The 228,065-nt window shown below is 63.1% G+C and carries 211 protein-coding genes, 3 tRNA genes and 2 pseudogenes (2 of these 216 only partly in view); 110 read left to right on the top strand and 106 right to left on the bottom strand.

What is annotated here, in order from left to right; all coding sequences use genetic code 11:
• The 3 genes from V1286_RS02745 to V1286_RS02735 all read left to right on the top strand — a co-directional run.
• Nucleotides 1-335: the 3' portion of a L,D-transpeptidase gene (locus V1286_RS02745; RefSeq protein WP_334477418.1), read on the top strand. Its footprint begins 262 nt before the window's first position; the window shows 335 of its 597 coding nt (coding positions 263-597); its start codon lies off the left edge, out of view; it ends in the stop codon at nt 333-335.
• Nucleotides 336-422: 87 nt separating this feature from the next.
• Nucleotides 423-1,232 carry a DUF2927 domain-containing protein gene (locus V1286_RS02740; protein ID WP_334477416.1) on the top strand — a complete coding sequence of 270 codons (810 nt, stop codon included), beginning with the start codon at nt 423-425 and terminating at the stop codon, nt 1,230-1,232.
• Nucleotides 1,233-1,621: 389 nt separating this feature from the next.
• Nucleotides 1,622-2,620 (top strand): LysR family transcriptional regulator, encoded by a 999-nt coding sequence (locus tag V1286_RS02735; RefSeq protein ID WP_334477415.1) that lies wholly within the window; start codon nt 1,622-1,624, stop codon nt 2,618-2,620.
• 11 nt (nt 2,621-2,631) lie between these two features.
• On the opposite strand, the gene V1286_RS02730 is transcribed toward V1286_RS02735, so the two are convergent.
• The 3 genes from V1286_RS02730 to V1286_RS02720 form a co-directional block, all read right to left on the bottom strand.
• A complete protein-coding gene (locus tag V1286_RS02730; protein ID WP_334477413.1) occupies nt 2,632-3,759 on the bottom strand; it encodes a M48 family metallopeptidase in 1,128 nt (375 codons plus the stop codon).
• 18 nt (nt 3,760-3,777) lie between these two features.
• Nucleotides 3,778-4,935 carry a DUF898 family protein gene (locus tag V1286_RS02725; protein ID WP_334477412.1) on the bottom strand — a complete coding sequence of 386 codons (1,158 nt, stop codon included), beginning with the start codon at nt 4,933-4,935 and terminating at the stop codon, nt 3,778-3,780.
• A gap of 146 nt (nt 4,936-5,081) precedes the next feature.
• Nucleotides 5,082-6,254 carry an isovaleryl-CoA dehydrogenase gene (locus V1286_RS02720; protein ID WP_334477411.1) on the bottom strand — a complete coding sequence of 391 codons (1,173 nt, stop codon included), beginning with the start codon at nt 6,252-6,254 and terminating at the stop codon, nt 5,082-5,084.
• A 211-nt stretch (nt 6,255-6,465) separates the two neighbouring features.
• On the opposite strand from V1286_RS02720, the gene V1286_RS02715 reads away from it, so the two are divergent.
• The 6 genes from V1286_RS02715 (at nt 6,466) to V1286_RS02690 (ending at nt 13,313) form a co-directional block, all read left to right on the top strand.
• The gene (locus V1286_RS02715) at nt 6,466-7,737 is read left to right on the top strand and encodes a cytochrome P450 (protein WP_334477409.1); all 1,272 of its coding nucleotides are present in this window, start codon (nt 6,466-6,468) and stop codon (nt 7,735-7,737) included.
• Between the two features lie 39 nt (nt 7,738-7,776).
• The gene (locus tag V1286_RS02710) at nt 7,777-9,051 is read left to right on the top strand and encodes a cytochrome P450 (protein WP_334477407.1); all 1,275 of its coding nucleotides are present in this window, start codon (nt 7,777-7,779) and stop codon (nt 9,049-9,051) included.
• Nucleotides 9,048-9,491 (top strand): PaaI family thioesterase, encoded by a 444-nt coding sequence (locus V1286_RS02705; protein WP_334477406.1) that lies wholly within the window; start codon nt 9,048-9,050, stop codon nt 9,489-9,491. Before V1286_RS02710 ends, V1286_RS02705 begins: the two co-directional genes overlap by 4 nt.
• Nucleotides 9,492-9,715: 224 nt before the next feature.
• Nucleotides 9,716-10,915 carry an adenylate/guanylate cyclase domain-containing protein gene (locus V1286_RS02700; protein WP_334477404.1) on the top strand — a complete coding sequence of 400 codons (1,200 nt, stop codon included), beginning with the start codon at nt 9,716-9,718 and terminating at the stop codon, nt 10,913-10,915.
• 215 nt (nt 10,916-11,130) lie between these two features.
• Nucleotides 11,131-11,676, top strand: a complete 546-nt coding sequence (gene msrA / locus V1286_RS02695) for a peptide-methionine (S)-S-oxide reductase MsrA (protein ID WP_334477403.1) — start codon at nt 11,131-11,133, stop codon at nt 11,674-11,676.
• Nucleotides 11,673-13,313 carry an acetolactate synthase large subunit gene (locus V1286_RS02690; RefSeq protein WP_334477402.1) on the top strand — a complete coding sequence of 547 codons (1,641 nt, stop codon included), beginning with the start codon at nt 11,673-11,675 and terminating at the stop codon, nt 13,311-13,313. Before msrA ends, V1286_RS02690 begins: the two co-directional genes overlap by 4 nt.
• 416 nt (nt 13,314-13,729) lie before the next feature.
• Here the strand turns inward: V1286_RS02690 and V1286_RS02685 are convergent, their stop codons facing one another.
• A complete protein-coding gene (locus tag V1286_RS02685) occupies nt 13,730-14,653 on the bottom strand; it encodes a LysR family transcriptional regulator (protein ID WP_334477401.1) in 924 nt (307 codons plus the stop codon).
• Between the two features lie 127 nt (nt 14,654-14,780).
• Here V1286_RS02685 and V1286_RS02680 point away from each other — a divergent pair, with 127 nt between their 5' ends.
• From V1286_RS02680 to mdlC, 4 genes are all read left to right on the top strand, one after another.
• Nucleotides 14,781-15,947, top strand: coding sequence for an acyl-CoA dehydrogenase family protein (locus tag V1286_RS02680; protein WP_334477400.1), 1,167 nt, complete (start codon nt 14,781-14,783; stop codon nt 15,945-15,947).
• 10 nt (nt 15,948-15,957) lie between these two features.
• Nucleotides 15,958-17,088, top strand: a complete 1,131-nt coding sequence (locus V1286_RS02675) for a CaiB/BaiF CoA transferase family protein (RefSeq protein WP_334477398.1) — start codon at nt 15,958-15,960, stop codon at nt 17,086-17,088.
• Entirely contained in the window at nt 17,085-17,939 is an 855-nt protein-coding gene (locus V1286_RS02670; RefSeq protein ID WP_334477396.1) for an HTD2 family dehydratase, read from the top strand. The genes V1286_RS02675 and V1286_RS02670 overlap by 4 nt, the downstream gene beginning before the upstream one ends.
• Nucleotides 17,940-18,059: 120 nt before the next feature.
• The gene (mdlC, locus tag V1286_RS02665; protein ID WP_334477394.1) at nt 18,060-19,682 is read left to right on the top strand and encodes a benzoylformate decarboxylase; all 1,623 of its coding nucleotides are present in this window, start codon (nt 18,060-18,062) and stop codon (nt 19,680-19,682) included.
• A 128-nt stretch (nt 19,683-19,810) separates the two neighbouring features.
• Here the strand turns inward: mdlC and V1286_RS02660 are convergent, their stop codons facing one another.
• On the bottom strand, nt 19,811-20,431 hold the full coding sequence (locus V1286_RS02660) for a hypothetical protein (RefSeq protein ID WP_334477392.1): 621 nt from the start codon (nt 20,429-20,431) through the stop codon (nt 19,811-19,813).
• 120 nt (nt 20,432-20,551) lie between these two features.
• On the opposite strand from V1286_RS02660, the gene V1286_RS02655 reads away from it, so the two are divergent.
• Nucleotides 20,552-21,013: a hypothetical protein gene (locus V1286_RS02655; RefSeq protein WP_334477391.1), complete on the top strand. Its 462-nt coding sequence runs from the start codon at nt 20,552-20,554 to the stop codon at nt 21,011-21,013.
• Nucleotides 21,014-21,178: 165 nt separating this feature from the next.
• On the opposite strand, the gene V1286_RS02650 is transcribed toward V1286_RS02655, so the two are convergent.
• Together V1286_RS02650 and trhA are read right to left on the bottom strand one after the other, a co-directional pair.
• Nucleotides 21,179-21,973, bottom strand: coding sequence for an SDR family oxidoreductase (locus V1286_RS02650; protein WP_334477390.1), 795 nt, complete (start codon nt 21,971-21,973; stop codon nt 21,179-21,181).
• Nucleotides 21,974-22,000: 27 nt separating this feature from the next.
• Nucleotides 22,001-22,699, bottom strand: a complete 699-nt coding sequence (trhA, locus tag V1286_RS02645; RefSeq protein ID WP_334477388.1) for a PAQR family membrane homeostasis protein TrhA — start codon at nt 22,697-22,699, stop codon at nt 22,001-22,003.
• A 272-nt stretch (nt 22,700-22,971) separates the two neighbouring features.
• On the opposite strand from trhA, the gene V1286_RS02640 reads away from it, so the two are divergent.
• Nucleotides 22,972-24,435, top strand: a complete 1,464-nt coding sequence (locus tag V1286_RS02640) for a YcjX family GTP-binding protein (protein WP_334477387.1) — start codon at nt 22,972-22,974, stop codon at nt 24,433-24,435.
• Complete coding sequence (locus V1286_RS02635; RefSeq protein WP_334477386.1) at nt 24,432-25,463, top strand: YcjF family protein; 1,032 nt, start codon at nt 24,432-24,434, stop codon at nt 25,461-25,463. Before V1286_RS02640 ends, V1286_RS02635 begins: the two co-directional genes overlap by 4 nt.
• Nucleotides 25,464-25,611: 148 nt before the next feature.
• On the opposite strand, the gene V1286_RS02630 is transcribed toward V1286_RS02635, so the two are convergent.
• Together V1286_RS02630 and V1286_RS02625 are read right to left on the bottom strand one after the other, a co-directional pair.
• Complete coding sequence (locus V1286_RS02630) at nt 25,612-26,382, bottom strand: hypothetical protein (protein ID WP_334477384.1); 771 nt, start codon at nt 26,380-26,382, stop codon at nt 25,612-25,614.
• 8 nt (nt 26,383-26,390) lie between these two features.
• Complete coding sequence (locus V1286_RS02625; protein ID WP_334477382.1) at nt 26,391-27,092, bottom strand: MipA/OmpV family protein; 702 nt, start codon at nt 27,090-27,092, stop codon at nt 26,391-26,393.
• A gap of 538 nt (nt 27,093-27,630) precedes the next feature.
• Between V1286_RS02625 and V1286_RS02620 the strand changes: the two genes are divergently transcribed.
• Both V1286_RS02620 and V1286_RS02615 read left to right on the top strand, forming a co-directional pair.
• Entirely contained in the window at nt 27,631-28,311 is a 681-nt protein-coding gene (locus tag V1286_RS02620; RefSeq protein WP_334477381.1) for a response regulator transcription factor, read from the top strand.
• A complete protein-coding gene (locus V1286_RS02615; RefSeq protein ID WP_334477380.1) occupies nt 28,308-29,651 on the top strand; it encodes a sensor histidine kinase in 1,344 nt (447 codons plus the stop codon). The genes V1286_RS02620 and V1286_RS02615 overlap by 4 nt, the downstream gene beginning before the upstream one ends.
• 417 nt (nt 29,652-30,068) lie before the next feature.
• On the opposite strand, the gene V1286_RS02610 is transcribed toward V1286_RS02615, so the two are convergent.
• Nucleotides 30,069-30,668 carry a LabA-like NYN domain-containing protein gene (locus V1286_RS02610; RefSeq protein ID WP_334477379.1) on the bottom strand — a complete coding sequence of 200 codons (600 nt, stop codon included), beginning with the start codon at nt 30,666-30,668 and terminating at the stop codon, nt 30,069-30,071.
• Nucleotides 30,669-30,813: 145 nt separating this feature from the next.
• On the opposite strand from V1286_RS02610, the gene V1286_RS02605 reads away from it, so the two are divergent.
• Nucleotides 30,814-31,134 carry a hypothetical protein gene (locus V1286_RS02605; protein ID WP_334477378.1) on the top strand — a complete coding sequence of 107 codons (321 nt, stop codon included), beginning with the start codon at nt 30,814-30,816 and terminating at the stop codon, nt 31,132-31,134.
• Between the two features lie 550 nt (nt 31,135-31,684).
• Here V1286_RS02605 and V1286_RS02600 read toward each other — a convergent pair.
• Nucleotides 31,685-33,184: a glycosyltransferase family 39 protein gene (locus tag V1286_RS02600; protein WP_334489509.1), complete on the bottom strand. Its 1,500-nt coding sequence runs from the start codon at nt 33,182-33,184 to the stop codon at nt 31,685-31,687.
• A 260-nt stretch (nt 33,185-33,444) separates the two neighbouring features.
• Between V1286_RS02600 and V1286_RS02595 the strand changes: the two are divergent.
• The 3 genes and pseudogenes from V1286_RS02595 to V1286_RS02585 all read left to right on the top strand — a co-directional run bounded on the left by V1286_RS02595 (nt 33,445) and on the right by V1286_RS02585 (nt 36,180).
• A pseudogene (locus V1286_RS02595) lies at nt 33,445-35,179 on the top strand (adenylate/guanylate cyclase domain-containing protein).
• A gap of 199 nt (nt 35,180-35,378) precedes the next feature.
• Nucleotides 35,379-35,618: a hypothetical protein gene (locus V1286_RS02590; protein ID WP_334477377.1), complete on the top strand. Its 240-nt coding sequence runs from the start codon at nt 35,379-35,381 to the stop codon at nt 35,616-35,618.
• A gap of 361 nt (nt 35,619-35,979) precedes the next feature.
• Nucleotides 35,980-36,180, top strand: coding sequence for a cold-shock protein (locus tag V1286_RS02585; RefSeq protein ID WP_028351035.1), 201 nt, complete (start codon nt 35,980-35,982; stop codon nt 36,178-36,180).
• A 145-nt stretch (nt 36,181-36,325) separates the two neighbouring features.
• Here the strand turns inward: V1286_RS02585 and V1286_RS02580 are convergent, their stop codons facing one another.
• On the bottom strand, nt 36,326-36,985 hold the full coding sequence (locus V1286_RS02580; RefSeq protein ID WP_417021094.1) for a hypothetical protein: 660 nt from the start codon (nt 36,983-36,985) through the stop codon (nt 36,326-36,328).
• Between the two features lie 255 nt (nt 36,986-37,240).
• On the opposite strand from V1286_RS02580, the gene putA reads away from it, so the two are divergent.
• On the top strand, nt 37,241-40,246 hold the full coding sequence (putA, locus tag V1286_RS02575) for a bifunctional proline dehydrogenase/L-glutamate gamma-semialdehyde dehydrogenase PutA (RefSeq protein WP_334489505.1): 3,006 nt from the start codon (nt 37,241-37,243) through the stop codon (nt 40,244-40,246).
• A 96-nt stretch (nt 40,247-40,342) separates the two neighbouring features.
• The gene (locus V1286_RS02570; protein WP_334477376.1) at nt 40,343-41,548 is read left to right on the top strand and encodes a CaiB/BaiF CoA transferase family protein; all 1,206 of its coding nucleotides are present in this window, start codon (nt 40,343-40,345) and stop codon (nt 41,546-41,548) included.
• Between the two features lie 55 nt (nt 41,549-41,603).
• Here the strand turns inward: V1286_RS02570 and V1286_RS02565 are convergent, their stop codons facing one another.
• Complete coding sequence (locus V1286_RS02565) at nt 41,604-42,200, bottom strand: TetR/AcrR family transcriptional regulator (RefSeq protein WP_334477375.1); 597 nt, start codon at nt 42,198-42,200, stop codon at nt 41,604-41,606.
• A 107-nt stretch (nt 42,201-42,307) separates the two neighbouring features.
• Here V1286_RS02565 and V1286_RS02560 point away from each other — a divergent pair, with 107 nt between their 5' ends.
• Nucleotides 42,308-42,955, top strand: a complete 648-nt coding sequence (locus tag V1286_RS02560; protein WP_334477374.1) for a glutathione S-transferase family protein — start codon at nt 42,308-42,310, stop codon at nt 42,953-42,955.
• A 12-nt stretch (nt 42,956-42,967) separates the two neighbouring features.
• On the opposite strand, the gene V1286_RS02555 is transcribed toward V1286_RS02560, so the two are convergent.
• Both V1286_RS02555 and V1286_RS02550 read right to left on the bottom strand, forming a co-directional pair.
• On the bottom strand, nt 42,968-44,482 hold the full coding sequence (locus V1286_RS02555) for a hypothetical protein (RefSeq protein WP_334477373.1): 1,515 nt from the start codon (nt 44,480-44,482) through the stop codon (nt 42,968-42,970).
• Nucleotides 44,483-44,572: 90 nt separating this feature from the next.
• A complete protein-coding gene (locus V1286_RS02550; RefSeq protein ID WP_334477372.1) occupies nt 44,573-45,592 on the bottom strand; it encodes a hypothetical protein in 1,020 nt (339 codons plus the stop codon).
• A gap of 238 nt (nt 45,593-45,830) precedes the next feature.
• On the opposite strand from V1286_RS02550, the gene V1286_RS02545 reads away from it, so the two are divergent.
• The 3 genes from V1286_RS02545 (at nt 45,831) to V1286_RS02535 (ending at nt 47,868) form a co-directional block, all read left to right on the top strand.
• Nucleotides 45,831-46,205 (top strand): Crp/Fnr family transcriptional regulator, encoded by a 375-nt coding sequence (locus tag V1286_RS02545; RefSeq protein ID WP_108520471.1) that lies wholly within the window; start codon nt 45,831-45,833, stop codon nt 46,203-46,205.
• The gene (locus V1286_RS02540; RefSeq protein WP_108520469.1) at nt 46,202-47,014 is read left to right on the top strand and encodes an MBL fold metallo-hydrolase; all 813 of its coding nucleotides are present in this window, start codon (nt 46,202-46,204) and stop codon (nt 47,012-47,014) included. The genes V1286_RS02545 and V1286_RS02540 overlap by 4 nt, the downstream gene beginning before the upstream one ends.
• 239 nt (nt 47,015-47,253) lie before the next feature.
• On the top strand, nt 47,254-47,868 hold the full coding sequence (locus V1286_RS02535; protein WP_334477369.1) for a glutathione S-transferase family protein: 615 nt from the start codon (nt 47,254-47,256) through the stop codon (nt 47,866-47,868).
• 246 nt (nt 47,869-48,114) lie between these two features.
• Here the strand turns inward: V1286_RS02535 and V1286_RS02530 are convergent, their stop codons facing one another.
• The 3 genes from V1286_RS02530 to V1286_RS02520 are packed head-to-tail and all read right to left on the bottom strand — an operon-like array spanning nt 48,115 to nt 50,135.
• Entirely contained in the window at nt 48,115-48,612 is a 498-nt protein-coding gene (locus tag V1286_RS02530; RefSeq protein ID WP_334477367.1) for a TPM domain-containing protein, read from the bottom strand.
• Nucleotides 48,613-48,614: 2 nt separating this feature from the next.
• A complete protein-coding gene (locus V1286_RS02525) occupies nt 48,615-49,505 on the bottom strand; it encodes a TPM domain-containing protein (RefSeq protein ID WP_334477366.1) in 891 nt (296 codons plus the stop codon).
• 21 nt (nt 49,506-49,526) lie between these two features.
• Nucleotides 49,527-50,135 (bottom strand): LemA family protein, encoded by a 609-nt coding sequence (locus V1286_RS02520; RefSeq protein ID WP_334477365.1) that lies wholly within the window; start codon nt 50,133-50,135, stop codon nt 49,527-49,529.
• 161 nt (nt 50,136-50,296) lie between these two features.
• Here V1286_RS02520 and V1286_RS02515 point away from each other — a divergent pair, with 161 nt between their 5' ends.
• From V1286_RS02515 to V1286_RS02505, 3 genes are read left to right on the top strand one after another with little or no spacing between them, the layout of a single operon-like run.
• Nucleotides 50,297-51,145, top strand: a complete 849-nt coding sequence (locus tag V1286_RS02515; protein WP_334477364.1) for an enoyl-CoA hydratase — start codon at nt 50,297-50,299, stop codon at nt 51,143-51,145.
• A 19-nt stretch (nt 51,146-51,164) separates the two neighbouring features.
• On the top strand, nt 51,165-52,313 hold the full coding sequence (locus V1286_RS02510; RefSeq protein WP_334477363.1) for an acyl-CoA dehydrogenase family protein: 1,149 nt from the start codon (nt 51,165-51,167) through the stop codon (nt 52,311-52,313).
• Between the two features lie 12 nt (nt 52,314-52,325).
• The gene (locus V1286_RS02505; protein ID WP_334477362.1) at nt 52,326-53,522 is read left to right on the top strand and encodes an acyl-CoA dehydrogenase family protein; all 1,197 of its coding nucleotides are present in this window, start codon (nt 52,326-52,328) and stop codon (nt 53,520-53,522) included.
• Nucleotides 53,523-53,728: 206 nt separating this feature from the next.
• Here V1286_RS02505 and V1286_RS02500 read toward each other — a convergent pair whose 3' ends face one another.
• Both V1286_RS02500 and V1286_RS02495 read right to left on the bottom strand, forming a co-directional pair.
• Nucleotides 53,729-56,050, bottom strand: coding sequence for a xanthine dehydrogenase family protein molybdopterin-binding subunit (locus V1286_RS02500; protein ID WP_334477361.1), 2,322 nt, complete (start codon nt 56,048-56,050; stop codon nt 53,729-53,731).
• 151 nt (nt 56,051-56,201) lie between these two features.
• Nucleotides 56,202-57,305, bottom strand: a complete 1,104-nt coding sequence (locus V1286_RS02495) for a S1C family serine protease (protein WP_334477359.1) — start codon at nt 57,303-57,305, stop codon at nt 56,202-56,204.
• 321 nt (nt 57,306-57,626) lie between these two features.
• Between V1286_RS02495 and ftsH the strand changes: the two genes are divergently transcribed.
• Nucleotides 57,627-59,468 carry an ATP-dependent zinc metalloprotease FtsH gene (gene ftsH / locus V1286_RS02490; protein ID WP_334477357.1) on the top strand — a complete coding sequence of 614 codons (1,842 nt, stop codon included), beginning with the start codon at nt 57,627-57,629 and terminating at the stop codon, nt 59,466-59,468.
• Between the two features lie 2 nt (nt 59,469-59,470).
• Here ftsH and V1286_RS02485 read toward each other — a convergent pair whose 3' ends face one another.
• Entirely contained in the window at nt 59,471-60,346 is an 876-nt protein-coding gene (locus tag V1286_RS02485; RefSeq protein WP_334477356.1) for a dihydrodipicolinate synthase family protein, read from the bottom strand.
• Between the two features lie 114 nt (nt 60,347-60,460).
• Entirely contained in the window at nt 60,461-63,118 is a 2,658-nt protein-coding gene (locus V1286_RS02480) for a M1 family metallopeptidase (protein ID WP_334477355.1), read from the bottom strand.
• A 388-nt stretch (nt 63,119-63,506) separates the two neighbouring features.
• On the opposite strand from V1286_RS02480, the gene V1286_RS02475 reads away from it, so the two are divergent.
• Complete coding sequence (locus V1286_RS02475) at nt 63,507-65,066, top strand: peroxidase family protein (RefSeq protein ID WP_334477353.1); 1,560 nt, start codon at nt 63,507-63,509, stop codon at nt 65,064-65,066.
• A gap of 42 nt (nt 65,067-65,108) precedes the next feature.
• The gene (locus V1286_RS02470) at nt 65,109-65,522 is read left to right on the top strand and encodes a hypothetical protein (protein ID WP_334477352.1); all 414 of its coding nucleotides are present in this window, start codon (nt 65,109-65,111) and stop codon (nt 65,520-65,522) included.
• Between the two features lie 18 nt (nt 65,523-65,540).
• Here the strand turns inward: V1286_RS02470 and V1286_RS02465 are convergent, their stop codons facing one another.
• Nucleotides 65,541-67,649: a BTAD domain-containing putative transcriptional regulator gene (locus tag V1286_RS02465; protein ID WP_334477350.1), complete on the bottom strand. Its 2,109-nt coding sequence runs from the start codon at nt 67,647-67,649 to the stop codon at nt 65,541-65,543.
• 39 nt (nt 67,650-67,688) lie between these two features.
• Entirely contained in the window at nt 67,689-69,047 is a 1,359-nt protein-coding gene (locus V1286_RS02460; protein ID WP_334477348.1) for a YcaO-like family protein, read from the bottom strand.
• A gap of 68 nt (nt 69,048-69,115) precedes the next feature.
• Here V1286_RS02460 and V1286_RS02455 point away from each other — a divergent pair, with 68 nt between their 5' ends.
• Entirely contained in the window at nt 69,116-69,670 is a 555-nt protein-coding gene (locus V1286_RS02455; RefSeq protein WP_145963705.1) for a hypothetical protein, read from the top strand.
• A gap of 58 nt (nt 69,671-69,728) precedes the next feature.
• On the opposite strand, the gene V1286_RS02450 is transcribed toward V1286_RS02455, so the two are convergent.
• The 5 genes and pseudogenes from V1286_RS02450 to V1286_RS02430 all read right to left on the bottom strand — a co-directional run bounded on the left by V1286_RS02450 (nt 69,729) and on the right by V1286_RS02430 (nt 73,581).
• A complete protein-coding gene (locus V1286_RS02450) occupies nt 69,729-70,178 on the bottom strand; it encodes a helix-turn-helix domain-containing protein (protein WP_334477345.1) in 450 nt (149 codons plus the stop codon).
• A 58-nt stretch (nt 70,179-70,236) separates the two neighbouring features.
• Entirely contained in the window at nt 70,237-70,563 is a 327-nt protein-coding gene (locus V1286_RS02445) for a hypothetical protein (protein WP_108520433.1), read from the bottom strand.
• A gap of 272 nt (nt 70,564-70,835) precedes the next feature.
• A pseudogene (pgm, locus tag V1286_RS02440) lies at nt 70,836-72,477 on the bottom strand (phosphoglucomutase (alpha-D-glucose-1,6-bisphosphate-dependent)).
• Nucleotides 72,478-72,578: 101 nt separating this feature from the next.
• Nucleotides 72,579-72,833 carry a DUF3551 domain-containing protein gene (locus V1286_RS02435; RefSeq protein ID WP_334477342.1) on the bottom strand — a complete coding sequence of 85 codons (255 nt, stop codon included), beginning with the start codon at nt 72,831-72,833 and terminating at the stop codon, nt 72,579-72,581.
• Nucleotides 72,834-73,065: 232 nt separating this feature from the next.
• Nucleotides 73,066-73,581, bottom strand: a complete 516-nt coding sequence (locus V1286_RS02430) for an acyl-CoA thioesterase (protein WP_334477340.1) — start codon at nt 73,579-73,581, stop codon at nt 73,066-73,068.
• A 340-nt stretch (nt 73,582-73,921) separates the two neighbouring features.
• Here V1286_RS02430 and V1286_RS02425 point away from each other — a divergent pair, with 340 nt between their 5' ends.
• Nucleotides 73,922-74,440, top strand: coding sequence for a MarR family winged helix-turn-helix transcriptional regulator (locus V1286_RS02425; protein ID WP_334477338.1), 519 nt, complete (start codon nt 73,922-73,924; stop codon nt 74,438-74,440).
• Nucleotides 74,441-74,457: 17 nt separating this feature from the next.
• Here the strand turns inward: V1286_RS02425 and V1286_RS02420 are convergent, their stop codons facing one another.
• Nucleotides 74,458-76,101 (bottom strand): ATP-dependent acyl-CoA ligase, encoded by a 1,644-nt coding sequence (locus V1286_RS02420; protein WP_334477336.1) that lies wholly within the window; start codon nt 76,099-76,101, stop codon nt 74,458-74,460.
• A 173-nt stretch (nt 76,102-76,274) separates the two neighbouring features.
• Between V1286_RS02420 and V1286_RS02415 the strand changes: the two genes are divergently transcribed.
• A complete protein-coding gene (locus V1286_RS02415; RefSeq protein WP_334477334.1) occupies nt 76,275-77,894 on the top strand; it encodes an AMP-binding protein in 1,620 nt (539 codons plus the stop codon).
• An 18-nt stretch (nt 77,895-77,912) separates the two neighbouring features.
• On the opposite strand, the gene V1286_RS02410 is transcribed toward V1286_RS02415, so the two are convergent.
• The 7 genes from V1286_RS02410 to V1286_RS02380 form a co-directional block, all read right to left on the bottom strand.
• Entirely contained in the window at nt 77,913-79,070 is a 1,158-nt protein-coding gene (locus V1286_RS02410; RefSeq protein WP_334477332.1) for an ABC transporter substrate-binding protein, read from the bottom strand.
• 27 nt (nt 79,071-79,097) lie between these two features.
• Nucleotides 79,098-79,883: a cyclase family protein gene (locus tag V1286_RS02405; RefSeq protein ID WP_334477330.1), complete on the bottom strand. Its 786-nt coding sequence runs from the start codon at nt 79,881-79,883 to the stop codon at nt 79,098-79,100.
• A gap of 29 nt (nt 79,884-79,912) precedes the next feature.
• Nucleotides 79,913-81,154 (bottom strand): SDR family NAD(P)-dependent oxidoreductase, encoded by a 1,242-nt coding sequence (locus V1286_RS02400; protein WP_334477329.1) that lies wholly within the window; start codon nt 81,152-81,154, stop codon nt 79,913-79,915.
• A complete protein-coding gene (locus tag V1286_RS02395; RefSeq protein WP_334477328.1) occupies nt 81,151-82,329 on the bottom strand; it encodes a thiolase family protein in 1,179 nt (392 codons plus the stop codon). Before V1286_RS02395 ends, V1286_RS02400 begins: the two co-directional genes overlap by 4 nt.
• A gap of 26 nt (nt 82,330-82,355) precedes the next feature.
• The gene (locus V1286_RS02390; protein WP_334477327.1) at nt 82,356-82,784 is read right to left on the bottom strand and encodes an organic hydroperoxide resistance protein; all 429 of its coding nucleotides are present in this window, start codon (nt 82,782-82,784) and stop codon (nt 82,356-82,358) included.
• A gap of 9 nt (nt 82,785-82,793) precedes the next feature.
• Complete coding sequence (locus tag V1286_RS02385; protein WP_334477325.1) at nt 82,794-83,594, bottom strand: aspartate/glutamate racemase family protein; 801 nt, start codon at nt 83,592-83,594, stop codon at nt 82,794-82,796.
• A 505-nt stretch (nt 83,595-84,099) separates the two neighbouring features.
• Entirely contained in the window at nt 84,100-84,939 is an 840-nt protein-coding gene (locus V1286_RS02380; RefSeq protein WP_334477323.1) for an alpha/beta fold hydrolase, read from the bottom strand.
• A 140-nt stretch (nt 84,940-85,079) separates the two neighbouring features.
• Here V1286_RS02380 and V1286_RS02375 point away from each other — a divergent pair, with 140 nt between their 5' ends.
• Genes V1286_RS02375 through V1286_RS02360 form a run of 4 tightly spaced genes read left to right on the top strand, consistent with a single transcriptional unit; the run spans nt 85,080 to nt 89,787 of the window.
• The gene (locus tag V1286_RS02375; protein ID WP_334489501.1) at nt 85,080-86,228 is read left to right on the top strand and encodes an ABC transporter substrate-binding protein; all 1,149 of its coding nucleotides are present in this window, start codon (nt 85,080-85,082) and stop codon (nt 86,226-86,228) included.
• Between the two features lie 39 nt (nt 86,229-86,267).
• A complete protein-coding gene (locus V1286_RS02370) occupies nt 86,268-87,311 on the top strand; it encodes a branched-chain amino acid ABC transporter permease (RefSeq protein ID WP_334477321.1) in 1,044 nt (347 codons plus the stop codon).
• Nucleotides 87,308-89,077, top strand: a complete 1,770-nt coding sequence (locus V1286_RS02365) for a branched-chain amino acid ABC transporter ATP-binding protein/permease (protein ID WP_334477320.1) — start codon at nt 87,308-87,310, stop codon at nt 89,075-89,077. Before V1286_RS02370 ends, V1286_RS02365 begins: the two co-directional genes overlap by 4 nt.
• Nucleotides 89,074-89,787, top strand: a complete 714-nt coding sequence (locus V1286_RS02360; RefSeq protein ID WP_334477319.1) for an ABC transporter ATP-binding protein — start codon at nt 89,074-89,076, stop codon at nt 89,785-89,787. Before V1286_RS02365 ends, V1286_RS02360 begins: the two co-directional genes overlap by 4 nt.
• A gap of 94 nt (nt 89,788-89,881) precedes the next feature.
• Here the strand turns inward: V1286_RS02360 and V1286_RS02355 are convergent, their stop codons facing one another.
• From V1286_RS02355 to V1286_RS02325, 7 genes are all read right to left on the bottom strand, one after another.
• Complete coding sequence (locus V1286_RS02355) at nt 89,882-90,859, bottom strand: 3-hydroxybutyryl-CoA dehydrogenase (protein ID WP_334477318.1); 978 nt, start codon at nt 90,857-90,859, stop codon at nt 89,882-89,884.
• Nucleotides 90,856-91,947 (bottom strand): NAD/NADP-dependent octopine/nopaline dehydrogenase family protein, encoded by a 1,092-nt coding sequence (locus tag V1286_RS02350; protein ID WP_334477317.1) that lies wholly within the window; start codon nt 91,945-91,947, stop codon nt 90,856-90,858. Before V1286_RS02350 ends, V1286_RS02355 begins: the two co-directional genes overlap by 4 nt.
• A gap of 23 nt (nt 91,948-91,970) precedes the next feature.
• Nucleotides 91,971-92,618, bottom strand: coding sequence for a flavin reductase family protein (locus V1286_RS02345; RefSeq protein WP_334477316.1), 648 nt, complete (start codon nt 92,616-92,618; stop codon nt 91,971-91,973).
• 9 nt (nt 92,619-92,627) lie between these two features.
• Nucleotides 92,628-93,539, bottom strand: coding sequence for a fumarylacetoacetate hydrolase family protein (locus tag V1286_RS02340; RefSeq protein WP_334477315.1), 912 nt, complete (start codon nt 93,537-93,539; stop codon nt 92,628-92,630).
• Between the two features lie 113 nt (nt 93,540-93,652).
• The gene (locus tag V1286_RS02335) at nt 93,653-94,780 is read right to left on the bottom strand and encodes a cupin domain-containing protein (protein ID WP_334477314.1); all 1,128 of its coding nucleotides are present in this window, start codon (nt 94,778-94,780) and stop codon (nt 93,653-93,655) included.
• 40 nt (nt 94,781-94,820) lie between these two features.
• Nucleotides 94,821-95,225 carry a RidA family protein gene (locus V1286_RS02330; RefSeq protein WP_334477312.1) on the bottom strand — a complete coding sequence of 135 codons (405 nt, stop codon included), beginning with the start codon at nt 95,223-95,225 and terminating at the stop codon, nt 94,821-94,823.
• A 40-nt stretch (nt 95,226-95,265) separates the two neighbouring features.
• Nucleotides 95,266-96,438: an acyl-CoA dehydrogenase family protein gene (locus V1286_RS02325; RefSeq protein ID WP_334477311.1), complete on the bottom strand. Its 1,173-nt coding sequence runs from the start codon at nt 96,436-96,438 to the stop codon at nt 95,266-95,268.
• A gap of 278 nt (nt 96,439-96,716) precedes the next feature.
• On the opposite strand from V1286_RS02325, the gene V1286_RS02320 reads away from it, so the two are divergent.
• Genes V1286_RS02320 through V1286_RS02290 form a run of 7 tightly spaced genes read left to right on the top strand, consistent with a single transcriptional unit; the run spans nt 96,717 to nt 104,514 of the window.
• The gene (locus tag V1286_RS02320) at nt 96,717-98,879 is read left to right on the top strand and encodes an indolepyruvate ferredoxin oxidoreductase subunit alpha (protein ID WP_334477310.1); all 2,163 of its coding nucleotides are present in this window, start codon (nt 96,717-96,719) and stop codon (nt 98,877-98,879) included.
• Nucleotides 98,876-100,420, top strand: a complete 1,545-nt coding sequence (locus V1286_RS02315; protein WP_334477308.1) for an indolepyruvate oxidoreductase subunit beta family protein — start codon at nt 98,876-98,878, stop codon at nt 100,418-100,420. The genes V1286_RS02320 and V1286_RS02315 overlap by 4 nt, the downstream gene beginning before the upstream one ends.
• A 2-nt stretch (nt 100,421-100,422) precedes the next feature.
• Nucleotides 100,423-101,388 (top strand): PDR/VanB family oxidoreductase, encoded by a 966-nt coding sequence (locus tag V1286_RS02310; RefSeq protein WP_334477307.1) that lies wholly within the window; start codon nt 100,423-100,425, stop codon nt 101,386-101,388.
• A gap of 11 nt (nt 101,389-101,399) precedes the next feature.
• A complete protein-coding gene (locus V1286_RS02305; protein ID WP_334477306.1) occupies nt 101,400-102,713 on the top strand; it encodes an aromatic ring-hydroxylating dioxygenase subunit alpha in 1,314 nt (437 codons plus the stop codon).
• A gap of 1 nt (nt 102,714) precedes the next feature.
• Nucleotides 102,715-103,227, top strand: coding sequence for an aromatic-ring-hydroxylating dioxygenase subunit beta (locus V1286_RS02300; RefSeq protein ID WP_334477305.1), 513 nt, complete (start codon nt 102,715-102,717; stop codon nt 103,225-103,227).
• Nucleotides 103,228-103,239: 12 nt separating this feature from the next.
• Complete coding sequence (locus V1286_RS02295) at nt 103,240-103,968, top strand: SDR family NAD(P)-dependent oxidoreductase (protein ID WP_417021093.1); 729 nt, start codon at nt 103,240-103,242, stop codon at nt 103,966-103,968.
• A gap of 18 nt (nt 103,969-103,986) precedes the next feature.
• On the top strand, nt 103,987-104,514 hold the full coding sequence (locus tag V1286_RS02290; RefSeq protein ID WP_334477303.1) for a MarR family winged helix-turn-helix transcriptional regulator: 528 nt from the start codon (nt 103,987-103,989) through the stop codon (nt 104,512-104,514).
• Between the two features lies 1 nt (nt 104,515).
• Here the strand turns inward: V1286_RS02290 and V1286_RS02285 are convergent, their stop codons facing one another.
• Complete coding sequence (locus V1286_RS02285) at nt 104,516-105,346, bottom strand: dienelactone hydrolase family protein (RefSeq protein WP_334477302.1); 831 nt, start codon at nt 105,344-105,346, stop codon at nt 104,516-104,518.
• A 163-nt stretch (nt 105,347-105,509) separates the two neighbouring features.
• Here V1286_RS02285 and V1286_RS02280 point away from each other — a divergent pair, with 163 nt between their 5' ends.
• Nucleotides 105,510-106,439 carry a GlxA family transcriptional regulator gene (locus V1286_RS02280; protein ID WP_334477301.1) on the top strand — a complete coding sequence of 310 codons (930 nt, stop codon included), beginning with the start codon at nt 105,510-105,512 and terminating at the stop codon, nt 106,437-106,439.
• A 26-nt stretch (nt 106,440-106,465) separates the two neighbouring features.
• Here V1286_RS02280 and V1286_RS02275 read toward each other — a convergent pair whose 3' ends face one another.
• From V1286_RS02275 to V1286_RS02245, 7 genes are read right to left on the bottom strand one after another with little or no spacing between them, the layout of a single operon-like run.
• Complete coding sequence (locus V1286_RS02275; RefSeq protein ID WP_334477300.1) at nt 106,466-107,884, bottom strand: aldehyde dehydrogenase family protein; 1,419 nt, start codon at nt 107,882-107,884, stop codon at nt 106,466-106,468.
• 49 nt (nt 107,885-107,933) lie between these two features.
• Nucleotides 107,934-108,695 carry an SDR family NAD(P)-dependent oxidoreductase gene (locus V1286_RS02270; protein WP_334477298.1) on the bottom strand — a complete coding sequence of 254 codons (762 nt, stop codon included), beginning with the start codon at nt 108,693-108,695 and terminating at the stop codon, nt 107,934-107,936.
• Between the two features lie 11 nt (nt 108,696-108,706).
• Nucleotides 108,707-109,675: a Bug family tripartite tricarboxylate transporter substrate binding protein gene (locus V1286_RS02265; protein WP_334477297.1), complete on the bottom strand. Its 969-nt coding sequence runs from the start codon at nt 109,673-109,675 to the stop codon at nt 108,707-108,709.
• 42 nt (nt 109,676-109,717) lie between these two features.
• Nucleotides 109,718-110,797, bottom strand: a complete 1,080-nt coding sequence (locus V1286_RS02260) for an alpha/beta hydrolase (protein WP_334477296.1) — start codon at nt 110,795-110,797, stop codon at nt 109,718-109,720.
• A 58-nt stretch (nt 110,798-110,855) separates the two neighbouring features.
• On the bottom strand, nt 110,856-111,827 hold the full coding sequence (locus tag V1286_RS02255) for a DUF6282 family protein (protein WP_334477295.1): 972 nt from the start codon (nt 111,825-111,827) through the stop codon (nt 110,856-110,858).
• A gap of 28 nt (nt 111,828-111,855) precedes the next feature.
• Entirely contained in the window at nt 111,856-112,788 is a 933-nt protein-coding gene (locus V1286_RS02250) for a cupin domain-containing protein (RefSeq protein WP_334477294.1), read from the bottom strand.
• Nucleotides 112,772-113,590 (bottom strand): HpcH/HpaI aldolase family protein, encoded by an 819-nt coding sequence (locus V1286_RS02245; RefSeq protein WP_334477293.1) that lies wholly within the window; start codon nt 113,588-113,590, stop codon nt 112,772-112,774. Before V1286_RS02245 ends, V1286_RS02250 begins: the two co-directional genes overlap by 17 nt.
• A 137-nt stretch (nt 113,591-113,727) precedes the next feature.
• On the opposite strand from V1286_RS02245, the gene V1286_RS02240 reads away from it, so the two are divergent.
• The 4 genes from V1286_RS02240 (at nt 113,728) to V1286_RS02225 (ending at nt 117,571) form a co-directional block, all read left to right on the top strand.
• Nucleotides 113,728-114,507 carry a DNA-binding transcriptional regulator gene (locus V1286_RS02240; protein WP_334477292.1) on the top strand — a complete coding sequence of 260 codons (780 nt, stop codon included), beginning with the start codon at nt 113,728-113,730 and terminating at the stop codon, nt 114,505-114,507.
• Nucleotides 114,508-114,712: 205 nt separating this feature from the next.
• Entirely contained in the window at nt 114,713-115,258 is a 546-nt protein-coding gene (locus V1286_RS02235; RefSeq protein ID WP_108520340.1) for a TRAP transporter small permease, read from the top strand.
• 1 nt (nt 115,259) lies between these two features.
• Complete coding sequence (locus V1286_RS02230; RefSeq protein WP_334477291.1) at nt 115,260-116,567, top strand: TRAP transporter large permease; 1,308 nt, start codon at nt 115,260-115,262, stop codon at nt 116,565-116,567.
• Nucleotides 116,568-116,608: 41 nt separating this feature from the next.
• Entirely contained in the window at nt 116,609-117,571 is a 963-nt protein-coding gene (locus V1286_RS02225) for a TRAP transporter substrate-binding protein (protein ID WP_334489499.1), read from the top strand.
• A gap of 54 nt (nt 117,572-117,625) precedes the next feature.
• Here the strand turns inward: V1286_RS02225 and V1286_RS02220 are convergent, their stop codons facing one another.
• Both V1286_RS02220 and V1286_RS02215 read right to left on the bottom strand, forming a co-directional pair.
• On the bottom strand, nt 117,626-118,570 hold the full coding sequence (locus V1286_RS02220; protein WP_334477290.1) for a CobW family GTP-binding protein: 945 nt from the start codon (nt 118,568-118,570) through the stop codon (nt 117,626-117,628).
• A 2-nt stretch (nt 118,571-118,572) separates the two neighbouring features.
• Nucleotides 118,573-120,063, bottom strand: coding sequence for an amidohydrolase family protein (locus tag V1286_RS02215; RefSeq protein WP_334477289.1), 1,491 nt, complete (start codon nt 120,061-120,063; stop codon nt 118,573-118,575).
• 802 nt (nt 120,064-120,865) lie between these two features.
• Here V1286_RS02215 and V1286_RS02210 point away from each other — a divergent pair.
• The 3 genes from V1286_RS02210 (at nt 120,866) to V1286_RS02200 (ending at nt 122,997) form a co-directional block, all read left to right on the top strand.
• On the top strand, nt 120,866-121,774 hold the full coding sequence (locus V1286_RS02210) for a PaaI family thioesterase (protein ID WP_334477287.1): 909 nt from the start codon (nt 120,866-120,868) through the stop codon (nt 121,772-121,774).
• Between the two features lie 297 nt (nt 121,775-122,071).
• Complete coding sequence (locus tag V1286_RS02205; protein WP_334477286.1) at nt 122,072-122,722, top strand: hypothetical protein; 651 nt, start codon at nt 122,072-122,074, stop codon at nt 122,720-122,722.
• A 38-nt stretch (nt 122,723-122,760) separates the two neighbouring features.
• Nucleotides 122,761-122,997: an HGGxSTG domain-containing protein gene (locus V1286_RS02200; RefSeq protein ID WP_334489498.1), complete on the top strand. Its 237-nt coding sequence runs from the start codon at nt 122,761-122,763 to the stop codon at nt 122,995-122,997.
• Between the two features lie 26 nt (nt 122,998-123,023).
• Here the strand turns inward: V1286_RS02200 and V1286_RS02195 are convergent, their stop codons facing one another.
• Nucleotides 123,024-123,407, bottom strand: coding sequence for an addiction module antidote protein (locus V1286_RS02195; protein ID WP_334477285.1), 384 nt, complete (start codon nt 123,405-123,407; stop codon nt 123,024-123,026).
• Nucleotides 123,404-123,709, bottom strand: coding sequence for a type II toxin-antitoxin system RelE/ParE family toxin (locus V1286_RS02190; RefSeq protein ID WP_334477284.1), 306 nt, complete (start codon nt 123,707-123,709; stop codon nt 123,404-123,406). Before V1286_RS02190 ends, V1286_RS02195 begins: the two co-directional genes overlap by 4 nt.
• A gap of 208 nt (nt 123,710-123,917) precedes the next feature.
• Here V1286_RS02190 and V1286_RS02185 point away from each other — a divergent pair, with 208 nt between their 5' ends.
• From V1286_RS02185 to V1286_RS02160, 6 genes are all read left to right on the top strand, one after another.
• Nucleotides 123,918-125,096, top strand: a complete 1,179-nt coding sequence (locus V1286_RS02185) for a hypothetical protein (RefSeq protein ID WP_334477283.1) — start codon at nt 123,918-123,920, stop codon at nt 125,094-125,096.
• A gap of 415 nt (nt 125,097-125,511) precedes the next feature.
• The gene (locus tag V1286_RS02180; RefSeq protein ID WP_334415932.1) at nt 125,512-126,024 is read left to right on the top strand and encodes a DUF488 domain-containing protein; all 513 of its coding nucleotides are present in this window, start codon (nt 125,512-125,514) and stop codon (nt 126,022-126,024) included.
• Nucleotides 126,025-126,037: 13 nt separating this feature from the next.
• Nucleotides 126,038-126,769 carry a hypothetical protein gene (locus V1286_RS02175; RefSeq protein WP_334477282.1) on the top strand — a complete coding sequence of 244 codons (732 nt, stop codon included), beginning with the start codon at nt 126,038-126,040 and terminating at the stop codon, nt 126,767-126,769.
• Nucleotides 126,770-126,788: 19 nt separating this feature from the next.
• Nucleotides 126,789-127,373: a hypothetical protein gene (locus V1286_RS02170; RefSeq protein WP_334477280.1), complete on the top strand. Its 585-nt coding sequence runs from the start codon at nt 126,789-126,791 to the stop codon at nt 127,371-127,373.
• Between the two features lie 200 nt (nt 127,374-127,573).
• Nucleotides 127,574-128,275 (top strand): hypothetical protein, encoded by a 702-nt coding sequence (locus V1286_RS02165; protein WP_334477279.1) that lies wholly within the window; start codon nt 127,574-127,576, stop codon nt 128,273-128,275.
• A gap of 95 nt (nt 128,276-128,370) precedes the next feature.
• Complete coding sequence (locus V1286_RS02160; RefSeq protein WP_334477278.1) at nt 128,371-128,970, top strand: Abi-alpha family protein; 600 nt, start codon at nt 128,371-128,373, stop codon at nt 128,968-128,970.
• Between the two features lie 97 nt (nt 128,971-129,067).
• On the opposite strand, the gene V1286_RS02155 is transcribed toward V1286_RS02160, so the two are convergent.
• Nucleotides 129,068-129,142 (bottom strand) — tRNA-Glu (locus V1286_RS02155).
• A 133-nt stretch (nt 129,143-129,275) separates the two neighbouring features.
• A complete protein-coding gene (locus V1286_RS02150; RefSeq protein ID WP_334477277.1) occupies nt 129,276-129,614 on the bottom strand; it encodes a hypothetical protein in 339 nt (112 codons plus the stop codon).
• Here V1286_RS02150 and V1286_RS02145 point away from each other — a divergent pair.
• Both V1286_RS02145 and rpoH read left to right on the top strand, forming a co-directional pair.
• A complete protein-coding gene (locus tag V1286_RS02145) occupies nt 129,613-130,641 on the top strand; it encodes an RluA family pseudouridine synthase (RefSeq protein ID WP_334477276.1) in 1,029 nt (342 codons plus the stop codon). The genes V1286_RS02150 and V1286_RS02145 overlap by 2 nt on opposite strands.
• A 215-nt stretch (nt 130,642-130,856) precedes the next feature.
• Nucleotides 130,857-131,756, top strand: a complete 900-nt coding sequence (rpoH, locus tag V1286_RS02140) for an RNA polymerase sigma factor RpoH (RefSeq protein WP_334477275.1) — start codon at nt 130,857-130,859, stop codon at nt 131,754-131,756.
• A gap of 250 nt (nt 131,757-132,006) precedes the next feature.
• Here rpoH and V1286_RS02135 read toward each other — a convergent pair whose 3' ends face one another.
• From V1286_RS02135 to V1286_RS02120, 4 genes are all read right to left on the bottom strand, one after another.
• Nucleotides 132,007-132,630 (bottom strand): peptidoglycan recognition protein family protein, encoded by a 624-nt coding sequence (locus tag V1286_RS02135; protein ID WP_334477274.1) that lies wholly within the window; start codon nt 132,628-132,630, stop codon nt 132,007-132,009.
• A gap of 35 nt (nt 132,631-132,665) precedes the next feature.
• Nucleotides 132,666-133,895: a GGDEF domain-containing protein gene (locus tag V1286_RS02130; protein WP_334477273.1), complete on the bottom strand. Its 1,230-nt coding sequence runs from the start codon at nt 133,893-133,895 to the stop codon at nt 132,666-132,668.
• 647 nt (nt 133,896-134,542) lie between these two features.
• On the bottom strand, nt 134,543-135,160 hold the full coding sequence (locus V1286_RS02125) for a LysE family translocator (protein WP_334477271.1): 618 nt from the start codon (nt 135,158-135,160) through the stop codon (nt 134,543-134,545).
• A gap of 58 nt (nt 135,161-135,218) precedes the next feature.
• The gene (locus V1286_RS02120) at nt 135,219-135,632 is read right to left on the bottom strand and encodes a response regulator (RefSeq protein WP_334477269.1); all 414 of its coding nucleotides are present in this window, start codon (nt 135,630-135,632) and stop codon (nt 135,219-135,221) included.
• A 167-nt stretch (nt 135,633-135,799) separates the two neighbouring features.
• Between V1286_RS02120 and V1286_RS02115 the strand changes: the two genes are divergently transcribed.
• Entirely contained in the window at nt 135,800-136,642 is an 843-nt protein-coding gene (locus V1286_RS02115; RefSeq protein WP_334477267.1) for an SDR family NAD(P)-dependent oxidoreductase, read from the top strand.
• Between the two features lie 128 nt (nt 136,643-136,770).
• On the opposite strand, the gene V1286_RS02110 is transcribed toward V1286_RS02115, so the two are convergent.
• The 4 genes from V1286_RS02110 to V1286_RS02095 form a co-directional block, all read right to left on the bottom strand.
• Nucleotides 136,771-137,577, bottom strand: coding sequence for a lytic murein transglycosylase (locus V1286_RS02110; RefSeq protein WP_334477266.1), 807 nt, complete (start codon nt 137,575-137,577; stop codon nt 136,771-136,773).
• A 212-nt stretch (nt 137,578-137,789) separates the two neighbouring features.
• A complete protein-coding gene (locus V1286_RS02105) occupies nt 137,790-138,587 on the bottom strand; it encodes a lytic murein transglycosylase (protein WP_334477265.1) in 798 nt (265 codons plus the stop codon).
• Nucleotides 138,588-138,681: 94 nt separating this feature from the next.
• Nucleotides 138,682-138,837 carry a hypothetical protein gene (locus tag V1286_RS02100; RefSeq protein ID WP_334477263.1) on the bottom strand — a complete coding sequence of 52 codons (156 nt, stop codon included), beginning with the start codon at nt 138,835-138,837 and terminating at the stop codon, nt 138,682-138,684.
• Between the two features lie 22 nt (nt 138,838-138,859).
• A complete protein-coding gene (locus V1286_RS02095) occupies nt 138,860-139,375 on the bottom strand; it encodes a dienelactone hydrolase family protein (RefSeq protein WP_334477261.1) in 516 nt (171 codons plus the stop codon).
• A 716-nt stretch (nt 139,376-140,091) separates the two neighbouring features.
• Between V1286_RS02095 and V1286_RS02090 the strand changes: the two genes are divergently transcribed.
• Entirely contained in the window at nt 140,092-141,498 is a 1,407-nt protein-coding gene (locus V1286_RS02090; RefSeq protein WP_334477259.1) for a glycosyl hydrolase family 79 N-terminal domain-containing protein, read from the top strand.
• Here the strand turns inward: V1286_RS02090 and V1286_RS02085 are convergent.
• Entirely contained in the window at nt 141,461-142,429 is a 969-nt protein-coding gene (locus tag V1286_RS02085) for a DUF817 domain-containing protein (protein WP_334477257.1), read from the bottom strand. The genes V1286_RS02090 and V1286_RS02085 overlap by 38 nt on opposite strands.
• 132 nt (nt 142,430-142,561) lie before the next feature.
• On the opposite strand from V1286_RS02085, the gene V1286_RS02080 reads away from it, so the two are divergent.
• Nucleotides 142,562-142,798 carry a hypothetical protein gene (locus tag V1286_RS02080; RefSeq protein ID WP_057849867.1) on the top strand — a complete coding sequence of 79 codons (237 nt, stop codon included), beginning with the start codon at nt 142,562-142,564 and terminating at the stop codon, nt 142,796-142,798.
• Nucleotides 142,799-142,978: 180 nt separating this feature from the next.
• On the opposite strand, the gene rpoD is transcribed toward V1286_RS02080, so the two are convergent.
• Entirely contained in the window at nt 142,979-145,087 is a 2,109-nt protein-coding gene (gene rpoD / locus V1286_RS02075; RefSeq protein ID WP_334477256.1) for an RNA polymerase sigma factor RpoD, read from the bottom strand.
• Nucleotides 145,088-145,480: 393 nt separating this feature from the next.
• Nucleotides 145,481-147,490 carry a DNA primase gene (dnaG, locus tag V1286_RS02070; protein ID WP_334477255.1) on the bottom strand — a complete coding sequence of 670 codons (2,010 nt, stop codon included), beginning with the start codon at nt 147,488-147,490 and terminating at the stop codon, nt 145,481-145,483.
• Nucleotides 147,491-147,732: 242 nt separating this feature from the next.
• Between dnaG and V1286_RS02065 the strand changes: the two genes are divergently transcribed.
• Nucleotides 147,733-148,299, top strand: a complete 567-nt coding sequence (locus V1286_RS02065) for a chlorite dismutase family protein (protein ID WP_334489496.1) — start codon at nt 147,733-147,735, stop codon at nt 148,297-148,299.
• A 59-nt stretch (nt 148,300-148,358) separates the two neighbouring features.
• On the opposite strand, the gene V1286_RS02060 is transcribed toward V1286_RS02065, so the two are convergent.
• The 3 genes from V1286_RS02060 to V1286_RS02050 form a co-directional block, all read right to left on the bottom strand.
• Nucleotides 148,359-148,757 (bottom strand): gamma-glutamylcyclotransferase family protein, encoded by a 399-nt coding sequence (locus tag V1286_RS02060; protein WP_334477254.1) that lies wholly within the window; start codon nt 148,755-148,757, stop codon nt 148,359-148,361.
• Between the two features lie 165 nt (nt 148,758-148,922).
• Nucleotides 148,923-149,735, bottom strand: a complete 813-nt coding sequence (locus V1286_RS02055) for a transglutaminase-like domain-containing protein (protein ID WP_334477253.1) — start codon at nt 149,733-149,735, stop codon at nt 148,923-148,925.
• A gap of 2 nt (nt 149,736-149,737) precedes the next feature.
• Entirely contained in the window at nt 149,738-150,649 is a 912-nt protein-coding gene (locus V1286_RS02050; protein ID WP_334489494.1) for a transglutaminase family protein, read from the bottom strand.
• A 153-nt stretch (nt 150,650-150,802) separates the two neighbouring features.
• On the opposite strand from V1286_RS02050, the gene V1286_RS02045 reads away from it, so the two are divergent.
• Entirely contained in the window at nt 150,803-151,552 is a 750-nt protein-coding gene (locus V1286_RS02045) for an N-formylglutamate amidohydrolase (RefSeq protein ID WP_417021092.1), read from the top strand.
• Here the strand turns inward: V1286_RS02045 and V1286_RS02040 are convergent.
• From V1286_RS02040 to V1286_RS02025, 4 genes are all read right to left on the bottom strand, one after another.
• On the bottom strand, nt 151,549-152,526 hold the full coding sequence (locus tag V1286_RS02040) for a DUF3592 domain-containing protein (RefSeq protein ID WP_334477251.1): 978 nt from the start codon (nt 152,524-152,526) through the stop codon (nt 151,549-151,551). The two genes, V1286_RS02045 and V1286_RS02040, sit on opposite strands and share 4 nt — an antisense overlap.
• Nucleotides 152,527-152,594: 68 nt before the next feature.
• Complete coding sequence (locus V1286_RS02035) at nt 152,595-153,212, bottom strand: LysE family translocator (protein WP_108522592.1); 618 nt, start codon at nt 153,210-153,212, stop codon at nt 152,595-152,597.
• A 245-nt stretch (nt 153,213-153,457) separates the two neighbouring features.
• Nucleotides 153,458-154,030 carry a hypothetical protein gene (locus V1286_RS02030; protein ID WP_334477248.1) on the bottom strand — a complete coding sequence of 191 codons (573 nt, stop codon included), beginning with the start codon at nt 154,028-154,030 and terminating at the stop codon, nt 153,458-153,460.
• A gap of 9 nt (nt 154,031-154,039) precedes the next feature.
• Entirely contained in the window at nt 154,040-155,485 is a 1,446-nt protein-coding gene (locus V1286_RS02025; protein ID WP_334477247.1) for an LVIVD repeat-containing protein, read from the bottom strand.
• 119 nt (nt 155,486-155,604) lie between these two features.
• Here V1286_RS02025 and V1286_RS02020 point away from each other — a divergent pair, with 119 nt between their 5' ends.
• Genes V1286_RS02020 through V1286_RS02010 form a run of 3 tightly spaced genes read left to right on the top strand, consistent with a single transcriptional unit; the run spans nt 155,605 to nt 156,924 of the window.
• Nucleotides 155,605-155,919 carry an ArsR/SmtB family transcription factor gene (locus tag V1286_RS02020; RefSeq protein ID WP_108522591.1) on the top strand — a complete coding sequence of 105 codons (315 nt, stop codon included), beginning with the start codon at nt 155,605-155,607 and terminating at the stop codon, nt 155,917-155,919.
• Nucleotides 155,912-156,385: an SRPBCC family protein gene (locus tag V1286_RS02015; RefSeq protein WP_334477245.1), complete on the top strand. Its 474-nt coding sequence runs from the start codon at nt 155,912-155,914 to the stop codon at nt 156,383-156,385. The genes V1286_RS02020 and V1286_RS02015 overlap by 8 nt, the downstream gene beginning before the upstream one ends.
• Before the next feature lie 26 nt (nt 156,386-156,411).
• A complete protein-coding gene (locus tag V1286_RS02010; RefSeq protein ID WP_334489492.1) occupies nt 156,412-156,924 on the top strand; it encodes an SRPBCC family protein in 513 nt (170 codons plus the stop codon).
• A gap of 410 nt (nt 156,925-157,334) precedes the next feature.
• Here V1286_RS02010 and V1286_RS02005 read toward each other — a convergent pair whose 3' ends face one another.
• Nucleotides 157,335-158,945, bottom strand: a complete 1,611-nt coding sequence (locus V1286_RS02005; RefSeq protein WP_334477244.1) for an acyl-CoA synthetase — start codon at nt 158,943-158,945, stop codon at nt 157,335-157,337.
• 140 nt (nt 158,946-159,085) lie between these two features.
• Nucleotides 159,086-160,624 (bottom strand): FAD-dependent oxidoreductase, encoded by a 1,539-nt coding sequence (locus V1286_RS02000; protein WP_334477242.1) that lies wholly within the window; start codon nt 160,622-160,624, stop codon nt 159,086-159,088.
• A 289-nt stretch (nt 160,625-160,913) separates the two neighbouring features.
• Between V1286_RS02000 and V1286_RS01995 the strand changes: the two genes are divergently transcribed.
• Nucleotides 160,914-161,651 carry a protein-L-isoaspartate(D-aspartate) O-methyltransferase gene (locus V1286_RS01995; RefSeq protein ID WP_334477241.1) on the top strand — a complete coding sequence of 246 codons (738 nt, stop codon included), beginning with the start codon at nt 160,914-160,916 and terminating at the stop codon, nt 161,649-161,651.
• 98 nt (nt 161,652-161,749) lie between these two features.
• On the top strand, nt 161,750-162,061 hold the full coding sequence (locus tag V1286_RS01990; RefSeq protein WP_334477240.1) for a hypothetical protein: 312 nt from the start codon (nt 161,750-161,752) through the stop codon (nt 162,059-162,061).
• Nucleotides 162,062-162,240: 179 nt separating this feature from the next.
• Here the strand turns inward: V1286_RS01990 and V1286_RS01985 are convergent, their stop codons facing one another.
• Nucleotides 162,241-162,696, bottom strand: coding sequence for a GatB/YqeY domain-containing protein (locus V1286_RS01985; protein WP_108522585.1), 456 nt, complete (start codon nt 162,694-162,696; stop codon nt 162,241-162,243).
• Nucleotides 162,697-162,997: 301 nt separating this feature from the next.
• On the opposite strand from V1286_RS01985, the gene carA reads away from it, so the two are divergent.
• The 6 genes from carA (at nt 162,998) to V1286_RS01955 (ending at nt 170,330) form a co-directional block, all read left to right on the top strand.
• Complete coding sequence (carA, locus tag V1286_RS01980; protein ID WP_334477237.1) at nt 162,998-164,188, top strand: glutamine-hydrolyzing carbamoyl-phosphate synthase small subunit; 1,191 nt, start codon at nt 162,998-163,000, stop codon at nt 164,186-164,188.
• 195 nt (nt 164,189-164,383) lie between these two features.
• Nucleotides 164,384-164,884 carry a PaaI family thioesterase gene (locus tag V1286_RS01975; protein ID WP_334477235.1) on the top strand — a complete coding sequence of 167 codons (501 nt, stop codon included), beginning with the start codon at nt 164,384-164,386 and terminating at the stop codon, nt 164,882-164,884.
• Between the two features lie 164 nt (nt 164,885-165,048).
• Nucleotides 165,049-165,564, top strand: a complete 516-nt coding sequence (locus V1286_RS01970; protein ID WP_334477234.1) for a cupin domain-containing protein — start codon at nt 165,049-165,051, stop codon at nt 165,562-165,564.
• 346 nt (nt 165,565-165,910) lie between these two features.
• Nucleotides 165,911-167,374, top strand: coding sequence for a DUF1254 domain-containing protein (locus V1286_RS01965; RefSeq protein ID WP_334477232.1), 1,464 nt, complete (start codon nt 165,911-165,913; stop codon nt 167,372-167,374).
• Between the two features lie 89 nt (nt 167,375-167,463).
• Nucleotides 167,464-168,906 (top strand): DUF1254 domain-containing protein, encoded by a 1,443-nt coding sequence (locus V1286_RS01960; RefSeq protein WP_334477231.1) that lies wholly within the window; start codon nt 167,464-167,466, stop codon nt 168,904-168,906.
• Nucleotides 168,907-169,628: 722 nt separating this feature from the next.
• Nucleotides 169,629-170,330 (top strand): Crp/Fnr family transcriptional regulator, encoded by a 702-nt coding sequence (locus tag V1286_RS01955; RefSeq protein ID WP_334477230.1) that lies wholly within the window; start codon nt 169,629-169,631, stop codon nt 170,328-170,330.
• A 13-nt stretch (nt 170,331-170,343) separates the two neighbouring features.
• Here the strand turns inward: V1286_RS01955 and V1286_RS01950 are convergent, their stop codons facing one another.
• On the bottom strand, nt 170,344-170,601 hold the full coding sequence (locus V1286_RS01950) for a hypothetical protein (protein ID WP_334477229.1): 258 nt from the start codon (nt 170,599-170,601) through the stop codon (nt 170,344-170,346).
• Between the two features lie 273 nt (nt 170,602-170,874).
• Nucleotides 170,875-171,408, bottom strand: coding sequence for a Dps family protein (locus V1286_RS01945; protein WP_334477228.1), 534 nt, complete (start codon nt 171,406-171,408; stop codon nt 170,875-170,877).
• 123 nt (nt 171,409-171,531) lie between these two features.
• On the opposite strand from V1286_RS01945, the gene V1286_RS01940 reads away from it, so the two are divergent.
• From V1286_RS01940 to V1286_RS01920, 5 genes are all read left to right on the top strand, one after another.
• A complete protein-coding gene (locus V1286_RS01940; RefSeq protein WP_334477227.1) occupies nt 171,532-172,236 on the top strand; it encodes a class I SAM-dependent methyltransferase in 705 nt (234 codons plus the stop codon).
• 82 nt (nt 172,237-172,318) lie between these two features.
• Nucleotides 172,319-172,394: transfer RNA gene (locus V1286_RS01935), tRNA-OTHER, on the top strand.
• Between the two features lie 287 nt (nt 172,395-172,681).
• On the top strand, nt 172,682-176,146 hold the full coding sequence (gene carB / locus V1286_RS01930) for a carbamoyl-phosphate synthase large subunit (RefSeq protein WP_334477226.1): 3,465 nt from the start codon (nt 172,682-172,684) through the stop codon (nt 176,144-176,146).
• Nucleotides 176,147-176,365: 219 nt separating this feature from the next.
• Entirely contained in the window at nt 176,366-176,839 is a 474-nt protein-coding gene (greA, locus tag V1286_RS01925; RefSeq protein ID WP_212419807.1) for a transcription elongation factor GreA, read from the top strand.
• A gap of 374 nt (nt 176,840-177,213) precedes the next feature.
• Nucleotides 177,214-177,624: a DoxX family protein gene (locus V1286_RS01920; RefSeq protein ID WP_334477224.1), complete on the top strand. Its 411-nt coding sequence runs from the start codon at nt 177,214-177,216 to the stop codon at nt 177,622-177,624.
• 102 nt (nt 177,625-177,726) lie between these two features.
• Here the strand turns inward: V1286_RS01920 and V1286_RS01915 are convergent, their stop codons facing one another.
• A complete protein-coding gene (locus tag V1286_RS01915; protein ID WP_334477223.1) occupies nt 177,727-178,206 on the bottom strand; it encodes an Lrp/AsnC family transcriptional regulator in 480 nt (159 codons plus the stop codon).
• Nucleotides 178,207-178,484: 278 nt separating this feature from the next.
• Here V1286_RS01915 and trxB point away from each other — a divergent pair, with 278 nt between their 5' ends.
• From trxB to dapA, 3 genes are all read left to right on the top strand, one after another.
• Nucleotides 178,485-179,450 (top strand): thioredoxin-disulfide reductase, encoded by a 966-nt coding sequence (gene trxB / locus V1286_RS01910; protein WP_334477222.1) that lies wholly within the window; start codon nt 178,485-178,487, stop codon nt 179,448-179,450.
• A 2-nt stretch (nt 179,451-179,452) separates the two neighbouring features.
• The gene (locus V1286_RS01905) at nt 179,453-180,376 is read left to right on the top strand and encodes a LysR family transcriptional regulator (protein WP_190242137.1); all 924 of its coding nucleotides are present in this window, start codon (nt 179,453-179,455) and stop codon (nt 180,374-180,376) included.
• 672 nt (nt 180,377-181,048) lie between these two features.
• On the top strand, nt 181,049-181,978 hold the full coding sequence (dapA, locus tag V1286_RS01900; protein WP_334477221.1) for a 4-hydroxy-tetrahydrodipicolinate synthase: 930 nt from the start codon (nt 181,049-181,051) through the stop codon (nt 181,976-181,978).
• Nucleotides 181,979-182,041: 63 nt separating this feature from the next.
• Here the strand turns inward: dapA and V1286_RS01895 are convergent, their stop codons facing one another.
• Nucleotides 182,042-182,182, bottom strand: a complete 141-nt coding sequence (locus V1286_RS01895) for a hypothetical protein (protein WP_334477220.1) — start codon at nt 182,180-182,182, stop codon at nt 182,042-182,044.
• A 233-nt stretch (nt 182,183-182,415) separates the two neighbouring features.
• Here V1286_RS01895 and V1286_RS01890 point away from each other — a divergent pair, with 233 nt between their 5' ends.
• On the top strand, nt 182,416-182,553 hold the full coding sequence (locus tag V1286_RS01890) for a hypothetical protein (RefSeq protein ID WP_190242140.1): 138 nt from the start codon (nt 182,416-182,418) through the stop codon (nt 182,551-182,553).
• Nucleotides 182,554-182,733: 180 nt separating this feature from the next.
• Here V1286_RS01890 and V1286_RS01885 read toward each other — a convergent pair whose 3' ends face one another.
• The 3 genes from V1286_RS01885 to V1286_RS01875 form a co-directional block, all read right to left on the bottom strand.
• Complete coding sequence (locus tag V1286_RS01885) at nt 182,734-183,414, bottom strand: ParA family protein (protein ID WP_108522570.1); 681 nt, start codon at nt 183,412-183,414, stop codon at nt 182,734-182,736.
• Nucleotides 183,415-183,605: 191 nt separating this feature from the next.
• Nucleotides 183,606-183,935 (bottom strand): hypothetical protein, encoded by a 330-nt coding sequence (locus V1286_RS01880; RefSeq protein ID WP_334477219.1) that lies wholly within the window; start codon nt 183,933-183,935, stop codon nt 183,606-183,608.
• Nucleotides 183,936-184,034: 99 nt separating this feature from the next.
• Nucleotides 184,035-184,361, bottom strand: a complete 327-nt coding sequence (locus V1286_RS01875; protein ID WP_334477218.1) for a hypothetical protein — start codon at nt 184,359-184,361, stop codon at nt 184,035-184,037.
• Between the two features lie 362 nt (nt 184,362-184,723).
• Here V1286_RS01875 and V1286_RS01870 point away from each other — a divergent pair, with 362 nt between their 5' ends.
• The gene (locus tag V1286_RS01870; protein WP_334477217.1) at nt 184,724-185,326 is read left to right on the top strand and encodes a hypothetical protein; all 603 of its coding nucleotides are present in this window, start codon (nt 184,724-184,726) and stop codon (nt 185,324-185,326) included.
• Nucleotides 185,327-185,376: 50 nt separating this feature from the next.
• Here V1286_RS01870 and V1286_RS01865 read toward each other — a convergent pair.
• From V1286_RS01865 to V1286_RS01855, 3 genes are all read right to left on the bottom strand, one after another.
• Nucleotides 185,377-185,453: transfer RNA gene (locus V1286_RS01865), tRNA-His, on the bottom strand.
• A gap of 246 nt (nt 185,454-185,699) precedes the next feature.
• Complete coding sequence (locus V1286_RS01860) at nt 185,700-186,134, bottom strand: phasin (protein ID WP_108522595.1); 435 nt, start codon at nt 186,132-186,134, stop codon at nt 185,700-185,702.
• A gap of 251 nt (nt 186,135-186,385) precedes the next feature.
• Nucleotides 186,386-186,769, bottom strand: coding sequence for a phasin family protein (locus tag V1286_RS01855; RefSeq protein WP_334477215.1), 384 nt, complete (start codon nt 186,767-186,769; stop codon nt 186,386-186,388).
• Nucleotides 186,770-187,059: 290 nt separating this feature from the next.
• Here V1286_RS01855 and V1286_RS01850 point away from each other — a divergent pair, with 290 nt between their 5' ends.
• Entirely contained in the window at nt 187,060-190,197 is a 3,138-nt protein-coding gene (locus V1286_RS01850) for a PAS domain-containing protein (protein WP_334477213.1), read from the top strand.
• 35 nt (nt 190,198-190,232) lie between these two features.
• Here V1286_RS01850 and V1286_RS01845 read toward each other — a convergent pair whose 3' ends face one another.
• Nucleotides 190,233-190,952, bottom strand: a complete 720-nt coding sequence (locus tag V1286_RS01845) for a glutathione S-transferase family protein (RefSeq protein ID WP_334477211.1) — start codon at nt 190,950-190,952, stop codon at nt 190,233-190,235.
• Nucleotides 190,953-191,110: 158 nt separating this feature from the next.
• Here V1286_RS01845 and V1286_RS01840 point away from each other — a divergent pair, with 158 nt between their 5' ends.
• From V1286_RS01840 to V1286_RS01825, 4 genes are all read left to right on the top strand, one after another.
• Nucleotides 191,111-192,079: a Bug family tripartite tricarboxylate transporter substrate binding protein gene (locus V1286_RS01840; protein ID WP_334477210.1), complete on the top strand. Its 969-nt coding sequence runs from the start codon at nt 191,111-191,113 to the stop codon at nt 192,077-192,079.
• Nucleotides 192,076-192,561, top strand: coding sequence for a tripartite tricarboxylate transporter TctB family protein (locus V1286_RS01835; RefSeq protein ID WP_334477209.1), 486 nt, complete (start codon nt 192,076-192,078; stop codon nt 192,559-192,561). Before V1286_RS01840 ends, V1286_RS01835 begins: the two co-directional genes overlap by 4 nt.
• Complete coding sequence (locus V1286_RS01830; protein WP_334477208.1) at nt 192,561-194,060, top strand: tripartite tricarboxylate transporter permease; 1,500 nt, start codon at nt 192,561-192,563, stop codon at nt 194,058-194,060. The genes V1286_RS01835 and V1286_RS01830 overlap by 1 nt, the downstream gene beginning before the upstream one ends.
• A 764-nt stretch (nt 194,061-194,824) precedes the next feature.
• The gene (locus V1286_RS01825; RefSeq protein ID WP_334477206.1) at nt 194,825-195,652 is read left to right on the top strand and encodes a metallophosphoesterase family protein; all 828 of its coding nucleotides are present in this window, start codon (nt 194,825-194,827) and stop codon (nt 195,650-195,652) included.
• Here the strand turns inward: V1286_RS01825 and V1286_RS01820 are convergent.
• Together V1286_RS01820 and V1286_RS01815 are read right to left on the bottom strand one after the other, a co-directional pair.
• The gene (locus V1286_RS01820; protein ID WP_334477204.1) at nt 195,591-196,076 is read right to left on the bottom strand and encodes a Crp/Fnr family transcriptional regulator; all 486 of its coding nucleotides are present in this window, start codon (nt 196,074-196,076) and stop codon (nt 195,591-195,593) included. The genes V1286_RS01825 and V1286_RS01820 overlap by 62 nt on opposite strands.
• Nucleotides 196,077-196,188: 112 nt before the next feature.
• Entirely contained in the window at nt 196,189-196,989 is an 801-nt protein-coding gene (locus V1286_RS01815; RefSeq protein ID WP_334477203.1) for an alpha/beta fold hydrolase, read from the bottom strand.
• Nucleotides 196,990-197,206: 217 nt separating this feature from the next.
• Here V1286_RS01815 and V1286_RS01810 point away from each other — a divergent pair, with 217 nt between their 5' ends.
• From V1286_RS01810 to V1286_RS01800, 3 genes are all read left to right on the top strand, one after another.
• Entirely contained in the window at nt 197,207-197,857 is a 651-nt protein-coding gene (locus V1286_RS01810; protein ID WP_334477201.1) for a GntR family transcriptional regulator, read from the top strand.
• A complete protein-coding gene (locus V1286_RS01805; protein ID WP_334477199.1) occupies nt 197,854-199,383 on the top strand; it encodes an aldehyde dehydrogenase in 1,530 nt (509 codons plus the stop codon). The genes V1286_RS01810 and V1286_RS01805 overlap by 4 nt, the downstream gene beginning before the upstream one ends.
• 72 nt (nt 199,384-199,455) lie before the next feature.
• Nucleotides 199,456-200,844, top strand: a complete 1,389-nt coding sequence (locus tag V1286_RS01800; protein WP_334477198.1) for an MFS transporter — start codon at nt 199,456-199,458, stop codon at nt 200,842-200,844.
• A gap of 281 nt (nt 200,845-201,125) precedes the next feature.
• On the opposite strand, the gene V1286_RS01795 is transcribed toward V1286_RS01800, so the two are convergent.
• Complete coding sequence (locus V1286_RS01795) at nt 201,126-201,443, bottom strand: ArsR/SmtB family transcription factor (protein ID WP_247783388.1); 318 nt, start codon at nt 201,441-201,443, stop codon at nt 201,126-201,128.
• 74 nt (nt 201,444-201,517) lie between these two features.
• Here V1286_RS01795 and V1286_RS01790 point away from each other — a divergent pair, with 74 nt between their 5' ends.
• The 3 genes from V1286_RS01790 to V1286_RS01780 all read left to right on the top strand — a co-directional run bounded on the left by V1286_RS01790 (nt 201,518) and on the right by V1286_RS01780 (nt 205,430).
• Complete coding sequence (locus V1286_RS01790; protein WP_334477196.1) at nt 201,518-202,474, top strand: threonine/serine dehydratase; 957 nt, start codon at nt 201,518-201,520, stop codon at nt 202,472-202,474.
• 180 nt (nt 202,475-202,654) lie between these two features.
• Nucleotides 202,655-203,680 carry a Fe(3+) ABC transporter substrate-binding protein gene (locus tag V1286_RS01785; RefSeq protein WP_334477195.1) on the top strand — a complete coding sequence of 342 codons (1,026 nt, stop codon included), beginning with the start codon at nt 202,655-202,657 and terminating at the stop codon, nt 203,678-203,680.
• A 103-nt stretch (nt 203,681-203,783) separates the two neighbouring features.
• Entirely contained in the window at nt 203,784-205,430 is a 1,647-nt protein-coding gene (locus tag V1286_RS01780; RefSeq protein ID WP_334477193.1) for an ABC transporter permease, read from the top strand.
• A 103-nt stretch (nt 205,431-205,533) separates the two neighbouring features.
• Here V1286_RS01780 and V1286_RS01775 read toward each other — a convergent pair whose 3' ends face one another.
• From V1286_RS01775 to V1286_RS01765, 3 genes are read right to left on the bottom strand one after another with little or no spacing between them, the layout of a single operon-like run.
• The gene (locus V1286_RS01775) at nt 205,534-206,190 is read right to left on the bottom strand and encodes a GNAT family N-acetyltransferase (protein WP_334477191.1); all 657 of its coding nucleotides are present in this window, start codon (nt 206,188-206,190) and stop codon (nt 205,534-205,536) included.
• Between the two features lie 4 nt (nt 206,191-206,194).
• A complete protein-coding gene (locus tag V1286_RS01770; protein ID WP_334477190.1) occupies nt 206,195-206,845 on the bottom strand; it encodes a 3-oxoacid CoA-transferase subunit B in 651 nt (216 codons plus the stop codon).
• A 21-nt stretch (nt 206,846-206,866) separates the two neighbouring features.
• Nucleotides 206,867-207,574 (bottom strand): CoA transferase subunit A, encoded by a 708-nt coding sequence (locus V1286_RS01765; RefSeq protein WP_334477189.1) that lies wholly within the window; start codon nt 207,572-207,574, stop codon nt 206,867-206,869.
• 281 nt (nt 207,575-207,855) lie between these two features.
• Between V1286_RS01765 and V1286_RS01760 the strand changes: the two genes are divergently transcribed.
• Both V1286_RS01760 and V1286_RS01755 read left to right on the top strand, forming a co-directional pair.
• Complete coding sequence (locus V1286_RS01760) at nt 207,856-209,781, top strand: AsmA family protein (protein WP_334489490.1); 1,926 nt, start codon at nt 207,856-207,858, stop codon at nt 209,779-209,781.
• A 218-nt stretch (nt 209,782-209,999) separates the two neighbouring features.
• Complete coding sequence (locus V1286_RS01755; RefSeq protein ID WP_334477187.1) at nt 210,000-210,218, top strand: hypothetical protein; 219 nt, start codon at nt 210,000-210,002, stop codon at nt 210,216-210,218.
• Nucleotides 210,219-210,262: 44 nt separating this feature from the next.
• Here V1286_RS01755 and V1286_RS01750 read toward each other — a convergent pair whose 3' ends face one another.
• The 3 genes from V1286_RS01750 to V1286_RS01740 all read right to left on the bottom strand — a co-directional run bounded on the left by V1286_RS01750 (nt 210,263) and on the right by V1286_RS01740 (nt 211,387).
• Nucleotides 210,263-210,553: a hypothetical protein gene (locus V1286_RS01750; RefSeq protein WP_334477185.1), complete on the bottom strand. Its 291-nt coding sequence runs from the start codon at nt 210,551-210,553 to the stop codon at nt 210,263-210,265.
• 48 nt (nt 210,554-210,601) lie between these two features.
• Nucleotides 210,602-210,829 carry a hypothetical protein gene (locus V1286_RS01745; protein WP_334477183.1) on the bottom strand — a complete coding sequence of 76 codons (228 nt, stop codon included), beginning with the start codon at nt 210,827-210,829 and terminating at the stop codon, nt 210,602-210,604.
• Nucleotides 210,830-210,976: 147 nt separating this feature from the next.
• A complete protein-coding gene (locus tag V1286_RS01740; RefSeq protein ID WP_334477182.1) occupies nt 210,977-211,387 on the bottom strand; it encodes a hypothetical protein in 411 nt (136 codons plus the stop codon).
• 97 nt (nt 211,388-211,484) lie between these two features.
• Here V1286_RS01740 and V1286_RS01735 point away from each other — a divergent pair, with 97 nt between their 5' ends.
• The 5 genes from V1286_RS01735 to V1286_RS01715 all read left to right on the top strand — a co-directional run bounded on the left by V1286_RS01735 (nt 211,485) and on the right by V1286_RS01715 (nt 216,139).
• Nucleotides 211,485-211,664, top strand: coding sequence for a DUF3072 domain-containing protein (locus V1286_RS01735; RefSeq protein WP_334477181.1), 180 nt, complete (start codon nt 211,485-211,487; stop codon nt 211,662-211,664).
• A 438-nt stretch (nt 211,665-212,102) separates the two neighbouring features.
• A complete protein-coding gene (locus V1286_RS01730) occupies nt 212,103-212,228 on the top strand; it encodes a helix-turn-helix domain-containing protein (RefSeq protein ID WP_334489488.1) in 126 nt (41 codons plus the stop codon).
• Between the two features lie 632 nt (nt 212,229-212,860).
• The gene (locus tag V1286_RS01725) at nt 212,861-214,246 is read left to right on the top strand and encodes an ABC transporter substrate-binding protein (RefSeq protein WP_334477179.1); all 1,386 of its coding nucleotides are present in this window, start codon (nt 212,861-212,863) and stop codon (nt 214,244-214,246) included.
• Nucleotides 214,247-214,418: 172 nt separating this feature from the next.
• The gene (locus V1286_RS01720; RefSeq protein WP_334477177.1) at nt 214,419-215,291 is read left to right on the top strand and encodes a carbohydrate ABC transporter permease; all 873 of its coding nucleotides are present in this window, start codon (nt 214,419-214,421) and stop codon (nt 215,289-215,291) included.
• Entirely contained in the window at nt 215,288-216,139 is an 852-nt protein-coding gene (locus tag V1286_RS01715) for a carbohydrate ABC transporter permease (protein ID WP_334477176.1), read from the top strand. Before V1286_RS01720 ends, V1286_RS01715 begins: the two co-directional genes overlap by 4 nt.
• Before the next feature lie 118 nt (nt 216,140-216,257).
• Here V1286_RS01715 and V1286_RS01710 read toward each other — a convergent pair whose 3' ends face one another.
• The 3 genes from V1286_RS01710 to V1286_RS01700 are packed head-to-tail and all read right to left on the bottom strand — an operon-like array spanning nt 216,258 to nt 219,177.
• On the bottom strand, nt 216,258-217,073 hold the full coding sequence (locus V1286_RS01710) for an ABC transporter permease (protein ID WP_334477175.1): 816 nt from the start codon (nt 217,071-217,073) through the stop codon (nt 216,258-216,260).
• Nucleotides 217,073-217,987, bottom strand: a complete 915-nt coding sequence (locus V1286_RS01705) for an ABC transporter permease (protein ID WP_334477173.1) — start codon at nt 217,985-217,987, stop codon at nt 217,073-217,075. Before V1286_RS01705 ends, V1286_RS01710 begins: the two co-directional genes overlap by 1 nt.
• Nucleotides 217,984-219,177: an ABC transporter ATP-binding protein gene (locus tag V1286_RS01700; RefSeq protein WP_417021091.1), complete on the bottom strand. Its 1,194-nt coding sequence runs from the start codon at nt 219,175-219,177 to the stop codon at nt 217,984-217,986. Before V1286_RS01700 ends, V1286_RS01705 begins: the two co-directional genes overlap by 4 nt.
• A 168-nt stretch (nt 219,178-219,345) precedes the next feature.
• On the opposite strand from V1286_RS01700, the gene V1286_RS01695 reads away from it, so the two are divergent.
• Together V1286_RS01695 and V1286_RS01690 are read left to right on the top strand one after the other, a co-directional pair.
• A complete protein-coding gene (locus V1286_RS01695; RefSeq protein ID WP_334477171.1) occupies nt 219,346-219,846 on the top strand; it encodes a GlcG/HbpS family heme-binding protein in 501 nt (166 codons plus the stop codon).
• Nucleotides 219,847-219,879: 33 nt separating this feature from the next.
• Nucleotides 219,880-221,190 (top strand): tetratricopeptide repeat protein, encoded by a 1,311-nt coding sequence (locus V1286_RS01690; protein ID WP_334477169.1) that lies wholly within the window; start codon nt 219,880-219,882, stop codon nt 221,188-221,190.
• 14 nt (nt 221,191-221,204) lie between these two features.
• Here V1286_RS01690 and V1286_RS01685 read toward each other — a convergent pair whose 3' ends face one another.
• The 4 genes from V1286_RS01685 to V1286_RS01670 all read right to left on the bottom strand — a co-directional run.
• Entirely contained in the window at nt 221,205-222,221 is a 1,017-nt protein-coding gene (locus tag V1286_RS01685; protein ID WP_334477167.1) for an adenylate/guanylate cyclase domain-containing protein, read from the bottom strand.
• A 14-nt stretch (nt 222,222-222,235) separates the two neighbouring features.
• Nucleotides 222,236-223,705, bottom strand: a complete 1,470-nt coding sequence (locus V1286_RS01680; protein ID WP_334489485.1) for a glycerol-3-phosphate dehydrogenase — start codon at nt 223,703-223,705, stop codon at nt 222,236-222,238.
• 113 nt (nt 223,706-223,818) lie between these two features.
• Nucleotides 223,819-225,345: an ABC-F family ATP-binding cassette domain-containing protein gene (locus V1286_RS01675; RefSeq protein WP_334477165.1), complete on the bottom strand. Its 1,527-nt coding sequence runs from the start codon at nt 225,343-225,345 to the stop codon at nt 223,819-223,821.
• A gap of 413 nt (nt 225,346-225,758) precedes the next feature.
• Nucleotides 225,759-228,065 carry the 3' portion of a sensor domain-containing protein gene (locus tag V1286_RS01670; protein ID WP_334477164.1) on the bottom strand. The gene runs 399 nt beyond the window's last position, so the window shows 2,307 of its 2,706 coding nt (coding positions 400-2,706); its start codon lies off the right edge, out of view; its stop codon occupies nt 225,759-225,761.

Raw genomic sequence — 228,065 nt, 5'->3', positions numbered from 1 at the left:
CGATCCGCTACGGCATCGGCGTCGGCCGCGACGGCTTCCGCTGGAGTGGAACCCACCGCATTTCCGCGAAAAAGGAATGGCCGAGTTGGACGCCGCCGGCCCAGATGCTGCGGCGGCGGCCCGACCTGCCGCGCCACATGTCGGGCGGCATCGACAATCCGCTCGGCGCGCGGGCGATGTATCTGGGATCGACGCTCTACCGCATCCACGGCTCCAACGAGCCCGAGACGATCGGACAGGCGGTTTCCTCCGGATGCTTCCGCATGACCAATGAGGACGTCACCGATCTCTACAGCCGCGTCCGCGTCGGCACCCCGGTCATCGTCAGGAATTAGGCCGAACCGGCGTGACCATGCACGCAAGCGCGTGATCGAGGCTTTCAAGCCTTGCACGCGCGCGCCGATTGCTGCAGCGTCATTTGAATGCGCACGCCCCGCCGATTCCTGTACCGATGGACGCTCGCGGCGGCCCTGAGCGCCGCAGCGCTCGGCGAAATCCTGACGCCGTGCGCGGCCTTCGCGGACATACCGGCCATCGCGCAGCGCCAGCGCACCGAGAAAAAGATCTTCACCGACAACGAGATCGTCGAAGGCTTTCTCAAGATCGCGTTCGGCGCCGAATACCATCTCGCCGGCCGCGTCGACCGCATCCGCAAATATGACGGGCCGGTGCGGGTGTTTGCCGACGGCACCCGGACCGACCGCAAGGCGCAGCTCGCAAAAATCGTGGGCGACATCGCCGCGCGCGTTCAGCATCTCGACATCGCCATGGCCGGCAGCCTCGAAGACGCCAATGTGCAGGTCAAGCTGGTGCGCGACCGCGATCTCGGCCGCACCATCGCGACCTTCTACGGCAACGAACGCGCGAAAGAGATTCGCTCCTCGCTCGACCCGCAATGCCTGTCGGGCTTTCGCAAGAACGAGAAGTTCGAAATCGAGCATTCCGACGTGATCCTCACCGTCGACAATGGCGACTTCGTCTTCTTCGACTGCGCCTATGAGGAATTGCTGCAATCGCTGGGACCGATCAACGATACCGCGAGCGTGCCCTGGACCATGTTCAACGACAATGTGTCGATGGGCTATTTCGACGTCTACGACCAGTATCTCCTCAACCTTCTCTATGATCCCAGGATCAAGCCCGGCATGACCGTGCAGGAGGTCAAGGCGGTGCTGCCGGACGTGCTGGCCGACGTGCGTGCCTGGGTGCGCAAGGTCAACAACCTGCCGTAAGTGGCGGGCCGCCGCGACGGCTGCTACGCGGCCTCGGGCCATCCACCGCTCTCTCCCCGTCATTGCGAGCGAAGCGAAGCAATCCATGTTTCAGCGTACGCGGACAGATGGATTGCTTCGCGGAGCCTGTCATCGGGCCCGCATTCGCGCGACCCGTTGGCTCGCAATGACGGCGGAGAATTTCCTGTCGGAATAAAACCAGGGACAGCCTTGGCGACATCCTTCGCCGCCCTCCGCGAGCGCCCCTTGCGTGACAGCTGAAGGTCCGGCGCCCCTCGCTATCCACCTTTTCCCAACAACAACGCAAAGTTTTATTTGCAAAACATTGTGACTTCCGGGAGCAAATCCTGTCTAATAGGATTTATGGGCGCTTCCTATAAGTCTTTCAAATGAACGACCTGCCACGTATCCAGGCCCTGCGCTGCTTCATCACCGTGGCCCGCGAGGGCACGGTTTCTCGCGCGGCCACCTTACTGCATCTGACCCAGCCCGCCGTCAGCCTGCAATTGAAGGGGCTAGAGGAAAGCACCGGCTTGCTGCTTTTCAACCGTACGCCGGGCGGCTTTACGCTGACCGAAGCGGGCGCCGCCTTGCTGCCGCTGGCGCACCGGACGGTATCGGCCTCGGCGGAGTTCAGGACGGCGGCAGATTCGTTGCGAGAATCGCTGCGGACAACGCTGCGCGTCGGCACGATCCTGGATCCGGAGTCGATCCGGCTGGGTCCGTTCGTGCGAAGCCTCGCCACTTCCTCAAAGAAGACCGAAGTCTTCCTCCGCTACGGCCTGAGCGACGACGTGCTGACGCAGATCGGCAAGGGGGAACTCGACGTCGGATACTATATCGATGCCACGCCCCCCGAATGCCTTGCATCGGGGATACTGCCCGAACGCACCATCGACGATGGCAAGTTCTGGCTCACCGCACTGACGCGCTACGACTACCGCGTGATCGCTCCTCGCCAATGGAGCGACAAGGTGCTGGGAAAGGGTTGGGCCGGCCTCATCGACCTGCCCTGGATTACGACGCCGCATGCCTCGGCGCATCGCAGGCTGATCGATGACGTCTTCCGGCCACTGGGGTCATTGCCGAAACGCGTCGCCTTCGCCGAACACGAAGACGCCATGATCGAGTTCGTCGAAGCCGGCAACGGCCTCAGCCTCGCCCGCGACTGCGTGCTCGACCGCATCACGCGCACCCGGAATTTTGTGATTGCCGACAAGGTGGCGCTGACCTGCGACCTCAGCTTCGCCTGCCTGACGTCGCGGCGTCACGAGCCGATGATCGCGCAGGCCTTCGCGGCCATGCAGGCGGTATGGGACCTGAAGCCGGGCGGCGCGGCGCCTGCGCCGATCGACGCGGCAAGATCGCGGAAAAGCGCCCGGAGGTAGCCCGGATCGGCTCAGATTTTGGCCGGGTCAGATTTGGCCGGGTCAGACTTGCCATCGCAGATCGATTTCAGCGATCGCCATTCCTCTGATGTCAGCAGCGGCGGCCCGCTGGCCTGCCGGTCTTCCCGGCCCATCCGCGCCAGCCGGTCTTCGCTCAGGGGATGGGTGGAGATGATGGAGAGGCCCTTGCTCCCCTTTCCGGTGACCCGAAGCAGCAATTCCCCGGTCGGCTTCGCCGGCCGTCCCAGCCGGTGCATGACGTCGATGGCAAAATCGTCGGCATTGGTCTCAGCCTCCCGCGAATGCGACGACGTCACTAGCGTGCGCGAGCCGAAGATCAGCGCGCTGGAGCCGGTGATGTCGCCGAACAGCAGTCCGATCAGGAACGAGGTGCTGCCGTCGCGGATCAGTCCACGCATGCTGTCGCGATGCTTGAGATGGCCGAGTTCATGGGCCAGCACGCCCGCGATTTCGTCGGCGTTGTCGGCCTTCGCCAGCAATCCATCGAACAGATAGACCTTGCCGCCCGGCAGCGCGAACGCATTGGGAATCGGGCTCGACAGCACGCCCGCCTGCACCGAGGTGTCGAAGCCGGCGGATTCGCGAATTGAAGTGACGAGCTTGACGAAAGCCTTCTGCCCGGCGGCATTGTCGCAAACCTTGGCATTGAACATCGTCTTGATCTGGCTGTCGGCGACCTCGCCGAGCCGCCGTTCGAACGCTTCGGGCACCAGCGGCGTGAGACGATCGGCGATCAGCGGAAGTCCGAACAGCACCACGGCCACGATCGAAGCCGCGGCCGCGAGCGACCAGCCGACAATGATGGCCACGCCGCGGCGGCCGGGCGTGTTTTCATCCAGTTTGGCGCAGCGTGAGACCAGCTCGGCCGCAAGCGCGTTGTCGCGAACCTCCAGCCGCGCCAGCGCAGGCGCGCTCAGGCAGCCGAGGCGCAGCATGCCCGAGGGGCTGTCGGCGCGGCGGATGTCGGCATAGTCCCATGCCGCCAGCGTTTGTTCGTGTTCGCTGATTTCGAGCCGGTCGGAGAAATGCAGCGCAACCGCGCGGCGCCGGCTCGACGCTCCGTCGAAATAGGTCGCCGCATTGGGAGGCTTCGAAATCTCCGGCGCGTCGCTATCCATGGTCATCACGCCTTACGGTTAGAATCCGCCGACATCGAGACCGTCGGCAAACCCTTCGCCGAGCGCGTTGGCCAGATCGCCCCGCGCCGCAACATTGGCGGCAGCCTCGATACCGCTGATATTGACCGAACCCAACACGGTCACCCAGAGATCACGCGTCAGATAGACCCGCATCACCACATTGAGCGCCATCGCGAATACCAGATAGCCCAGACCAGCCAGCACCAGCAGCGGAATGCTCCTCATCGATTCCGGCGTCTTGAAAAACTCCATCAATCCCGCGCCGCTCATGCTGGCGACCAGCACCGCGCACAGGGCCAGATAGACTGCGAAGACAAGCCCGAGCAGGGCCATCCAGCCGATCACTTTCCAGTACAGCCCGATCAATGCGCTCTTCGGCAGCGACGATTCCACATGCACGCCGCCGAACCGGATGCCGGACAGCCACCAGCGCCATTCGATGGCCTTGTAGCCTGCGTAAACAAAGGGGGCGATCGGGCTGATATAGAGTGCGATCGGGGTGAGCAGCCACAGCCACCAGCCGCGCTTGAAGAACTCCCAGCCGCGCCCCTCAAAACTGCCCTGCAGGTCGCCGTAATGGGAATGGCGCATCTTGTAGCGTTCGAGTGCCGCTGCCCGCCATGGCAGGATCAGCCCGAGCGTGAGGATCATCAGCAGGCCCCACAGCGAGGCCTGCAAGGCATAGAGCCAGCCCGAGCCGGTCATCCAGAAGCGCACGCCGCGCCATACCGTTCGCGTCAGGCGGTAGCGCCGCGCGCGGTAGATCGCAAACTGCCCGAACAGATAGAAGAAGGCGATCAGCGGAATGCTGGCGAACGCCTGATAATGCTCGGCCTCAAGGCCGATGAGAAAATAACCGAGATAGATCGGCACCAGGATCGCGAGCGCGACCAGGAATCCGATCAGCAGCTCCTTGCCGCGGCCGGTATATTCGGCGGCATCGCCATCGACCAGCGTGTTGGACCAGAGATGGCGGCGGATGTCGGTGAGAAGCCAGAACCGATAGAAGCCGAGAGTGACGAGCTCCAACGCCGCACCGCGCTTGGCCAGATCGAAGAACTCGCCGCGTTTGCCGGAAAACGCCACCGGCATCGGCGGCGGCACCGGTGAAGGCGGCGGTGGCGGCACCTGCGGGGGCCAGCTCATCTCGTTCATGGTTCAACTCCGGCGCGAGGGTGCCGGATCAGACCACAAATTTGTCGGCGGATGTGTGACCCAGGTCCCACACGTGGAGCGTTTTCGAACGAATTGGATAATCAGGAATCGAGAGCTCCGGTTCTGATTCAACCAGAACCGGTGCTCTACGCCGTTTTCTCGAACAATTCCCGCCCGATCAGCATGCGGCGGATTTCGCTGGTGCCGGCGCCGATCTCGTAGAGTTTGGCGTCGCGCAGCAGCCGGCCTGTCGGATAGTCGTTGATATAGCCGTTGCCGCCGAGCAGCTGGATGGCGTCGAGCGCGCATTGGGTGGCTTTTTCCGCCGCGTACAGAATCGCGCCGGCCGCGTCCTCGCGCGTGGTCTCGCTGCGGTCGCAGGCCTTTGCCACCGCGTACACATAGGCGCGTGACGCGTTCATCGTGGTGTACATGTCGGCGATCTTGCCCTGCACCAGTTGAAACGTGCCGATCGGCTCGCCGAACTGCTTGCGCTCGTGCACGTAAGGCAGCACGACGTCCATGCAGGCCTGCATGATGCCGATCGGCCCCGCCGCCAGCACCGCGCGCTCGTAGTCGAGGCCGGACATCAGCACGTTGACGCCGCGGCCGACCTCGCTGAGCACGTTCTCTTCCGGGACTTCGCAATCCTCGAACACGAGTTCGCAGGTGTCGGAGCCGCGCATGCCAAGCTTGTCGAGCTTTTGCGCGGTGGAAAATCCCTTCATGCCCTTTTCGACGATGAAGGCGGTCATGCCGCGCGGGCCGGCCTCGGGATTGGTCTTGGCGTAGACCACCAGCGTATCGGCCTGCGGGCCGTTGGTGATCCACATCTTGTTGCCGTTGAGCACAAAGCGGTCGCCCTTCTTGTCGGCGCGGGTCTTCATCGACACCACGTCAGAGCCGGCGCCGGGCTCCGACATCGCCAGCGAGCCGACGTGTTCGCCCGAGATCAGTTTTGGCAGGTATTTGCGCTTCTGTGCCTCGCTGCCGTTGCGGCGGATCTGGTTGACGCAGAGGTTGGAATGCGCCCCATACGACAGGCCGACCGAGGCTGACGCCCGCGACATTTCCTCTACCGCAATGCAGTGCTCGAGATAACCTAAGCCCGTGCCGCCATACTCCTCCTCGACCGTAATCCCATGCAGGCCGAGCGATCCTATTTTGGGCCAGAGGTCGCGCGGAAACTGGTTGCTGCGGTCGATTTCGGCGGCGCGCGGCGCGATTTCGTTCTGCGAAAACGCATGTACCGTCTCGCGGATCGCATCCGCGGTCTCGCCGAGATCGAAGTTGAACATCCGATGGGCGTTGGGGATCATGGTCGCCTCCCGGCGAATTAAACGTTGTTTCAAACAGACTTAATCTTCGGAAATGCGCTTGTCACGAGGCGAATGGCCCGCGCCCGGGCCGGTGTCGATGCGGCCAAATGCACCCAACTCGTCCTTGCGCCGGCGCACGGCTCGGGATGTAATAGGGTAAAACATCACCCCTCCGGCATGCTTCGGCGGGGGAACAGTCAGGGAGGTGCTCATGCACGGAACCATCGATCTCGCCGGAGATTCCCATCTGCGTGCCGCGCGCGAGCGGGCTCAGTCGATTCCGCTCGGTGATTTCGACGTCAGCCATCCGGAGCTGTTCAAGACCGACTCGTTCTGGCCGTATTTCGACCGGCTGCGCCGGGAAGACCCGGTGCACTACTGCAAGGACAGCATGTTCGGGCCGTATTGGTCGGTGACCAAATACAACGACATCATGGACATCGAGACCAACCACGCGGTGTTCTCGTCGGCGGCCTCGCTCGGCGGCATCACCATCCGCGACATCGCGCCGGACCTGCGCCGCGAAAGCTTCATCGCCATGGACCAGCCGCGCCATTCCGCGCAGCGCAAGACGGTGGCGCCGATGTTCACGCCGACCCATCTCGATCAGCTTGCGATCAACATCCGCAAGCGCTCCGCCGAATGCCTTGACAACCTTCCAAAGAACGAGGTGTTCGACTGGGTCGACCAGGTTTCGATCGAGCTCACCACGCAGATGCTCGCGGTGCTGTTCGACTTCCCCTGGGAAGACCGCCGCAAGCTGACGCGCTGGTCCGATATCGCCACCACCCTTCCCGGCCCCGGCGGCCTCGTCGCGTCAGAGGAAGAACGCCAGGCCGAACTGATGGAATGCGCGACCTATTTCGCCCGCCTCTGGAAGGAGCGTATCAGCCAGCCGCCGAAGAGCGACCTGCTGTCGATGATGGCGCATAGCGATGCTACGCGCGACATGGACCCGAAGAACTTCCTCGGCAATCTGATCCTGCTGATCGTCGGCGGCAACGACACCACCCGCAACACGCTGTCGGGCAGCATCTACGCACTGAACAAGAATCCGGACCAGTATCGCAAGCTGCGCGACAATCCGGAGCTGATCGACAGTTTCGTGCCGGAAGTGATCCGCTGGCAGACGCCGCTGGCCCACATGCGCCGCACCGCACTCGCTGACATCGAGTTCCGCGGCAAACAGATCAAGAAGGGTGACAAGGTCGTGATGTGGTACGTCTCGGGCAACCGCGACGAGGACGTGATCGAACGTCCCTATGACTTCATCATCGACCGTGCCCGGCCGCGCACCCACGTTTCCTTCGGCTTTGGCATCCACCGTTGCGTCGGAATCCGGCTGGCCGAGCTACAACTAAAGATTATCTGGGAAGAGATTCTCAAGCGATTCGAGAATATTGAGGTGGTCGCCGAACCCAAGCGGGTGTATTCGAGTTTTGTCAAAGGCTACGAGACCCTGCCGGTCCGGATCGCCGGCTAAACCTTGGCACTTGGCCCCATCACCCGGGATGATCGAAAAATGAACGTCCAGACCGCCATCAGAGCCGACAAGAAAGAGCTTCTGCGCGCCGCGCGTGAAGAGGCCTATTCGACGCCGCTCAGGGATTTTCATCCCGGTGCGCCAAGGCTATTCCAGAACGACACGCTGTGGCCGTGGTTCGAGCGGCTGCGCAAGGAAGAGCCGGTGCATTACTGCACCAACTCGCCGATCGAGCCGTATTGGTCGGTCACCAAGTACAACGACATCATGCATGTCGATACCAACCACGGCATGTTCTCTTCCGACTCGACACTCGGCGGCATCTCGATCCGCGACGTGCCGCCCGGCTATGACTATCCGAGCTTCATCGCGATGGATCAGCCGCGGCATTCGGCGCAGCGCAAGACGGTGTCGCCGATGTTCACACCGACGCATCTGGATGAGCTGGCAAAACTGATCCGCGAGCGCTCGCAAAAGGTGCTGGACAATTTGCCGCGCAACGAGACCTTCAACTTCGTCGAGCGCGTCTCGATCGAACTGACCACGCAGATGCTGGCGACGTTGTTCGATTTCCCCTGGGAGGAGCGGCGCAAGCTGACGCGCTGGTCCGACGTCTCGACCGCGCTGCCCAAGAGCGGCGTCGTGGAATCGCCCGAGCAGCGGCGCCAGGAGATGGACGAGTGCTACGCCTATTTCTCAAAGCTCTGGAACGAGCGCGTCAACGCGCCGCCGCGCAACGACTTGCTGTCGATGATGGCGCACAGCGATGCGACGCGGCACATGGATCCCGACAATCTGATGGGCAACATCATCCTGTTGATCGTCGGCGGCAACGACACCACCCGCAACACCATGAGCGGCTCGGTGCTGGCGCTGAATGAGCACCCGGATCAATACCAGAAGCTGCGCGACAATCCGGCCCTGATCGATTCCATGGTGCCGGAAGTGATCCGCTGGCAGACGCCGCTCGCCCATATGCGCCGCACCGCGCTGGTCGACACCGAGATCGGCGGCAAGAAGATCAGCAAGGGCGACCGCGTCGTGATGTGGTACGTCTCGGGCAACCGCGACGAGGAAGGCATCGAACGTCCCGACGAGTTCATCATCGACCGCGCCCGCCCGCGCACCCATCTGTCGTTCGGCTTCGGCATTCACCGCTGCGTCGGCATGCGGCTCGCCGAGCTGCAGCTCAAGATCGTGTGGCAGGAAATGCTCAAGCGCTTCGACCGCATCGAAGTGGTCGGCGAGCCGAAGCGGGTCTATTCCTCCTTCGTGCGCGGCATTGAGCAGCTGCCGGTCCGCATTCCCGCGTGAGCGGCAGCGACCTCAATCCGCCTGAGCTCGCGGAGGCGATCAACGCCAAGGGCTTCATGGGCGCGGCGGGCTTCCGCATCGTGGCCATCAAGCCCGGGCACGCCGAAATCGCTTTGGCGCGCCGCGACGACCTCCTGCAGTTCTTCGGCCATTTTCACGGCGGCATCATCACGGCCCTGGCCGATCACGCCGCCGGGATCGCTATCACGTCAAGCCTGCCCAGGGGCAAGATCGGCGTCACCGTCGAGATCAAGGTCAACTTCCTCAGCCCTGCCGACGGCATCGAGCTTATCGCCCGCGCCAAAACCCTGAAGATGTCGGGGTCGATCGGCGTTGCCACCGTCGAGGTCTTCTCCAAGAGCCAGACGTCCGAGACACTCTGCGCATTCGGCACCGCCACGATGCGCGCCATGGATCTGCCGGGCGAGCTCCGGGCGTGACCCCGTAAATCCTGAATGGTCGGCGGACGTCCGTCGAGGCCAGGAATGACCCGCCTGGCGATTGATGCGCCTGGCGGGTTCGCCTGTGTTCGGATCAGAGACTCGTGGCGTTAACCCCGTGCCAGATGCGCGCAAACAGGCTGCGGCGGACGCCATTGACGCCGTCGAGCAGGGACACGACATATCCCGTACCGTCGATCAAGGTCACTGCCCGGGAGCAAGATATGAACGCGCCGCCAAACATCGATCCCGTCCCCGCGCATTCCGACAGCGACGTCGTGCACTGGCTGACAAACGACACGCGCGATGAGCGCTTCATTGACAATATTTTCGCCGAGCTGTGTGTCCGGCTCCAGCGAGCGGGCATTCCCGTCAAGCGGGCGACGCTTCATCTCCTGATCTACCATCCGCAATGGCTTGGCGCCCGGATCATTTGGGCCGACGGGATGCGCGAGGCCGAGCTTGCGAGAGTCGATTACGATGTCAGGGAGCGATCCGAATACATCGGTAGTCCCGCCAACGAAATCCTTGATGGTGCCGCCGAGGTGCGCGAGAATCTCGAACGCGATCCCTCGCTCGGCCGCCAGCACGCCGTCTATGACGAGATGCGGGCGAAAGGCCTGACCGACTATGTGGCGTGGCCGCTGTACCATACGCTCGGCAAGCGGCATATCGTGACCTTTGCAACCGACCGGCCCGGTGGTTTCGACGACGCGCATATTGCCCGCCTGTTAAAACTGTTGCCGGTTCTGGCGCTGGTCAGCGAAATCCGCATGAAGAACCGGCTGGCGCGAACGCTGCTGGAAACCTATGTCGGGTCGCATGCCGGCGAGTTGATCCTGGCCGGCGCCACCAGGCGCGGAAGCGGAACGACAGTACGCGCCGCCATCATGATCTGCGACTTACGTGATTTCACCCGGATTTCCGACAACTGGCCGCGCGATGACGTCATTGATCTCTTGAACGGCTATTTCGACGCGATGTCGGAGCCGATTGCGCGACATGGCGGAGAAATTCTGAAATTCATCGGCGACGGCCTGCTCGCCATTTTTCCGCTCAGCCAGCCGCAGGCCTGCGCAAATCTGCTGCACGCCGTGACTGAGGCCCGTCAGGCCATGGTTGCCCTGAACGAAAAGAACGGCGAAACCGGTCGTGCGCCGCTGAATTACGGCATCGGCGTTCACGTCGGAGACGTCATGTATGGCAATATCGGGTCGCGCACCCGGCTTGACTTCACCGTCATCGGTCCTGCGGTCAACATGGCTTCGCGTCTCGAAACCCTCACCAAACAATTGGGCAGAACCGTGCTACTGTCCCGCGCGTTCGCCGACTTCGTCGAACGCGATTTCGATCTCGAACGCGTCGGCGAACATCCGGTGCGCGGCTTCAACGACCCGATCGAGCTGTTTGCGTATCACGGCTGAATGCCGATCTGTCGTCAGATGCCGAGCCGCTCCCAAGGGATCGAACTCGTCAAACGACTACTATCAGCGAATGTCGGTTTCGGTGATTTCTCGTCCGCGATTTTTCGGCAAACCAGAGGTTTCATTGATATTTGCGCTTTTGCATCGTTCGGCCTCAATATGCGACCTTGATAGAGCTGGGGACGGACGACAGCAGCAAACCAGGGAGAACAGACATGACAGTTTCGGCGGAACGCGCAGTCCTGGCCGGCGGTTGCTTCTGGGGGATGCAGGATCTGCTACGCCGGTATCCCGGCGTGATTTCGACCAGGGTGGGCTACACCGGCGGCGAGGTGCCAAACGCGACCTATCGTAACCACGGCAATCACGCCGAAGCCATTGAGATCACCTTCGATCCGCAGACCATCAGCTATCGCAAGCTGCTGGAGTTCTTTTTCCAGATCCATGATCCCTCGACGCTGAACCGCCAGGGCAACGACCGGGGCGCGAGCTATCGGTCGGCCATCTTCTTTACCAGCGACGCGCAGAAGCGGATCGCGGAAGACACCATCGCCGATGTCGATGCTTCCGGCCTTTGGCCGGGCAAGGTTGTCACCGAGTTGGCCCCTGCCGGACCGTTCTGGGAGGCCGAGCCCGAGCATCAGGATTATCTGGAAAAATATCCTGACGGCTACACCTGTCACTTCATTCGGCCGGAATGGACGCTGCCGCATCGGGCGGAGAAAGCTGCAACAGGCCCGAGCGGAGTTTCGGCCGCATGACAAAAGCCTCCGATCTGCTGGTGGCCGCCCTTGAGAACGAGGGTGTCGGGTACATCTTCGCCATTCCCGGCGAGGAGAATCTCGATGTGCTGGAATCGCTACGGCGCTCGAAGATCAAGCTGGTGCTGACGCGGCACGAACAGGCCGCCGGCTTCATGGCGGCCACTTACGGACGTCTCACCGGGCGCGCGGGCGTCTGCCTGACGACGCTGGGTCCCGGTGCGCTCAATTTGACGACGGCCGCGGCCTACGCGCATCTGGGCGCGATGCCGATGGTCATGATCACAGGACAGAAGGCGATCCGGAGCAGCCGTCAGGCGCGCTTCCAAATCGTTGACATCGTCGCGACCATGCGGCCACTCACCAAGATGGCGACCCAGATCGTCTCCGCGCAGAGTATTCCGACCCTGGTTCGCGACGCCTTCCGGGTCGCGCAGCAGGAGCGGCCGGGCCCCGTGCATCTCGAACTGCCCGAGGACATCGCGGCCGACGAAGCCGCGGCCGAAATCATTCCCCCGCATATCGTCGAGCTTCCGGTCGCGCCTGCCGTGGCCATCGAACGCGCCGCAGCCATGATCATGGCTGCCCACAGGCCGCTCGTCATGCTGGGCGCCGCGGCGAGCCGCCCGCAACTCGCCGAGCCGCTGTCGGCGTTCGTGCGACGCTGCAGGATTCCATTCTTCAACACCCAGATGGGGAAGGGCGCGGTCAATGCCGGCTCCAACCTCTATATGGGCACGGCCGCGCTGTCGGAGCGGGATTGGGTTCACGAGGCCATCGACCAGGCCGATCTCATTATTTCGATCGGCCACGACACCGTCGAGAAGCCGCCTTTCCTGATGGGCCATGATGGGCCGCAGGTTATCCATGTCGGCGCCACGCCGGCGACGGTGGAACAGGTATACTTCCCGCAGGCGGAGATCGTCGGAGACGTCGGCGCGAGCCTCGCATGCCTGGCCGATCGCCTCGAAGGCAAGCTCCCCAATGGTCAGACATTGCTGGGTTTGCGGGAAGGAATCCTAGCCCACCTCGCCGAGCGGTCGACGGAGGATCGGTTTCCGCTGACGCCGCAGCGCATCGTGCACGACGTCCGCCAGGTCATCCCGCCGGACGGCATCGTTGCCCTCGACAACGGCATGTACAAGATCTGGTTCGCCCGCAACTATCGCACCAGCGTCGCCAACACGCTGCTGCTCGACAACGCGCTTGCGACCATGGGTGCGGGTCTTCCGTCGGCGATCGCAGCGTCGCTGATCCATCCGGACAGGCGCGTGCTCGCCGTCTGCGGCGACGGCGGCTTCATGATGAATTCGCAGGAGCTGGAAACGGCGGTGCGGCTCAAGCTGAACCTCGTCGTGCTCGTGCTTGAGGATCGCGCCTACGGCATGATCCGCTGGAAACAGGAAGTCGATACGTTTCCGGACTTCGGCCTCGAATTCGGCAACCCTGATTTCGTTGCCTATGCGAAGTCATACGGCGCCAAGGGCTCCCGCGTTGGCAAGGCCTCCGAACTCTCGACCATGCTGGAAGCTGCCTTCGAGGAAGGCGGCGTGCATCTCGTCGTGGTGCCCATCGACTACAGTGAGAACATGCGCGTGCTCGTCAACGAGTTACACGCGGTAGTCCAGGCCAAGTGAATGGCCCTGCGTCGGTCGCCACGTCGCGGCATTTACCCGTGGCGTGGTGCGGGTCGTCTCGCTCCCCAGGCGACCGAGCCCGGCCATGATACGGCTATCCGGAAAGCTCTTGGCCATTGCTTGTCCTCTCGCTTGGCTTGCGCGCCGTCCGCAGATTTCTATCAATGCCGTGCTGTCTGGGCCCGCTCTTTATTCTTCGGTAACTCCTGCGATTTTTCATCGAGCAGGATGCCTTGGCTGGATCTGTCCTCTTGCAGAGGCACACCTCGTGTCGGGAGCCAACGCAAGATGCGAAGTCAGGTTCGGCGGCAAGCCCAGCCCCGCCCTATACAATTGCGGCATGACTGCTGTAGCCAGATGAGAATGCCCGGCTGGATCGTTTTGTTCTAAGCCAGTCCGCAGGCCCTTACATCGGCTCAGGCGAGCCTGATGTCCCAGAGGCCTTCTTCGCGGCAGGCGGTGAGTTCGTCGCGGAGCAGCTCGGTCACAAGCGTGATGGCAGTCGAGCCGGGATGATCGATGGGAGAAGCAAGGGTCAGTTCGCGCATCGGCGACGGTTTTGCGATCGCAGCTGTTTCCAGCCGGCCGCTGGCCACTTCGTGGCGCACCGAGGAAGGTGGCAACAGCGTGTATCCCAACCCTTCCTCGACCAGGCTGGTCAGCACCCGAAACGAATCCGCTTCCAGCTTGACGTCGAGCTTCAGTTTCTTCTTCGCCGCCGCCTGCTCGATCAGCGCCCGGAGGCCGTGCGAATGACTCGGCAGCACGAGGCGCTGTTTGAGCAGCCAGCCGATATCGACCTGCTTCTTTTGCGACAACCCGCTGCCGCGCGGCCCCACGGCGACGATGGGATCGCGGCCAAGACTTTGCACGGTGAGATGCAAGTCGCTCGACGGCCCGTAGATCAGCGCCAGATCCATCTCGCCGCGGTGCAGCCATTCCATCAGATGCCCGCTGTAGCTTTCGACGATGCAGAGCGAAATGCCCGGATATCTGTCGACGGTGCGCCGGGCGAGCCGCGCCGAAATCACGCAGCTCACGGTCGGCACCAGCCCGAGCACCACGCGGCCCGACGGTGGACCGCCGGCGGACTGGATCTCGTCGCGCACCTGGTCGATCTGCCGGACGATGCCCGCCGTCCGCGCCAGCAGCAGGCGGCCGGCATCGGTCAGCACCATACCGCGACCGTTCCGCGTAAAGAGCTCGGCCCGCAATTCATGCTCGAGCAGCTTGATCTGGCGGCTCAGCGCCGGCTGCGCCACCCGCAGCGTATCGGAGGCTTTGCTGAGGCTGCCGAGCTCCGCCACGCAACTGAAGGTCCTGAGCTGCCTGATATCCATCGCTTGCCAATCTTCGAAGGCAGGTTCATACGCTATAACAATTCAGCATAGGAGACCGGCCGCGATTTCACAACGGCCCGCCACCTCGGCAATTGACATCAACCCGCATCCATCGCCAGAAAATCAAATGACCGCACAAGAACAACAAGACGAATTCCACGACATCCGCGACGCCGTCGCAAAGCTCTGCGCCCAGTTCCCCGGCGAATACTGGCGCAAGCTGGACCGCCAGATGGCGTACCCGAAGGAGTTCGTCGACGCGCTGACGGAGGCCGGTTACCTCTCGGTCTTGATCCCCGAGGAATATGGCGGCTCCGGGCTGAAGCTTTCGGCGGCGGCGGCGATCCTGGAGGAGATCCAGCGGGCGGGGTGCAACGGCGGCGGCTGCCACGCCCAGATGTACACGATGGGCACCGTGCTGCGGCACGGCAACGACGCCCAGAAAGCAAAGTATCTGCCGGGCATCGCCAGCGGCAAATTGCGGCTGCAGGCCTTCGGCGTCACCGAGCCGACCAGCGGCACCGACACCTCCTCGCTGAAGACCGTCGCCAAGCGTGACGGCGACCACTACATCGTCAACGGCCAGAAGATCTGGACCAGCCGCGCCGAACATTCCGACCTGATGATCCTGCTCGCGCGCACCACGCCGAAAGAACAGGCGAAGAAGCGAACCGACGGGCTGTCGGTGTTCATCGTCGACATGCGCGAGGCCAAGGGCAACGGCCTCGAAATCCGCCCGATCCGCACCATGATGAACCACGCCACCACCGAAGTGTTCTTCACCGACATGCGGGTTCCAGCCGAGAACCTGGTCGGCGATGAAGGCAAGGGCTTTCGCTACATCCTGTCAGGCATGAACGCCGAGCGCATCCTCATTGCGGCCGAATGCATCGGCGACGCCAAATGGTTCATCGCGAAAGCCACCGCCTACGCCAAGGAGCGCGCCGTGTTCGGCCGGCCGATCGGCCAGAACCAGGGCATCCAGTTCCCGATCGCGAAGGCCTACGCCGCGATGCGCGCGGCCGAACTGATGGTGAAGGAAGCCACCCGCAAATATGAGGCAGGGCTCGATTGCGGCGCCGAGGCCAACATGGCCAAGATGCTGGCGGCGGATGCCTCCTGGGAAGCGGCCAATGCCTGCGTGCAGACCCATGGCGGGTTCGGCTTTGCCGAGGAATACGACGTCGAGCGCAAGTTCCGCGAAACGCGGCTGTATCAAGTTGCGCCGATCTCGACCAATCTGATCTTGTCCTACGTCGCCGAGCACGTGCTCGGCCTGCCCCGCTCCTACTGAGTGAGATACGATGCTGCCATTGGAAGGATTGATTGTCGTCTCCGTCGAACAGGCGGTCGCGGCACCGTTCTGCAGTTCCAGGCTGGCGGACGCCGGCGCGCATGTCGTCAAGGTCGAACGCCCCGAGGGCGATTTCGCCCGCGGCTATGACGCCGCCGCAAAAGGCCAGAGCAGCTATTTCGTCTGGCTCAACCGCGGCAAGAATTCCGTGGTGATCGATCTCGCCACCAAGGAAGGCCGCGCCGCGCTCGAAGAGCTGATCGCGAGCGCTGATGTCTTGCTGCAAAACCTCAAGCCCGGCTCGATGGACAAGCTCGGCTTCTCGCTGAAGCGGCTTCGAAAGGATTATCCGGCGCTGATCTGCTGCACCATCTCGGGCTATGGCGACGACGGCCCCTATGCCGATCGCAAGGCTTACGATCTCCTGATCCAGGCCGAGAGTGGCCTTGCCTCGATCACCGGCGGCCCCGAAGGCCCGTCGCGGGTCGGCATATCGGTGGTCGATATCGCGACCGGCGCCACCGCGCATGCATCGATCCTCGAAGCGCTGATCGCGCGCGGACGCACCGGCAAGGGCGCCGACATCCGGATCTCGATGTTCGACGTGATGGCCGACTGGATGGCGGTGCCGCTGATCAATTCGGAAGCCGGCAATCCGCCGAAGCGGATGGCGCTGGCCCATCCCTCGATCGCGCCCTATGGCGTGTTCAATTCCAGGGATGGCAAGGGCATTTTGATCTCGATCCAGAGCGAGCGCGAATGGAAGAAGCTTTGCGCGGAAGTCTTGGATCAACCCGACCTGCCCAACGATCCCAGGTTTGCCAACATGGTCGAGCGCGTGCGCAACCGCTCGCTCACCGACAAGACGGTGGCTGACAGTTTTGCGACCATGACGCGCGTCGATCTGCTGAAGCGCCTCGCGGACGCCGATATCGCGTTCGCCGAAGTGAACACGATGGCCGACCTCGCCGTGCATCCGCATCTTCGCCGGATCGAGGTCGATACGCCGAACGGCAAGGTGAGCTATGCCGCGCCGGCCGCGATCTTCATTGGCGAGGAGCGGCACTATGGTGCCGTGCCAGGGATCGGCGACCATGTCGAAATTCCCACAGCTCCGCGTATCAGGAGCCGCCAATCATGACAGCAGCTCTGAACCTCGACCATCTGCGCCAGTGGATCGGCCGCAGCACGGAAGCGTCAGACATTGTCACCGCACAGCTTGTGAAGGGCCTGCGCGCGACGCTGTTCCAGGACATCGGCGAGCCGAAGACAGGCGACGCCGCGCCGTGGACCACGCATTGGTGCCTGGCGCAGCCGGTGTTTCCGATGTCGCAGCTCGGCCCCGACGGCCACCCGACCCGCGGCGGTTTTCTCCCGCCGGTGCCGCTGCCGCGCCGGATGTGGGCCGGCGGCGAAATCGAATTCATCGAGCCCCTGCGCGTCGGCGATGAATCGACGCGAGTCTCCCGCATTTCAGACGTGACGATGAAGACCGGCTCCACCGGCGTGCTCTGCTTCGTCTCCGTCGAACACACGATCACGACGCCGCGCGGGGTTGCGATCCGCGAACGGCAGGACATCGTCTATCGCGACATGGGCGGCGCGGCGCCAGTCGCATCAGCCAAGGCGCCTCCGCCGCCGCCGGTCGCAAAACATCGCGAAAGCCATGTCAGCGATCCCGTGCTGCTGTTTCGCTACTCGGCGCTGACCTTCAACGGCCATCGCATCCATTACGACCGCGACTACGTCACCAGGGTCGAGGGCTATCCCGGCCTGATCTTCCACGGCCCGCTGCAGGCGGCGCTGATCGTCGAATTCGCCGCAAGACTTCACGGCGACAGCGCGCCGAAAAAGTTCAGCTATCGCGGCGTGCAGCCGCTGTTCGAGGGCGGCGAGTTTACGATCAACGGCAACGAAACCAGCGCCGGCATGGAACTGTGGATCGCAAATGCCGAAGGGCAGCCCACGATGAAGGGCACGGCGACGTGGTGATTTTTCACCGTCATTGCGAGCGAAGCGAAGCAATCCATACCTCCGTGCGGGAAGTATGGATTGCTTCGTTGCTTCGCGCCTCGCAATGACGGAACGCTAGATCAAGTTGGGAGTCACCTAATGTCGTCCCGCAAACCAGCCAAACCCGCCACCACCACCGTCAAGGACGCCACCTTCGGCCTGCTCCGCGCGTTCGGCATCAAGCGCGTGTTCGGCAATCCCGGCTCGACCGAACTGCCATTCCTCAGCGACTGGCCCGATGATATCGACTACGTGCTCGGCCTGCAGGAAGCTTCCGTCGTCGGCATGGCTGATGGTTACGCGCAGGCGACCCGCAACGCCGGCTTCGTCAATTTGCATTCCGGCGCCGGCGTCGGCAATGCGCTCGGCAATATCTACACCGCCCATCGCAACCAAACCCCGCTGGTAATCACCGCCGGGCAGCAGGCGCGCTCGATCCTGCCGCTGCAGGCCTTTCTCTACGCCGAGCGCGCTTCCGAGTTTCCGCGGCCCTATGTCAAATACAGCGTCGAGCCGGCGCGCGCCGAAGACGTGCCGGCGGCGATCGCGCGGGCCTATTACGTCGCGATGCAGCCGCCGTGCGGGCCGACCTTTGTCTCGATCCCGATCGACGACTGGACGCGCCCGACGCAGCCGATCGAAGCCCGCCGCGTCAGCCGCGAACTCGGCCCCGATCCGGAAGCGATGAAGGCGCTGGTTGTCGCGCTGTCGGCGAGCAAGCGCCCTGCCCTCGTCGTCGGCCCTGGCGTCGATCGCGCGGCGGCCGTCGACCTGATGGTGCAGGTCGCGGAGAAGACGAAGGCGGCGGTCTGGGTCAGCCCATTTTCGGCGCGCTGCTCATTCCCGGAACGTCATCCGCAGTTCGCAGGTTTCCTGCACGCCTCGCCGGGACAGCTGTCGGAGGCGCTGCGCGAGCATGACCTCGTGGTGGTGATCGGCGCGCCGGTGTTCACCTTCCATGTCGAGGGCCATGCCGCGATCTTCGATGGCGCGACCACGATCTTCCAGATTACCGACGATCCGGATGCCGCTGCCGTCACGCCATCCGGCGCCAGCATCATCGCGACCATGAAGCCGGCGCTGGCAACGCTGCTCGACCTGCTTCCGGAATCCACGCGCGCGATGCCGACAGGTCGCACGCTGTCGCCCGCGCCATCAGCCGCCGATCCGCTTCCGGTCGAATTCCTGCTGCATTCGCTGTCGCAAGCCATGCCCGCCGATGCGGTGCTGATGGAGGAAGCGCCCTCGCATCGGCCGGCGATACAAAAATTTATGCCGATGCGCGGCCAGGACAGCTTTTACACTATGTCGAGCGGCGGTCTCGGCTACAGCCTGCCCGCCGCCGTCGGCATGGCGCTGGGACGACCGGCGACACGCACCGTCTGCCTGATCGGCGACGGCTCGGCGATGTATTCGATCCAGGCGCTGTGGACCGCGGCGCAACGCAAGCTGCCGCTCACGGTCGTCGTCATCAACAACGCCGGCTATGGCGCGATGCGTTCGTTCAGCCAGGTAATGCAGGTGCGCAACGTGCCGGGCCTCGAACTGCCGGGCATCGATTTCGTCAAACTCGCCGAAGGCATGGGCTGCCACGCCGTGCGGGTGACGAAATCATCCGAACTCGCAGGCGCGCTTGAGCACGGGCTGTCGCATGACGGCACCAGCCTGATCGAGGTGATGGTCGATTCCGCCGTGCCGCTGCTCTACGCGCAGAAGAATTGAAACGCGATTTTATCCTCGTCATTGCGAGGAGCGAAGCGACGAAGCAATCCATCCATCCGCGAAGAAAGTATGGATTGCTTCGCTTCGCTCGCAATGACGGGGAGAGATTGCTACTCTACACGCAAGAGCTAAACCCGCCGCGCGGCCCGCGCCGCGGCGATTTCGTCCGCAAGCCGGCCATAATCCGCCCAGACCAGATACAGAAACAGCGGCGGCTCCTGCTGCGCCTGCAACAGTTGCGCGTAGCGCTCTTTGGCGCCCTTCATCTCCCACCATTTCTGAGCCGACATCGCAACCCTTCGAAAGTGGTTGAGCGTTCCGGAAAACTTCCTGCGGTCGGCCCCGGCAAGGCCGGCGCAATGATTGAGCCAGTTGAATCCGGCGATGACGGCGATCGCCAGATCGCTCATCGTGTTGCCGGTGAATTCGATCACCGTTTCATCGTGCGGCAACTGGCGAAGATAACCGTCCAGTATCGCCGGTTGTGAATCCGGCTCGGCGAGCAGCCTGAATTCGCCCCGCGGCACCGTCAGCAGATAGCGCACGGCTTCCAGCCGCGTGTGGTTGCAGATCTGCTCCTCGTCGGCGCCGGCATCCGACGACGCCCGCTTGCAGGCCGGATAGACCCATTTTCCGTTATCGACGTCGTCGAGATATTGTTTGCCCTGTTTCTCGATGTCAGCCAGCAGCGCATGCGGAGCATCCGGCGCCGGTGGAGCTTTTCCGAATGGCCAGGCACGCCAGCTCATGAAACCCCTGCTTGATTCAAAGGCTCGACAATTCGTCTGCAAGTTCCGCACGCGGCACCACTTGACGGCCCTCTACGCTCGCACGAGAATTCGGTATGGGGCAACCCTGGAGTGAACGTCATGAGTAAGACAAGTCTCGGAAAAGTTGCCCTCGCAGTCTCCGTCTTGGCATGCGCGACCATGCTTTCGTTTGACTGGAGCGAACAAAAGGGCGTTTCGCTGTCGATCGAGCGCGCGCAGGCACAGGTGGGTGATCCAGCGGCGGCCGATCCATCGACCCCGCGCGTTACCCGGCGGCAGGCGCGGCGGGCCGCGGCCAATGCGGCCGGTGCGGCCGCGGTGGGCGCCGGTGCCGTCGCAGCCGGAACGACGGCGGCTTACTATGCCGGCGGCGGTCCCTACGCCTATTACGGCGGCGGCGCCCCCTATGCCGGCGGCGGCGCCCCCCAAGCCTATTATGGCGGCGCCTATTACGGCGGCCCGGGCGTATGGAGCCAGGACTACGCGGCGCGCAACGGCATCATCTGCCAGCCCGGCACAATGGTCCGCCTGGAAGACGGCCAGATGCACAGGTGCCAGTAAGAGAGGTGTGACGCGAAATTCTCTCCTCTGTCATTGCCTGCGACAAACGCGAAGCGTTTGCGCAAGGGAGCGAAGCGACGAAGCAATCCATGCTTCCGGGTGCTGCGCTATGGATTGCTTCGCTTCGCTCGCAATGACGGGGAGAGCTCCATCCGGGCTACGTTCTCACTTCCCGTAACTTTCCCGCATCTTCGCCTGGATCTTCGCCATGCCTGCGATCCAGCGGTCATAATTCTCGGTCTTCTTGCGCATGTAGCCGAGCACCTGGGGGTGCGGCAGGATCACAAAGGTTTCCTCTTCCAGTCCCTTCAGCACGTCCTGCGCCACCTGTTCCGGCGAAAGATCGCCGTCGCCGGATTGCGGGCCTTTCGGAATCGAGCGCAGCATGTTGGTGTCGACGCCCTGCGGGCACAGGATCGATACCTTGATGTTGTCGGCCTTGTGCGAGATCGCAAGATTCTCGGCAAAGCCGACCGCCGCATGCTTGGTGGTCGAATAGGCCGGGCTGCCGACCTGCGACAGCAAGCCCGCCGCCGAAATCGTGTTGAGGAAATAGCCGCCGCCGCGCGCCTTCATGCGCGGGATCAGGTGCCGCGCCGCATAGACATGGGCCATGACATGAACGGCCCAGCTTCGCTGCCACGGTTCGTCGGAGTTTCCGCCGGCGTTGACCGACAATGGATCGAAGCCGCCGCCGATGCCGGCATTGGAGCAGAACAGCGCGATCGGGCCGAATTGATGCTCGGTCTCCTCGATGACGTGATGGACGTCCTTCTCCTTTCCGACATCGCATTTGAAGGCCGCCCCACCGATCGGGGTGGCAACGGCGCGCGCGCCATCGGGATCGATATCGGCGACAACAACCTTGGCCGCGCCTGCGCGATGGAAGGCCTCGCACATCGCCTTCCCGATGCCGTTGCCGCCACCGGTGACAACCACGACTTTGCCCGTCACCTGCATGGCCCGCTCCTCCCGTTTATTATGATTTTACGTCAAGATCATCATATCGAGAATAGCCGTATAATGGCACGCCGCGCCGAGCAAGACGAAGCCATGCCAGATCGCGTTCTGGAAGCGCAGCCGCTGCCAGGCATGGAAGATCACGCCGAGGCTATAGAGCACGCCGCCCGCCACCACGAAGCCCAGCGCCAGCGGCGGCACCGCCTTCATCACGGCATCGCCGAGCATCACGCCGCTCCAGCCCAGCGCGAGATAGAGCCCAACGGCCAATCGATCGTATCGCCCCGGCAACGCCAGCTTCAACACCACGCCGCCGATCGCAACGCACCACACCCCGATCAGCATCGATATCGCGAGATAGCTCTCCTTCAGCGTCACGATGAACGGCGTATAGGTGGCGGCGATCAAGAGATAGATCGCCGAATGATCGAAGCGGCGCAGCACCCATTTGGCGCGCGACACCGGCCAGAGATTATAGACCGCCGACAATGTCAGCATCGCGAGCAGGCCCACGACGTAGACCGATACCACCGCAACCTCGAACCCGCTGGCATAGACAGCAGTCAGCACGATCAGCGCGGTGGCGGCGACAAGCCCCAGACAGACGCCTACGATATGCACGACGCCATCGGCGATCAGCTCGGCGCGGTCGTAGTTCCAGTGCATGGCGTCGGCCGCCGCATGGAAGGATGTCGAGGCGAATTGTTTCAGTCTGAATATGGTCATGCAGGTCCACCGAAGCTGGTGAGGGAGCGATTAAGACGTGGGTCTTCCGAGGTCAACGAGCCGTTCAACGCCACCGCCCTGAAGGCCGTCATCCTTCGCTTTCGCGAATGATGCCAGTATTCCACCGCCGTGGCATTTTCGTGCTGCCGGTGACGGCCGGATATCCCCGAGGACCCCGTCCTCAGGCGATCACGGACGCTTGATTTTGACCCGCCAATCGCCACTTTCCTGACATCGCCCACCAACGCTTCTTTCGAGCCTTCCACGCCCGCATGGCCCCCAGTTTTTCAGACATCGTCGAGGAAGCGCGCCTGTCGGCGCGGGCGCTGCTGGACTACGGCGACAGCTTCTTCAATCCCACCGTGCGGCTCGGCGTCACAGGCCTGTCGCGCGCCGGCAAGACCGTGTTCATCACGGCATTGATCCACGGCCTGACCCGCGGCGGCAGGTTTCCGGTCTTCGAGCCCTATGCCACGGGCCGGATCGCCCGCGCCCGGCTGGAGCCGCAGCCGGACGATGCGGTGCCGCGCTTCGATTATGAGAACCATGTCCGGACCCTGATCGAGGAGCGGTGCTGGCCGAGTTCGACCACTGATATCAGCGAACTGCGCCTCGTCATTGACTACCAGCGGCAGAATGGCGCCGACCGCACGCTTACCATCGACATCGTCGATTACCCCGGCGAATGGCTGCTGGATCTCCCGCTGCTCAACAAGAGTTTCGAGCAATGGTCGGCCGAGAGTCTTGCGCTGTCGCGCGAGGGCCCGCGCGCGAAACTCGCCGCGCCGTGGCACGTGCACCTGAAGACGCTTGATGCAGAGGGCCGCGAGAACGAACAGGCGGCACTCGCCGCGGCGAAATTGTTCACGGATTACTTGCGCGCCTGCCGCGACGAACGTTTTGCAATGAGCCTGCTGCCGCCCGGGCGCTTCCTGATGCCGGGTAATCTCGCAGGCTCGCCGGCGCTGACCTTCGCGCCGCTCGATGTCGGAGCCGACGGCAGCGCGCCCGACGGCTCGCTGTGGGCGATGATGCGCCGGCGTTACGAGGCCTACAAGGATGTCGTGGTGCGCCCGTTCTTCCGCGATCATTTTTCCCGCCTCGACCGCCAGATCGTGCTGGTCGATGCGCTCGCAGCCTTCAATGCCGGGCCGGAAGCGCTGCACGACCTCGAAGCCGCGCTGTCGGGCATTCTCGATTGCTTCCGCATCGGCCGCAGCACGATCCTGAGCAGCCTTTTTCGTCCCCGGATCGATCGCATTCTGTTTGCAGCCACCAAGGCCGATCACCTGCACCACCAGAGCCATGACCGGCTGGAAGCCGTGCTGCGGCGGGCGGTCGCCAAGGCGACTGAGCGTGCCGAATATGCGGGGGCTGCCATCGACGTGGTCGCGCTATCGGCGGTGCGCGCCACCCGCGAGGCGCAGGTCGCGCGTGGCCGCGAAAAGCTGCCGTCCATCATCGGCACGCCCGCGCCCGGCGAGAGCGCCAATGGCGAGGCCTTCGATGGCGAGACCGAAGTCGCGACCTTTCCAGGCGACCTGCCTGCGGACCCTGAAGAACTGTTCAACGGCGGCTTTCGCGGCCTTTCCAGCACCGCTTCCGAACACGCCGATTTCCGCTTCCTGCGCTTCCGGCCGCCGCTGCTGGAGCACACGGCCGGCGACGAGCCCGCGCTGCCTCACATCCGCCTTGACCGCGCCCTCCAGTTCCTGATCGGAGACCGACTGCAATGAGCGAGAAGACGCCGCACCGGCGGCCGGCGACGTTCAAGCTCGACGATCCCGGCGTGACCGTGATGGGCCCGGATGAAACCGGACGCCCTGTGCGCGGCACCGTGCACATCACGCCCGAAGCCGATCCTGCGACCCTGCCGGTGCCGATCGATGCGCCGCGTGTCCCGGCACGCCGCGGCTTTCGCTGGGGCACGCTGTTCTGGTCTGCCGCCGGCGGGCTGGTGCTGCTCGGTCTCGGACTTGGCATGGTCAACCTGATCGAGGACCTGTTTGCGCGTAGCCAGACATTGGGCTACGTCGCGCTGGCATTCGCGGCCGCCGCGGCGCTGGCGCTGGCGGTTGTAATCGGGCGCGAAGCCTTCGGGCTGGCGCGGCTGGCGGCGATCGAAAAGCTGCACCAACGCGCCGCTGAAGTGCTGCGCAGCGACGACCGCGCCGAGAGCCGTGCTGTCGTCAACGACCTGCTCAAGCTCGCGCATCAGAACCCGCAACTGGCCCGCGCGCGCGCCACGCTGGTGAGCCATGCCGACGACATCATCGACGGCGCCGACATGATCAAGCTCGCCGAGCGCGAATTGTTGGCGCCGCTGGATGAAGAGGCGCGCCGGCTGGTTTCCACGGCCGCGCAACGCGTCTCGGTGGTGACAGCCGTCAGTCCGCGCGCGCTGATCGACGTGCTGTTCGTGTTCGTCGCCGCGATGCGACTGATCCGGCAACTGGCGCGGCTCTATGGCGGCCGGCCCGGCACGCTCGGCATGATCAGCCTGCTGCGCCACGTCATCGGCCACCTCGCCATCACCGGCGGCATGGCGGTCGGCGACAGCCTGGTGCAGCAGATGCTCGGCCACGGCATCGCCGCAAAACTCTCGCAACGGCTCGGCGAAGGCGTGCTGAACGGCCTGCTCACCGCGCGGCTGGGGTTAGCCGCGATCGACGTGACGCGCCCGCTGCCGTTCACCGCATTGCCGCGGCCCGCCCTCGCCGATCTCGCTAAGGATCTCTTACGCAAGCGTGACGGGGAGGAGTGAGATTCGATTCCGCCAAGGACGCCATGTTGCTCGGCAACTGATTGATCGCGCAGGCATCAGCCGCTCGCGGAGTTGACCGGCTTTGCCGCCAACAGCAACGCCGTGTGAGCCCGGTTGAGAGCCGTGGTGTTCAATCAATTTCTCCTCGTTACTGCTTCTGATTGACCAGGTGCATATCGCTCAGCGTGTTCGGAAGGCTGCGGATGACGAGATCAACGATCGCTCGACGCAGGTTCTCGTCTCGCTCATCGAAACTCGCGTCGATCACCAGGCTAGGGCCGGGGAGCCTGACGCTCGATGCTTCGTCGAGCGGCCCGGCGGCCAGTTTTTCGATGATGTCGAACGTCTTGCCGTCGACAACTCTGATCTCGTAAAGCGCATGGAGTAGGCGGAATGATTCCAGAACCGTGCTGTAAGTGATCAGGCCCACGCCTCCCACCTTTCGGTTGCCGCCGCCGAAATAGGCTTTGGCCTTGGTGATGACGATGTAGGCGTCGAGCCCTTGCGGGGACACTTCGGTCTGAACGAGCTTCTTGAACCGATCGCCGCGAACGAGATTGACGGCGGTAATCGCCGATTCCTGGGTCGTCGCGAAGCTGGCGCGCGGATAGGTGACCGGCTGCACCTGGAAGCGGATGCTCAGCGCCTCCGCCACCTGCTGCACGATCAGGTCGTCGAGACCCCAGGAGGCGATCGGCACGGTTCGAGGGCCGTTGTTGAGACCGGTGAGCCCCGCCTTTGCAAAAGTGAATTGATCGCCGATCGCCGAAACGATGCCGACGGTCTTGACCGACTTGAGCTTTGCGTCCCGGGTCTCGAACAATGCATGAGCGCCGCTGCTCAGGACAAGAAGGATGGCCATCGGGATACAAAGGAGGATGACCATCGCGGTCCAAGCGTATCGACTGGTGGTGCTCATCGCGTTCCCTACCGGATCTTGAAGTCGAAGGAGTAGGACGCGCCGATGCCGACCGTCGTCTGGTTCACCGACCCGCGCGCGGTCACGAGCGGGCTTTTTGCCGCGTCGCCGAGCAGCCGATCGTATTCGACGTAGGAATGCACCTCCCATTGCGGATTGATCCGATACTTCACCTGTGCGCCCACGCCGACCGAGTGTGCACCGCCCTTGGCGTCGAACACCGGAAGCCCCGTCGCCATCGCTTGAACGGCGTCGACGCTGAAATAGGGCGAGACGGCCTTCGCGCTTTCCCATGTGAAGCGCGGGCCGGCCGAAACAGTGATCGCCCGCGTCACCGGCACGATGAAATCCGCCGAGAAGTCGGAGACGACGCCCTGATGGCCGCCAAAGCCCTGGCGGGTCTCGTTGCGCACGCGAAACCAGTCGACAGGAAAATATTCGATGAAGCCGCCGAGCTCGAACGCACTCTTGACGTCGCCGAGACCGTAGAGCTCGGAATGGCTGCTTGCCTTTCGCGACGACACGAACTTGCCCGCAGGGCCCGCGCGCAGATCGCCGAAATCGATCAGTGCGATGCTTGCGTTGTCGCGCGGGCTGCGAAACTGATCTACCGAACCGGCGCGCCGGATGGAGAAGATCGGGACCGGGCTGAACAAGCTGTGGTTTGCTCCTACAAAGTCCGGCCTGTACCGGCCCTCTGCGCCGATCATGACGGTCCAGTTTCCGGACACCGGCGGCAGCAACGGCAGCTCAAAAGGGGGCGCCGGCAACGTGAATGCAGTCTGGGCTGATGCGCGATCGAAGACGGCCACCGTCGCGCTGAGGGCTGCGAGCGTTGTAGCGAAAAAAGTTCGGTGCGCTCCGCTTGTGGGAAAGCGGAGGGCGGCTTCGATGGCATGCTTCATTAAAGGGGCCTCTGATGGCGGGCCTCTTGTCAGGGCCAGCTGGTGTGGATTCGAGCCCGCTCCAAATCGCTGGCCAACATTGCCCCAAGATTGCCGCCCGCGACGTCCAACGATGACGAAATCGAGCAGCAGACAAATATTGCCTGAACATTGCCTAAGCCGAAGCCGAACGTTTTTCTTTATGCAGGACCGGGAGATATGCCCAATCTGCCCGTAGCTTGTCTTCGCCGGTCCGCCTGCCGTAAGAGACAGTGTCCGCCTAGCCCGAAGCGCCACAATCGGGCCAAAGAGGGAGTGTCACGATCCCTGGTTTTATTGGCCGCCTGCTGCAAGGAAGATCATTGTGCGCTCCCTCGTGATCGAAGACGAACCGCAGATCGGCGCCTATCTCAGTCGCTTGCTGACGCAACTGCACGGTGTGGTCGATACGGTCGAATCGGTTTCGGACGCGTGGCACGCGCTGAAAAACTTCAAATACGATCTGGCGATCGTCGACCGCATGCTGCCCGATGGGGACGCACTCGCGATCGTCGCGGCGTTAAGCCAGTTGCCGGAACGGCCGGCTATCATCATGCTGACCGCAAAGGATACCAAGGAAGACGTGATCGAAGGCCTCAACGGCGGAGCGGATGATTATCTTAGCAAGCCGTTCGAGCCGGATGAATTCATTGCCCGCGTGCGCGCCGTGCTGCGGCGGCCGCGGCTCCTCGTTCAGTCGGTGTTGTCGTTCGGAAACGTGGAGCTGCACCTCGGCAGCAACGACGCCGTCGTGGCCGACAAGAAGGTCTTGTTGCGGCGGCGCGAAGCCCTGATCCTTGGCGCATTGTTGATGCGCCGCGACCGCGTCGTCACCCGCGCTGCCTTGATCGAGGAGATCTATGGCTTCGATGACGAGATCGAATCCAACACGCTGGAGGCGCAGGTCTCGCGGCTTCGCAAGAAGCTGTACGAGCTTGGCGGCAATGTCGAGATCCGCAGCATGCGCGGCATCGGCTATGTGCTCCGGATGGCGCAGAGCCGATGAAGTCGATTGCCCGGACGTTTGCGCTTTCGCTCGGCCTCGCTGCAACGGCCATCTTCCTCGCTATGATCACCATTACCGTCTGGCAGTCCCAACTACGCGAATACGAGCCGGTCGTGTGCCGCGTTGCTGCAGGCATTCTATACGACGCCGCGGTCGTCGATCCTGGCCGCGCGCTGACCATCCAGTCCACGCGCCGTGTCAAGGAGCTGCAATCCTTCAGCCCAAACCTGTGGTACGTCGTGTCCTACGAGAAGTTGATCACCGAGTTCGGGGGTGAGCACAGGCCGGCCCTGCCGTTCTCGCTTCCCTATAGCGGGCCGATCGGTTTCTCGGTCCTCAATACGCTGGACCAGAACTCTACGTTCTGCCTGGCCGTCATCCCATGGGGCCCGTCCGATCTGGTGATGATGATCGGCGGGGCGCAAGTCCGCTTCGGCCAGGTTCTGAGGTCGCTCGTCGGTCGCAACATCTTCCCCCTTTCTATTTTGGCCTTCGCCTTCGCGTTGATGGTGATGATCGGCGCGTGGTTGTCGGGGCGTTTCGTGGCGCGTGGCATCGATCGCGTGACGCGGCGCGCGCTCGCGATCGACCCGGCGGCGCCGCCGGGGTCGATTTCGCTTGATGAGGTCCCGATCGAGCTCAAGCCTTTGGTCGAGGCGCTGAACCGCGCCTTCGACGAGATCAACACCTACATCAAGATGCAGCGCCGTTTCCTCGGCAATGCAGCCCATCAGCTGCGGACGCCGCTGACGCTGCTGCGTGCCAGGATCGAGGATGTGGCCGAACCCCAATTGAAGATCGCGCTTGTGCGCGATGTGCGTCGCCTGACGTCGCTGGTCTCGGCCATGCTGGACCTGGCACGGCTGCAAAATCATGCGATTGAAAAACGGCCGATTGACCTTGCGGTCGTGACGCTGGACGTGCTTGCCGATTTCAGCCCGTCGGCGCTGGATGCGGGGATCGAATTGTCGCTAGAGCAGGCCGAGGAGGATGCCGCGGTCGTGCAGGGTGTGGAGGCTGCCATCCGCAGCGCCTTGGCCAATCTAGTCGGCAATGCGTTGATCCACGCGGGGGGCGCCAAGCGCATCACGGCGATGCTCGGCCGCGGTAGCGTGTCGATACGCGATGACGGAGCCGGAATCTCTCCGGGGGATGAACGCAAGTTCATCGAGCCCTTTCAGACCGGCAACGCCGCAGAAGACGGCGCAGGGCTCGGCCTCTCGATCGTCCAGGAGATCATGGCGGCCCATGGCGGGGAGTTCATCATCACCTCCACCCCGGGCGGCGGGACGACCGCTAGCTTGCGCTTTCCGGAAGCGACGGCTGGAACGCCCGAGTGAAACCAGATCCGTCAGTGTAGGGACGGCCTGATTCACCCGAGCTAATGGTTTGGGAGCAGTGGTGGACAGCTACTTGTCCTTAGGTTTGGTTCACGCATTGCTGCCTCCTCCACTCTTTGAGAACAGCCCCATCGTTAGTTAAGCAGCGTAGGACGACCGGGGGTTCACGTTTCCGTACGCCACTCGATGTCAGATTTGCGTCATAAGCCGCAGTGGAGACGCGCCGCTAGGGGCTCGTAGGGTAGGCAAAGGCGCACTTGCGCCGTGCCCACTATCCATCACCGGGCGCACGTCTTGATGGTGGGCACGCTTCCCCCTTCGCTCATTGAGCTACGGCGAGACAAGTCGCTTTGGCCACCCTACGATTCCCAGCCCCACCTGAGTGGCGATTGGGACAAGCGCTGAAGATCGCCGTGATCACGCATTATTCGTGGCGCGCTGCAGGAACTCCGGCATCTGCTGACGCAGCTCGCGCGGGGGCGGTCGCTCGGACGGGTCGCGGCCTATCTTGGATTTCAACTCCATCAGATCGGTGAAGACGTCGGCCTGGCGGCGCAATTCGTCGGCAATCAACGGCGGCTGGCACGAAATCGTCGAAACGACGGTCACCCGGACCCCACGACGCTGCAACGCCTCGACCAGGCAGCGGAAATCGCCATCGCCGGAGAACAGCACGATCTGGTCGACGTGTTCTGCGAGCTCCAGGGCATCGACCGCGAGTTCGATATCCATGTTGCCCCTCACCTTGCGGCGGCCGCTGGCGTCGATGTATTCCTTGGTCGCCTTGGTGACCACGGTGTAGCCATTATAATCGAGCCAGTCGATCAAGGGCCGGATCGACGAATATTCCTGATCCTCGATGATCGCGGTGTAGTAGATCGCGCGAAGCAACGTGCCTCTGCTCTGGAATTCCTTGAGTAGCCGCTTGTAATCGATATCGAAACCAAGCGTTTTGGCGGTCGCATAGAGATTGGCGCCATCGATCAGGACCGCAATCTTGCCGAGGGAGGATGACATTCAGCAATGACCCCAAAATTGGATAGCAGGAAAACGAAGACGTCACTTCAGGTTACTGTCTGGATGCGCGGCACAACAAATTCGCCTGCGGGCATCTCTGGCCGCACTCACCGTCAACTCGTAGAAAAGAGTGGGACTCGTCGCCATGGACAGCTCTAATATTGCTGCTGTACTCGATCGCTTTGACCGTGAAATGCGGCAGCCGAACCCGATTGCAGAGACGATAAGGCGCGCGGCACAGGCGCTCAATTGTCCGTTGGTTAACGGCGTAGATACAAACGGATGCAGCACCTATACGAAGGTTTGTAGTCGTTACGGCGGTCTGCGAACTGATTTGCTTTGCGCGCAAGCACAATCTCGGCGCACGACTGCGACAAATCAACACGACGGGCAAATCAGTCAAAGCCTGTCCAGCCATTCGCGTAAAAATATTCCGCTTCCGCCGCAGGCCAAATCAGTCCCATAACTCCGCCCGTCTCACCCGATTGAGGGGCGTTGGCCATCGTCACGAACGCGCGGTGAGATGCGATGGACGCGAGAGCTGCGACTGACGTGTGCAGCTTGAGCGTACGGCGAAGTCGTGTGGTTCTGACGCCGCGGTGCTGGCGTCAAGTTCTTGAGAAGCAAGCTTCTTGGGGGCGACGGTGGCAAGAAAGCCGTTCACCGGGGAGAGCACGAAGTAAGCCGTAAAGCCATTGCGCAGGGAAGGCCGGAGTGTTCCCGCTGCCCTGTATGCTCGTGTGCAGTTTTGTTTGTGCAAATCGCACGCGAGACCGCGGGTGCAGCAAGCACCCGGTCTTCCCTGCGCCCTCTGATTTCGAAGAGGGCAAACGGAGATGCAAACTCGGGCGCAATGCGCCGCGAGAATGCGAACGCACACTCGGTCGTCATCGCCCGGCTTGACCGGGCGACCCAGTATCCCAGAGACGTCAGTGATTGAATCGATAAGCCGCGGCGTACTGGATCCCCCGCCTTCGCGGGGGACGACGACCTGCTTTGTGGCAGCGCTTCGCGGGCTACGAAACGCCCGCATCACGTCCGACAATCCCCGCCAGCACGCGCCAGCGGAACAGCAGCGAATCCGGCGGCGGCGTGAGTTCCGGCGTCCAGCCGGTGAGTTTTTCCAGCGCGTAGGTATCCATCACCGTCCCGCGCCAGACGCGCTCGACCCGCGCCAGCGGCTGCCGTTTGGCGGTCGTGAGATCCCACAGCGGCAGGCGGTTGTCCGGCTCGCGCGCGACATAGAGGCCGGGATGATCCTTGATCGCCTTCATGCCGGGATCGCCAAAGCCCTGGAACCGGCCCCGCTCATTGATCTGGATGACGGGTACCTGCCCGTTGAAATGCCAGCGCAGCATCGCGTACGTGCGATAATCCGACGTCGCGATCCAGGTCGCGCCGGTCGCTCGCAACTGCTCGCGCGCGCGCGCCGCGACCTGTTCATAGCCGGCCTCGCCGCCGACGGGATCGGTCCTGCCGATCAGATTCCACGGCGCTGCAACGTAATAGAAGAACACGCCGACCACGAAGGCGATGCCGGAGATCACGGCCACCCTCGCCCACCAGAATGTCGATTTCACGATCCGGTCCGAAAAACCCTCGCGCGGCAGCATGACGAGATTGATGGCGGTCGCGGCAAAGCCGGCGGGCCACATGAACATCGGCCAGGTGTCGCCGACGCGGAGCGTCAACGACTTCCAGAGAAAATAGAGGAAGGGCATCAGTACGGCGGTCGACAGCAGGATCGCGACCGGCTCGCGGCTGCGATAGCCGCGCCAGGCGGTCAGCGTCACGCCGGACAGCACCACCGGCAGCAGCACGAAGCCGACGAGGCCGAACTGCAGCCCGATGAATTCACCGACGGTGCGGAGCGACAATGGATGGGTCGCGACCGCGCGCACGAATTGGAAGCGGAACGACGCCCAATCGTGTTCTGCATTCCAGATCAGCACCGGCAGAAACACAATCGCCGCAATCAGCGCCGCCAGCCACGGCCAGGGGCTGAGCAGCCAGCGCCGCCGCCAGTCCGGCACCAGCGCGAACGCCGCGACCGCCGGCAGCAGCAGGATCGCAGTGAACTTCGACAACAGCGCGAGGCCAGCAAAAAGTCCCGCTGCGAGCCACCAGCGCGGATTGCCGCTCTCGTGCAGCCGCACCAGCGACCACAGCATTGCGACCGCACAGGGGATCATTGCGGTGTCGGGCGCGACCTTCGCCATCAACAGCCCGTAATACAGCGCCGCTTCCGGCAACAGCACCGCGAAGATCACAGCGCGCACATCATGCGTCACGCGGCGGACGATGTCGGCGAGCAGCAATTGCGTCACCAGCATCGCGACGATGCCGCCGAACCGGACGCCGAGACTCGTATCGCCGAAGATCGCGGTGCCGAACCGGATCAGCCAGGCGATGCCGGGCGGATGATCGAGGAAGGAAAGCGCGCTCTCCTTCGACCAGGTCCAGTAATAGGCCTCGTCGGTGCGCAGATCGAGCACGCCGGCATAGACCAGCCGCATCACCGTCAACGCGGCAATCAGCAACGCCACGGCCAGCCAGGGCGCTGCAAACCATGGCGCGGCGGAGCGGTCCGGTTTGGACTGGCTGATATCGGGCGGGGCTATCGTCACGGCGCTTTCTCTTCGACTACCCCCGGAGTGTCAACGTTCCGCGACGGAAAAACTTCATCGTCGTCCCTGCGAACGCAGGAACGACGGTAGATGGTATCCACCGCTGGAATTAGGCATTAGTATCGCCCAGTATTGACCCTATGGATCGCATGGCCGCCCTTTCCCGAGAACAACTGACGGTATCCATCCGCGGCATCAGCCTCCGGCAGGTCCGCCTCGTCAGCGGCGTGATCCTGTTCGCCTATCTGGTCAGCCATTTCCTCAACCACGCACTCGGCAACATCTCGCTGGAGGCGCTGGCGGGCGGCGTCTATCTGCACACCGCGTTCTGGCAATTCCTCCCCGTCACGATCCTGTTCTACGCCGCGTGCCTGGTGCACACCGCGCTCGGCATCTGGGCGCTCTATGAGCGCCGGCAATTCCGCTGGAAGGCGATCGAGCCGCTGCAGCTTGCACTTGGCCTCAGCATACCGATGCTGATCATCGCGCATATCATCGGCGTCCGGCTTGGCCAGACGCTGTTCGGGCATGAGAAGCTCTATCCGCAGGTGCTGTTCCTGTACTGGGTCTGGGCGCCATACCGAATCCCGATGATGCTCGCGGTGATGACCATTGCCTGGGTGCACGGCTGCATCGGGCTATATCTCTGGCTTCGGATGAAAGCGTTTTACAAACGCGCCGCGCCGTTCCTGCTCGCCGCGGCGGTGCTGGTTCCAACGCTCGCCATGCTGGGCTTCTATCAGAGCGGGCGCATGGTCATCGACAATGACAGCGAGGAATGGCGCGCGGAGACCCAGTCGCAGCGCCTGATCGGCACCCGCGCCGAAGCGCAGGCGCTCGACCGCATCACGGACTATTTCCTGTTCGGTTATTTCGGCCTGATCGGCATCGCGCTGTTGGCCCGCGGCGCCCGCGCCATCAACGAGCGCCGCCGCGGCATGATCAACCTCTCCTATGGCAACGGCCGGACCGTGCGGGTGCCCCGGGGCCTCAGCGTGCTCGAGGCGAGCCTGCGCAACAACGTGCCTCATGCCAGCGTCTGCGGCGGGCGGGCGCGCTGCTCGACCTGCCGCATCCGCATCATTGGCGACCACAGCGACCTGCCAGAGCCCTCACAGCGCGAGGCGTTCGTGCTTGGCCGCGGTCGGCACGTCGGATCCCTCCATCCGCCTTGCCTGTCAGCTGAGGCCGGACTCCGATATCTCGTTCTTCCAGCTTTTTCTGCCGCACACGATGTCGGCCGACGGCCACGAGTCCAATCCGACGCGTATCGGTCAGGAGCGCTACCTTGTCAGCCTGTTCGTGGACATGCGCGGCTCGACCAAACTCGCCGAGAAGCGGCTGCCGTTCGACACGGTGTTCATCGTCAACCGTTTCCTCGGCGCGGTGTCGCAGGCGGTGATCGAAAGCGGCGGCCGACCGAACCAGTTCGTCGGCGACGGCATGCTGGCGTTGTTCGGGCTCGCCTGCAGCCGGCAGGAGGCGTGCCGCCAGGTGTTGAGGGCAGCCGCCCTAATCGCCGTCAATGTCGACGAGCTGAACAAGTTTCTCGAACACGATCTGCGCGAACCCATCCGCTTCGGTATCGGCATCAATGGCGGCGAAGTCATCGTCGGCGACATCGGCTATCGCGATCACATGGTGTTCACCGCGCTCGGCGATCCCGTTAATGTCGCAGCACGATTGCAGGACATGACCAAGATTCTTGCATGCGAGGTTGTCATCTCGGATGAAGTTCGCGCAACGGCAGGACTGGCAGAAGATGCGCTGCCGGCGCAGGAAGTCGAGATTCGCGGACGCAACGAACCGATGATCGTGCGCACCGTTGCCGATGCGCGAACGTTGCCGGCGCTGGTTAACGAAGAGCAAAGCGCCGCAGCCTGAAACCACTACAGTGATAGCGGTTCGAAGCCTGTGTGATGTTTTTCACACCTGAATAATCGTTCAGAAAATTGTCGGCGAACGTGGCGCAGGTTCCTCGAACCCGCATCTCGGGGCGCACGACAGATTGGCGATGGGTAAGACTGAAACTTAAACCCGCGCCAAGACAAAACGTCGAACGCGCACATTCAGGAGAACGACCATGCTTCGCAAAGTGACTCTCGCCCTTGTTGCCGCCGCTTCCCTCAGCGCCATGGCGCTGGCGCCCACCACCGCTTCGGCGGGCGGGTTCTGGCCGCATCACCATCACCACCACCACTTCGGCCATGGCCATGGCTTCAGAATCGGCTTCGTCGGTGGCGGCTATGACGGCTGCTACGTGACCCGCCGCGTGCTGACACCCTATGGCTTCCGCTGGCGGACGGTGAACGTCTGCTACTGATCCGGCCGCAGACGTTTCGTTCGGAAGCCCCGGTCGCTCGCGCGGCGGGGGTTTTTCGTATGCGATATGCCAGGCAGGAGGCCCGCCGCCACCTCCCCGCAAGCGGGAGAATGACGCCAGCGCGCCGCGGGTCGAACCGATTGCCCGATTTCGAATCATCGCCCCCCGGCCGCGTCAAATGAGCGCGAAACCGGAAAAACGGCGAAAATCGGGTGCGAATGGGCACTTTTTTGCCAAAACGGCCGGTCCGTTTGCGCTACCCAGTCCGCCCCAACCCGCGTATCCTGATGCCTCGGGCATGCCGGTTAGTGCGGGGACCGGCGGCTCGTTTACTTTTTTTGATTCCGCGGAGACGACGTGAATGGCTAAAGGTACGGTGAAGTGGTTCAATCCAACCAAGGGTTATGGGTTCATCCAACCCTCGAGCGGCGGCAAGGACGTGTTCGTTCATATTTCGGCAGTTGAGAAAGCTGGTCTTTCGACACTCAATGAAGGGCAGACCGTCGAATACGAAGAGATCGCCAATCGGGGCAAGACTTCGGCCGAGAACCTCAAGGTTTAGCGCAACGCGCGATCGGCAACGGCGCGCTCTCGGACGCAAAATCCGGGAGTAGGGCTTAAAAAACTTCTCAAAACTGTGAGCGTTCGGCGGAGCGGGCACCGCTTCTGCACGTGCGATAGCTAAATCGTGCGCGACAACCGGCCGCTCAATCTTCTGTGACCCATTTCTGGACCGTCATCACGTCGGGTGGCTGCAGATAGCCGCGCGGCCAGAGATCGACGACCCACTCGATCTTGGTAGCGCGATCGACCAGCACCGCCGTGTTGTGCGGTGTCTGCAGCACCAGCGTATTGCCGCGATATTTGGGATCGCCAATCGCGTGATGCTTCAAGAGCCCCCACTCCCGCAGCACCAGCAACAGGCTGGTGGTGTTACGCGTCGTGTCCCAGCAATCGTAATTGTGCTTGTCGTCGAAGTAGCGGAAATCCGCTTTCGCCACGCGCTTGTTGGTGCCGAGGATCGGCCCCATGCGGCGATCGAACCACACCACCACCTTCTGCACCGCGGTGCGCTCGGCCGCGGCCGAGGCGCGCCCCGCCGCCATGATTTGTGTGATCGCGCTGCGGTCGGCGGCCGTAAAGTCGAGGATCTCGCGGCGCCGGCAGACGAAGCCGTAGCAGACGGTCATGGAATTGGCCGACGGCGGATAGATCGAAACCGAGCTGTAGAGGTTGGCGACCTCAGCACTCATCTCGATGGCCTTCGCCGCGGAGACGCCAAGCAGCGTCGCGAGGAAAATGCCAAACGCGGCCGCTAGTCCCGCGCGCGACTGGCGTCCAAATGTGGGCTGTCCGGCGTCTCTCATGATCCCTGCTGTTCCCATGCGACGAGCCTGACGATTAGCGCGGCTCCATCACGCTGCCAACCAGCAAGCCGGCAATCCGTAGATCCCGCCGCCGAAATTCCGTCTGCTGTGTTTTCCGTGCGCCAGTTGGTTCCGCTCGCACACCATTCCGGCCTCAGCGATCCAGCCATCCCCTGGAAAATTGGGAAAATTTGCGCCCTGTTCTGTCAATCGCGGCCCCGGTAAGCTGGCTGGAGCCAAGAGAATCCTATGCTGATTCCTCAGTCGCCCCTCCCGCCCTTCAGCGCGCCCTACGCGCCCGACGACCGTGCCATGGCCAATCGCCTGCTTCGGGCCGTGCCGCTTGAGCCGGCGCAGGAGAAGCGCATCGATCGCACGGCGAGACGGCTGATCGAGGCCATCAGGGCCAACGACGATCCGCTCGGCGGCGTCGAGGACATGCTGCGCGAATTCGCGCTGTCGACCAAGGAGGGGCTGGCGCTGATGGTGCTGGCGGAAGCGTTGCTGCGGGTGCCGGACGCCCGCACCGCTGACCAGTTCATCGAAGACAAGCTGGCGCAGGGCGACTTCATCCATCACGAAACCAGGTCGAGCGCGTTCCTGGTCAACGCGTCGGCGTGGGCGCTCGGAATGTCGGCCCGCGTGATCCAGCCCGGCGAGACTCCGCAGGGGACCATCGGCCGGCTCACCAAGCGGCTGGGCGCGCCGGCCGTGCGGGCGGCGACGCGGCAGGCGATGCGGCTGATGGGCAATCATTTCGTGCTCGGCGAAACCATTGAAGCCGCGCTGTCGCGGGCGCAGCCGCATTCCGCGCGCCATCAACGCTACTCCTTCGACATGCTCGGCGAAGGCGCGCGCACGGCCGACGACGCCGCGCGCTATTTCAATTCTTATTCAAGCGCGATCGAGGCGATCGGCCGCACGGCTGGCGAGCGTCCCCTGCCCGACCGGCCCGGTATCTCGGTCAAGCTCTCGGCATTGCATCCGCGATTCGAGGCCGTGAGCCGCGCACGGGTGATGAGCGAACTGGTCCCGCGCCTGATCGATCTCGCCCGGCAAGCCAAATCCTATGACCTCAATTTCACGGTTGATGCCGAGGAAGCGGACCGGCTGGAATTGTCGCTCGATGTGATAGCGGCAGCGGTCGGTGATTCCTCGCTGGCAGGCTGGGACGGCTTTGGCCTGGCGATCCAGGCCTACCAGAAGCGCGCCTCCGACGTGATCGATTACGTCGATCGTCTTGCACGCAGCCTCGACCGCAAAATGATGGTGCGGCTGGTGAAGGGCGCTTATTGGGACACCGAGATCAAGCGCGCGCAGGAACGCGGGCTCAACGGCTATCCCGTGTTCACCCGCAAGGCGATGACGGATTTGAACTACGTCGCCTGCGCGCAGCAATTGCTGGCGCTGCGCCCCCGAATTTTTCCGCAGTTCGCCACGCATAATGCGCTGACGGTCGCGACCATCCTCGAACTGGCAACGGACCAGAGCGGATTCGAATTCCAGCGCCTGCACGGCATGGGCGAAGCGCTCTACGCAAAGCTCGGCGAGGACCGCCCCGACATCACCCATCGCACCTACGCCCCGGTCGGCAGCCACCGCGATCTGCTGGCCTATCTGGTGCGGCGATTGCTGGAGAATGGCGCCAACTCATCCTTTGTTGCGCTCGCCGCCGACGAGGCGATGCCGGTCTCGCAATTGCTGCGGCGTCCGGCCGATATCATCGGCAGTGCCGACAATGCCAGCCATCCGAACATTCCGTTGCCGCGCGACCTCTATGGGCTGACGCGGAAAAATTCACGCGGGATCGAATTCGGCGAGCGCGCGGCGCTGGAGCAACTCGTTTCGTCCATCGCCACCGAACCAACACCCGCAGCGGGCAGCATGGCCGACGCAACGGAGGCGGAGGCCAATGCAGCGATCGCGGCCGCGCGCGACGGTTTCAAGCACTGGACCCGAACGCCAGCCGAGACGCGCGCGGCGGCGCTGGAGCAGGCCGCCGATCTGCTGGAGCGGCGCGCGGCGCATTTCGTCGCGTTACTGCAACGCGAGGGCGGCAAGACACTCGATGATTCGATCTCGGAAGTCCGCGAGGCCGTGGATTTCTGCCGTTACTATGCCGCGCAGGGACGCGAGTTATTCGGCGACGGCAAGGCGATGCCGGGACCGACGGGCGAGAGCAACATGCTCCGCCTGCGCGGCCGCGGCGTCTTCGTCGCGATCTCGCCGTGGAATTTTCCGCTGGCGATCTTCCTGGGCCAGGTCACCGCGGCCTTGATGGCGGGTAACGCAGTCGTTGCGAAACCGGCCGAGCAGACGCCGCTGATTGCGGCTGAGGCTGTACGGCTGTTGCATGAAGCCGGCGTGCCGGCATCAGCGCTGCATCTGGTGGCGGGCGACGGCCGGATCGGCGGCGTGCTGGTGGCGCATCCGGATATCGCCGGCGTCGTCTTCACGGGCTCGACGGAAGTGGCGCGAACGATCAACCGCGCGCTCGCCGCCAAGGATGGGCCGATCGTGCCGTTGATCGCCGAAACCGGCGGCATCAATGCGATGATCGTCGATGCCACCGCGCTGCCCGAACAGGTCGCCGACGACGTCGTGACCTCGGCGTTCCGCTCCGCCGGCCAGCGCTGCTCGGCGCTGCGATTGTTGTTCCTGCAGGACGACGTCGCCGACCGCATGATTGAGATGATAGCGGGCGCGGCGCGCGAACTCGTCATCGGCGATCCCTCCGATCCCGCCACCCATATCGGCCCGGTGATCGACGCCGAGGCCAGGCAGCGGCTGGACGCGCATATCGAACGCGTGAAGAAGGAAGCGCGGGTGCACTTCGCGGGTGACGCACCACACGGCAATTATGTCGCGCCGCACATTTTCGAATTGTCCGATGCCGGCCGGCTCACGGAAGAAGTATTCGGCCCGGTGCTGCATGTGGTGCGCTACCGCGCCGACCGGTTCGACCAGGTGCTGCAGTCGATCGAACGCTCCGGCTATGGGCTGACGCTCGGCATCCATTCGCGGATCGACGATACAGTGGAAGACACGATCGAAGGGCTCCAGGTCGGCAACATCTATGTCAACCGCAACATGATCGGCGCCGTCGTCGGCGTGCAGCCGTTCGGCGGCCATGGGTTATCGGGCACCGGGCCCAAGGCCGGCGGGCCGCATTATCTCGCGCGTTTTGCAACCGAGCAGACGGTGACGATCAATACGGCGGCGGCCGGCGGAAATGCAGCGCTGATGTCTGATGGGGAGTAGTTGCATCACCCTTCAAGATGGGCCAAATGACGTTTTGAACCTGGTCGCACAGCGATAATTCAACAGGAACGACAAACGTCACGGAGCGGCGCCACGATGGAAAAGGGTATTTTCGAAGGCCTCAAGGTTCTGGACTGCGCGAGTTTTATCGCAGCGCCTGCGGCCGCCACCGTGCTGTCGGATTTCGGCGCCGACGTCATCAAGATCGAGCCGCCCGGCGCCGGCGATCCCTATCGCAACCTGCCGAATTTGCCGGGCTACCCGCATAGCGAGCATAATTTCGCGTGGATGCTGGAAGCCCGCAACAAGAAGAGCCTCGCGCTCGATCTCTCGAAGCCCGAGGGTCAGGCGGTGCTGCATCGGCTGGCCGCCCAAGCCGACGTCTTCATCACCAATTATCCGCCGCAGGTGCGCGAGCGGCTCGGCATCACCCACAACCATCTGGCGCCCCTCAACGAACGCCTGATCTATGCCTCCTTCACCGGTTACGGCGAAAAGGGCGAGGAAGCCAACAAGCCGGGCTTCGACAGCAATGCCTACTGGGCGCGCTCCGGCCTGATGGACCTGGTGCGGGCGGACGAACACACAACACCCGCGCGCTCGATCGCCGGCATGGGCGATCATCCCTGCGCGATGGCATTTTACGGTGCGATCGTCACCGCGCTCTACAAGCGCGAGCGCACCGGCAAGGGCTCGCATGTCAGCTCCAATTTGATGGCCAATGGCGTCTGGGCCGCCTCGGTGCTGGCGCAAGCAAAACTGGTCGGCGCGAAGTTCGGCGAACGCCGCCCACGCGAACGCGCGCTCAACGCGGTCACCAACCACTACCAGTGCAAGGACGGACGCTGGCTGATCCTGTCGCTGCTCAACGAGGACCGGCAATGGCCGACGCTGGCGCGCTGCCTCGGCCGCGAGGACCTCGTTACCGATTCCAGGTTCGAGACCAAGAAGGAGCGTCACGCGCGATCGCTCGAACTGATCAAGATCTTCGACGAGACGTTTGCGACCAGGGACCTTGCCGAGTGGCGCAAGATCCTCGACGGCAACGGCCTGGTGTTCGGCGTCGTCGGCATCCTCGACGACATTCCGAACGACAAGCAGATGATCGAGAACGAGGTGCTGGTGCCGTTCGAGAACGACACCATGCTGACGATCTCCAGCCCGATCTGGGTGGATGGCAGCAAGAAGGTGCAGCCGCGCAAGCCGCCCGCGATCGGCGAACACAGCGACGAAATCCTGCGCAACGCAGGCTATGACGAAGCCGCAATCGGCAAGCTGCGCGCGGCCGGCGCGGTGGCGTGAGGGTCGCGTCAGGCTGTTCTTGGCCATCGGAAGCCTCTCTCCAGCCTGAGAGAGATTACCTCTTCGCCAGCAGATTGTTGACCAGCTCCAGCAGCTCCGTCCTGGTCTCCTGCCGGAAACTGCGGCGGGGCACCGCGAGTTGCTGCAGCAGCATTCCGATCAGGGTCGAGACAAACAGCGCGGCATGACCGCGAGGGTCGGACGAACCGGCGGCCCGCAAGGCAAGCTCAGCGCTCTGTCGCCACGTATCGAACCATTCTGCGACGATCGGCCGATGACGTTCATTTCGCGCCGAGGCGAGAAACGCCTCGTAGCAGGCGATGTGAATCTCGGGCTGGGTCTTGAGTTCCTGTGAATACCAAGCCACCAGCGAATCTATCCAGGCTTCCGTGTCGAACGCCTTGCTTTGCAGACTGAGCGCCAGCGCGCGGAGCCGTCCGACTTCGCGTGTCAGGGCAAAGCGGAGCGCCGCGTCCACAAGGGTATCACGCGTTGCAAAGTGATGCGTGACGGCGCCGACCGACATCCCGGCCTCGGTCGCGACGGCGCGATGCGTCACGCCGTCGATGCCCTTGCGGCCGACAATGCGAAGCGTCGCCTCCATCAAGGGACGCTCGCGCTCGCTGGCCTTGCGTTCGATTTCCCGGGTCATGTTGACACGACTATTGATCGCGCATAAAACGGAACAAATGTTTTGTTTTGCGGACTATACGTATCGCCATTCGCGTTGGCAAGCCGCGAACGCGCAGGGAGCGCTCCATGTCGACCTATTGCCTGCATTACTTCCCGGAGTCGGGAAACAGCTACAAGCTCGCACTGATGCTCACTTTGTGCGGCGAGCGCTTCGAGCCGGTCTGGACCGATTTCGGCGGCGGCGTGACGCGAACACCGGAATGGCGGCGCGACGTCAACGAGATGGGTGAAATTCCAGTGCTCGAGGTTGACGGCGAACGCCTGACACAGACCGCGCCGATCCTGCTTAAGCTGGCAAAGCAATTCGGCCGGTTCAGCGGCGAGACCGAGCAGGAGCAGTTCGAACTGCTGCGCTGGCTGTTCTGGGACAACCACAAGCTCACCGGCTACATGGCAACCTACCGCTATTTACGGACCTTCACGCCATCACCGGACGAGCACGTGCTGAAGCATTTCCGCAGGCGCCTTGATGATTTCCTGTCCATTCTCGAGCAGCATATGCAGAAGAATGCATTCGCCATCGGCGAACGGCCAACGGTGGCCGACATATCGATGATGGCTTATCTGCATTATCCCGCCGATGAAACCGGGTATGATTTGGCGGCGAGCCATCCCGCGATCAACGCCTGGCTTAAGCGCATGGCGCAGTTGCCGGGCTGGAAATCGGCCTATGATCTGCTGCCCGGCAAGCGCCTGACGCACTACGCCAAGTGACGGTTCGCGGCGCTAGCGGCTTTTGACGAAGCACATACCGATGCGCGAGATCTTGCCGGCGGCCTGACAGGTCAGGCCCTCGGCGCAGGTCCAATCCCGAAAACTTCCGTCATTGCTGGCGGCCGGCTTGCCCTGCACATAACAATGCGCGCCCCAGCCGTCGTAATAATTGGTGCCGGCGAGTTCGGTGCTGCCGCGCAACTGCGGACGGCTGGCGAACCCGCGCGAGTAATCCGGCGTCTTGCCGTCGCGCAGGCTTGCGAGAATATCGCGGCGCCGGATCTGGTCGCCGAAGAAATGCGGCGAGGCTGGCACCACCGTTGTGTTCGACGGATTTTCCGCCATCCAGTCGACACCGGGGAAGTGAAAGCCGCCGATGCCGCGCGTCTGGTGGCAGCCCGAGCAGGTCACGTCGTTGAGCCGCCGCTCGAACCCGGCAGGCGAGCGGATGTTCTGCAGCTTCACGCCGCCTTCCACAGCCTTCCTCAACGCTGCCACGATGTCGGCCTCGCTGAACACGGCACCCTCGCCTTGCACCAGTCCGAATTCCGGCTCCAGGTCCGACGGATCGAACCCGACCGGCGTCGGCGCAATCGCGCCGCTGGCGAGGAATTTTTCCGGGATCAGCGCGGCGCCGCGATCGAACGCAACGAGATTGACGGGATCGAGCAGCCATGCCCTGAACTCGCGCTTGAGGCCATCGTCGGCCAGAAGGCGCGCGCGATCGATCTGGTTTTCCATCGGCGATTCCGCGAAGACGCGCGCGTCCCGATCGTAGCGAAACACCTTCAATAGATAGTCGGTGCGGAAATCGCGAACCGACGATTTCGGCGCGTGCGCGATCTGCAGATTGGTCTCGATGCGGTCGATATTCTCGTGGCCGACCAGGTCGAGCGGGCCATCCTTTGCCGCCGGTGTCCCACCGAGCGGCGCGGCGAGCCAGCGATTGGCGATTTTGGAACAGGTGATCGTGGATCCCTCGCCTTTCGCCTTCAGCACGAGGTTCAACGTCATCGGCAGCCGCGGCGGCGAAGCGTTGTCGCCGGCCGCTTTGTTCATCCGCGTCAGCCGGTAGATCAGGCGGATCTCGCCGCAGCTTGCTTCGGAAACGTAAGTGCGGTCCATCCGGTTAACGATGCCGGCCAGCATGAACCGCGTCTCTGCCGAATAAAGCAGCGCGCGGTCGAACAATTGGAAATCAAAGCCCTCCCCGACGCCGATCGTCCCCTTCGCCAGGTTCGCTCGGTGCCGCGCGACATAGCGATCGAACTCGCCATCGATCGCCTGCCGGACTGGCGCCATTGACGGCACGGCGAACAGCTCGCTATTGGCGAGCGGAATATCAGCCGGCCGCTCCGGCAGCAGCATGCGGTCGAGGCGAAATTTTCCGCCGTCGAGTTCGCGCAACGTTGCGGGATCGGTGATGGCTGTTCCGCGTTCCAGCGCCGCATCCTGTGCGGCACGCGCCGGCAAGGCGCCGCACAGCAGAGCAAATACGATAGCGAGAAATCCTGGCGCGCGGCTCATGTCCCAACTAACACCGCGCAATGAGACCTATTCAAGAAAAAAGGCGCTTCACGTCGCCGTGAAGCGCCTTCCTGTTCATGTGTCGTCCTGTCAGCGCGCGACGATCAGGCCCTTGCTGGTCACGACCACCCAGCGGCCGTCCTGCTTGCGAATGGCGTCGACACGGCCGAGACCGGGAATCGGATCGCCGGCATAGACCTCGTACATGCCGCGGCGGCCCTCGATCAGGGCGCTGCCGTTGGCGACGTCCCGCAATACCCAGCCTTCGACGGTCGGCAGCCGGGCAACCTCGGGCTTGGGCGGAGCTCCAGAGGCAGGAGGAGCCGCAGGCGGCGCGGCGGCTGTGGCTTGCTGCGGTATCGACCCCGTGACTTCCTTCGCAGGAGCCGGCGCAGCGGCAGCCGTCGTGGACGCCTGGGCGGCGCGAAGCTTGTCGACGGTCTCGCTGAGCTTGGCGAGTTTCGCGGCGGGTTCGGCCTGCGCCTTCTCGACCTTGTCGAGGCGGTCGCTGGTCTTGTTGAGCTGGCCCGTCGTGGTCTTGGAATTATGCTCCAGGCTTGATTTCAGCGCGACAATCTCGGCATCGATCCGTGCCACCGAGGCTTCGAGCGCGCTGTCCTTTGCCGGCGCCTGGACTGATGCTTGAGCCGAATCTCGGGCCATCAGCTTTCCAAACCCCGCGGTTGCGAGCGCGCCACCAAGCGCACCCGCCACCGTCGCCAGCGCGACCACGGCGGCCATCGCCCCGAATCGGCGCTTGCCGGACGATCCTTCCGCCGGCGCAGCCTTCGCATCGGCTCCGACGCGGTCGCCGGGCGACATGATCGTCACGTTGCCGGGAAAGCGCGGCGCTTCCGTCTTCACGGCGTCGATCTTGGGAGGCTCAGCCTTTGAGGCCTCGACCTTTGGCGCTTCCATCTTGACGGCGTCTACCTTGGGCGCGTCCACCTTGGGGGCGTCCTTGGCCGCATCGGGCTTCGGCGAGGTCTCTTCCTGCTCGGGCGCCAGTTTTGCCGCCTCGACCTCCGCCGCGGCCGTCACCGGCTCGCCTGGCCCGGCGCCAAGAGTTCCGGTTTCACCGCTGGCGGGCTGGGGTTGCTGATCGCTCACGTTGCATTCTCCAGAATTGATTGACCATTTGGTAACTTTTATTACTTGCCAAATCCTTACCGGTGGCGGCCTTACCGAAATTTTAGGAACTCATCCGGCCCGGTTTTGGGCCGCAAATATCGGCTGGCCCGGTCCCGAGCCCCCTAATGCTGCCCCGCGGCATCCTTGCTGGTTCCGTTTGCGCCGGTCTGTTTCCCGACTAACATGGACCAACCAGCCAGAAAGGCAGGTGGCCACCATGACCATCGAGAAATGCATCAACGAGTTTGATGTAGATGACGTCATTTTTGAGGAAGGCTCGACCGGGCGGGAACTGTTCGTAGTGCTCGATGGCCAGGTCGAGATCGCCAAGATGAACGGCCCCAGCAAGACGGTGATCGTCACGCTCGGCAAGGGTGAGTTTTTCGGCGAGATGGCTGTCATCGACGGCTCGTCCCGTTCGGCAACCGCCATTGCGGCCGCCCCAAACACCCGCGTGATGCGGATCAACCATGCCCGCTTCGTTTACCTGGTCAGCCAGCAGCCGGCTTTTGCGCTGATGATCATGGATGCGCTCAGTAAACGGTTGCGCGCGTCGAACGCTGTCACCTTCAGAGCCGCGGCCAATTCATGAGCGAGCGGAAGCCGAGCCCATTCAAGACGCTGTTCGAGACCGAGGTCTGCACGCTGATCCAGGCCGCCGAAGACGTCTATCAGATCCGTTTCAAGAACCGCGCGGCAAACGCTTATCTGGTGCGCGGCAGTTCGCGCACCATCATGATTGATGCCGGGCTGTCGTCGAACTATCCGCATCTCGTGAAATGCCTCGAGCACCTCGACTGCCCGCCCGAGAAGATCGACATGGTGGTGCTGAGCCACGAGCACCTCGACCACATCGGCGCGGCCTATCATTTCCACGGCCGCGCCTTCATCGCCGCACATCGGCTGGCCGCCAACAAGATCATGCTGCGCGACGACTTCTCGATGCTGCGCAAGATGTTCAACGAGCCGAACGTGCCGATCAACATCGATCTCTGGCTGGAAGAAGGCAACCTGATCGACCTCGGCAATTTCCGCCTCAGCGTGATGTACACGCCGGGACACACCTCCGCCTGCATCACGCTATTCGAACCGGACAAGGGATTGCTGTTCGCCTCCGATACGCTGATGCCGGGCGGCGTGATGGGCGGCGTGTTCGGCTCGGGCAGCATCGCCGATTACATCCAGTCGCTGGAGCGGCTGAAGGGCCTGAACTCGAAGATTCTGCTGTCGGGCCACGGGCGACTGTCCGACACCCCGCAGGACGACGTGCGGATCGCGATCCAGCGCTCGCACGGATTGTTGTCGGACACCGCGCAATTGTTCGACGCGCTGGATGCGCGGGCGAATTTCGAACCGATCATGCAATCGGTCCGCGACCTCAACAAGCTCGACGACAGCTAGGCCCGTAGCCCGGATGGAGCGGAGCGCAATCCGGGAACAGCATCCAACAATTCAGGACAGCCCCGGATTACGCGGAGCCTGTCATCGGGCGCGCATTCGCGCGACCCGTTGGCTCCATCCGGGCTACGCTCGGTCTCGGCTCTGCGGTGCCAGGCCGACAATAGCGCGCCATTTGACAAACGCTGCGGCGGAATGTTCAACGGCACATAACCACAAGAAAATAAGGGGGAGACAGCATCATGAAGTTCTACGACTCGGTCGGACCGAACCCGCGCATCGTCCGCATGTTCATGGCGGAAAAGGGCATCGAGGTCCCGAAGCAGACCGTCGATCTGCGCAAGGGCGAGAACCGTGAAGCCGAGCATTTGAAGCGCAATCCGCACGGCCAGATGCCGACGCTCGAACTCGACGACGGCAACTATCTGTCCGAGATCACCGCGATCTGCGAATACCTCGAAGAGAAGCACCCGGCCCCCGCGATGATCGGGACGACACCGGAGGAGCGGGCCGAATGCCGGATGTGGACCCGCCGCGTCGACCTCAACATCTGCGAGCATCTGGGCAACGGCTTTCGCTTCGGCGAAGGTCTCAAGTTTTTCGAAAAACGAATTCCCTGCGCGCCTGAGGCCTCGCCCGGGCTGAAGATGATCGCTGCCAACCGCCTGCAATGGCTCAACGGCCAGATGGCCGACGGCCGCGACTATCTCTGCGGCAAACGCTTCACGCTGGCCGACATCCTGCTCTATGGCTGGCTCGATTTCGCCGGCCAGGTCGGCCAGCCGCTCGATCCCGCCAATGCCAATATCGTCGCATGGATGGCGCGTGTGGCGGAACGGCCTTCGGCGAAAGCGTGATCAGCTCACCGCTCGCTCAAGAAAAAGGCCGGCGGGCGTTACGCCGCCGACCTTGTCTTGCAACTGCCGGCTCGGGAGTCCGGTTCCGTTGCTTTGCATTCCGGTTACTACAACTATTTTAATCAGTAGCACTCAGTGCTGGCTGACGCCATTGCGCGCAGGTATTGCCGAACCGTACCAAGGTACGCTCACACCCATGGAAACGGATAGGCCGATTATCGATTGGTTTAAGGTGATGGCTGTGAGCTACATCACAACGGGCGCATCCGGCAGTTCGTTCGAGCCGCCACCACTCCTCGGAAAATACGTGGCCAATTCGCGCGACACGGCTTCTATCCCCTTGATCACGCCGCGTTCGAAATTCCCTGCTCTGAAGTCCGTTTCCATCTCCCGGCATATTCTTTCCCAGCCCGCTGTGCCCACCCTCGCGTTGATGCCGCGGTCGGCGACGATTTCGACATCGCGATCGGCGAGCAGAAGATAGATCAGCACGCCGTTATTGTGCGCGGTGTCCCAGATCCGCAACTGCGAAAAAATATCCAGCGCCCGCTCCCGCGCCAGCTGATTGCGAAACAGCGGCGCGCCATCGAGCGCGCCTTCGACCACGAAGCGAAGCTGTCCCGCATGCGCGCTCTCGCCAGCTTTGATGACGCGCTCGATCCGCGCCAACACGTCCGGCGGGAATGCGAGACGGCGCCGCCAGTGGTGCTGCAGAAGATGTCTGGTAATGCGTCGGATGCTCATGTCTACCAGCTCCCTGAGGCGCCGCCGCCGCCAAAGTTGCCGCCGCCACCGCTGAACCCACCACTACCACTGGAGCCACTGGAGCCGCTGCCGCCCATGACCCATCCGCCGTTGTCCCGGCCGTATCGGCGGCGCCCCACGCTTGGGCCGGTCGAGCCCATGTTCTGGAACAGGAAGGTGACGACGAAAGCGACGAAGCCCACCAGCATTGCAACCGCGAGCGATCCCGCAACAAACCAGGCGACAACACCAACAATGCCGCCGATCGCCAGCGCGCCGATGAACCGGCCAAGAAGACTGCGCAGCACGGCCGCGAGGACGATCAGCCCAAAGATGACAAACGGATTGCCCGGGTTGAGGTAATTGAGGAGTTCAGACGTCTCCCAATGCGGCGGCGCCGGTTCCGGCAGCTTCTCGCCCTCAGCGACCCGGACCATCCGGTTGATCCCGGCAGAGACGCCGCCGGCGAAATCGCCGGCCTTGAACTTCGGCGTGATGTCTTCGTCGATGATACGCTTCGTGGTGACATCGGTCAGCGCGCCTTCGAGGCCATAGCCGACTTCGATACGGAGCCGGCGATCGTTCTTGGCGATGACGAGCAGCGCGCCGTCGTCGATCTTCTTGCGGCCGATCTTCCAGGCTTCCGCGACCCGAAGCGAAAATTGCTCGATCGCCTCGCCGTCCGTCGTCGGCACGATCAGCACCGCGATCTGGCTGCCCTTTCGCGTCTCGAGATCTTTCAGCGTCTGGGTCAGCGCTGCAATGTCGCTGCTACCGAGCGTGCCCGTCTGATCGACCACCTGCCCGCTCAAAGCCGGCACCGCGACGAGCGCCAGTGCCGAACAAGCCCAGCACACGAGCAGCGCAAGAAGGGGGGCTCTTGCAGCGTTCATCGCGTTTGTCTTTTTCGGCCGCTACTTTGCGGGCGCCGGCGTCGGGTTGAAGTCCACCTTCGGCGCAGTCGAGATCGCCTTCTCGTTATCGACCGTGAAGCCCGGCTTCTCCTTGTAGCCAAAGGCCATCGCCGTCAGATTGTTCGGGAAGGTGCGGATGCCCACATTGTAGTCCTGCACCGCCTTGATGTAGCGGTTGCGCGCCACGGTGATGCGGTTTTCGGTGCCTTCGAGCTGCGCCATCAAATCGCGAAACAGGGCGTCGGATTTGAGCTGCGGATAGTTCTCGGTCACCACCAACAGCCGCGACAGCGCGCTCGTGAGTTCGCTCTGGGCGGCCTGGAATTTCTGGAATGCGGCGGGATCGTTCAGCACTTCCGGCGTCGCCTGGACGCTGCCGACTTTGGCGCGCGCATTGGTAACGCCGAGCAGCACGTCCTTTTCCTGCTGCGCAAAACCCTTCACCGAATTGACGAGGTTTGGCACCAGATCGGCGCGGCGCTGGTACTGATTGACCACTTCCGACCAGCCCGACTTGACCTGTTCGTCGGTGGTCTGGATCGCGTTGTAACCGCAATTGGTCAGGCTTAGCGTCGCCAGCGCCGCCAGCACGGTCCGAAATCTGCGCATTGGGCTCTCCCGCTGTTATTTCCGGCGCACGGCATCAGAATGGCCGCATCAAATAAGCGCCCAAAGCCGTTCCCGTTCCATTTCGCAGCCCGATGGCCCTTGCGTATCATTTGCTGAAATAACAACATGGCCGCCAACGATAAGGGAAACGCGAGGGCGTCATGGAGTTCGAGACCATCGTCGTGGAGCGGCCGGAGCTGCGCATCGCGCGGATCGTGATGAACCGGCCCGAGGCGCGCAACGCGCAGAACCTGCAGATGACTTACGACCTCAACGCCGCCTTCGATCAGGCGGTGCAGGACGACTCGGTCAAGGTCATCATCCTCGCCGGCAACGGTCCGCATTTTTCGTCAGGGCATGATTTGCGCCCCGGGGCTAAGAACAACGCCGGTGTAGATTTTCCGCCGGTCGGAAATTGGGGCGGGTTCGCCGAACCCAATGCGCACGGGCGTTTCGCGCGCGAGCAGGAAATCTATCTGCAGATCACGCGGCGCTGGCGCAATCTGGCGAAACCTACGATCGCCGAAGTCCACGGCAAGTGTATCGCTGGCGGACTGATGCTGGCCTGGGCCTGCGATCTGATTGTCGCAAGCCACGATGCAGAGTTCTGCGATCCCGTGGTGACCATGGGCGTCTGCGGCGTCGAATGGTTCGTGCATCCTTGGGAACTCGGCCCACGCAAGGCCAAGGAATTGCTGTTTACCGCTGACGTCTGGAGCGCGGAGGAAGCGCACCGGCTCGGTATGGTCAATCATGTCGTGCCGAGGCCAGAACTTTCTTCGTTCGTCATGAAGCTTGCCGAAAGGATCGCAGCAAAACCTTCGTTCGCGCTGAAGCTGACAAAAGAAGCCGTCAATCGCTCGGTCGATGTCATGGGGCAACCGGCGGCGATCGAGCAGGCGTTCGCGCTGCATCAGCTCTGCCACGCGCATAACCTACAGGAATTCGGAATGATCGTGGATCCCGCAGGCCTGCACCCTTCCGTCAGAAAACCGGCACAGGCAAAATAGAACAAGTAAAGTAGATCAAATGGACCTTACCCCAAGTGACGAGCAGCGGTTGCTGCGCGAAAGTGCCGACCGCTTTGTCAGCGAGACGTATACCGCCGATCACCGCCGCAAGGTCGCAGACGAACCACTCGGCTTCAGCGCCGATATCTGGAAAGAATTCGCCGATCTCGGCTGGCTGGCGCTGCCGATTTCGGAGGCCCATGGAGGGCTCGGCGGCGGCGCGGTCGAGATCGGCATCCTGATGGAAGCGTTCGGCCGCGGCCTCATCTCCGAGCCGTATCTCTCGACGGTCGTGATCGGCGCATCATTGATATCTGAATGCGGCACGGAGGCGCAGAAGCAGGCGCTGCTGCCTGATATCGCCGATGGTTCGCTGTATCTGGCGTTCGCACATTCGGAACGTCAGGCGCGCTTCGATCTCGCCGACGTCCGGACCACGGCGATGAAAACGCCTGACGGTTGGCGCCTCGACGGACAAAAGACCGCCGTCCTCGACGGCAGCGCCGCCGGACAGATCATCGTCTCGGCCCGCGTCGATGACGGCAATGGCAAGCCAGGTAAGCTTTGCCTGTTCCTCGTACCGCAAGGCACGCGCGGCCTCACCTCACGCGACTTTCCCCGGCTTGGCGGCGGGCGGGCCTGCAATCTCGAACTCAACAGCGTCCAACTCTCTGCCGACGCCCTGCTAGGCGATGGCAGCGACGCACTACCAGCGATCGAAGCCGCAATCGACCGCGCCATGGCCGCACTTGGCGCCGAGGCCGTCGGCATCATGCAAACGCTGCTCGACCAGACGCTCGAATACACCAAAATCCGAAAGCAGTTCGGACGGCCGCTATCCGCCAATCAGGTGATCCGGCATCGCCTCGCCGACATGGCGATGCAGTGCGACGAGGCCCGCTCGATGGCATTGCGCGCGGCGCTGATGGCCAACGCCGAACCGGTGGCGCGCAGCCGCGCAGCGTCGGGCGCGAAAGCCAAGATCGGCAAGTGCGCGCGCTTTGTCGCCGAACAGTCGGTGCAGCTTCACGGCGCCATGGGCGTCACGGAGGAGCTCGACATCGGCGCCTATTTCAAGCGGCTGCTCGCCTTCGACACGTTGTTCGGCGGCAGCGCCCATCACTATCGCCGTCACGCCGCGCTCGGCGGCCGTGCCATCCAGGCCTGAAAGGAGCGCACCATGGATCTTGCTTTCAACGCTGAAGAGCGCGCCTTCGAGCAGGAGGTGCGCGAATTCATCGCGGCCAATCTCACGCCGGAAATGAAACGCGCCACCGCGCTGACGCCGTCGGTATTCTCCGATCCTGACATCGGCATGGCCTGGCAGCGCGCGCTGCACAAGAAGGGTTGGGGCGCGCCGGGTTGGCCGGTCGACCATGGCGGCCCCGACTGGACCCCGTCGCAGCGCTGGATCTTTGAGGCCGAATGCGCCCGCGCCGGCGTGCCCAATGTGAACGTGATGGGCGTCAAGATGGTCGGCCCCGTCATCATCGGCTTCGGTTCGCCCGAGCAGAAGAACTTTTACCTGCCGCGAATTCTCTCCGGCGAGGACTATTGGTGCCAGGGCTATTCCGAGCCGGGCTCCGGCTCCGACCTGTCGTCGCTGAAGACCCGCGCCGTGCGCGATGGCGACGACTACATCGTCAACGGCACCAAGATCTGGACCACGCATGCCCATTACGCCAACCGCATGTTCGCGCTGGTGCGCACCAACGAGACCGAGCGGCAGCAGGACGGCATCTCTTTCATCCTGATCGACATGAAGACCCCGGGCATCACGACGCGGCCGATTCTCACCATCGGCGGCGACCATGAGGTCAACCAGGTGTTCTTCGACGATGTGCGCGTGCCTGTCGCGAACCGCGTCGGCGAGGAAGGCAAAGGCTGGACCTACGGCAAGTACCTGCTCGAGTTCGAGCGTGGCGCCGGCATCGCCTCGGCCAAATTGCGCGACGCGCTGAAGACGATTTCCGATCTTGCCGAATCCGACGCCACCGGCTGCGCCATCGACGATCCCGATATCGCAGTGCGGATGTCCGAGATCGAGGTCGATATCGATACCCTTGAAATGACCGAACTGCGGGTGCTGTCGGCGTTGCAGACCGGACAAAATCCCGGCGCCGTGTCGTCACTGCTAAAACTGCGCGTCAGCGAAATCCGCCAGGCCGTGACGCGGCTCGGCGTCGACGTGATCGGCAATGACGGCCTCTATGTCGAGCCGGTGCGGCCGCTTTACCGGCTCAACGAGGCGCCAGGCATCCCCGAGGAATTGCTCCCCGTCGTGCCGGAATATCTCAACGGCCGGGCGTATACGATCTTCGGCGGCTCGTCGGAGATCCAGCGGGATATCGTGGCGAAGATGGTGTTGGGGTTGTAGCGGCCGGACCCGGACTCGCGGCAGCTCCTTCTTACCCTCCCCTGGAGGGGGAGGGTCGACGCTCACGAAGTGAGCGGCGGGATGGGGTGACGGTGCCTCCACATCCATCAGTGCCCGAGTTGAGAGATCACCCCACCCCGTCACGCATCTCGCGATGCGTGCCGACCCTCCCCCTCCAGGGGAGGGTGAAAGGACGGCTCCGACCTTTACCCCGCCCTCGCATCCCGGATCGCCTGCCAGACCTTGGCGGGGGTCAGCGGGGTATTGAGCTGCTTGATGCCGAGTTCGCTCAAGGCATCCATCACACCGTTGGTGACGCAAGGCGGGCCGCCGATCGCGCCGGACTCGCCGCAACCCTTGGCGCCGAGCGGATTGGTGCGGCACGGCGCGGAATCATCCAGCGTCACGATAATCGGCGGGATGTCGTCGGCGCGCGGCACGCAGTAATCCTGGTAGCTCGCGGTCAATAGCTGGCCTTCCTCGCTGTAGGCGACGCCCTCATAGAGCGCCTGCCCAATGCCCTGGGCGACGCCGCCATGCACCTGGCCGGTCACCAGCATCGGGTTGACCGCGATGCCGACGTCGTCGACGGTAGTGTAGCGCACCACCTTGCTGACGCCGGTTTCGGGATCGATCTCGACTTCGCAGATATGCGTGCCGTTGGGCCAGCTTGGCCCGTCGACTTCGCCTTCGGAATCGACGGACAGTCGCGCGCCGTTTTCATTCTTCGCGATTTCGAACAGGCTGATGCGCTTGTCGGTGCCGACCACCGTCAGCCAGCCGTCGCGATACTCAATATCCTCGATGGAGGTTTCGAGCACGTTCGAGGCCTTCTCGCGCGCCTTGTTGATCATGTCATTGCTCGAAACCGCGACCGCCGTGCCGCCGACGAACAGCGAGCGCGAGCCGACGCTGCCGAAGCCAGTCGCCAGATCGGTGTCGCCCTGCACCACGTCGATCTTGTCCATGGGGATGCCGAGCGTGTCGGATACCATCTGGGTGTAGGTGGTCTGCAGGCCCTGCCCCATCGCCATGGTGCCGGAATGCAGGATGATGCGGCCTTCTGCAGTGGCATGCAGGCCGACCTTTTCGGTGTGCGCGCGCCCGCCGGTCCATTCGATGTAGCTGGTGAGGCCGCGGCCATAGAGCAGGCCCTTCTTCTTCGCCGCCTTCTTGCGCGCGGCAAAGCCGTCCCAGTCCGAAAGCTCCGAGGCGCGCGACAGCATGTGCGCGAAGGCGCCGGAATCGTACACTTGGCCGACCGCATTGGTGTAAGGCAGTTGCGCAGGCTTGATGTAGTTCACCTTGCGGATGGTGCGCGGGTCCATGCCGATCTGCCGCGCGGCGGCATCCATCAGCCGCTCGACGATGAACACCGCCTCGGGCCGCCCGGCGCCGCGATAGGCGCCGACCGGCGCGGTGTTGGTCATCACCGACTTCACTTCGAAATGCACCAGCGGCAGGTCGTAGACGCCGGTCTGCACGAACGGGCCGAGCACCAGCGGAATGATGTTCGCGGTCCCCGACGAGTAGGCTCCGGTGCCGCCGATAGAGCGCACCCGATAGGCGAGCACGCGGCCTTTGGCGTCGAGCGCGAATTCGCCGGTCGAAGTGAGATCGCGGCCATGGGTGCCGCCGACGAACTCGTCGGTGCGGTCGCCGCGCCAGCGGACCTTCCTGTTCAGCTTGGTGGCGGCGTAAGCGACGATGCCGTCCTCGGGATAGAGGCTCGTCTTCTGGCCAAAGCCGCCGCCGATATCGCCGACCAGCACGCGGACACTCTCCTTCGGCCGCTTCAGGATGGATTCGGCGAGCAGATCACGGGTTGAGCCCGGGGTTTGCGACTGCACATGCAGGATCAACCGGCCGGTTTTCTTCTCGATCTCGGCGATCGTCGAGCGTGGCTCCATCGCCGAAGGCACCAGCCGCTGGCTGACCAGATCGAGCGAGACTTTATGCGCCGCGTTTGCAAACGCTTCTTCGACCTTGGCGGCATCGCCATAGCTCATGGCGGCCACGATGTTGTCGGGCGCCTCGGGCCACACCGCGGGTGCACCTGATTTCACCGCCTCGACGGGATCGACCACGGAGGGCAACACCTCGTAGTCGATTTCGATCGCCTCGGCCGCCGTCTGCGCCAGCACCCGCGATGACGCGACCACTGCCGCCACCGCCTCGCCGGCATAGCGCACGATTTCATGGGCCAGCAGCCGCCGCGGCGGCACCGTCATCGGCTTGCCGTCCGGCCGCTTGAAGATCGCGAGAGTAGGCAGGGTGCCGATATCGTCCTTCACCAAATCCGCACCGGTGTAGACGGCCTCCACCCCGGCCATATCAAGCGCGGCCCTGGTGTCGATCGACTTGATCCTGGCGTGGGCATGGGGCGAGCGCAGCACATAGAGCCACAGCGCGCCCTCCTCGGGCTTGTCGTCGATGAACTGCCCCTTCCCGGTGAGCAGTCTCTGGTCTTCCAAACGCTTGACCGGCTGGCCCGCACCAAAACGTATATTGCCGGGAAGAATGTTCATCAGTTTGTCCTTCGAGCTTCTTGTCGGATCGGGCGGGGTTTTAGCGTTTTTTTCGCCTGAGACAACTCATTCAATTCGCTGCAATAAATGCGCCAACGCCCGCGGCGCTGACCGCCACGGGGCGGGTATGATCCTGCCGTCCAGTAGGGGATCAGCTGCGGCCGATGTCCACGATGTCGATGTTGATATCGCGCGTCTGTGAACCGCGTTTCAGGCTGATGCGGATGCTCTTGCCGGCGCCGACCTGCTCGATCTGGTCGGTCAGGTCGGAAAGCCGGTGCACCGGCTTGCCGTCGACCTGGACAATGATGTCGCCGAGTGCACCCGAGCCGAAATCGACACCGCGGATGCCGGCGCGCTCGGCAGGGCTTCCGGGCGCGGTGCGCACGATGATCACCCCTTCGACACCTAACCTGGTCGAAACGGCCTCGCTGGCGGCGACAATGCCGATCCCCGGCGTCGGCACGCGGCCGTTATTGATGAGCTCGGGGACCACGCGATTGACGATATCGACCGGGACCGCGAATCCGATACCGGCGCTGGAGCCCGAGGGCGAGATGATAGCGGTGTTGACGCCGATCAACCGCCCCGCCGAATCCAGCAGCGGGCCGCCCGAATTGCCGGGATTGATCGCCGTATCGGTCTGGATCACGTTGGTGATCTCACGGCCACTGCTGGTCGGCAGCCGGCGTTTGAGCGCGCTGATGATGCCGCTGGTCAGCGACTGGTCGAGACCGAACGGGTTGCCGATCGCAAACGCAATTTGACCGACCTTGAGATCGTTCGAACTGCCAAGCGCTACCGGCGGTGGCAGTTGGCGGGGATTCCTGATCCGCAGCACCGCGAGGTCGTAGTTCGGCGCCACGCCGACGATTGAGGCTTGGGCCACCTCGCCTGAGGCGAAGCGAACGGCAACCTCGCGGCCATTTTGGACGACGTGATTGTTGGTGACGACGTGGCCGTTATTGTCCCAGACAAAACCGGTCCCCGAGGCCGCCGCGCCGGCTTCCGCGCCTTCATCCTCGGCGAATGGATTGGTGACAGCGGATCGTGCCGCGACCTGCACCACCGACGGCGAGACGCGCTCGAAAAGCTCTATGTTGGCGCGCTCAGCCTCGGACAGCGGTCCCCGCTGATCGACGGTCCGGGCGGTCGAGTTGGTCCATGGGCCATAGCGAATATTGATATTGGAGACGGTCAGCGCCACCAACACGCCTGCGACAATGGCTGCAAGGAGCATGAAGCGACGGTTCATCGATCACTCACCTGGTAATGCCGCTCGCGTGCGAAGGGCAATGGGAAGCAACGGGCTATTCGATCGTTTGAAGTGTCAGCACATCAAACGCCCACACCGGCCGAAAGTTTCCGGTTTTCAGAGACTTGCTGGCGCGCTGAAATCGGCTTTCCAGCAGTGGTTTAGGTAGCGCGATTTGCCCCGCAAGCCGCGTCCATTGAAACTAAACCTCCCCGTTCCCATTGTCATGGAGGCGCAATCCATGTCTCGCCGCAGGTCCCTTTGGATCAGGCGAGTGCCCCGACCCGGCTTTCCGTGAGGATCTGCGACCGGAGTTCGATCATGAACAACAAAATGCGTTTCAATGTCGGCTATGCGATCGCCGCGATCTTTGCCGTTTTTGTGATTCAGTATTTCATTTCCGCGGCCAGCCAGATCGCCATCATTCCCTACAGCGAATATCAGCAGTTGTTGAAGCAGGGAAAGGTCGCGACCGTCGGCATCTCCGACCGCACCGTGCAGGGCACCTTGAAGGAGCCGCTGTCCGGCGGACAAAAGCAGTTCGTCACCACGCGCGTCGATCAGGAGACGGCTCAGGAGCTCGAGAAATACAACGTAAAATTCACCGGCCAGATCGAGAGCACGTTCCTGCGAGACCTGTTGTCATGGGTGATGCCGGTGCTGCTGTTCTTCGGCCTGTGGTGGTACATCGCCAGACGCGCCGCAGAAGGTGGCGGCCTTGGCGGCGGCCTGATGGCGATCGGCAAGAGCAAGGCCAAGATCTATGTCGAGGCCGATACCGGCGTGAACTTTTCCGATGTTGCCGGCGTCGACGAAGCCAAGGACGAACTGCGCGAGGTCGTCGACTTCCTGAAAAACCCGACCGACTACGGGCGGCTCGGGGGCCGCATGCCCAAGGGCGTGTTGCTGGTCGGTCCGCCCGGCACTGGCAAGACCCTGCTGGCCAAGGCTGTCGCCGGCGAAGCCAAGGTCCCATTCTTCTCGATATCCGGTTCGGAGTTCGTCGAGATGTTCGTCGGCGTCGGTGCGGCGCGGGTACGTGATCTGTTTCAGCAGGCGCACCAGAAAGCTCCGGCGATCATCTTCATCGACGAGCTCGATGCGCTGGGACGCGCCCGCGGCATTGGACCCTTTGCAGGCGGGCACGATGAAAAAGAACAGACGCTCAATCAGCTCCTGGTCGAACTCGACGGCTTCGACTCGCGGTCGGGGCTGATCATTCTGGCCGCGACCAACCGGCCGGAAATCCTCGATCCCGCACTGCTGCGTGCCGGCCGCTTCGATCGCCAGGTGCTGGTCGACCGCCCCGACAAGAAGGGCCGTGTTGAAATCCTCAAGGTGCATTTGAAAAAAGTGCAGCTTGATCCGGGCGTCGATGTCGAGGCGGTTGCGGCGCTGACACCGGGTTTCACGGGCGCCGACCTCGCCAACCTGGTCAATGAAGCAGCCCTGCTCGCAACACGCCGCGGCGCCAAAGCGGTCGCGATGACCGACTTCAACAATGCGGTCGAGCGCATGGTTGCGGGACTGGAGAAGCGAAACCGGCTGCTCAATCCGAAAGAGCGCGAGATCGTCGCCTATCACGAGATGGGCCACGCTCTGATTGCGCTGTCGCTGCCCGGTGTCGATCCCGTGCACAAGGTGTCGATCATTCCCAGAGGCGTCGGCGCGCTCGGCTATACCATCCAGCGCCCGATCGAAGATCGCTTCCTGATGACCAGGGAGGAGCTAGAGAACAAGATGGCGGTGCTGCTTGGCGGCCGCGCGGCGGAATTGATCGTGTTCAATCATCTGTCCACCGGTGCCGCCGACGACCTGCGCCGCATCACCGACATCGCCCGCAGCATGGTGACGCGTTATGGCATGTCGGAAAAGCTCGGCAGCGTCGCCTACGAGCGCGACCCCGGCAATTTCCTCGCGGGCGCCGACCGTCCCTACCCCATGCGCGAGCGCGAATATGCCGACGAGACCGCCGCTTCCGTCGACGAAGAGGTCCGCGCAATCGTCGATGGGGTGTTCGAGCGCGCGCAGGGCATCCTGAAAGCGCGACGCGCGATCCTTGATCGGGCGGCGAAAAAACTATTGGAGAAGGAGACCTTGGAGCAGAGCGATCTCGAGGCATTGATCCGCGAAACGCCGAAAGAGGCCTTGCGGGCCATTTAGGCCTATGCGAGGTCGCGCAGTGCTGCCTCGACCACCTTGCGCTGGTCAGCCGTCAGCGCCGCCTGCGGCGGAACGGGATCGCCGACCGCGTAGCCCTGAATGTCGAGGCCCGCCTTGATGCAGGCCGCCAAATTGAACCGCGCGAAGGCCTCGTTGATGCGCCACAGCTTGCGTTGCAGCGCCATCGCCTCATCCCAGCGCGCCGCCTTGCAGAGGTTATAGAGTTCGACGCTTTGCCGCGGAATGATGCAGGCCGGACCGGCCATCCAGCCCAACCCGCCGATCAGCATCACCGCCGCCGGGATATGGGCGGACGCGGAGAACACTTTGATGCTGTCGCCGCAGCGGTTCATGATCGACAGCAGCCGGGCGGTGTTGGTCGAGGCATCCTTGATGTAGCCGATGCGCGGATGGGTCGCGAGGCGGGCGATCACATCGAGCGTCAGATCGGAGCGCTGGAATTGCGGGTTGGTGTAGATTACGACGGGAATGTCGACGGCGTCGGCAATGGCGCGGAAGTAAGACTCGACCTGCGCGTCGGCGACCGGGAAATACGCCTCCATGATCGCGAGAATGCCGTCGGCGCCAAGCTTTTGATGCGTCTTTGCCTGCGCCACCGCGTCCGCTGTCGACGTCGAGGCGACGCCGGCGATCACGGGCACGCGCCCCTTTGCAGCTTCGATGGTGGCTTGCACGACGGTCGCGCGCTGCGCCTGATCGAGATAGGCGAACTCGCCGGTCGAACCGAGCGGCGTTAGTCCATGCACGCCCGCCTTGATAAGGTCATCGCAGAGCCGGCCCAGCACCGCCGTGCGGATCTGGCCCGACGCATCGATGGGCGAGACCAGGTAGGGAAAGACACCGTGGAAATCAGCCATCGAAGAAAAATGCCTCAAGCGGGAAGTCTTGACCACCCATAATCTTGACTAGCCATGGCTATCCGGAATGCCGGCGCAAGGCAACGCTTCGCAGGAAACATGCGAAGCGCTCCATTATTTGCGCGCCTTGATCCAGGCATCGACCGCCGGCAGCGCGCGGGCTTTGAGGTCGGCAGAGATTGCGATCACTTCCTGCGCCCGGCCCACCATCGCCCGCCCGCCCGACGTCGCCTGCACCGGCGCAAAGGCGGCGAGTTCGGCGGCATGGCGCTCGTCGCTGAAGTTTGTCATGAAGTTCGCAATGAACTGGTCGCGGAATTGCGGTCCCTGCTTTGCGAACAAGGCATCGTAGTTCTTCTGCAGAAAATCCCAGGCCAGATCAGGCTGCTCCCCGGAGGAAGCGACAGAACCGATCAGGCCGGTGAGAATCGTGCCCGGCACTTCGTCGGTCAGTGTCAGCGCCAGTGTCGCATGCGCCAGCGCCGGATCGCGCGCGGCGGCCGCCGCATAGTAATAGCGCAGTCGCTCATTGGTGACGGTGCTCTTGCGCGCCAACGTCAGCAGCGTGTCGTAGGTCGCGCGATCCGCCGTGATGCCGACGACATGGGTAACGGAATCGCGCAAGGCCCCCGGCAGCGATTGCGGATCGCTGAGGAATCCGGCGAACCGCCGCTTCGCCTCCGCAATGATCGCTTCGTCGCCGAGTTCGCCGAGTGTCCAGATCAGGCTGCCGCGCAGCAGGGTGTTGTCGTCGTCGCCCGAGCCGCTGCCGTCCCAGCCGAGCCGGTCGAAAACGGTGCGCAATCTGGCGCTGATGTAACGCTGCAGCGCCGGACGCTCGGGCCGATCGCGCGACAGACGGTTGAGCGCGGAGAATGCCGTGATGATCTGATCCCACACCGGGCGGCGGTCATCGACGCCGATATTCTCGACCAGGCCGAGATAGGATGACGGCTCGGCGCGGCCGGCCTGCACCATCGCCCAGCCGTCGGCGAGGAAATTGACGCGGTCTGCCGGCGACATCTGCGGCAGCGCCTTTGCCAGCGCGGCCATGCTCGCCGGCCCGTACTCGACCCGGTAGTAACCGATGTCGCCGAGATTGACCTTGGTCGCCTCGCCACAGGATCCGGCCGGGACTTCGGTCGAGCCGTGCAGCAGCACGACATCGGCCGATTGCGCCGTGCCCACCGGCCCGACCGCAACCGGTATTTGCCAGTTGCGCGGCGGCAAGGCAGCCGCCCGCGCCGGCGCGATCACGAAACGGCCCTGCCGCAATGTCAGCCGCTGCGCATCGCCGTTGCAGGCGGTTTCGGCTGATATCAGCGGCACACCATCCTGTTCGGTAAAGGACGCAGCGATATCGGTCACCGGCTTGTGGCCCGCGCGCTCCAGCGCCCGCCAGAGATCGGCCGTGGTGGTGTTGCCATAGGCATGCGCGGACATGTAGGCGCGGATGCCGTCGCGGAACGCCGCTTCGCCGAGGTAATTTTCCAGCATGCGGATCAGCGCCTGCCCTTTGTTGTAGGTAATGGCGTCGAACGCGATCATGGCCTCGCTCTCGTTGGCGATCGGCTGCTGGATCGGGTGCGAGGTGCGCCGGGCGTCGAGCCCCATGGCGAACTGCTTCGCCCCGTAGCCGTTCAGCCAGCTTTGCCATTGCGGATAAAACTGCTCCGCAGCCTTCGTCGCCATCCAGGTCGCAAAGCCCTCGTTGAGCCAGAGATTGTCCCACCACGCCATGGTGACGAGATCACCGAACCATTGATGCGCCATCTCATGCGCGATGATGGAAAAGATGCCGCGCCGCGCGCTGTCCGGATTTGTCGCGGGATCGAACAGCAGCCGGCTCTCGAAGAAGGTGATGCCGCCCCAGTTCTCCATGGCGCCGCCAAAGCCGCCGGGCACCGCGATCAGGTCGAGCTTGGGCAGCGGATATTTGACACCGAAATAGTCGTTGAACCAGGCGAGCAGTTTCACCGCACTGTCGAGCGCGAACTGCCCTTGCGCAGCCTTGCCGGTGGTGGCGACGACGCCGATCGTCACGCCGTCCGCTTCCGCCGTGATGCGCTCCAGTTCACCTACCGTCAGCACGAACAGATAGGTCGACATTTTTGGCGTAGCCGCGAAAGCGACCTGCTTCAGGTTCGCCTCCAGCGACTCCTCTTTCGTGATCGGCATGTTGCCGACGGCGAGCAAATGGCGCGGGATCACGACCGTCAACTTGAAGCTCGCCTTGAACGCCGGCTCGTCCCAGCACGGAAATATCCGCCGCGCGTCCGCCGGCTCGAGCTTGCTCGTCAATAGCCGCTTCACGCCGCTGTCGGTCGGATAGTCGACGAAGAAGAAACCGCGATCGAACTTGTTGATCCGCGCCGTAAACTCGATCCGCAGCCGATGCGCGCCCGCTGCGAGCGGCTGCGCGAAAGTGAACGTGGCCGTCTCGGCCGCGGCATCGAGCGCGACGTCGGCGCGCTCGAGGCTATCGTCGGCGGTAACGGAAGCAAACGTCGTGTTGACGGCGTTGAGCGTCAGCCGTGCTGTCGGTTCGCGCACCTCGATGTCGATCACTTCGACGCCGGGAAGCGTGAGGCTCTCGGCGTCAGGTCTCAGCTCGATTGAATAGTTGATCGGAACGACTGTCTTCGACAGTTTGCCCGGCGTGGCGTCGAACGAGAAAACCGGCTCGGCTCGCACCGCGCCTGTTACGACGATCATCATCACGATCATTGCGCCGCAATAGCGCGCCAAGGGTGCCGTCACTTTAAGCTTCACGCGCGCTCCTGTCGCAGTCGCCGCTACAAGGACAAATCATACCGCCGCGTCGCCGATCGTGAAACAGACGTGAGCGGCCGCTAGAAAGACCAAAAGATGTCCACAGATGTTCACAGGTTCTAACGATTTAACTCACGATTATTTCACGACTTCCTTCCCAATCTCGCTGCATTGGCCAAGCGCGAGAGTATTTTTTATGGCTCTGCAGACAGTCGCTGACGCAGCCTCTTTCCGAACTTCCGAGTTCAATACGCGCGACTCTGCTCGAGCAACAGCAGCTCCCGGTTTTCGTCACTTCCTTGGGACTCCAAACCCATCGCAGCGCTTCCGCGCGTTCGGGATCGACCCGCTCACTTCACCTGAACATCTGCCGAAACTCCGGGCACTGATGCATCGCCTGTCGCGCCGGATGGATGCCGAAATACACTGGCCGCCCCACCGCAGTGGATCGGCGGAGCACTGGGAAAACCCGCTGATCCCCTCAGGTTACACCTATCTGCTGCAATTCGTGGCGCACGATCTGGTTCATTCGGCGATCCCGCTTTCAGTTTCGGGGGGCCTTGGCGCCGGCACCGCCAATGCACGCCGTGCGCCGCTTCGGCTGGAAACCCTGTTCGGAAGCGGTCCTGTCGGATCGCCGCATATTTACGCGCTCGACGCGCCGAGTGACGACCGGCGCACCAAGCTGCGGCTCGGGCGAATGCGCTGGAAAGAGAACGAACCCGTGACCGGCTGCCCGTTTCGCGACATCGCACGGACCCGGGCCGAGAATGTGACGGGGATCGACCGCAGCATTGCAGGCGTCCGGGTTGCCCTCACCGAAGCCCTGGTCGCCGATCCGCGCAATGACGATCACGCCGTGATGTCGCAGCTGACCGCGCTGTTCGCGCTGCTGCACAACGCCCTGATCGATCTCATACGCCGGCAGGAACGCAATAGCGGGCCGAACGGCCGGTTCGGCGCCGCCTATAAGCGCTTCCTGTGCGCCCGCGAGGCCGTTACGCTGATCTACCACAACATTCTTCGCAACGATCTGATGCGGCGGGTCATTCACCCGGAGATCTATGCGGCCTATAGCGGACCGGCTCCGCATTTCATCGATCGGCCTGATGAATCCAGCCAGGGTCTTGCGAACGGCGACTGGGAAATTCCGTTCGAGTTCTCGCACGGCGCGTTTCGCTTCGGTCACGCCATGGTGCGACACGAATACTGCATCAATGATCTGTCGATTCAGGACCTCTACAGCACGCTTGAAAAGACTTCTGCAAACGATCCGGTCAACATGCCGCTCGATGAAACCTGGATGGTGCAGTGGTCGCGCTTCTTCGAGATCAATGAAACCAAGCCGAACTTCAGCCGGCGCATCGGACCGTATCTCAGCGACGGGTTGGGCAACGATCAGATCTTTCCGGCGTTCGACGAGACCGAGCGGGTTGGCCTGCTCTACCGTGATCTGCTCGGCGCCGGGATCGCCGGCATGTGGTCGGTGGACGCGCTGATTGCCGAGATCGCGACCCGGAAACCGCAGTTCATCTCCATGTCACGCTTGCTTGCCGACCGCGCCTATCGCGTCAGCCAGCTCCGCGATTGGCTGGTCGCCGCGCCGGCGTATGGCGCGCTGAAGGCCGAAGACATCGAAACCCTTTCGAACGATCCGCCACTGCCCTTCTTCATCCTGTTCGAAGCGATGCAGCAACCGCAGGCGGAGGGCCAGCGTCTTGGACCGCTCGGCTCGATCATCGTATCGGAAGTGATTTTCGGCGCGCTCGCAGGCGATCCGCGCTCATCCGGCGGCGACACGCTCGCAGGCCAGCTTGCCAATTTGTCTCGCGAATACTATCCGGCGAATTTTTTCCAGGAAATTCCCGACATCTCAAGCATGGCGCAGTTGGTGAAGTTCACCACCGAAATCGCCGAACTACAGCAGGCCGTGCCTGCATTCTTGTGAAGCGGAATTGTTCCGTCTCACCCAACCCGGAGGACTAAGACCATGCAGCGCATCGAAAGGCTACAGGTGACCAACCATGAGCGTTGGGGCAAATTGGTGAAGACCTGGGCGACCGGCACGAACTACCTCGACGACGACAACGTCTATCCGCTGCCGGAGACGATCGACGAGTTCAAGGAGCAGCTCGCCAAGGCCCAGGTATTCGCCACCGTGCCGGATCGCTTCAAGCACATCACGTTCGTGAAGCAGGAACAGGACACGATCACGGTAAAGTTGCCGCCCAAGGTGATGATCGAGGATTCCGAGGCGCTGCTCAACCAGCCCGGAGCCACCTATCCGCTTCCGCCGTTCTACAAGCGCCTGTTCAACGGTATGGATCCCGTGATCCCGGAGAGCGAGAAGTTCAGGGTGCATGCCGAACGTATCGGCGACTACACCATAAGCGCCTGCGCCTGAAGTCCACAAGCGGCCTTGTCACCAGCACAATGGCGCAATGCCTTCGACCGGGAACCCGGCGCCGCGCAAGCTGCGGCGCAGGGTTTCCCACCGCGCCCTGATGGTGATGGGGTGCGCTTGCAGGAGCCAGCGTGTGATGGCCACGTCGGTCGGCGCGTCTGACCCAACCCAAAACGAGCGAATGCCGTTCAGAAATCGCTGCGCTTCCTCGCGCGCCAACTCGGGCTGCCCCAGTTCGAACAGCGCGGCCGCACGCCATGCGGGCAGCGTCTGAATGACATTGTAGGCGCGGTCGCAGGCCTCTATGGCGCCAGCATAGTCGCCGCACAGGAAGTGAATGATGCAGTGATAGCCCCATTCGAGGCGTGAGGGCGCCAGCGAAAGGGCAAGCGATTGGCTGGCGCGTAGCTGAGCTTGTTCGATCGAGCCGCAGAAAGCGCAATAGTGGGCGCTGGACAGCAGCGTCCACGGATCGTTGTCGTTCAGCTCGCAAGCGAGGTCCATGTGCGGCGCCGCCTCGGCCTCACGCAACGCAAACGTATAGGACCAGCCGCAACAGAGATGCGCCCTGGAATCGACCGGATCGAGTTCAACGGCGATTTTCGCCAGTTCAAGGGTCGCCTTTGCCTTGTCGGGATTGCGAAGGACCCCGGGATGCACGAAATGCTCGATGTTGTTCATCTGCACAAGGCTGCTGTAGAACGGCGAGAAAGCAGGATTTTCCCGGATCGAGTCGCGAAAGATCACGACCGCCCGCTGCCAGCTTTCCTTGTCGAACTTCGTGATGAGATTCTGGCCGCGCAGCCAGCGGTCGTGAAGATCGAGTGAAACGTCGGGCTCGCCTGCCAGCCGCATCAGCCGCTCGGTCGACAACTGCACGTTCAAGGAAGTCGCGATGCGGCGGATGATGCGCTGCTGGGTTTCAAACCAGTTGCCGAGGCCGAGCCGGAAGCTCTCGCTCCAGACGTAAATCCCGGAGGTATCGTCCCGCAACACCATCACGATGTTGATTTCGGCGCCCGCCTGGTAGGCGGTGGTCTCGATGCAGTATTGCGGCGCCGTCCCCGAAGCGGGAAGCACGACGGCCGCGGGCGGACGATCAACCACGCTCCATTCGCGGAAGCGCACGAGACAGGCGGCGAGATGCTGGGAGAACCCCTGCACCAGATGGCTGTGGTCCTCGTCGACGCCATGCATCGCAAAGGGCAGCAGCACCAGGCGCATCCTGGCCGATGCATTGACCGATGGCGACATCGGGGCCACCGGCTGGAGAGCGGTCCCCCTGACCATCCTGACAGCGAATTCGTCATTCGCTGCCGACGCGGCCCGATCGACCGGCGCGCGCTCCAGAATGCCGAGCTTGATGTTCGCGACGAGTTCTTCAGTGGCCGACGACGGCTCCATCGCGTAGTCGCGGTCCAGCAGATCCCACAGCGCCTTGTAGATGCGCAACGCACCGGCCGTGTCGCCCTCTTCCGCATGCGCCCGCATCAGATAGCGGCAGGCATATTCATGGGTCGGGTCGAGATTGACGATCGCGGCTGCAATCCTTTTTTTGGAATCGGCGGGAACGCTTGCGGAGGTCAGACCCTCATCGAGATTTCGCATCAGCCGTTCATGGATGGTCTGCCGCTTGGCCAGTACCCAGACCCGGAACGACGGATCGAGATCGTCCATTCCTTCGAGCAGCCGCCCGTCGAGCTGTGGCGTATCGAGCAGCAGCGGGTGAACGCGCCCGCTTTCGGCGAGCTGGATCACACTTTCGATATCGACTTCGATTCGTCCGACGTCGATGCCGATCATCAGCCGCTCCGCGACGAAGCCGTCATATCCGGCCTCCTCCAGCATCGACCGCAGCTCGCGAACGACCTGGCGCAGCGAAGCGCGCGCCTTTTCTTCGTCCGAACGACTCCAGAGCAGGCCGACCAGCCGCTCGCGGCTCTCCTGCTTCATCTCCGACAGCGCGAGGTAACTAAGGACCGCGCCGGCCTTGCGGGTTCGCAGTTCGACCGCCCGGCCGTTGAACCGCACGCCGAGCCGTCCAACCAGCGACACCGAAAGGCGCGGCGCGCTTTCGGGCGCCGCCGTGGCCTTGTCCGCTGTCATGGCGTTTGTGCTGGCCGGCATGCAGGGGTTTCCGGAACCGGTTGGTTAGTTCCAGCCAGTCTATATCAAAGAAACACCTCCGGTATAGGTTGCGCCGCCACCGGTTCGCGCAATCGTATCCTGCAGCCTGGCCGTGACGATTTCGGATGGCTCGAGTTGCAGCCCTGGGGCAATCACGCGGACCACCGGAACGGCGAAGCGCTGGCGCGTCAGATCAAGGCAAAATGTCTCGATTCCCAGTTTCTCCAAACGCTGTACGATCAATTCAAATATCGCGCTCGCTTCAGTTGCGTGAAGGGGAAGATGAGCCGCGTACTCCGCGACCGGCTGCAACAGTCTGCACTGATCGGCATTGATCGCCGCGCGCCGCAGGTGGGTGCGATCCTGGGCGTTGAGCGCGTCATCGCCGCGCTCGCTGCGTTTGGTTGCGACGACAGCATCGGCCAGTTCGAACTGACACATTTCGAGCGTTGCCGAGCGGACCGCGGCCTCGAGCGCCGGCCGCGCGGCGAGGCCGAAAGCAAAACCGGAACCGTCCGCCCGGCACGAGACGGCCGCGACGCAGGGCACGCCGATATCCGTCGTGATATCGAGCAGCCATGTCCGGCGCTGCACCGATGCGCCATGCCGGAGCTGCCGCAACAGACCTTCCACCACCATGCCGGCTTCCTGCGGCGGAATCGATCGGGCCAGTTGACCGCCCCGCCACCACAGGCTGGCCGCATCGCGCTCGATCAATTCCAGCAGGCCGTGCAGTGCTGCGGCATCCCGTGACGGACCGGCGGCCGATCCGATGCTCAGGGGGAATGGCGGCGCGAAGTCGCGCTGCGCCGGCGGACGCCGCAGGCAGATGTCGGCGGGAAGCCACACTTCGCTACCGTCGGTCAGCCGCGTTGCACGACACCAGGAAAGCGCCCGCTCTGGTTGTATGCAGCGTTCCGAAACGGCAGCGACCAGCTCCAGCGCGTTCGGACCGAGTTTTCCGGCCCAGTCGTCGACGCCGGGTTTGAGCAACACGTCGCGCCCGGTCTGCAATTGAGAGAGATACTCGATTCCCTCGCCGACGCAGCCCTGAAATGCATCCCGCAACGTCAGACCGACGCCGGAAACGCCGACCATCGGGCTTCCGTCATGCAAGGGATCAGCAAGCGCTGGATCGAATTGCGCACCAAAGCTGAACAGGCCGGGTGCATCGGGTGAGGCCAGTTCGAACACCCGCGCAAATCGGGAAGCAGCGATCAGCAAATCGGCACGATTCGCGGCCTCCGAATCCATCCGGTTGCTGGATTCCGAGGCATATTCCAGCGCCTGCAGGATACGTCCGGCATCGTAATCGCCGGCGGCGTCCACTCCGTTGCCGAGAAGCAACGATGCCGCGCGTGCAAACAATTCCTGTATCGAATTTTCGGTACCGCTCACGGTGACCTCACGACTTGACGGGCAGGCTGCGGACGAGAGGCCAGCCCGCCCTCGCCCTGGAGGAATTTATGCTCGCGAAAGCCTTAGTCATAGCCATGGCAGCAGATATTGCCCGTTCAGACTATGCCAAGCCGACCTTGATTCGTAGTCGTAGCCGCGAGTGGCTGATCGCCTGCCGTTGGGGACCAGAGGGCGAATATCTTTCGATCGCGACGGCCGGCCCGATCACGGAGCCTCTCGCGCTGGTTGCACCGCAGGTAATCGCGCCGATCCACTGCCTGGTCGGCGTATTGGTTTCCGAATCGGAATCGCAATCCACCAGCACGTTCCTGTTGGTGCGTCAGTTGCCTGGTGCGATCGAGCTCGCCGGTACATTTTTTCCGGCTGATGGCTACGTGCTGCTGCAGGACCACGGCGATATCCATCTCGTCTGCAAGGCGCGCTATTCGCACAGCTGCGGCTGGCTCGACGGCAAGGAGATCCGCAAGGACATTCCCGATCCGGCGCCCTATTCGGCCGAGGCAATGTCCTGGCATATCGAAGCGACGCGCCGTGACTGGATCGGCGAGTTCATTCCCGGCAGCAGGCCGCCGGAGCGGCTTGCGATTCGCGCGACGGGCTGACGCCTCCAACCGGATTTGTGAGGCGGCACAGGATTGCTGCTCGTCTTCCTGCGGAAGACTATCCTCGCGAGGGAAACTTCCGCTGCTCACCAAGATCGACAGTATTCAGACGTGCAACCGTGGCCTTGGTCCCGGAAGTTCGATCGGCGATGCTTTCAACCAGCTTCGCGATGCAAGACCGGACGCGCGGACTGGGCGTTCGCGCATAGGCCTTGAGAACGCGCAAGGCGCCCGGCTCGGCAAGCAAGCGAACCGCTGAATTCATGCCGGGAGATCCAGCCTGGGAAGATTCAAAAAACTCGCCAACCGAGACGTCCAGCACGGAAGCGATTTGCGCCAACCGGCTCGCGCCAACCCGGTTGGCGCCTCGTTCGTATTTCTGCACCTGTTGAAAGGTAACGCCGATTCGTTCTGCGAGTCTGGTTTGGCTGATGCCGCGGTTGATCCGCAACATACGAATCCTGGCACCCACCATCGCATCGAGCGGGCCAGACTTCCTCGTCGCCATGTGCGGCTCCCAACTGTTCAGGCTGGAACCTTAGCACAACCTCAGGGAGCTCAGGATACTAATTTGCGATCACAGGAAGCATTTTTACGCGCTGCTCGACATTGACGTGGTCAATCGTCAACCGCCCGTTGGGGTCGATCGCCGCCTTCATGGCCGGCGGGCGGCCGGTTTCGAGAAATTGCTGCAGGACGGCACGGCTCTCGTCCGAGAGCGCAAACAGCCCGCGCATCAATTCAAAGAATCCCGGTTCTTCCGCTACATAGAGCAGTTCGCGCAGCTCCGCGCCGGTGTATTGCCCCAGTGCCGTCAAAAGCCATTCGGTTTGGTCATTCGGATCGCTCTCAGGCACGCGATTCAGATAGTAGACAACCGATTCCGCACTCATTTCATCCCCCGGTACCTCGATAGCTCCCAGGCCCCCCGCTCCCGGTCGGCATTCTGGCAGCTAACTCCCGAGCCTAACACTGCTCGGGCCTTCGTGATTTCAGCGTGATCGCGAGCACGACGGCGCCCGAACTTCAGTTCCGCAGCTCCAGCCTGGTCAGGGCTGTGCCGAACTGGCGCAGCTGGGTGCTACCTGGCGCAAGATTCTTCCGCCGTTCGGTAGCGATTTGGGACTTCCCATTGCAAAAAAACCTAATCGCCTCACCCGCGGTATCAGAAGGCCTTCGCGATGGCGCGCTGCGCGTCCTGCTGAATCGCCTTCAGATGGTTCCGGTCCCGGAAACTCTCGGCGTAGATCTTGTAGACGTCTTCGGTGCCCGATGGCCGCGCGGCAAACCATCCCGCCTCGGATTCGACCTTGATGCCGCCGAAGGATTGATCGTTACCCGGCGCCCGGGTCCGAATCGCACTGACCGGTTCACCGGCAAGCTGGCGCATATCAAGCTGCTCCGGCCCGAGCGCCTTCAGCGCACTCTTCTGTTTCGGCGTCGCCGGCACGTCGATCCGCTCGTAATAGGGTACGCCGAGTTCGGCCGTGAGGGTGGCAAACAACTGGCTCGGGTCGCGGCCGGTGCGCCCGAGGATTTCGGCGGCGAGCAGCCCCATCACCATGCCGTCCTTGTCGGTCGTCCAGACCGAGCCGTCGCGCTTGAGGAACGAAGCACCGGCGCTTTCCTCGCCGGCGAATCCGAACGCACCGGTGCCGAGGCCTTCGACGAACCATTTGAAGCCGACCGGGGTTTCGACCAGCTTGCGTTTCAGCTTACCGGCGACACGGTCGATGATCGAGCTGGAGACGATGGTCTTGCCGATCGCGGCCTCGCTGCCCCATTGCGGCCGATGCTCGAACAGATAGGCGATTGCCGCGGCGAGAAAATGGTTCGGGTTCATCAGGCCGCCCGTGCGCGTCACGATGCCGTGCCGGTCGGCGTCGGTATCGTTGGCAAAGGCGACGTCGAACCTGTCGCGCATCGCAATCAGGCTCGCCATCGCGAACGGCGAGGAACAATCCATGCGGATTTTTCCATCCCAGTCCGCCGTCATGAACCGAAACGTCGGATCGACGGCATCGTTGACGATGGTCGCATCTATCCCATAACGCTCGATCAGCGGCGCCCAGTAGTTAACGGCGGCGCCGCCCAGCGGATCGATCCCGATTTTCACGCCCGATGATTTGATCAGCGCCATGTCCACGGCATTGCCGAGATCGGCGACATAGGGACTGACATAGTCGTGCAGATGTGTCGAAGGCGCCTTGCGGGCGCGCTCATACGACACCCGCACAACGCCCTTCATGTCGGCTTCCATGTAGGCGTTGGCGGCCTTTTCGACCCTGGCCGTCACATCCGTGTCGGCCGGGCCACCATGCGGCGGGTTGTATTTGTAGCCACCATCCTCGGGCGGATTATGCGACGGCGAGATGACGACGCCATCGGCAAGTCCGCTCGTTCGGCCTTTATTGTAGCTCAGGATCGCATGCGAGATCACGGGCGTCGGCGTGTAGCCGCCGCGCTCGTCGATCATGATGTCGACGCCGTTGGCGGCAAACACTTCCACCGCACTCACAAGCGCCGGCTCGGCGAGCGCATGGGTATCGATGCCGACGAACAGCGGACCGGTGAGCCCGGTTTCGCGGCGGTGGTCGCAGATCGCCTGAGTCGTCGCCAGGATATGGTTTTCGTTGAACGAGTTCTTCAGCGAAGTCCCGCGGTGCCCCGAGGTTCCGAAGGCAACTCGCTGGGTGGGATCGGAGGGATCCGGTTTCGACGTGAAATAGGCCGTTACCAGCTGCGGCACATTGACAAGGGAGGCGGGGATCGGCCGGTTTGCCGGCAGCGGGATTGGGAGCAGTCACGAGACCTCACGGAATGGGTGGTTTCGCCTGACTATACGTAGAAGCGATGACGTGGGCAAAGTTGAGCATGGCGCCTCCGACGCAAGCCGATGCAGCAGCCTCTAGTAAACGTTGCGTTGCCGGTAGGGTTTCCTGTCGCCGTGCGCGAAATAAGGGTTGTTCAGGCATTGCGCCGCGCGGCCCGACGCGGACGCGGCGCACTGCGCCAGCGAAGTAAAGCTGCAGTCGATGTAGTTGCCGTCAATGCCGTAGGTTTGCAGGCAAACCGGGAAGCTTGGATCATAGGTCTGCGCGCGCGCGGGCGCCGCGACCAGCATCGTTCCGATCGTCAGAATCGTGCAAGCCAATACGCGCATTTGGGGGCTCCTTCAGGACAGGGGGACAAGCCAATGGGGGAGCTTGGCTACTTCCTATCCACAAACAGATAGGAAGTAATAGAAAATCAGCCACGCGCAAAAGGGTCGCTCGCCTGGCGCTCTCGGACAGATGCGGTCGGGCGGTCGGGCAATCGGATGCCCCGTCTGTGTCGTGTTCAGCGGCCCCTCGTAGTCGGTATGCGCTCCGGGCGTTCAGCTTGGGGGACCGCCATCACGCCGGCAGGCTGCTCGGTCCGTATCTGAGGCTTGTTGAGGCAGGGCTGGCCGGCTCCTCGCAACGCGCCTGGTAATTCTTCAACGCGAGACGCATGTCATCCGGCAACGCAATCGATTTGTGATCCACCAGCGAGGTCGTCACGGTTACGAAGGTGGCGCGGACGCACTCGGTGCCATCCTTGAACGCGTGAACCGTGAGCTTCATCGAGGTGCGTCCGATGTCGCGCACGATGACGGCGACGTCGAGCACGTCGCCCATGCTGCTGGGCTTGGCGAAATCCGCCGAGACGTGCGCATAGCCGAGGCCGGTCCGCCGTGTTCCGACCAGTTCATGATAGGGCAGTCCCAGCGCATCGCCGTACCAGTCCTCGATCACGCCGTTGAACAAATTGAGATATTCCGGCGTGTACACGATCCCGGCCGGATCGCACGAGCCGAAGCGTACCCGCAGGCGCGTGCGCCAGACGCCGCTCGGCAACTCGGAGAATGTCAGGGATTCAAAACGGGCCATGCGGTGGGCTCATTTAGTTTAGACCTAAAGCATTATTTTATAGCCGGGCCGGCGTGCAGAGTCGAGCATTGAAGTCTCCAGACGCCGTGCCACGCCCCTCAATCGGCGATTCCGTGTCGAGGCGCACAGGCGCCTTTTCAGAAATTTAAGCGGTTTCCTGCGTGGCGGAGGCGCGCCCCGCTTGCTTCGCCACGATATCCTCTACTACGGTCGTGGGTGCTGCAGGCAACCGAACGGGGATCGTTCGGGCCGGGCACTTGATTTGGTCCCAAAGGATTTACACGTTCATTTCAGAGCCTTTGTGCCGATCCGCTCGGCTGCACAGGGAACGTCGGGAGACATGGATTTGATGGCCGGCAAGGAGATCGCGCTGATCGACAAAGAGAACATGGCCGAGGACGACACGGACAACCGCGCCCAGGTCAGGGTATGGCTTCGCCTGCTTGCCTGTACGTCCTTGATCGGTGCCGAGCTTCGCCGTCAGTTCCGCGAAGAGTTCGACTTCACGATGCCGCGCTTTGACGTGCTGGCGCAACTCGATCGCGAGCCTGTCGGGCTGGTGCTGGGCGAGCTGCCAAAGCGGTTGATGGTCACGGCCGGGAATCTGACCCCGATCGTGGATCGCCTGGTCGAAGACGGCTTCATCACGCGGTCGCCGTCGCCGCTCGACCGCCGCGTGCAGATCGTCTGCATGACGTCCGCGGGCAGGAAGGCGTTCAGGCGGATGGCGAAGAAGCACGGCCTCTGGCTGGCTTCGCTGTTGGCCGAGGTTCCGAAAGGGCGGCTTGACGGATTGGTCAAGGAGCTCGACGACCTGAAGAACGCCGTGAAGCGCGCGACGGAGCAGGCCCGCGCTTGATCGCGCGCGCCGCAAGGCTAGCGGCGCAGTCTGTATCCTGCGGCATCGCGGTCCCACGTATCGGGAGTCCTCCCGGCCTCGCGCAGCGCGACCTTTCGGATCTTGCCGTTCTCGGTGAGCGGCATTTCGGCGACGATCCGGACAAACCGCGGAACGGCGAAATAGGCCATCTTGCCCTCGCAATGCTTGACGACATCGATCGGCTCCAGTGCATGGCCGGGTTCGAGCTGAACGGCCGCCGCAACCTCGTCCTCGCCGAGCTCGGATGGCAGCGGATAGACGGCGCAGGCAGCGATCGCCGGATGCTTCAGCATCACCTGCTCGACCTCCCAGGATGAAACATTTTCGCCGCGCCGGCGGATGGAATCCTTCATCCGATCGACGAAGCGGTAATGGCCATCCGCATCGCGCACGACGCGATCGCCGGTGTGAAACCAGAGATTTCGCCACGCTTCGGCCGTCTTGTCCGGCATTCCGAAATAGCCCGTCGAGAATGCGAGCGGCTCGCGCGAGCGCAGCAGCAACTCACCGGCCTCACCGTCAGGGAGAGGCGCGTCGTCGGGATCGACGATGCAGGCCTCCGCGCCCTCGACAAGATGGCCCATCGTGCCGGGGCGATCGGACGGGTTCGTGCCCGCGAACACGAAATTCGTTTCGGTCGAGCCGTAGCCGTCGAGCAGCGGCACGCCAAATCGTTCGAGAAACAGACCGTGAAACTGACCGGGGACGCCGCCGCCGAGCGCGACCCGCAGGAAATGCGCGGTGTCGTCCGCGGATTTCGGTTGCGCCAGCAGCATCACGGCCATCGCGCCGAGGAGATAGCCGACGGTTGCCTGATGCCGTCGCGCCGCGGCCCAGAAACCGGAGGCGGAGAATTTCGGCTCCAGCGCGTAGGTGCAGCCGTTCAGCACCGCCTGGTAGAACGCATTCAGCGCATTGGTGTGGAACAGCGGCAGCGTCGTGAACAGCACGTCGCCCTCGCGGATGCCGAGCGCGCGCGCCGAGTAGACGCCCCACCAGAACATCTGTGCCTGCGGGCAGCAGACGCCTTTTGAAGGCCCCGTGGTGCCCGACGTATAGAGGATCGCGACCGTGTCGTCCGGCTGCACCGGCGCGGGCGATGCCCCCTCGCCGAGCGCGGGCAGCGGCGTGATCGATCCTGATATGGCCGGAAGCGCGGCGCCTTCTCCGATCGTCCAGACAAGATCCGGCAGCGCGACGTCACGCTCCAGCGTTTCGATCGCCGGCATGAAGCCCTGCTCGATCACCAGCAGTTTCGGCGCGGAATTGCGCAGGATGTGGCTGAGCTGGATGCCGCGCAGCGCGGTGTTGATCGGCACGGTCACGGCGCCCATCCAGGCACAGCCAAGATAGACTTCCAGAAATTCCGGCCGATTCGAACACATCAGCGCGACACGGTCGCCGGCCTGAATTCCGGCGCGCATCAGGCGGGCCGCGGATGCGGCGGCGATCGCAGCCGTCTCGGCATAGCTCCATCGTGTTTCGCCGAAGACAAACAGCGTGCGGTCGCGGTATTGCGCGGCCTGCCGCGTCAGAATGGTCGAGAGAACCCGGTCCGCCGGCGGGAAGCGCTCGACCGCCTGCGACCAGATCGGCGTACCCTGCCGCTGCCTGGCCGCGCTGCTCTCACCTGCCTGCACACGCGCCTCCCAAAGGTTTCGCCGGGCTGGTCTGCGATAGATCGCTCTTGGCCGACGAGATAGTTTAGGCTTAAACTATTCACGAAAGCTGCCGCCGCAGCAAGGGGCAGCACGCGGGTTCCGGCGGCCATCCGTTTCGGCGGCTGGAGGCACGAACAGGAGCGACGTCCACAATGAGCCTCGACACGTATCGATCGCCATCCGATGCCTTCGCAGCCACGGCCGCAAGGCGGCCGGACGCGCCATTCCTGCTGGCGCCTGCAAGCGCGGGACTGCCCTACGCGCCGGAAGGATTCAAGATCGAATACGGCGCGTTCAAGACCGAAGTAGATCGGCTGCGCGCCGAATACGCGGCTGCCGGCTACGGACGCGGGGCGCGGGTTGCCTTGCTGCTTGAAAATCGCCCGGTCTTCTTCCTGCATTGGCTCGCTCTCAATGCGCTCGGGGTTTCGATCGTTCCGATCAACCCGGACGTCCGGCCCGACGAATTGTCCTTTCAGCTAGAGCTGTCACAGGCCGACCTGCTGGTGGCGACGCCGGATCGCATGCAGGTGACGAAGGGGGCGGCACTCGGGCGCGCCCGCCTGATCGATACCGACAGCCGCATTCCCCCATGCCGGACGGACGTCGTCGCGCAGGATGCCGAGTTCAACGCCGAATGCGCGCTGCTGTTTACTTCAGGCAGCACCGGCAAGCCGAAAGGCTGCATGCTCTCGAACCGCTATTTCCTGCAGGTCGCCGACTGGTACCTCGCACAGGGCGGCGTCGCCGAGCTGCAGCCGGACCGCGAGATCAACCTGACGCCGCTGCCGATGTTTCACATGAACGCGCTCGGCTGCAGCGCGGTCGGCATGATGGTGCTCGGCGGCGCCGTGGTGCCGCTCGACCGATTTCACGCCAACCGATGGTGGCAATGCGTGGCCGATAGCGGCGCAACCGTCGTGCATTGTCTCGGCGTCATCCCCGCCATTCTGCTGCAACTGCCGGTGACCGAGGTGGAACGGCAGCACCGCGTGCGTTTCGCCTTTGCGCCCGGCGTCGATGTCCGCCACCGCGCCACCTTCGAGGATCGCTATCGTATCCCGATCGTCGAGGCCTGGGCGATGACCGAGACCGGCGGCGCGGCGGCCACCACCACGTCGCGCGAACCGGCAGGCTTTGGCGCGCGCTGCGTCGGCCGGCCATCTGAAGGCATGGAATATCGCCTCGTTGACGATCAGGGCGGCGATGTCGCCCTTGGGAAACCCGGCGAATTGCTGGTCCGCGCCAAGGGCGACGATATCAGGGCCGGATTCTTCAGCGGCTATCTAAAGGACGAGGAAGCCACCGAAGCGGCGTGGCAGGACGGCTGGTTCCATACCGGAGACCTCGTCTTCGCCGACGAAGACGGGCTGATGTATTTCTTCGATCGCAAGAAGACCATCGTGCGGCGCAGTGGCGAGAACATCGGCGTGCTCGAGGTCGAAAGCGCGCTCTACATGGATACGCGTATCGGCGGCTGTGCGGTGACGCCCGTTCCCGACGACATCCGCGGCGAAGAGGTTTTTGCTTTCATCGTGCCGAATGCTGAGATCGACGACGCAGATGCGCTCGCGGCCTCGATCGTCAAGACCTGCGCCGAGCGCCTCGCCTATCACAAGGTGCCCGGCTATATCGCCATCGTCGACGAACTGCCGCTATCGTCGACGCGCAAGCTCGCCCGGGGCGAGATCAAGACGCTCGCGGCGGCTTCCGTCAATGACAAGCGCGCGATCGACATGCGCGCGCTCAAGGCCAGGCTGCGCCACGCCTGAGCCGCGGGCCTGCCGCCGTCACGGCAGCAGCTTGTACTTGCCGTTTTCGATCTGGACCAGAATACGTGAGCGACTGTCCACGCCGTGACGATCGGCCGGCGTATAGGTGTAAACGCCATGTGTACCCACGACTTCCTTGGTCGTGAACAGCGCTTCGCGCAGCGCGTTGCGGAATGCCGGCGTGCCGGGCACCGCACCCGTCGCCTTGGCGCGCTTGGCGGCATCCATGAACACCAGCCAGCCATCGAAGGCATAGGGCGAAAACCCATCGGTCGGCGCCTCGCCATTGGCCTTCTCATAGGCGGCGCGGAACGCAAGCCCGACCTTGCGGATCGGATTGCTCTCGGGAAGCTGCTCGGCTGCCGTTATCGGCCCGGTCGGGCAGATGATGCCCTCGGCCGATTTGCCGGCAAGCCGCAGCAAGTCGGCGCTGATCATCCCATTGTTGCCGTAGAGCGGTCCCTTGTAGCCACGCTCGGACAAGGTGATCACCGGCAGCGCGCCCGGCGTCCCGGTGCCACCCAGCATGATCGCGTCGGGCCGCGCCGAGACCGCACGCAGCACCTGCGCGGTGACTGAATTGTCGGAACGCGCATAGCGCTCATTCGCGACCACCTTGATATTGGCCGCTTCAGCAGTTTGCAGCAGGGCGTTATAGAACAGATCGCCGAGAGCGTCGGAGAAGCCGATGAAGGCGACGGTCTTCACGCCGCGGCTCTTCATGTGATCGACGATGCCCTGAACGAGGAGCGGCATCGGCTGTGGCGTTTGCACCACCCACGGCCCGCCCTCCCCGGCAGGCACCGGCGCGATCGGCGAGACCGCCACCATCGGGACCTTCATCTCGATCGCAGCCGTGGCCATCGCCAGCGTCTGCGGTGCGCCGGACGTGCCGATCAGGAAGTCGACCTTCTCCTGTTCGACCAGCTTGCGGGCGATGCGCGTCGAAGCGGCCGGGTCAGAGCCGTCGTCGAGCTGGATGACGCGAACTTTTTCGCCATCGACCTCGCCGATATAGGTCTGGCCCGCGGCCAATCCTTTGGCGTTCGGCACGCCGATCGAGGACACCGGTCCGCTCAGGCCGGTGACGAAACCGACGAGGATGTCGGCACGCGCCGGTGCCATAGCGCCGAGCAGAAGCGCGGCGCTGATCAACAGAGTCTTGTTGTTTTTCATGATCTCACTCGATGTGGACGAATGGGCTCAACCCTGCCCGGGTACCAGCGCAAGGACACGCAGCGGACTGCCGGAGCCGTTCTGGATCTTGAGCGGCGCGGCCACGATCACAACACCCGTCGGCGGAAGCTGGTCGAGATTGCACAGGCATTGCAGCCCGTAACGCCCGCCACCGTGCAGGAAATGGTGCGCCGGATAGGGCGGATCGAGATGACCGGCCTGGCCGGCATCCGTCCCGATCGTCTCGGTGCCAAGGCCGATGATGCCGCGCTCCTCGACCAGCCAGCGCATCACGGCGGCATCCGGCCCGGGCGTGTGTGCGCCGTCGTCCTTCAAATTGGCGTAGTCGCGCCAGCCTTTCTTCGACCAGTCGGTGCGCAGCAGCACCCAGTGCCGTTCCGGAATCCGCCCGTGGTTTTTTTCCCAGGCCTCGACCACCGGAATCGTCAAAAGGAAATCCGCATCCTTTGCAGCTTGCGCCGAGCAATCGATCACGCAGGCCGGCGCGATCATGTCGCGCACCGGGAGCGTGTCGACTGCGTTGTTCGGCAGATCCTTGCCGGTGAACCAGTGGATCGGCGCGTCGAAATGCGTACCGGTGTGCTCGCCGAAGGTCAGGTTGTTCCAGTACCAGGCAGGACCACTCGCGTCGTAGCGCGAAATCTGCTGGATGCGCACAGGCGCGGCCTGGCCGAATTCCGGCGGCAGTCCGATGACGGGGAAGTCCGGGCTGAGCGTAAACGTCAGATCGACGACGCGCACCGCGCCGGATGCGACCGCGCCGGCAAATTGCATGAGACCATTGCTGTCCATTGCGCTTCTCCCGTTTTCAGCGAACCCGCCTACGCCCCGAGTTCACGCTCGACCGCCTTGGGGTTGGCCGCAAGGCGCTGGCGAATGTCCTCGGCGACATCACCCACGAACACATCTTCCAGTCCGCGCTTGAGCGCCGACACGATCGCGCTCGCAACCGCACGGGGCGCGACCTTCGGCGGCGGCACCGTCTGGAACCATTCGATATCGAGCGGCCCTGTGAACACGTTGACCACCTTGACGCCGCCCGGGCGAAGCTCCGCCCGCAGGCAGTGCGACAATGAGAGACAAGCTGCCTGCGACGCTGAATACGCACCGAACACCGGCCAGTTCGCCAGCGCATAGACCGACAGGATATTGACCCAGGCAGCTGCGCTGTTGACGCCATCGGAGCCCCGCATCCGCATCGCAGGCCCAAACGCCTGCGCCAGATGCACGAAGCCGAGGTAGCTCTGGTCGATCTCGTCGCGCAGGACGCTGGTGCCCTGACGATCGAGCAGCCCGCCGGCGCGGACATGCTCGGAAGTGTTGATGAGGATATCGACCTTGCCGCCGATATCAGCCGCGAGATCCGCGACGGACTTCTCGTCGCCGATATCGAGCGGCACGATCTCGACGCCCTCGAGCGCGCGCAGCGCATCCTCGCCGCGGAACGGCTTCCACGGCTCGGCGACGCCGACGAATACGATCGCTGCCCCGGCTGCCTTCAGCCCGGCCACCGTTTCCTGACCGACGATGCTCCGCCCGTTCGTCACCAGAACGCGCCGGAATTTTGGATCGGCGGTCATCTCACGCCACTGCCTGTCATCCGTCATGTTGGGGGTCTCACGTTCGGGGTGCGCGAAGGCCACTGCCTGCCCGCTCTTGTCCAATTGAAACGACATCACGACCGGCTGCCCCTCTTCGCAATCGGCATGCAGGTGCGTCACCAGTTTCGGCCCGCATTCCATCGCAACCAGGCCGACGCGCCACGGCGCGCGTTCGCGGAAGTGTACATCGGCCGGGACGTGCAGCGTGGTTTCGCTCAAGAGCGTGCCGCGCCGCGGCGCGTCCGCGAAAATAAGATCGGCGGAAAGGCATGCGGGGCACGCATCACGCGCCGGATAGCAGAACGCCCGGCAACCGCCGCAGCGCTGCAGCATGAAACGGCCTTCGGCGGCGGCCCGCGTAAAGCCGTGCGACGCGCGGCTGCGCGCGCGCGGCGGCGACGTCGGCAACCGCGTCCGCAACAGCGGATTCTTCCGGCGCGGTTTTACGATCGGTTCGATCATGAGCCTGGTCCCGCGAGGATCGCCGCGCCCGAGGCGAGGCCGCGATCATAGTTGATCATTCCAAAGCCTGACGCCAACCCGATGCGCGCATCCCTCACCTGCGTCGGACCGGCCTGCCCGAGCACCTGCCGCAATGCCTCGACCACCCCAAGATAGGCGCCGCCCGCGCCGGCCTGCCCGACCGAGAGCTGGCCGCCGGAGGTATTGTGCGGGAAGCTGCCGTCGATCGTAAGGTCATGCTGCCGCACGAAGTCGGGCCCTTCACCTTTGCGACAGAAGCCGAGGTCCTCGAACTGCATCATCGAAATGACGGGGTAATCGTCATAGGTCTGGACGAAGTCGAGATCATCAGGCTTGACGCCGGCCATCGCGTAGAGCTCGTCGACGTCCATCGCCCATCCACCGCGCACCTGAACGGGATCGTCGCTGAACGCATTGTGACGCTCGATCGTAGAGAGAATTTTGGCTGCGGGCAGGTTCAGGGATGCGGCGACCTCCTCGCTCATCACCAGGAAGGCCTCCGCGCCCGCGCACGGCATCACGCAGTCGAACAGATGGATCGGATCGGCGATCGGCCGCGCCGACATGTATTGCTCGATCGTGAGCGGCGCTTTCATCAGGGCATGGGGATTACGAAGCGCGTTGCTGCGCTGAGCCACCGCGATCTTGCCGAAATCCTCGCGCCGCGCACCGAACGTCCGCATGTAGTTGCGCGCGATCAGCGCAAAGCTCGCATTGGCGCCACCGGCGCCATAGGGATAGACGGCATCCTGATTGAAGCGCGAGAAATTCTCCAGCGTGTAGCGGAAGGAGTCGACGTGGTTGGTATCACCCGCCACGCACGCCACGATGCGGGCGTCGCCCGCCTGCACCGCCCGCGCGGCTTTCCGGAGCGCGGCAATCGCGCTCGCGCCCCCGAGCGGAATGGTGTCGATCCATCGCACGCACAGTCCGAAGTGCTGGGTGAGGCTGATCCCGCTATCGAGCCCCGCCGTGAAACTCGAAACACAGAAGCCGTCGATGTCGCGCGGCGTGATCCCGGCCCCATCGACCAGCGATTTCAGCGCGCGGCCGATCCACCATTGCGCGCTCTCGATCGAGTAGCGCGAATAGGGAATCGTTACCGGAACCGCCATCAGGACCCGATCATAAGGTGTTCGGATGGAGTTCTGCATCGGACTGCCGGGTTCCTGTGAGCCGCTTAGAGTACGGTCAGCTTGACGTCGATATTGCCGCGCGTTGCGTTGGAATAAGGGCAACGCTCGTGGGCGCCGGCAACGACTTCCTCGGCGACGGATTTCTCCAGCCCGGGCAACAGTACCTTGAGCTCGACCGTGAGCGCGTAGCCAACCGCGACCGGCCCCATGCCGACCTTGGCGGCAACGGTCGGCTCCGCCGACGGCGTGATCTTGCGCGTGCGCGCGACGAGTTTTACCGCGCCGAGGAAGCACGCGGCATAACCGGCGGCGAAAAGCTGCTCTGGATTGGTTCCCGGTCCACCCGGCCCGCCCAGTGATTTCGGCAGCGACAGCGACACCGACAGAAGCCCGTCGTCGCTCGCGGCCTTGCCGTCGCGCCCGCCGGTCGCGGTTACTTCGGCTTCATACAGAATCTTGTCTGGCTGCAGCATGTCTTGTCCTCAAGAAGTCTTTGGTTTGTCGGCTTGCGAGCGCGCCACGGTGGCGCGGAAATCCTGGCGGGCGCGATCATTGGCGAGCGCGAAGCTCGGCCCCCGGCTCGGCTCGGTGCCGTTGAGGCGCTGCAACTGCACCCACATCTCGGCGCTCTTGAGCGCAACCGCTGCGCAGTTCACCACGGGCGCATGACCGATCTTGAAGCCATGCTCGCTCGCAATCAGGAGGCCGGGCAACACGCCGGCCGGAATGATGACATCGGCGCCGCGATCGACCAGCGGCTGCGCGCAGGCAGCGAAGTCGGCCAGCATGCGCGCCTTTGCCGCCGCGTCGCCAGCGAACGCCGCGCTGAAATCCTCCGGACGGCAACCCATCCCGGTGACATGCACCACGCGGCCGGAAAGCCCGTAACGATCGGCCTGTTCGTAATGCCAGACCTCGAAGGCTGAATCGAGCGTGACAAGGCCGAGCCGCCGCCCAAGCTGCGAGGCCGCGAGCAGCGTGGCCTCGCCAGCGCCGACCACCGGAATCGTGAGCGCCGAGCGCAGTTCGTACAATCCTGGATCCTGGAAGTGACCCATGACATAGGCGTCGAAGCCGTTCTCCTGCGCCGCGAGCCCGTTATCGACCGCCTGGATCGCGCAACGAAATTCGCTCAAGCGACCGAAGTCGCGGTCGGCAGGCGTGATGCCCTCGACGTGGACGCTGGTGCCGGGCGCCGCGATATCGTTCAGATAGGCCGCAAGCCGTGCCATGTAGGGCGCGCTCGTAGCCTGGTCGACGAAGCTCTGCCAGAAGATGCGCACAGCAATATCCTGTTTCACAGGCGAACCGTGCCGAGCCTCGAACCTCCGCGGTCACGGAGGGTGACGACACGCACAAGCCTGTCGTTGCGGAGACGCGTTGTAGCGTGACGCCGTCCCATCGACCGAAATATTTCAACCACAAAATAATTTTGGCGTCAATTGAACCGCGCGCCGGCGCATGCTGCGCACGACTGGATCGGTTTGCCGAAAGGACAGGCAGATAGCGCCTTACCTTTTGCATAAGCGAATTCAGCTCTCGCGGCCGCACGCGCTGCGGCAAACTTTTTCCGCGGGAACGCGAATCTGGCGTATTGACCTGCGGCCGAGAAATACTTTAGGCTTTAAACAATTGACAGGGAGTGAGCGCCGTGCAGACGCACGTCGCCTTGATAGTTGCGTTGATAAAGGCTCTTCAATCGTGGCTGAGATCATTGACCTCGGGATGGCCAGTGCTGCGGGCGGGTTCGCATTCGCCGCGGTCGGTCCCGTCGTTTCAGGATCCACTTCAGGTCTTGGCCGTCTGAATCTTGGCCGTCTGGGCGGCAACGAAATCGCGGACGAGGCCAGCGAAAGCCTCCGGCATCTGATCGGGAAGCGGCACCATGCCTCCTGAAAGCTCGCGCAAGATGCTGCCTTCGATAGCTCCAGCGACCTTCGGAGCCACCGGATGAACGTGCGGATCGCCCGTCGGAGCAATGACCAGCGTGGGACAGTGGATCTGCCCCAGACGGTCTTCCATCCGATAGCGATTCACCACCCGGTGCCCTTCCGCCGCCATCTCGCCGGCCCGCAGGGCGTCGACCACGAAGCGCTGCAGCAGATCGATATCATCAGCGGGGTAGAACGGTTGCCGGCGCGCCCAGAGCTCAGTGAGATGGGCGCCGTCGGTACGTGCTTCCACATCATCGATGACGCGCGTGCCGTGGTGTTTGGCCCGGCGCGCCGCATCGACGAAAGGACACGCCGAGAGCACCAAGGCGCTGACGCGCGCTGGCACAGAGGCAGCCATTTCGATCGCGATCACCGCGCCGGTATGATGGCCGACGATCGCGGCGCGCGGTTCTTCCAGCGCATCGAGCAGCGCGAACGCGCCCTCGGCCCACAGCTCAATCGACGGGTCGCCGGCGGGCGAAGCGGAATCCCCGAAGCCGAGCGTGTCCATCGCGATCGCGCGGAAATCGCGGCCGAGCAGCGGCAGCACATCGCGATACTCGTCCCACGAGCGCGGCGTCTGATGCAGCAGGAGAACAGGAAAACCGGTTCCCGCCATGGCGACGTGAATGCGACCGAGAGGCGTCGTGACGAAGCGGCGCTCGACATTGGAACCGGTTCTGGTGACGCTCATTTCACAACTCCCATGCCGACGCGGGGATCATGCCTGCGCCGGGCTTCGACGACAATCACGGCATCGATCGTGCTGGTCCGACCTCGATCCATGCTGACATCTCGCTCAGGTCGCGGCTGATTTCAACCAAGGGGAATGCAATGCGCAAGATGTTGAGTTTGACTGCACTCATCGGCGGCCTCGTCGCGGCCTCGACCGCACAGGCCGACATCACGATCGGATTCGTGACGTCGCTCAGTGGACCCGGCGCCTCGATCGGAATCCCGTATGGGCGCGGCATCCAGGCGGCCATGGAATACAAGAGCGAGGTCAACGGCGAGAAGATCAAGCTGATCCAGCTCGACGACGGCTCCGATCCCTCTGCCGCCACCCGCAACGCGCGCAAGCTCATTGAGGAAGAAAAGGTCGATCTCCTGATCGGCACCGCAACGGCACCTTCGACCATCGCGATGATGGCGGTCGCGACCGAACTGAAGGTGCCGATGATCGCCGTCTCCCCGGTGATCGGACAGCCCAACCCGGCCGACCAGTGGGGCATCTCCGTTCCGCAGCCCGCCTCGCTGCTGGTCAAGGTCGTCGCCGATCGCATGAAGCGCGATGCCATGAAGAATATCGGCTATATCGGCTTCTCCGATGCCTGGGGCGATCTCGTCTACAACGGCGCCAAGGCTGTCGAAGCCGAGGACGGCATCAAGGTGCTGACCAATGAGCGCTACGCGCGCGTCGATACGTCAGTCACGGGCCAGATCCTTAAAGTTCTCGCGGTGCGTCCGGATGCCGTGCTGATCGGCGGATCGGGTACGCAGGGCGCGCTGCCGCTGCTCGCGCTCGGCGAGCGTGGCTTCAAGGGCAAGACCTACGGCACGGTTGCGCTGGTCAATCCCGATTTCGTGCGCGTCGGCGGCAAATCCGCGGAAGGCATTCAGGTCTCCGCCGGCCCGGTCATCGTGGCCGAGCAGCTTCCCGACAGCCATTTCGCCAAGAAGCTCGCGCTCGACTTCCGCGCCGCCTTCCTGAAGGCCAACAACGTCCCGACCACGGACGGTTTCTCGGCCTATTCCTTCGACGGCTGGATGATCTTCACGACCGCCGCCGCTCGTGCGCTGAAGACCGCCAAACCCGGCACCGTCGAATTCCGCAAGGCCATGCGCGACGAGATCCTCAACACCAAGGAGCTCTCGGGCGTGCACGCGGTCTACAACTTCAAGGCCGGCGCCTACCACGGCGTGGACGAGCGCGCGCTGGTGATCGTCCGCCTGGTCAACGGCGCCTGGACCTACCAGCCCTGAGCGAAGCCTAAGGCGTAACACGGAAGGACGGCCGACAGCATGACGGCAGACATCGCAGCGATCCTTGCGATCGACGGAATAGCCACCGGGGCGGTCTACGCCCTGGTGGCGATCGGAACCGTGCTGATCTTCACCGTGACGCGGGTGATCTTCATTCCGTTCGGCGACATCGCGGCCTTCACGGCGTTGACGCTGGCGGCGCTCGATGCCAGGCAGCTTCCCGGAACGGTCGGGCTAGTTGTCGTGCTGGCGTGCATGGCCTGCGTGATGGAGGTCGTCTCGCTGGCGCGCGCCGGCGAGTTTCGCGCGGTGCCGAAGGCCGTCCTCGGCTATCTCGTGCTGCCCTTGATTGTCGTCGGGATCGTCTGGCTGACGATGCGTTTCAATCCGCCAATGCCGGTCCGGATCGTGCTGGCGCTGCTCTTGATCATGCCAATCTCGCCGCTGCTGGACCGGATCGTGTTCCGCCCGATCGCGGACGCCTCGGTTCTGCTGCTGCTGACGGTCTCGGTCGCGCTTCACTTCGCGCTGGTCGGACTTGGCTTGCTGTTCTTCGGCCCCGAAGGCGTCAGAACCGAGCCGTTGACGTCGATGGCGATCGAGATCGCCGGCGTTCACGTTTCCGGACAGACGGTACTGATCCTCACCGCAGCGCTGGTGTTCAGCGGCCTGCTATTTCTGTTCTTCGACTTCACGCTGATCGGCAAGGCGCTGCGCGCGACCGCCCTGAATCGTACCGGCGCCCGGCTGATGGGAATCCGGCCCGCGCGCGCCGGGACCATCGCCTACCTCCTGGGATCACTGATGGCCGGCGTCTCCGGCATCCTGATCGCGCCGGTGAACACCATCTTCTACGACTCCGGATTCCTGCTCGGCCTGAAAGCCTTTGTCGGCGCCATCGTCGGCGGCATGGCCAGCTATCCAGGCGCTGCGCTCGGCGCGTTCGGCGTCGGCATTATCGAGAGCTTCGCTTCGTTCCAGAGCAGCACCTTGAAGGACGTCATCGTCTTCTCGCTGCTGATCCCCGTCCTGCTCTGGCGCTCGCTCGCCTCGCAGCATTCCGAAGAGGAAGTCGAGGAATGACACTGCAGCAGACCCGTCTCATCTTGGCCGCGGCGATCGCCTGTCTCGTGGCGGCGCCCTTCGTGCTCAATCCGTTCAGCATCACCTTGCTGAACTACATCGGCATCTACTCGCTTGCCGCCATCGGGCTTGCGCTGTTGACCGGGGTCGGCGGCATCGTGTCGTTCGGCCAGGCAGCCTTCGTCGGCGTCGCCGCCTACTCAACCGCCTGGGTCACGGCGGTGAACGGCTATTCGCCATGGCTGGGACTGGTGCTGGCCGTCGTCCTGACCTGCAGCATCGCCGCAATCCTGGGCTTCGTGACGCTGCGCCTGGGCGGCCACTTCCTGTCGCTAAGTACGGTTGCCTGGGGACTGGCGATTGCGTTCCTGTTCGGCAACATCGATGGCCTCGGTCAACATAACGGCATCTCGGGCGTTCCGCCGATTTCGATCGGTCCGCTCGCCTTGGTCGAGAGCCGGCAGATCTATTTCCTGATCTGGGCGATCGTCGTGGCGGTCCTTTTCGTCTGCTACAACCTTCTCGACTCCCGCATCGGGCGGGCGATGCGCGCGCTCCGTGGCGGCAATACGCTGGTCGAAAGCCTCGGGATCAGCGCATTCCAGATCAAGCTGGTGACGTTCGTGATCGCCGCATTCCTCGGCGCGCTGTCCGGATGGCTCTATGCCCATCTCGGCCGTTTCGTCAGCCCCGGACCGTTCGAGGCCGGCATGGGCATCGAGTATCTGATGATGGCGATGGTCGGCGGTGCCGGCAGCATTCTGGGCGGCGTGGTTGGTGCGGCGATCGTCACGCTGTTGAAGAACACCGTGCAGGACTATTTGCCGCTGATCGCAAAGGGCGCCTCCGGCCAGCTCGAGATCGTGGCGTTCTCGGCGCTGTTCATTCTGTTCCTCCAACGCGCCCGGCAGGGCATCGTCCCGTTCCTCGCAGGTTTTCTGCCGGACCTGAAACAGTCCCGTCCGCAAGCGGCGACGCCATTGCCGCGCCGCGAGCAACCGGCGCCGGGTACGCTTCTTCTCAAGGTCAGCGGCGCGCAGCGGCGATTTGGCGGCCTCGTCGCCGTCAACAATGTCAGCTTCGACGTGAAGTCCGGCGAAATTCTAGGCCTGATCGGGCCGAACGGCGCCGGCAAGACCACGATGTTCAACCTGCTCACGGGAGCGCTGCGCGCCAACAGCGGCGAGATCGCGTTCGCGGGCCGCTCGATCACCCGCGACCAACAGTTTCACATCGCCCGCGCCGGAATCTCCCGCACCTTCCAGCACGTCAAGTTGCGCCCGCGCATGACGCTGCTCGACAACGTGCTGCTCGGCACCTATTCGCGCACCAGGACCGGCCTGTTCGCTGGCGCCCTGCGCCTGAACCAGGCCGAAGAAGCCAGTGCCCGCTACGAAGCGCTGCGGCAGCTCGAACGGGTCGGGCTCGGCGACAAGCCGTTCGAACTCGCCGGCAATCTGCCGCTCGGCAATCAGCGCGTGCTCGAGATCGCCCGCGCGCTCGCCGCCGATCCGACGCTGCTCGTGCTCGACGAGCCGGCGGCCGGCCTGCGTCGTCAGGAAAAGCTCAAGCTTGCCGAACTGCTGCGGTCGCTGCGCGCGGACCACCTGACGATCCTCCTGGTCGAGCACGACATGGAGTTCGTGATGTCGCTGGTTGATCGCATCGTCGTACTCGATTTCGGCTCAAAGCTCTGCGAGGGCGAACCGGCAGCGATCCGCAGCGACGCCCGCGTCCAGGAAGCCTATCTCGGAGGTGTCGCGTGACACAGATGCTTTCGATTGAGGATGTGTCGGTCGGCTACGGCAAGGTGGAAGCCGTACGCAATGTCTCGCTGTCGGTCGAAGAAGGACAGATCGTGACCGTGATCGGCCCGAACGGCGCCGGCAAGACTACCCTTCTGATGGCCGCCATCGGTCTGCTGAAGTCCACGGGACGGATGGTGTTCCAAGGCACCGATCTGGCGCGGATCGATGTCGAGGGCCGCGTCGAGCGCGGCCTTTGCCTTGTGCCCGAGAAGCGCGAACTGTTCGCCGACATGTCAGTCGCCGACAACCTGTTGCTCGGCACCTACAGCCTGCGCGACCGCTCGACGACACGCAAAAGCCTGGACGACGTGTTCGACCGTTTCCCCCGGCTGAAAGAGCGCAGCAAGCAGGCCGCCGGCACGCTGTCGGGCGGCGAGCGGCAGATGCTGGCGCTCGGCCGGGCGCTGATGGCGAAGCCGAAACTCCTGGTGCTCGACGAACCCAGTCTCGGCCTCGCGCCGCTCATCGTCCGCGAAATCTTCCGCACCATCGCCTCGCTGCGAAGCCTCGGCGTCTCGGTCCTGCTTGTCGAGCAGAACGCCCGCGCCGCGCTGGAGACCGCGGATTACGGCTATGTGCTGGAAACCGGCGAAATCATCCAGTCCGGGCCGGCGGACACGTTGATCCACGACCCGAAACTGATCGCGGCCTATCTCGGCGGCCACTAGCGGGACCAAAACTACGAAAACAACCCCATGCAAAGTAGAGATGGGGCCTCGCATCGTCCGAACACACCAGAATTAGTAGCAAAAATAGCGCGCGTTACGCGACAGGTTCGCGCGCAAGGCCCATCGCGCGTAGCGCCGAGGCAAAGGCGGCGAGGCGCCGCTCGCGATAGACAGCCAGATCGACACCTTCATAGTTCATAAAACCCTGCCCGGTCTTCATACCGATGCGTCCCTCGCGCATGTTGGTCGCGATGATGTCAGGCGCGGCGTAACGGCTGTCGCCGAGCGCTTCGACCAGATAGCGGCTGGCGTGATGCAGGATATCGCCGCCGCCCCAGTCGATGAACTCAAGCAGGCCGAGCACCGCAAAACGGAATCCGAAGCCATAGATCACGGCCTTGTCGATGTCCTCCGCCGAGGCGACGCCCTCCTCCACCATGCGGGCGGCCTCGTTCATCGCCAGCGACTGGATTCTCGGAACGATGAAGCCCGGCCGCGCCGCGCAGACGACCGGCACCTTGCCGATGCCTTCGAGCAACGTCTTCATCCGCACTGTCACTTCCGGCGCGGTCAGCCGGCCGGGAGATAGTTCGATCAACGGCACCAGATAGGCCGGATTGAGCCAATGCGCATTGAGGAAGCGGCCGGGATGTTCGATCGAGCCTGCAAGATCGTCGACCAGTATCGTCGACGTGGTCGAAGCGATGATCGGGCCCTCGCCCGCCAGCCGCGAGGCTTCGGCCAGCGCCGCCTGCTTCAAGCCGAGGATCTCCGGCATCCCCTCGAAGATGACGTCGCAGCGCGGGAGCGCCGCAGCCGCCTCCTGCCGGGACACGACTGTGATCCGGTCGGCAATCGTGGGCACAAGCTCTGCCGGGAGCAGATCGATGCGCGAGAGGGTCTCAAGCGTCGAACGGATTTCCGCCCTCGCCTCGGTTGCCAACGCCTCAAATGTCGCCGCTTCCCGTTCCTTGAAATCGACGACGACAACCTGATGGCCGGCGAAAGCGAACACGACCGCGATCCCGCGACCCATTCGGCCGGCGCCGAGGCATCCGATCACCGGTTTCATCGAAAACCCTCCACCAGAAGATTTTGCAATGCGGCCCTGTCGAGATCGCCGAGGCCGAGCGAAGACAAGCTCCGGCCCGTCACCGCGAAATCCTGTCCCGTGATCGCGGAGCCGATCGCCAGGAATGCCTTGACCAGCGGCGTTTGCACGCCTGCGAGGCCCGCCACCGATGCGAGGAACGACAGGCCAAGACGCAAATCTTCCAGCATGTAGCGGTGCTCGACGAGAACGAGGCGCTCGGACCAATCGCCGGAATCCGTAAGCTGGTCGTGCGCGTCGCGCGCGTACATCCAGGGTTCACCATCCTTCGAATAGTGATCCGCAAGGGGAAAGTGCGGCCCTCCGTAACCAAGCGCCTCGCGGATGGCGATGCGTTCGGCATCGAGCGCATCCGTCACGCGGCGAATCGCCGGCTGAGTTCCTTCCTTGTGGATATCCCACTTGTCGAAATGCTCGATCGGGCCGGCATTCATGGTGATCAGCGGTGGATGGATGATCGGACCGGCATTCATCAGCGCGCCCGACAGCGCATCGCCGCATGGCTCGATGGCGTTTGGAAACGCGCGCTCGATCACGCCGAGCGCGTGCGGCGCGAGGCGCAACGGAAATACGCCGGTCGGCAATCGCGCACCCCTGCCCGAGATGCGCACCGCATAAGGACCCTGCTTGCGCGCCAGCCACGGCAGGGTCCCAGTCTCTGCGGTCGCGATCTCGGCGCGGTTGCCCGCGTCCCGCGCGGCGCGGGCGAAGATGTAGGAGCCGAACGTTCCCGGAGGCAGGAACACCACCTGGCCGTCGCGCAGATGGGGTGCGGCGAGATCAGCGATCGCGGCCTGCGCGAAGGCCGGCGCCGGACACAGGACAAGGTCGGCCGCTTCGATCGCTTCCGCGATCGAAGACGTGATCATGGCCAGCCTGATATCACGTCGCCCCGCCCGATCGATGACCGTTATCGTGCCGCCCTGCGCGCGATGCGCCTCGACATCTCCAGGATTTCGCCGCCACAGCCGGACGTCGTGACCAGCCAAGGCGAAGTCGCCGGCGGCCGCGAACGAACCGTTGCCCCCACCCAACACTGCAATCTTCAAGGTGTCCTCCGCTTCAGATCCCGCTACGCAGGTTTCGCCCTAACGTTCTTTTCCTGCCAGGCCGCCCAGTTCGGACGATCGATCTGGAACAGGTCGGTGGAGCGCGCATACCAGCCGCTGCCGTGCATGCGGGCGATCAGGCGCAGCGCCTGGGTATCGATGTGACAGCGCTCCTTGTCCAAAATGACAGTGTCATCGACATGGGCGCGGACCACGCGGCCGATGACGGCGGTCTGCCGCGGCCCCGTCACCAGCGACGTGAGCACCCGGCATTCGAACGACACCGGCGATTCCGCGATACACGGTGGACGCACCGACTGCGAGGCAGCCGGCGTCAACCCAGCCAGCGTTAGTTCGTCGATCTCGGGCGGTGCATCGATGCAGGTGATGTTCATGGCCTCGGCGTTGGCTTCGCCAACGAGGTTCACGACGAATTCCCCGGTATCGAGAATATTGGCCGCGGTGTCCTTGAAGCGTTCCGAGCCGGCCAGAAGCCCGATCGCGACGGTCGGCGGCTCATGCCCCATCACGTTGAAGAAGCTGAACGGCGCGGCATTGATCACGCCGCTCGCGGAGAGCGTGGTGATCCAGGCGATCGGCCGCGGCGTCACCGTGGCCGTCAGGATCTTGTAGCGGTTCTGCGCTTCCAGCGTCTCCATGTCGAAGATCATGCCGGCCTCTCAGATCGCCACCACTGGATGGCGCAGCCGGCCAATGCCCGTCACTTCCGCTTCCACCACGTCGCCCGGCCACAGCCATTCCTGCGGAGAGCGCCCGGCGCCGACGCCCTCGGGCGTGCCCGTTGCGATGATGTCTCCCGGCTCCAGCGTGATCGCCGCGGAAATATCCGCAATCAGAAGCGGCACCTTGAACAGCATGTGGCGCGTGTTGGAGCGCTGCTTCTCGACGCCGTTCACCGTCAGCCAGAGATCGAGCGCGTGCGGATCGGTGATTTCGTCTGCGGTAACGATGCACGGCCCGAACGGCGCGTAGGTATCCTGTCCCTTGGAGTAGATCCATTGGCCGGCGCGGCGATTGTCGCGGGCGCTGACGTCGATCATCACGCTGTAGCCGAACACGAAGCCGAGCGCTTCCGCCTCCGACACCCGCCGTGCGGTCCGTCCCATCACGACAGCAAGCTCGACTTCCCAGTCGAGTTGCTGCGTGATCGCCTTGTTGTGATGGATGGCCTCGTCAGGCCCGATCACGCTGGTCGGCGGCTTCGAGAAGATGATGGGCTGCTTGGGCAGATCCTTTGCCGTGTCGAGCGCGCGGGACGACTCCGCGACGTGCTCGACATAATTGAGACCAATACCAAAAATGTTCTTGCGGGGACGCGGGATCGGCGCCAGCAGCCTGACATTCGCCAGCGGCAAAGCGGCGCCTACCGGCCAGTTGTCCTTGCCCTCGTTCAATATCTTCTTGAGCGCTGCCAGCGCGGGCGGCCCAAGATCGATAAAGTCGAGCATCGATGACGGAAGGGAAGCCCCGGCATGCTGGCCAACCTTCTCAACGTCGACGACCAGATCGCCGACGACGGCGCCAAGACGGGCGGCAGCCTCAACTGTGCTGCGATAGGTAACGAGGCGCACTGTTTCTCTCCTCCTGTAGCGTTTTCAAGCGAAGTGGATACCGGTTCGCGTGAAGAAAACGCGTCAAAACAAGAATCTAGAGCTTCGGTTCTGTTTCAATCAGAACCGAAGCTCTAGGATACGAGGGGCTGCCGGCCGCCATTGTCGCCAAAGGCTTCCTCGCGGTAGAGCCCGAGCGCGTGCATGACCGGCAGGTCGTTGAAGGTGAAGAGGCAGGCGTCCTCGCTGGCGGAGGCATTCACATGTTCATGCCAGGCCCATGACGGAACACAGAAGATGTCGCGCTCCTTCCAGTCGAAGCGCTTGCCGTCGATGATCGAGTGACCGCGTCCCTTGGCGACCTGATAGATGAAGCTGCCGGTGTGACGATGCGCGCGCGTGCTCTCGCCCGGCCGCAGCATCTGCATCGACGCGCCGATCGTCTGCATCACCGGACCGCCGGTCACCGGGTTCACATAGTTCATGAGCACGCCGTCATACGGCGAACCGTCGGTGGCCTTGCCGTAGCGCTGCAGCGCCTCGTAGGTCGGACCCCACTCATATTTCAACAGCGGCGAATATCCCTTGGACCATTCGGCCCCCGCCGGACGCAGGCCGGGATTGCCCCAGGTATGCGTCATGTCGTTGACGGGATAGCCGACGCTCTGCTGCAGATCGGGATGGACCACGTAAAAGTTGGCTTCGAGCGTATTGACCAGCGGGATGTCGAGACCGTCCTGCCAGATGCAGGGCGTGCCGTCGCTGGAGACGCCGTGTTCATGCCAGGTGCCGTTCGGCGTCAGCACGAAGTCGTTGGCGCCGAGCGTCATCTTGTGGCCGTCGACGATGGTATAGGCGCCCTCGCCTTCCATGATGAAGCGAAGGGCGGACGCCGAATGGGCGTGGGCGGACGCGACCTCGCCCGGATGCATGACCTGCAGGCCGGAATAGAGCCAGCCGACCGCGGCGGCGTGCTCACGCCGGCCGGGATTGTTCAGGTAGATGACGCGCCGCCCGGCCTTTTCGGGCGACACCAGTTCGACGGAGCGCAACACGTGCGCGCGGAGGTCCTCGTAGCGCCACAAGACCGGAACGGAAGACGATTTGGGCTGCCAGGGCTCGATCTTGTTCGCGACCGTCCAGAGCGCGCCCGCTTCCAGCTTTTCGAGCTGGTCATAGTAGGCGAGCAATTCAGGCGTATCCTCGACATTGGCCCGTCCGGCCACGTCTTCCCGGTGGTTTTCACGAGCTTTCGTTGCCATGTCGCCCTCCTGTATTGGCGCCTTGTCCGGCGTCGCGTTATCAGTCCATCTGATCAGGTATCATCGCGATCGCCTGGATTTCGACCTTGGCGCGATCCTCGATCAGCCCCGATACCTGCAGCGCCGTCATGGCCGGAAAGTTCCGGCCTATCACGTCACGATAGACCATGCCGATTTCCTTCAGGCGCGCCGAATATTCCTTACGATCGAGCAGGAACCAGGTCATCGACACGATATGCTCGGGCCCCGCGCCGCCGGCACGCACCACCGCATCGACGTTCTTCAGGGTCTGGCCGATCTGAGCCACCAGATCGTCGGACTCGAACTTGCATTGTTCGTTCCAGCCGATCTGGCCTGCGACGAAGATCATCTTGCCGCGGGCGGCGATGCCGTTCGCATAACCGCTCGGCTTGGCCCAACCGGGCGGCTGCAAGAACTCGAACATTTCTTAACTCCCGTAGCAGGACGCGACTGGACGCCCGCAGCTAGGCTTTCAGGACGTCGCGTCCGATAATGAGTTTCTGGACTTCGGTCGCGCCTTCATAGATGCGCAACGCGCGTATCTCGCGATAGAGCTGCTCGACCATCTCGCCGGAGCGCACGCCGCGGCCGCCGAACATCTGCACGGCGCGGTCGATCACTTCTTGCGCGGTTTCGGTCGCGACCATCTTCGCTATCGCCGCTTCGCGCGTCGTGGAAGCTTTCTGCACGTCGCGCCGCCAGGCCGCCCGATAGGTGAGAAGCGCACTGGCGTCGACACCCGCCGCCATGTCGCCGAGCGCTGCCTGCGTCAATTGCTGGTCGCCCAGCACGCCGCCGAACATCCGCCGGCTCCGCGCATGCGCTGTCGCCTCATCGAGCGCGCGGCGGGCAAAGCCAAGTGCTGCGGCTGCGACCGACGCGCGGAAGATATCGAGGGTACGCATCGCGATCTTGAAACCTTCGCCCGGCGAGCCCAACAGCCGCGCCGCCGGAATCCGGCACGAATCGAAACGCAGCGTCGCCAGCGGGTGCGGCGCCATCACGTCGATGCGGTCGGCAATCGAGAACCCGGGATCATCCGGCAGCACCACAAAAGCCGAAATGCCCCGCGCGCCCGGCGCCTCGCCGGTTCGCGCAAACAGCGTATAGACATCGGCGATGCCGCCGTTGGAAATCCAGGTCTTCTCGCCATCCAGGATATAGTGGTCGCCCTCGCGCCGCGCGCTGCAGGCCATGGCGGCAACGTCGGAACCGGCTTCCTTCTCCGACAGGGCAAAGGCCGCGACCCAGTCGCCGCGCCGCGCCTTCGGCAGCACCATTGCGCGCAATTCGGGCGAGCCGGCAATTGCCACCGCCCCGGTGCCAAGTCCCTGCATCGCAAAGGCGAAATCGGCGAGCCCGCTGTGCCAGGCCAGCGTCTCGCGGGCCAGACAGATCAGCCGGGAATCGATCACCGCATCGGGCCGATCGTCCGCGACCGACGCCTCCAGCAATCCTGCAGCGCCAAGGCTACGAACCAGCGAACGGCAAGTCCCGTCGACGTCGCCGCCGTGCGTATCGCCAAGACCGGCTGCAAATGCATCGAGCACTGCCGCATATTCGCCGTGACGGGAATCGAAGAACGGCCACGCGAGATGTTCGCGAGACGGCCCGCGCAACTGCGAAACCGGGGTCATGTCAGTCTCCCGCAAAGGCCGCTTTTAGCGTACGCCACCAAGCGCGACGCGTGCCAATAATGTTTCATGGCTAAAATATCCTGTCAAGCGAGCCGATCTGGCGCCAGAGCCGGCCGGCTGTGCACAAAGCCTGCGAAATAGGCTGCAAAACTGCAGATAGATGCGCGAAGGATGTTTTGCCGTGGCCAAACCCGCAAGTTTGATTGACATCATTTTTGTTTGATGTCTAAAATTATATTCGGTCGTCCGGAGTTCCCCGCAAGGCCGAGGAGGCGAGCATGGCAGAACGCTCTTTCGCGCGCGAGGTGGAGGACCTGAAGCTGGGCGCCGGCCAGGAATTTCGCGGCGAAGGCATCCTCGCGATCACCAAGGCATTGCTCGAATGCGGCGTCAGCTATGTCGCCGGCTACCAGGGCGCGCCGATCTCGCATCTAATGGACGTGCTGTCGGACGCGCAGGATATCCTTTCCGACCTCGGCGTGCATTTCGAATCCAGCGCCAGCGAGGCGACGGCGGCGGCCACCCTTGCCGCCTCCGTGATGTATCCGATCCGCGGCGCAGTCACGTTCAAGGCACCGGTCGGCATCAACGTCGCTTCCGACGCGCTCGCCAACCTGTCCTCGGGCGGCGTAACCGGCGGCGCGCTCATCATCATCGGCGAGGATTACGGCGAAGGCTCCTCCATCATGCAGGAGCGTTCGCACGCCTTTGCGATGAAGTCGCAACTCTGGCTGGTCGATCCGCGGCCCAACGTGGCGTCGATCGTCAAGGCCGTGCACGATTCCTTCGAACTATCCGAGGCGTCGAATACGCCCGTCATGCTGGAGGTGCGGATACGTGCCTGCCATGTCCATGGCCGCTTCGCCACCCGCGACAACGTCCGCCCTGCCTTTCCGCTTTCCCGCGCGCTCGATGCGCCGTCGCGCGACACCAACCGTATCGTGCTGCCGCCCGCCTCGTTCCTGCACGAAAAGGAGAAGATCGAGCAGCGCTGGCCTGCGGCGGTCGAATTCATCCACGCCCGCGGCATGAACGAGACGTTTGACGGCGATATCGACGATATCGGCATCATCATGCAGGGCGGCATGTATAACGGCGTCATCACCGCGCTGCGCGAGGCCGGCCTTGCCGATATCTGGGGCGAGACGCGGGTGCCGCTCTATGTGATGAACGTGACCTACCCGATTGTCGACCGCGAGGTGATCGACTTCTGCCGGGCTAAGAAGGCGGTGCTGATGGTCGAGGAAGGCCAGCCCGAGTTCATCGAGCAGGCGCTGCACAAGATCCTGCGCAACGCCGACATTCCGGCCAAGCTGCACGGCAAGGATCTGTTCCCGATGGCCGGCGAATACACCGCGCAAGTCATGGGCGCAGCGATCGGCGCCTTCATCCGCCGCTGGCGGGCGGATGCGCTGCCGGATTCCGCGCGTGCGCCGAACATCGACCGCGTCGAGGTCGACGACAAGATCCGCGCGCTGGCCGACGTGGTGCCGCCGCGACCACCGGGCTTCTGCACCGGCTGTCCGGAGCGGCCGATCTTTTCCGCGATGAAACTCGTGGAAAAGGAGCTCGGCCCGCACCATATCGCCGCCGATATCGGCTGCCATTTGTTCTCGATCCTGCCGCCGTTCAATATCGGCGCCACCACCATGGGATACGGACTCGGTCCTGCATCGGCCTCGGCTTTCAACGTTCCGGCGAGCAAGCGCTCGATCTCGATGATGGGCGACGGCGGCTTCTGGCATAACGGCCTGACCAGCGGCGTCGGCAACGCCGTCTTCAACCAGCACGACGGCGTGATCGTCGTGGTCGACAATTACTATTCGGCCGCGACCGGCGGCCAGGACATCCCCTCCTCGCGCGCCGACAACCGTTCGCGCTCGACCAAGCATCCGATCGTCGAAGCGGTGAAGGGCGTCGGCGCCAAGTGGGTGCGCCAGATCGACCGCACCTATGACGTCACGCGCATGCGCGACACCCTGCGCGAGGCGCTGACGACGGAGGATAAGGGACCGAAGATCATCGTCGCCTCGTCGGAATGCATGCTGAACAAGCAGCGGCGCGTGAAGCCGCTGGTGGCGGCCGCCGCCAAGCGCGGCGAGCGCATCGTGCGCGAGCGCTTCGGCGTCGACGAAGACACCTGCTCCGGCGACCACGCCTGCATCCGCCTGTCCGGCTGCCCGTCGCTGTCGGTGAAGCCTACCAGCGATCCCCTGAAGGACAATCCGGTCGCCGCCGTCGACAATAGTTGCGTCGGCTGCGGCCATTGCGGCGAGGTCGCGGACGCTGCTGTCCTGTGTCCCTCCTTCTATCGTGCCGACGTCGTTTCCAATCCGACCGCCTTCGAAGCGCGGCTCGACCGCATCTGGCAACGGATGATCGGCGCGTTGCAGCGCTGGCGGGCGGGACGGCGGGTCACGTTCGAGCAGGAGGCGGCATGAACGTCTCGGTCGCCCCCTCCTCCATCGCGCTCAGTCAGGCTCGCCCCATCACCGTCGCGGTGCTCGCGATGGGCGGCCAGGGCGGCGGCGTGCTGGTCGACTGGATCGTGGCGCTGGCCGAGCGGCGCGGCTGGTTCGCGCAATCGACCTCGGTGCCCGGCGTCGCCCAGCGCACCGGCGCCACCATCTATTACATCGAGATGATCGCGCCCGACGCCGGCAAGCCGGATCGTTACCCCGTGCTGTCGATGATGCCGGCGCCGGGCAAGGTCGACATCGTGATCGGCGCCGAATTGATGGAGGCCGGCCGCGCCATCCTGCGCGGGCTGGTCTCGCCCGACCGCACGCTTTTGATCGGCTCCTCGCACCGCTCGCTGGCCGTGAGCGAGAAGACCGCGCCCGGCGACGGCACCGCCGACGCGTCGCAGGTCTATGAGGCGGCCAATGTCGCCGCCAACCGCTTCATCGCGTTCGACATGTCCGAGATCGCCGATGCCACCGGCAGCGTGGTTTCCTCGGTATTGTTCGGTGCGCTCGCGGGCTCCGGCGCCCTGCCCTTTACGACCGAGGATTTTGAGGCCACGATCCGCTCAGCCGGTGTCGGCGTCGATGCCAGCCTGCGCGCCTTCACCGCCGGCCGCGAGCGGGCGGTTGCCACGCTCAAGCAGGATCCCAAGATCAAACCGACGGCAAAACCGCCGCTCGCCAAACGCTTTCCGCGCCTTGAACCGATCGGCCACGCTGGCTATGACGCGCTGGTCGCGCGGGCGCAAGCGATGCCGGCAGAGCTGCACGGCATCGTCGCGGCCGGCCTGCAACGCGTCGTCGATTATCAGGACGTCGCTTATGGCCGCGAATATCTCGACCGGCTGGAAGCGATGCCGCGCGACGCGATCGGGCTGCTGCAGGCCTTTGCCAAATATCTCGCCATTGCGATGGCCTATGACGACGTGATCCGCGTGGCGGATCTCAAGACGCGCGCGGGACGATTCGACCGGGTGCGCCGCGAGGCGCGGGCCGGCGATGACCAGATCCTCGGGATCACCGAGTTCTTCCATCCGCGGATCGAGGAAATGGCGGGGTTGCTGCCGCCGCGGCTCGGCGAAAAGGTCGAGCGTAGCAAAGGGCTCGCCCGGCTCGTTGATCGTGGACGAAAATTGCGCGCGACCTCACCTCCGGCGTTCCTGATGCTGTACTGCGTGGCAGGCTTGCGGCGATTCCGTCGGCGCATGCTGCGGCATTCGCGAGAGATGCGCCATCTCGATCAATGGGCGCAACGCGTCCGGAAGTTCGCCGCGAGTGATACAGCGCTCGCGACCGCCGTGTGCGAGGCCCGCCGCCTCGTCGGCGGCTACTCGGACACCCACTCCCGCGGTGAATCGAAATTCGACAAGGTCATGCTGGCGTCCGAGCGCCTGGCCGGCCGGCCCGATGCCGCCGAATGGGTGCAGCGGCTGACCAAGGTCGCGCTGAAGGACGCCGATGGCACTGAGCTCGACGGCGCGTTGCGTACCGTCGAGACGCTGTTCGAGGACGCCTGAGGATGGATCAATTCGAAGTCGTGGTGTCGAAGGCCGAAGCGCTCACGCCGCGCATACGTGAATTCGTGCTCGCGCGCGCCAACGGCGCCCCGATGCCGGGCTGGGCCGCGGGCGCTCATATCGACGTCCATCTGCCCGATGTCGGCCGGCGTTCCTATTCGCTGATCGAGACAATTTCGCCGCGTGCGGCCGCCGAACATCCGACCGCCTATCGCATCGCCGTGCTGCAGGAAAGCAAGAGCCGCGGCGGCTCCAACTTCATGCACGGCCTCAAGACCGGCGATCGCCTGACGATCTCCCCGCCGGCGAATAACTTTCCGCTCGGCGTGGGTGCGGGCGAAGTCGCGCTTGTCGCGGGCGGGATCGGCGTGACGCCGCTGCTCGCGATGGCCTGCGAACTCTGCGCGGCGAAGCGGCCATTCTCGTTCTATTACGCCGGACGCAGCCGCAGCGAGCTCGCCTTTCTGGGCGACATCGAGCGACTGGCCAGCGCAAGCGCGACCATCCACGCCGACGACGAAGCCGGACGCTTCTTCGACCTCGAGAGCCTGATGACGCGGCTCGCGCCCGACGTGCCGCTCTATCTTTGTGGGCCGCTGCCGATGATCGAAGCGTCCATCGCGCTGGCGAAGCGACTGAACTGGCCGCAAGGGCGGCTGCATTTTGAAATCTTCACCGCGCCCGAGGAGAAGTCCGGCGATGCCGGTTTCGAGGTCGAACTCAAGGGCAGCGGACGCGTCTTCGAGATTCCTGCCGGCAAGACCATCCTCGACGTGCTGCTTGAGGCCGGCGAAGACCCGATGCATGACTGCAAGCGCGGCGATTGCGGGATCTGCCAGACCACGGTCATCGATGGCATCCCCGATCATCGCGACTACATCTTGAGCGAAAGTGAGAAGGCGTCGAACAAGGTGATGCAGATCTGTGTTTCGCGCGCGAAAACCAAGCGACTCGTGCTCGACTTGTGATGGAGGAACGCATGACCCGATACGCCGGCAACGCCGCTGCGCTTCGCGCGCTGGTCCGCGAGCAGGAGGTTCACCGCGACGTCTATGTCAGCGAAGAGGTGTTCCAGCTCGAAATGGAGCATATGTTCCCGAATAGCTGGGTCTATGTCGGCCATGACAGCCAGGTCCCCAATGCCGGCGACTATTTCGGCACCACGATCGGCACGCAGCCGGTGCTGCTGGTCCGCCATACCGACGGCAAGGTGCACGTGCTGCACAACCGCTGCCCGCACAAGGGCACGCGCATCACGTCCGAGACCTGCGGCAACACCGGAAAATTCTTCCGCTGCCCCTACCACGCCTGGAGCTTCAAGACCGACGGCTCGCTGCTCGCGATCCCCCTGAAGAAGGGCTACGAGAACACCGGCTTCGAACAGAGCCACGCCGCGCCTGGCATGGCGCCAGTGCGCCACGTCCGCAACTATCGCGGCTTCGTGTTCGCCAAGATCAACGGCGGCGGCCTCGATTTCGAGGAGTTCTTCGGCGAAAGCCTGTCGAGCTTCGACAACATGATCGACCGTTCGCCGGCCGGCCAGCTCAAGGTCGCCGGCGGCGTGCTGCGTTACATGCACAATTGCAATTGGAAGATGCTGGTCGAAAACCAGACCGACACCTGCCATCCGATGGTCGCGCATGAATCCTCCGCCGGCACCGTGGTCGAGGTCTGGAAGAAGGCGCCGCCCGGCACCAAAAAGCCGATGGCGGTCGAGATCATCGCCCCCTTCATGAGTCCGTACGAGTTCTTCGAGAACATGGGTATCCGGATCTGGGACAACGGCCACGGCCACACCGGCGTGCACCACTCGATCCACTCCGATTATTCGGCAGTGCCCGGCTATTTCGAGAAGATGACAGCCGCCTATGGCGAGGAACGCGCCAAGGCTATCCTCGGCGAGAACCGGCACAACACCGTCTATTTCCCCAACATCATGATCAAGGGACCGATCCAGTTGTTGCGGCACTTCAAGCCGATCGCGGCCAACAAGACGCTAGTCGAGTCCTGGACGTTCCAGCTCGTCGATGCGCCCGACATGCTGCTCGAACGCACGCTGATGTACAACCGGCTTATCAATGCGCCGACCTCCATCGTCGGCCATGACGACCTCGAAATGTATGAACGGGCGCAGGAAGGCCTGCACTCGAACGGCAACGAGTGGGTGAACCTGCAGCGCCTCTACAGCCCCGACGAAGCCGAACAGACCAACGTGGCGGTCAACGGGACCAGCGAGTGGCCGATGCGCCATCAGTTCCGGGCGTGGTCCAAGTTCATGACGATGGGGATGTGACATGAGCATGCTCGCCGAGGCTCCCCTCAAGAATGCGGTCCCCACCGATCAGGAGTTGATCGACTTCGTGGTTCGCGAGGCGCGACTGATCGACCAGCAGCGTTTCGACGAATGGCTCGACATGTACGCCGACGACGCCTTCTACTGGATGCCGCTGGAATGGAATCAAACCGATCCGCGACTGACCTGCTCGCTGATGTACGAGGACAAGCTGTTGCTCTCGATCCGGGTCGAGCGGCTCAAGGGCGCGCGGACTTTTAGCCAGAAGCCGAAGAGCCGCTGCCATCACGTATTGCAGACGCCGCAGGTCGATTCGCGCGACGCCGCCGCCAACAGCTATGTTACCTGGACGGCGATGCATTATGTGGAGACTCGCCTGGAAGAGCAGACGCTCTATGCGGCCTGGGCGACACATCATCTCAGCGTCGAAGACGGCAAGCTGAGGATCAAGCTGAAGCGCGTCGACCTGATCAATTGCGATGCTGCCTTCGGCAACATCCAGCTCTTCATGTGACGGAGGATGAGCGTGGTCCATCACACGGCGATCGTGAGCGGCGGCAATACCGGCATTGGCGCTGCGATCGCGCGCGGACTACTGGCCGAGGGCTATGACGTGATCTCGCTGTCGCGGCGCAAGCCCGACTGGAGCCATCCAAAACTCTCCTCGCGCGAGGTCGACCTGCTCGATGCGACGGCGACGCGGCAGGCGGCAGACGAGATCGCGGCAAAAGTTGCGATCACCCACGTCGTTCACAATGCCGGCGCGATCCGCGCCAAGCTGCTGGAAGAGGTCGCCGACGAGGACGTCGGCGCATTAGCGCAACTGCATTTCGGCGCCGCGATTGCGCTGGCGCAGGCGGCGCTGCCGGGCATGAAACAGGCTCGCTTCGGCCGCATCGTGCTGCTGTCGTCGCGCGCCGCGCTGGGAGCTGCCACACGCACGGTCTATTCGGCGACCAAGGCCGGCATCATCGGCATGGCGCGGACCTGGGCGCTGGAACTCGCCCCTTTTGGAATCACCGTCAATGTCGTCGCACCCGGCCCGATCGGCGATACCGAGATGTTCGAGAGCGTGATGTCGCCGGAATCCGAACGCGCCAGGAAGCTGGCACAGTCGATTCCGCTCGGCCGCCTCGGCAAATCGGCCGACGTCGCGCGCGCAGTCACGTTCTTCAGTTCACCTGATGCCGACTTCATCACCGGGCAGACACTTTATGTCTGCGGCGGAGCCAGCATCGGATCGATTTCCATCTAGCCCGGTGAGACCCAAGCCATGGATGCCACAGTCAAACGAAAGGCCCGATCCCCGAAGAGCGCACGCGGGCAAGCGTTGCGGCCGGTCGAGCCGGCGCACGAATCCGACGGCGCGCATCTGGAATTGCGAATCTGGCTGCGGCTGCTCTCCTGCGCCACCCGCATCGAGAAGGCGCTGAACGCCCGGCTACGCAAGGAGTTCAACACCACGCTGGCCCGCTTCGACCTGCTGGCACAGCTCACGCGTAAGCCTGAAGGCGCGACCATGTCCGAGGTTTCGGACCTCCTGATGGTTTCAAACGGCGCGATCACCGCGCTGGTGCAGAAGCTGGAAGCTGATGGCTTCATCCATCGCGAGGTCGATTCCGAGGACCGCCGCACCTTTCGCCTGCGCCTGTCGCAGGAAGGCGCCAGGGAATTCAGCCGGATGGCGCGCCGGCATGAGGAATGGGTGATTGCCCTGATCGGCGAACTGTCACACGTCGCGCAGTCGGATCTGTTGCAACATCTGACGCTGCTCAAGCGGCGCCTCGACAAGCATTCCTGACTTAGACCCCAGGCGAAGGCGCGAGCCTGCGCTTGAAGAACGCCAGGATTTCATCGCGGGCCGCGATCGTCGGCTGGCCGGCCTCATCGATCAGGTGTGCGGTGACGACGCTATGCGGGGTCGTGACGTGGCGCTCGAAGAACGGCGCAAGATCGGTATTCGCCGCGCTGTCCGGAAGCACCCGCCCGATGAAGCGATCACCGAGCGCCTCCGCATAGGCCGCAAAGCGTTGCGCCATGCAGAACTTGTCGCCCGCGAAGCGATAGGCCAGCACCGTCAGATCTTCCCTGTCGAGCCGTTCGCGAACGGCCCTGACTTCGTCGGGTGCGATTTCAATACCTGCCGGATTGTTCAGCGGCAGCGACGGCTGCGAGAGCACCGGCGCCAGCATCGACGGTTCGAGCATCATGGTCAGCGCAAAATTTCCCGTAAAGCACATCCCGATGGCGCCGACGCCGGGACCGCCGCACTCGCCATGCGCAAAATGCGCCAACGAACGCAGCCATTTTGTCACCGGACTGGATTCGTTTGCGGCCAAAGCGCGAAACTCGGCGCTCACACAGGCGCGCTGAAAGATCGCGGCGCCTTCCTCCGCGCCTGGAACGGCACCATCGCGGCCGAACAGCGACGGCATGTAGACGGTGAAGCCGGCGTCGCGGACCCAGCGGGCAAACCGCGCGACGTGCGGGCTGATGCCCGGCATCTCCGTCATCACGATGACGGCAGGCCCTGCGCCGGCCACGTAGACGACCTTGCTTACGCCATCGAGCGTGATATCGCGGCGCGTGAAATCCTCAAGCGGATCGTCCTGCTTCATGGACCGTTTCGGCATCGGCGCAATTCCTTGTTGGTCGATGAATACCGGACAGGGCCATAGCGCAGGGCTGAAAGTGCCTGCAGCCAATGCTCTCCGGGGGATGTCTTCACAGATATCATTGCGATTTCGAGGCCGGCAGGCTAGTGTCAAAATTGACATTAATCGGGTATTTTTTGACATGACCAAAGTCGCGATTGTCGAGATCGAGGGGTGCATGGCCTCGAGCGCGGCGATCACCCACGATGTGATGGCAACGGCCAACCGCATCAGTGCTGCGAAGCGCGTTCCGCCCTTCAAGGTTACGACGGTGCGTTGCGGATCCCGCCGCAGCAGCGTCGACCTGCGCGGAATCGAACTCGTCATCGTCCCCGGTCTTGGCACGGCGACGGCGGACGCACTGGACGTGAAGTTGAAGAGCCCGGCGTGCCGCCACGCGGGCGACATGCTGAGGCGGGCGCACGGACGGGGTGCCATGCTCGCCGCGTCCTGCGCGAGCACCTTCCTGCTGGCGGAGACGGGCTTGCTCGACGGCCGGCGGGCAACCACAACGTGGTGGTTCGCGCCGTTGTTCCGGCAGCGCTATCCCGCCGTCGAACTGCTGACGGAGCAGATGGTGGTCGCCGATTGGCCGATCGCAACCGGCGGCGCAGCCATGGCGCAGATGGACCTGATGCTTGCTGTCGTCGGCCGGTTTGCAGGACCAAGCCTGGCGAAAGCCTGCGCCAACTATCTTCTGCTGGACGGGCGGCGCTCGCAGGCGCCGTTCATGGCGATCAATTATCTGGCGAGCCAGGACCCCAGGATTGCCAAGGCCGAGAAATGGGTGCGCGACAACATCGCGCGCGACTTTGCGATAGAGGAACTCGCCGAAGCCGTCGCGTTGGCGCCACGGACATTTGCCCGGCGAGTTGCAGCGACATGCGGCGTCTCACCGATTCAGTTCGTGCAACGGATCAGGCTGGAGACCGCGCGATTCCTGCTTGAGACCACGCGCCTGTCGGTCGGGCAGATCGCGCGGCAGGTCGGTTATGCGGAGCCTTCCACGCTTCGCCGGCTGATCCGGCGCGATACGAAACACCCGCCCGGACATTTCCGTCCCGCCGCCTGAGTGCCTTCGCTCGCGATGCGCCAGCCTCAGTAACCGAGTATGGCCTTCACCTCGAGATATTCCTCAAACCCGAAGACCCCGAACTCTCGCCCATTGCCGGACTGCTTGTAGCCCCCAAAGGGCAGGCTGCGGTCGAACGGCGCACCGTTGAGATAGACGCGCCCGGCGCGGATGCGGTTGGCGACGGTGCGAGCGCGATCAGGATCGCTGGACTGCACGAAGCCCGCCAATCCGAACGGCGTGTCATTGGTGATCTCGATCGCCTCGTCCTCGGTGTCGTAACTCATGATCGATAGCACCGGGCCAAAGATCTCCTCGCGTGCAATCTTCATGTGCGGCGTCACGTCACCGAACACCGTCGGGCGAACATAGTATCCGCGGTTGACGTCGGATGGCCGCCCCGTTCCGCCAGCCACCAGCGTCGCCCCTTCGTCAACGCCGGACTGGATGAGGTCCTGCACTTTCTCGAACTGCGCCTGGCTCACCAGCGGCCCCATGGTGGACGCCGGATCGAGCGGGTCACCCAGGCGGATCGTGTCGACAGCCTCGCGCGCCGCCGCGAATGCCGCGTCCCGCTGCGCGCGAGGGATAAGCATGCGCGTCGGAGACTGGCAATTTTGGCCGCCGTTCGTGTAACAGGCGTGAACGCCCTGGGTCACGGCAGCTTTCACGTCGGCATCGGCCAGGATGATATTGGCGGATTTGCCGCCCAGTTCCTGCGCGACGCGCTTGACCGTATCCGCCGCAAGCTTGGCCACCCTTACGCCGGCCGTTGTCGACCCGGTGAACGACACCATGTCGATCTCGGGGTGGGCGGCAATCGCCTCGCCTACCGTAGGCCCGTCTCCGTTAACGAGATTGAAGACGCCCGCCGGGACACCCGCGGCGTCGACGATCTCCGCAAACATCATCGCGCTGAGCGGCGCGATCTCGCTGGGTTTCAGGACGATGGTGCAACCGGTGGCGAGCGCCGGCGCGACCTTGGAGGCAACCTGGTTCAACGGCCAGTTCCACGGCGTGATCAGTCCGCAGACACCGATCGGTTCGCGGCGGACGATCCCGTTCCCCATCCGCTCCTCGAACCTGTAGTTCGCAAGCACGCGCGCAGCCTCTTCGAAATGAAACAGCGCGACGGTCGCCTGACGCTCGGTGGCAAACGTGATCGGCGCGCCCATCTCCAGGGTCATCATCCGCGCCAGCTCCGGCAGACGCGCCCTAAAGACCTCGATGATCTTCTGAAGCCAGAACAGACGCGCTTTGACATCAGTTACGGAATACGTCGCGAAAGCGCGGCGTGCCGCCTTGGCGGCCCGATCCACGTCCAGCCTCGAGCCCAGGCTGATCTGCGCGAATGTCTCCTCCGTCGCAGGGTTGACTATTCCGAGGGTTGAGGGCGTAGCTGGATCGACCCAGGCGCCGTCGATGTAGAATTTCAATTTTTCCATCGTCCCCTATCCGTGACATCAGCACTGCGGCGTGATTGGTGTTTCCGCTCTAAAGGTGCCTACCCTCGTCCACCGGCACCACAATTCCCGTCGAGCTGGTCAGGTTGACGATGCAGGCTACCGTCGCCCTTGCGACATCATCGGGCGTGGTGACGTGGGCCAGCGGCAATTTTTCCGCAATCTTCTGCAACTGTTCGCGGCTCCGGCCGGCGACAAAATCCGTATCCACACCGGCCGGCGAAACCGAGAACACGCGGATCTTCGGCGCGAGTACTTTCGCGAGCGCGATCGTGAGCGCGTCGACGCCCGCTTTTGCCGCCAGATAGGCCAGGCTGCTGCCCAAACCCGTGCGCGCCGCAATCGACGAGATGTTCACGATGGCCGCTCCGCTGCCGCGTTCCAGCAGCGGACGAAAGGCGCGAACCATGGCGAATGGCCCGCGCAGATTGAGCGAAACAGTCCGGTCGAAGATATCGTCCGTCAGTCCGTCAAGATCGGCGGCGGGCACAGGGGTGGTGGCGCCTCCGCAATTGACCAGCACATCGAGCCGCCCGTACTGCTTGTCCACGGCCGCCGCGGCCTCGGAGATGGAAGCCGGATCGTCGATCGCGATGCGCATCGCGAGATGCCCGCGGCCTTGCAAGCCCCCGACCACCTCTTCGGCCTGCCCGCGGCGGCTGTTGTAGCCGACCACGACAGCCGACCCCATGGCGGCAAGCCGCGCCGCCGTCGCCTTGCCGATGCCACTGTTGCCGCCCGTGACGAGCGCAACTTTCGGAATCGACAGCGCAGGAATTTCAATAGCAGTCATCTATGGCGGCCTCACATCGTGATCTTTGCAGCCTCGATCACGGGACGCCATTTGGTGCGCTCGCCGTCGATGAATGCCTTGAGGTCGTCGGGAGAGCCCCCGACGCCTTGCAGCGAGTTTTGTTCGAGGATGGTCTTGCCCTTGTCGCTCCTGAGGAAGCCGTTCACCGCATTGTTCACCTTGCCCACGATGTCCTGCGGCGTTCCGGTGGGAGCTACGATCGCGTACCACGCCGTCGCCTCGAATCCCCTGAATCCCGCTTCCTGCACCGTCGGCACATCGGGCAGTTGCGCGACGCGCTGGCTCGTCGTCACGGCCAGCGCGCGGACCTTGCCGCTAGCCACCAGCGGCAGATAGGTCGGCATGAAATCCATGGCGACGTTGACTTGTCCGCCCAGCAGATCCGTGATCAGCGGCGCCGAGCCGCGATAAGGCACATGTGTCATCTCCACGCCGGCGAACTGCTGGATCAGCGCCGAGGTAATGTGCCCGAGCGTGCCGTTGCCGGGATGGCCGACATTGACCTTGCCCGGGTTCTGCTTGGCATAGGCTATCAGGTCGGGAAGCGTCTTCGCCGGAAAGTCTGATGTCGCCGCGATAATCAACGGAGACTTGGCGACGAGCACGACCGGCATGAAATCGCGCTCGGAATCGTAAGCCAGGCCCTTGTACATGAACTTGTTGAGCGCGATCGGCGCCGGAGTCCCGAACAGCCACGTATGGCCGTCGGCAGCCGCTTTGGCGACCGCCGTCCCGCCGAGATTGCCGCCCGCACCCGCACGGTTTTCGACGATGAACTGCTTGCCGAAATCTTCGCTCAGCGCGTGCGCGACGGCGCGCGCCAGCGTGTCGACGGCGGCGCCGGCCGGGAACGGCACCACCATGGTAACCGGACGGTTCGGCCACTCCTGCGCGACGGCGTGGTGACATGGCGCAATGGCTAATGCGAGGCCGACGAGGCCGAAAGAGAGCAGGCGCATGTTTCCTCCGAATTGCGTACGGGCTCGCGTTGGCACCAGCGCTTATTCTGCAGCAAACTTGTCCAGGCCCTTGCGGCCCAACCATTTGGATAATTCGTCCGCAACGGCTTCGTTATTGAGATCGGCAAAGGCGATGTGCGTGTTGCCACGCAGGCCCGCGTCGGGCAGCAGCAAAACCTCGCAATCTCCGCCGTGACGATTGACGATATCGCAGAAGGTCTTCGCCACCTCGACTGAGGTTTTCCAGATGGGTCGCGTGTCGGTGTAGTCGCCGAACACCATCTGGATCGGAAACTTCGTCAGCTTCATGAACTCGGCCAGCGGCACGGCATTGGGACCATACGGCGCATCCGGCTTGGGCGCGGGCCCCTCGCCCTCCGGGAAGACGAAGCCCGGGGTTTCGTAGGCAACGATGCCCTTCATGTTGCCGCTTTTTGCCTTCAGTGCCGACAACAACGCGCGCCAGCCGCCCGCGGAATTGGTGACGGCAATGACGGGGCCGATCTTGTCGATGGCCTGGCCGCCGGCCTCCGCCTGCAGCAATGCATTCTCGAGTGTATCGAACTCGTCGTAACGGGCGCGCGTCGCCTGATTCCAGGCTTCCTTGTCGGCGGTCGGAAACTGCAGGCCCGGATGCCAGTTGAGGTGGGTCAGGCCGAAACGCCAGGCGGCAAAGTTGCGTTGATCGAAATAATCAGGCGTGTAGGTGATCGGCTCGCAGCTCCAGTTCGCGCGACCGACGCGCGGACCGTCCCACAGGTAAACCGGATATCCCCTGCGCAGGAAAATGCTCTTGTAGCCTTCACCGCCGTCCCAGCGATTTTCCCACACCTTCGTGCTGGAACTGTGCCACATGATCAGGCCGACGCTGCGCCTCTTCGCGGGGATGAAATACTCGACGTAGCCGTGGTCGCAGGAGAGCGTCTGGCTGGGGTCACCGGGCTTGGCGACGACCTTGCCGCCCACTTCATACGCGCCGGTCGATTCCAGGATGATCGGCGGCTTCGGTGGTTTGCGCCCCTCTTCGGCGACGGTCGCGTTGCTTAGTCCAGCGAACAGCAATGCCGCAGCAAACGGCTGCAACTGCTTCCAGCCTTTCAAACGGCGTCCACCGCAACTCATGATCTGCCTCCTCCCCAAATGGTGCGCGCCGCTTCTCGCGGTTTTTGCGCTTGTCTTGCTATGCGGCGTTCTGCGCGGCCGACTGGCTCATCGGAAGATTCAGGAACCGTGCGGCGTTGTCGCTGATGAGCTTCCGGATGGCGGTGCTCGGCATTTGCAGATCAAGCAGGATCTGCGTGATGCTGCGGAAGCCATCCACCGGACGCTGCGACCCCTGCAGCCCGAGGTCGGACGACAGGATCGTATTGTCGACACCGGCCACTTCGATCAGGTGCGCGAGATCATCCGGGCTGTATTTTAAGGATTTACCCTCGATGAACATGCAGATCGAATGTTCCATCTTGACGCCGCGCGCGACCAACTGGCGGATATCGGTGTCGTTGCAGCCGACAATATAGGTCGGGTGGTTGACCATCATCTTCTTGACGCCGCGCCGCGCCGCCTCGTCGAACAGGATATGCAACTCGCTGGCCGGCAGATGACCGCCAGCCAGGATGATGTCCGCCTCGGCAATGAGGTCGATGACCTTCTTCGTGTCATCCGTGAGCTTGCCGTTGGCATCGAGCGCGGAAAGCGGGATCGGATCAAGCATCTTCTGCGCGGTCTTTGGAAAGGTCGAGTTTCCGGCCGCCATGGCGTTGATATGGTTCTCCGCCGACAGCGTCGGCATCCAGACGATCTTGGCGCCGAGCTTGATGGCATGGTCGACGGCGTGAGGGTTGATGCCGCCCGACGCATTGTTCAGCACAATGCCTGAAAACAGCTTCACATTGGTTTCGGGAAACAACTTCTCCAAGAGGATCGCATGCGCCATGCCGGCGTAGAAGTGATCCTTGTAGAGCACGGCACGGAATTTCGCGGCCGCCGCATCGAGCAGTTCCTCATGATGATCGAGAATGCGTGGCATGGCCGCCGGACCGCTATGGCAGTGCAGATCGATCGCACCGACCAGAAGCTCGGCGACCTCAGCCGCCCGCGACAGCGTCGGCAACGGCACGGTGGTTGGATAGGACACTTGCTTGTCGGCCATGGTGGGGGCCCTTTCGATTGAAAACGTATCAGGCAGCGGATTTGCCGGCGGGGCTTTGCACGGGCATCGGATAATCGTCCTCGTTCAGCACCCAGCCCGGCTTGGCCGAAAAATCCATGCGCGGCGGGCAGAAGATGTCGACGAGAACATTGAGCTTGGGATCGACGGCCTGCGAGGTGTGAATGGAGGGCGGCGGAATCACGGCGATCGAAGGCGATCCGCAGCTCTCGTGATCGTCGTCGCGCCACTGGGCCATGTCGGTCGTCCATGGCCAGCGCAGGTGGTGAATGAAGGTGCCGGCCAGCGCCAGCGAGCATTGCTCGAAATCGTCATGGTGGTGCGGCGACATCTTGCTCGGATCGCGCGGGCCGTTCTTCGGCTCGAGGAAGTTCACCATGAAGGTCGAACAGCGGAAGATCCGCCCGAACCGGCCCGGCGTTGCCGCGACGTCGAGGCTGTAGGTGCGGATTTTAGGACCCCCCGTCGCCTCCGGCCACGGCTCGAACGGCGGCAGATTGGGATGCGGCGTCGCGTAGGACGCGGCGTTGGAGCACAGCATTGCGAGATCTTCCGATCGCGTCGTCACCATGCGCACCACCTTGGCAGCGCCTAGCAGCGTGACGGCGCTTGCGCCCGCCGGCACGAAACTGATGGAGTGACCGCCGACGACCTTACGCTCGTTGCCCCACACGATCTCGGCGCCCGCACCTGGATCGGGAAGCAGCACGACATATTCGTCGGGCTGGTTGGTCCGGCTCAGCAAGGCGCCCTTGTCGGCGTCGCTATAGGCGATGATGAAATTCTGGCCGCGGGCGTACCAGGTACGCGCGCCGTTTTGATTCTCAGCTGGCGGCGTTTCGTAGAATTTCGCATATTCCGCGCCCGCAAAGTGGGTGGCGGCGGGTTTGGTGCCGACCGGAGCAGCGGCGAGCGCCGCGCGGGGATCAGAGCTGTGATACATGTGAGCCATCCGTGGTTTGAACGAGGGTTTTGAAATCGGTCAGCGTTTGCGCCGCGGCCCGGCGCATCTGGCCCTGATCCGACGAGATGATGAAGGCGCTGGCGCCGAGGCCGGCGAAATCCTTGGCTTCCGCCGCGCTCGCCACCATCACGCAGACCGGCTTGGCGGCTTTCTTTGCCGCCGCGATGATCCTGATAACCGCATCCTTCACGGACGCGTCGGCCGACGACTTGGCGCCAAGCGCAACGGTGAGATCGCCACGACCGATGAAGAGCCCGTGGATTCCGTCGACGGCAGCGATGGCGTCGATGTGATCGAGCGCTTCAGGATCCTCGATCATCGCGATCGCGCAGACCGATGCATCCTGTTCATCGACAAGGGACCACATCGGGGTGCCGCCATAAGCGCCGGCGCGGGCCGAGCCGGAATAGCCGCGCCGTCCGCCGCGGTATCGCGCGGCGGCCGCAACCGCGCGCGCCTTCTCGACCGTCGCAACGTGGGGCACCAGCACGCCAGTTGCGCCGCAGTCGAGGCACGACAGGATCTTGGCCGGATCGTCCGACGACACCCGCACGATGCCGGCGAGGTTGCTGGCGCGCGCGGCGAGCAGCATGATATCGGTCATCGCGCGGTCGATCGGCGCGTGTTCCTCGTCGATCACGACGAAATCGTAGCCGAGCGCGCCAAAAATCTCGGTAGCATGCGTGGTCGGCGTCTTGATGAACGTGCCGACGACGGTCTGCCGCGCGGAGAAGCGGTGGCGGAATGACGAAAAATGCGGCCTGACGACGTCTCCGGACACGGCTGTTCCTCCCCGCCATCTGCTCGGGGCCGTCCTTTAGAAGAACGGACTCCGACGTGGCTTGGCGAAAACCATTGCAGCGCGGGCGGCGGTGGGCCATAGCTAATTCAAAGCGTTCCACCAGGTGGAATTTCAAAATGCCGCTCAAATCCGACACCGTCGAAGCCGCCTCCCGCACGCTCCTGCTGCTGGAGGAACTCAATCGCCACCGCGTCACCTCGATCGACCGCCTGCACAAGGCGACCGGGTTGCCGAAGTCGACGGTGGTGCGGTTGATGAAGTCGCTATGCGCGATGGGCTATGCCGCCAACGACCGGCGGCAGGGCGGTTACGCGGTAGCTTCCCGGGTCAAATCGCTGAGCAACGGCTTTCACGGCGATCCGCTGGTGGTCGAGGCCGCGCGCGCATGGGCGCTCGCCTTCACGCGACAATATCACTGGCCAATCGCCATCGCTGTCCTCGACAGGAGTTCTGTCGTGGTTCGCTTCAGCACCATTCCCGACAGCCCGGTCTCGCCGTTTCACGGCACCCTCAACATGCACCTCAGCCTGCTCGGGCGGGCGCTGGGGCGCGCCTACCTGGCATTCTGCCCCATGAGCGAGCGGTCGATGCTGCTCGACATGCTCACACGGTCGCAGGAGAGCGAAGACAAACTCGCCACGGAGCGAAAGCGGGCGTTGTCCTTGCTGGCCGCGATCCGCAAGCAAGGTTTCGCCGAACGCGACCCGATGGTGGAGCCGCGCTCGTCCGGCACGATCGCAATTCCCATCATCGTCAACCAGCGCGTGCTCGCCACCGTCGGCATGACCTATTTCACCTCGGCGCTCGACCGCGCGGACGTCGTCCAGCGCTACGTGCCTCTTGTGAAGGCGCTGGCCGACAACATCGCCGCAAGTGTTTCGTCGCTGCAGCAATAGAGGCTGCGCTTGACCGTATCCGTCGTGAGTCGGCCTTGACGGCCCGGAGCAATTCCGAAACCCTGTCGCGTATTCCGGGGACTGATTTCGGTGTCCGCTTTCGCCCACGGCCAGGATCGATAGACTCTTTCCGGCAGCGGACGGTTACCGGAAGTGGCACCACTATTGCTTGCGGGCAATAGGCGTGCGAGGAGAAGGACACAGTATGATCCGCGTGTTTCTTGATCGAATCTACCTTTTCTCCGGCTATCTCGCCGGACTTTTCCTGATTGCGATTTTTGTGCTGATGCTGCTGTTGTCGGGCGGCCGGCCGCTCGGCGTCAATATTCCGGCGGGCGATGATTTCATCTCCTGGTGCATGGCGGCGACGGCCTTCCTCGGGCTCGCGCATACCTTCAAGCACGGCGAGATGATCCGCGTCGGCCTCTTGATCGATCGCCTCAACGACAACGTCCGCCACTATGTCGAGATCGCAGCGCTCCTCGTCGGCGTCGGCTTCATCGGCTTTTTCGCGTGGCATGCTGCGATCATGACCTGGCAATCCCTTAAATTTTCCGACATTTCGCAAGGCGTCATCGCGGTGCCGCTGTGGATTCCGCAGCTCGGCTACAGTGGCGGGCTGGTGATACTCTTCATCGCTTTCGTGGATGAGCTGGTCCATGTCCTGCGCGGCTTCGCGCCGCGCTACGAATTGCCGAAGCCGACGAGCGCCGAGGAGATCGTCGAACGCGCCATGCAGAGTGGGGTCTGACATGGAGCTTCTCTCCATCGCCGCTATCCTGCTCGGATTTCTTGCGCTGCTGCTCGGTGCCGGCGTCTGGATCGGCGTCGCCTTGATGGCGACTGGATGGGCCGGCATGCAGTTCGCCGGCGGCGCCATTCCGGCGGGCAGCGTGCTTGCGACAACGGTGTGGGGCAACAGCGCGTCGTGGTCGCTCGCGGCCTTGCCACTCTTCATCTGGATGGGCGAAATTCTGTTCCGCACGCGGTTGTCGGAGGAAATGTTTCGTGGATTTGCGCCCTGGCTGAACTGGCTGCCGGGCCGGCTCATGCACGTCAATGTGCTCGCCTGCGGTGTATTCGGTTCGGTATCGGGATCATCGGCCGCGACCTGCGCCACGGTTGCCAAGATTGCGCTACCGGAATTGAAGAAGCGCGGCTATGACGAAAACCTGAGCCTCGGCTCTCTCGCCGGTGCAGGCACGCTCGGCATTCTCATCCCGCCGTCGATCACCATGGTGGTCTACGCCGTGCAGGCGAACGTCTCCATCATTCAGGTTTTCCTCGCCGGATTTCTGCCGGGCCTGTTGGTAATGATGCTCTATTCCGGCTACATCGCGATCTGGTCGCTCGCCAATCCGACGCGCACGCCGCCGGCCGATCCGCCGATGAGCCTTCGCAGGCGCATCGCAGAATCGCTCAATCTTATTCCTTGTCTGCTGCTGATCGTTTTCGTTTTTCTGTCATTGCTGATGGGCTGGGCGACGGCAACGGAATGCGCGGCCTGGGGCGTGCTGGGCTCGCTCGCCATCGCATGGTGGCAAGGCGCGCTGAGCTGGGAATCGTTCTGGGCGAGCGTCATGGGCGCGACGCGGGTCAATTGCATGATCCTCTTGATCCTCGCGGGCGCCTCCTACATGGGCACGTCGATGGCCTATACCGGCATCCCATTGGCGCTCGCAAACTGGGTGAACGGCCTCCAGCTCAGTCCCTATGCACTGATCGCGGCGCTGACCGTCATGTACATCGTGCTCGGCACGGCACTCGACGGCATTTCCATGATCGTGCTGACCACCGCCATCGTTATTCCGATGGTGAAGCAGGCCGGCTTCGACCTCGTCTGGTTCGGCATTTTCCTGGTGCTGGTGGTGGAAATGGCGGAAGTCTCTCCGCCCGTCGGTTTCAATCTGTTCGTCCTGCAGACCATGAGCGGCAAGGATTCCAACACGGTCGCCAAGGCCGCCCTGCCGTTCTTCTTTTTGCTCGTTCTGGCGGTTGCCATCATCACGGTCTTTCCTGCTATCGTGATGCTGCTGCCGCGGATAGCATTCCCTGGCTAGAGAAAGGTATTGTCATGTTCAGGCTTATTAAGACGTGCGCTATGGCCGCCTGCGTGGCGGCGCTTGCCGCTCCCGCACTTGTCGTTCCAGCAGCGGCGCAGACCAAATGGAATCTCCCGGCCGCCTATCCGGCGGACAATCCGCATTCGGTGAACCTGATCGCGTTCGCCAAGGACGTCGGTGACGCCACCGGCGGCAAGCTGCAGATCACCGTGCATGCCGCCGCCTCGCTGTTCAAGGCGCCGGAAATCAAGCGTGCGGTCGCCACCGGACAGGCGCAGGCCGGCGAGGTTCTGATCTCGCTGCATGAGAACGAGGATCCGATGTTCGGCATCGATGTCATCCCGTTCCTGTCGACGAGTTACCCGGCAGCCAAGAAGCTATGGCTTGCCTCGAAACCCGCAATCGAAAAGAAGCTCGCATCGCAAGGCTTGATGCTCCTCTTCGCGGTGCCGTGGGGTCCGCAGGGCATTTATGCCAAGAAGGACCTTGCCACCGTTGAGGATATGAAAGGCTTGAAGTGGCGCGCCTATAATGTCGGCACCTCGCGCATCGCCGAGCTTGTCGGCGCGCAGCCTGTCACCATCCAGGCGGCGGAACTGCCGCAAGCATTGGCTACCGGCGTTGTGAACGCGTTCATGACCTCAGGCTCGACCGGCTACGACAGCAAGGCGTGGGAAACCATGACGCATTTCTATGATACGCAGGCCTGGATTCCGAAGAACGTTACCTTCGTGAACAAGGCGGCTTTTGACGCGCTCGACAAGCCGACCCAGGACGCGATCCTCAAGGCGGCGGCGGTCGCCGAAGAACGCGGCTGGAAACTCGCGGAAGAAAAGGCGAAGTGGTATCTCGAACAGCTTCAGGCCAACAAGATGAAGGTGCTGCCGCCGCCTCCGGCGCTGAAGACGGGTCTTGAGAAGATCGGGGAGCAGTTGACGGCCGATTGGCTCAAGAAGGCCGGCCCCGATGGTGAAGCCGTGATCGCCGCCTACAAGAAGTAAGACGATCGTTATTGTGCTCCAGTCGCGTCCGGCATTCGATTGCCGGACGCGACTTCACCCGGCTTCGATGCACGCTTCCATGACCCTGTCGATCTCGGCGGTCGAGAGAACACCAATCTCGGCAATGAATACCATCCGCGCCCGCGCTACCCCGGCCGGCAGTGCCCCGGCCGGCAGCGCCCCGCCCGGTGCCAACGTCGCGCGCCCGCCGGCGAGCTGAAATACCGTCAGCCGCCCCGGCTGCTCCACGGTCTCGAACAACCCCTTCGCCCGGGCGAGCTTCGGCGCCAGCCGGCCGATCGCCTGCTGCAGCCGCGGGAGCGACACCAGATGTTCCGATGTCCAGCTCAGCGTCTCGAACCGGTCAACTGCCGGCCGTCGCGGCCCCATCTCGCGCGGCGCGGGCACGCGGTCCAAATCCGCGGGGAACAGCAGCGCTGCGGGGACTTCGCCATGCAGGGCATCGACCACCACCGCCGCCGGACGCAGTGCCCGGACGACATCGCGCAGCTTTGCGCGACCCGCCGCGTCCACCAGGTCCACCTTGCTCAGCGCCACCACGTCGGCTGCCCGCAGCTGAGAGCGCAGCAACGCGTCGTTCAACGCTTCTTCAGTTGTCGTCGTGTCCACCACACATAGCACCGTTTCCAGCGGCGCCTCCCGCCAGATCATCGGATCCATCAGGTTGCGCACGATATCCGAGGGATCGGCGACCCCGCTGGTTTCGATCACGATGAACTCCGGCCGCGGATCACGCCGCAGCAGGGCGGCGAGCGTGCGCAAGAGATCGCCTTCCAGCGAGCAGCAGATGCAGCCGTTGCTCAGGCTGACCACCCCATCGCTGGCGCCCGCGACCAGCTCCGCATCAATGTTGATCGCGCCGAAATCGTTGACCACGGCGGCGATCCGCCGCCCCTCGGCATGCGCCAGCAGGTGGTTCACGACCGTAGTCTTGCCTGCCCCGAGGAAACCGGTGACCAGCAGGATCGGGACCGGCACAATCAACTCTCGGCAATGGGCCGGCGCACCGGCCGGCCGGGCCTCGCCGCCACATCCAGCACGCCATCGCTGATTAGCGGCTCGCCGCTGACCACCAGATGCCGGACGCCCTCTGACGGACGGTTCATCGCCGAGAAAGTCGCCCGGTCCGTCAGCGCCTCGAAATCGAACACGACAATGTCGGCATCCGCGCCTGGCTGCAGCCTTCCCTTGGTACGCATCGCGGGCGTGCTGTGGGAAAGGATCTCCGCCGGGATCAGCGCGCATTTGCGGACGCCTTCCAGCAGCGACAGCGTCTTGCGCTCACGCACCCACTCGCGGATGAAACGGGTGAAGCAACCCGCCGAGCGCGGATGCGAGGTGGCGTCGTCAGGCAGCGGCCAGGCGTCGCCGGTGTAAGCGCTGCCGTCCGACAGCGTCCAGGGCATCGCGTCGGACGCGATCGCGCCGCCGGGATAGAGCACCGATATGTCCAGGAGGTCACGATGGTGCGGATTGTTCTCCGTATCCAGGATATGCCACAGCACCAGCGTGGACGGCTCCTCCGCCTGCGCTGCCAGCAGCTCCTTGCGGTCGCGGAAGCGCCGCCCGTCGGTCACCCGCTGCACCGAATCGTAGCCTAGTCCATTGCGCGCCTCGAAATCCGGATCGCTGAAGAAGGCCGCCGCCAGCACCGTCGAACCGGTGCCGTACGGATAGGCCTCCACCGTGATCGGCAGGCCCTGCGCCTGCGCCTTGGCCACCAGCACGGCGCACCGCTCCACGTCGGTCTTGCTGGAGGAGTTGAAGTGGCAGATGTGCATGTGCGCGCCGGTGGCGCCGGCATAGCCGATCAGGCGGATATAGGCCTCGGCGGCGCTTTCCGGGTCGATGCGGGACATGTAGGCTACGTGGGTGAAGGTCGCGACATCATGCGCCGCCGCGAGCTGGCACACCGCGGTCAGCTCCTGCACGCCGGCGCCCGGGGCATAGGCGTTGAGGATGCCGATGCCGATGCCACCCTCGTTCAATCCAATTGCAAGGCGGTCGAGGATGCCGGCCACCTCCGTGTCGCTGGCCACGTTGTCGATCCAGCGGCGATCGCGCATGGCATTGCCGAACGCCTCCAGCGAGCTTTCCGCGTTGGAGCCGGTCATCGCGCCGATGCGCGCAAAAGCCCAGTTGGCGGCGGCGCCGTAGTTCAGCACGCGCCCATGCGCGGCCTGGCGCCGATACCAGGATGCGACCGGCAATACGCCCGCCTCGAGGTCGAGCGTCGTCGTCACCCCGTCGAACGCCTGCATGCGGTCGGCCGGGATCGACTGGCCGTGCGCGTGCAGGTCGATGAAGCCAGGAGCCACCACCAGCCCGGTCGCGTCGATCACCCGTTCGGCGCCGCCGAGCCCGGTGCCGACAGCGGAGACCTGGCCATCCACCACCGCCACATCGCCAATGGCGTCCATCCCGCTCGCCGGATCCACCACCCGGCCGCCACTGATCACCAAACTACCCATATCGCCGCTCTCCCACGCAAGAACTTTAGGCTCCGGCAAGGCCGGCAGCCACTCCGCAGACACCCAGGGCCGGCTACGTGCAGGCCGTCTTTCCAATAGAGGCAGATTTTCGGGTCGACGACCACCTCCACCGATGCCGACGCATCATGCGTATCGCTCCACATCTTTGGCACTCATCGCGACGGTAGCCTCGTCAGAGGGGACGGGAAGATTTGGGGTAAGCGGCCAACAGCGGGAACCAGCTGTAACTCCGTTACCACATTCGCGAGTTCAGTGTTGTTGTGCTCGCGGCGCTACAGACTCTGCGCAAACCATCAGCAAGTGTGCACGACGGGGGGCCACCAAAGCGGCGCGGTGGTTGCGGGCTCGTCGAGGGCTACGTGGTTTGACCTCTACGAGTCCGCACGCTCCGTTTTTCGAGCGCACACGCTACGATCTATAGATTCTTGGAGAGAGCGGAGGGATTGAAATGCGCAAACGTCCCGCTACGGCTACTTCAGCTGATTTCAACTTCGTCAAAGCGTATTTCGAGCTGAAGAAATTACGAGAAGACATTGAGTGCATCGAAAGATCATCGAGGCCGGCCTCAAGCCAAGCGACGGTAGCGGGTCGCGATACATCCAGGGGTGATGATCGCATTCAAGACGTTTTGCGGTCTTAGTGCCCCCAACCTGCAATCAAGAATTTTCGAAGGTCGGGTTAAATAGAGGCAGATCCTCGGACCGACAACCACCTCCGGAGATGCCGGCACCTGATGCATATTGCTGCACAATTCATCCCGGCGGCATGCTAAACCGCCAGCATGTCTGAAATCTCGACAGATGAGGGGCAGCCGCTGCCGTTCGACAAACTGGCGAAGGCGATCGCGGAACGCCGGTCTCTCTATGGCCGCGCCAGCGGACTTCGCATCGATCGTGCCGAGCGCGGCGAGGCCTGGTCCAGCCTGCCCTACCAATCCGTCTTCGCCGGCGACACGGAAACCGGCGTGATCCACGGCGGCGTGGTCACCGCCATGCTCGACGAGAGTTGCGGCATGGCGGTGCAGCTGGCGCTCGACGGCAACCGCGCGATCGCGACGCTTGATCTGCGCATCGACTACCAGAAGCCGGCCAAACCCGGTCTCGATATCAAAGCGCATTCGATCTGCTACCACGTCACGCGTTCCATCGCCTTCGTGCGCTCGACCGCCTATCAGGAAACCGAGCAGGATCCTGTCGCGACCGCCGCCGCGTGCTTCATGATCGGCGCCAACCGCACGAACATGCTGCAGGACTGGGAAGCGCATGAGGTGCCGGTCCTTGACGCGCCCGAAGATAACTCAGGCCCATTCGCCAAAAGCCCGTTTGCCCGCTGCCTCGGCATCCGCCCCACTGAAGACGGCGCGCTGCGCATGCCTTTCTCGCCGAAGATCATCGGCAATCCGGTGCTGCCCGCCATCCACGGCGGCATCACCGGTGCCTTCCTGGAAACGACTGCGATTGTCGGTGTGGCGCGCGAACTCGGCATTGCAACGCCGCCAAAGCCGATCGGGCTGACCATCAACTATTTGCGTTCGGGACGTGCGCTGGACAGCTTTGCGAATGTTTCAATCGTCCGACAGGGCCAGCGCATCGTCGCCTTCCAGGCGCAGGCCTGGCAGGAGGATGCGGCGAAGCCGATCGCTACCGCGTTCGGGCATTTCAAGCTGAGGCAGTCCGGGAAGAAGGAATAGGAAGCTGCGCTTCCGACATGCACACTCCCAAAATATCGAAAACAACCTCATGCAAAGTAGCAGCCGGCCGCCGTCATTCGAAGAAGCAACTTGACACGTCGGGCAAATCAGCGGCATTCCTTCATCATCCCGCAACCTCTGAAATCCCCGTCGCTCCGCAATAGCGGGCTGGTCGGTGCGATTGCGGCTCAAATCCTCACCCACCATTGAAACTGCAGGGATCACCGCGGCGAACGATCGCCTGCGCGTGGCCGAACCGCGCGCTTGCCCCGCGCGCATTCCTCAAGGAATCTCGACATGAACACCGCTCCGGACCTCGCGATGCCAGCGGCGATCGCCGCAACTGACCAGACCAAAGCTGCCGCAGCCCCGCGAATAAAGCTTCAGTCGCACGGCTTCGCCATCGACCATCCCGATCAGGAGCTCGGCGAACGGCTGATGGCTGACACCCTGGGGGTTGCCGATCGCGAAGCGATGCATGGCATTATCAGGCAATTGGTAAAGGCCAGCGTGAGCGGCGAGAGTCCTGACGAGGTCAACCTCTCCTTCATGATTTCGATGGTGAAGAGCATCAAGCCCCGGGATTCCATCGAAGCCATGCTGGTGGCGCAGATGGTTTCCGTTCATGTGATGGCGATGCGATGTGCCCATCACCTTGCGAATGCGGACGATCTCGCCCAGCACGACAGCGCCGCCCGCGCATTGGGCAGGCTCGCCCGCACGTTTCCCGCCCAGATCGAGGCGCTCAACCGCTACCGGAGCCATGGCGAGCCTGCCATCACCGTGCAGAACGTGTCGGTGGGCGATGGCGGCAAGGCCATTGTCGGCAACGTCACGCAGCATGCGCGCGTGATCGTATCGGACAAGGACCCGGCATCCGAAGCGCGGAAGGCGCCGAAGGGCTCGGGCTCCAGGCGAAGGCGCGATTCCGCTGACGCCAAGCGGTAAGCACAGGCGTGAGCGATCACATCAAAAACACCGGCCCGATGCTGGCGAGCCCGCGTTGTGGCGCCAAAACCCGCGCCAGTGGCGCGTGCCGTTCGCCGGCGGTGCACGGCAGGAAGCGCTGCCGCATGCATGGCGGAGCACAGGGGTCCGGCGCGCCAAGAGCAAACCAGAACGCGCGCAAGCACGGCCTGTTCACCAGGGATGCGATCGCCGAGCGAAGGCAGATTCGGGCTTTGTTGGGTGAAACGCGGAAGCTGCTGGGGGAGATGAAGTGAGTGGGTTTCGCAGCCTCGCTGGCCACCTACGCCGCTTTCAACTTGCGGGCCTTCTTCGCTCGCACTGGCAACCTGCTTTCGATTGAAAACCCGACATTCAGCGCCCGCATGATGGTGGCAATCGTTTCGAAACGCGGCTTGGCACCCGGTGCCAGCGTCTTGTAGAGGCTTTCGCGGCCGAGACCGGACGCCTTCGCGACCTCGGCCATGCCGCGCGCCTTGGCCACGTCACCAAGCGCCTTGAGCAATACGCCGGGGTTTTCGTCGCGGGCTGCGAGCGAAAGATATTCCGCAATCGCTTCCTCACTATCGAGATAGTCAGCGACCTCGAATGGCGCGTAAGTGACCTTTGCGTTCGCGTTTGCCTTGACGTTTTCCTTTACGTTTCCCTTGGCTTTGGCCTTCTTCATCGCCCGCTCTCCTTCAATTCCCTCGCCATGCGCTTTGCCTTGGCGATATCGCGGCGCTGGCTGGACTTGTCGCCACCGCAAAGCAGCACATAGACGGCGGCACCATCACGCACGAAATAGACACGGAATCCCGGACCATGGTGGATACGCATTTCCGAGACGCCTTCGCCTACCGGCTCGCAATCCCCGAAATTGCCCAGGGAGGCTTGCGACAACCGGTGCAGTATCCGCGCCTTGGCCTTCTGATCTTTCAAGCTATTCAGCCAATCGGAAAAGACGGATGACCGAATGAGCGTGTTCATGGCCAAATGTATCTAACTGGATACAGTTTGTCAAGAAGAAGCCGCGTAGGGACCGCTTTCTCGCCCCCCTCGTCGGCGCGATGCGCAGGATTGTCGCCCATGTGGCGCCGGCACCGGGCCGCCACTATGACCCCACGATTTCGCCATACGCATCGTGTTGTTCGCTCGCACGACCCTTCCCGTCAGGCTAGCCTTCGGAAACATGGACATGGGCGGTGATTTCATTGGCCGCTGGCGCGCGGGTAGCAGCAGGAGAACGGCACGGCAAGCGAAAGCCGGACAGTACAGCGCGAAGGTGCTTGCTTGCGGCTCATTGCTGCTCTCATGTGTCATCGTCGCTGGCATGGCGACGCAAACGGCATTGGCGGAAACAGCCGCGCCGGCCCAGACGCGCGTCGCTGATAACGCACAGGAGCAGGGTGGGCCTGGCGTCGCGCAACCATCCCGCACGCAGAAGTCGGAACCCGAAACAGTCCTGCGACAGCCCGAGGTGCAGAAGCCAGCGCCGGAAGCTGCCGTTCAAATGCCGGAAGCACGGAAATCGAGCCCCGAGGCCAAGGATTTACCTGTACCACAGCTCGTCTTGCCGGGCGATCTGGCGAAGAAGATCGGCCAGAAGATCTGGCTGAATGAAACAGGCGGAAAACCTGATGCGATCACGGCATGGAGTGCGAACGAGGAATTCGCTTCCTTAGGCATCGGTCATTTCATCTGGTTTCCTGTCGGCAAATGGCTGCCTTTCGAGGAGAGCTTTCCGGCCCTGCTCGAATTCATGCGCAAGAAGAACGTGCGTTTGCCCGCCTGGCTGGACCAGACGCAAATTCCGGCGAACCCGTGGACAAGCCGGGCCGAGTTCAGGAGGAACGCCAACTCACCGCAGATGAAAGAGTTGAGGCAGTTTCTACTCGACACCGTGCCGGAGCAGACGCAATTCATGGTGGCGCGGGCGCAAGGTGCGATGGAGAAGATCCTCAAGACGACGCCCGACGGCACGGAGCGCGAACATATCGTCATCCAGTTCACGCGCGTCATTCGCGCCTCCGAGAATTTTTATCCGCTGATCGACTACATCAACTTCAAGGGCGAGGGCACCAACCCGAACGAAGCCGCCATGAACAGGGAGACCGGGCGGCGGCAGGGTTGGGGTCTCAAGCAGGTGCTGCTCAAGATGAACGGCGTGACCGGCGATCCGAAGGCCGTGCGCGCCGAATTCGCCGATGCGGCGCAGTTCGTCCTGCAGCAGAGGGTTCGCAACCTTCCATCCAACCGTGTCTTCGAGGTCGGCTGGCTGCGCCGCGTCGCGACCTACCGCCGCCCGATCGCGGATCCGGAATCGAGCCCCCAACGGGCTCTGAGGAAATCGTTGCGGGTGACGGCGGCTCAATAGCTTTGCTCATCTTTTGTTTGAGCATGATCTCCGCGCAACGCGTTCCACTGACGTCGCGAGGGAAAACCGGCTTCCACTTTTCCGGATCATGCTCTAAGGGACAGTTGCCGTTTTTGCCATGCGTGAGGCTGCTTGTCCCGCGACGTTCGTCAGCAATCGCGGGCTGCGCCTCGCTGACGTCAACCCTTGGCCCTCTTCGCCGTCATCTTCTCATAGGCCGTCTGCAGCCAACGACGCGCGATGGTCTCGGCGGGGCGGTGCATTTTCGTGCACTGTCACCCCAATTAAGAAGTTGCTGGAGGAGATGAAGTGAGTTGGTTTCGCAGTCCATGTCAAAATAAGGGCCGGTGACGCTATCCTTACGGGTTGTCAACCTTTGCCGAACATGGTGGAAGCACCGCAGGAGCGCATGCACATGACGAAGCTTTTCACGACTGGATATGAGGGTAGCAATCCGGCGGACTTATTTGCAACCCTTCAGAAAAGTGGTGTGACGCTCCTAATCGATGTTCGGGACGTCCCGATCTCCCGCAAGCCAGGATTTTCGAAGTCCGCTCTTGCAAGAGGGCTTGACGAAGTCGGGATCCGATACCTCCACTTGAAGGCACTCGGCGATCCAAAACCGGGTCGTATCGCCGCCCGGGAAGGCCGGTTCTCAGACTTTCGGCGAATATTCAGCGCGCACATGATGACCACTGCGGCGCAGCAAGCCTTATCCGAGGCGGTGGCGGCCGCTTCAGAATCCATTTCGTGTTTGCTTTGCTTCGAACGGGATCATACTAATTGCCACCGCTGCATCGTTGCCGAGTCGATGGCGCAGCGCGCGAAATTCAGTCTGGTACATTTGACCGCTACACCGCTAGTTGCCCGGACCACTTCAAGAGGTGGTATTTGTTCTAATGACAGGACACCCGCCTACATCGGGTAGCACCGAAGCCATAGTGATCGTAAAGGCGGCGCCGCAAGTCGGCCGCCGCCACGGTGAGACGGTTTGTTGCGCCGGCATTGACCTGTATGGGAATTGGCTCAGGCTTTACCCCGTATCCTTCCGAACGCTGGAGCAGTCGAAGAAGTTCGGACGTTGGGATCGAATTAAATTCGACTGGCGCCTTCCCAACGACGACAAACGCACTGAGAGCCGGCGAGTAGATCAGCAGTCCATTGAGATTGTCGGTAAGCTCAGAAAGTCGGAGCGACCCGCCTTTCTCGCCAAGGCAATTGTGACGAGCCTCGTGCGCGAGCGTGAGCTCGGCAGGAGCTTCGCACTATTGAAGCCGGAAATCCTTGCATTCAAGGTCGAGAAAAAGGACGTCGAAGAAATAAAGGCAGAAAAGGAATTGTTCGATTCGATCCGCGCCCAGGACGATCTGTTCGCAAAACAGGTAACGAACAACTACAATCCGTGTCCGTACAATTTCAAATACCGCTATCGAACAGACGACGGCGTTCGTGAAGGGACGTGCCAGGATTGGGAAATCGAAGCGACCTATCACAATTGGTCGAGAGAGTATGGCGAGCAGGGAGCCTTGGCCGACATGGAGCAGGTGTTTGGTCGCGACTATCCAGCAAGGGGCATGCTTCTGGCGATGGGAACACATTCACTTCACCAAGATACCTGGCTCATCAATGGTGTGGTCCGACAAGACGATATCAGCCAAGCGTCCATGTTCTAGCGTGTGATAGAGAGCCTTCGTGACCAGCAAGTTCAGCGATCCAAATTCCCTCTTCGCTGCAATAGCAGATGGGCCGATTTCGTCGGAAGAACTGCTTCATATGTCGCTAAGCGGCTGCACGCACGAAGAGGCAAGAGCACATTTCAAAGAGCGCGCCAGGGTTAGGAAAGCGGCTGACGCTATTGAGGGACAACCCTTGGAAACCTGGCCAGCGTTCGATGTGCGCTGGGACTTAGACCAGAGAAGCTTTTACCGCGTGTATGACGGAGCCAATCCGGACCAGGTGAATGCGGACGAGCTCGTCCTGATTCCGGACGTTTCATTGGCTGCCATCGATGCTGCGCTCACTCCGCACTGGCATCGGACTGCAGAAGAGGTTTGGACCGTCGGATCTCCGGATAAAGCGGCGCGTGCAATAGTTCATTGGCACGAGGGCGGCCGAATGACACCTCCGTTGATCATTCCCACGAGCGACGGACGACTGACCATTGGTGGCGGCAACCACCGCCTGGCAGTCGCTCGAGCAAAAGGGACGGCCCTCTTACCAGTCTTGGTAAAGGAGGATCAGGAGACGCGGGTCCGCGACATTCTGCAATTCCAATGATAGCGTCAGCCAGTAGTCCGCTTACCGCGGTGGAGGGTACCGTTTTCTCCCGGGTTAGGAGCCGCCCGAACTTAATACCTCGCCTTCTTTAGCCGTGTGTCAAAAGCGCGCTGAATGAAGTGGCTGCCTAGACACCTCGCTAAAAGGTTGATTTCTACCCAAAGTTGCCGCCAAATCGCACGACTGCATTGGGGGATAACATGGACTTTAGGTCTTTTTTCGACTTCTGCGAAAAGCTTTTCCGCGTTTGGATCGGCACCGCTTGGGGGAAGGGAGCGCTAATTCTGATCGCTGGCGGCGTCCTCTCGATCACAAGCATCACTCAATACGTAGTACCACCCTTTGCCAAGCTCTTCGGCGTCAGCATTACAATTCCCGATACTCCAGCTTGGCTTAGCCTGGTTCTCATAGTGCTCGGCATTTCGTTACTAATTCTCCAACGCGTGATTCCCGAGCGGCCCGCGATACAAGAACCGCCCCGGGGCAACCCGCATGACGTGAAGCTGCTGGCTGACTATCGAGCATTAATGACACCAGAGCTTATCGCATTTCTCACAGACCACAGTTTTAGACTCCCCTATCGTGTCTCCATTCTAAATCCCCTCGAACTCATCGCTTATGAGTGGCGTGGCGCCCATTACGAATTCTTGGACTCAGAACTTCAAGACTCACTGTCAAACGTTATTGGAGCATCTCGCGGACTCTGTAATGTCATCACCAACCGGATTTTCCCTGATTACAACAATCCCGAGATCGGCACGCCGCTCACCGATCTGGACCTGCGAGAAGGAATACAACCCCAGACCAGGGCCGCTATCGAGCAGATGAACACGCTTGCAAAGGGAGTCGTAACCACGGCGAACAATTTCGAAACACTTGCTCGCCTGAAACTTCCCTTATAACCCAGGGAATAGCCCGCATGGGCGCGTGATGGACCATCGCCCCGATGTCGCTGTGTTTGCCGACTAGCCGATGGTAATGCTTTGAGGTGATGCCGATGAGTGGAGAACTAATTCCAATTTCGGATGAGCAAGCAAAGGCTATCCAAGAGGCCTTGAAAACTCTCCAAGAATTCGGCGGCTTCTTGCGCGATACATTAGGCACTGTGCCAGCCGATGTCGTTGGTCTCCTTGGTGGTGATTACCTAAAGGTGAGGCGCGCTGAAAACCTCGCAAAAATCATTGAAAGAGCAAAAAAGAGATTGGAGCAGCGACAAATAAAAACTGAGCCTCCCGCGCTTCCGTTGTTGCTTCCGATGTTGACCGCTGCTGCAGACGAGGACCGGGATGAACTACAGGAGATCTGGGCCGGCCTCCTTGAGGCTGCGGCCGACCCCTCTCGTAGGACAGCATTCCGACTTAGGTTCATCGAGATCGCTAAACAACTCGATCCCCTCGATGTCAAAACTCTCAATGCACTGACAGCTGGCGCAGGCTTTCTTGACCCCGATGTCCGTCAAACCCTGGTTAAGCTAGGCCTCAACAGCGACGAAATACAAATTTCTGCGTCTAACTTGCTGAGTCTTGGTCTGGTTGGCGACGCTGGCCGATGGACGCTTTACCCATTGGGAAAAGAGTTCCTTAGGGCCGTCCGATGAAGCAGGGTAGAAATCAAACCGAACACTCGGTGTCCCACCATTGAGAGTGGGTCAATTCTGAAAAAACCTCAATCAGATCGGGACCAGAATAAAGATTTGGCGCTCCCTAGGGGAATCGAACCCCTGTTTCAGCCTTGAGAGGGCCGCGTCCTAACCGCTAGACGAAGGGAGCGTTGGCCTCAGGGAATAGCCGCGAAATGTGCGGTGGGCAAGGCAAGTCTGAAGGCCCTCGCACGGTTGGGTAAATCTGTTGCCTGGCGTCCTCGACCCCGGCCCGGGGCATTTTTGGGCCGATCGCGCTGGCCTCAGGGCTCGCTGACGAATTTCAGCTTTCCGGCCGGTTTCAGCGTCTTGGCGTCGAAGGTGCGGATTTCGGTCACTCCGGCTATATCCAGCGTCAGCACCAGCCGCTCGCCGGCGACCGCCGTCGAGATGATGCGGGCGCCCTTGGGCAGGGTCGCGATAATGTCGGTCGCGGCGGCCGCGGGGCTTCCCTCGCCACGGTAAAGACGGTACCCGACGGCGATCAGGACCACGGCCACCGCAAGCGCCGAGGTCAGGCCCGCGATCAGCATCATCCGCCGCACCCGCGCGATCAGCGCGGCCTGTTCGGGGGTTGGTTCGGGCGCAACGGTATCGGTCATGCAAGGCTCTGCTTTGGAACAAGGCTCATCTAACGGCGGTCAAAGGCTGGAGGTTACCGTCGGCGGCGACGAGGGATCGCCCCGCCTCGACCGCGTGCTCGCGGTGCTCCGCCCGGAACTGTCGCGTTCGCGGCTGAAGGCGCTGATTCTGGCCGGTTCCGTTACCGCCAAAGGCGCCCCCATCCGCGACCCCGCTTATCATGTCACTGCCGGCGATACGATCACAATCGACGTGCCCGAAGCGGTGGCGCCGGAGCCGTTGGGCGAGGATATCGCGCTCGATATCGTCCATGAGGACGACGACATCATCGTCATCGACAAGCCGAAGGGGCTGGTCGTGCATCCGGCCGCCGGCCACGAGAGCGGCACGCTGGTCAACGCGCTGATCGCCCATTGCGGCGCCAGCCTTTCCGGCATCGGCGGCGTCCGCCGGCCGGGCATCGTGCACCGGCTCGACAAGGACACCACCGGGCTGATGGTGATCGCCAAGAACGACCAGGCGCATCAATCGCTGACCGCGCAATTCGCCGATCACGGCCGCACTGGCCCGATGCAACGCGGCTACATGGCCTTCATCTGGGGCGTGCCCAACCGCCAGCGCGGCACGGTCGACGCGCCGATCGACCGGCATCCTTATGCCCGTGAAAAGATGGCGGTGCGCCCGGGCGGACGCGAGGCGGTCACGCACTGGGAATTGCAGGCGGCGTATCAGGGGCGCGACGGCAAGCCGGTCGCCTCGCTTTTGGCCTGCCAGCTCGAGACCGGGCGGACCCATCAGATCCGGGTGCACCTCGCCCATATCGGCCACCCCCTGATGGGCGATGCCGTCTATGGCCCGCACTTCAAGACCAAGGCCGGGCAGCTCGGTATCCAAGGTAAGGATGCACTCACCGCCCTCGGCCGGCAGGCGCTGCACGCCTACCTGCTCGCCCTGGAACACCCCCGAACCGGGGAATTTTTGCATTGGGAGGCGGCCCTGCCGGAGGATTTGCTCCTCCTGCAACGGGCGCTGGAAGCGGCGCTATGACGCAGGCCATTCTGAAAAGATAAGCTATACCAACAGGTTATAGCTGCCACACGGTGACGTGACGTCAGTATTCCTTCCCTATTTGTTCGTTTTCGGGTATGTTGCACCTGCGCTGAATATCCAGCGCGGAACATCGCAGCCTGGTCGGCTTTAACACAGCGATCACCTGCCGGGCCCGCCGCTATCGGGGGCCTGAACCACTGGAGGGCGCTCAAATGGCCCGTACAGCTACGTTGCCGGTTCTCAATGGAGAATCCGGCCTTTCCAGATACCTCGCCGAGATCCGCAAATTCCCGATGCTGGAGCCCCAGCAGGAATACATGTTCGCCAAGCGTTGGCGCGAACATGACGATCGCGACGCGGCACATCACCTTGTCACCAGCCATCTCCGGCTCGTGGCCAAGATCGCCATGGGCTATCGCGGCTACGGCTTGCCGATTTCCGAGGTCGTCTCGGAAGGCAATGTCGGCCTGATGCAGGCGGTCAAGCGGTTCGAGCCCGAGAAGGGTTTTCGTCTCGCTACCTACGCCATGTGGTGGATCAAGGCGTCGATACAAGAGTACATTCTGCGTTCCTGGTCACTCGTGAAAATGGGAACCACCGCGAACCAGAAGAAGCTCTTCTTCAACCTGCGCAAGGCGAAGAGCAAGATCTCCGCGCTGGACGAGGGCGATCTCCGCCCCGACCAGGTGAAGTTGATTGCCAAGCGCCTCGGCGTGACGGATCAGGACGTGGTCGACATGAACCGCCGCCTCGGCGGCGACGCGTCGCTCAACGCGCCGATCCGCGACGACGGTGAAGCCGGCGAATGGCAGGACTGGCTGGTCGATAACTCGCCCAACCAGGAAGCCGTGATGGCCGAGCACGAGGAGTTCGATCACCGCCGACAGGCGCTGAACGGCGCCATCGGCGTGCTCAACCCGCGCGAACGCCGCATCTTCGAGGCGCGGCGTCTGGCGGAAGAGCCGATGACACTGGAAGACCTCGCCGCCGAATTCGGCGTCTCGCGCGAACGCGTGCGGCAGATCGAGGTCCGCGCTTTCGAAAAGGTGCAGTCGGCCGTCAAGGGCACGATTGCCCGGCAGGAAGCCGAAGCGCTCGAAGCCGCGCTCTGATCGCGCGGTCAAGCTAACAGGTAAACGAAAGCCGGCGGCAACGCCGGCTTTTTGTTTTTTGGCTTTCGTTTTGCCGGAAGCTGTCTCAGCACCTCCGCTGTCGTCCTCCGCGAAAGCGGGTGACCCAGTACGCCGCGGCGTGAAACGACGCGCAATAACTACGGTCTCTGGAATACTGGATCGCCCGGACAAGCCGGGCGACGACAGCGAATGTGCTGCTTGAGTGTTCAGCCAAGCGCGACAGCCGCCCCTACTCCCCCCACTCCCGCGCCAGCTTCGCCAGCACGCAGCCTTCGCAATAGCGGGCGTCCTTGTAGTCGATCCAGTTATGCGCGTAGACGCGATCGAGCGGAATGCCGTAACGCGCGCGCAACACCTTCACCAGAATTCGCCACGCCGCGACCTGCGCCTCGGTCGGACCGCGCGTCACGTCGGGAAAATTGCCGGCGAATTCGACGCCGATCGAATTGTTGCCGACGACCTGGCGATAGGTCGGGCCGTTGTCGATATACTTGTTGTCGTTGCGGTTGGCGCCGTCGCCATGGGTCGGAACGAGATGTTCGGCGACCGCCCAGTACACCGTGCCGTCGGTTTCGACCCAGACCATGACGCCGCGCCGGGTCGGGTTCTTCGACTGCGCCTGCGCGCCGCCGCGCGCGGAGCCTGCCGGCCCTTCGGTCTGGTGCACGATGATGTTGCGCCAGGGATGAGATTTCGCGAGGTCGCCCCACGGCGCGAGCCAGACCACCTTCAACCCGGGAATATCGGGTGTGCCGGACGCGCGCGCGATCGCGGCGAGGTCGGGCGTTTGCGCGGCGGCGCAAGCGGGAAACTGGAAGGTGAACAGTGCGGCCGCGACGAGACGAAAATTCATGATCGAGGTCCAGTGACGGACCTGAGTAGCACGTCTCAGGCCCGCTGGCGCAGGCCGATATCCGCTATTCCCGACGTTGCGGGTTCGGGCGCCAGTGGCGGCGCCGGGTCGTAGGTCGCAAAGCCGTTGCGGCCGGCCTTCTTGGCGTCGTACAGCGCATGGTCGGCGGCCGCAATCAGGCGGTCGGGATAAGCGCCCATCTCGCGGGCCCATTGCGCGACGCCGATCGAGACCGCGATCGGAATGTCGTTGCCGGCGCATTGCTCGGCGTCCGCACGGCAGACCTCCAGCACGCGGCGCGCGATCATGGCGCCTTCGCGCAGCGTCGAGGACGGCAGCACGATGCAGAACTCGTCGCCGCCGGTCCGCGCCAGCATGTCGCCGGGCCGCAGGCGTGTTTGCGCCATCAGGGTGAAATGCTGCAGGCAGGCATCGCCGGCGGCATGGCCGTGGGTATCGTTGATGCCCTTGAAGCCGTCGAGATCGATCACCAGCAGCGCGAACGGCTGACCTGAGCGTTCGGAGCGCGTGCATTCCTCCGTGAGGCGCTGCAGCAGATAGCGGCGGTTGCCGACGCCGGTGAGATCGTCGAGCAGCGCGAGATCCGCGACCTCGTTGCGCAGGCGGTCCATCGCCATCAGCAGGAAGCCGAAATTCAGCGACATCGACAGGAACACCAGCACCAGGATGACGACCGATTGCACCGGGTTGAAATGCATATAGGAGAATCCGCCGCCCGCGCTGGTCACCGCGCCGATCCACCTGGCGACGAAAATGGCCATGATGAGAATGGTGACGACGCCGGCGAGCCGCGCGCCCGGATTGACGCGCCCCTCGTGCCGGCCGAGCAACAGCTTCAGGCTCAGCACCATCGGCAGCGCCTGGGCGATCGTGAAGACGGTCATGCGCGCGGGCACGCTGTCGTAGACGAAAGTGAAAAAGCACAATCCGGCTGCGCCAAGCCCGGTGACCAGCACGGTGAGGCGCCAGGAAACCGGTTGATCGAAGAACTTGCGGATACCCATCGCAGCCAGGCAGATCGCCAGGATCAACGCGGTGCCGGCAAACAGCAGCGGCACCAGTGAATCCGGGAAAGTCACGCGCAGCATCGCCATTGCCGCGCCGGCCGCCGCAACGAATGCCGAACCGGTCCAGAACCGCGCGGCTTCGAACGACGGATAGCTGCGCATGACGTAGGCCCAGATCAGGCCCAGCGCGAGAAAATTGATGACGAACACCGTCCAAAGCGTCGGAACGCTCAGCATCGCGACCCCGGGACGCGCGCGTCCCGTCTCCCCAGTTGCCTAACGACCGCTCAAGACTTCCGCCTCGGGCTTTCTCCCACGACGATCGTTGTTGTCTCGCCCCGTCGTCTTGCGGGACAAGGTGCATCCGCGACGCTTAACGGACCCTGACTGCCGCCGGCCAATCCAAACCGTGGTTTTGAATTGATGAAGATCGTCGAAATTGGGACATCGTTAAGCATGATGCGCGCGATGCGAACGGCGGTGACGAGGCGCGTTTCGGCAAAAAATCGCATCAAAATGCATAACAACTGTGGATAACGTGATGACAACGCCATGACAGCACGCGGCATGGGCCTGCGAATCTGCTGGGATTGTCATCGAGGATGTTGCGAGGCTGGCCCTCCGCCAAGCATGCCTCGGTGTCGCGTTTCAATCCATGAAAACCTTGAGAGGATACTATGGCTAAGAAAGCGAAGAAGGCGAAGAAGGCCAAGGCGAAGAAGGCCAAGAAGTCGAAGAAGAAGTGAATTTTGGCCCGGGTGGAGTGCTCAGCTCCGCCCGGGCTCCCAACTCCGGGTGCAATTTGGAGAATGGCGGGCCGCAGGCCCGCCTTTTTGGTTTTGGTACACGCGAACGCGTAGCCCGGATGGAGCCACGGAAAAATTTCAGCGCTCCGCCAGCGCCAGCTTGGCGCCGAGTGCGGCAAATCCCGCCGCAAAACTCCGGCGCAGCCAGGCCATCACCTTCGGGCGCGTGATGACGCGGTCGTGCAGCGAGGCTGCGAACAGGCCATAGACCGCGAACACCGCAAACGTCATCGCCATGAAGGCCGCGCTCAATTCCAGCATCCGCGCCAACGGGTGCGGCTCGTCGACGGCTATGAACTGCGGCAGGAAGGCCAGGAAGAAGATCGACAGTTTCGGATTGAGGATGTTGATCAGGATCGCGGTCACGATGACGCGCCGGCTGGAGCGGGTGGCCGCCGCCGGGCGCGTGTCGATCGACAGCGCGCCTGTCTCGCGCAACGCCTGCCAGGCCATATAGAGCAGATAGACCACGCCGCACCATTTCAGCGCGGCAAACGCCAGGGCACTGGTATGCAGCACCGCGGCAAGCCCGAGCATGGCGGCCAGCATGTGCGGCAGGATGCCGAGCGTGCAGCCGAAGGCCGCCGCAAGGCTCGGCCGCGCTCCCAGCGTCAGCGCCACCGCGAGCGTATAGAGCACGCCGGTGCCGGGCGAGGCGACTACGATCAGCGAGGTCAACAGAAACGACAGCGTCATGCCCTGCCATTACCACGGCGGCATCCGGCGTGGAAGCACGGGCACCACCCGCGGCTGCTTACGAACGCGGGCGCCGCTCGGCCTCGTTGTGGCGGCGCCTTTCATACACCATCCGTTCCGCTTCGCGGATCACGTCGAGCGGCGCCCACGGCTTGGACCAGAACTGGACGCCATCGGGCAATTCCTGATGCAGCGGTTTGCCTGAGGTGACGATCACCCCCATCTCGGGATTGTACTTCCTGGCGATGTGCGCGAGCTCGACCCCGTCCATGTTGCCGGCAAGCTGCACGTCGGTCATCATCAGGACCAGGCTATCGGCGGCGCGCTCCAGCACCAGCTCGGCAGCCTCCGCACTCTCGCATTCGATGACATCGACCTCGCTCTCTTCCAGCAGCAGGCAAATCATATCCCGTTGCATCGGATCGTCTTCGACGATGAGGGCCGTCGCGCGATATGGTTTTGATTGTCCCATGGTGGCCTCCTCGAAAATGATCGTGCCGGTTAAGGGCGTCTTTTATGTCGGCTAGTCGACTATGTCGGCTAGTCGACGTTAAGGCTCGAAGCGCTTTATTGTTCAGTTCCAATTTGCGAAAGTTGCGGAACCCGCCTTCTTTCTCGATCCTTATGGAGCCCATCCCAATGACTGCAATATCCGGAAGCGCGGCCGCCGTGACCGGCGCCGCCAGCGGCATCGGCCGCGCGCTCGCGCTGGAACTGGCCGCGCGCGGCTGCGACCTGGCGCTCGCCGACCGCGACGAGGCCGGGCTGCAGCAGGTGGCCGCCGAGATCGCCAAAGTGGCCACGCGCAAGGTATCAACCCACCGCGTCGATGTCGGCGAGCCCGCCCAGATCCAGCAATTCGCGCAAGCGGCCATTGCCGCCCACCCCTCGCTGAACATCGTCATCAACAATGCCGGCGTCGCACTCCTTGGCGCCTTCAACGAGGTCGACCAGGCGCAGATGGAATGGCTGATCAACATCAATTTCTGGGGCGTGGTGCACGGCACGCGCGCGTTCCTGCCGCATCTGTCGCTCAAGCCGGAGGCGCATATCGTCAACGTCTCCTCGATCTTCGGCATCATCGCCCCGCCCGGCCAGACCGCCTATTGCGCGGCCAAGTTCGCGGTGCGGGGCTTTTCGGAAAGCCTGCGGCATGAACTGGCTGTCGCGAACAGCCCGGTGAAGCTGTCGGTGGTGCATCCCGGCGGCGTGCTGACCAACATCGTGCGCAACTCCCGCACCGGCGCCGGCATCACCGACAATGCACGCCGCGCCGAATCGATCGATCGGTTTGATGCGATCGCCAAGACCACGCCGCCGGTTGCAGCCCAGCGCATCATCACCGGCATCGAGAAAAACCAGCCACGCATTCTGATCGGCAACGACGCGTGGTTCATGGATCTGTTGCAACGGTTTCGTCCGGCGACGTACTGGGCGATGCTGGCGAAGCGGATTGGGAAGATGGAGGAGAAGGGGAAGTGAGTCGGCATGCGGATGGCGCCCCTTCGTAGGATGGGTGGAGCGAAGCGATACCCATCAATGCCGGTGCGCGTGATGATGGGTTTCGATCCGCTCTACCCACCCTACGAAGTAAGGAAGCGACGAGGCTCTTACCGCCCCACCAGCCTGTCGGCAAAATACCCGATCGTCTTGCGGTAGATCGTCGCCCTGTTCCATTCGCGCATAGCTTCGAAATTCGCGGTGCCCTCGCCGTACGGTGCGCCGCCCTTGAAGCCGCTCGTGTGCAGCAGGTTCGCGGTGGAGGCCAGAACATCGGGCACGCTGTGGCGCAAATCGACGTGACCGTTGCCGTCGAAATCGACGCCGTATTTGATATAGGACGACGGCAGAAATTGCGTCTGGCCGATTTCGCCGGCGAAGGCACCGATCAAATCGCGCAAAGGGAGATCGCCGCGCTGCACGATCTTCAGCGCCGCCAGCAACTCGCCCTGGAACAGTTCGGTGCGGCGGCAATCATGCGCCATGGTAGCGAGCGTGCGGATCACCGGCATCTTGCCGATGTCGCCCTTTCCGTAATCGGACTCCAGCCCCCAGATCGCGACCACGATTTCCGGCGGCACGCCAAACTTCTGCTCGATGCGCGCCAGCAGCGAGCCGTGCCGTTGCAGCATCTGCCGGCCGATGTTGATGCGCCCGGGACCGACGCGGGTGGAGACATACTGCTCGAACGTCTTGTTGAAGGTGCCGCGCTGTCGCCGGTCGAAGGCGAGCACTGCCGGGTCCTGCGTGACGCCCGAAAGCGCCTGGCTGATCACGGCCTGCGAAACGCCAGCCGCGGCGGCTTCCTGCGACATCGCCGCCACGAAGGTGTTGAAATCGCCGCCGCAGCGGGCGGCGTAAGTGGGGGTGGAGCAGATGACGGCGCCAACAAAAATGGCCCAGTGAAGTATGCGCATGCGAATCCCTTGTTCATTCTGGGGCCGATCATGCCATGGGAAAACGGCGTGCGAAACCTCGTCGTCCCCGCGCACGCGGGGACCCATACGCCGCGGCCGATGTTGTTAGAGCGGATTGGCTGACGGCTTTGCTTCAACAATTGCCGCCTGTGGTTATGGGTCCCTGCGCCCGTGCGCAATTGCGCACTAGGCAGGGACGACGGCAGAGACCCCTACTCCCCGCCGTCGATCTGGCGGCCCATCAGCGCGATCGCTTTCTGATAGACGCCTGCGGCGTTCCAGGCCTGGATCGCCGCAAAATTCGGCTCGCCCGGCTGATAGCCCGCGCCCGTGCGCCAGCCATGGGCTTTCAGAAAGTTCGCGGTCGAGGTCAGCGCATTGGCCGCGTTTTCGAGATTGCCGGTGCCGTAGGCCAGAATGGCTTTGGGCATGAACTGGGTCTGGCCGACTTCGCCATGCATCGAGCCGCGCTGCGTCGGCGACAGCGCGCCGCGATCGATCAATTGCAACGCCGCGTAAAGGTGTTCGGTGAAATAGGCCGAGCGCCGGCAGTCATAGGCGAGCGTCGCGATCGAGGCGAGCATGTTCTGGTTGCCGCGCTGGCTGCCGAACCCGGTCTCCATTCCCCAGATCGCGAGCAGCGGACCCGGCGGCACGCCGTAGCGGCTCTGAATGGACGCGAACAGCGCGCCCTGCGATTGCTTGAGCTGCCGCCCCTTCGCGACGATGGTCGTGGCCCCGCGCTTGGCGAGAAACTGATCGAGCGAGAGATTAAAACTGCGCTGGCCGCGATCGGCATTGATGGTCGCTTGCGCGTAGTTCGTCGCCATCAGCGCCTGGATGGTCGGGGCGCTGATGCCCTTGGCGCGGGCTTCGCCGGCGAACTCCTGCTTCCAGGCGAAATAGCCGGCGGACGAGCTGCCGCATTGGGCGGCGTGGACCTGGGGGGACAGGAAGGTGAGTGTGGACAGAGCGACGAAGGCGACCGTCAATTGCTTGCTCGTGTTCATCGGACTTTCCCTGGAAACTGCATAACCGCACTACCCTAGCCGAAACGGCGCGCGATCCAACAACCCTTTGTGCGATCACGCCATGGGAACGCCATCATTTTCCGAATCTTGCGGCGAGGTATGCCGGCACGCGCGCCAGGGCATCCCCACGGGCTTCCTTGTCCGTGCCGATCACGGGAATGCGGCCGTCGCGTTCGCGATACTGCGGCAGCTCAGTGCGCGGCAGGCCGGGGGCGTCGAAAGCGTGCACGGCATGGCATGTGCGTAGCTCTTCAGTTCGACCGCATTGCCGCGCGCTTTGGCAGCCGATAGGAACGCCTCGCATGGCCCAAGTTCGGTCCAGACATCGTCTTCGCCGAACAGCACGAGCAGGGGTACATGCGTGGTCCAGCCCTGCGGCGAAACATTGGTAAGGGTTGCGTTTGGAATTTCTCAGCGCAGGCGCCGGGATAGAACGCGACCGCCGCGGCGAAGTCGCTGGCAAGCCCTGCCGGGCGACCGATGCTCTTGTCGGAGATCGTCAGCAGCACCACGCCGCCGCCCTGCGACCAGCCGACCAACGCGATCCGATCCGGACGCACAAAGGGTTGCGCCTGCAGATAGCGGAGCGCGGCGTAGGCGTCCTTGGGCCGGTCGCGCCACATGACCTTGCGCGCTTCGCTCGCCGAGCAGGTCTGCCCAAAGCCGCGTGATTTTGCACTGTCGACGACAAGGACGACGTAACCCTGCTGCAGAAACTCGCGCGCCCAGGCGCGATAGAGCGGAAAGAACCGGCCATTCTTGGCCAAGAGCCCGAGCAGCCATGCATCATCACCACGGCCGGCCGCGGCTCATCGCCGGGCGGACGAAACAAATGTGTGATCAGCGTCGTCTTGCCATCGAGCGAGGGGAAATCCACGTGTGGCAGCTCGGCGGGCGCCTCGCGCCTTGCTTCCGCGACGGGCGCTTCGGCCGGCTTGTCTTGGGCGGACACGCTTGCGGCGCTCGCTACAACGGCGAGAGTGGCGGCAAGTCCGACAATCATAAAGGGACGCTTGGCCAAGCTCATCTTCCATATGAAAAGTTGTACGGCGGCTCAAATCTGCCATGCGGGACGGCACAGCGTCAAAGCAGACACAGCCTCGCAATGCCGCCGCGCGTATCTGTGTTTTGTCAGGACCACGCAGGCCGGACGGCGTGACGACAAACGCATGGATAGAACCTCCCAGCCCTTAGCCATCTCGAAAACAGCCATCATCGCGGCTAATCTGAACCGGCTGATCTGTCGGTCACCTGCGCTACCCCCCGGGCCACGTTGCCTCCCGCCGCTCCCGACGTTTCGGCTTCTCAAAGGACAATGGCTATGACCAGGTCCAGTGGTTTCAAAGTCGGAATCGGAATTGCAATCACCGCGCTCGTGGGAATTCAGAAAGCTGCCGCCCAGGCGCCAACGCTTTCCGTAGACCCGTCACGACTACCCCGTCTCGGCACCATCGACGCGCGCTTTCAATCGTACAATGTGGAAATGGTCGAGGTCACCGGCGGACGGTTCTGGAAGCCTTACAACCCAAGCGCCTCAGCGCCGTCGGCTCGCGGTGCTGACAACGCCGGCAATATGCCTGCTGGCGGCAATCCCGACCTCTTCGCGTATCGGGAGCCTATCGACCTGTCGAACCGCCGGCTGCGCACATTGGCTGCCGCGCTGGCGCCAGCCTACCTGCGCGTCAGCGGCACCTGGGCCAATGGCACCTACTTTGCTGAGAGCGATGAAACGCCCGCCACGCCGCCCGGCGGCTTCAGCGCGGTGCTCAGTCGCGAACGCTGGAAAGGCGTCATCGACTTTGCCCGCGCCGCCAGCGCCGAGATCGTAACCTCGATGGCAACAAGCCCCGGTGCCCGGGACGCAACAGGTTTATGGCAGAGCGATCAGGCGCGTCGCTTGTTCGCCTATACCAAATCCATCGGCGGCAGAATTGCCGCCGTCGAGTTCATGAATGAGCCGACACTCGCTGCCATGGGCGGTGCGCCGAAAGGGTACGACGCGGCAGCCTACGGGCGGGACTTCAAAGCCTTTGTTGCGTTCATCAGGACGAGCGAACCGGATGTGATGGTTCTGGGCCCCGGTTCGATCGGCGAGACAACAGCATCGCAATCGAGCACCGATTTCATCAGTACGCGGAACCTGCTTGCAGCATCCGGGCCCGGCATCGACGCCTTTTCCTATCATCACTATGGCGCGGTCTCGCAACGATGCGCGCCGGGGCAACCCACACCAGAGGCCGCGCTTTCGGAAGCGTGGCTGGCGAGCACAGATCGAACATTCGCGTATTACCGATCGCTCAGGGACGAGTTCGCACCTGATAAGCCGATGTGGCTTACCGAAACCGCCGAGGCAGCCTGCGGCGGCAATCCCTGGGCCTCCACGTTCCTCGATACGTTCCGATATCTCGATCAGCTTGGCCGGCTTGCCAAAGCCGGCGTCCAGATGGTCGCGCACAACACGCTGGCCGCAAGCGATTACGGCCTGCTTGACGAAAAGACGTTGCGGCCGCGGCCAAGCTACTGGGCGGCGCTGCTGTGGCGCAGGCTGATGGGCACAATTGTTCTCGACGCCGGCACGCATCATGGGATGCACCTCTACGCGCATTGCCGGCGAGGGGCGCGAGGGGCCGTCACGCTGCTGGCCATCAATACGGACCGGACGAACGCCGTAACCTTGCGATTGCCCGTGACCAGCGAGCGTTACACGCTGTCGGCGGATGATCTGCAAAGCGTCGAAGTGAAGCTGAATGGAACGGCTTTGAAGCTCGGTCCGAATGACGAGCTTCCGCGGTTTGCCGCGGTGACATCGCCGCCCGGTTCGGTCGAGATCGGACCGGCCACGATCACTTTCCTCACAGTCGGGGAAGCCAAAAATCCGGCATGCGATTGAATTTCTTCCGGACGGCGATCGTACGCCCGTTCATGCACTTCTCCCGCGGCGCATTGACCAGGCTCACCAGCGTGTAGCTGATGATCAGCAGCAGGAACCAGGAGCCGAACTTGTCGATGGAAACCATCGACCAGCCGTGCCGCTGCGACGGATAGAGCCAGGTTTTGGTGAAGGTGCCGATGTTTTCCGAGAACCAGATGAAGAGCGACACCAAGGCGAGCCCGAGCAATAGCGGCATCGAGCGGCTGACATGCCAGACCCTGAAATAGACGCGGGTGCGAAAAAACAGCCAGCCGGCAAGAGCGAACAGCAGCCAGCGCAGGTCCGGCATGAAGTGGTGGCTGAAGAAATTGACGTAGATCGCGACACTGAGCGCGGCCAGGCCGAGACGCCGCGGGTGACCGGAAAACTCCAGATCGAACAGCCGCCACGCGCGGCAGAGATAGCTGCCGATGCAGGCATACATGAAGCCGGAGAATAGCGGCACGCCGGCGATCCGAAAGAAATTCGGCTCCGGGTAGATCCAGGAGCCGACCTGCGTCTTGAAGATCTCCATCACGGTGCCGACGACATGATAGATCAGGATCACCTTCGCCTCGTCCACGGTCTCCAGTTTCCCCGCGAGCAGCGCGATCTGAACCGTGATCATGCAGAGAAACAGGAAGTCGTAGCGCGGAAGCCACGCGGTCGCCGGATAGAACCACCAAGTTGCGATCATCAGGAAAACGGCGATCCCGCCAAACAGGCAGGCCCAGCCCTGCTTCAGGCCGAAGCGGAGGAATTCATAAAGCACCGACGTCCAGCGGCGCCGGGCCATGAAGCGGCCTAGCCGATGTTCGCCAGCGATGAAGGGGCGCAGCGGCGGCCAGATGGCCGCGGCGCTCGGCACGGGTTTGGAGGTGTCGGGCTGTTGGTCAGGGGGGCGAAGCATGCCATCGACGATGGCCGTGGAACGCGATGCAAAATTGGCAAATATTTGCAGATTCCGCTTAGTCCCTGCGCTTTTCTTGCGCACCCGCAATTTTCTTTGACAGCGGCGCGCTGATCGACGAAAAGCCCGCCCATGGCCAAGAAACCCGGGACCAATCCCAAAGGCGAGTTCGCCTTTTTCAACGTCGTCTATGAAGACGATTCCCAGCGCTCCAACCGGCGCGTGCCGTCCGAACTGCTCGGCGGCCTTGACGGCGACGAGCCGGCGCGCGGATACATCATGGAGCAGGACCGCGAGATCGCCGAAAAATCCGGCCGCACGCCGCTGGCGATCAAGAGCATCAGTAGGGTTGGGGCGAAGAAGAAATAGCTCATTGCACTCGGCTCTCTCCGCGTCATTGCGAGGAGCGATAGCGACGAAGCAATCCATGCCTCCGCTTGCCGCGCGATGGATTGCTTCGCTTCGCTCGCAATGACGACGCGAGAGCCAGCCCAAAACAAAAACGGCGGACCAAGGGCCGCCGTTTTCATTTGGATCAGCTATCCGCGATCAGTTATCGAGGAACGACCGCAGCTTCCGCGACCGTGACGGATGCTTCAGCTTGCGCAGCGCCTTCGCCTCGATTTGGCGGATACGTTCGCGGGTCACGCTGAACTGCTGGCCGACTTCTTCCAGTGTGTGGTCGGTATTCATGCCGATGCCGAAGCGCATGCGGAGCACGCGTTCTTCGCGCGGCGTCAGCGAGGCCAGAACCCGCGTGGTGGTTTCGCGCAGGTTGGACTGGATCGCGGCATCGATCGGCAGGATCGCGTTCTTGTCCTCGATGAAATCGCCGAGGTGTGAATCTTCTTCATCACCGACGGGCGTTTCGAGCGAGAGCGGCTCTTTCGCGATCTTGAGGACTTTTCGGACCTTCTCCAGCGGCATGCCGAGCTTTTCGGCGAGCTCTTCGGGGGTCGGCTCGCGGCCGATCTCGTTGAGCATCTGGCGGCTGGTGCGCACGATCTTGTTGATCGTTTCGATCATGTGCACGGGGATGCGGATGGTGCGCGCCTGATCTGCAATCGAGCGCGTGATCGCCTGCCGGATCCACCACGTCGCGTAGGTCGAGAACTTGTAGCCGCGGCGATACTCGAATTTATCAACCGCCTTCATCAACCCGATGTTGCCTTCCTGGATCAGGTCGAGGAACTGCAGGCCGCGGTTGGTGTACTTCTTGGCGATCGAGATCACGAGACGCAGGTTGGCCTCGACCATTTCCTTCTTGGCCTGGCGCGCCTCGCGCTCGCCCTTCTGCACGCCGTGCACGATCTTGCGGAATTCGCCGATCTCAAGACCGGTCAGCGCCGCCAGCGACTGGATCTCGTGGCGCAGATCCTTGATGCGGTCCTTTTCGTGATGGACGAAATTCTTCCAGCCCTTGGCGGAAAGCTTCGAGACACGGTTGAGCCAGCGCGGATCGAGCTCCGAGCCTTGATAGTTGCGCAAAAAGTCCTCGCGCGCGACGCCGTGGCTGTCACCCAGACGAAGCAGGCGGCCCTCGAACGAGACCAGTTTCTTGTTGATGTCGTAGAGCTGCTCGACGAGGGAATCGATGCGCGCTTGGTTGAGCCGCAGCGACTTCACCTCGACGATGATCTCATCCTTCAGCTTCTTGTACTTGCGCTCCTGCGAGGGCGAGAGCGACTCGCTCTGAAGCTGGTTGGCGATATCCTGTTCCTGAAGACGGCGCAGCTTTTTGTATTCGGAGGCGATCTTGTCGAACGTCTCGACCACCTTCGGCTTCAGCTCGGCCTCGATGGCGGCGAGCGACATCTGGTTTTCGAACTCGTCGTCATCCATGTCGCCTTCGGCGGCAGCTTCCGCCGGATCCTTCTCCTCGGTGTCCGCACCAGGCGCGGGCGCGGCGCGGAACGGCGTCGCCGACGGCGGAGCGGCGGGCGGAGCGACATGCGCGGGCGCAGCCTCGCCATTGGCGGCCTGGCCGTCGGCAGGCGCGGCGATCATCGCCGGGTTCATGTTGTTCTTGGCGTCGGGGCCGGCGTAAGTGGCTTCGAGATCGATGATGTCGCGGAGGAAGATCTTTCCTTCGTTGAGTTCATCGCGCCAGATGATGATGGCCTGGAAGGTCAGCGGGCTTTCACAGAGCCCTGCGATCATCGCCTCGCGGCCGGCCTCGATGCGTTTGGCGATCGCGATTTCGCCTTCGCGCGACAGCAATTCCACCGTGCCCATCTCGCGCAGATACATGCGGACGGGATCGTCGGTGCGCTCGCCGGGCTCGGATTTCTTGACCTCGGTGACGGCCTTCTGCGTGACCTCGACAAGCTCGTTGTCGGTGTCGTCGTCGGCCTCTTCCTTTTCCTCGTCGGCGTCGGCCTCTTCGGCTTCCGACACGTTGATGCCCATGTCCGAGAGCATCGACATGATGTCCTCGATCTGTTCGGGCGAGGTGGTGTCGGAGGGCAGCACTTCGTTGAGCTGATCGAAGGTCACGAAGCCGCGCTTCTTGGCCTGCTTGATCATCTTCTTGACCGCGGCATCCGAGAGGTCAAGCAACGGCGACGGCGCGTCGGGGCTATCCTTCTCAGGGGCGTCCGCTGCCTTGTCGTCTTTTTCCTTGTCCTTAACCTGCAGCGTCTTTGCCTTGGTGGCCATTCATCAAGCTCCCGAAACGCGCTCGTGCGGAATGGCGTGCAGCGCCATCCGCCTCTGAATTACTGAAGTCGTCGGGATGTCTTTTGTTCGAAAAGCCAACCCGCTAGATCCTTAGCTCTTTACGCGTGATCGATTCGGAAAACCGGATAGCCACTTTTCCGGATCACGCTTGTGCCCCTGAGTATTCCGCATGCACGACGCGGAAAGGGCGGCGCAGACGTCGCCACCCCTTTCACCCGCCATCGTCGGTGTTATGCCAATAGCCCTCGGACGTCTTTGCTTTTAGTAACCCTCGGACTATTAAGCTTCGCTTAACCCTGTTTTTGCCGCCAAACCATGGATTTGGCGAGTCTTTTTGCGGGCACGGCCGCCGCCGTCCGCATCATTTTTTTATCACACGCTCTTCCGGAACCGGCCCGAAAGCTCGCCAAAACCCTCGATCAGGGCTTCCGTGCCGTCGAGCGACTCCAGCCGGGCGCTCACGTCCTTCAGCCATGCCATGTTGGCGTCAGTGGGCTCATCACCCAGCGCCAGCTCGGCATCTTTCTTCTCCCTAAGTAGGGCGTGCGTTTTCTGATGCAAGACAACGAGTTGCTGCCAGGTGGCCAAAACGTCCTCCCGCGCCGCGCCGGGCTTGGTGCCCCACACCGCCGAGGTCGTGATCGCTCGCTCAACCCTTTGAAGAACCTCGCTTAATCCGCGCGCCTCGAGATCGGCCCGCATTTTCTCGGCCTGCTCCTCGACATCTGGGGAATGGTGATGGTCGTTGGCGAAGGCCGCGATAATGCCGGCGCGCAACTTATTTGCCTCGGGATGGGCCAGTTCCAGGGCGGCCACTTCCTCCAGATGGTCGTGCAGCAGCCAGGGGTGGTTAATCAGGGATTGCAGGATCAGTGCCTCACGGCGGGACATCGCGCTGCGCTGGCCGCGCATGATCGGGCTGGTCGCGAGTTGGGGGCTGGCCGCCTGGTAGGGGCCCGAGGCGATCGCGGGGCTTGTGCCGGCCCCCGGTCCGCGCCCACCCCGGGAGGCGAATCGGCCGGCCGGACCCGCTCCGCGCGGGGCAAACGCGCGGGGTGATTCGCCCTGCCCGGTCCGGAAATTACCCCGGCCATAGCCGCCGCCCCCACCTTGCGGCGCAAAGGCGCGCCGCAGGCGATCGGCGAGATCGTCGCGATAATGGCGACGCACCACCTCATCGCGGATGCCCTTGGAGAGTTCGTTGATGCGTGCCTCCAGCGCGGCGCGCCGCTCAGGCGTAGCAAAGCTGCCGCCCTCGATCTCGCGCGACCAGAGCATGTCGACGAGCGGACGCGCGGCTGAAATCACTTCCTCGATCGCGACGCGGCCGCCGGAGCGCGCGAGGTCGTCAGGATCCTGCCCTTCGGGCAGCAGCGCAAAGCGCAGGCTCTTGCCGGGAAGGAGAGCAGGCAGCGCCAGATCGGCGGCGCGATACGCCGCCTTCTGGCCGGCGCGGTCGCCGTCGAAACAGAGGATCGGCTCGTCCGCCATCTTCCACAGCAACGCGAGCTGGTTTTCCGTCAAAGCCGTGCCAAGCGGCGCCACCGCGCCAGCAAAGCCCGCGGTGACCATGGCGATGACGTCGACATAGCCTTCGACCACGATCAGCGGCGAGCCGTTATGCGTCGCCTGCCGCGCGGTCGAGAGGTTGTAGAGATTGTCGCCCTTGTGAAACAGCGGCGTTTCCGGCGAGTTCAAATATTTTGCCGGCACGTCCTTTTCCAGCGCGCGGCCGCCGAAGGCGATGACGCGGCCTCTGGAATCCGTGATCGGAAACATCACGCGATCCCTGAACCGATCGAACGGAACGGGCTTGTCCTCGCCCGCCACGAGCAGCCCGGCTTCCACCATGTCCTCGGTCGAAATGCCCTGCGCGCCGAGATGCTCCTTCAGCGCAAAGCGATCCGGTGGCGCATAACCCAAGCGAAACTGCAGCTGCGTCGCCGGCGAAATGCCGCGGTCGCCGAGATAGCCGCGCGCCTTGGCGCCATTGCGCGAGGCCAGCGTGTCGGCAAAGAATTTGGCGGCGAGTTCCATCACGTCGTGCAGCGTCTTGCGGCGCTGCTCGTGCCGCGCGGCATCCGGCGTCGCCGCCGGCAGCGCCATGCCGGCCATGGAAGCCAGCCGCTCGACGGCTTCCGTGAAGCCGACGCCCTCGGTCTCCATCAAAAACGAGATGATGTCGCCGTGCTTGCCGGAGGAGAAGTCGTGGTAAAAGCCCTTCTGGTCGTTGACCGTGAACGAGGGCGACTTTTCCTGCTGGAACGGCGACAGCCCCTTGAACTCCCTCCCTGCCTTCTTGAGCTTGACGCGGCGGCCCACGACTTCCGAGACCGGAAGCCGGGCGCGCAGTTCTTCGAGGAATTGGGGCGTGAAGCGCATGGATCAGGTAGCTGCCAGAATCGTGGGGCCGTGCCAACCGATTAGCGATACAGGGACCGGTCGACAAAATACGAAGATTGGCGGGTTTCTCGCCACTATTCACAGCCGGGAAGCGGCAAAATCTCTCCTCGCCATGCCACCGCCTGCAAAAAAACGTGGATGCCCGGGTCAAGCCCGGGCATGACGGCGGAGTGCGGCACACGCCGCTTGAATCCCCACCGGTTCCGCGCTTCCATACCCGCATGTTCACGGTGTTCCGAGGTGGCAAGAGCGGGGCGTGGCGGGTGACGCGGTTCGCGCCGGTGAAGGGCGCGTCGCTTTCGCCGACGCCATCGCTGTCGGTCGTGCATTCGCTGTCGATCGCGCTGCCGATGCTGCCCTCGGCAACTTCGTGGCGGCTGGCGGGGGTCGCCAGCCATCTGCGCTATACCGAGCGTGACGAAAAGAAACGGCTTGATGCCGTACAAGCCGAGATCGGCCGCCCGGAGGCAACCTATGCCGCGCTGATCCCGATCAAGAAATCGGCGACGTGGTGGGAGCTGACGCAGGAGGAGCGGCGGCAGATTTTTGAAGACCGATCGCACCACATTGCGGCGAGCCTGAAATACCTGCCGGCGATCGCCCGGCAGCTCTATCACAGCCGCGATCTCGGCGAGACCTTCGACTTCCTGACCTGGTTCGAATACGCGCCCGCCGATGCGGATGCGTTCGAGGAACTGGTCCGCACGCTGCGCGCCACCGAGGAATGGCGCTATGTCGAGCGCGAGGTGGATATCCGCGTGGAGCGCGAGCGGCTGGATGCGGGCTAGAGTTTTTGTTTTGACGCGTTTTCTTGACGCGAACCGGTACCCACTTCGCTTGAAACGTTTTAGTTCTCCAGAAATTTCCCCGAGGCGATCTGCGGCAGGCCGGTGACCGGCCAGTTGTAGACATAGGTCCACGCCTCGCCGGCCGCGCCGTCTTCGTGCGTCACCTGCAGCATCCGCCTGACATACTCGGTCGGTTCCGGAAAGCCGGCACCGCAGGCCTCATACATGTCGAACTCGCCGAGCAAGGCGTCGCGGTCGCGCAGGCGGTACAGTTCGCCGAACACGATGTCACCAGCATCGTCCGACAGCACGAGCCCCGGATAATGCTTGATGAGGTAGAGCCGGCCGCGGCAGGTGGCACCGCCCAGAAAATCCGCGCTGCGCGACAGAAGCTGCGCCATCGGATGGTCGAAGCCGCGCATCAGCGTGCCGTAGACGAACAGACGATCTGAAATCATGGAATACTCTTATCCCGTCGTTCCGGGGCGATGCAAAGTATCGAACTACGGTACGCAATTGCGTACCTGAGAATCTCGGGATTCCGGGTCTGGTGCTAACGCACCATCCCGGAATGACGGCGAACTCACTTTCGCTCCTCGCAATGACGGAAGAAGCGGTCCGGATCAAGCCGGCACCACTTCGTCGCTGATCACCAAAAACTTCACCAGGTCCATCCGCCCGAAACTCGTGGTCAGCGCGACATCGGCGGCATCGCGGCCGGTGCCCATCAGGATGCGACCGATGCGCGGGTGATTGTGGCGCGCGTCAAAAGTGTACCACTGGCCGGAGAGATAGGCCTGGAACCAGCCCGAAAAGTCCATCGGCGCGGGATCGCGGGGCACGCCGATGTCGCCGAGATAGCCGGTGCAGTAGCGGGCCGGGATATTCATGCAGCGGCAGAAGGTCAGCGCCAGATGCGCAAAGTCGCCGCAGACGCCGGCGCGCTCGGCGTAGACGTCGTGCGCCGACTTCATGTGATGCGCATGCTCGTAGCCGAAGCTGACATGGCTGTGCACGAAGTCGACGATCGCCTGCACCCGCGCCCAGCCCGGCTGAGTGTTGGCGAACAGCGACCAGGCGATATCGGTGAGCTTGTCGGTCTCGCAATAGCGGCTCGGCATCAGATATTGCAGGACGTCGTCCGGCAACTGATCGATCGGCAATTGCTGCGCGGTCGGCACCACGGCATCAGGCAGGCCGGAATCGCGGACCAGCGCATCGCCCCGCAGCGTGACGCCGCCGGCGGGCGCCACCAGCCGTCCGCAGACATTGCCAAAGCCGTCGCGGTAGAAGCCGATCGGCACGTCAGGACCGGCTGTGATCCGATCGGTGCCGACGATGTCGGCAAAGCGCGACGGATGGATCGAGAGCATGATCACCATCGGCGTCGGTTGGGCGGCCGCATAGGAAATCTCGAAGCCGACCTTGATCTCCATGATCAGACTTCCTCCGCCTGCGGCGCTTCGCGTTGTTCGTCGCCTTCTGAGACGACGTCGATATGCACCTCCATGCCGGCGAAGGCATCGGGGGAGCCGAGATAGCTGCCGTGCAGCGGGATCGCCTGACGCGGATCGCGCGCCACCGCCACCCGAATGAGATCGCGGGTGCCGACGATGCCGTTGGTCGGATCGAACTCGATCCACCCCGCGCTCGGCAGATAGACCTGCACCCACGCATGGGTCGAGCCGCCGCCGACATAGCCATGCGCGCGATCGCCGGGAATGAAGACATAGCCGGAGACGAAACGCGCGGCGATGCCGAGCCGGCGCAGCGCCTCGATCATGAAAAGCGCATAGTCGCGGCAGGTGCCCGAGCCGGTCTGCAGCGTGTCGAGCGGATGCTGGGTGCCCTGCTCGTGGCGCTTGCGATAGGTAAAGGCCTCGCGGATGCCATGCGTCATGCCGCTCAGGATCTTGAAGGTCGGCGTCGGTCCCTCGGCGTCGAGAAATTTCCGCGCCCAGGCCGACAGTTCGCCATGGGGGTCGCCATATTGCGGCGTGACGAACTGCAGCAGGTCCGGAAATTCCTCATCGTCATAGAGGAAGGGATAGAAATAGGCGGGATCGTCCGGTGTCAGCGCGAACTCTTCCGCCGGATTGTGCTCGACGGTGGCGGTCGCCGTGAACGACAGAGTGTCGGCGCGCTCATCGAAGGTCGCGATCGCCACGGAATTGCCGAACACGTCGTGGATCCAGCGCAGCTGCATCGGCTTCGGTTCGATCTTGAGGTGGCTTGCGCGTATCCGCAAATCATGGCCCGGCAGCGGGCGCAGCATGATGCGGTGCTCGCCGAACGCAACCGGACGGGCGTAGCGATAAACGGTCTTGTGGTTGATCGTCAGGAGCGGCATCGTCAAACAATCATCGATTCTGGTACGACTAATCTAGGCCGAATCCTGCTCAATTGTAGATCGGGGTGCCGATTCGATAGGCACTGCTTTAAGGAAAACGCTTTGGACGCCGCCGCCACAACCCTACTTCTCAGCTCCGAAGATGTTCCCCCAGTGCACGAATTCAACGCCGCGGGACGGTCGCCGTTCCTGTTGACGTGCGACCATTACGGAAGGCTGATCCCGCGCGTGCTCGGCGATCTCGGCCTGCCCGAAAGCGAACTGGTGCGCCATATCGCCTGGGACATCGGCATTGCCGGCGTCGCGGAGGCGCTCTCGAAGCATCTCGATGCCCATCTGATCGTGCAGCGCTACTCGCGGCTCGTCATCGACTGCAACCGCCCGCCCGATGTCGCAAGCTCGATCCCGCGCATCAGCGAGGCCACGACGATTTCAGGTAACGAGGGCATTTCGCGCGAGGCGGCCGAGATGCGGCGCGCGCAGGTCTTCGATCCCTATCACCGACGCATCGACGAGATCATCGACCAGCGCGGCAGCGCCGGCATGCCGACGGTATTGGTGTCGCTGCACAGTTTTACGCCCGTCTATGCCGGCATCGCGCGGCCCTGGCATATCGGCACGCTCTATCACCGCGACACGCATCTGCCGCCCCTGCTGTTAAAGCTGTTGCGCGCCGAGGGCGATCTCGTGGTCGGCGACAACGAGCCCTATGCGGTCAGCGACGAGACCGACTACACCATCCCCGTGCACGGCGAGGCGCGCGGGTTGATGAATACGGGGATCGAGATCCGCCAGGATTTGATTGGCGATCCTGCCGGGGAGAAGGCGTGGGCGGAACGGCTGGCGCGGATTCTGGGTGAGATCGAGCCAATGCTGCGCGCGCAGCAATTGCTGTCCGCCTAGCCGTGGAAAGCCACATAATACGCGACGCCCCAGATAAACGTGACGGACGCCCAGAGTATCCAGATGTGGCTAGCACGGGGCTCCAGCACGGCTTCCGACGGATTAAGCGGATTGACGTAAACTTTGACTTTGGCGCCGTTGGGATATTTTCGGGCGAAGCGCTCCACCAGGCCCCTCGATGTCGACGAGACCTTGCCGCCGAGGCTGGCGTGCTGGCTGACATAATCGATCGCGTTGAAGCGATACGCGAAGGAGACCTTGGACTGGAATGTGAGCTGGCTGCGTTCGGTGGGCTCCGACGGCGCGGACATGAATTGTTCAAGGCCCGATGACTTGATGGTGCCGGGCACGACCGGCCATTTCCTCGCTAGCGAAGCCTGGCGGTGCAGCGCCAGCCCGAACAGTGCAATCAGAAATCCGAACGCGCTCATGGCGACGACAAACGGCGACACTTTGGGATTCGCGAGATGCTTCGATGCGAATTCGGTCAACTGATGCAGGCCGATCGCCGAGCCGAACACGATCGCCAGCACGATTGCCGTGCCGATGCCGAGGCAGCCCCACATGCCCTTCGGCAGGTCGCGCTCCAGCACCGCCTGGTCCGGATGCCGCGGGTTGTAATAGACGGTGACGACGGCGCCGGCCGGATATTTGGCGATGGTTTCGGCAACCTGGAAATTTCCAAGGTCCTCGCCGATGCTGACGCGGTTGTTGCGCAGCTTCCTCCCCGCGACCGAATATTCGTAGACGATGTCGGCGAAGTTGCGCTCCTCGAAGCGATGCCCCTCCTCCCGCTCGCTGTCGATCACCTTGACCTTGCGCACCTCGGCCTTCGAGACCACCACCTTGCCCGCAGTCGAGGGCCATTCGCGCGCAGCACGCACCTGCAGCGACTTATAGGTGGCGGCGGCGAGGAGCAGCCCAAGCGGGGCAAGCAGCATCGCATAGACGAACCACGGCAGATCGGGCAGCACGGCTTGTTCCCCCAGAGGCGGCTCGCAGTTAGACGCGCTGCCGCCGCCGCGGGTTCAACGATTGCCGGTTACTTCGCCCGCGTCAGCGCCAGCCAGATGCCGCCGCCGATCATGAAGCCGCCGGAGATGCGCGACAGCAGCCGCGTGCGCTGCTTGGAGAAAAACAATCGCGCCCGGCCGGCCAACAGCGCGTAGACCGCGTCGGTCGATGCGGCGATCACCATAAAGGTGATGCCGAGCAGCGCCACCTGCGGCAAGTGATCCTTCTCCATGTCCATGAACTGCGGAATGAACGCGCCAAAGAATACCAGCACCTTGGGGTTAGAGAGCAGCACCAGAAAGCCCTGCAGGAAGAACCCGCCGCGCGGCGGCGGTGGCGGTTCGTCGGCGTTGACGCCTTCGACCGGCGAACGGATCAGCTTGATGCCGAGCCAGATCAGGTAGGCGGCGCCTGCAAAGCGCACCCAGTCGAACCAGTAGCCCATGGTCGCCATCAGCGAGGTCAGGCCGACGGCAACGATGCCGATCACGATGGCGAGGCCGGTTTGCGCACCGGCGCAATTGATCAGCGCCGCGCGGGTGCCGTGCCGCAGGCCGTTGGCAATCAAAAGCGTCACCACCGGACCCGGCAACAACGCCAGCGCGATGCAGGCGGCGACAAAGGCGAGATAGGCTTGAAGGGACATGGAGGAACTCCGGTAGGCGAGCGATTTGGTCATTATGCATGTGAGGGGATGAGATGGAAGCGGCGCCTGCTCGTCGCTCCCTCGCCCCGCTCTTGCGGGGTCGAGACGAGCGAAGCTCGCTCTTAGAGGGTCGGGGTGAGGGGCTCTCTCCACTAACGAACTCCATCGATAGACCTGTACCCCCTCACCCGGATTGCTTCGCAATCCGACCTCTCCCCGCAAGCGGGGCGAGGTTAAAAGAAGGGCTACCGCCCTTCCATCGCAACCGTCATCCAGCGCGTCATTTCGCTGGTCGCCAGAAACGCCAGTGCCGCGCGCCGCATCCCGGGCTCATCACCCCGGCCGCGCGCAACCGCGACAAGGAGATCGCAGCGGCGCGAGACCGCAACGCCGACGGCGATGTGTGGTGAACCGTCGGACATCTTGAGATCATAGGCCCTGATTCGCCCCGGCATATCGGCGAGCCGAACAATATCGCCCGGCGCGAGCGGCGCAAAATGCTCGCTCATCAGATCGAGATCGGCGACGCGATCGACCTCGTCGTCGTCGGTGACGCCGCGATCGCAGTTGCAGAAACCCAGCTTCGGCCGCAGGTAAAGCTCCAGAGCGCCACCGCAGGCGGCTGCGCCGCAGCGAAACGCTTTGCCTGCGGGCCAGCCGTCGCGCGGGAACGGCCAGGCGATCTCCTGCCAGTCGCCTTTCCGTTCGCGTTGTTTCTGTTCGTCTTGGCCCGGCGCGACGTGTTGATAGGCCGCGGCGCCCGACAGCGCACCGAGCGCCACGATGGCTGACACAATGACCGGCCAGCGCCGTATCACCGGCACCCCTCAACGAAGGCCGGCGACAGCGCGCGCCGGCCCGGTCAGTTCCAGAATGTGCAGGCCGGTATTGGCGCGATCGACAATGTAGATGTAGCCGCGCTCGTCGGTTTCGACATTGTTGGTCTGGATCGCGACCTTGCAGCGATCCTTGCCGTCGATCTTGACGCAGCGCTTGTCGGTCGCCGCCGTGATCGACGGAATGAAATAGCCGACCTCGGTGGGATGATAGGGATCGCGAATGTCGAGCGCCCGCACGCCCGCATTGAAGAAGGATATAAACGCCATCTTCTTGTAGAAGACCTGTGCCATGCTCTCGTTGGAGGAATGCGCGCCGAACCGCCCGCCCCGCTCGCAGAACGCCCCGCTAGCCTCCGGCACCGTGTAACTCGAGATCATCATCGGCCGGTTCTCGACCGTGATATCGGCAAACCACACCATCTGCCGCGGCTCGTTGCATTCGTTCAAAATCGCCTCATCGACGATCATCACGATGTCGCGGGTCTTGCCGTCCTTGTCGCGCGTGAATTCCGCAATCGGCATGCCCGGCATCGGAAACACCGTGTGCGCGCCATTGAAAGCCGACATTGCCAGCCGCGCAATTTCCGGCGAACGCAGATTGTCCACGGTCGGCTCCTTCGGCCCGCTGAGCAGCTTTTCGCGATCGACGATCTGCAGGATGCCGCCCTTGTTGGTACCGTAACCGAAATAGACCCGGTTGCCGGAAGGCCCGGTCGAGATCGGTCCGTGCAGTTCGGTCGGCACCGCGCCGGTCGAGCCGGGCTCCTGGCCGGGGAGGCCGAAATCGCGGATCTTCTGCGGATGCGCGGGATCGGAGAAATCGTAGACTTGCGTCATGCGGCGCGTGCGCCAGTCCGGTGCGCCTGATACCAGGAAGGCAATGCCGGTGTCGCATTCCCACCAGTTCTTGTGCGTGTCCTTTAATCCGGCAATCCGCGTGATCAGCACGGGGATGGCGGGATCGGCGACGTTCCAGATCTCATGCGCCTCGCCGCCAAAGGTCCGCAGCATGTAGACCGCGTTGCGGTCGCCCTTCGGCAGCGCCTTGCCGTCACAGATCCGCACCATCTGCGCGCCGCCGGCTTCATACTTGCCTTCCTGGCCCGGGAGGTGACGCAGATATTTCGGCTGCGAGGGATCGGTGACGTCGACGATCGAGGTGCCGTTCGGCTCGGCCTTGCCGCTCTGCAGATTGACCGGCGCCGGGATATCGTCGCTGCCGCCGTGATGGCCGATATAGGCGATCCAGCGGTCGCCTTGATGATGGATGGTCGGCTGATAGGCGCTGCGCGCCTGCAGGTCGCTGGTTCCAACCAGCTTCATGTTGAGGGCTTCGGGCGGCGCGCCGACCACTTGTTGCTGCGCGCAAGCGATGCCTGGGCCTGCGAGAAAAAGGATCGAGAACGAGGCTGCGAGTTTAAGGCGACCGCTCATGTTCCACCCCACTGTTCAAGGCCAATCTGCGCTGGCTGAGCGCACGGTAACACAGGTGGTGGGCCGCGCCCAAAACACGCCCTTGACATGCAACCTTTTGGTTGCCTATTATCCGAACCATGGATGAGGTCTTCAAGGCGCTTGCCGATGCGTCGCGGCGCTCGCTGCTGGACAGGCTTCACGCCAAAAACGGACAGACGCTGAACGAGCTCTGCGACGGCCTCGCCATGACGCGGCAGGCGGTCACAAAACACCTTGGGATTCTGGAAGCGGCCAGCCTCGTCACCACGCTCCGGCATGGCCGCGAGAAGCTGCACTACCTCAATCCGGTTCCGATCCATCAGATCGGCGAACGCTGGATCAGGAAATTCGAGCGCGGGAAACTTGGCGCCCTCAGCGAGTTGAAACGAAAGTTGGAGAAGCGTGATGAGTAAGCCGGAATTCGTCTACGTGACGTACATCGAGACCACGCCCGAAGCATTGTGGGATGCGCTGACCAAAAGCGAGTTCTCAAAGCGCTATTGGTTTGGCACCGAAGTGAAGTCGGACTGGAAGGTCGGTTCGCCTTTTGCGCTGGTCACTGACGGCAAGACCACCGATACCGGCAAGATCCTCGAAGCGGATCGCCCGCGGCGCCTGTCCTACACGTTCAAACATGAGCTGAACGAGGCCATGCGCGAGGAGCCCGCGACGAAGGTCGCGTTCACGATTGAACCCTATGGCAGTCTCGTGAAGCTTACGGTGACCCATGAAGGTTTTGTCGAGGGCAGCAAGCTGGTTGGCGCCATCTCAACGGGATGGCCGGCGATCCTGTCCGGCCTGAAGAGTATGCTTGAGACCGGAAAGCCACTTGCGATCCCGCGCGCGGCGCTCGGCAAGGAAGAATTCACCCGGTCATGAAGATCTATCGAAGGACCAGACCTGACATGAAGATCGAGCAGTTCAAGCCAGCGATCGTCTACACGATCTACATCGCTTCCACGCCGGAGAAGGTGTGGGAGGCGCTGACCAGCGCCGAGTTCAGCCGGCAGTATTTTTCCGGCCATGCGGTCGAGGTCGATCAGAGGATCGGCGGCGCCTTCATCATGCGAACGCCGGACGGCGCCTTGCATATTTCGGGTGAGGTGATCGAGTGCGAACCGCCAAGGAAGCTCACCGTTACCTTCAACGTCAACTGGCCGGCGCTGGTGGAAAAACTCGGGCCGACGCTCGTCACTTACGAGATCGAGCAGGTGGGCGACGCCGTGAAGCTGACGATGCTGCAGTCGCACGACCGCGACATCAGCGACGACATCCTGTCCGGCGGCCGCACCGGCTGGCCCGCGATCCTCTCCAGCCTGAAGAGCCTGCTGGAGACCGGCAACGCACTGACGATCCAGATGCAGCCGCCGGAACGGATGCTGGCCGCGTTGAAGGAAATGGGCATCGGGACGCCGTAGGGAGCTGGCCTCCCCTCTTCCAATCATCACCAGTGCACGACATGCGCGCTATGACGACGATTCATGGTAACCTTCCAGCTATGGCGAAACAGAAGAACGTTGCAAAAGGTGCAAAGTCTGGCCGGTTCGTGCTCGGAAGTGATCGCTTTGCCAAGATCAGGGAAATCGAGGGTATCAAACTCACGCCGGCAATGAAGAAACGCGCCAGCGACGCTCAAAGCAAGGGTTTCACGGCAGAAGAGTATCGCCGCGCGACGTCCCTGCGAACGCAGGGACCCATACACCGCGGCCATAGTTGTTGGAAAGAAAGCGATAGCTGCCAGCGCGCAAACCAATTGCCGTCGGTGGCTATGGATCCCTGCGTTCGCAGGGACGACGGTGAGAGTTTGCGACGACACTAAGCGGTGCCCCTACCCCAGCGCCCGCAATTCGCGCCGCAGCACCTTGCCGGTGGCTGTCATCGGCAGCGTGTCCGCGAACTGCACGAAGCGCGGGTATTCGTGGGCGGCGAGCTGCACCTTGACGAACTCCTGAATCTCGCGCGCCAGTTCGTCGCTCGCCGCAAAGCCCGGACGCAGCACGATCCACGCCTTGATCGACTCGGTGCGGATCGGATCGGGAATGCCGACCACCGCCGACATCGCCACCGCCGGATGCTTCATCAGCGTGTGCTCGATCTCGGAGGGACCGACGCGATAGCCGGCGGTCGTGATGACGTCGTCCTCGCGGCTGACGTACCAGAAATAGCCGTCCGCATCCTGCACGCCGAGATCGCCGGTCAGGAGAAACTCGCCGGCATATTTCTTCGCGGTCGCTTCCGGGTTCTTCCAATATTCGATCATGGTGCACGGGCACGGCTGACGCACGCCGATGACGCCGCGTTCACCGCGCGGCAATTCCTCGCCCTTGTCGTTGACGATACGCACATCGAAGCCAGGCGTCGCTTTGCCCATCGAGCCGGGCCGAAGCGGAAACAGGTTCGAATTGCTGCCGATCACGAGATTGCATTCGGTCTGGCCGAACACTTCATGCGCATCGATGCCGAACGTTTCGCGCACCCACCCCAACAGCTCGCCGCCGAGCGATTCGCCGCCGGTGAAGATGCTGCGCAGCTTCACGCCGGGATTTTTCACGCCGGCCTGCCGCATCAGTTTCAGCGCGGTCGGCGGCAGGAACGTGTTGCGGATGGAAAGTTCCGCCATCATCGCCATCGCCGCCTGCGGCTCGAATTTGCGCGCGCGATGGCCGACCAGCGGAATGCCGTGATACCAGAACGCCAGCAGGGCGTTGATCAGCCCGCCGATCCAGGCCCAGTCGGCCGGCGTCCACATCAGGTCGCCGGGGCGGGGCAGGAAGTTGTGGCACATCTCGACATTCGGCAGATGGCCGAGCACCACGCGATGGGCGTGCAGCGCGCCCTTGGGATTTCCTGTGGTGCCCGAGGTGTAGATGATCAGGGCGGGATCATCGCGAGAGGTGTCGACGGTCGTAAAATCCGACGATGCCGCCTTCAGGGAAGACCAGAACGGTTTCGTCCCGGCGGGCGCGCGATCGCCGATCACGTAGATATTGTTGAGCGCCGGAAGACGGTCGCGGATTTTCTTGAGCTTCTCCCAGCCGCTCTGGTCGGTAACGATCGCCTTGGCCTCGGAATTCGACAGGCGGAATTCCAGCGCATCCTCGCCGAACAGCGCAAACAGCGGGATCGAGATCATGCCTGAACGAAATGCCGCGAGATGGGCGATCGGCAATTCCAGCGATTGCGACAGGAACACCGCCACGCGGTCGCCGCGCGACAGGCCGTCAGCCTTCAGCACATTGGCAAAACGGCGCGAGGCCTCTGCGACCTCGTCGAACGAGGTGCGTGTGGTCGCGCCGTCCTCATCGACGTAGATCAGCGCCAGACGGTCAGTGCCATCCGCATAGCGGTCGCAGCACGCGGTCGCCATGTTGAAGCGCTCGGGAATGTCCCAGCGAAAGTTGCGGTAGAGCTCGTCGTAGGTTGAGGCTTCGGTGAGCATGGCGTTTGTTATTTCCGTCCCTCGTCATGGCCGGGCTTGTCCCGGCCATCCACGTTCTTGTTTGCTTGCCGCGAGTTTAAAGACGTGGATGCCCGGGACAAGCCCGGCCATGACGAGGAGAGGCGTTTTTGTCACCTGACTCAAGGCGACCGCGCCTTCTCCATCGCAAGCTCGGCCTCGAGACTTGCAACGTCGCGATAGATCGAGGCGACGGCGAGCACGCGGCCACGGCTCTTGTACTGCAGCAGGCAGTCCCTGCCCGCGATGTCGCCGTCGACGGTGATCTCGTCCCATTTCTCGGCGTGGCCGACATAATTGATCGGCACGTCGTAGTGCTGGCTCCAGAAGAACGGCACCGCGTGGAATGGCTCGCGCTGCCCAAGCATGTTTCGCGCGGCGGTCTGGCCCTGGCGCTCGGCCACCACCCAATGTTCGACGCGAATGGTCTCGAGGGAATGCGGATCGGGCCAGCGCGCGATATCGCCCGCGGCGTAGATGCCGGGGACACTGGTTTCCAGATAGGCGTTGACGGTGACGCCCCGATCGATCGCCAGTCCCGCCTGCTCCGCCAATCCAAGGCGGGGGTGCACGCCGACGCCGACCACCACGATATCGGCCTCGATCGCAGTGCCGCTCTTAAGCATCGCGCGTTTGCCGCTGATCGCAGTCACGGTGTCGCCGAGATGAAAGTTGACGCCATGCTCTTCATGCAGCGCACGGACGAAGTCGCCCAGCTCAGGCCCCAGCACGCGCTCCATCGGCCGCTGCTCCAGGCCAACGACGTGGACCTCGACATTTCTGGCGCGCAACGACGCTGCGGCCTCTAACCCGATAAAGCTCGCCCCGATCACCACCGCCCGCCGCGCGCCATCGGCCAATGCGATGATGGCGCGAGAATCGGCCAGCGAGCGCAGCACGTGCACATGGGGCTGGTCCGCACCCGGGATCGGCAGGCGCACCGGCTCGGCGCCGGTCGCCAGCAGCAAACGGTCGTAGGCGAAGGTCTCGCCGCCTGCCGTGACCACGTGGCGTGCGTTGGTGTCGATTGACGTCACCTCGGTCTTCAGCCGCAGGTCAATCTTCGCCTCGGCGTAGAAATCATCCGGCCGCAGCGGCAGCCAGTCCTCCGGCGCGCTGCCGGCGAGATAGTCTTTGGACAGGTTCGGCCGGTCTACCGGCGCTGCAGCCTCGTTGCTCAGCATGACGATGCTGCCGCGATAATCCTGCCGCCGCAGCATCTCGGCTGCGGCAAAGCCCGCCGCGCCTCCGCCGACGATCACGATCCGGCCGGGCGCGTCGGTGGCGCCATTCACCCGCGGCTTGACCCGTGGCTTGGGCTGTTCACGTTTTTCGCCAACGAGGATGCGGCCGTCTTGCTGGTCGACCTTCCACACCGCAATCGGACTAAGCGCCGGTGCGCGGGTGGCTTCGCCGGTGCGCAGATCGAAACAGGCGTGATGCCAGGGACAACGGATGTCCTGGCCGGTCACGAGGCCCTCGGCGAGCGGCCCGTGATAATGGCTGCAATGCGCGCCGATCGCGAAGATCTCCGAGCCCGAACGCACCAGCAACACTTCATCGTCGCCGACATGGCCGAGCAAGGTCTCGCCGGCGAATTCGGACGGGGTGATGCCCTTTGACAGGTCGGGACCGGCGGGAGGCGCTTGCTGATCGGCCATATCTTCCTCCGCTCTCGTTGCGCGTCGTCATGCAGTGGTGCGACGCCTTGATAATTGCGCCGGCACCCTGCGGTTCCACGGCGTCATTGATACGGCGCCATGGATGGTGTGTGCGGAGAAGTCAGCTTACCGACCAGGTGCCGGCATGGTATCAAGGCTTGCTGGAGGACCGCCTGAACGCATTGCGGTCATTCGCTGGACGCCGTGTTTCGCTTGACGGCTGATCGGTCGAATCTTCTCGTTGCGCTCAAGCGGTCGACGCCAAGCGTGGATCGACGGGAGCACAATCATGAAGACCATGCTGCTGCTGGTGCTTTCCATGGTCGCCGCCGCGCGGGGTGCGACCGCTCAGGAGGACGCACAATGCGTCCGCGAACGCGCCGCCATGGTCGAAACCATCAAGAACTACGCCCGGTCCCGCGCCGTTGTTTCGGGACAGCAGGGTTTTTCGGAGCGGGTCCTTGACGCTATGGGGCAAACGAAACGCCATCTGTTCATTCCCGAGCGATCCTGCTCGATCGCATATGCGGACATGCCCGTTCCGATCGGCCGCGGCCAGACCATATCGCAGCCGTTCATCGTGGCCTTGATGACAGAGTTGGCCGAGGTTGCGCCCGATCATGTCGTGCTCGAAATCGGTACGGGTTCGGGCTATCAGGCCGCCATCCTCGCGCGCCTGGCGCGAAGGGTCTGCACCATCGAAATTATCCCGGCGCTGGCCGAGGCCGCCGCGAAAACACTCAAAGACCTCGCGTATGACAATGTGAGCGCCAGGCTTGGCGACGGCTATGCTGGCTGGCCCGAATGCGGTCCGTTTGACGCCGTGGTGGTGACCGCAGCGCTCGGGCAGGTGCCGCCGCCGCTGATCGAGCAGCTTAAAGTGGGTGGCCGGCTCGTCATGCCGGTGGGAGCCGATTACGGCACTCAGCACCTTACGGTCGTCGAGAAAATCGCCCCTGACAAGACGACAACGCGCGCCGTCGCCCCCGTGCGCTTCGTGCCCTTTACGGGTTCACAGGGCCGATAACGGTCCGGTTCTTCGCGGAACAGGCCAGACTTGTCGCCCATGGAACCCTCGGTGTTCGTGCCCGTTGAACCTCCAAATCAAGCCAGGGAGGACCCCACATGATGAAGATCGCTTTTGCCGTGGCGGCAGCCGCAGCCGTGCTGACGACTGCCCCGCTCGTTACTCCGGCCAAGGCCCAAGACGTCAAGCAAGGCGTCAAGATGGCCCAGGTCGGCGTCGATGTTCAGGTCGGGCGGGACCGCGACGACCGCTATTATAGGGACCGTCGCCGGTACGACTCCGACACTACAGTTGGCGTCGGCCCAGGTGGTGTCACCGTCGGCCCGCGACAACGCTGCCGCATGGAGACTACCACGATCGAACGGGACGACGGCCGCAGGATCACGCGCAGGGAGCGCGTCTGCGACTAAGACTGCGAGCAACAAAGGATAATTGTTTCAAGGGCGTGAATGACCCGGAACCGCCACTGATCCGGCGCCTCGCGGGGGCACTTTTCGGATCTCGCGCGACGTCTGCTTTCAGTCCGATATGCAGCCTAAAGCGGATGCGAACGGGCCAAGCGAAGACTGAGGGCTCGTGCGGAAAGAACTCATCCCGCGAGCGCCGCCTTCACCATGCCGCTGGCCTTGCCGAAATCCATCTGGCCGGCGAACTTTGCGCGCAGCACGCCGATCACCTTGCCCATGTCCTTCATGCCGGCGGCGCCGGTCTCGGCGATCGCGGCCGTGATCGCCGCCTTCATCTCGTCCTCCGACATCTGCTTGGGCAGATAGGCCGAGATAATCGCGATCTCCTCGCGTTCCTGCGCGGCCAGTTCAGCGCGGCCGCCCTTGTCGTAGAGCTCGACCGATTCCTGGCGCTGCTTGATCATCTTTTGAAACACGCCAAGCAGATCCGCGTCTGTTAGCGGCGGCTTGCCCTCCCCGCGCGCGGCGATATCAGCGTTCTTGATGGTCGAATTGACCATGCGCAGCGTGGAGAGCTTGCGCTCGTCCTTCGCCTTCATGGCGTCCTTGACCGCATTGTTGATGTCGTCGCGCAGCATGATTGCCTCACTAAAATGGCGCCGCCGGAAAGGCTCTTGGTCTATCGGAAGATTCCGCGTCTATATAGGGACTGCGCGCGCCACGCCACTGGCATCACGGGGGTGATCCGCAGGTGGGCGGGCGAGGCCGGAATGGGGGCATCCGCCTCGGGATTGATCAGGCCGAGCCGCCCGATTCGGGCCGATTTGGCCAAAAACCGCTGACGCGGCGGAACCGGCTGACAAATATGCGGCAAACGCATGTGAATCCACGTCTTCCGGCTTTGACGCGCGGGGGCGCTTGCGACTATGAAGTGCGCTCATGACAACATCTGAAAAACCCTCAGCCTGGCCGGACCACAAACCGACCGCGCTCCTCGTGCTTGCCGACGGTACCGTGCTGGAGGGCTTTGGCCTCGGCGCGGAAGGCCACGCCGTCGGCGAGGTCTGCTTCAACACCGCGATGACCGGCTACGAGGAGATCCTCACCGATCCCTCCTATGCCGGGCAATTGATCACCTTCACCTTCCCGCATATCGGCAATGTCGGCACCAACGAGGAAGACATCGAAACGGTGAACATGGCGGCGACGCCCGGCGCGCGCGGCGTGATCCTGCGCACGGCGATCACCGATCCCTCGAACTACCGCGCCACCAAACATCTCGACCAGTGGCTGCGCGCCCGCGGCATCATCGGCCTCTCCGGCATCGACACCCGCGCGCTGACCGCGCTGATCCGCAGCAAGGGCATGCCGAACGCGGTCATCGCCCACGCCAAAAATGGCGAGTTCGACCTGCACGGGATGAAGGAAGAAGCCCGCGAATGGCCCGGCCTCGAAGGCATGGACCTGGTGCCGATGGTGACATCAGCCCAGCGTTTCACCTGGGACGAGATGCCATGGGCCTGGGAAAAGGGTTTTGGCCGGCAGAGCGAGCCGGAGTTCAACGTGGTTGCGATCGACTACGGCATCAAGCGCAACATTCTGCGGCTGCTCGCCGGTGAAGGCTGCAAGGTCACGGTGGTGCCGGCGACGACCTCGGCCGAAGACATTCTGGCGATGAAGCCGGACGGCGTTTTCCTGAGCAACGGCCCGGGCGATCCGGCCGCGACCGGCAAATACGCAGTGCCTGTCATCCAGCAGGTGATCTCCTCGGGCACGCCGACCTTCGGCATCTGCCTCGGCCACCAGATGCTGGGGCTGGCCGTCGGCGCCAAGACCATGAAGATGCACCAGGGCCATCACGGCGCCAACCATCCGGTGAAGGACGAAACCACCGGCAAGGTGGAGATCACCTCCATGAACCACGGCTTTGCCGTGGATCAGGCGACGCTGCCGGAGGGCGCGACGCAAACCCACATCTCGTTGTTCGACGGCTCCAATTGCGGTATCGAGCTCAAGGGCAAGCCGGTATTCTCGGTGCAGTACCACCCCGAAGCCTCGCCGGGCCCGCGCGACTCGCACTATCTGTTCAAGCGGTTCGCGGATCTGATGCGGGCGAACAAGCGGGCGTAAGATCGCCCTCCCGGTCATTGCGAGCCACCCGGTCGGCGCGTAGCGCCGCCGGATGACAGGCTCCGCGAAGCAATCCATACGTACTTTGCCGCTTGATGGATTGCTTCGCTGCGCTCGCAATGACGCACGGGGCAACCACTGGCAATCCATTCGATCCCATCATATGATTATCATAATTTAACAAAGGGAATTGCCATGGACGTCAAGCCCACCGTCGCCAAGGTCGAATACGGCGTGACGCCGACGCATGTGATGGCCTCGATGTCAGGGCTGGATTTCGTCCGCGCCATCTTCGACGGCAAATTGCCCTGCCCGCCGATCATGCAGAACGTGGAGCCGTTCGATTCCACCGCCGAGACCGGCCACGTCGTGTTCCACAGCGTGCCGGGCTTCCGGCATTACAATCCGATCGGCTCGGTGCATGGCGGCTATGCCGCGATCCTCTTGGATTCCGCGATGGGGCTTGCGGTCCACACCGCGCTTCCCGCCGGCACCGGCTACACCACGCTCGAATTCAAGATTTCCTTCATCAAGGGCATGACGGAGGATACCGGCCCCGTTCGCAGCGAGGGCAAAACGCTCAGCGTCGGCCGCCGCGCCGCCACCGCGGAGGCGCGCATCACCGACGCCAAAGGCCGGCTGCTCGCGCATTCGACCATGACGTGTCTGGTTTTCGAGATTCCAAAGGGAACGTGAGCGGCGGACAACGGTTTGAATTTGCAGAGTGGGCAAAGCGAAGCGTGCCCACCATCAGCACTCCGCAAGCAATGGTGGGCACGCGGAGCCTGTCATCGGGCGCGCATTCGCGCGACCCGGTGGCTTTGTCCACCCTACGATTTTTGCGATTTCGGAGAATGATCATGCCCGACATCGAACCGCTCGCTTTCGTCTTCGCCGATGACGGCCTCGTTCCCAACAGCTCGATGCCGTTCCTGGTCTACAAGGGTGCGGTGGATGTTGCGAACGATCACCCCGAAAAGACCATCGAGGGGCTGTTCGGCGCCAATGGCTGGGGCGCGATGTGGCGCAACGGCGTCTACGACTATCCGCACTACCATTCGACGGTGCATGAGGCGCTCGGCGTCGCCCGTGGGCACGCGCGCGTGCAGTTCGGCGGCGACCACGGCAAGGCACTCGATATCTCGGCCGGCGACGTCGCGATCCTGCCCGCGGGGACCGGCCACCAGCTGATCTCGGCAAGCGAAGACTTTTGCGTGGTCGGCGCCTATCCGCCGGGACCACCGATGCAGATCACGCGGCCGACGCCGGAGAACCATGCAAAGGCGCTGAAGACGATTCCGGAAGTGAAGCTGCCGAAGACCGATCCGGTCATGGGCGCGGACGGCCCGCTGGTCAGACTGTGGAAGCGCAGCTGACCATTCGGCCTGTCCGCCACCGCCACGAATGACTGCCACGACTTACCACTATCTCCTGCCCGTGCTAAGGTGTCGCACGTGGAGGTAGTTTAGATACCATTCGTTAAGCCTGCTGGCATCACTTTTCCAAGAACCTTGATTTAAGTCAGCATACGCCGCGGCGTTTTAGCTGCCGATGACCCGTCAAGACACGTGATTCAATTCATCGCTAGGAGCGACAGCGCTTCCGTGTCCGCTGCTGCATTCCTGCAAAGGCAATGGAGGTCATACGCATCACCTGACGGCATCAGCTGCTCCAAGCTTCTCACAAACAACCACAGCAGACATCAGAAGAGGAGGATTCGACATGTTTCGAGGAATTCTGACGCTGACATTGTCTCTCTGCCTCGGCGCCGCGGCTGCGCCGGTGGCGCTCGCGCAATCGACGGCGCCCGTCACCGAACAGGAGGCGCACGCCATTGCGGTCGACGCCTATGTTTACTTCTACTCCATCATGTCGATGGATCTGTCCCGCAAGCAGTTCACAAACGTCGAACAAGGCAAGGATGCCTTCAAGGGCCCGATGAACACGTTCGTCAACGTGCGCGAATACCCGCCTGCCGATTTCAAAGGTGTCGTGCGAACCAATTTCGACACGCTGTATTCCTCTTCATGGCTGGACATGACGAGGGAGCCCGTCGTCATTTCGGTTCCGGATACCGACGGACGCTACTACCTGCTGCCGATGCTCGACATGTGGACCGATGTCTTTGCGTCACCGGGCTGGCGGACGACGGGCACCAGGGCGGGGACCTTTCTGATAACGCCCGCGGGCTGGCGGCCCGATCTGCGTGACAGGTTCGCCGAGGAGTTCAAGCTTCCAAAGGACACGCAGCGGATCGAAGCGCCAACGCCCTATGTCTGGGTGATCGGCCGCACCAAGACGGACGGCCCGGCGGATTACGCTGCGGTTCACAAGATCCAGGCCGGCTACAAGGTCACCCCGCTTTCGGAATTCGGCAAGACGCCGAAGCCGGTCGAGGTCAAGATCGACCCCAGCGTCGACATGAAGACGCCGCCAAAAACTCAGGTCGATACCATGTCGGCGGGCGTGTATTTCGCTTATGCCGCCGAGTTGCTCAAGCTTCATCCGCCGCATGTCACCGACGAGCCGATCATCGCGCAGATGAAGAAAATCGGCATCGAGCCGGGCAAGAGCTTCGACATCGGCAAGCTCGATCCGGTCGTGCAACGAGCCTTGGAGGCCGCGCCGCAGGACGCGCAGAAGCTGATGGCCTGGAAGGTGCCGACGCTGGCGCGGGTTGCCAATGGCTGGTCGATGAACACCGATACGATGGGCGTCTACGGCAACTACTATTTGAAGCGGGCGATCGTCGCTCAACTCGGACTCGGTGCGAACCTGCCCGAGGACGCCATCTATCCGCTCAATCTCGGCGACGAGTCCGGCAAGCCGCTCGACGGCGCAAACAAATACACCATCACGTTCGAGAAGGGCGCCGCCCCGCCGACCAATGCGTTCTGGTCGATCACCCTCTACGATCCCCAAGGATTCCAGGTCGGCAACGTGCTGAACCGGTTTGCGGTCTCCAGCTGGATGCCGTTCAAGCAAAATGCCGACGGCTCGCTTGACCTCTACATTCAGAACGAAAGTCCTGGCAAGGACATGGAAGCCAACTGGCTTCCGGCGCCGAAGGGAGCCTTCAACCTGACCATGCGCCTCTACAGTCCGAAGTCGGAAGCGCTGACGGGAAAATGGAATCCCCCGCCGGTCGTGAAGACGCCGACAACGGTGGGCCTTTCGGCCCAGTAAGACAGTGCGGCGGCCGACCTTTTGCCGGCCGCCGGCTTGCATCGCTTCAGAATTGAAATCTCACACTCGATCTCTTGGAGACATTCAAAATGCTGACGAAACGCGATCTTCTTCGTTCCGTCGCCTTGGCGGCAATTACCGCCTCAACGGCGAATTCGGCGCTGGCACAAGTGCAGACAGGCGCCGAGCGCCCTGGCTTCCTGAAAGCAAAAGACATTGCCGAGGCAGGCTTCATCTATGGCCTGCCCATCGTGATGAACTACGCTGTGATGCATGAATACGCCATCGATCGTAACTCCGGGCAATTCAAGGCGCCGTTCAATCAGATCAAGAATGAACCCAACGTATTCACCTATAAAGATACCGCCATCGTAACGCCGAACAGCGACACGCCCTATTCGTTCGTATGGATGGACCTGCGGGCGGAGCCGATTGTCCTTTCGGTCCCGGCGATCGACCCCAAGCGCTACTACTCGGTGATGCTCTGCGACGGCAACACCTACAACTATGGCTATATCGGCAGCCGTGCCACGGGAAGCGAGGCAGGCGACTACATGGTGGTCGGGCCGGACTGGAAAGGGGCAACCCCACCCGGGATCAAGAAGGTGTTCAGGTCGGGCACACAATTTTCGGTGGCGGGATATCGCACCCAGCTTTTCAACCCGGACGACCTCGGCAACGTCAGGAAGGTGCAGGACGGCTACAAGGTGCAGACGCTGTCCGCCTATCTGAAAGAGCCGGCAACGATTGGCGCGGCGGCCATCGACTTTCCGAAAATCGACAAGCAACTCGTGAAGACGAACTTCTTCGAGTTTCTCGACTTCGCGCTGCAGTTTTCACCTCCGCAAGAGAACGAGAAGGAAATGCGCGCCCAGCTTGCACGCATTGGCGTCGGCCCCGGCAAGACCTTCAATTTCAAGGACCTCTCGCTGGAGGACAAACTGGAGGTCGGCCTCGGCATGAAGGAAGGCCAGCGCAAGGTCGATGAGGCTGTCGCCAACGTCGGCAAGGAGGTCAATGGCTGGCGGATCAGTTCGCTGCCCGGCGACAGCGCCCATTACAACGGCGACTGGTTGAAGCGCGCCGTCGCCGCACAGGCGGGCATTTACGGCAACGATGCAGCGGAGGCGATGTATCCGCTCACGCGCGTCGACGGTGAAGGTCAAACCCTCGACGGCAGCAAAAAGAACTACACGCTGACATTCCCGCCGGGCCAACTCCCGCCCGTGAACGCCTTCTGGTCGCTGACCATGTATGACGGCAAGACCCAGTTACTGATCGAAAATCCGATCAACCGCTATTTGGTCAATTCGCCGATGCTGCCGAGCATGAAGACAAACGCCGACGGGTCGCTGACGCTTTACGTCCAGAACAAATCGCCCGGCGCCGACAAGGAGGCCAACTGGCTGCCCGCGCCAGATGGTCCGATCTATCTGGTGATGCGCCTCTACTGGCCGAGGACCGAAGCACCGTCGGTCCTGCCTGCGGGCGAAGGCACGTGGAAGCCGCCGGCAATCGCCGCCGCGAAATGATGCCAGCCGGCGCGGTGTGAAGGCAGGACCAAAGCCAAGGGGGTCTTTCGCGGAGCCAAGGGGGTCTTTCGCGGAGAAAGACCCCTCCCCGTGCGGAGATATTGTCGGCGGCCGCTCGCACGACCGACCCGGTGCGTGGCGAAGATGGCCCGCCGGTGAAGCTATGGAAGCGCAGCACGGCTTAAGCGAACCCGGCCGTCATTTGGGGCGCCGCAATTCGCTTTCGAGCCAGCCAACGGCGTTGGATTTGAGCGGATCGTACGCCATCGTCCTGGTTTCGGTGTGGCCGCATTGTGCGCATTCAAACGTACGCTGCTCCAAACCTTCCGGCCCATCCGAAACGGCAGTCGTAATCATCCGCGCCTCGCAATCGGGGCAACGCGGCCGCATCGGCAGAAGCTCTGGAGGGGGTCTTTCCGGGGCTAGCATGACACTCACCCAGCGTTGGGTTGAACCTATCGGCGCTTGTATTTCGCACGCCGACAGCCATTCACAAGGCGCTACTTAACCTACGAAAACGCCGTTAGATCCGTCCAATGCCCGACACTTCACATAATAGTCCAAATATATCAGCCGAACTGTCCGATACCCGACTATCAACCCAGAATTAATTAGCTATTGCCGTTGGTTGCGCCCATTGTGGGTCTATCGCCGGCTTTTAGCCTTGGGCATCGGCGACAGAGAGAGTTGAAGCTCCCGCCTAACTCGCGCTGGAGTTCCTCGTGGCCGCTGAAAATCACATTTTGAGCAAGCTGGATGCTTCAGCGCTTGCCCTGCTGAAACCGCACATGCGGACGATATCAGTCGAACATGGCGAACTGCTCCACGGCTCATCGTCGGAAATCGAGTTCGCCTATTTCCCGCGCTCCTGCATCATTTCCGTTCTCGCCGGCACCGACCAGGGCGGGACAGCCGAGACCTCCATCGTCGGCCGCGAGGGCATGATCGGATCCTCCACCATCCACGGCATCACGACGTCGTTTGCAGATTCGATCGTGCAGGTCGCCGGCGAAGCCGTCCGCATCCCTGCCGCGGAAGTTCATCGGGCCGGACGGGAGAACGAAAGTTTTCGAAAGACCGTTGCGCTGTTCGATCTCTCCTTGCTCGCGCAGTCGCAGCAATCGACCGCTTGCCAGGCGCTGCACCAGGTGGAAAACCGGGCCGCGCGCTGGCTCATGCAGTGCCGGAGACGGCTGGGCAGCAACGACATCCGCCTGACCCAGGAGTTCTTCGGGCAGATGCTCGGGGTCCAGCGCACCACCATCAATCTGGTCGAGCGCACGCTGCAGAATGCCGGCCTCATCCAGATCGGCCGCGGCCGCATTTCCATCATCGACGCCAAGGGGCTGCACGCCGTCTCCTGCGACTGTTACGAGCGCATCGAGAAGCGGTACGAGGAGCTGCTGGGCCCGCTCGACGATTAGAGCATTGCGGTATTCAACGGCGACTGGCGGTCGGCAAGGTTGAACTGGCTGAATCCGGTACGGGCTCGCCCGAGGAAACCCGCATCGCGGCGACCCGGGCGACGAAAAGCCCGATGACAAGATTTGCCCGTTCCGTCTCCAGCTTGTCGCGGACCGGCCCGTTCGGCTCGGTCGCGCACATGGTCTTGATGCAATCAAGCGTGCGGGACAATGAATTGACCACCGCCAATATCCGTTCCATGGACGGCGGCGCCGCCAGCGGCTCCGCCACGGCCTCAGACTTCGGGCCACGAAATTCAATTACTTTCTGCATCGATCGATTCCAAACCAGAACAGCCGGCAATACACGGCCCGGTAGCATCCGCTTCTGCACGGACCAACCGGGCGGCTTTCATCATAGCGACGCCTCACGCAGGCTCGCTTAAATTGATTATCGGAATCTTGCAGTACCACCTAAAGACGTGCGCTTTTTTCACGCATCTTTGACCGGAACGGCGCCCCCGGTTTCGACCGGAGCCGCCGCCCTTCGCTCCCTTGCCGGCTTTTACGCCGCGTTGGCGCCTTCCTGACGGCTGGCCTCGAACAGGAACCAGGTGCGGCGCTCAGTCTCGTCGATGAAGACTTCGAGCAGGCTTGCGCTGCCGGAATCCTCATGGTCGTCGCAAAGCTTGTGGGCCTTGCGCATCGCCGCGGCCATCTTCTTGTTGTCTTCCATCAGCTCGCGCAGCATTTCGCGCGGCGGCACATAGGCCTCGTTGTTGTCCTGGATGGTCTGCAGCTTGGCGATCTGCCCGATCGAGCGCAGCGTAATGCCGCCGAGCTTGCGCACCCGTTCGGCGAGCTGGTCGGTGGTGGCGAAAATCGCCTCCGACTGCTGGTCCAGCATCAGATGATAGTCGTTGAAATGCCGGCCGCTGACATGCCAGTGGAAATTCTTGGTCTTCAGATAGAGGGCGAATGCATCCGCCAGCAACGTATTGAGCGACGCTGAGATCTTGTCCACCGCGGCCTGCGGCAGGTCGGTCGGTGTATCGAGTTCGGCGGATACTTTGTCGGATTTGTTGTTGGTTTTGCTCACATTGCACCTTCCTGTTAGGAACCGGACTGCGGCGGCAGTGGACATTGGCCGTCGGACGACCTAACGCATCACTTTCACGCCGGTTCCGGCACAGGAACCGCACTATTGCCGGGCGCTGCACGCATGGATGAATGGATCGACTATTACGATTCCACGCATACGATTTATGCGAGCAAGCTGCATCGCGACCTGCATTTCCAGATCATCGCGCGCGACATCATCGGCTACATTTCCTCGCCCGACTCCGTCGTGCTGGACTATGCCTGCGGTGAGGCGCTGTCGGCCGCCAAGGTAGCCGACGCCTGTGCCCAGCTCTATCTGGCCGAACCCGCCCCCGGTGTCCGCGGCCGGCTGATTGCGCGCTTTGCACCGAACACCAGGATCCGCGTCCGCTCGCTCGAGGATCTCAGCCGAATGGCGGAAAACTCGGTCGATCTCGCCGTCATGAATTCGGTCGCGCAATACATGACGCCGGACGAACTGGATTCGGCGTTCGCCGTCATTCGCCGGCTGTTGAAGCCGAACGGCCGCCTGGTGCTGGGCGATATTTTGCGGCCCGAAGTCGGCATGGCCAGGGACGTGCTGGCGCTGTTGAAATTCGCTTCCGCCCACGGCTTCCTGAAAGACGCCCTGTACGGGCTCGCGAGCACGGCGCTGTCGGACTACCGGCAACTGCGCACCCGCGTCGGGCTGCAGCGCTACCGCGAAGACGAGATGATCGACAAACTCGCCGCCGCCGGCTTCGCCGCCTCACGCGCCCATCTCAACATCGGCCACAACCCGTGGCGGATGACGTTCGTGGCGCGCCACGCTTTCCAGCGCCCCTGAGTTCTAATCGCGCGCTAAGGTTGTTAACCCTAAGGCGCGGTAAGGGGTGGTTCACCGCGCCGTGATAAGCAATGATTGCCGCGGCCCGGTGGCGGAAGCGACGACGCGGGAGCAGTGCAATGCTCTTTATCCTGGTTCAAATCCAGGCCGGGCCTCCACGCTTCGCCCTGACGGGCTACGCGTGGCGCAGCCACCCGGAGATCGTCAGGTCGGAGCGTGTCCGGCGTAGCTTGAGCGTAGCGAAAGCGTAGACGGACCAGACCGCCGTAACGCACAGAGCGGCCAAATCCCCTAAAATCCCCGTTGATGGCCCGTTTTTGGGGGTTTCGCGGGTGCGGAATCTGGTCTAAAGACCACCCGCGCGCGAGGGTGACCCGCGCTCTTGGCTTAGGGGACGCGCGGCTGCGCGCCCTTTTTTTGTGCCCAATTTCCAGTCTGAGAGCCGATGCCCAAAAGAACAGATATCTCCACCATCCTGATCATCGGCGCCGGTCCCATCGTGATCGGCCAGGCCTGCGAATTCGACTATTCCGGCACCCAGGCGGTGAAGACGCTGAAGGAAGAGGGCTACCGCATCGTCCTCGTCAATTCCAATCCGGCCACCATCATGACCGACCCGGAACTGGCGGATGCGACCTATATCGAGCCGATCACCCCCGAAATCGTCGCCAAGATCATCGAGGCGGAACGCCATGTCATTCCGGGCGGCTTTGCGCTGCTGCCGACCATGGGCGGCCAGACCGCGCTGAACTGCGCGCTGTCGCTGCGTCGGCAGGGCACGCTCGACAAATTCGACGTCGAGATGATCGGCGCCACCGCGGATGCCATCGACAAGGCCGAGGACCGTCAGCTGTTCCGCAACGCGATGGAGAAGATCGGCCTGCAGACGCCGAAATCGCGGCTCGCCAATGCCTCGGCGCTGAAGAAGTCCTACCGCGACAAATACCTGGCCGAGCGCGAGAAGCTGTCGGGCGCCGCGCTGGAAGAGTGCGAGCGGCAATGGACGCTCGGAGAGAACGAGCGCCGCAAGCGCTACCAGGAGCACGCGCTCGGCGAAGCGCTGATGGCGCTGTCCGAAATCGGGCTGCCCGCGATCATCCGCCCCTCCTTCACCATGGGCGGCACCGGCGGCGGCATCGCCTACAACAAGGAAGAGTTTCTCGACATCATCGAACGCGGCCTCGACGCCTCCCCGACCAACGAAGTGCTGATCGAGGAATCGGTGCTCGGCTGGAAAGAGTTCGAGATGGAGGTGGTGCGCGACAAGAAGGATAATTGCATCATCGTCTGCTCGATCGAGAACCTCGATCCGATGGGCGTGCACACCGGCGATTCCATCACAGTGGCGCCGGCGCTGACGCTGACCGACAAGGAATACCAGATCATGCGCGACGCCTCGCTGGCGGTGCTGCGCGAGATCGGGGTGGAGACCGGCGGCTCCAACGTGCAGTTCGGTGTCAACCCCGACGACGGCCGCATGGTGGTGATCGAGATGAACCCGCGCGTGTCCCGCTCCTCGGCGCTCGCTTCCAAGGCAACGGGATTCCCGATCGCCAAGGTCGCCGCCAAGCTCGCGGTCGGCTACACGCTCGATGAAATCGCCAACGACATCACCGGCGGCGCGACGCCCGCCTCGTTCGAGCCGACGATCGATTACGTCGTCACCAAGGTGCCGCGGTTTGCGTTCGAGAAATTTCCCGGCGCCTCCACCACGCTGACGACCTCGATGAAGTCGGTCGGCGAAGTCATGGCGATCGGCCGCACCTTCCAGGAGAGCCTGCAGAAGGCGTTGCGCGGTCTCGAGACCGGACTGACCGGGCTCGACGAGATCGAGATCGAGGGGCTCGGCCGCGGCGACGACAAGAACGCGATCCGCGCCGCATTGGGCACGCCGACGCCGAACCGCATCCTGCAGGTGGCGCAGGCGATGCGGCTCGGCTGGTCCAATGAAGAGATCTTCAATTCCTGCAAGATCGATCCCTGGTTCCTCAGCGAGATGCGCGGCATCGTCGACATGGAAGCAAAGATCAAGGCGAACGGCCTGCCGCCGAACGGCTACGGCATGCGCATGCTGAAGGCGATGGGCTTTTCGGACGCGCGGCTGGCCGTGCTGTCTGAGTCCACCGAGGCCGAGATCACCGCAAAACGTCACGCGCTCGGCGTCCGCCCCGCTTTCAAGCGCATCGACACCTGCGCCGCGGAATTCGCCTCCCCCACTGCCTACATGTATTCGACCTATGAGGCGCCGTTCGCAGGCAAGCTCGCCGACGAGAGCGCGCCGTCCGACAAGAGCAAGGTGATTATTCTCGGCGGCGGACCGAACCGGATCGGCCAGGGCATCGAATTCGACTACTGCTGCTGTCATGCCTGCTTCGCGCTGCACGACGCCGGCTATGAAAGCATCATGATCAACTGCAATCCGGAAACGGTATCGACCGACTACGATACCGCGGACCGATTGTATTTCGAGCCGCTGACATCGGAGGACGTGCTCGAGATCATCGCCACCGAGCGGCAGAACGGCACCCTGCACGGCGTGATCGTGCAATTCGGCGGCCAGACGCCGCTCAAGCTGGCGCGCGCGCTGGAAGCCGCCAACGTGCCTATCCTCGGCACCTCGCCCGACGCCATCGACCTCGCCGAAGACCGCGACCGCTTCAAGCGCGTGCTCGACAAGCTGCGCCTTAAGCAGCCGAAGAACGGTATCGCTTATTCGGTCGAGCAGGCGCGGCTGGTGGCCGCCGATCTCGGCCTGCCGCTGGTGGTGCGTCCGTCCTATGTGCTCGGCGGTCGCGCGATGCAGATCATCCGCGAGGACACCCAGCTCAGCGATTACCTGCTCGGCACCTTGCCGGAACTGGTGCCGGGTGACGTCAAGGCGCGCTATCCCAACGACAAGACCGGCCAGATCAATACCGTGCTCGGCACCAATCCGCTGCTGTTCGACCGCTATCTGTCCGACGCCATTGAGATCGACGTCGACTGCCTGTGCGACGGCAAAGACACTTTCATCGTCGGCATCATGGAGCATATCGAGGAAGCCGGCATTCACTCCGGCGATTCCGCCTGCTCGCTGCCGCCGCATTCGATCGACGCCCAGATGATCGCCGAGTTGGAGCGGCAGACCCGCGAACTCGCGCTCGGCCTCGACGTCGTCGGGTTGATGAACGTGCAGTATGCGATCAAGGACGGGGAGATCTACGTGCTCGAGGTCAATCCACGGGCGTCACGCACGGTGCCATTCGTCGCCAAAGTGATGGGCATGCCGGTGGCGAAGATCGCGGCCCGGATCATGGCCGGCGAGAAGCTTGCGGACTTCAAGTTGAAGAAGCGCAAGCTCGAGCATGTCGGCGTCAAGGAGTCGGTCTTTCCGTTCGCGCGCTTCCCCGGCGTCGACACCGTGCTCGGTCCGGAGATGCGCTCGACCGGCGAGGTCATGGGCATCGACCGCTCCTTCGAGGTGGCGTTCGCAAAGAGCCAGCTCGGCGGCGGCACCCGCGTGCCGCGCAAGGGCACGGTGTTCGTCTCGGTGCGCGAGATCGACAAGAACCGCATCGCGGAAGCGGTGCGGCTGCTGCACTCGCTCGGCTTCAAGGTGATGGGCACATCAGGCACCCAGCGATTCCTCACCGACAACGGCATTCCGACCGAGAAGGTTAACAAGGTGCTGGAAGGACGGCCGCACATCGTCGACGCCATCACCAATGGCGACATCCAGCTCGTTTTCAACACCACCGAGGGGCCGCAGGCGCTGGCCGACAGCCGTTCATTGCGGCGGGCTGCCCTCTTGCATAAAGTGCCGTACTACACCACTCTTTCAGGTGCCGTGGCGGCCGCGCAGGGCATCCGCGCCTATCTGGGCGGGGACCTTGAGGTCCGCACCCTGCAGAGCTACTTTTCCGAAAACTGATCGTCAGCCGGCCTCAAATGCCCGCTAAACGATTGGCAACAAAGCCGGTAGGCTGGAACCCACCGTTGGTTTGGATGTTGTCGGCCCCTGACGGGGCCGGAAATCAATAGGCTGGCAGGCTCGCGTGCCGAGCCGAAAGGCCTGATCGAAATCGAAAGCGTGGCTCGTGCGCGCAACCATTTTGGCGGTTCGCACGATCGAAGGACAGAAGAGATGATGATGGAAAAGGTTCCGATGACCGCGAGCGGCTATGCCGCCCTGGAGGTTGAGTTGAAGCAGCGCCAGTCGGTGGAGCGTCCGCGCATCATCGAGCATATCGCCGAGGCGCGCTCGCATGGAGACCTTTCCGAAAACGCGGAATATCACGCCGCCAAGGAAGAGCAGTCGCACAACGAAGGCCGCATCGCCGAGCTCGAAGACAAGCTCGCGCGCGCCGACATTATCGACATCTCCAAGCTCTCCGGCGACACCGTCAAGTTCGGCGCCACCGTCACGCTGGTCGACGAAGACACCGAGAAGAAAACGGTATGGCAGATCGTGGGCGAGCCGGAAGCCGACGCCAAGAAAGGCCGCATCTCGATCACCTCGCCGCTGGCCCGCGCCCTGATCGGCAAGAAAAAGGGCTCGACGGTGGAAGTCGTGGCGCCGGGCGGCGCCAAGGCCTACGAGATCACCAAGGTCGAGTGGCGATAGTCACCTGCGAGTTACTGTTGCGACAAAGCCGCGTTTCGACGCGGCTTTTTTGTTGGCCGCATGCTGACAGCATTGTGAGTGGAGCTGCGGAGGATTCCATAATATCCGACTTCCGGACAATGCTTATAAATCATAACTAAATGGACGGAGCGCCGGCGCTTCAGGTCTTGGCGTTTTCGCCGCAAGGCGCGCGGTGAACGGCAAGCTCCGGTGCTTCGGGACGGCATCTTGTTGCGCTGCAATCGCGACGATTGTCGCGAAGATGGGAATGATTCAATTTCTGGGGTGTTGTGTCGGCATCACACGCAATCGGCCAACACCGTGTAATGTTGTGACGCTAAGTTTCTAGTGTGCCAAACAAGGGGGACGATGACATGGACCAATTCGACAAGATGCTCGCTAAATGGCAGCCGACGGCTCTGAGCCTGTTTCGCTTCATCACCGGGCTTCTGCTGTTTCAGTACGGCGTAGCCAAGATCTTCAAGTTTCCGGTACTGCCCTATTTCGCCAACATCCCGCCGCTGATCACGACGGCCGGCGCGCTCGAACTTGTGCTTGGCGCGCTGCTGATGATCGGGCTATTCACGCGCATCAGCGCGTTCATCCTCTCGGGTGAAATGGCCTTCGCCTATTTCCTCGGCCACATGTTCAAGGATCCGGCCAATCCGGTGTTCCTGCCGCTGCTCAACGCCGGCACCTCCGCGATTCTGTTCTGCTTCGCCTGCCTCTATTTGGCGACCGCGGGCGGCGGGCCGTACAGCGTCGACGAGATGCGGAAGAGGTAACTGAGCGTCAGCTCAGTCATTCCGGGATGGTGCGTAAGCACCAGACCCGGAATCTCGAGATTCCGGGTTCGCGCTTTGCGCGCCCCGGAATGACGCTTCGCGTCAGCCCGCCACCTTCACATCGAGCGGCACCGCCGCTTCGTACTTCGAATTGTGCAGCACCAGCGACGTCCTGACGTTGCGCACGTGGGGTGCAGCCGTCAGGTGCGTGACGAAATCCTGAAACGTCGCCATGTCGGGCGCGACGCATTTCAAAATGAAATCCACCTCGCCGGACAGCATCCAGCATTCGCGCACCAGGGGCTCGGCACGAACAAAGTCCTCGAACGCGCGCAGATCCGCATCCGCCTGGCTGGACAGATGGACGGACGCAAACACCGTGACGTCGAAACCAAGCCGGCGCGGATCCAACAGGCCGCGGTAGCCCTGGATGTAGCCCTCTTCCTCCAGCGTGCGGACCCGGCGCAGGCAGGGTGGCGGCGAAATGCCGACGCGTTTGGCCAGTTCGACGTTGGTGATTCGGCCGTCGGACTGGATTTCGGCAAGGATTCTGAGGTCGATTTCGTCAAGATTCTTCGACACGCGCGTCGGGTTCCCTGGTTTTGGTTCGCTTAAGCAGCCTTCCTGGCAACTCTCTTAGCGCAGGCGGCGCAGCTTGCGCAATTTTATTGCGCGTGCAGCGCCACATTTCGCGATTGTTACTTCAGTTCCGGGGAAAATTCGCTGGGATGAATTGCAATTCTTGCATAGCTACCCAGATATCTTAGACTTGGATTTGACACTTTCGGCGCCCCGCGACGTCCTTCCGGGGCGCTTTCTGCTCAGTCAACAAAACCCCCGAATAAGAGAGGGATCCGCCGATGCCCGCGCCTATCCATGCCAAGGTCGTCATTATCGGTTCCGGCCCCGCCGGTTACACCGCGGCGATCTACGCGGCGCGCGCGATGCTGGAGCCGGTGCTGATCCAGGGCATCCAGCCCGGCGGGCAGCTCACCATCACCACCGACGTGGAAAACTATCCGGGCTTCGCCGACGTCATCCAGGGCCCGTGGCTGATGGAGCAGATGGAGAAACAGGCGGCGCATGTCGGCACCAAGATCGTCACTGATTTCGTCAACAAGCTCGAACTGGCGCAGCGGCCGTTCCGACTGACCTGCGATAGCGGCGACGTTTATCTGGCGGAAACCGTGATCCTCGCCACCGGCGCGCAGGCGCGCTGGCTCGGCATCGCTTCCGAAGAAAAATTCAAGGGCTTTGGCGTCTCGGCCTGCGCGACTTGCGACGGCTTCTTCTACCGCGGCAAGGAAGTCATGGTCGTCGGCGGCGGCAACACCGCGGTCGAGGAAGCGCTGTTCCTCACCAATTTCGCCTCGCAAGTAACGATCGTGCACCGCCGCGATCATTTCCGCGCCGAACGCATCCTGCAGGATCGCCTGTTCAAGAACCCCAAGATCAAGGTGATCTGGGACAGTGCGATCGACGAGATCTGCGGCACCGAAAACCCGGGCAAGGTCACCCATGTGCGGCTGAAGAACGTCAAGACCGGCAGCCTTACGGATGTGCCGGCCGACGGCGTCTTCATCGCCATCGGCCACGCGCCCGCAACCGACCTCGTCAAAGGCCAGATCAAGCTGAAATCCTCCGGCTATGTCGAGGTGGCGCCGAACTCGACCGCCACGTCTATTCCCGGCCTGTTCGCCGCGGGCGACGTGGCGGACGAAACCTATCGGCAGGCGGTCACGGCCGCCGGCCTCGGCTGCATGGCGGCCCTCGAGGCTGAACGCTTCCTGGCTTTGCGCGCGACCGATCGCGCGGCGGCGGAGTAATCATGCCTAGAACACGGGACGGATCATCGGACATGGATTGGGACAAGCTGAAAGTCTTTCACGCGGCTGCAGAGGCGGGAAGCTTTACCCACGCCGGCGAACAGCTCGGGCTTTCACAATCGGCGGTATCGCGGCAGGTCAGCGCGCTGGAGCAGGAGCTCGCGGTATCGCTGTTCCACCGCCACGCGCGCGGGCTGATCCTCACCGAACAGGGCGACCTGTTGTTTCGCACCGCGCATGACGTGTTCATGCAGTTGCAGGCGGCGCGCGCCAAGCTGACCGACAGCCGCGAGCGGCCGAGTGGCGACCTCAAGATCACCACGCCGCCGGCGCTCGGCATCAACTGGCTGATCCCGCGGCTCGACGAGTTCACCGCGCTCTACCCGGACATTCGGATCTCCATGATCGTGACCGACGAAGATCTCGATCTGTCGATGCGCGAGGCCGACGTCGCGATCCGCACCCGCAAGCCGACCCAGCCGGACCTGATCCAGCGCAAGCTGTTCTCGATCGGCTTCCACGCCTATTGCTCGCCGGAATATATCAAGCGCTTCGGCACGCCACGCACGCTGGACGACCTCGACTCGCATCGCATCATCATGCTGAGCGATGCGCAGGTTCCGACGCATCTGCAGAACCGCTCCTGGCTGATCGACGCCGGCCGTAACGGCTCGGGTCCGCGCGAGGCCTACTTCAAGGTCAACAATATCCTGGGGCTGGTCCGCGCCTGTCAGCAGGGGCTCGGCATCGCCGCCCTGCCCGACTATCTGGTCGAGGAGAACAACCGCCTGGTGCAGTTGTTCGGCGAGACCGACTCGATCCAGATCGACACGTATTTTGTCTATCCCGAAGAGTTGAAGACGGTGGCGCGGGTGCAGGTGTTCCGCGACTTCGTGGTGAGCAAGGCGCAGCGCTGGCCCTCCTAGAGCATCAGGTTCTGATTGCATCAGAACCGAAGCTCTAGATTCTTGTTTTGACGCGGTTTTTCTACCGCAGAAAAGTCTAGGCAATCTGCACAAGATTGCTATGCGAACCGGTGGCCACTTCGCTCGAAAACGCGATAGCAGCAGCCAGTAATGTTTCGCCGTCCGGCTTTGCGGATTAGCCTATTTTATAAAGGGCCCGCTCACCGCATGACTGACATGCGGCTCGGACGGTTGCCGCACAGCACTGATGAGGATCATAGTGCTTAAATGCTGAGCGGCCGCGTCGCGCATATGTCCCCCTCCTCCAGTGGCGCGGCAGTTCAGTAATCCCTCTTGGAAGGTGATTGTGTCGGCCTCACGTGGCCAATACCTCAAGCCGGGCTCCTTTGGGCCCGGCTTTTTTTTCGTCCGCAAGCCCTTCATCGACAAGCCTTTCATCGACCGGCCATATCGTTGCGCCGGATTGACATTGAGGTCTGCTGCCACCATCATCCGCACATGATCACGCGTTCGTGCGCAGCTTTGTCGTCGAAAAAAGGTCCCCGCCTGGGGACCCGAGATCGACGCGCGCGCTAGACTCTGCCGCAACCCGCGATCCCGAAAGCCCCGCCGTCTGGACGGGGTTTTTTTATTGGTCCCGTCTCCGGCTTACCCCCATGAGGAGATGGAACGATGACTGACCCGACCAACGATCTGGCAAGCCGCCTGCAGGGCCTGTGGCTGCCGCTCATCACGCCGTTTCGCGACGGCGAACTCGACGAGGCGTCGTTACGCCGGCTCGTCAGATACTACGCGGCCGGCCCGGTCGACGGCTTCATTCTCGCGGCGACGTCGGGCGAAGGCATGTCGCTCCGCGTGGACGAGCTCGAGCGGCTGGTGATGGTGACGCGCAGCGAGCTATCCGGCAGCGGCCGCCGCCTGCCGATCCTGTTGGGCCTGTCCGGCGCCTCTACCGCGAAGGTGCTGGATGCGCTGGATGAGACAGCGGCCTGGCCGATCGACGGCTATCTGATCGCGAGCCCCTATTACATCCGTCCCTCGCAGCGCGGCCTGGTGCAGCACTTCACCGCGCTCGCCGATCACGCCTCGTGGCCGATCGTGCTCTACAACATCCCCTACCGGACCGGCGTCAGCCTCACCAACGAGACGCTGCTTCAGCTCGCCTTGCATCCGAACATCGCCGGCATGAAGGATTGCGGCGCCGACCGCGCGCAGTCGATCGATTTCCTGAGCCGGCGGCCGCCCGACTTTCGCGTGCTGACCGGCGAAGACGCGCTGTATCACGAAGCGCTCGCCGACGGCGCCGACGGAGCGATCCTGCTGTCGGCGCATCTGGAGACCGAAGCGTTCGCCTCGGTGCAGACGATCATGAAGCAGGGCGATCGTGGCGGCGCGCTGGCGTGCTGGAAGGCCATTTCCGGACTGACCCGGCTGCTGTTCGCCGAGCCGAGCCCGGCGCCGACAAAGTATTGGCTTAAGCGCAGCGGGCTGATCGATAGCGCCGAGGTTCGCCTGCCGATGGTGGAGGTGAGTGCGGAGCTCGCAGCGTTGCTGGACGAGGAAATCGAGCGGCGCAGGCTACCGCTGTTGCGTCAGGCCTGAACATCGCGCCAAGAGAGATGGCCGGCCCCGCTCGCCTTGGATGGCGAGCGGAAGCAATGCGCCTTAGCTGACCAGCAGGCGATAGGTCAGCACCGGCGCGAAGCCGAGCACCATCGCCCAGATCGCGAACGACGACACCAAGAGAACGTCATGCGCCCGCTGGGCGAGTTCGCCGGTCGGATATTTCTTGTCGTGCGTGATCATCGTGATTCCCCCCGGTGATGTTCCTTGAGGAGAAACCTACTGATAAAATTTTAATGTCGCGGCCGGGCCTTCGCTCGAAGTTGCGGCTTCGCACTCACCAGCCATTAACCAGGATAGCGCGGTGGTTAATCGGCGGTAGCAGACGCGGTCAAATGCAAGCGAAATCGCAACCGGGTTTTTAAAACTGGTTGCGTATCGATAGTTCCACAACAACAGCAACGCGGGGCCGCGTCGTGCATTTCGAATACAAGAACACCATGCCTCGGGAACAGAGTTTTAGCACCGAGGACATTCTGTGGGGCGTCGGCATCTGGTCGGTGATCCTGACGCTGTCGCCGGTCGTCGTGCTCTACGTGCTGATGGTGGCGTAAGGGACGCTGTTCTCACTCCACTTGTCATTGCGAGCGACGCGAAGCAATCCATTCTTTCTTCGCGCGGCGCGATGGATTGCTTCGCTTCGCTCGCAATGACGGCGATGGAGCATTGCCCTACCCACAAAAGAAAAACGCGCGGAGCGCCGCGCGTCTTTGTCAGAAAGAAAAGCGGCGTTGTTACGCCGCCTGCTTGTGCATGGCGCCCGATGCCGACGCCGACCCGCGGATCGCCTTGATCGAACGTTCGATCGCGCCCCACAGCCTGGTGATCTCGGCCGCGGCCCGGCCTTCCGCGTAATATTCGCGGGCGCCTTCGCCTTGGCTCAGCGCCATGATCAGGTCGGCGCGGTTGGTGATCTGGCCGCTCCACACCGGCGCGCGGAATTTCGCCAGCGCTTCGCGCGCGATGGTGACGATGCGGCTCTCGACGCCGTCGCGTTCGGCAGGTGCGCCGTTGACCACGACCGCGTAGGGCTTGCGCGCCGAGCGGCAGGTCTGAATCGTTTCCTGCACCGCGTTGACGTCGAACACGCCGGGCCGCGCCGGAATGATCACCATCGTGGCGTTACGGATCGCGTCGTCGACGACGGCCGAAAGATTCGGCGGCGTGTCGATGAACACCCATTCGATGCCGTCGCGCTTGGCGGCAGCGACGATGCCGCTGACGGAATTCACCGCGGCCTTGATCGGCGGTTCGTTGGTACCGCGCAATTTGTGCCAGAGAGTAAGCGAGCCCTGCGGGTCGGCATCGACCAGAAGGATGGGCTTCGTTGCCTTGTGAACATGGGCAGCGAGGTGAGCAGCCAGGGTACTCTTTCCCGAGCCCCCCTTACGTGATGCAAATACTATTACGTTCATACCTTGGCCTCCAAGTTGACCCCAGAAGCTGAAAATGAATCAGCGGGCTGATTCGCGAAAGAAAAATTTAAGGGATGCCGCGATGAAGCCACGTAATTGCCAACAAGGCTGGTTTTTGAGTCACACCGTATAAGCACGCTCGGAATCGAAAACGGAATCGATTGAATGCCTTGCAGCGTGAAGTGATCGGCTCATTGCGCGCCTTTTGCACGCTCACGCTCGAGCTTTGCGCGCTGCCGTTCGAGCCATTTGCGCTCGATCCATCCGAGCCCCTGCGCCATCGGCTTCTGCAGCGGCGGCACGTCCTGCGCGAACAAAAGCAGTCCGAGCGGCAGCATCCAGAGTCCCAGTACCGGCAGGAAGCTGAGAAAGCCGCCGACGACCAGGAGAAACGCGAGCGGAATCCGGACGTAGATCGATGACGGCTTACGTACCCAGCTAACGAACTTCGCCGGCCCAGGCGGCAGCTTTTTCTCAAACCAGGCAAAATGCCGGTCGAGCTCCTTTTGATGTGCGCTCAATGAACCCTCTCCTCTTGCCCAAAGGAGATGTTCATTACAGATGGCGCAAACAAGGCGTCAGCCTGGCGCGCTGGGGAATCTTAAAATGATGTAATGCGGTCAGGTTGCCGGTTTCGCCGGCTTTTTGGCCTTGCGCGCCTTGGCGTTCACGGCCTTGCGCGGCGTTGCCGGCCGGATCACGGTCGGCCGGCCGGCCGGTCTGGCCGCAGCCTCGCGGGGCTCGGAATCTGGCCCGAACTGGGCGCGGCAGGGCGGCGAAAGCTGGGATTTTTTGGCGACCATGCAGGCCGTCACGCGGCCGACATCGGGAATCTCGGAGCTGCACAGCCGGAACGCGTCACCGGTGCAGGCCTGCTCCTGTTCGGGCGTGTAGGTCTGACCGGCGGCGGGCGGGATCGAAACCCCGAGCACGGTAGCCAGCAACATTCCGAGCTGGCCCCTCCTTGATGCGACAGCCAACATAGATTCCCCCACCCCGACGGAACAACCGGGCTTTATTGCTGCGTGCGCCCGATTCCCCTGGAATTGTGAGTGAACGTTAGGAGATTGGCAAGCAGAGCGGGTATTGGCCTTTTGACGCGGGCCGGTCGCCGTCCATAACTGATTTTAATTCACTCCCGCGGAAAGGCGACACAACACCGTGACCATCCGTCAGCACGATTCTCCGAACGGTGTGGGATGACCTTGGCGAACTATCGGTGCGGCTGCGCAGTCAGTCCATCATTGCCTGTGCGAGCGCCGCCTTCTTCGCGTTGATCGGCGCAATTCCGGCAATATCGGACAATCGCATGCTTGCGGAGGTCCTCGATCTGATCGGCGCATTTGTGCTCGTGCCGTTCGAAATCGCGATCTATCGCCTGCTGATATTAGGTGAAGCTGCCTCCGGATACCGTTTCGATATATCGACTGTTCGGTTTCGGCGCATGCTCGGCTGGACTGCCGGCTTTTGGGTGCTTACGGACATCCCGCTTCATCTGCCGGGCGCCGTCGCACCATCCGATGGCGCGGAAATCATCATCAGCATCGTCTCGTTTGCGTTGGTCGTCTTTGCCGTGCTGCGACTGACGATTTTCCTGCCCGCTATCGCTGTAGACGCGCCGGGCGCTTCGGTCCGAAACGCTTTCGCTGATACAAGCGGCCATGCCTGGCTTATCGTCAAGGCGTACTTCATTACGGCGCTGCCCTTCATCCTGATCATCATTTCGATTGCAGGGCTCGCATGGCTTGGCGGCGCACATGACATCCGTTCCGGCATTGGGTCTTTGGCAGCAAACGTTTTTTCCGGTGCGCTGGGATTTCTGGTCTGGACCTGCTGCGCGATCGTCTCAGCCCGGCTTTTCATGAAGATCGGCGGCCGCGTGAAGAGCAGCGGACCTGAGGCGGGCGAATGAGCCGGCAGCAGCAGCGCCGGACATTTTCCGAATTAGCAGCGGTGGAGGGCTGGTACAGTTGGGTGGGCTCGAACCACCGACCTCCTGTTCCACAGACAGGCGCTCTAACCAACTGAGCTACAACTGCATCCTTCACGCGATGGCCCCAAAAAGAGGGGTCGCGAATGGGCCGGAAACTAGGTGCAACGCCTCGCTTTGGCAAGGCCGCGGAGTGACGGATTATAGTCGTCCCGGGGGCATTTTGGGTTCATTTACCGGGACCTTCGGCCGGGCCCCGGCGGCCCTGCCAAATCGCCCCTTGGCAGCAAAAACCTTGGCAGCAAAAAGCCCGGGCCGCTTCGCCCGGGCTTTTCGTGATCAATACCGAAAACGATCAGGCGGCCGGCTTGTAAAGCTTCGAGGCCGAGGCCTTGATCGGCTCGACGGTCTCGGTCGCGACCTTCTGGCCGAGTTCGGCGAGCTCCTTGGCTTGCACCGTGAAGGTCTCGTACTGCTTCTTGGCGTGCGAGGTCCACAGCTCGAGGGCGGCGGCCGGCGTCTTCACGCCGAACAGCTCCTGCGCGAAATCGAGCGAGGACGTGGTGTTGGCCTTGAAGAACTCGATCAGCTTGGCGTTGTACTCGCTGGCGCCCTTGCTGGCCGAAGTGAACACGGCCTCGATGGTGCCGTTGTGGGTCTCGGCGGCATCCTTGAACTTGGCGTAGCTGTCGCGGGCCTGCGAGACGCCCTTTTCGGCAAGCGCGCGCATCTGCTCGGGGACTTCGAAGGGAATGATGGAGGCAGAGAAGGGATCGGTGGAACTGGTCACGGCTTGCATCCTTCACAATGGGGTTAAAACGGCATTCCCCCTTGCGGACCGCCGGGCAGGCAAGGCGGACCGAAAGGTTACACACACACTCACGGAAAGTGCCCATCCACGGGCTCGCCCAATTAGAACCAATATCATGTCAAATTTGTGCAGCGCACTGCAATTTCTGATGCATCGCCGCATACTTAACCCGGGATACGGGTTCCAATCCCGGCTAGCCTGGTGCCGGGCTTTTCGCCGATGGCGGCCACTCACACTTTCGGCTTCGCCGCGTCCATGGCGGCCTTGCCGACGGTCTGGCTCATTTCGCTGGCCTGCTCCGCCAGCGCGCGCATTTGCGCCTGCACATATTCGCTGTGCAGCCGCATCACCTCGGGCAGATCCTTGGCCTTCAGCAATGACTGCGCGTGATCGAGCGAGCCCTGCACGTTCTTCTCGGCATAGGCCATGGCCTTGCTGCTGACGTCCTTGGCGCTGGCGCGAACTGTGGCATTGCGCTCCTCGATGGAGTCGGCGGCGGTCTGCGCGGCGCCGACGAATTTTTCAAAAGTCTTGCGGGCCTGCTCGACGCTTGCTTCCGCTATCGATCGCATTTCCTTGGGTATCTCGAATCGGTCTCGCACTTCGTCACTCATGGTGCGTTCCTTTGTCTTGGCTGGGATTGCGCCCGGATACCGTCAGGGGCCGCATCCTGGACGGATGCGGCGCCGGGGAGGTTCTCCGTTGAACCCTTGACGGCCGTTTGCAACCCCCCAACGCGGCGGCCGGCCAAAGGGTCCAGCCGGATTAAGGTTATCCATGGGTTAAATTACCGCCGGCGGGCCGGACCGTGGACCTGCCGCCGCCGGCTTGCGATAGTAATGTTCCCTTAACGCTTTCGGCGTTTGGGCTGCCGATTTTGAAGCCGGACGGTCATGTAGTCGCGATGCAGGATGCGGAATTTCAGTGGCGGGCGCACGGCAATCCGCGATTGGCGGCCTACGCGGCGAGCCGCCTGCCCGCCTGGTTGTGGACGGCCGATGGCCGGCGGATCCTGTGGGCCAATGCGGCCGGCGTCAGCCTGTTCGGCGCAGCCAGTGCCGCAGCCCTTGCCGAAAAAACCTTCGGGCCGGCCGACCGGCACCGGCGGCAGATCGCGCGGCTCGCAGGCCGGCTGCTCGCCAACGGCGCCATCCGGCTGGAGCGCTTGCAGGGGTTTGGCGCGGCGCCCGGCGAGCTTGCGACCTGCGGCTGCTCGCGATTCGACTTTCCCAATGGCAGCCACGGCGTTCTGATCGCCGCCGGCAACATCGCGCTGATCGCGCCGCGTCCGGCGCAGGTGCAGCCTGATCACGAGATGCAGCCAGCCACCGCATCATCAGAGCCGCCTTCATCAAAGCCGCCTTCATCAGAGCCATCTTCGTCAGAGCCAGCCCCGCAGCCGGGCGCGCCCGTCACGCCCGTCATCGAGCAACCGGTCGCGCCGCAATCGGCCGCCGATGACCAGCAGCCGGCGCAGGCGGGCGATGCGCCCGCCGGATTTGCGTTGTTCGATGCGTTTGCCGAACCTGCCGCCGCCGACGAGCCGCCCGCGGCCGAAACCATTTCGCGCGCGCCACCCCCTGCCCTCGAAGCATTTGCCGAACGGGCGCGCAGCCTGCCGCTGCGCTTCACCTGGCAGATGGATCGGGAAGGCCGCTTCACGCTCGGCACCGACGAATTCCTCGGCCTGATCGGCCCGCGCACCGCGGCCGCTTTCGGCCGGCCATGGCGCGAGATAGCCGAGACCTTCGGGCTGGATCCCACCGGCCGGATGATGCAGGCGTTTGCGACCGGCACGACCTGGAGCGGCATCACGCTGAACTGGCCTGTGGACGGCGGCGGCACGCTGCCCGTCGAGCTGTCCGGCCTGCCGGTCTTCGATGCGGCGCGAAACTTCATCGGCTATCGCGGCTTCGGCGTCTGCCGCGATTTCGACGCCATCGCCCGGCTCGCCGCCCTGCGCCTGGCGGAATTGTCCGGCGAGATGGTGACGCCGCAAGAAGTGCCCGCTGCGCCATCTGCCGAGCCGGCCGGCGTTGCATCGCCTTCACCTGATGAATTGCCTGAACCGATTGCTGCTAAAACTTCCACTGAAGAGGCTTCTGCTAAAGAGGCTCCTGCTGAAGAGACTTCTGCTGCAGAGCCTTCACATCAAAAAGATTTGGAAACGCCCGTGGAAACTCCCAAGGAAAGCGTCGAGGAGAGCGTCGAGGACGCGCTGACGGAAACCGCAACGGAGTTGCCGGCAGACGCTGCCGCAAACGTCTTGCCGTTCCGCGCCCCGGGCGAAGCGAAGCCGCTATCGCTGTCGCCGGTTGAAAACATCGCCTTCGACGAACTCGCGCGGCAATTGTCGGCGCGGCTTGACACCGAGAACGGCAACGAGGCGGACGCCGTCGGCGAGGCCATCTTCGAGCCGCTGGCCGCGCCGCCCGAATGGCTGGCGCCACCCGAGCCGCCGGCGCGTGGCGAAACGGCGCGCGACAAGGCGCTGCTCGATTTGCTGCCGGTCGGCATCCTGATCTACCGGCTCGACCGGCTGCTCTATGCCAACCCCGCCTTCCTGACGCAGATGGGCTATCCGAGCCTGCACGCGCTGGAAGATGTCGGCGGCCTCGACGCGCTCTATGTCGAACCCGGCACCTCCAACGCCTCCTCGACGTCGGACACCGGCAAACCGGTGACGATCTCCGCAAGCCAGCCTGAAGACGCAGACGCGCCGTCATCGGCGGCAGAGGCCCGCCTCTACACGATTTCATGGAACGGCGATTCCGCATTGGCCTTGATCTTCTCGGGCACGCAACATGAGAGCGCGGCAATCGCGGCCGCCATCGCGCGAGCCGAGCCGGTATCAGAGTCCGAACCGGCCGCATCGGAGCCCGACGTCTTCGAACCGTCAGAGCCTGACGCCTCCGAACCGTCTGACGTCGGCCATGCCAACGCCGAAGACCTCGCCGCCATCCTCGACACCACGGCCGAAGGCATCCTGATGTTCGACGCCGAGGGCAACATCCATGCGGCCAACCGCAGCGCCGAAGCGCTGTTCGGCCATGACGGCGACGAACTCGCCAGGCGCAATCTCGCCGATCTGTTTGCGCCCGAAAGCCGGCACGGCGTGTTCGAATATCTCGCCGGCATCAAGGTATCAGGCGTCGCCAGCCTGCTCGATCACGGCCGCGAGGTGCTGGCGCGCGAAAGCAAGGGCGGCATCATCGCGCTGTCGATGACCATGGGCCGCACCCGTCCTGAGGGGCCGAATTTCTTCGCGGTGTTCCGCGATCTCTCGCAGGCCAGGAAGACCGAGAGCGAATTGCGCGAGGCGCGGCGGCTGGCCGAACGCGCCGCCAATGCCAAGGCCGACGTGCTGGCCCGGATCAGCCACGAGGTGCGGACGCCGCTGAACGCCATCATCGGCTTTTCCGAAGTGATGATCGCCGAGCGGTTCGGCGCGCTCGGCAACGAGCGCTACCTCGAATACATGAAGGACATCCGCGCCTCCGGCGAACGCGTGATCGCCATCATCAACGACCTGCTCGACCTCTCAAGGATCGAAACCGGCAAGCTCGATCTCGCCTTCACCAACCAGAACCTCAACGAACTGGTCGAGAGCTGCGTTGCGGTGTTGCAGCCGCAGGCCAATCGCGAGCGCATCATCATCCGCACGTCGCTGGCGCACATGTTGCCGCCGGTGATCGCGGACGCGCGGGCCTTGCGTCAGATCGCGCTGAACCTGATCGGCAATTCGATCCATCTCGCCAATGCCGGTGGCCAGGTCATCGTCTCCACGGCGTTGTCCGATTTCGGCGAGGTGATGCTGCGGGTCCGCGACACCGGCCATGGCCTCAACGACAATGAGGTTGCCGCAGCCCTGCAGCCGTTCCGCACCGCGGCGCCGTCGGATCGGGCCGAGAGTTCGGCCGTCAGCCTGTCGCTGACCAAAGCGCTTGTCGAAGCCAACCGCGCCAAATTCCAGATCAAGACCGGCGGCCGCTCCGGCACCCTGATCGAGATCGTGTTTCCGCACGCAGTCGCGCGGGCGTGACCGGAGACAAACCGGCGCGCGTACCCACAGGTCGATCACATAGCTCTTGACGGAAGAAACGCTGGAACGCCGAGGCCTTGGCCACGCAGGTAATCGGCCATCGGTCCGACGACCTTGAGGACCGCCGGTCTTGCCGTCATGCGCTGCCGCCATTGCAGAAGCCTCGGCGTTTCGCTGGTCATGTCGGCGCCCCAGCGCGCGCCGAACAGCTGGGCCATATAGAACGCGATATCGGCAAAGGAATACGCGCCGCCGAGAAACTCGCGATCACCCAGCACGCTCTCCATCGTTCGATAATAGGCGGCAGCGCCCGCGCGCGCGGGCTCCGCGGCGGGATCGAGCGACGCTTTCCCGAGCTGCATCAATTTGATGATATGAGGGAAATAGACCTCATCTGATTCATGCTCCAGCCGGCGAGACCAGGCCCTTGCTGCAGTAGTCGCAGGCCACAGCGCTGGATGCGGCTTGATGTCTTCAAGATACTCGAAGATCTGGGTGGAATCGAAGATCTCGAGGTCACCGTCGATCAGCACCGGGACCTGCCGCTTTGGATTGATGCGCAGGACTTCTGGATGCTTTGGCGCGTAACCCTCCTTCATGGTGAAGGGGACCATGATCAGTTCGAAATCGATGTCCTTCTCGTGCGCCGCGATCTGAGCCTTTGCGCCGAACATGCTCAGGGGGCCGGAAAACAGCCGCATTTTGCGATTGCCGCTTCGATGCGCCTCTCCGCCGGATTGAACGTTCTCGGGCATCGATTTCCACTCCTCAATCATCACCACGGACGGGATCTTAGCGAAACTTCCGGATCCCGTTCGGACACGTAAAGGTCCTTCTGGACAGCGGCACGTTTTCCGGCTGATATGCGACGAATTGACACATAACGGCTCCGCGTGAGCCTGGAGGAGACCCCATGATCCCGTTTCATACGCGCCTGTTCGGCGCGGTCGTCGCGTTGACGCTTGCAGCCAGCGCACCTGCCCTCGCGCAGCAGCTCGAGCTCAAGATCATGGCGCCCGCGGCACCCGGCGGCGGATGGGATCAGACCGCCCGCTCGATGCAGCAGGCGCTGGTCGCCGCCAAGATCGCCCGCAGCGTCCAGGTCACCAACGTGGCCGGCGCCGGCGGCAGCGTCGGCATCGCGCAGTTCGTCAACGGCGCCAAGGGCGACGGCAACCAGATGATGGTGAACGGGTTCGTCATGGTGGGCGCGCTCGCCATGAACAAGTCGCCGGTGACGCTCGAACAGGTGACGCCGATCGCCCGCCTCACCGAGGAGATCCAGGTGATCGTGGTACCGGCGAATTCGCCGATCAAGACGGCGCAGGACCTCGCCGCCGCCGTGAAGGCCGATATCGCCAAGGTCACATTTGCCGGCGGCTCGGCCGGCGGCGTCGACCATGTGATGGCGGCGTTGTTTGCGGGAACAATCGGCGCCGACGCCAAGAAGGTCAACTACATTCCGTTTTCCGGCGGCGGCGAGTCGCTGGCGGCCATTCTCGGCGGCAAGGTCACCGCGGGCATTTCCGGAATGAGCGAATACGAAGGCCAGATCAAGTCCGGCAAATTGCGCGCGCTCGGCGTGACGTCGGAGAAGCGCATCGCCGGCAGCGACATTCCGACCTTCAAGGAACAGGGCATTGATCTGGTGATCGCCAACTGGCGCTCGGTGGTCGCGCCTCCCGGCATCACGCCGGAACAGCGCAAGACGCTGAGCAACGCAATCGAGAACATGGTCAAGTCGGACGCCTGGAAGGACATCCTCAAGCAGAAGGGCTGGGATGACGCCTATCTTTCCGGCGATGCGTTCGCCGACTTTCTGAAGAAGGAAACCGCGCGTGTCACCGACGTGCTGAAGTCGGTCGGCCTCGTCAAGTCATGACGGATCTTCCGCAAGAGCCGGCGTCCCGGCGCGTCGATCGTGCCGGCGTCGTCATTGCGCTTGCGCTCGCAGCGCTTGCCGTGGTGCTGGTATGGGACTCGCGCCAACTGCCAACTACCACGATGTACGGCATGGGGCCCGAAGTGATGCCGGTCGTGATCGCCATCGGGCTCGGTCTGCTTGCGATCGGCAATCTGATCGACGCACTACGCGGCAACCTGCCGCCGCGTGAGAGCGCCGATCCCAAGGCCGTACTGCTGATCCTCGGTGGGCTCGCGCTCTTGATTGCCATCATCGGCCTTGGCGGCGGCTTCATCCTTGCGACGTCGGCGCTATTCGTCACCACGTCGGCAGCCTTCGGACGCCGCGCCATTCTTGCCGACTCCGCCATCGCGCTCGTGATGAGCACCCTGATCTATCTCGCGTTCGATCGGCTGCTGACGTTGAGCCTCCCCGCCGGCCCCCTGGAAAGACTTCTGTAATGGAAACCTTCGCCGCGCTCGCGCATGGCATGGCTGTCGCCGTGCAGCCGATGAACCTGCTCTACGCGCTGATCGGCGTATTCCTCGGTACAGCAGTGGGCGTGCTGCCTGGCATCGGGCCAGCGCTCACGGTCGCATTGCTGCTGCCGGTCACCTACAAGCTCGATCCCGGCGGCTCGCTGATCATGTTTGCCGGAATCTATTACGGCGGCATGTATGGCGGCTCGACCACCGCCATCCTGATCAACACGCCCGGCGAGAGCGCATCGATGGCGACCGCGCTCGAAGGCAACAAGATGGCCAAGGCCGGCCGCGGCGGTCCGGCGCTGGCGACGGCTGCGATCGGCTCGTTCGTCGCGGGCACCATCGCCACCATCGGCCTCGCCTTTCTGGCGCCGTGGCTGGTGGATTTCGCGGTGCGCTTCGGGCCTGAAGATTATTTCGCGCTGATGTGCGTGGCCTTTGTCACGGTGTCCGCGACCTTCGGAGATTCGCCGATCCGCGGACTGACCAGCCTGTTCATCGGGCTGACGCTCGGGCTTGTTGGCATCGACAAGCTCACCGGACAGGCCCGGCTCGCGTTCGGCATTCCCGAACTGCTCGACGGCGTCGAGGTGACGACGCTTGCAGTCGGCCTGTTCGCCCTCGGCGAAGCCCTTTACGTCGCATCGCGCCGCCATCACGCCGAGGAAAAGATCGAGCCGGTGCGCGGCTCGCTGTGGATGACGAAACTGGACTGGAAGCGGTCGTGGAAACCGTGGCTGCGGGGGACGATGTTCGGCTTTCCGATCGGCGCGCTGCCCGCCGGCGGCGCAGAGATTCCGACGTTCCTGTCCTACTCGACCGAGAAGCGCCTATCGAAACATCCGGAAGAATTCGGCAAGGGCGCGATCGAGGGCGTCGCAGGGCCGGAAGCCGCCAACAACGCCTCCGCCGCCGGCACCCTTGTGCCTTTGCTGACGCTGGGGCTTCCGACCTCGGCAACGGCTGCGATGATGCTGGCGGGCTTCCAGCAATACGGCCTGAACCCGGGACCGCTGCTGTTTGCCGAGCGGCCCGACCTGGTGTGGGGCCTGATCGCGAGTCTGTTCATCGCCAACGTGATGCTGCTGGTGCTCAACCTGCCGCTGGTCGGCCTGTGGGTGAAACTGCTCGCGATCCCGCAGCCATGGCTGTACGCCGGCATTCTCGTGTTCGCGACCATGGGCACCATCGCGGCAAAACCCTCGGTCGTCGAACTGTCGATGCTGGCGGGCTTTGGCGTGCTGGGCTTTTTGATGCGCCGGTTCGATTTTCCGATTGCGCCTGTCGTTGTCGGTCTCATCCTGGGTCCGATCGCCGAAAGCCAGCTGCGCCGCGCGCTCGCCATCAGCCTCGGCGATCCCCTGGTGCTGCTGCAAAGTCCGATGTCGGCCACGCTGCTCGGCATCGCGCTGATCGCGCTAGTGGCGCCGTTCGTGCTGAAGGGACTCGATCGGTTCAGGGCGAGCGAGGACTAGGCTCAGTACCCATCAATCCAGATTCGTGAGCGCGGCTTGATCGATGTCCGCTATCCGGCGCTTTTGCGGACTCGAATCAGACGTCGCCTGAAGTCCGAAAAGGGCCGGCCATAAGCGGAAGTCACCCCGTGAAAGGGTGCGTTTACCAGCATCCCGATGTCGCTTCGTAAGCCTACTGCCACGGGCTGCAAGTCGGTATCAACAATGGTACTCTTAGTGGATGGCAAGGTCGGTAATGCTCAGCATTTTTCGAGGTGCGTGCCTGATTTGCTTATGCATCTTGGGAGTTGCCGTTATCGTGGCACCCCTAGAGCTCGTCGCTTATCCCATTGTATCGAAATCGACTGGGTGTAGTTGGAACGCCGGACTGCAGTGGTTCACCTGCGGAGACGGTTGGGTCGGTCATTCGATCGCAATCGTACTCAACCTGCCGATACTATTCTCCTACGCGCAAACCTTTACTCTTTTCGGGGCCAGTGCGCCGTTTGGTCGAGAGTTCACGTTTTTGCTCTACTTGTTCGACGCTATCTTCACTCTCGCTCTGACCTATCCTCTCCTGATTCTCTTTGCGCGGAAAAGCGGTCGGCGCAGCAGCTAACGTCTGCAATGGGCCCCATTTCGGACCTGCCAATAGTCCTTCTATCGGGGGGCGGATCCCGTCTGAACATCAGGGTCGGCACAAATCTTGCTCGAATCCAGTCTGCTTGAATGCATCCGCCTCGCGGATCGCCTGTTTCCTGGGCATTTTTTGGATTTGATGATTTATGCGCTGCCTCGTCGTTGCCGATTTGCATTATTCATTGCCGCAGTTCGACTGGCTGCTCGAGGCAGCCCCGGAATTCGACGTCGTCATTTTCGCCGGCGACGCGCTCGACATCGGATCGTTCGTCGATTTCCGCGCGCAGATTCTGGTGGTGAAAAAATATCTATCGCTGCTGTCCCAAGTGACGCGCGTCATTCTCTGCTCGGGCAATCACGACCTCGACGAACGCAGCGCGGAAGGCGAGAAGATTGCGCGCTGGGTCGGCGATATCCGCGAACTCGGCATCGCCTGCGACGGCGACAGCCTCATCATCGGCGGCACGCATTTTACGGTGTGTCCGTGGTGGGACGGGCCGCTGGTCAAAAGCCGCATCGAAGCCCAGCTTCGCGACGCAGCCGCCGAGCCGGCGCAACGCTGGATCTGGGTGCATCACGCGCCGCCGGCGAATTCACCGACGAGCTGGGGCGGCAAGCGGTTCTTCGGCGACGTCGAACTGGTGCAATGGATCGCGCAGTATCAGCCGTCGATGGTGATCTCGGGCCACGTGCATCAGTCGCCCTTTATCCCCGACGGCTCGTGGTTCGACCGGCTCGGCACCACCTGGATCTTCAACAGCGGCCTGCAGCACGGCCGCCCGCCGGTCTATATCGTGCTCGACCTCGATGAGGGCGCGGCGTTCTGGCTGGCGGCCGGCGAAGCCCAACGCATCGACCTGCGCGCGCCCTTGCTGCGGCCGGCGGCGGAAATCGAGAACCCGCCGCCCTGGCTCATATCCTTGGGTCGGATTGCCGATCCGAGCCTGGCGAGACCTGTGACGGCGGCAGGTTGATCATGCTCTGCAGGAGTTCGCCGACCATCGAGAGATGGTTACCCTGACCGGCATATTGATGCATCAGGTCGGCCAGATAGGTGTTGGCGACGTTGAGGCGTTGCGCCAGCAGGCGCGCGATCAACAGCGCCATCGCCGGCTGGTCGCGCAGGAACGCCGCGGCGTCGTCGAACTCGTAGACGACGGAATCGGCGGCGGCGCGCACGGTCGCGGTGTGAGGCTGATCGAGCAGGACCGACATTTCGCCGAGCATCGCCCCCGGCTCGGACAGAACGGCGACGACGCTATCGCCCTTGATGACCTCCAGCCGTCCTTCGAGCAGCACGAACAGATGTCCGGTCTTGCTGCCCTCATGAAGCACGAGCGTGCCCGCCGGCACGGCTCGCTGAATTCCTCCGGTGCAATAGTCCAGAACCGCGCGCATCCAGCACCACCACCCCAAGCCCTGGCGCAAGACTAGCAGGCCGACGACGATCGTCGAACGGATAATGTACTCCGCCTGCTTAAATTGTCGGCATCGGTGGAAGCCGCGTGGATCAGGTCGCCACGGCGCGTAGCTTTGGCGAGGGGAGGAAATCTCCGATCGCATCCAGGAAGATTTCGGGCGATTGCAGCTGCGGTACATGCGCACAGCCCGCAATGATCTCAAGATGCGCTTGCGGCAGCCCGGCCGCCAATTCATGCGACATCGGCGGCGGCGTCGCCTCGTCATGCTCGCCGACCAGCACGAGGACGGGGAGCTTTACCTTGTCAAGTTCGGGGCGCAGATCGAGGCCAGCCAACGCCTCGCAGGCGGCGCGGAACACCTCGGGGTCGGTTTTCAAGAATGCCGCGCGGCGATCGGCCATCAGGTCCGGATGATCGGCCTGAAACGCCGGCGCGAACAGCCGGCGCATCGCGACATCTGTAATCGCTGCCAGCCCCTTCTCCCTGGAGGCGGCCGCCATCGTGCGGAAGGCTTCGCGTCCGGGTTCTGAAAACGCCGCGCCGCAATCGGCGAGAATGAGTTTTGTCGCGATCCCGGGATGGCGAATGGCCATCTGCAGTGCGACGAAACCGCCATAGCCGTTGCCGAGCACGACGGCTTCATCGCCTCCGGCCGCGTCCTTCACCGCTTCCGCCATCCGGTCGGCGACCTCCGTGAGACCGCCGCTGACCGGCCGCGATCGGCCGAAGCCCGGCAATTCCGGAACGATCACCCGGAACGATCGCGACATCGAGGGAACGACGGCATCGAAGCTGGCGCGATCCGACAGCAGCGAATGAAACAGGAAGAGCGGCGGACCCTCGCCGACCTCTGCTGCATTGACGGTGCCGTTGGCGAAAAGCCGATCCATTCCAGTCTCTCTTTCAGGTTTGCAGGGCTTCAGGTTTGCGGGGCTTCAAGTTTGCAAGGCTTCAAGTTTGGGGGCTTTCAGGACAAGCCGCCCATGTGGGGCGTCCGTTGTCGGCGCACCCTCCTAATAAATCAAAATTCAGTCTTTTCAAGCCTTCGTCACTTGACGTGATATTTCACGAATGCAAGATTGTTTGTAACCATCAAGGGAAATTTCGATGCTTTTGCGGGATAATGTCTACGAAAACCTCCGCTCTGATATTCTAACCTGTCGCCTGGCGCCAGGTGATGATATGCGAGAGCAGGAGCTGGCCGAGCGTTATGCCGTCAGCCGCCAGCCGGTTCGCGAGGCGTTGCTGAGGCTGGAGCGCGAGCATCTGGTCACGGTGCAGCCGCGCCAGGGCTACCGGGTCAACCCGATCTCGCTGTCGGATGCCCGCGACCTGCTGCGGTTCCGTTTCGCGCTAGAGCCGGCCTGCGTCGCGGAAGCGATCGAGAACGCCAGCGACGACGTCCTGAAGTCGCTGGACGAATTCCGCCTGTTCACCGGAAATCATGAAGACTTCATCGCCTACAACCGCGCCTTCCACTCGGCCCTGGCCCATGCCTCGGGCAACCGCCGCATGGCAGCCGCGCTGTGCGACCTGATCGGACAGGCCGACCGTCTGGTGCGCGTCAGCGTCGCCAACGTGAAGGGACATGACCCGACGCAGCTGGTTGCCGAGCACGTCGCCCTGATCGAGGCGATGCAGCGGCGCGACGGGCGAACCGCGGCCCGCATCATCAAGGCGCATATCGGGCAAACCGAAAAACGCGTGCTGCCGGCGCTGAAGCGCAACGCCGTGATCGTCGAAGGAAGAGATCGATGAATATATCAGCCAAACATTCCGCTATCGAAGTCGAAGTCCACGGCAACTTTGTCGACGGCCGAGAGATCGAGGCCGGCGCCGGCCAAATGCTCGATATCCGCAATCCCGCCACCGGCGACGTGATCGCGCGGATTCCGAACTCGACCACAGAGGATATCGACCGCGCCATGAAGAGCGCGCGCGCAGCGTTCGAAGGCAAGGCGTGGGGCGGCATGGACACGCGTTCGCGTGCAAGACTCGTCAATCACCTCGCCGACGCCTTCGAGGCCAATCTCGATACACTGTACCGGCTGGAGACGCTGAACAATGGCCGGCCCGTCAACGAGACACGCGCGCAGCTTTCGCGGCTGCCGGATTTCTTTCGCTACTTCGCGGGGCTTGCACTAGCGCGCCGCGATTCCGTGATTCCGGTCGAAGGCTCCTATCTGAACTACACGCTGCGCACGCCAATCGGTATCGTCGCCAACTGCACGCCGTTCAACCATCCGCTGATGATCATGTGCAAATCGCTGGCGGCGGTGCTGGCGAGTGGGTGCGTCACCGTGGTCAAGCCGTCGGAATACACGCCGCTGACGACGCTGAAACTGGCGCAGATATTCACCGAGGCGGGGTTGCCGCCCGGCGTGTTCAATGTCGTGCTCGGCCTTGGCCAGAGCGCCGGCAAGATGCTGGCCGAACACGGCGATATCAACAAGCTGGTGCTGACCGGCGGCACCGAAGCCGGCCGCATCGCCGGCGGCGCGGCCGCAAAAGTGTTCGCGCACCAGACCATGGAGCTCGGCGGCAAGACGCCGGTCATGGTGTTCGACGATTACGACGTCGATCAGGCCGTCAACTACGCCGTGTTCGGCGCTTTTATCGGCGCCGGCCAGACCTGCGTCTGCGCGTCACGCCATATCGTGCAGGCCTCGATCTATGACGAATTCGTCGAGAAGCTGAAGGCGAAGACGCTGAGTATCCGCATCGGCGATCCCTTCGATCCCACAACCCAGCTCGGGCCGGTGATCTCGGCACGGCAGCGCGACCGCGTGCTGTCCTATTCCCAATACGGCCGCGAGGATGGCGCGCGGCTGGTGACCGGCGGCGTTGCGGCAAGAGTGCCCGGCCATGAGAACGGCTTCTTCGTCCAGCCAACGGTGTTCGCAGATGTGAAGTCGGACATGCGCATCTTCCAGGAGGAAGTGTTCGGTCCGTTCACGTCAGTGACGCCGTTCAAGGACGAAGCGGACGCGCTCAGGCTCGCCAATGATTCACCGTTCGGGCTGGCGGCGGCGATCCGCACCCGCGACGTCGGCCGCGCGCATCGCGTGGCCTCAGCGGTCAAGGCCGGCATTGTCTGGATCAACGATCACCATCGCCTCGATCCGGCCTCGCCCTGGGGCGGCGTCGATGATTCCGGCATCGGCCGCGAGTTCGGCACCGAAAGTTTCGACGATCACTTCAACACCAAGAGCGTGATGGTCGCGACCCACGACCAGCCGTTCGACTGGTATCGCGACACGGCAACCCAGCGACGATTGAACTAACGCATAGCAAGGCGACACCGCGTCCATAGAAGACCGGCGCCGTAACCGAAAAAGCAAAGGGGAGAAACGCGTATGGCAATGTCAGTCAATACCGGCAGCCGTCTCGATCGGCTGCCGATCGGCCCATTCCACCGCCGCATCATGGCTCTGATCGGCATTGGAATGTTCTTCGACGGTTTCGATATCTATCTCGCCGGCACCGTGCTCGGCGTAACCTTGAAGACCGGCTTCTCGACGCTGCCGCAAAACGCCCTGTTCATTTCGGCGACCTTCGTCGGAATGATGCTCGGCTCATTTGCCACCGGCTTCCTCGGCGACCGCTATGGGCGGCGGTTTACCTACCAATTCAATCTCCTGGTGTTCGGCATCGCCTCGCTGGCGGCGGCGTTCGCCCCCAACATGACGGTGCTGATCGCGTGCCGCTTCGTGATGGGTTTTGGCTTGGGCGCCGAAAACGTCGTCGGCTATTCGACCATGACCGAATTCGTGCCGGCAAAAACGCGCGGAAAATGGCTCGGCCTGATGGCGGTCTGCGTCGTGACCGGCTTGCCGATTTCTTTGCTGGTCGCATCCCTCGTAGTGCCTGAATTCGGCTGGCGCGCCATGTTCGTCATCGGCGGCATCGGCGCCTTGATCGTCTGGTACATGCGCAAGAGCCTGCCGGAGTCGCCGCGCTGGCTGGAAGCCATCGGCCGCACCGAAGAAGCCGAAGCGCTGATGCAGTCGATTGAGAAGGAAGCAGCCCAGGGGCAGCCGCTGCCGGCCCCCGCTGCCGCAGCGAGCATTCCGGCGTCGCCCGATCTCGCCACGCTGTTCACGGCGCCGCTGCTGGCACGCATGATCGTCGGCTCGGTCTGCCTGATCACGATCAATACGCTGCTCTATGGCTTCGTGACCTGGCTACCGGTGTTCTTCATCAAGCAGGGACTGACTGTTGCAACGTCGTTCGGATATTCGCTGGTGATGGCGCTTGGCGCGCCGATCGGATCGGCCATCGGCGCGCTTACCGCAGACCGGTGGGGCCGCAAGCCGACCATCATCGGCGCATCGCTGATCTCGGTCGTGCTCGGCATCATCTACCCGATGATATCTGACCCAATGCTGCTGCCGGCGGTCGGATTCGCGCTGACGGTGCCCATCTATGTGCTGGTGGCGTTGCTGTTCGGAATTTACATCCCCGAACTGTTCCCGACCGAAGTACGCTTGCGCGCCTCCGGGATCGTCAACACGCTCGGTCGCGGCGCCACCATCGTCACGCCGTTCCTGGTCGTGATGCTGTTCGAGGCCCGCGGCGTCGCCGGCGTGATGGCGCTGATGATCGGCCTGCTGGTCGTGCAGATCATCACGGTGTGGGCGCTCGGCATCGAACCGCGGCACCGTAGCCTGGAAGAACTCAAGCGCGACGAGACGGCGCCGGCAGTGCTGAAGGGACTGGGGCGGTTGAAGGCGAGCGGGGATTAGTCCTTCCGGAGCCTTTTCGTTCCGATGGAATTATCTCGCTATCGGCCAAGACTAGAGCGTGATGACTCTTCTTCGAATCGTCATCCCGCTCTATCTCTTTGATTTGAGCATGATCTCCGCGCAAACGCGTTCCGCGTTTGTCGCGAGGGAAAACCGGTACCCACTTTTCCGGATCATGCTCTAGCTAGGCACCGATGATGCCAAGATCGAACAAATGAAGTACGCTTCGCTGCTTAAAATGTCGGCATGGCAAGTCCGGCGGCCGCGCGCCAGGCCGAACTTCAGATCTTCGCGAGCATTGCCGTTTTCAGCTTCGCGATGCGCGCTTCGTCACGCTTGTAGAACGTCCACTGCTTGACGCGCTTGGCGCTCAGCAGCCCGGCTTGCGACAATATCTTCAAGTGCTCGCTCACGGTAGGCTGACTGACGCCGAGCTTTTCGGCGATCAACGCTCCGCAGACCCCGTCCTTGACCAGATCGCCGTCGACCTGTTCGCGAAAATGCGCCCGGGGGCGTTTCAGCCATTCCAGGATCAGGAGCCGCCGATCGCTGGCGAGCGCGCGAAAAGCAGACTCGACGTCGTCTTCCAATGAAGGCATATTGCTAATTAGCTAAATGGCTAATTCCTGTCAACACGCCTTTCTGTCAACAACAAGCCTTGGAGTACCTTGGAATGAACGCGCCGATGGATGCAGTAACTTCGGAAACGATCGCACAATGCGAGAGGCTCATTCGGCCCTTCATTCGACGAACGCCGGTCGTCGACGTCGATGCGGCCGAGTTCGGCCTTCTCGGCCATACGCTGACGCTCAAGCTGGAGCTGCTTCAGCACGCCGGCTCGTTCAAGGCGCGCGGCGCTTTCGCCAATCTCTTGACCCGCGACGTACCGAAGGCCGGCGTGGTCGCAGCGTCGGGCGGCAACCATGGCGCGGCGGTCGCCTATGCCGCGATGAAGCTTGGCAAGCCGGCCAAGATTTTCGTGCCAAACATCTCTTCGCCGGCGAAGCTGCAGCGCATCCGCGACTATGGCGCCAACCTCGCGATCGAGGGCGACCGCTATGCCGATGCGCTCGCGGCCAGCGAGAGTTGGGCGCAGCAAACCGGCGCACTGCAAGTGCCGGCCTTCGATCAGAAGGAAACCATCATGGGACAGGGAACGCTCGGCCTCGAGTTGGCCGGCCAGGCGCCGGATATCGACACGCTGCTGGTATCGGTGGGCGGCGGCGGGCTGATCGCAGGGATTGCCGCCTGGTACGCCGGCCGTATCAAGGTGATTGGCGTCGAGCCGCTGGCATCGCCGACGCTGACCAAGGCCTTTGAAGCCGGCCGGCCGGTCGATGCGGAGGCCGGCGGTCTGGCGGCGGATTCGCTGGCGCCGCGGCGGGTCGGCGAACAGGTTTTTCCGATCGTGCAAAAATACGCGCGGCAAACCGTGCTGGTTTCCGACGCCGCAATCGCCGAGGCGCAGGCGACGCTTTGGCGCGGCTTGCGCATCGTGGCAGAACCGGGTGGCGCCGCGGCATTCTCGGCGATCCTGTCGGGCGCCTACAGGCCCGTCGCGGGCGAGCGCGTTGCCGTCATCATCAGCGGTGGCAACACCGCCGCCGTCAATTTCGACTTCACCCGTTGAGCGCCGATGGTTGCGCCCCCGCGCAGGGCGGCGGTAGCTCGTCCACACTTTGGAATCGCTCTAAATCATAACGCTGGAATCCTTCTAAATCGACCCATTCGCGACATCCAGTCGCTGACGGCATGGCCGCCACTGCGCTACTGAGACCGACATCTCCACCACCATTGCCGGACAACTTTCATGATCAACCTTCGCGCTACCGCCGCAACCGCAGCGTTGCTTTGTCTTACCGCGTTCGGGGCCGCGCCGGCGTCCGCCGACGGCGAGGTCAACGTCTACACCTATCGCGAAACCAAGCTGATCCAGCCGCTGTTCGACGCCTTCACCAAGGACACCGGCATCAAGGTCAACGTCGTCTCGGCGAGCTCGGGCCTCGAGCAGCGCATGAAGGCGGAGGGCGCCAACAGCCCCGCCGACGTACTGCTGACGGTCGATATCGGCCGCATGGACGAGGCCGTGAAGGCCGAGGTCACGCAGCCGATCAAGTCCATGGTGATCGACGAAATCGTGCCGGCGCAATATCGCGATCCGGACGGACACTGGGCCGGCATTTCGATGCGCGCGCGCGTGATCTACGCCTCGAAGGACCGCGTCAAGCAGGACAAGATCACCTACGAAGAGCTCGCCGACCCCAAGTGGAAAGGCAAGATCTGCATCCGCTCCGGCCAGCACATCTACAATAACGGCCTGTTCGCGGCCTACACGGCCAAGTACGGCGAGGCCAAGGCCGAGGAATGGCTGCGCGGCGTGAAGGCCAACCTGGCGCAAAAGCCCTCGGGCGGCGACCGCGAAGCCGCGCGCGACGTCGCGGCCGGCAAGTGCGACATCGGTATCGGCAACACCTATTACTGGGCGCTGATGATGAACAACGATCCCGAGAAGAAGCCGTGGGCGGAAGCCACCAAGGTGATCCTGCCGACGTTCGAAGGCGGCGGCACCCACGTCAATCTCTCGGGCGTCCTGTTGGCGAAGAACGCGCCCAACAAGGCCAATGGCGTCAAGCTGATCGAGTGGCTCGTCGGCGATAAGGCGCAGCAGATCTACGCCGATTCCAACTATGAATACCCGATCCGTGCCGGCGTCGCCGTCAACCCGACGATCGCGGGCTACGGCAAGCTCACCGCCGATCCGCTCCCGATCGCCAAGATCGCCGCCAACCGCAAGGCAGCCTCGACGCTGGTGGACAAGGTCGGGTTCGATAATTGATCGCACCAAGTCGCGATAGTCATTCCGCCAACATGCCCTCTCCCTCCCCGGGAGAGGGCATAATGCTGCATGGACTTCCGGCTTCTTGCCGATGTGAGCCGGCGTGACCCGGACCACGCGCTCGGGCCGGATCGCCGCGTCGATCGCGGTCGCGACCGCCATCCTTGTCGCCGCTCCCGTCATCTCCATCATCGCGCTGGCGATGCAGCCGGCGCCTGACGTCTGGCAGCCCCTCATCGAATACGTGCTGCCGCGGAGCCTTCTCGACACCGCGCTCCTGCTCGGCGGCGTCGGCGCCCTGTCGCTCGCGATCGGCACCGGCACGGCGTGGGCGATCTCGCTGCATGAATTCCGCGGCCGGGCGATGCTGCTCTGGCTGGTGCCGCTGCCGCTCGCGATCCCCACCTACCTCGCGGCTTACGTCTATGTCGACTTGTTCGAGCCGCTCGGCCTGGTCCACCGGACGCTCGCGGTCTGGCTTCCGCTGCAGGACGCGGTGCGCGCGCTCCCGAATTTGCGCTCGCTGCCCGGTGCCATCATCGTAATCGCGCTGGTGCTCTATCCTTACGTCTATCTTTCGGCGCGCACGATGTTCCAGTTCCAGAGCGCGGAGTTCGCTGAAGCGGCGAAGACGCTCGGCGCCGGGCGCTGGACCACCTTCTGGCGCATCTCGCTGCCGATGGCACGTCCCGCGCTCGCGGTCGGCACAGCGCTGGTGTCGCTGGAAACGCTGAACGACATCGGCGCCAGCGAATATCTCGGCGTCCGCACGCTCACGGTCTCGGTGTTCACGACCTGGCTCAACCGCGGCAGCCTTGCCGGCGCCGCGCAACTGTCCTGCTTCATGCTGGCGATCGTGGCCGGACTTATCGCAATTGAACGCTACGGACGGCGCAACGTCACGACAGAGTTTTCCGCCGAAAGCCCGCGGCTGACGCAACGGACGCCGCTTGCCGGCATCAAGGGCGGTTTGGCATTCGCAGCCTGCCTGCTGCCGGTCTGCCTCGGATTCCTGGTGCCGCTGTTGTATCTGGCGCATCAGAGTTTCAAGCGCGGGCTGTTTGCGAATTTCGACATGGCGCTGTGGCGCGACGCCTTCAACTCGATAGCGTTCGCGAGCCTTGCCACGCTGACCGCGCTGCTGCTCGGCTTTGCGACCATTCTGGCCTGGCGCTGGCGACCGAGCCGGCTGCGCTTCGTCGCGATGAACATCGCGCAACTGGGTTACACGCTGCCCGGGCTCGTGCTGGCGCTCGGGCTGCTCGCGCCCGTGCTCGCCATCGACAACGCGCTGAACACGCTCGCCGCATCGCTCGGACAATCGCTGCCGGGACTGATCATGGTCGGCTCCGGCGCCGCCGTGGTCATCGCCTACGTGATCCGCTTTCTGGCGGTGCCGACCGGTTTCATCAAGGCAGGGTTCGAGCGGATCCCGCGCGATTACGACGACAGCGCGCGCGCCGTCGGCGCCGGCCAGACCACGACAATGCGGCTGATCCACCTGCCGCTGCTGCGTCCCGCCATGCTGGGCGCCGTCATCGTGGTGTTCGTGGATTGCCTGAAGGAGTTGCCGGCAACGCTGCTGCTGCGGCCGCTCAACGTCGAGACGCTGGCCACCTCGATCTACCAATACGCCAGCCGCGGCAGCTTTGAGGAAGGCGCGCTAGCAGCGCTGCTGATCGTCGCCGCCAGCATCGGCCCGGTGGCGTGGCTGACGCGGTTTTCGGACATACCGAGCGGGCCGGCGTGAGTTGACGCCGTAGGGCGGGCAAAGCGAAGCGTGCCCGCCATTCAGGACGGAAATCGAGGGATAGATGGTGGGCACGCTTCGCTATGCCCACCCTACGAATTTCCTAAATCGCGCGCACAAACCGCCTAAAGCCCGGTGAACCCGTGATCGCCTCGAATACCGGATCGCGCTTTTCTTCGGCGAATGCGAAGCCAGCCTTGGCATAACACCGCTCCGCCGCTTCGTTGCCGATCAGGAACGAGATCGACGCCCGCTCGAAGCCTGCTTGCCTTCCGGCCGCGAGCGCGTGATCGATCAGGGCCTGCACCAGTCCGCGCCCGCGATACGCCGGCAGCGTCGCGACATGCTCGATCAGCCACTCGCCCTCGCCGCCTTGCACCCAGCAATTCGCTCCATAGGCGCCACGCCGGAAGATCGCCTTCTGATCGGCGGCGCTCAGCCCTATCGCGGTCGCCACCTCCCGGATCGCCGCCCGCGCGGCGGCCTCGGTGCCGGCAGCAGGCAGCGCGCAGAGCGATGCCGCCGGCTCGCCCTCGACCTCAGCGACGATGAATTGGGTGATGTGCCACCACGATTGCGTTGGCGCGATCGCGATGCATTCGACGAACGCCAGGCATTGCGGCTCGTCCCAGCCAAGCGCGATGTCGAACCAGCCACGCGGGAACGGGCCGCGCTGCGACGACAGGATGTTGCGGCCTATGAAACTTGCGTCGTCAGCGCGCGCGGGACGGATCGCAGGTTGCGACCGCCCCGCCGCCATGACGTCAGGCGTTCTTCAGTGCGACGCGGAATTCGGCTTCGGTCTTCGCCTTCACCTCATCCAGCGTGACGCCGTCGGCGAGCTCGATCAGCGCCATGCCGTCCTTGCCGTGCTTGTCGATGGTGAAGACGGCGAGATCCGTCACCACCATGTCGACCACGCGCTCGCCGGTCAGCGGCAGATTGCACGTCTTCAGCAGTTTCGGGCCGTCCTTGGCGGAGTGCTCCATGACGACGACGACGCGCTTGACGCCGGCGACGAGGTCCATCGCGCCGCCCATGCCCTTCACCATCTTGCCGGGGATCATCCAGTTGGCGAGATCGCCATTCTGCGCCACCTGCATTGCGCCGAGAATTGAGAGATCAATATGCCCGCCGCGCACCATGCCGAAGGAATCGGCCGAGGAGAAATAGCTGGTGTCAGGCAGTTCGCTGACCGTCTGCTTGCCGGCGTTGATCAGGTCGGCGTCCACCTCATCCTCATAAGGGAACGGTCCCATACCGAGCATGCCGTTCTCGCTCTGCAGGCTGACGTCGATGTCCTCGGGGATGTAGTTCGAGACCAGCGTCGGAATGCCGATGCCGAGGTTGACGTAATAGCCATCGCGCAACTCTTTCGCGGCGCGCGCAGCCATCTGTTCACGGGTCCAGGCCATGTCAGTTCTCCTGTGTCGCGCTTATGCTGCGGGCCGCGGGCGGGTGTTGCGGAACTCGATCCGCTTCTTGGCCGTGCCCACTTCGATGATGCGCTTGACGAAAATGCCGGGGGTGTGGATGTGGTCGGGATCGAGTTCGCCGGCCGGAACCAGCTGCTCGACCTCGGCCACGGTGATCTTCGCAGCCGTGGCCATCATCGGGTTAAAGTTGCGCGCGGTCTTGCGGTAGATCAGGTTGCCGGCGGTGTCGCCCTTCCAGGCGTGGACGATGGCCAGATCAGCGAACAGGCCGCGCTCCATGATGTATTTCTCGCCGTCGAATTCCTTCACTTCCTTGCCTTCGGCGATCAGCGTGCCGACGCCGGTCTTGGTGAAGAAAGCCGGGATACCGGCGCCGCCGGCGCGGATGCGCTCGGCCAGCGTGCCCTGCGGATTGAATTCGAGTTCCAGCTCGCCGGCGAGGTATTGCTGCGCGAACAGCTTGTTCTCGCCGACATAGGACGAGATCATCTTTTTGATCTGCCGCGTCTCCAGCAGCCTGGAGAGGCCGATGCCGTCGACACCCGCATTGTTGGAGATGACAGTCAAACCCTTGACCCCGGAATCGCGGATCGCGTCCGACAGGGTTTCGGCGATACCGCACAGGCCGAAGCCGCCGGACATGATCATCATGCCGTCCTTGAGAACGCCATCGAGCGCCGATTTGGCGTCGGGGTAAACCTTTTTCATGGAATATGACCTGATGGAGGGAACCGCCGTAAGCCGGCATTATCTCCGAATTATTAGGCGAATTCTTCGCGGTGCGTCAATGACGCGGGGATTATGCCGCCGAACCGCCCACCGGGCGCCACCTCGGCCTTGAAAGCGTCAAGAAAACCCTTCAAGTTGTGTGGGTTGGCACGGGCTTAACCAGTGCGCCGCCTGCCTGAACAAACATAGACCCTTAATCAACAAGTCCCCGTAGCATCAACCCGAGTTCGGTTTAGCCAGATCCGGATATGTCATTGACGATGCCCCAAGGAATGAAGCGCCTCGGGATGCCGATTGCGGCGCTGTTCGGCGCGGCCGTGCTCGCCCTGATCGGAACCTCCTGGTTCCTCAACCGCGACGCGCTGCGCCAGGCCGTCGAGGCGCAGATACGCGAGGTCACCGGGCTCGATCTGATCGTGTCAGGCGCGATCGACGTTTCGGTGTTTCCGGGCAGCTACGTCTCCTTTCACAATGTCGGGCTGAAGGGCGGCGGCACCACTGATCCCGCGCTGCAGGTCGACGTGCTGACCGCGAACCTGCGCCTGCTGCCATTGCTGCTGCGCCGCTTTGAAATCGCCGACGTCATGATGTTGCGGCCGCATATCCGCGTCATCAGGGAAGCGGGCGGCGAGAGCAACTGGACGCCGTTCGTCGAACGGATCGCGCGCACGATGAAGCCGGGCGCTGAAAACCAGGTGTCGTTTTCCGAAATCAGGATTCAGGACGGCGTGCTCAAATACGAGGACGCGGCCAATCATGTCACCGAGCAGCTCGGCGACATCGATTTGTCGCTGGCGTGGCCGTCGATCTCGCGGTCGTTCGCGGCGACCGGGCAATTCGACTGGCGCGGAGAGCGCGTCGACGGCTCGATCTCGGCCAGCGACTTCGTCGCGATGCTGTCGGGCGACCGCTCCGGCCTGAAGGCGCGCATCGTCAGCGCGCCGTTGAAACTGGCCTTCGACGGCTCGGTCGCCAACCGCACCAGCCTGATGATGGAAGGCACGGTGACCGTCGACAGCCTGTCGCTGCGCAATGCGATGCGCTGGATGGGACAGCCGGTGCCCGGCAGCGGAGGGTTCGGCCGCTTTACGCTGAGAGCCCGCGCCAATGTCGTCGGCGCCTCGGTCGCGCTGACCAACGTGAATGTCGAACTCGACGGCAATGCCGCCGAGGGCGTGATGACGGTGGCCAATAACGGCCGCCAGACGCTGCAGGCGACGCTCGCCGCGGGCAACCTCGATTTCACGCCCTACATCTCCACCGTGCGCCTGCTGGCGAGCGGCGCGCGCGACTGGAACCGGCAATTGTTCGACCTCACTTCGCTTTCCGCCACCGATCTCGACATGCGCCTGTCGGCGGCGCGGGTGACGGTCGGCCCTACAAAACTCGGCCGCACGGCATTCGGCGCCAATTTGCGCGGCGGCGCGCTGGCGCTCTCGATCGGCGAAGCGCAGATGTATGGCGGCATCGCCAAGGGCTCGATCGGCATCGCGCGTTCCGATGCGATCGCCGACGTCAAGGCGCAATTCCAGTTCACCGACGTCGATCTGCAGGCCTGCGCCGGCGAATTGTTCGGGATCACAAAACTCTCCGGCCGCGGCAATCTCGGGGTTTCGCTGATGGCCTCCGGCTCGAGCCCGTTCGGCCTCGCCTCCTCGCTCGACGGCACCGCCACGCTGATCGGCCATGACGGCGCGATTGCGGGCTTCAATGTCGAACAACTCCTCAAGCGCCTGGAGCGCCGGCCGCTGGCCGGCGGCGGCAATCTGCGCTCGGGTTCGACGCCCTACGATAATCTTAACGTTTCGGTGCGCTTCAACGACGGCATCGCCACCGTCGAGGACGTCCGCGTCGACGGCCCGACGACGCGCCTGACGCTAACCGGCACGGCCTCCGTGCCGGCCCGCGAATACGACCTCAAGGGCGTCGCCAGCCTGACGCCTGCGGCCAACAGCGGCGACAAGGGATTTGAACTCCCCTTCGTGGTTCAGGGCCCATGGGACGATCCGCTGGTATTTCCCGATCCCGAAAGCCTGATCCGCCGCTCGCCGGGGGCTGCGCCGTTGCTCGATGCCGTGAAGGACCGCAAGACGCGCGATGCGGTGCGCTCGGTGATCGAGCGATTTACCGGCGGTGGGCAGAAGCCGGCGGCGCCGGAAACGGCGGATGGGGCGAAGGCGAACTAGCTTTCGGTCTCGGTCGGACGCGTAGCCCGGATGAGCGCAGCGATATCCGGGGTCTTATCTGCAATCCCGCATATCGCTTCCGCCTACGCTCTTCGAGCTACCGCGGACAAGCCGCTCATGCGGGCTACGTCAATTAAACGAGAGCGGCTTGAGGACCAGTCGCCGGGCGACCAACTCCGTACTATGCTTGGCGCAACGCAGGATTGGAGCTTGCCCGGATGAGTAGCAACGTTGACGTTACCTTCGACGCCTACATGCTCTTCGTATTGCTGACGGTTGCTACGATCGCTTCGATGTATCTCGCCGGTCGGATTGCTGAACGTCGCGGACGGCGCTTTACGGTCTGGACGTGGATTGCCGCGCTTATCGGGCCGCTGGCGCTGCGATTGATATTCCTGTTTCCGAATCTGCATCGCAAGAACACCAGCCTCGGCTAGGCAAGTGTAGCGTAGCCCGGACAAGCGGAGCGTCATCCGGGACCTTACTCTGCCACAAGAGATAGGATCTGACCCGACTGCACCAACTCTTCGGCGGCCCGTTCCATGTGAGCTCTTGTTACAGACGGCGCGATCACCAGGTTTGGCTCAAAGAATATTGGGCCACGCTCGAACTCACCTTCAATCGCTTGGGTGTGACGCGCCAGATCATAGAAGTTGATCTGGTACCGCCTTTCCGCCACGACGATCCGCGCCTCGGAAAACCACCCCTTGGATTCTAATATCCATTCGTAATCCTCAAAGTCCGTGGGCAACTCAAGAGAGAAACTGGACACTGCGAACTCCATTTCTGGATTACTCATGCGGGCTAGGAACATGACCCTTCAGGGAATGTTATCGCCCCTGCCACCCCCCACCCCATACGGCTTGTTGAGAAAATAACTCCGGTTGCCCAGCGCGGCTTCGGCATACTGATCGATCGCAACGATGATCGCCTGCACATGCGCGTGGCACCAGCCTTCCCGCGTCGCCTGGATGCGGACTTCCGCCAGGGCCTTTATCCATGGCGGGTTATCCGCGTTGTGGTCGTACCATCTGAGCGGTCCTGACATCGCTGGCCCCTGTTGATGAAGTCTTCCAGCTCCGCCCGCTTGCGCGAGAGCAGGAGCTGCGCCCGCGCGTTGTCGAGGCCGGATTGATCGAGCCGGCGCGCAAGCTGGTCCAGTTCGCCAATCCGCCGGCGCAGGACTTGAATCGCCTCATCGCTCACGGCGGCCTCGAGCCTTTTCCGTTCCGGTTGAATCGGAACGGGGCTCTGGATTTTTGATGTGACGCGTTTTCTTGACGCCAACCGGTCTCGACCCCGGATCAAGTCCGGGGCTGGCTTTCGCCGGAAAACGCGCTGGCGCCCCGTTCGCGGGTTTTCTGCCGGCCGCGCGGACATCCAGCTTCAGCCGCTCGTCAACATTGAGCAGCCGCTCTTCGCCGCCAAGCCGGTTTCGCTCGCCGAGCAGGCCGAGCATGACGACCCGCATGGACATCAGGTGAACCGCAGCCTCCGAGCAGTCCTCATCCCGGTTGACCCGTTTGCGAATATTATCCTCCGCGCTCAGCATCTCCGCCCGCAAGAACCTGATTTTTCTACGAATTTCATTCAATTTGTTGTCCATGGGCCACCTCGCAAGGGTTGAAGCCTATAAGAACAAATAAAGAACAAATTTCAAGTTAAGAGTTGAGCCCAGATTAAAGATTCTTTGGAGCTACCCGATGTCCCGCCTCCCCGGCCAGGTCGACGCGCCGATGACGCCCCGCCAACTGGCGACGCTCCGCACCCTCAGCGCCGAGGCGTATCAGCCGAAATTGTTCGAGAGGGATCTGACGGCGCGGGAAGCCGAGCGGCGGATCGCGGCGCTGAAGGCGGAGATCGAGCTGGCGAATTCGTTTTGAAGCAAGCGTAGCCCGAATGAGCGCAGTGATATCCGGGCCTTGATCCCACACCGCGCTGCGCTCATGCGGGCTACTTGCTGAGTCACTACCCAAATTGGGTATTGCCTCAGTTTTGAAATTTCGATTTCGGTAACCCGCTTCTTGTAAGGTCCACGAAGAGCAGGCGCTTGGTTTGCATTCATCAGCGCGGCGCAACCAACCTCATGTAATACTTTATCGGCAATTCCTGCAGCGATTGCAGGGGTTACGGCCAATGTCTTTTGAATTCGCATGAAGTTGTGAAAGTAGAAGCAGAGCGTCACGGCGTGGCAATGATTCTCACCGTGCAACAAACTCCATTTCCCGAGCATGATGTGTTGGCTCCGGAATTTAAGGTAGCCGCTGAACCGCTCCGCTCGCCTGCGCGCAGGCTTGTCGCAGGCCGAACTTGCGGCCCGGATGGGCACCAGCCAATCCACTTTCGCGCGGCTTGAAAACAGCCAGACGCTTCCGAGCACCAAGACGATCCTGCGCTACGCAGAAGCCACCGGCAGCCGAGTACGCGTACCGCTATCGGCGGGCTGACGCATCACCAAGCATGGCGCGATGATCGCAACGCCATCTCCCGCCTTCGCTATCCAGTTCCCCCCCAAATCACCCCCAATAACTCGCGCACCGCTCGTGTGCGTACTTCCTTGTGCACATTGCACACGAGACCGCGGGTGCAGCGCGCACCCGGTCTTCCCTGCGCCCTCTGAGCAATAGGGCGGGAAGTCTCTAGCAAACCTCGGGCGCTATGCGCCGCGAGAATGCGAAACTGTATCCACCGTCATTGCGAGCGCAGCGAAGCAATCCATGTCGCAGCATAAAGAAAGAATGGATTGCTTCGCTTCGCTCGCAATGACGTGGAGAGACCGCGGCGTACTGGATGCCCCGCCGGAGCCTGTCATCGGGCTCGCCGAAGGCGAGACCCGGTGGCGGGGCATGACGGTTTTGCGTGCTGCGACAATCCGGATCGCTTCTGGTATCCGAGGGCGCAAATGATTGAACCAAAATGATTGAACCGTAACGCCCGGACATATGCGGGCGCTTTGCCGCATTTGCGCCCGGAATGTCCCCCTACAGAAGTCTGCTATCGACCATCTGGATCGCGCCGCATGGTTGCGCTATCTTTTATCCAACCGGTTAAAAAGCCGGCGGTTTTCAGGGAGAACAACGTGATATCCAAGAAATTAGGCGGGCTTTCACTCGCGGTCGCAGCCGTCGGGCTGTTTTACGCCACGGCACCCGCGCTGGCCCAGCAAAAGACCATCACCGTCTGGTTCGGCAAGGGCTTTTATAAGTCCGAGGACGACGCGCTTTTAGAGGCGATCAAGAAATTCGAGGCCAAGACCGGCATCAAGGTCGAACTGTCGCAATACGCCATCCAGGACATGATCCCGAAGACGGTGGCGGCGCTGGATTCCGGCACCGTGCCGGATGTCGCCTATTCCGACAGCTATGACGTGCAGGCGCAGGGCAAATGGGCATTCGAGGGCAAGCTCGAGGACCTCGGCGACATCCTGACGCCGATGAAATCGGCTTTCGCGCCAAACACGCTGGAAACCGCGCTGCTCTATAACGACGTCACCAAGAAGAAGGCCTATTACGGCTTTCCGCTGAAGCAGCAGAGCATGCACGTCCAGATCTGGCAGGACATGCTGGAGCAGGCCGGCTTCAAGCAGAGCGACATCCCGACCAAGTGGGAAGATTACTGGTCGTTCTGGTGCGACAAGGTGCAGCCGGCGATCCGCAAGGCCACCGGCCAGCGCGTCTACGCCGTCGGCCAGCCGATGGGCGTTGAATCCACTGATAGCTTCCAGTCGTTCTACACCTTCATGGACGCCCACAACGTCAAGCTGGTCGATGACGACGGCAAGCTTACGGTCGACGATCCCAAGGTGCGGGAAAACCTGATCAAGGCGATGAAGGATTACACCGACACCTACACCAAGACCTGCTCGCCGCCCTCCTCCACCACCTGGAAGGACCCCGACAACAACGTCGCCTTCCACAACAAGACGATCGTGATGACGCATAACTTCACGATCTCGATCGCCGCGAAATGGCTCGACGACGCCAACAACCCGGCGCTGACGCCGGAACAGCGCGCGCTCGGCAAGAAGAACTATGACGAGACCATCATCACCGCCTCGTTCCCCAACAAGCCGGACGGTACGCCGATCAAGTACCGCTCGGATGTCAAGACCGGGCTGATGTTCACGGTCGCCAAGAACAAGGCCGAAGGCAAGGAGTTCATCAAGTTCCTGCTGCAGGAAGAGAACGTCCGCCCCTATATCGAGGGCGCGCTCGGCCGCTGGTTCCCGGTGACGACGGCCAGCCAGCAGAGCCCGTTCTGGCAGGCTGACCGGCATCGCAAAGCGGTCTACAATCAGTTCACCGGCGGCACCACGCCGTTCGACTTCACCAAGAACTGGAAGTTCACGATTTTGAACAACGAGAACGTCTGGGCCAAGGCAATGAACCGCGTGGTAAGCGAGAAGGTGCCGGTCGACAAGGCCGTCGACGAACTGATCGCCCGCATCAAGCAGGTCGCTGGGTAGTCCTATCCTCTCCCTCTCCCCGCCCTTCGCGGGGAGAGGGTCGGGGTGAGGGGCTCCCTCCACGAGTGACGCTCGTGGAAAGTCCTGTACCCCCTCACCCGGATTGCTTCGCAATCCGACCTCTCCCCGCAAGCGGGGCGAGGTTCAAAGATTCGAGTGACGAGTTTAGACTATGGCAATTACGCTTTCGGGCGATCACGCGATACCAAGCCCGCCTCTGTCAGCCCGGCTGACCACACCGCAGGTCTGGGGCATCGTGCTGCTGGCGCCCTATCTGCTCGTGTTCCTCGCCTTCGTGGTCTATCCGGTCGGCTATGGCCTCTGGCTGGCGCGGCATCCGGCGAGCTATGTCGCGCTCTGGCACGACCCGATCTTCGCGCGCGCCGCCGTCAACACGTTGATTTTCCTGCTGGTCGGCATCAACCTCAAAATGGCGATCGCGCTGTTTTTATCCGGCTTCTTCGCGCAGCAGCGCACCTGGATCAAATGGCTGTCGGTGCTGTTCATCCTGCCCTGGGCGGTGCCGTCGATTCCGACCATTCTCTCCGTGCGGTTCATGTTCAATCCGGAATGGGGCGTGGTCAACCAGCTGATTTTCAAGTTCACCGGCGAAGACGGCCCGAACTGGCTGAACGACCCGACGGTGGCGCTTTCCATGGCGATCGGCGTGCACATCTGGAAATCGCTGCCGTTCTGGACGCTGATCCTGATGACCGGGCGCCTTGCGATCTCGCATGACCTCTATGAGGCGGCCGAGGTCGACGGCGCGAGCTGGTCGCAGAAATTCCGCTACATCACCTGGCCGTCGATGCAGACGCTCTACATCACCTGCACGCTGCTCTCGATGATCTGGACGCTCGGCGATTTCAACAGCGTCTACCTGCTCACCGGCGGCGGCCCCGCCGACCTCACCCACGTGCTGGCTACCCTCGGCATCCGCTATCTCAGGCTCGACCAGCTGAGTCTTGCGATGGCGTCCATCGTCTGCGCGCTGCCGTTCGTGCTGCCGCTGGTCTATTTCATGATGAAACGGTTGTCGCGATGAAGCTGCCAACACTCCGCGAAGTCGGCACCGAAACAAAGCTGCTGCTGATCGGCATCCCCGTGTTCATCTGGACCATGGTGCCGATCTACCACATGTTCCTGTTCGCGATCTCGCCGAAGGAAGATGCGTTCTCGGGCAAGCTGTGGCCAACGCATCCGACGCTGAATAATTTCAACATCGTGTTCCACCAGCAGCATTACTTCCTGCGCGATTTCTGGATCCAGTTCCTCAATTCGGTGGTGATCGCGCTTTCGGCGGGAACACTGACGTTGATGATCGCGACCGCGGCCGCGTTCTCGATCTCGCGGCTTCGCGTGCCCGGCGGGCGCTGGGTGATGAATCTCGCGCTGTTCACCTATTTCATCCCGGCGGCGTTCCTCGCCGTGCCGATGTACCGCACCATGGGCAATTACGGCCTCTTGAACAATCACTGGTCGCTGATCCTCGCGATGGTGACGATCGCTTCCCCTTACGCGATCTGGGTGCTGAAGCAGGCGTCCGACAAGCTGCCGGTCGAACTCGATGAAGCCGCCACCATGGACGGCGCCACCACGCTGCAACTGTTCCGCCTGGTCTATGTGCCCTTGATGATGCCCTCGCTGGTCGCGATCGGCACCTACGCGATCCTGCTGGCGTGGAACGAATATCTCTACGCGTTCCTGCTGCTCTCCAAGGACACCGAAATCACGCTTCCCGTGGCGCTCGGCAACTTCCTGGCCGCCGACGACTCGCCGTGGGAGTTGCTGATGACCACCGGCTTCATCTATGCGCTGCCGCCGGCTGCGATCTATTACGCGTTCAAGCGCTATATGGTGGGGGGACTGACCGCGGGGGCGGTGAAGTCGTGATAGTCGCCATCCCGTCATTCCGGGATGGTCCGCAGGACCAGACCCGGAATGTCGAGATTCCACAATGTGCAATTGCACATTGGGGTTCGATGCTTCGCATCGCCCCGGAATGACGGAGCTACAGCGGCGCTGCGCTCTCGCCTTGCGAGCTCGACAGTTTCGAGGCGAGTGAAGCGATCACGATGACCACCGCGATCAGCGCGATCACCATGGTGCAGATCGCGTTGATCTCGGGCTTCACCCCCAGCCGCACCTCGGAATAGATCCGGATCGGCAGCGTCGCCGATCCGGGGCCAGTCGTGAAACTCGCGATCACGACGTCATCGAGCGAAAGCGTGAAGGCCAACATCCAGCCTGCGGCAATCGCCGGAATGATCAGCGGCAAGGTCACGCGAAGAAATGCCTGCACCGGATCGCAGCCGAGATCCATCGCCGCCTCCTCCAGGCTGCGGTCGAGCGAGGCGAGGCGCGACTGTACCACCACGGTAACGAAGCACATGGTCAGCGTGGTGTGGGCGATCGTCACCGTCCAAAAGCCGCGCTCGGCGTTCAGCGCCACGAACAGCAACAATAGAGAAAGCCCGGAGATCACCTCCGGCATCACCAGCGGCGCATAGAGCATGCCGGAAAACAGCGAACGCCCCCTGAAGCGCTCGCCGCGAACCAGCCCGACCGCCGCCAGCGTGCCGAGCAGCGTTGCGATCGTGGCGGAAACCGCAGCGACGCGAAGGCTCATCCAGGCGGCGTCGAGCATCGCGCGATCGTTGAAGAACTCATGGTACCACCGCAGCGACCAGCCGCCCCACACCGTGACGAGCCGCGAGGCGTTGAACGAATAGATGACGAGGATCACGATCGGCAGGTACAGAAACGCCATCCCGAGCGCGAGCGCGGTGATGTTGAACGGCGATAGCCTGTTGACCTTGCCAGCCATCAACCCTCACCTCCGAGCTGACGGCGCTGCAGCCGGTCGTAGAGCAATAGCGGCGGCACCAGCAGCACCAGCAGCGCAACCGCAGCCGCCGCGGCGACCGGCCAGTCCTTGTTGGTGAAGAATTCCAGCCACAGCGTCTGGCCGATCATCATCGAGCCGGAGCCGGCGAGCAGATCGGGGATGACGAACTCGCCGACGATCGGGATGAAGCACAGCAGCGCACCGGCGCCGACCCCCGGCAAGGACAGCGGAAACGTTACCAGCCAGAACGCTCTCCCGGGCGACGCACCGAGATCACTTGCCGCTTCCAGCAGCGAGGGATCCATCCTGGCCAGCGTCGCATAGAGCGGCAGGATCATGAACGGCAGGTAGGAATAGACGATGCCGATATACATCGCGGTATCGGTCGAGAGCCACACCACCGGTGTCGAGACCAGATGCAGCGCGAGCAGAATTTTATTCAACAGCCCGTCATGCTGCAAAATATTGATCCAGGCATAGATGCGGATCAGGAACGAGGTCCAGAACGGAATGATGACCAGCATCATCGCAATCGCCTGCCGGCGTTGCGGCAGCCGCGCCATGCCATAGGCGATGGGATAGCCGATCAACAACAGGATCAATGTCGAGGTCACCGCGACGACGAGGCTGCGCAAATAAGAGCTGATGTAGAGGCTGTCCGAGACCAGCAGCGTGAAATTATCCAGCGAGAGCTGCGCGAAGGCCGCCTTGATCGCCGCCCACCCTTCGGTGAAATCGAACACCGGCATGTAGGGCGGCTGCGCGATCGCGGTCTGTGACAGGCTGATCTTCAGCACGAAGCCGAACGGCACCAGGAAGAACAGCACCATCCAGACATAGGGCGCGATCGCGGCATAGCGTGCTGGCTGCGCGAAGATGCGGCGCGCGCTCATTGCTCCAGCACCACGCAATCATCAGGCGTGAACCACGCCAGCACGCGCTGGCCAGCGCGAAGGGTATCGATATCGAGCCGCGCGGTATTGGCCATCGACGAGCGCACCACCGCGCCGGAATCGAGCTTGATCTTGTAGACGGTCGAACCGCCGAGATAGCCGACATCGGTGACGACACCTTCGAGCCGGTTGATCGCCTGCGAATTATCCGCATCCGACGCCGGGCCGCGGCGCGACAGTTTTACCTTCTCGGGGCGGACCGCGACCGTGACGCTGGTCTTGGTAATAGGCTGGCGCGGGTCCGTGACCACGATGGCGCCGCCGTCCCGGGTCGCAACCGTCAGGCGATGATGTTCGTGCGAGGAGACCTCGCCCTCGAACAGGTTGACGTCGCCGACGAACTCGGCGACCCAGCGCGTGGCCGGCGCCTCATAAAGGTCGCGCGGGGTCGCGACCTGTTGGAGCCGGCCGGCATCCATCACGCCGATTCTGCTGGCCATCGTCATCGCCTCCTCCTGGTCGTGGGTGACGATGATGAAGGTCATGCCGAGACGGCGCTGCAGCTCCATCAGCTCCAACTGCGTGCTCTCCCGCAGCTTTTTGTCGAGCGCGGCCAGGGGCTCGTCGAGCAACAGAACCTTGGGCCGCCGCGCCAGCGAGCGCGCCAGCGCCACGCGCTGCTTCTGGCCGCCGGAAAGCTGGTCCGGCTTGCGCTTCTCCATGCCCCCGAGCTTGACCAGCGCCACCATCTCGGCCACGCGGGTATCGATGGCGGCGCGCGGCATGCCAGCGCGCTTCAGCCCGAACGCGATATTGTCCCGCACGTTGAGATGCGGAAACAGCGCGTAGTTCTGGAACATCATGTTGACGGGACGCTCGTGCGGCAGCACCGGCGCAATGTCGCGGCCGCCAAGCAGGATGCGGCCCTCGTCCGGCGTCTCGAAGCCGGCAAGCATTCGCAGCAACGTGGTCTTGCCGCAGCCGCTCGGACCCAATAGCGCAAAGAACTCGCCCGCCCCGATGTCGAGCGAGAGCCGGTCCACCGCGCGAAAACTCCCGAAGCTCTTAGAGACTCCCTCGATACGGAGCAGCGGCATGTCATCGGCCGCGTCGACAGACGAAGCAGGCCTCGCCGGCACGGCTGCCGTATCGATTTTCGGCGTATCGATATCAGGCGATTCCCCGGTCATGCCACCTGCCAGTCCTGTCATGGTCGCACGCTAGCGGCGGATCGGCATCGGCTCAACCGGCCCGGAACCAGCAGCCACAATATTCTGGATGCGGGTGCCGTCTCTGGTAAGGTTCGGAGCTCGCAGAAAGCCGGCCGCCGCGCGATACGAAGCATCGGGAGGGATTTGATGACTGTTCGGAATCTACTGGCCGCGACGGCGATTTCCTTCCTGCTCGCCAGCTCGGCCGCCGCACAGGAAGCCCTCGTGAGCTACAAATCGTTGAGCCCCGAACTGGCGCTCGACCTGGCGCGCGCGACGTTGGCGGATTGCAGAAAGCGCGGCTTTCAGGTGACGGTCGCCGTCGTCGACCGCTTCGGCATCACGCAAGTCTTGCTGCGCGACCGCTTCGCGGGCCCTCACACGGTGTCGACCGCTTCAGGCAAGGCATGGACCGCGGCCAGCTTTCGCACCAGCACGACCGAACTCATCGCCATCAGCCAGCCCGGGATGATGCAGGCCGGAATTCGCCACCTGCCTGGCGCCGTGATCGTCGGCGGCGGATTGACGGTTGAAGCGGCCGGCTCGCTGCTGGGCGCTGTCGGCGTCTCCGGGGCTCCCGGCGGCGACGCGGACGAGGCCTGCGCCAAGGCGGGCATCGACGCCGTGCGCGACAAGCTCGATTTCTAGCCGTGACGATGCCATCGCCCAGGGATAAGAACAATGAACCACGACAGATATGGCCTCACGCTGACCACCGCCTCCGATCGCGCCGCCGCGCATTACCGTGACGGCGTCGACTGCATGCTGTCGGCCTGGCACGGCGCCGAGGATGCCTTTGACAAGGCGATCGCGGAAGATCCGGGCTTCGCGCTCGCGCATATCGGGCGCGCCCGGCTGCATCAGCTCAGCATGGAAGGCGGCAAGGCGCGCGCCATGGCGGCGCGGGCCCGTGAACTGGCCGCCGGCGCGACGCCCCGCGAAAAAAGCCATGTCGAGATCATGGCCGCCGTGATCGAGAGCAAGCCGAAAGTCGCCGTGAGCGGCGCCGAGGCGCATCTCGAAGAATATCCGCGCGATGCGCAGGTGCTGTCGATCCTGCTTGGCGCGTTCGGCCTTTACGCGTTCTCGGGTCGTCCCGACCACGATGCCGCCAAGCTCGCGATCTGTGAACGCCACGCGCGGCATTATGGCGAGGACTGGTGGTTTGTCAGTTACCTCGGCTGGTCGCACACCGAGGCGGGAAATCTCTCCACCGGCCGGACACTGTCCGAGCGCGCAATGGCGCTGCGTGCGGAAAACGCCAACGCAGCCCATGGCCTCTCGCATGCGATGTTCGAGCAAGGTGACATGGCGGTGGGCCGCGAGTTTCTCGCGCAATGGATGCCCGCGCATGATCGCAAGAGTTTTCTGCATGGGCATCTTGCCTGGCACGTCGCGCTGACCAACCTCGACGAAGGCGATCTTGATGGTGCGCTGGCGATCTACGAAGCGCATATCAAGCCGGCAGGCCGGCCCTATCCGCCGTTGAACATCTTCACCGATGGCGCCTCGCTGTTGTGGCGGCTGTCGCTGGCCGGCAAGGCCGGGCTGGAGCCGCATTGGCGGGAGGTAGCCGCTTATGGCGAGAAATACTTCCCGCAGGCGGGCGCGCATTTTGCTGACGTTCACTTCGCTCTGGCAGCGGCGACAACAGACAGCGCTGCCCTCGACACGCGACTGGCCCAACTGGAAGCGCGCGCGGCCGACGGCAAGCTGGCGCCGGGCGGCTGCGCGATCGACCTCTGTCGCGGCATCGGTGCGTTTGCGGCAGGCGACAATGACGGTGCGGTCCGCCTGCTCGAACCTGCGATTTCCGAACTGGCGCGGATCGGCGGCAGCCGCGCCCAGCGCCAGTTATGGGAAGACACGCTGATCGTCGCCTATATGCGCGCCGGTCACGGCGACAAGGCCGCCCGGCGCATCTCGGCGCGGCTCGACTGCAGGCCTTCGGCGCGCGACGAGGCCTGGTCGCGGCAGGCGCTACGAAACTGAAGTCGTCCGTGAGATCAGCTACGGCGCTCGACGGCAAATACCTCGATTGCCGCCGCGCGACCCCGCAAGCGCGCCTCCCCGAGTGCTTCCACGGCGAAAGCCGGCTTGAGCTTCATGTGGCGCAACAACTCGGCCGACACCAGCAAATTCCGGCCAACCTCCTTGCAGTGCTCCTGCAGCCGCGCCGTCACGTTCACGGTATCGCCGAAATAGGCAAGCTGTCGGCGCGAGCTGCCGCACTCGCTGATCACCACGTGACCGGCATGCAGACCGGCGCGGAAGCTCGGCACCGTGCCGAACTCCTGGCGATACGAGTCCGCTCTTTCCGCAATGCTGTCGGCAATCGCGAAGAAGCAGTCGATGCAGCGTCCGCCCGACATCCGCTCGTCAAGCGGCCACGTCACGATGACCTCATCGCCGACATAGGCGTGAACCTCGCCGCCATGCGCGACGATTGCGCCGTCGATGTCGAAGAAGAAGCGGGTGAGCAGGCCTTGCACGCGCAATTCTCCCATCGACTCGGCGAGCGATGTCGAGCCTGCGAGATCAAGGAACATCAGCACGCGCGCTTCCCGCACCGGGCTTCGGTATCGCCCAAGCGCCACATTGAACAGCACACGGCTTCCGATCAGCCGTGTCAGTTCAAAGGCTGACAAGACGAGCAGGGACGGGAAGAAGCTGATCGCAACGATGCCGGGAAGCTGCTCGATCAGCCACTTCGTCTTGATCCATTCTGCGTACAGCGTCACCTGCAAGACCAGCGCCGTGCTCGCGACGACGATAGCCATGGTCGCGGAGCGCACCGCCAGATCCATCAGCAGCGGCCACTTGCTGATCCACGCACTTCGTCGCGACGTGAAATAGAGATGAACACCCCAGGCGGCCAGTGTTATGCCCATCCCATGCAAGCTGCTCCGGAGATAGTACGGCAGCGTTGCTTCGATCGGATCGTCAATGAAGTAGCGATAGGCTATGCCCCCGAGCAGGCCGATAATGGCCAGGAAAACAGTTGGCCTGATCACACGCCGCATGTCCGATCCATTCTTCACACGGGCGCCGCCATGAACGCAGCCAGCGCCTCGCGATCCGCCGGCGGCATGGTGAGGCCGAGCTTGGTGCGCCGCCACAAGACGTCGTCCGGAAAACGCGCCCATTCCTTTTGCATGAGATAGCGTACTTCGGCTCCCGTCAATTCCGGCCCGAAGGCCGGGCCGAGGTCGCTGCGCGCCTTGACGTCACCGAGGATCTCCTTGGCGTTCGACCCGTAGGCGGCGACCAGACGCCTCGCCTGGTCCTCGCCGAGAAACCGCCAGCGCTCGCGTACTTCATCCACCTCGTTGTCAAAACAATCCCAGGCAAAATCGCCGCCGGGCAGCGGTGCCTTCGCGGTCCAGCGCGCCGACATCGGATAGAACGGCGTCAGCTTCGACACCGCCCGCTCCGCGCGCAGCCGCGAGGTGGTGACGTCGCCGCCGAAAATATTGAGCAGCGGCGCCTTGCCGCGCCCATGGTCGAGCGTTATCGCCCCATCGCGCTGATGTCGCCCGCCTGCGGAAGCCGGCACCATGTTGGCGCCCGAAAGCGTGCGCACCACGTCGACCGTCTCGATCCGCTCGCGGAAATAGCGGTTCGCCGCATCGCAGAGATAGGCGACGTCGCCAGCCGCCATCGCGACGATGGCGGGATCGCCCTTGAAGGCATGGCTGGCGGTGCCGATCAGGGTAAAATCGCGCTCATAGGGACTGGCGAAAATCAGCTGTCCGTCGCTGTTCTGGAACACATAGACGTTGTCGCTGTCGAACAGGCGGCGGACGACGATCTGGTCCATCTGTACGGCGGCCACCTTAGGCGGCGGCACGCGCAACACCGTCTCGGCGACCGACGGCGTCCAGGCGCCGGTAGCGTTGGCGACCGCCCTGGCCGTGACGATCTGGCGAAAGCCGCGATCTTTCGTCGCCAGCCGCCATTCCTTGCCGCGTTCGGCCCGGGTGCAGCGCGCGCCGGTGCGAATCACCGCGCCACGCGCCGCAGCATCGACGGCGATGAGAACCACCAGCCGGGAATCGTCCACGACGCAGTCAGAATATTCGAAGGCGGTGCCGAACGGGCGCTTCAGCGCGTTGCCCACGGGATGGTGGGTGACGTCGACGGTCGCCGAGGCCGGCAGACCGCTGCGCGAGGCCAGCCGGTCGTACAACAGCAGCCATGAGCGCAACTGCCAGGCCGGGCGTTCGTCGGAATGGGCAGGGATAGCAAACCGCATCGGGCGAACCAGATGCGGCGCTATCCTGAGCCAGACGTCGCGCTCGGCCAGCGCCGAACGGACGCGAAGGAAATGCCGGCGCTCCAGGCCTGCGAGATCGCCATGGATCAGCCGCGGCGAGGCCGAGGAGGCGCCCGCGCCGAGATCGCCCTGCTCTAGCAGGATCACGCGCAAGCCCCGTCCAGCGGCGTCGCGCGCGATGCTGACGCCGTTCAATCCGCCGCCAATGATCGCGAGATCGTAGTCCGCCATACGCAAGGCTAGTGAGAGAGAATCTGACATCACTACACTAGGGCATGATGGCCAAAAGTGGATGTCGCTCCTGGAAATGAATCAAGTCCAGGCAAAACCGGGCAGCCGCCGCGCTAGCCGGTTGCGCCGACCGATGCGAAAAAGCGCTCCGGTCCTTCCAGTTCCACCAGCCTCTTCTTTTCGATCAGCCAGAACCGGTTTCCTACCGTTCGCACGAAGTTGCGGTCGTGTGAAACCAGCAGGCAGCTTGCCTGATGCGCCAGCAATTCGTCTTCCAGCGCTTCCTGTCCTTCGATATCCAGGTGATTGGTGGGCTCATCGAGCAGATAGAAGTTTGGCTGGGCGAGCCGCAGCAGAAGCATGCCGAGACGCGCCTTCTGTCCGCCCGAAAGCCGGCCGATGGGACGGCTTTGCATCGCAACCGACAAGCCTGCGCCGGCGAGCAAGGCGCGCGCACGCTGATCGCCGACCTCGAAACGGCCGACGATCGTGTGCATCGGCGTGTCGGCATCGGAAAGATCGGCAAGATTCTGTTCACAATAGCCGAGCGCCAGCGACTGCGAGACCTTGATGCCGGCTTGCGTGGCTTCCGGGTTTTCGATCGCTTGACGCAGCATCGCTACAAGCCGGGTCTTGCCCGCCCCGTTCGGCCCCAGCAGCACGATCCGGTCTTCCTTGCAGATGAACTGCTTGCCGGTCTTGAACAACAACCTGCCGTCCGGGGCCGCGACAGCGGCATCGTCCAGCGCAATCAGAACTTTGGCGTGCGTTTCGCGGTTGGCGAGCTTGATCGTCCCTGCGGATCGTTCCAGGTGGGCGGGCTTTGCCGCATCTTCCAGCTTCTCGGCCCGCTGCTTCAGTTGCTTCGTCTTCTGCAACAGCAGGTCGCTACCGGAATTGACGCCGATATTGTTGAGCTTTGCAGCGTGCTGACGAAGCTGCCCGGCAGCCTTCAGGTCACGCCGGTAGCGCCGCTCATCCGAGGCATCCGCCTCGCTCAGCGCGGCGCGCGCCTGCGTATAGGGCAGCGAAAATATCTGCGTCCGCTCGGGCCGCAAGAATACCGTGCGGTTCGTGGTTGCGTCGAGAAAGGCGCGGTCATGGCTCGACATCACGACCGGCATATCCCGTGGCAGCGCGTTCAACCACGCTTCAAGCTGACAAATCCTGGCGAGGTCCAAATGGTTGGTCGGCTCGTCGAGCAACAACACATCAGCCTCAGCCACCACGATGCGGGCAAGCATGGCAAACCGCTGCCAACCGCCGCTTAGTTGATTCAGCGGCCTCTCCCGCAGCGCCTCGGGCACATCAAGCGATTCCAGGGCAACGTCGACCCTCCAGCCTTCACTTGCCCGTCGTTCAACGGGAAGCATGTCGAGCACCGCCGCGTGGAACGGCGTATCCGCGAGCGCAGACGATACATCCTGCTCGACATAGCCGATGGTCAGCCCGCGCGACCGTATGATCTCGCCATCGCTCGGCTCCGCCATGCCTGCAATGCAGCGCAGCAGCGTGGTCTTGCCGCGCCCATTGGCTGCGACGAGCCCGATGCGGTCACCGGGATTGACGGAAAGGTCCAGTCGGGAAAACAGCGGCGCGTTCAACGTCACGCCAAGATTGCGAATATTGATAAGGGTCATGATCGTTTCCCTGGTCTTGCCGGCCAAACACGGCGTCCGGGGCATGCAGCCATCGTCGGATGTTCGTGTTGGAGCGCGGCGAGCTACACAAATGCGGCCGCGAACGATCAGGCGTTCGACGCCGCATTGCCACGAGGGCAGACCAGGAAGAGATTTTCGGAAAAGCCTCTGGTCAGCCCTGCAAACTCATTTGCAGGGCGTTGACAGGGCCGAGCTGGCGATAGTGCCGCAAAAATGTCGTCACCGCGCAGCCCTCCCTATCTCGATCAGGTATCGAGCCAAAATAGCCGGGCCCTCAGGGGAAGGCAAGCCAGGCTCTCGCCGAAATCAAATCGCGAAAAGCCGAGAGGTCACGCGCGAAATCGGATCTGTAGGCCTTGCACCCGATGCAACGCCGCTGCGATTTCGCGAAATCAGGCGCTGGCGAGCTTGCGTTCGCTTTCGACGCCTTTTGCGGCGCTGCGGCCGACCAGCGCGTCGTAGTGCCCGATCGGCTGGGGCTTGCCGAGGAAATAGCCCTGCACCGCATCGCAGCCCTCGTCGCTAAGGAAGCTGAGTTGCTCCTGGGTCTCCACGCCTTCGGCAACGATCGACATTTCGAGGCCGTGGCCGAGATCGATGACGGCGCGGACGATCGCCGCCGACTGCGGGTTGCGGCCGAGATTCATGACAAAGGCGCGGTCGATCTTGATCTTGTCGAACGGGAACGCCTGCAGATAGCTCAGCGAGGAATAGCCGGAGCCGAAATCGTCCATCGAGATGCGCACGCCGAGCGCCTTCAACCGCCGCAACAGCGCGAGGCCACGATCGAAATCCTCGATCAGCACGCCCTCGGTGATTTCGAGCTCGAGCCGGTCGGGGGCGAGGCCAGTTTCGAGCAGGATCGAATGCACCAGGCTGACCACGTCGCCATGCATGAACTGCGCCGGCGACAGGTTGACGGCGATCTGCATCGGCACCGGCCAGGAGGCGGCCTCCCGGCAGGCTTCGCGCAGGATCCAAACGCCCATTTCGACGATCAGGCCGCTTTCTTCCGCCAGCGGAATGAACTCGCCCGGCGACACGAAGCCGCGCATCGGATGCATCCAGCGCGCCAGCGCTTCGAAGCCGATGACCTTGCTGGCCGCGATCGTTGCGCCCGACGCGGCCTGCGGCTGATAGTGCAACGACAATTCGCCGTTCCTGATCGCCATCGAGAGATCCTGATGCAGCACGCGGCGGTCGCGGATCTGCTGATCCATCTCGGGCGCGAAGATGCTGATCGAGCCGCGCGACTTCTGCTTGGCGCGGAACAGCGCCGCGCCGGAATTGGCGAGCAGCGAAGCCGCCTCCGAGCCGTGATGCGGAAATACCGAGATGCCGGTGGTGACACCGGTGCGCACCGACTTGCCGTCGATCACGAATTCGTCCGACAGCGTTTGCGCGAGTTTTTCGGCGAGCGCCTTGCCGGCCTCCGGCTGCTTGCCGTCGATGATCAGGCCGAACTCGTCACCGGACAGCCGGGCCACCACGCCGCCACGGGCGCTGGCCTGGATGCGGCCGGCGACCTCGATCAGCAGCTTGTCGCCCATCGCGTGGCCGAACACGTCGTTGATTTCCTTCAGGCCGTCGAGGTCGACGCATAGCACGGCAAATTCTTCGTCGGTGCCGGCACAGGCCTCGATCATCTGCGCCAGCGCCTGCAGGAAGGCGGCGCGGTTCGGCAGATCGGTCAGGCCGTCATGATAGGCCATGTGCGCCATCCGCGATTCGGTCTGGCGGCGGTCGGTGACGTCCTCGTGGGTCTTGATCAGGTATTGCGGCTCGCCGGCCTCGTCGAGAACCGTCATGCGGCGGGTCAGGAACAGCCGCAGCCCGTCCTTGGTGGAGATCGGGTGCTCTTCGGTGAGCAGGCCGCGCTTCTTGATCGCGGCCTCGTCGCGCGCGATGATCAGCTTGGCTTCGCGCGGATTGAAGATGTCGGCGGCGGTAAGGCCGGTGGCATCCTCGCGGCGGCGATTGAGAATGGTCTCGGCGCTGCGGTTGGCGAGCAGATACCGCCCGTCGCTGATGCGCTCCACGATCAGCGACACCGGGATGTTGTCCACCACTAGTTCCAGGAACTTCTTGGTGTTTTCGAGCTCGCGCGACAGCGACCGCCGATCGGTGACGTCGTCGAACAGCGAGATCAGGAATTCAGGCTTGTTGTTCTCGTTGCGCGCGACCACGCGATTGGAGGACAGAACGCGCTTGTCGTCGCCCCGCTCGACGGAATATTCACTGCGATGATAGCCTTCCGGCGCCGTTATCGCCGCCTGGTCCGCCGTCTCGATGCTGTTCGCGGTTTCCGGCCGGAAGATTTCGTCGGCGCGCTTGCCGATGATGTGATCACGGGAGAAGCGCGAGAATCGTTCGAACGCGCGGTTGGCGAAGATATAGCGGCCGTCGTCGATGTTCTTGGCGGCGACGCAGACCGGAACGTTGTCGAGCACCGATTCCAGAAATTTGGTGGTCGATGCCAGTTTGCGCGACAGCTGGCGCTGCTCCGTGCAATCTTCGTGCGTTCCGATCGTCCCGCCATTGGGCAGGTTGAAGATCTTCGAAAGCACCGATCGCCCGCCCGGCAGTTCGGTGACAACGCCTTCCGGGCGGCGGGCAAGCTTGCTGAACTCGTCGACGGTAAGATTGATCAGGCCCCGCGCGAGGCGCAGTTCGGCCAGTTCGCGGCCGGTCATGGACCT

It is taken from the genome of Bradyrhizobium algeriense, assembly GCF_036924595.1.
Lineage (GTDB): Bacteria > Pseudomonadota > Alphaproteobacteria > Rhizobiales > Xanthobacteraceae > Bradyrhizobium > Bradyrhizobium algeriense.
The sequence above is the reverse complement of the archived record's forward strand: the minus strand, read 5'-3'. Positions and strand labels throughout refer to the sequence as shown.

Excerpts from the sequence above, each read along its gene's own strand:
- V1286_RS02740 (WP_334477416.1), top strand. The coding sequence starts at position 423 with ATGCGCACGCCCCGCCGATTCCTGTACCGATGGACGCTCGCGGCGGCC.
- V1286_RS02735 (WP_334477415.1), top strand. The coding sequence starts at position 1,622 with ATGAACGACCTGCCACGTATCCAGGCCCTGCGCTGCTTCATCACCGTG.
- V1286_RS02730 (WP_334477413.1), bottom strand. The coding sequence starts at position 3,759 with ATGGATAGCGACGCGCCGGAGATTTCGAAGCCTCCCAATGCGGCGACC.
- V1286_RS02725 (WP_334477412.1), bottom strand. The coding sequence starts at position 4,935 with ATGAACGAGATGAGCTGGCCCCCGCAGGTGCCGCCACCGCCGCCTTCA.
- V1286_RS02720 (WP_334477411.1), bottom strand. The coding sequence starts at position 6,254 with ATGATCCCCAACGCCCATCGGATGTTCAACTTCGATCTCGGCGAGACC.
- V1286_RS02715 (WP_334477409.1), top strand. The coding sequence starts at position 6,466 with ATGCACGGAACCATCGATCTCGCCGGAGATTCCCATCTGCGTGCCGCG.
- V1286_RS02710 (WP_334477407.1), top strand. The coding sequence starts at position 7,777 with ATGAACGTCCAGACCGCCATCAGAGCCGACAAGAAAGAGCTTCTGCGC.
- V1286_RS02700 (WP_334477404.1), top strand. The coding sequence starts at position 9,716 with ATGAACGCGCCGCCAAACATCGATCCCGTCCCCGCGCATTCCGACAGC.
- msrA (WP_334477403.1), top strand. The coding sequence starts at position 11,131 with ATGACAGTTTCGGCGGAACGCGCAGTCCTGGCCGGCGGTTGCTTCTGG.
- V1286_RS02690 (WP_334477402.1), top strand. The coding sequence starts at position 11,673 with ATGACAAAAGCCTCCGATCTGCTGGTGGCCGCCCTTGAGAACGAGGGT.
- V1286_RS02685 (WP_334477401.1), bottom strand. The coding sequence starts at position 14,653 with ATGGATATCAGGCAGCTCAGGACCTTCAGTTGCGTGGCGGAGCTCGGC.
- V1286_RS02680 (WP_334477400.1), top strand. The coding sequence starts at position 14,781 with ATGACCGCACAAGAACAACAAGACGAATTCCACGACATCCGCGACGCC.
- V1286_RS02675 (WP_334477398.1), top strand. The coding sequence starts at position 15,958 with ATGCTGCCATTGGAAGGATTGATTGTCGTCTCCGTCGAACAGGCGGTC.
- V1286_RS02670 (WP_334477396.1), top strand. The coding sequence starts at position 17,085 with ATGACAGCAGCTCTGAACCTCGACCATCTGCGCCAGTGGATCGGCCGC.
- mdlC (WP_334477394.1), top strand. The coding sequence starts at position 18,060 with ATGTCGTCCCGCAAACCAGCCAAACCCGCCACCACCACCGTCAAGGAC.
- V1286_RS02660 (WP_334477392.1), bottom strand. The coding sequence starts at position 20,431 with ATGAGCTGGCGTGCCTGGCCATTCGGAAAAGCTCCACCGGCGCCGGAT.
- V1286_RS02655 (WP_334477391.1), top strand. The coding sequence starts at position 20,552 with ATGAGTAAGACAAGTCTCGGAAAAGTTGCCCTCGCAGTCTCCGTCTTG.
- V1286_RS02650 (WP_334477390.1), bottom strand. The coding sequence starts at position 21,973 with ATGCAGGTGACGGGCAAAGTCGTGGTTGTCACCGGTGGCGGCAACGGC.
- trhA (WP_334477388.1), bottom strand. The coding sequence starts at position 22,699 with ATGACCATATTCAGACTGAAACAATTCGCCTCGACATCCTTCCATGCG.
- V1286_RS02640 (WP_334477387.1), top strand. The coding sequence starts at position 22,972 with ATGGCCCCCAGTTTTTCAGACATCGTCGAGGAAGCGCGCCTGTCGGCG.
- V1286_RS02635 (WP_334477386.1), top strand. The coding sequence starts at position 24,432 with ATGAGCGAGAAGACGCCGCACCGGCGGCCGGCGACGTTCAAGCTCGAC.
- V1286_RS02630 (WP_334477384.1), bottom strand. The coding sequence starts at position 26,382 with ATGAGCACCACCAGTCGATACGCTTGGACCGCGATGGTCATCCTCCTT.
- V1286_RS02625 (WP_334477382.1), bottom strand. The coding sequence starts at position 27,092 with ATGATCGGCGCAGAGGGCCGGTACAGGCCGGACTTTGTAGGAGCAAAC.
- V1286_RS02615 (WP_334477380.1), top strand. The coding sequence starts at position 28,308 with ATGAAGTCGATTGCCCGGACGTTTGCGCTTTCGCTCGGCCTCGCTGCA.
- V1286_RS02610 (WP_334477379.1), bottom strand. The coding sequence starts at position 30,668 with ATGTCATCCTCCCTCGGCAAGATTGCGGTCCTGATCGATGGCGCCAAT.
- V1286_RS02605 (WP_334477378.1), top strand. The coding sequence starts at position 30,814 with ATGGACAGCTCTAATATTGCTGCTGTACTCGATCGCTTTGACCGTGAA.
- V1286_RS02600 (WP_334489509.1), bottom strand. The coding sequence starts at position 33,184 with ATGCGGCTGGTCTATGCCGGCGTGCTCGATCTGCGCACCGACGAGGCC.
- V1286_RS02590 (WP_334477377.1), top strand. The coding sequence starts at position 35,379 with ATGCTTCGCAAAGTGACTCTCGCCCTTGTTGCCGCCGCTTCCCTCAGC.
- V1286_RS02585 (WP_028351035.1), top strand. The coding sequence starts at position 35,980 with ATGGCTAAAGGTACGGTGAAGTGGTTCAATCCAACCAAGGGTTATGGG.
- V1286_RS02580 (WP_417021094.1), bottom strand. The coding sequence starts at position 36,985 with ATGAGAGACGCCGGACAGCCCACATTTGGACGCCAGTCGCGCGCGGGA.
- V1286_RS02570 (WP_334477376.1), top strand. The coding sequence starts at position 40,343 with ATGGAAAAGGGTATTTTCGAAGGCCTCAAGGTTCTGGACTGCGCGAGT.
- V1286_RS02565 (WP_334477375.1), bottom strand. The coding sequence starts at position 42,200 with ATGACCCGGGAAATCGAACGCAAGGCCAGCGAGCGCGAGCGTCCCTTG.
- V1286_RS02560 (WP_334477374.1), top strand. The coding sequence starts at position 42,308 with ATGTCGACCTATTGCCTGCATTACTTCCCGGAGTCGGGAAACAGCTAC.
- V1286_RS02555 (WP_334477373.1), bottom strand. The coding sequence starts at position 44,482 with ATGAGCCGCGCGCCAGGATTTCTCGCTATCGTATTTGCTCTGCTGTGC.
- V1286_RS02545 (WP_108520471.1), top strand. The coding sequence starts at position 45,831 with ATGACCATCGAGAAATGCATCAACGAGTTTGATGTAGATGACGTCATT.
- V1286_RS02540 (WP_108520469.1), top strand. The coding sequence starts at position 46,202 with ATGAGCGAGCGGAAGCCGAGCCCATTCAAGACGCTGTTCGAGACCGAG.
- V1286_RS02535 (WP_334477369.1), top strand. The coding sequence starts at position 47,254 with ATGAAGTTCTACGACTCGGTCGGACCGAACCCGCGCATCGTCCGCATG.
- V1286_RS02530 (WP_334477367.1), bottom strand. The coding sequence starts at position 48,612 with ATGAGCATCCGACGCATTACCAGACATCTTCTGCAGCACCACTGGCGG.
- V1286_RS02525 (WP_334477366.1), bottom strand. The coding sequence starts at position 49,505 with ATGAACGCTGCAAGAGCCCCCCTTCTTGCGCTGCTCGTGTGCTGGGCT.
- V1286_RS02520 (WP_334477365.1), bottom strand. The coding sequence starts at position 50,135 with ATGCGCAGATTTCGGACCGTGCTGGCGGCGCTGGCGACGCTAAGCCTG.
- V1286_RS02515 (WP_334477364.1), top strand. The coding sequence starts at position 50,297 with ATGGAGTTCGAGACCATCGTCGTGGAGCGGCCGGAGCTGCGCATCGCG.
- V1286_RS02510 (WP_334477363.1), top strand. The coding sequence starts at position 51,165 with ATGGACCTTACCCCAAGTGACGAGCAGCGGTTGCTGCGCGAAAGTGCC.
- V1286_RS02505 (WP_334477362.1), top strand. The coding sequence starts at position 52,326 with ATGGATCTTGCTTTCAACGCTGAAGAGCGCGCCTTCGAGCAGGAGGTG.
- V1286_RS02500 (WP_334477361.1), bottom strand. The coding sequence starts at position 56,050 with ATGAACATTCTTCCCGGCAATATACGTTTTGGTGCGGGCCAGCCGGTC.
- V1286_RS02495 (WP_334477359.1), bottom strand. The coding sequence starts at position 57,305 with ATGAACCGTCGCTTCATGCTCCTTGCAGCCATTGTCGCAGGCGTGTTG.
- ftsH (WP_334477357.1), top strand. The coding sequence starts at position 57,627 with ATGAACAACAAAATGCGTTTCAATGTCGGCTATGCGATCGCCGCGATC.
- V1286_RS02485 (WP_334477356.1), bottom strand. The coding sequence starts at position 60,346 with ATGGCTGATTTCCACGGTGTCTTTCCCTACCTGGTCTCGCCCATCGAT.
- V1286_RS02475 (WP_334477353.1), top strand. The coding sequence starts at position 63,507 with ATGCATCGCCTGTCGCGCCGGATGGATGCCGAAATACACTGGCCGCCC.
- V1286_RS02470 (WP_334477352.1), top strand. The coding sequence starts at position 65,109 with ATGCAGCGCATCGAAAGGCTACAGGTGACCAACCATGAGCGTTGGGGC.
- V1286_RS02465 (WP_334477350.1), bottom strand. The coding sequence starts at position 67,649 with ATGCCGGCCAGCACAAACGCCATGACAGCGGACAAGGCCACGGCGGCG.
- V1286_RS02455 (WP_145963705.1), top strand. The coding sequence starts at position 69,116 with ATGCTCGCGAAAGCCTTAGTCATAGCCATGGCAGCAGATATTGCCCGT.
- V1286_RS02450 (WP_334477345.1), bottom strand. The coding sequence starts at position 70,178 with ATGGCGACGAGGAAGTCTGGCCCGCTCGATGCGATGGTGGGTGCCAGG.
- V1286_RS02445 (WP_108520433.1), bottom strand. The coding sequence starts at position 70,563 with ATGAGTGCGGAATCGGTTGTCTACTATCTGAATCGCGTGCCTGAGAGC.
- V1286_RS02435 (WP_334477342.1), bottom strand. The coding sequence starts at position 72,833 with ATGCGCGTATTGGCTTGCACGATTCTGACGATCGGAACGATGCTGGTC.
- V1286_RS02430 (WP_334477340.1), bottom strand. The coding sequence starts at position 73,581 with ATGGCCCGTTTTGAATCCCTGACATTCTCCGAGTTGCCGAGCGGCGTC.
- V1286_RS02425 (WP_334477338.1), top strand. The coding sequence starts at position 73,922 with ATGGATTTGATGGCCGGCAAGGAGATCGCGCTGATCGACAAAGAGAAC.
- V1286_RS02415 (WP_334477334.1), top strand. The coding sequence starts at position 76,275 with ATGAGCCTCGACACGTATCGATCGCCATCCGATGCCTTCGCAGCCACG.
- V1286_RS02410 (WP_334477332.1), bottom strand. The coding sequence starts at position 79,070 with ATGAAAAACAACAAGACTCTGTTGATCAGCGCCGCGCTTCTGCTCGGC.
- V1286_RS02405 (WP_334477330.1), bottom strand. The coding sequence starts at position 79,883 with ATGGACAGCAATGGTCTCATGCAATTTGCCGGCGCGGTCGCATCCGGC.
- V1286_RS02400 (WP_334477329.1), bottom strand. The coding sequence starts at position 81,154 with ATGATCGAACCGATCGTAAAACCGCGCCGGAAGAATCCGCTGTTGCGG.
- V1286_RS02395 (WP_334477328.1), bottom strand. The coding sequence starts at position 82,329 with ATGCAGAACTCCATCCGAACACCTTATGATCGGGTCCTGATGGCGGTT.
- V1286_RS02390 (WP_334477327.1), bottom strand. The coding sequence starts at position 82,784 with ATGCTGCAGCCAGACAAGATTCTGTATGAAGCCGAAGTAACCGCGACC.
- V1286_RS02380 (WP_334477323.1), bottom strand. The coding sequence starts at position 84,939 with ATGAGCGTCACCAGAACCGGTTCCAATGTCGAGCGCCGCTTCGTCACG.
- V1286_RS02375 (WP_334489501.1), top strand. The coding sequence starts at position 85,080 with ATGCGCAAGATGTTGAGTTTGACTGCACTCATCGGCGGCCTCGTCGCG.
- V1286_RS02370 (WP_334477321.1), top strand. The coding sequence starts at position 86,268 with ATGACGGCAGACATCGCAGCGATCCTTGCGATCGACGGAATAGCCACC.
- V1286_RS02365 (WP_334477320.1), top strand. The coding sequence starts at position 87,308 with ATGACACTGCAGCAGACCCGTCTCATCTTGGCCGCGGCGATCGCCTGT.
- V1286_RS02355 (WP_334477318.1), bottom strand. The coding sequence starts at position 90,859 with ATGAAACCGGTGATCGGATGCCTCGGCGCCGGCCGAATGGGTCGCGGG.
- V1286_RS02345 (WP_334477316.1), bottom strand. The coding sequence starts at position 92,618 with ATGATCTTCGACATGGAGACGCTGGAAGCGCAGAACCGCTACAAGATC.
- V1286_RS02335 (WP_334477314.1), bottom strand. The coding sequence starts at position 94,780 with ATGGCAACGAAAGCTCGTGAAAACCACCGGGAAGACGTGGCCGGACGG.
- V1286_RS02330 (WP_334477312.1), bottom strand. The coding sequence starts at position 95,225 with ATGTTCGAGTTCTTGCAGCCGCCCGGTTGGGCCAAGCCGAGCGGTTAT.
- V1286_RS02325 (WP_334477311.1), bottom strand. The coding sequence starts at position 96,438 with ATGACCCCGGTTTCGCAGTTGCGCGGGCCGTCTCGCGAACATCTCGCG.
- V1286_RS02320 (WP_334477310.1), top strand. The coding sequence starts at position 96,717 with ATGGCAGAACGCTCTTTCGCGCGCGAGGTGGAGGACCTGAAGCTGGGC.
- V1286_RS02315 (WP_334477308.1), top strand. The coding sequence starts at position 98,876 with ATGAACGTCTCGGTCGCCCCCTCCTCCATCGCGCTCAGTCAGGCTCGC.
- V1286_RS02310 (WP_334477307.1), top strand. The coding sequence starts at position 100,423 with ATGGATCAATTCGAAGTCGTGGTGTCGAAGGCCGAAGCGCTCACGCCG.
- V1286_RS02305 (WP_334477306.1), top strand. The coding sequence starts at position 101,400 with ATGACCCGATACGCCGGCAACGCCGCTGCGCTTCGCGCGCTGGTCCGC.
- V1286_RS02300 (WP_334477305.1), top strand. The coding sequence starts at position 102,715 with ATGAGCATGCTCGCCGAGGCTCCCCTCAAGAATGCGGTCCCCACCGAT.
- V1286_RS02290 (WP_334477303.1), top strand. The coding sequence starts at position 103,987 with ATGGATGCCACAGTCAAACGAAAGGCCCGATCCCCGAAGAGCGCACGC.
- V1286_RS02285 (WP_334477302.1), bottom strand. The coding sequence starts at position 105,346 with ATGCCGAAACGGTCCATGAAGCAGGACGATCCGCTTGAGGATTTCACG.
- V1286_RS02280 (WP_334477301.1), top strand. The coding sequence starts at position 105,510 with ATGACCAAAGTCGCGATTGTCGAGATCGAGGGGTGCATGGCCTCGAGC.
- V1286_RS02275 (WP_334477300.1), bottom strand. The coding sequence starts at position 107,884 with ATGGAAAAATTGAAATTCTACATCGACGGCGCCTGGGTCGATCCAGCT.
- V1286_RS02270 (WP_334477298.1), bottom strand. The coding sequence starts at position 108,695 with ATGACTGCTATTGAAATTCCTGCGCTGTCGATTCCGAAAGTTGCGCTC.
- V1286_RS02265 (WP_334477297.1), bottom strand. The coding sequence starts at position 109,675 with ATGCGCCTGCTCTCTTTCGGCCTCGTCGGCCTCGCATTAGCCATTGCG.
- V1286_RS02260 (WP_334477296.1), bottom strand. The coding sequence starts at position 110,797 with ATGAGTTGCGGTGGACGCCGTTTGAAAGGCTGGAAGCAGTTGCAGCCG.
- V1286_RS02255 (WP_334477295.1), bottom strand. The coding sequence starts at position 111,827 with ATGGCCGACAAGCAAGTGTCCTATCCAACCACCGTGCCGTTGCCGACG.
- V1286_RS02250 (WP_334477294.1), bottom strand. The coding sequence starts at position 112,788 with ATGTATCACAGCTCTGATCCCCGCGCGGCGCTCGCCGCTGCTCCGGTC.
- V1286_RS02240 (WP_334477292.1), top strand. The coding sequence starts at position 113,728 with ATGCCGCTCAAATCCGACACCGTCGAAGCCGCCTCCCGCACGCTCCTG.
- V1286_RS02235 (WP_108520340.1), top strand. The coding sequence starts at position 114,713 with ATGATCCGCGTGTTTCTTGATCGAATCTACCTTTTCTCCGGCTATCTC.
- V1286_RS02230 (WP_334477291.1), top strand. The coding sequence starts at position 115,260 with ATGGAGCTTCTCTCCATCGCCGCTATCCTGCTCGGATTTCTTGCGCTG.
- V1286_RS02225 (WP_334489499.1), top strand. The coding sequence starts at position 116,609 with ATGGCCGCCTGCGTGGCGGCGCTTGCCGCTCCCGCACTTGTCGTTCCA.
- V1286_RS02215 (WP_334477289.1), bottom strand. The coding sequence starts at position 120,063 with ATGGGTAGTTTGGTGATCAGTGGCGGCCGGGTGGTGGATCCGGCGAGC.
- V1286_RS02210 (WP_334477287.1), top strand. The coding sequence starts at position 120,866 with ATGTCTGAAATCTCGACAGATGAGGGGCAGCCGCTGCCGTTCGACAAA.
- V1286_RS02205 (WP_334477286.1), top strand. The coding sequence starts at position 122,072 with ATGAACACCGCTCCGGACCTCGCGATGCCAGCGGCGATCGCCGCAACT.
- V1286_RS02200 (WP_334489498.1), top strand. The coding sequence starts at position 122,761 with ATGCTGGCGAGCCCGCGTTGTGGCGCCAAAACCCGCGCCAGTGGCGCG.
- V1286_RS02195 (WP_334477285.1), bottom strand. The coding sequence starts at position 123,407 with ATGAAGAAGGCCAAAGCCAAGGGAAACGTAAAGGAAAACGTCAAGGCA.
- V1286_RS02190 (WP_334477284.1), bottom strand. The coding sequence starts at position 123,709 with ATGAACACGCTCATTCGGTCATCCGTCTTTTCCGATTGGCTGAATAGC.
- V1286_RS02185 (WP_334477283.1), top strand. The coding sequence starts at position 123,918 with ATGGGCGGTGATTTCATTGGCCGCTGGCGCGCGGGTAGCAGCAGGAGA.
- V1286_RS02180 (WP_334415932.1), top strand. The coding sequence starts at position 125,512 with ATGACGAAGCTTTTCACGACTGGATATGAGGGTAGCAATCCGGCGGAC.
- V1286_RS02165 (WP_334477279.1), top strand. The coding sequence starts at position 127,574 with ATGGACTTTAGGTCTTTTTTCGACTTCTGCGAAAAGCTTTTCCGCGTT.
- V1286_RS02160 (WP_334477278.1), top strand. The coding sequence starts at position 128,371 with ATGAGTGGAGAACTAATTCCAATTTCGGATGAGCAAGCAAAGGCTATC.
- V1286_RS02145 (WP_334477276.1), top strand. The coding sequence starts at position 129,613 with ATGCAAGGCTCTGCTTTGGAACAAGGCTCATCTAACGGCGGTCAAAGG.
- V1286_RS02150 (WP_334477277.1), bottom strand. The coding sequence starts at position 129,614 with ATGACCGATACCGTTGCGCCCGAACCAACCCCCGAACAGGCCGCGCTG.
- rpoH (WP_334477275.1), top strand. The coding sequence starts at position 130,857 with ATGGCCCGTACAGCTACGTTGCCGGTTCTCAATGGAGAATCCGGCCTT.
- V1286_RS02135 (WP_334477274.1), bottom strand. The coding sequence starts at position 132,630 with ATGAATTTTCGTCTCGTCGCGGCCGCACTGTTCACCTTCCAGTTTCCC.
- V1286_RS02130 (WP_334477273.1), bottom strand. The coding sequence starts at position 133,895 with ATGCTGAGCGTTCCGACGCTTTGGACGGTGTTCGTCATCAATTTTCTC.
- V1286_RS02125 (WP_334477271.1), bottom strand. The coding sequence starts at position 135,160 with ATGACGCTGTCGTTTCTGTTGACCTCGCTGATCGTAGTCGCCTCGCCC.
- V1286_RS02120 (WP_334477269.1), bottom strand. The coding sequence starts at position 135,632 with ATGGGACAATCAAAACCATATCGCGCGACGGCCCTCATCGTCGAAGAC.
- V1286_RS02115 (WP_334477267.1), top strand. The coding sequence starts at position 135,800 with ATGACTGCAATATCCGGAAGCGCGGCCGCCGTGACCGGCGCCGCCAGC.
- V1286_RS02110 (WP_334477266.1), bottom strand. The coding sequence starts at position 137,577 with ATGCGCATACTTCACTGGGCCATTTTTGTTGGCGCCGTCATCTGCTCC.
- V1286_RS02105 (WP_334477265.1), bottom strand. The coding sequence starts at position 138,587 with ATGAACACGAGCAAGCAATTGACGGTCGCCTTCGTCGCTCTGTCCACA.
- V1286_RS02090 (WP_334477259.1), top strand. The coding sequence starts at position 140,092 with ATGGTCGAGGTCACCGGCGGACGGTTCTGGAAGCCTTACAACCCAAGC.
- V1286_RS02085 (WP_334477257.1), bottom strand. The coding sequence starts at position 142,429 with ATGCTTCGCCCCCCTGACCAACAGCCCGACACCTCCAAACCCGTGCCG.
- V1286_RS02080 (WP_057849867.1), top strand. The coding sequence starts at position 142,562 with ATGGCCAAGAAACCCGGGACCAATCCCAAAGGCGAGTTCGCCTTTTTC.
- rpoD (WP_334477256.1), bottom strand. The coding sequence starts at position 145,087 with ATGGCCACCAAGGCAAAGACGCTGCAGGTTAAGGACAAGGAAAAAGAC.
- dnaG (WP_334477255.1), bottom strand. The coding sequence starts at position 147,490 with ATGCGCTTCACGCCCCAATTCCTCGAAGAACTGCGCGCCCGGCTTCCG.
- V1286_RS02065 (WP_334489496.1), top strand. The coding sequence starts at position 147,733 with ATGTTCACGGTGTTCCGAGGTGGCAAGAGCGGGGCGTGGCGGGTGACG.
- V1286_RS02060 (WP_334477254.1), bottom strand. The coding sequence starts at position 148,757 with ATGATTTCAGATCGTCTGTTCGTCTACGGCACGCTGATGCGCGGCTTC.
- V1286_RS02055 (WP_334477253.1), bottom strand. The coding sequence starts at position 149,735 with ATGGAGATCAAGGTCGGCTTCGAGATTTCCTATGCGGCCGCCCAACCG.
- V1286_RS02050 (WP_334489494.1), bottom strand. The coding sequence starts at position 150,649 with ATGCCGCTCCTGACGATCAACCACAAGACCGTTTATCGCTACGCCCGT.
- V1286_RS02035 (WP_108522592.1), bottom strand. The coding sequence starts at position 153,212 with ATGTCCCTTCAAGCCTATCTCGCCTTTGTCGCCGCCTGCATCGCGCTG.
- V1286_RS02025 (WP_334477247.1), bottom strand. The coding sequence starts at position 155,485 with ATGAGCGGTCGCCTTAAACTCGCAGCCTCGTTCTCGATCCTTTTTCTC.
- V1286_RS02020 (WP_108522591.1), top strand. The coding sequence starts at position 155,605 with ATGGATGAGGTCTTCAAGGCGCTTGCCGATGCGTCGCGGCGCTCGCTG.
- V1286_RS02015 (WP_334477245.1), top strand. The coding sequence starts at position 155,912 with ATGAGTAAGCCGGAATTCGTCTACGTGACGTACATCGAGACCACGCCC.
- V1286_RS02010 (WP_334489492.1), top strand. The coding sequence starts at position 156,412 with ATGAAGATCGAGCAGTTCAAGCCAGCGATCGTCTACACGATCTACATC.
- V1286_RS02005 (WP_334477244.1), bottom strand. The coding sequence starts at position 158,945 with ATGCTCACCGAAGCCTCAACCTACGACGAGCTCTACCGCAACTTTCGC.
- V1286_RS02000 (WP_334477242.1), bottom strand. The coding sequence starts at position 160,624 with ATGGCCGATCAGCAAGCGCCTCCCGCCGGTCCCGACCTGTCAAAGGGC.
- V1286_RS01995 (WP_334477241.1), top strand. The coding sequence starts at position 160,914 with ATGAAGACCATGCTGCTGCTGGTGCTTTCCATGGTCGCCGCCGCGCGG.
- V1286_RS01990 (WP_334477240.1), top strand. The coding sequence starts at position 161,750 with ATGATGAAGATCGCTTTTGCCGTGGCGGCAGCCGCAGCCGTGCTGACG.
- V1286_RS01985 (WP_108522585.1), bottom strand. The coding sequence starts at position 162,696 with ATGCTGCGCGACGACATCAACAATGCGGTCAAGGACGCCATGAAGGCG.
- carA (WP_334477237.1), top strand. The coding sequence starts at position 162,998 with ATGACAACATCTGAAAAACCCTCAGCCTGGCCGGACCACAAACCGACC.
- V1286_RS01975 (WP_334477235.1), top strand. The coding sequence starts at position 164,384 with ATGGACGTCAAGCCCACCGTCGCCAAGGTCGAATACGGCGTGACGCCG.
- V1286_RS01970 (WP_334477234.1), top strand. The coding sequence starts at position 165,049 with ATGCCCGACATCGAACCGCTCGCTTTCGTCTTCGCCGATGACGGCCTC.
- V1286_RS01965 (WP_334477232.1), top strand. The coding sequence starts at position 165,911 with ATGTTTCGAGGAATTCTGACGCTGACATTGTCTCTCTGCCTCGGCGCC.
- V1286_RS01960 (WP_334477231.1), top strand. The coding sequence starts at position 167,464 with ATGCTGACGAAACGCGATCTTCTTCGTTCCGTCGCCTTGGCGGCAATT.
- V1286_RS01940 (WP_334477227.1), top strand. The coding sequence starts at position 171,532 with ATGGATGAATGGATCGACTATTACGATTCCACGCATACGATTTATGCG.
- carB (WP_334477226.1), top strand. The coding sequence starts at position 172,682 with ATGCCCAAAAGAACAGATATCTCCACCATCCTGATCATCGGCGCCGGT.
- greA (WP_212419807.1), top strand. The coding sequence starts at position 176,366 with ATGGAAAAGGTTCCGATGACCGCGAGCGGCTATGCCGCCCTGGAGGTT.
- V1286_RS01920 (WP_334477224.1), top strand. The coding sequence starts at position 177,214 with ATGGACCAATTCGACAAGATGCTCGCTAAATGGCAGCCGACGGCTCTG.
- trxB (WP_334477222.1), top strand. The coding sequence starts at position 178,485 with ATGCCCGCGCCTATCCATGCCAAGGTCGTCATTATCGGTTCCGGCCCC.
- V1286_RS01905 (WP_190242137.1), top strand. The coding sequence starts at position 179,453 with ATGCCTAGAACACGGGACGGATCATCGGACATGGATTGGGACAAGCTG.
- dapA (WP_334477221.1), top strand. The coding sequence starts at position 181,049 with ATGACTGACCCGACCAACGATCTGGCAAGCCGCCTGCAGGGCCTGTGG.
- V1286_RS01895 (WP_334477220.1), bottom strand. The coding sequence starts at position 182,182 with ATGATCACGCACGACAAGAAATATCCGACCGGCGAACTCGCCCAGCGG.
- V1286_RS01885 (WP_108522570.1), bottom strand. The coding sequence starts at position 183,414 with ATGAACGTAATAGTATTTGCATCACGTAAGGGGGGCTCGGGAAAGAGT.
- V1286_RS01875 (WP_334477218.1), bottom strand. The coding sequence starts at position 184,361 with ATGTTGCTGGCTACCGTGCTCGGGGTTTCGATCCCGCCCGCCGCCGGT.
- V1286_RS01870 (WP_334477217.1), top strand. The coding sequence starts at position 184,724 with ATGCTTGCGGAGGTCCTCGATCTGATCGGCGCATTTGTGCTCGTGCCG.
- V1286_RS01855 (WP_334477215.1), bottom strand. The coding sequence starts at position 186,769 with ATGAGTGACGAAGTGCGAGACCGATTCGAGATACCCAAGGAAATGCGA.
- V1286_RS01850 (WP_334477213.1), top strand. The coding sequence starts at position 187,060 with ATGCAGGATGCGGAATTTCAGTGGCGGGCGCACGGCAATCCGCGATTG.
- V1286_RS01845 (WP_334477211.1), bottom strand. The coding sequence starts at position 190,952 with ATGCCCGAGAACGTTCAATCCGGCGGAGAGGCGCATCGAAGCGGCAAT.
- V1286_RS01840 (WP_334477210.1), top strand. The coding sequence starts at position 191,111 with ATGATCCCGTTTCATACGCGCCTGTTCGGCGCGGTCGTCGCGTTGACG.
- V1286_RS01835 (WP_334477209.1), top strand. The coding sequence starts at position 192,076 with ATGACGGATCTTCCGCAAGAGCCGGCGTCCCGGCGCGTCGATCGTGCC.
- V1286_RS01830 (WP_334477208.1), top strand. The coding sequence starts at position 192,561 with ATGGAAACCTTCGCCGCGCTCGCGCATGGCATGGCTGTCGCCGTGCAG.
- V1286_RS01825 (WP_334477206.1), top strand. The coding sequence starts at position 194,825 with ATGCGCTGCCTCGTCGTTGCCGATTTGCATTATTCATTGCCGCAGTTC.
- V1286_RS01820 (WP_334477204.1), bottom strand. The coding sequence starts at position 196,076 with ATGCGCGCGGTTCTGGACTATTGCACCGGAGGAATTCAGCGAGCCGTG.
- V1286_RS01815 (WP_334477203.1), bottom strand. The coding sequence starts at position 196,989 with ATGGATCGGCTTTTCGCCAACGGCACCGTCAATGCAGCAGAGGTCGGC.
- V1286_RS01810 (WP_334477201.1), top strand. The coding sequence starts at position 197,207 with ATGCTTTTGCGGGATAATGTCTACGAAAACCTCCGCTCTGATATTCTA.
- V1286_RS01805 (WP_334477199.1), top strand. The coding sequence starts at position 197,854 with ATGAATATATCAGCCAAACATTCCGCTATCGAAGTCGAAGTCCACGGC.
- V1286_RS01800 (WP_334477198.1), top strand. The coding sequence starts at position 199,456 with ATGGCAATGTCAGTCAATACCGGCAGCCGTCTCGATCGGCTGCCGATC.
- V1286_RS01795 (WP_247783388.1), bottom strand. The coding sequence starts at position 201,443 with ATGCCTTCATTGGAAGACGACGTCGAGTCTGCTTTTCGCGCGCTCGCC.
- V1286_RS01790 (WP_334477196.1), top strand. The coding sequence starts at position 201,518 with ATGAACGCGCCGATGGATGCAGTAACTTCGGAAACGATCGCACAATGC.
- V1286_RS01785 (WP_334477195.1), top strand. The coding sequence starts at position 202,655 with ATGATCAACCTTCGCGCTACCGCCGCAACCGCAGCGTTGCTTTGTCTT.
- V1286_RS01775 (WP_334477191.1), bottom strand. The coding sequence starts at position 206,190 with ATGGCGGCGGGGCGGTCGCAACCTGCGATCCGTCCCGCGCGCGCTGAC.
- V1286_RS01770 (WP_334477190.1), bottom strand. The coding sequence starts at position 206,845 with ATGGCCTGGACCCGTGAACAGATGGCTGCGCGCGCCGCGAAAGAGTTG.
- V1286_RS01765 (WP_334477189.1), bottom strand. The coding sequence starts at position 207,574 with ATGAAAAAGGTTTACCCCGACGCCAAATCGGCGCTCGATGGCGTTCTC.
- V1286_RS01760 (WP_334489490.1), top strand. The coding sequence starts at position 207,856 with ATGCCCCAAGGAATGAAGCGCCTCGGGATGCCGATTGCGGCGCTGTTC.
- V1286_RS01755 (WP_334477187.1), top strand. The coding sequence starts at position 210,000 with ATGAGTAGCAACGTTGACGTTACCTTCGACGCCTACATGCTCTTCGTA.
- V1286_RS01745 (WP_334477183.1), bottom strand. The coding sequence starts at position 210,829 with ATGTCAGGACCGCTCAGATGGTACGACCACAACGCGGATAACCCGCCA.
- V1286_RS01740 (WP_334477182.1), bottom strand. The coding sequence starts at position 211,387 with ATGGACAACAAATTGAATGAAATTCGTAGAAAAATCAGGTTCTTGCGG.
- V1286_RS01735 (WP_334477181.1), top strand. The coding sequence starts at position 211,485 with ATGTCCCGCCTCCCCGGCCAGGTCGACGCGCCGATGACGCCCCGCCAA.
- V1286_RS01730 (WP_334489488.1), top strand. The coding sequence starts at position 212,103 with ATGGGCACCAGCCAATCCACTTTCGCGCGGCTTGAAAACAGCCAGACG.
- V1286_RS01720 (WP_334477177.1), top strand. The coding sequence starts at position 214,419 with ATGGCAATTACGCTTTCGGGCGATCACGCGATACCAAGCCCGCCTCTG.
- V1286_RS01715 (WP_334477176.1), top strand. The coding sequence starts at position 215,288 with ATGAAGCTGCCAACACTCCGCGAAGTCGGCACCGAAACAAAGCTGCTG.
- V1286_RS01710 (WP_334477175.1), bottom strand. The coding sequence starts at position 217,073 with ATGGCTGGCAAGGTCAACAGGCTATCGCCGTTCAACATCACCGCGCTC.
- V1286_RS01705 (WP_334477173.1), bottom strand. The coding sequence starts at position 217,987 with ATGAGCGCGCGCCGCATCTTCGCGCAGCCAGCACGCTATGCCGCGATC.
- V1286_RS01700 (WP_417021091.1), bottom strand. The coding sequence starts at position 219,177 with ATGACCGGGGAATCGCCTGATATCGATACGCCGAAAATCGATACGGCA.
- V1286_RS01695 (WP_334477171.1), top strand. The coding sequence starts at position 219,346 with ATGACTGTTCGGAATCTACTGGCCGCGACGGCGATTTCCTTCCTGCTC.
- V1286_RS01690 (WP_334477169.1), top strand. The coding sequence starts at position 219,880 with ATGAACCACGACAGATATGGCCTCACGCTGACCACCGCCTCCGATCGC.
- V1286_RS01685 (WP_334477167.1), bottom strand. The coding sequence starts at position 222,221 with ATGCGGCGTGTGATCAGGCCAACTGTTTTCCTGGCCATTATCGGCCTG.
- V1286_RS01680 (WP_334489485.1), bottom strand. The coding sequence starts at position 223,705 with ATGGCGGACTACGATCTCGCGATCATTGGCGGCGGATTGAACGGCGTC.
- V1286_RS01675 (WP_334477165.1), bottom strand. The coding sequence starts at position 225,345 with ATGACCCTTATCAATATTCGCAATCTTGGCGTGACGTTGAACGCGCCG.